Genomic DNA, 230,686 nt, shown 5'->3' with positions numbered 1-230,686 from the left:
ACCCGAACTTTTGTGGCATGAAAGTCCTGATTTGTCTAAACCTGATTGCAAAAGCGAGCTATGGATTCCAGTCAGTAAAAGCTGATGATTGACGAATCAAACGTCACGAAAGAACGTGCAAAGTGAGGAATCAAAACAAGCCAAAAGAAGCACAGAAAGTCATTTCTGTGCTTCTTTTGTATATTCATTGAATAGGAGTTTGAGAAGAATCCATGATGTGGAATTTGTGAGAATAAGACGAGTGATGGTGCAAGAAACTTTGGGCGAAGCCCATTGCTCAAAATAAGTAAGCTAAAAAAATATATTTAAAATAAAAAATGTTATTGTATGTTTGAGAAGTAAGAAGTAGACTATTCTTAATAGTAGACTACTCTTAATGATAGAGCGACGCCTTTTATAGACAAACGTTTTTGAACAAGTATGCCAGGGAGGAGCTGGGTAAATGGACAAGCAAACGAGTAATCAATCATGGTTTTATAGTACATTTTCAAATGACATCCCAAAAATGTTACTCGATGGAAAGCGGGTAGCAGCACTGATTGAAATTGACGCCAAGGAATATCCTCAAGGGTTTGTCAAATGTTCAGCTGGAACGCCTAATTGCAAATGTATCATTGGAGAAGATACGATTGACATAATCAAGTTGGGGGAAAACCATTGTTTGTTTATGAAAAAGCAGGAACAGGAACTATTTCACATAAGCAGAGCAGATTTGGAATATCTTTATTTAGAGATAAGAAGATTAGGATCTGCGACTAATGGGTACCATTTCTCATTTTTAGATTTGAAAAGCAAGATAAACCCGAACCCGCTAAAATTTGCTATCAATTCTTTGAAACCATTTTTGCTGCTGTGGAATCATCCAGCTTTTGCAGCAATTGAAAAAAGGGTAGACGATCGCTTAACTCCTTTACTAAATTGCAAGGATTCAGATAGGATCCCTGGCGAAATCAAAAGTAATAGAATCGATATTCCTTTAGTGACTGATCGAATAGAATAGAGACAGATTCAAATTAGTCCAAGTGTCAGGCAAAACCCGACTATCGAATTTTCATTGAAACAAGCAAAAAGACTGCGAAGAACCTTTAGAAAGGTTCTGTCGCAGTCGTTTTCTTGTATACCATAATCAGTTCACCATTTTCTGGATCTATGTGATGGGTATGCCTAAAGCCAAAAGCGGTATAAAACGAAAAGATCGTTTTGTTTTCTTTGTGGGCACTTAAATAGATTTTTTCCACTGGCCAATGGCAGAAAAGATAGTCTAGGAGCAACGGCATAAATTTCTTGCCTAAGCCTAATTTTTGCCAATGCTGATCGATCATCAAGCGATCCAACCAAATACTTTGTTCTTGTTCGTTATAGGCACCGACCATTGCAAAGCCGACAATGGTTTCTTCTTTGTACAAAGCAAGCGGGACCCAATGCAAAGAAGTATCATATGCAGCTTCCAGCAAGGAGGTGGTGTTGTCTTCAATAAAAGTACGTTGGGATTCTGATACTTTTAAGGCAGCAACTGTACGCCAAGTAGACTGGGACACTTCTTCAATTCTGACTGTCATAGTGTATGTCCTTTCTTCCATTTTTTTTAGTATAACGAAAGCTGTCTCAAAGAACAAATACAGTTGCCGCAATTAGCAGCTAGTCTTGCGTTAGGGGGAGAAGCCGGGCTGTCCTTTTCGTATTTAATTTACTTTTTAGCAATAGTTTACTTTTTGTTTACTATTTCCTGTTACTATAGTATTGGCTCAGTTTTTATTATTCTGATAATCAAATTTTATTTTCTTTATTTAAAAAGGTAAGAAATCGGATCATTGCGTGTGCAAGGCAGAAAGAATTCACTCTTTCACAACTGACTGAATGCATCGGTTGAAGTACCTATAAGTATGGGCTAAAATCGAAAAAAATAGACAGCACCTCCTTTCAATAAGAGGCGGACTACGTCGTGAAAACAGGCGATCCCAATTTTTTCAAAGAGAACACTTTAAATGATGGCTGCATAACTATGTTGAATCATCGCTATCAAAGAGAAGAGGAAAAGAATGACTATCAAGCAGCGTTTATTTATATCGCATATATTGATGATTATTGTCCCAGTTTTATTGAGCTTATTAGCTTCAGTGATTGCTTTTTTAATGGTCTGGCGTTATTTCTGGGGGCTAGATGAAGGAGTCATGATCAAGAATACCGAATTTCGTGCCCAGTATGCGACGGTTGAAAGTCTGGTGATCAAATGGGATACGGAGAAGACGACAGATGCAGAAGTAGTCGCCGACATGCAACATTTCAAAAAGACCAATCATAGCAAAAATATTGCATTGCTGGTTTATCGCGGCGATAAGCTAATTTCGTCTGTAGGGGAAGTAACAGATCAAAAAATGAAAGAAACTGCTCTTAAAGAAGAGGGAGAACATAGTTACTTAAAAGATCAAACCTTTCTTACGACATTTGATACCAGCAACTACAAGATTATCTTGATCAATTCAAATTATTACAATGATTTATATTATCAAGATCCATTATGGGATCGCGATTACAAAGCGATGTTGTCTCGGATCATCGTGTTAGTCGTGATTTTGATTTTGTCGATTATTTTTATTACTAGCCGTGTTCTGACGCGATATCTCACAAGAAGTATTACCGATCCTTTGGAATTATTGACTGTAGGTTTCTATAAAATCAGAGAAGGAGATCTGCAATATCAGATCCAGTATACGAAGCAAGATGAATTTTTACCGGTCTCAAAAGACTTCAACGGTATGGCACGTCAGCTGAAAGAAATGATGGATAATCAAAACAAACTGGAAACCAATCGTCGAGAATTGATCGCGGGTATTTCCCATGATCTGCGAACCCCACTGACTTCGATCAAAGCCTATGTCGAAGGACTAGAGAAGGGGATCGCTAATACACCTGCCATGCGGACCAAATATTTTACGATTGTAAAAAAGAAGATCGATGATTTGGACCAAGTGATTGCACAGCTTTTCTTGTTTTCTAAGTTGGATACCGGTGAATTTCCTTTCAATCTAGTGACAACTACTAGTAAAAAACTGATCGATGAATACATCGGCTTTATCCAGCAGGAATACGAATTGAACGGATTGACGATTCTATTGGAACCGACGGATCAAAACGTTTCGCTAGAAGTGGATCCAGTTCAGTTTCGTACAGTCTTAACAAATCTATTTGAAAATGCCCGCAAGTATGTGGATCGCAACGATAAACAAGTGGTCGTCTCTTATGAAGTAGTTGAGGAACAGTTTATCTTGTCGATCATTGATAACGGCAGCGGTGTTTCGGAAGAGAATTTGGAAGACTTGTTTGAACTTTTCTATCGCGATGACCGCTCAAGAACCAACCCGAGCAAAGGCAATGGCTTAGGCTTAGCGATTTCGAAGAAAATCATTGAAGGATTCAATGGAACGATTCAAGCGTATAACCATCCAGCAGGGGGATTAGCGATCGTTATCACCCTCCCAGTTAAATCAAAAAGGAAGTGATCGAAGTTGAGTGTACGAGTATTAATTATTGAAGACGATGAAGATATTTCAATGATCGAAAAAGATTTTTTAGAAATGGAAGGGTATGAAGTCCATATCGTTAACGACGGTTGTGTGGGCTATCATGAAGCATTGACGGAGAAATACCAATTGATCTTATTAGATGTGATGCTGCCAGGAATGGATGGACATGAGATTTGTCGAAACATTCGCGATAAAGTCGATATTCCAATCATTATGGTCACGGCCAAGTCAGAAGAATTAGAAAAGCTGCGAGGTTTAGGTATAGGTGCGGATGATTATATTTCGAAACCTTTTTCGCCAACCGAACTTGTCGCTCGGGTCAAAGCGAACATTGCACAATACAATCGGATCAAGCGCGGACAACAGACAGAAACTGTATCTAGTGAAATCGAATTAGGCGGTATCCGAATCAATTCACAAACGCATCGGGTTTACGTGGATGGAATCGAAGTTGACTGCAAACATCGAGAGTATGAGTTATTGCTCTTTTTGATGGAAAATCCAGAGATCGTCTTCAGCAAAGAACAACTCTATGAAAAAATCTGGGGGATGGAAGCACTAGGCAACATCCGAACCGTCGCCGTCCATATCAATCGTTTAAGAGAAAAAGTCGAGGAAGATCCCACCAATCCACAATATATTCAAACCGTCTGGGGAGCAGGGTATCGCTTTAAGGCGTAACATTGCAGCAAAGTGGTTAGTTGCTGCCAAAAAATATAGCAGCAAGAATCTTTTTTCAGCATAGGTGCTGTTTAAAGAGATTCTTGCTTTTTTTATGAAGAGATGACAATTTTGTTCGTGAAAGCCATTTTGTATTACAAAAATGTAAGCAGATTAAAAAAAAACTAATAAATGAAATAAAAAGTTTATCGCCAGTTTATAAATTGTTTAACATTTCAAGGTCAATTATTTACTCCTTCATTCTAGAATCAATATAGCAAGAAAAGGAGGGATTTGGTGAAACAACGAATCAAAAATGAACATGTGCGTCAAGCACTCTTCTTTGCAGGCAAAACCCTTTTTTATTTCTGTATCATTTTGATGCTGATTTATCTTTATCATTATAAAAACGTGCAAGGTGGCACCTTTATCTATAATGAATTTTAGGAGGAATGTTCATGAACGTGGTAAATATTGTGCAAGCCATTGAAGAATGGGCACAAAAGGATCCAGAGAGGATTGCCTACCGAGAAGATGACCTAACATATACTTATGGACAATTAGCAGCTCGATCCGACCAATTAGCTGCCTATCTCGAGGAAACTCTGGAAACTCGCGGACCGATCGTGGTTTATGGCGAGTTAGAATTTGACATGCTAACAGCCTTTTTGGCAGCTTCCAAAACAGGTCGGGCATATATTCCGATTGAAAGTACCACGCCAAAAGAGCGTATTGAATTGATCCTCTCTGTGGCTACGCCAGATTTGATCATTAGCGTAGCTGACTGGCAAGGTCCGGAAACAATGATTCCAATGCTAGAAATAAATCAATTGGAAGAAATCTATCAAAGTGGGCGCAATTTAGGCACTACAAAAGTACTAGGGAAGGATGATATTTACTACATCATCTTCACATCAGGAACGACCGGCATCCCTAAAGGAGTTCAGATTAGTCATGGAAATTTATTGAGTTTCGTGCAATGGACATTGAAGGATTTTTCTTTACGCGAAGGGATGCATTATTTGGCACAGGCACCGTATTCCTTTGATCTCTCTGTCATGGGGTTATATCCAGCATTGACTTCTGGCGGCTGTTTGGTGCCTTTAAAAAAGGCGGTCATTAATGACTTCAAAACATTGTTTGGAACCTTGCCGCAATTGGCTATCAATGTTTGGATCTCGACACCTTCATTTATGAAACTATGTTTGATGGAAGAGACCTTTGACGGGATGCACGTTCCTCAGTTGGAACGTTTCTTATTCTGTGGGGAAGAACTACCAAAAAAAACCGCTCACGCACTGCTGGAACGTTTTCCAAATGCAAAAATCTACAATACCTATGGACCTACTGAAGCGACTGTTGCCGTATCCGGAGTGCAAATCACTGAAGAATTACTGGAGCAATATGATCGAGTGCCAATTGGGTATGTGAAAGAAGATTCGACGGTTTTCTTTATGGAAGAAGATCAACTAGTTCCTAAAGGGCAAGTAGGTGAGATCATCATTAGTGGTCCTAGCGTGTCAAAAGGGTATCTGAACAATCCCGAGAAAACAAAAGAGGCATTTTTTGTCCATGAAGGGCAACCAGCGTATCGAACCGGCGATAGTGGCAGAATGACGGAAGATGGTTTGTTGCATTATGAAGGGCGTCTTGATTTTCAAGTGAAGTTCCATGGGTATCGAATGGAATTAGAAGAGATCGACCATCATTTAAGCAATAGTTCGTGGGTCAAACAAGCCGTCGTAGTCCCTAAATATCAAGAAAAGAAAGTGGAACAGCTGATTGCTTATGTCGTTCCCGAAACGCACCCCTTCGAGAAAGAGTTCCAACTGACAAAAGCCATCAAATCTTCACTGAGTGAAACAGTGATGGAGTATATGATTCCGCAGCGATTTATCTATGTTGAGCAGTTGCCTCATACGGCAAATGGCAAAATCGACCGCAAATGGCTGACAAATGAGGTGAATCCTTCATGAACCTGCAGCATATGATTCCTTATGCAAATCCCACCTATTTCATTTGGCTAATGGTAGGATTGCTTCCGATGATGCTTGTGCTGCTGTTCAAACAAAAGCGTTGGCAATGGTATCAAACGTTACTCACACTAGCGGTATTGTACGTAAGTTTTGGTGGTGAATATTGGCAACAGGGGCTAGCGCTGATCGGATACGTCGTGTATCAGACATTACTCGTCTATGGCTATTATCAGCATCGCCAACGAGCAAATACTTCAGGCGTCTTTTATGGTGCAGTGGTAGCAGCGATTTTACCATTGGCATTGAGCAAAGTCACCCCTTTCTTTGTTGGACATGCCTCATTGATTTATTTCTTGGGTATCTCTTATCTGACCTTTAAATCAGTGCAAATGATCATGGAGATACGGGATGGACTGATCAAAGAATACCATCCTTGGCGTTATATCCAGTTTCTACTATACTTTCCAACGATTTCTTCGGGTCCGATCGATCGGTATCGCCGCTTTGAGAAGGATCTGCTGAATCCGCCGACAAAAGAAGTGTATCTCGATTATTTAAACAAAGGAGTCGCCAAAATCATGCTAGGGCTCCTGTATAAGTTCATTCTTGGTTATTATCTCGGTCAAGTATTACTGCCGATCGTAACCAAAGAAGCTCTGCAAAATGGCTTGTTCTCTTGGGGGATGCTGGGTTATATGTATGTTTATAGTATGTATCTGTTCTTTGATTTTGCTGGCTATAGTTTGTTTGCGATTGGTGTCAGCAACTTCATGGGTTATGATACACCAGCTAACTTCAATAAACCTTTTCTGGCGCCTAATATCAAAGAATTCTGGAATCGTTGGCACATGAGTCTGTCTTTTTGGTTCCGAGACTATGTGTACATGCGTTTAATGTTCACACTGATCAAGAAGAAAGTTTTCAAAAGCCGTATCGTCGCATCCAATGTCGGCTATTTTGCCCTCTTTTTGTTAATGGGCATTTGGCATGGACTTACCTGGTATTACATTTTATACGGGGTATATCATGCGACATTGATTTGCGGAAATGATGCGTGGATCCGTTGGAAGAAAAAACAAGGAAATCTGCCATCGAACAACCTAACCAAAGCGGTGTCCACTGTATTGACCTTCCAAGCAGTTTGCTTTAGTTTTCTGATTTTCTCAGGAATCTTGGACAAATTATTCGTTAAATAAAAGGAGAAAAGAATATGACAACCAAAGAAGCAGTATTAGACATTTTAGAATCAGTTACAGGAAGTGATGAAGTAAAAGAAAACGAAACAATCGATCTTTTTGATGAAGGATTATTAGATTCATTAGGATCTGTTCAATTGCTGGTTGAACTAGAAGGGCAGTTAGGAATTGAATTTCCCGTATCGGAATTTGACCGGGCAGAGTGGAATACACCAGCAAAAATCATTGAGAAAGTCGACACGCTGCAAAGCCGATGATGAAAAAACGACTACTCACGGCTTTTGGACCGCTTCTTTGTGCGGGGATTCTTGTCGGGGTACTCTTCCTTGGCCCTTGGAAGATCAATAGCCACGATCCGAAAGTCATCGCTCAAGCGGCGACGGCAATGAATGATGCGGTGTTTCGCGGGGATCGTATCAAAAATGAGGCAATAGCAACAGGAAAATATGTCCCATTTTTTGGCTCATCCGAACTAAACCGTGTGAGTGCCACCCATCCTTCCGTATTGGCGCAGAAATATCAACGTTCTTATACGCCATTTTTGATTGGTGCACCTGGCACCCAGTCGCTGACCCAGTACGCCATCATTCAATCAATGGCGAAAGAATTAGCAGGGAAAAAAGCAGTCTTCATCGTTTCCCCTCAATGGTTCGTTCCTAAAGGGTTGAAAGGAGACTATTTCAACCATCATTATTCCGAACAGCATGTGTACGATTGGCTCTCTTCGTTAAAGAAAGTCTCTGACACCGATCAATACTATGCCGAACGTCTCTTAGACTATTCGAAAGTGAAAGAAAATAGCTTGACGGAACAAGTCTTGAATGAAGTGAAATCCGGTAAGATACCGACTGATTGGCAGAAAAAACAGATTGATCTGCAACGATCTATTTTGAAACGGGAAGATGAGCTTTTTAGTGGTCTTGGGTTGGGGCACAACTTGACTGACAAAATCACTGCTGCTGCAAAGAAATTACCTTCTACCTATAATCTCGCTCAAATAGAACAAGTAGCCGATAATGAAGGAAAAGCAGAAACGACTAATAATTCTTTAGGGATCAAGAATTCTTTTTACCAACATAATCTGCAAAGCCGCATAGATAAAATGAAAGGCTCTCAAAAGAAATGGGATTATCGTTTTGGACCAGAATATAGCGACTTTCAACTAGTACTGACAGAATTTGCTCGCAACAATGTGGATGTCTTATTTGTGATTCCGCCCATCAATCAGAAGTGGATGGATTATACCGGCTTGCCGCAAGAGGTGTTGTCCGGTTTTGACCAAAAGATTCGCTACCAGTTAAGAAGCCAGGGCTTCATGAATATCGCTGATTTATCAACGAAGGGCAATCAACCCTATTTCATGGAAGATACGATTCACTTAGGCTGGCGTGGCTGGTTGGCAGCAGATGAATACATTCAGCCATTCTTGGATTCCAAGGTCAAAGAAAAACCGTTGTATGAAATCAACCATTATTTTCTCTCCAAAAATTGGCAGCAAGAAGCACCAAAAGATATTCAGGGGAAATGAAAAAGGAGGACTGTTGGAGAATAGGAATGCTGGAGGCTTCATTCAATGAGTAGACATACGAAAAGACATGCAAAAAGACGCTCAAAAAGAAACGTTCAAAAACTATTGCTTGGGATTGATATCCTGGTAATCATTTGTGGTCTCATTGGCATCTACTACTTGTTTTTGCCAACGGAACCAACGGCTGCTTCTGATCATTCCAGTGAGCAAGTCGCACATTCCAGTACTGCCAGCAGCTCCTCCTCCAAAAAGGAGCAACCCGCAAACAAGAAACAGGACTTGTTGGATGCGGGGAACTATGACAATCTCATTAGTGACCAAGAAGTCGTCACAGCCGAAGGAGCCAGCTACGATCAGAAAATTCTTTCCAGTGGTTTTATTGGAAGTGCATTGGTTGTAAAAAACGGGAAAGTCCTGCTGCACAAAGGGTACGGATATGCTGACAAAGCAGCTGATGTCAAAAACACCCCGACAACATTATTCAATATTGGCTCGATGCAAAAAGGATTGACGGCGGTCTTGATCATGCGGGCAATTAAGGAAGGGAAACTATCCTTGACGGATACATTAGCGCGCTTTTATCCGTATATTCCAGGCGCTGCCAAGATTACGATTCAGCAAATGCTGCAGATGGCTTCCGGACTCAAACTTTCAGAAAATCCGCAAGGACTGGAAGACGTGCAACAGATCCTCGACTGGGATGCCACCCATGCTGTCTTATCCGGAACCCAAGGAACATTCAAATATAGTCCCATCAACTACAATTTACTGGCAGGTATTTTGACAAAAGTATCAGGAAAAAGTTATGATGCGTTGTTAACGGATTTTTTTATCAATAAGAATGGGTTGAAACAATCTTTCTTGTATAAAGCCTTTTTACAGCAGGATCATCCTACGGTCAATTACAAAACGGATGGCGAAGCAGATCCTTACGGGAACCCTAACAATATTTCCTCAGCCAACTTGGCAGCTGAGGTAGGAACTGGAAATCTCTATATGTCAGTTGGCGACTTGTATCGCTATTATGATTTATTATTGAATGGGAAACTGCTGGATAAAGCTTCACTGAAGCAAATGTGGCAACCAGCCGCTGGCGGGTCCTATGCCGCAGGTTTTTATGACAAAGGGACTTATTTTCGGGCTCATGGTGGTAAAGGAGGATTCGAATCGTTTGGGTTGTTTTCTAAAGACAACAAAACCAGCGTGATCCTACTATCCAATCGTGGACGTAAAAGCGACACAGAATTAATGAATCAACTCTATCATCCGCTTGCAAATGTTGATGCTTCTTTTTGATTGCGTCATTTTGCTCGTGCAAGCTTAGAGTTTTCAAGTAGGACACCCTCTGTTCCTAAAGACAAAAGCACATGCTTTCGTCGGGGCTGAGGGTGTCTTTTTTTAGTTTCTTTCAAAGGGGATCCTCACAGCAGTTTGTAATGATTCCAATGTATCTCTAGGGGCTAGATTAGAAGAATTTTAAAAAAAGTAGGCAATTGCGTTTGAACTTCATTCTCAATTAGTCTAAAATAGTGAGAAAGAAAAGATACTGGAGGGAACAGAATGTCAGTTTTAGAAATCAAAAACCTGCATGTCCAAATTGAAGATAAAAAGATCTTAAAAGGTGTTGATCTTGTTTTAAAAACCGGTGAGATCCATGCCATCATGGGACCTAATGGGACAGGAAAATCTACCTTATCTGCGGCAATTATGGGAAACCCGAATTATGAAGTCACTGAAGGAGAAATCTTGTTCGATGGGGAAAATGTGCTGGAAATGGAAGTGGATGAGCGAGCACGTTTAGGTTTGTTCTTGGCGATGCAATACCCTAGTGAAATTCCAGGAATCACAAATGCTGAATTCATGCGAGCTGCTATCAACGCTAAACGGGATGAAGAGGACAAAATCTCTGTCATGGATTTTCTAAAGAAATTAGATCAAAAAATGGATCTATTGAACATGCCAGAAGAAATGGCAGAACGCTATTTGAATGAAGGTTTCTCTGGCGGGGAAAAGAAACGGAACGAAATCTTGCAATTATTGATGCTAGAACCAACATTTGCGATTTTAGATGAAATCGACTCTGGATTAGACATTGATGCCTTGAAAGTCGTCGCTAAAGGGGTCAATGAAATGCGCGGGGAAGGCTTTGGCGCGCTCATCATTACACACTATCAACGGTTGTTGAATTATATCACTCCTGACGTGGTACATATCATGATGGAAGGTCGCGTGGTAATGACGGGATCTGCTGATTTAGCGAAACGCCTGGAAGCTGAAGGCTATGCTGGAATCAGTAAAGAATTAGGGATCGACTACAAAGAAGAAGAAGCATAAGGAGGCAAGGCAAATGGCAAAATTACAGGATTATCTTGACCAAGTCAACGTGTTTTCAGCGTTGAAAGAAGAACCTGAATGGATGTTGGAACTCCGCCAAGCAGCCCTTGCAAAAGTGGATGAACTCCCGTTTCCAAAAATTGAACGGGTCCGTTATGAACGCTGGCCTTTGTTTAATATCAATGAAGCAGCACTTGTCGGTGAACAAGAATTCTCTGGCGTGATTGATCCAGCGGCAGCAGGATTGGGGGCAGTTCCATCCTTTGATGCAATGGATAGCCATCCAACGGTTGTTCAGTTTGATGAAACAACGGTCTTTGAACAATTACCGCAACATCTAGTGGATCAAGGTGTCATTTTTACGGACTTGTTTACCGCAATGAGAGAAGTACCGGAACTCGTCAATCAATACTATATGACTAAAGCAGTCCCAATGGATGAAGACAAAATGACTGCGGCCCATGCGGCATTTATGAATAGTGGTTTATTTTTATATGTACCCAAGAATGTCATCATTGAAGAACCACTAGAAGCAATCTTCTATCATAATGGCAATAGCCAAGCGCATTTCTTCAAGCATGTCTTGATCGTAGCAGATGAGCACAGTGAATTCAGCTACTTGGAACGTTTCCAAACCAAAGGGGATCAAGCCAAAAAGCTATCTGGAAATATCGTTGTAGAAGTGATCGCCAAAGCAGGGGCTAAAGTCAAATTCTCAGCTATTGATCAATTGGGGGTCAATATCACTACCTATATGAATCGACGAGGCTATGTCTTACGAGATGCTATGGTTGATTGGGCGATTGGTGTCATGAATGACGGCGATGTGATTGCTGACTTTGATTCAGACCTCGTTGGCGAAGGCGCCCATTCTGAAGTAAAAGCTGTTGCTATCAGTGCCGGTCGGCAAACACAAGGGATCGATACGCGAGTGACAAATAAAGCACCACATTCGATCGGCCACATTTTGCAACATGGTGTCATTAGAGAACGCGGCGTCTTGACCTTCAACGGTATCGGACATATTTTAAAAGGAGCCAAAGGTGCCGATGCCCAACAAGAAAGTCGGGTCTTGATGTTGTCTGACCAAGCTCGTGGCGATGCCAATCCGATTCTATTGATTGACGAACATGAAGTTACGGCAGGACATGCTGCCAGTGTGGGTCGTGTCGATCCAGAAGAAATGTACTACTTGATGAGTCGCGGCTTGCGCAAGGAAGAAGCAGAACGCTTAGTGATTCGCGGATTTCTGGGATCTGTCTTAACGGCCATTCCTGTGAAAGAAGTGCAACAAGAACTGGTGGCTGTTATTGAAGGGAAGTTACTTGCATGATCGATGCCCAAAAAGTGAAACAAGCGTTTCCTATCTTGGATCAAATCGTCAATGATGAGCCATTAGTCTATCTTGATAATGCTGCCACCACCCAAAAGCCGGAAGCCGTTTTGAAGACGATCGCTGCCTATTATCATCAAGACAATGCCAACGTTCACCGCGGCGTTCATACATTGGCGGAACGGGCGACCCATTCTTATGAAGCCGCGCGGGAAAAAGTTCGCCATTTTATTCAGGCCAAAGAAACCGCCGAAGTGTTGTTCACTCGTGGTACGACGACAAGCCTGAATTGGGTAGCCCGCAGTTTTGGGGATCAATTTGTCAATGAAGGTGATGAGATCGTGATCTCTTACATGGAGCACCATTCCAATATCATCCCATGGCAACAACTGGCAAAACGCAAGAAAGCGATTCTGAAATATATCCAATTGACGCCAGAAGGTATCCTTGACATGGATGATGCACGTCAACAGATCACGGATAAAACAGCGGTGGTTGCCATTGCTCATGTCTCAAATGTTCTTGGTGTGATCAATCCAATTGCTGAGTTAACGCAACTAGCCCATCAACACCAAGCCGTGATAGTAGTAGATGGCGCCCAAGCAGTTCCCCATATGTCAGTTGATGTCCAAGCATTAGATTGTGACTTCTATGCTTTTTCTGGTCATAAAATGTGCGGCCCGACCGGCATTGGTGTCTTATATGGCAAACGTTATTGGTTAGATCAGATGGAGCCAGTGGAATTTGGCGGCGAAATGATTGATTTCGTTCATCTTCAAGAAAGCACGTGGAAAGAATTGCCATGGAAGTTTGAAGCAGGTACCCCAAACATAGCTGGCGCCATCGGGCTAGGGGCAGCGGTAGATTACTTGAGTGAACTTGGGTTAGCGGCCATCCATCAACACGAGGCTGAACTGGTCGCTTATGTTTTGCCAAAATTGCAAGCCATTGATGGACTGACGATTTATGGTCCACAAGAAGCAGCCAAACGAACAGGTGTCATCGCTTTTAACATCGACGGGATTCATCCCCATGATGTAGCGACTGCATTAGACATGGAAGGTGTCGCTGTCCGTGCCGGTCATCATTGTGCACAACCCCTCTTAAACTATTTGCACGTACCGGCGACTGCACGTGCCAGCTTTTACCTGTATAATACAAGAGAGGACGCCGATCGATTGGTTGACGCCATCAAGTTAACAAAGGAGTTTTTCCAACATGGCATTAACGAAATTAGATAATTTATACCGACAAGTCATATTAGATCATTCCAGTCACCCCCATCATCGCGGAACACTGGGAGATTCTACCTATAAAGTCGAATTGAATAATCCCACTTGTGGCGATGTGATTCATTTAGAACTCGCCGTTGAAGGGGAGACCATCAAAGACGTGGCATTTACCGGTGAAGGCTGTTCTATCAGCACTGCCAGTGCTTCAATGATGGGAGATGCAGTGATCGGCAAAACATTGACCGAAGCTGGAGAATTGTCAGGTTTATTTTCTGAATTGGTCCAAGGTCATACTGTTTCTGACAGTGACCGTCTAGGTGATGCTTCAATGCTAGGAGGAGTGGCTAAGTTTCCCGCGCGGATCAAATGTGCCACCCTTGCATGGAAAGCATTGGAAAAAGCGATCGCCGACGATACCCAACAATCAGATGTGGAACACAGACACTCGGAAACCGATGAGCATCAAGTAGAGTAGATTGCAGCAAAACAAAGGAGTGAGAACCATGGGTGTACCCGAATTAGAAGAATATAAATTTGGCTTCCACGATGACGTGCAGCCCGTATTTAGTACCGGTGAAGGCTTGACCGAAGACATCGTCCGTGAAATCTCACGGGTCAAACAAGAACCAGAATGGATGTTGGAATTCCGATTGAAGTCATTAGAAGCCTTCAACAAAATGCCCATGCAAAACTGGGGACCGGATCTGTCCGACATCGATTTCGATGCCATCAAATATTATCAAAAACCTAGCGACAGCCCAGCTCGAGACTGGGATGATGTACCAGAAAAAATCAAAGAAACCTTTGAACGAATCGGAATTCCCGAAGCAGAACGTGCCTATTTAGCCGGGGCTTCGGCACAGTATGAATCAGAAGTCGTTTACCATAACATGAAAGAAGAGTTTGAAAAGTTAGGCATCATCTTTACCGATACCGATTCAGCCTTGAAAGAATACCCAGAGATCTTCAAGCAATACTTTTCAAAATTAGTACCGCCAACCGATAACAAATTGGCTGCACTGAACTCAGCTGTTTGGTCCGGTGGAACCTTTATCTATGTACCAAAAGGCGTCCGCGTTGACGTACCGCTGCAAACCTATTTCCGGATCAATGCCGAAAACACCGGTCAGTTCGAACGAACATTGATTATCGTTGATGAAGGTGCCAGCGTCCACTATGTGGAAGGCTGTACCGCACCAACCTATTCCAGTAATAGTTTGCATGCAGCTATCGTCGAAATTTTCACCTTGAAAGATGCCTACTGCCGTTATACAACCATCCAAAACTGGTCCGACAATGTCTATAACCTCGTAACCAAACGAGCAAAAGCATTGGAAGGCGCCACAGTCGAATGGATCGACGGCAACTTAGGTGCCAAAACAACCATGAAATATCCAAGCGTCTATCTCGATGGCAAAGGTGCCCGCGGTACGATGCTCTCCATTGCATTTGCCGGTGCGAACCAAATCCAAGATACAGGTGCTAAAATGATCCACAACGCACCAAACACTTCCAGCTCCATCGTCTCGAAATCTATTTCAAAAGACGGCGGCGCCGTAAACTATCGTGGACAAGTCACCTTCGGCAAGAAGAGCGCAGGCTCTATCTCTCACATCGAATGTGACACTATCATCATGGATGATCTATCGAAATCCGATACCATTCCATTCAATGAAATCCACAACAGCCAAGTGTCATTAGAACACGAAGCAAAAGTCTCAAAAATCTCAGAAGAACAACTCTACTACCTCATGAGCCGCGGCCTATCCGAAAGCGAAGCTACCGAAATGATCGTCATGGGCTTCGTCGAACCATTCACCAAAGAACTACCAATGGAATACGCCGTCGAGCTAAACCGATTGATAAGTTATGAGATGGAAGGCAGTGTGGGGTAAATCTGCTGTATTAGCTAGAATCCTTGATTTTTGAGGATTCTAGATTTTTTGTTTGCCTAAGTAAGGTGGTGTTTGTGAGAAGTTTAAAACTCGAGAATTGCACAAACTTTTCAGCTCTTTTTATTTCTTAAAAATAACCTAATAATAAATATTCGAGGTCATTTTCAAATCTTTATGGATAATCTATTTACTGGCTCCTTTGATTGGAATTAAGCTAGAAGTAACAGGTTTGCGTGATCGATACATTGTATACTGTTGAGTGTTAATATAACCATGCCGAGTTTTGATTTTTCAGAAGAAAAGTTGATGAGTAAAAAAAGAATGCTAAAAAAGCCCAAATTCTACTTAAAAAAGAAACCAAAATGTAGACGGACTCAGTTAAGTTGTTTGATAGTGAGAAAAAATTTGGGGTTATTGCTAGCAATGATAAAGATATATTCAATTAATTGTTAGAAATTATTATTGTTAGTGGCTTCAAAAAAGTGATAGAGTTAACTAAAGAATGGGCATTAAGAGCTAAGGCTATAAACACAATAGTTATTTCAGAATAATAGTTTGAGGATTCTGCATATTGATAGATTTTCCTAATTTAGTACAAATGGGAACTTTGTATTTGAGATAGGTAAAGCCAAGTTTAAATCGATATTTGGAAGCATTACTTTTAACAAGTGCTATTTATTATTGTTGAGAGTTGATATAATTAAGCGAGGTGAATTATGAAAAAAAGTGAAAAATTATACTATCAATTAATAGTATTAGTATTAATTAGTCCGATATTTTTATATATCTTGTTGCAGTTGTTTCGATGGGGAATCCATCATCATAATTTACAATTTCTAATAATAGGTTCCGTTGATGGATGGATAAGCTACTTTGGTATTGTGGTGGGATCGCTTATAACAATTTTTACTGTCATAGATGCGATAGAAAGGGATAAGGATTCTAGACTCAAAGATAAAATTAAAGCTGCGCAGCCATATTTATTTGTAAATCCAACCATGGATAACGATGGGGGTATAAAGCAAAAATTTTTTAAGAAGAAGGATGATGTACCTGTTTACCCATTAAATTTTGATATCTCGAATCTCTCGAACAATGCAGCAAAAGATCTGAAATTAAAATCAACGACTATTTCGGAAATTCGTATGTTAGATAATGGTGATCTCACTTATTTTGATATCAGTGATAATGTTGACGGCATTCAATGTATGTTTGTACCACTAGATAAAGACAATAAGTTCATTCCGCCAGATGGACATGACTGTTATGTAATGAACTGCTTTGTAAATAGTGACGAATGTACCAGTACAGGGATTTTAGTTGAGTTAATATTGGAGTATAGTGATATTTTTGACTTGGCAACCTACTCCCATAAGTTTGAAATAGAGCTTAATTTAGGTTTCTTCTTCAACGGAGATTTGACGTTCACTTTGGATTCATCAAAAAATACGATTGTCAAGGTTGAATGAATGGTTAAACATACAAAAAATCTATTAAGTGAACAACCATCCCGTTATAAATGAAAAAGTAGAAACTGTGTGAAGTGTAGTGATGATTTATTTAGAAGTCTGGGAGTATGTGCGAAATCTGAATTGGATCAGTCACACTAGACTAAACAGAAAAAATGAGGTATATAGAATATAAGGAAACATACTTGGAGGAATATCAAGTGACAAATTTTTGAGTCAGTTCGTACGGGAAAGCATCGAACTGAAATTTATTAGAGAGTATTAATTAACACCATTTACTTTCAATATTAAAAGCAAGAAGTTTATCAAAAAGTAGTTGCACTTCCAAGGGATTGAGCTCAATTATTTAAGACTTTCTAGTAATTGAGGCTTTCTTCTGATAAGAAAGATGATTTTTAAAGTCTATTAATTGAAAAATGATAAAGAAAAGCCAATACCTTTACATCTCTTTTAAATAACACGAATAATTCTAAAATGTATTTCCGAGCAGTGTAAAGCTAGAAAGAAAATAAAATTTTTTCAAATAATTTTTTTAATGTGAAATTAATAAATTTCCTTTTCGGATGACTGCAGGGAAGAACGATAGTTTGATAGTTTATCGACAAATGTCTGTTTCAATCATTAACAAAGATTATTTTAAAATGATCTTCATACGAGTGGTTTCACAGTGTTTTAAGATCGATTAAACCCAATATAAAAACAGCTTTGTTTTACACAAAATCTACTGAATTCTTGATTTTTATTCGTATAACGTACTTATACTTTTCTAATCGTATTAAAAAATCATGAGGCAAAACGGCAAAATAAAAATTGACAAGAAAAAACGAATTTGTTAGTGTGTACCTGAAAATAAAATATGATTTGTTAGGTGAGGCTCCTATGCAAACATAGGCTACTGCCCAAAAATGTCGAGAGACGCCAATGGGTAGAACAGGAACTGTCGAATACAAGGCTTTTCTTAAGGTAGCTAAGATGTTTGTCTTTACGTTGTATAGTGCCAAAACTCAACGATTAGATCAATGTCTTTTTTGTCTTGTTTTTTGACGAATTTAGAGCGACTTTTCGCGGAGTTTTTGCGGAAAAGTCGCTTCTTTTTGTGCCTAATGATTCGATTTTATTTTTAAAACGAGGAAAGGAGCAGGAGTATGTATTTTTGGGAATGATGGGTCTGAGTGTGCTGGCAGGAGGCCTTATTGGTGTTGAAAGACAGTGGAGAAAAAAGCTAGCAGGTGTACGGACGATGGTTCTAGTCTCGCTGGGAGCAACGATTTTTGTTTCATTATCCTCGATGGTTGCGTCTGATACGAGTCCTACTCGAATTGCTGCACAAGTAGTGAGCGGTATTGGCTTTTTAGCTGGCGGGATTATTTTGCGGGATGGTTTTAGTGTAAAAGGATTAAATACTGCAGCAACATTATGGTGTACAGCAGCTGTTGGCACAGTGATTGGCGCTGGTTATATCCAAGAAGGATTTTTTGCAGCGCTAATGATCATGCTGGTGAATAGTGTGATTCGTTTTCTTTCTCAAAGATTTGATCAATTTGCTGAAGGGTATCGAACAGAATCTCTGGAGAAGAACACAAATTCATTTTTGATCATTACGGGAAAAAGGTCTTCTGAGGTGGCTTTGCGGACAGAGGTCATCAATCAATTGGATCGGTATGTTCTTTCATTTTGCCATTTTGTTTGCCAAGACCTGGCAGAGAATCGGATTCAGCTGCAAGTAGAGATCGAGCCTGCTGCAAATGCTGATTTAGCAGTGAAAGAAATTGTTACTCACTTGTCGAAAAATAATCATGTACTAGAAGTTTTTCATTTAGCAGAGGAGGGAGAAACATGGTAAAACAGTGCTTACGTTAATCAGATGGGATAGTTGTGACTATAAAGAAACATTAGTTTTGCGAAACCAAGTCTTAAAGGTTAGTGCGGGACAACCGTTATTAAGAGAGTCTCCAGCAGAGGAGAAACAAGCTATTCATTTGGTGGCAAGGCAAAATAAGCGGATTGTCGGTACCCTTCTTTTGCACCCTTGTTCGTCTAAGTGTATGCAAATAAAACAAGTGGCCATTCACCCAGATTATCAAGGGCAAGGGTTAGGGAAGAAATTACTAGTGTATGCGGAGCAAATTGCCAGAAATTTAAATTACTCGACCTTATTTTTAACAGGAAGAAAGCAAGCTTGGGGCTTTTATCGGAGATTAGGATATAGCGAAACAGAAGCCTATCAAGCAGATGCTTTGATCTTGAAGGTTTTTAAAAAAGACTTGTCAGTTGACCGATATTTTTTCAACCGGAAGGAGATGAAAACAAATGGACGATAGTCATTCGATACCAAAGGGTTTGGCAGAAGAGGAACAAAGAGATAGTCAGATACTATTGTCTATTTGTTTTTAGCGCCTTCTTCTTCAAACCCTCGCAAAAAAACAACAATGCTAGGAAACAATTTTCTTGATCATTCGAAGAGAGTTGTGGCGAACTATTTGGAGAGAAGGTAGAAAAAGTGGAAACAAAAAAACGACCTATTCAAAGCATTAATTATGGATTAATGGCAAAAAAAACGATCGAAACGATCTATGAAACCTTTCAGACTTCTAAAAGAGGACTGACTGAAGGACAAGCAATCGCGGCTAGGAACAAGTATGGATCAAATCAAATTTCCTATGGAAAGAAGACCCCATTCATTATGGAAGTCTTAAAAGCGTATATCACTCCCTTTACATTAGTGCTGATTGGGTTAGGGATTACCTCTTTTATCACTGAAGTCGTTATTGCGGCACCAGAGGAACGGGATTATTTTGGCAGTGGGATAATCTTTGTCATGATTTTGATTAGCGGCACCATGACGTTGATTCAATCTGTGCAATCAAATAAGGCTGCGGAAAAACTAAAGTCATTGGTTAAGGTTACTGCGACAGTGAAGCGTAAAAGCGTCTACGCAGAAGTACCGATGGAAGAAATCGTCTGCGGAGATATTGTGAAATTGTCTGCGGGAGACATGATTCCAGCGGATATCCGCTTGACTGCAACGAAAGACTTGTTTATTTCTCAATCTTCTTTAACGGGAGAAAGTTATCCGGTTGAAAAAAATGCCGAAGCAGTTGTTACAAGCCGTGATTCTGAAACAAGCTATGAAAATTTAGCCTTTATGGGAAGCAATGTCATCAGTGGTACAGCGGAAGGGGTTGTGATCGCTACTGGCAACCATACTCTTTTCGGTGATGTGGCAAAGTCATTGTCCACTAAGCCTATTCGAACCAGCTTTGAGTTAGGGATTCGCAAAACCTCGTTCTTATTCATCAAGTTCATGGCATTAATGGCACCGACGGTCATTGTCATTAATGGCTTCACGAAAGGCGATTGGATGGAAGCATTCCTGTTTGGTTTGTCAGTGGCTGTTGGGCTGACGCCAGAAATGTTGCCGATGATCGTAACAACGAATTTGGTCAAAGGCGCAACTGGAATGGCGAAAAAAGGCACTGTGATCAAGAACTTAAATGCGATCCAAAACTTTGGTGCGATCGATATCCTCTGTACGGATAAAACTGGCACGCTAACGCAAGACAAGATTATTTTAGAGTACCATTTGGATTTGACTGGAGAAGAAGATGAGCGAGTATTGCGGCATGCCTATCTTAACAGCTATTACCAAACCGGATTGAAGAACTTATTGGATGTTGCGATCATTGATGCGGCTAAAAAAGAATTAGGAGTCCCTGATCTCCCATATAAAAAGATCGACGAGATTCCCTTTGATTTTGAACGGAGACGAATGAGTGTGGTTGTAGAAGATCCGTCTGGAAAAACACAAATGATCACCAAAGGCGCAATCGAGGAAATGCTCAGCATCTCAAGTTATGTAGATTTCAAAGGAAAGGTGACTGCATTAACTGAGGAGATAAAACAAGAAGTTCTAAAAAAAGTCAATGAACTAAATGAAGATGGGCTACGTGTAATCGGGGTAGCTCAAAAAACGAATCCAAGCGTGGTAGGTGAATTTTCTGTAGCAGATGAATCTGAGATGGTTCTCATTGGGTATCTAGCGTTTTTGGATCCGCCAAAAGAAACCACGAAACAAGCACTGGAAACGTTAAAGAAACACGGAGTTGGCGTGAAAGTGTTAACTGGCGACAATGCGTTAGTAACGCAGTCTGTGTGTCAGCAAGTTGGATTAGGGGCAGAAAAGCTGATCAGTGGAGAAGACATTCTAAATGTATCGGATAAAAAACTTAGTCAACTTGTTGAAAAATACAATGTTTTCGTCAAATTGAACCCGCAGCAAAAGCAGCGAATTACCGGGATTTTGAGAGAAAATGGGCACACAGTAGGATTTTTAGGAGATGGGATCAATGATGCGCCAGCAATGAAGGCAGCAGATGTCGGAATCTCAGTAGATACGGCAGTAGATATTGCCAAAGAATCGGCCGATGTTATTTTGTTAGAAAAAGATTTAATGATTTTAGAACGTGGGATCATTTCAGGACGAGAAACCTTTGGGAATATCATGAAATATATCAAGGCGACCGCAAGTTCTAATTTCGGCAATATGTTTTCGGTTCTCGTTGCTAGCACGTTTCTGCCATTTTTGCCAATGTTGCCGTTACAGATTCTTTTCCTCAACCTTATTTACGATATTTCCTGTGTATCGATTCCTTGGGACCACATGGATAAAGAATACTTGGATAAACCAAAGCGCTGGGATGCATCGAGTATCGGTAAATTTATGATTTGGTTAGGTCCAACAAGTTCAGTGTTTGATATTACTACCTATTTATTGATGTACTTCATTATTTGTCCAGCGGTAGTTGGTGGCGATTTCCATACGTTGACGCCAGAACAACAAGTCGCTTTTATCGCTGTCTTTCATGCTGGCTGGTTTGTAGAATCGTTATGGTCGCAAACACTCGTGCTCCACGCCTTGCGGACACCAAAGATTCCATTTATCCAAAGCCGCGGCTCATTCATTATGACAGCGATCACTTCATTAGGAATTGCCGTCGGGACATTCTTACCGTTTACGAACTTTGGCCAAAGTTTAGGCATGGCAGTTCTTCCATCAGCGTACTGGCTATGGCTGACCGCAACCATCATTGCTTACTTAGCCTTAGTAACGATTGTCAAACGTTTCTACATTCATCGTTATCAAGAATTGCTCTGACAATAAAATCTTTGACCGTAGAGCAAAAAAAATTACCTTTAATAATCAGATAGGCTTTAAAGCAGTCCAGTAGATATGACCGAAGGATGTAGTCTTTTAGAAGAATTGTCGTAGTAATGATTTAGCGTTTTTGATGGCAAAACAGGTTTTCTTGAGCGAAGCAGAGACGATTCAACTAGTAACTTTGAAAAAGCTGAAATGATTGCGATTTGGATGGTCCGAGGATCAGGTGATAGCCTATTTTACCGGTGATCTGAAAAATATGCTTGCTTCTTTAGATCAAGCAACTCTTTGATATAGTCAATGAAGAAAATAATCTTAGTTGGATTTCCGAATAGAGAGAATGTTGAATGCTCCACATTCTCTCTATTTGTTTTACCTTTTAATAATGAAGCGTATTTCTCTTTTTTCTATGTTTTAGCAGAAGCGCCAAAGCGATCATCCATCTATGACAGGAGCTTTTTCGTTTCCAAATATCGCCTGTTAAATTTTTGTATTTTGAAAATAAATTTATATTGTAATTGTTATAAATAAATATTATCATTATATTTGTAATATTCGGAATATTATAGCATTAAGAAGGAGGTAGTCCATATGAGGACAATGACTGAGACAGAAACTCGTTCTGTTAAAGGTGGATTTCATTGGCATTGTTGGGTATGTGGTGCTGGTGGCGGTACAAAAGCTGGTTACTTGCGTCATGTTCAAACAAATTCATTCCATATTTTCATTTCGTATTGGTCGTAAACCCGACTATCATTAGCATGCTATAATAATCAATTGATGGAAGAATGCTATAATTATTTGATTATAGTATTCTTTTTTAGGAGATGGATGCACGGATGCGCATAATAGATAAATGTATACTTTTAGGAATAACATTGGTATCTTTGGCAGCTTGTACAAATCCTGAGAGTTTAATCGAAAAAGATAGAAAATCAGAGGAAGAAAAAATCCTTGAGACCTTTTCTGATAAAGAAATCATCAAGCTAGCAGACTTGGATATCCAATTGAAAGAGGTAGAACAATCCAATGAGGGAGATCGGTCGGTGATCTCACTGACATTAGTGGTCATCAGTGACTCTTTACCGGAAAAAACCGAAATCGATAATCATATTTTCTCAGTAACTGCAGAACAGAATCAAGAACCCCTGACATCCATTGATGCGATTGATTCTTTTGTTTTAGACAACAAAAAAGAGCTAACCTATCGCTTTATCCTACATTCGAATACAGACGTGGTTCTTTTCACTTTTGACTACACGAATAACTCGCAACATATGACCAAACACTACGATGTATATCTAGAGTAGGGGGAAATGTGATGATTCAGTTTAGAGATGTAACCATCCATTCATTAGCCAAAAAAGAAGTACTCACCAAGGTCACCCAACTATTTCCAGATGATAAACCTAGTTACATTATTGGTAAAAGTGGTGCAGGAAAGTCGACGCTACTCAAAGCGATTTTTGGCGAAGTTCCTGTAGCTTCTGGAGAAATCATCTTAAATGATGAAGAACTGAACTATGATACACTGCCCGACACTCTCTCCAATCGACGGAAAATTGGCTTTATTTTTCAGGATTTTCGATTGATTGAATCTTTTACAGTATTTGAGAATATTGCCTATGTCCTTCATATCAAAAATGAACCTGTAGAAAAAATTCGTTATGAAGTCGAACAACTAGCTTTTGAGCTAGGCATAGAAGAGAAGTTAGCTGACTATTGCCATCAGCTCTCTGGCGGAGAACAACAACGAGTGGCGATTGCTCGTGCATTGATCAAGCAGCCGCAGGTTATTCTTGCAGATGAGCCAACAGGGAATTTGGACCCACTCCGTGGGAAAGAGATTATTCAGCTTATCAATAGTCTTTCGTTACAAAAGAAAATCACGACACTGATCGTTACACATGACTATACGCTTATTCCAGAAAATAGTAACGTCTATCAATTAGAGAACCAGCAAGTGCTAAAACTAGGTGAACAGTAGTAAATCGTTTACCAGAAGGGAGCAATAGGTGCTGTCGGATGAATCAGATAAAGAATTCAATCAGGATTATCAAAAAGAAAATAAGCAGAAACAAGTTGGTACTATCACGATTCTTCACACCTACGTTTTTTTCAGTCGTCTTAGTTGAAGGAATGTTACGATTGTATCTTTTCTTTTATGTATTCAGATCATTTCAAGAGCAAGAAAACAAACGTATTCCATTATTGGCAAAACTGTTAAATCCAAACACTGGTGATGAACTAGCCTTGTTTCTTTCAATATTAGAAATCAGCAGTTTGATTATGATGGTTGCCGGTGCAGCCTATTTGTTCTTTTTTTCTGTTCTTTCACTTAAAAGAGAACGAATTTTAGAAGAAACAGAATTAAGAGTGAAAGCAAGTTTAGGGGTTTCGCCCAAAATCTTAACTTTTGAGTTTATAGGCGAATCGATGGTGACAATGATTGTGGCATCCGTAATGAGTATAAGCTTGGTGAACTTGTTGTATACAAGCATCTACATATTGTTTCAATCAAGTTGGGTAGCAGCCTATTTGATTGCTCCGCTTACTCTTTTTGTTCACTACGATTTAGTCAGTAGTGGCTTATTGCTGCTTTTTCTGACTGTATTGACTGGTCATACCTATTTTAGAATCAAAAACCAATATTATAACTATCGGTGGAAAAGGAGCTGAATTTCCATGTTGAAGAGGGTGAGACAAAATGAACAAAAAGATTGTGGGGCGGCTGCCTTTGCGACATTGGCTAATTTATGCGGAAGAAAGATGTCCTTGGCTGAGGCAAGGGATTTAACCAGAAGTAACAGCACAGGAGCAACTTTACAGGGACTGATTGAAGCAGGAAGTAAAATTGGCTTAACAGCCGAAGGATTAGAAGGATCGATTGGAGAACTAAGGGACGGTATCAGAAGCAAAGAGATTAACCTGCCTTTCATTGCTTTAGTCGTATTGGAAACAGGACTTTCTCATTTTTTGGTAGTAGAGGAATGGTCTGACACTAAGATAAAAGTATTCGATCCTGCACAAGGAGTAAAAAAGATTTCTGTAGGATATTTCGAAAAAATCTGGGGAGGATATATCGTTATCTTCCATAAGACAGAGTTGTTTTCCCCGGGACAGACAACTTCTATTTCATATTATGGGACGCTTTTTTTTAAAGAGAAGTCACGTCTGTTGCTGGTTCTGCTTTTTTCCGTGGTTATCGCCCTTTTTTCTTTTCTGGGAAGTTTTTCCTATCAACGCATTATAGACTCGTTTATTTTGAACAGCGAATCTGCCATTCATGAGGAACATGCGCATACTTCAATTTTTGAAGAAGCATTCCACGAGATCTTGTATAATTTTCAATATTTGATTTTAGCTGTAGTTATATTGTATCTTTTTCAAGCAATCCTAAGCATTGTTCGCGCTTTCTTTATTGCAAATGTCTCTAAAAGAATGAATGACGATCTCTTTGAAGCTTTTTTTAAGAAAATTCTTTTTATGAAAGCGACTAATTTAAGAGCGAGAGATTCAGGCGAATTGATCACGCGTTATAATATCACAACGCAAGTACAACAAGTATTGACAAGACTTGTGCTCTCTATTTTTTTAGAAATATTTGTGGCTATTACTGGTGGAGCGATTTTATATATTATAAACAAGCAATTATTTCTTGTTACTACAGGGATTCTTTTAGGGTATACCGCTGTAAGTATAATTTTTATTAAGCCATTAAACAAAATCAACAATGAATTGATCGAGAAAAATGCGCGAACATTAAATGTGTTGAATGAGACATTTACTGGATTTGAAACGATCAAACTTTTTCAAAGGGAGTCGTTTTTTTTAGGAAAATTTCTGAAGCAGGCCAAATCGTTTACTCATACTGGGAAATATAGTGTGATCTTACAAAATAGCCAAGCTAGCTTCATTCTTTTGCTTGAGTCATTGGGAACAATTCTTGTGTTGTGGCAAGGAAGTACGCTGGTTGTTGCTGATAAATTGAGTTTAGGCGCTCTGATTGCATTTATCTCACTGATTACTTTTTATACCTCACCGGTTCGAAATATTATCGAGTATCAAAGAGAAATTCAAAATGTCCTTGTAATGATGAGAAAGCTCAGTGATGTGATGGATGATGTAAGTGAGGAAAATGAAGGAGAAAACGAAGTATTGAACGATACTCTGAAGAAAGAGTGGCGATCAATAGAGTTTAAGAACATTTACTTCTCCTATGCCGCGGACAGCTATATCATTAATAATCTATCTGTTAGATTCAAAGCTGGGATGTCCTATGCTTTGGTGGGCAAAAGTGGGAGTGGGAAAACAACATTTATGCATCTTCTTTCTTCCTTATATAGCCCGGATAAAGGAACGATTTTGCTGAACGATGAAGAAATACATGAGAACAAGAAAAACTACAGAAAACAGATTGCTTATGCATCAAATGATCCATTCTTAATGTTCGGAACAATTAGAGAAAATCTGACATTAGGAATGGAGGTCAATGATGAAAGCTATCTAACTGAAGTATTAGAGGCAGTAGGTGTCACTGAAATGACGAACAGCTTTGCAAATGGGTTAGATACTGTTGTGCTGGAGAATGGGGAAAATTTATCGAGTGGTCAAAAACAGAGAATCGCAATTGCTCGTGCTTTGTTAAAAAAACCGAAAATTCTATTATTGGATGAAGCATTCAGTAATTTAGACACCAATAGTAAACTGGGAATCCTCAAATTTATTGAAAGCAAATTAAAATCCTGTATACGCATATATGTTTCTCACGATGACTTAGTTTCTTCAAAAGTAGATGAAATCATTCGATTTGGCTCGTAACTAATGAATTTGGAAGACTATACAAAACAGAAGCAACAAAATAAACGGTTGCTCCTGTTTTGTAAACGGAAAGCTTAAGCCATAGACGGGGAATTTTTTTACTAGTACTGGTGATTGTCACTATGGCAAAGATTGGCAATATCTTCCAAACACCTAAGTCAACTGATGATGATGCCATTTCTTTCCTCGAAAACGCAGCAAGAAGATCAAACCTCGAACACCCCATTCCAAAGTCATCACAAAATAGATCCCCGTTAAACCGTAACCCCAAACGATGCCGACTAGATAGCCCATACCGATTCTGAAGATCCACATCGATAGTAACGAAGTCAAGGTAGTGAAATTGGCATCGCCAGCTGCCCGAAGAGCTGATGGAAGAATAAAGCCAATGCTCCATGTCAAAAAATGCATCACAATGGCAATCAGATACAAGCGATAAATGTCCGGTAAAATGGCAGCAGGTGGATTGAACAGCTTCATGCCTAGCGGAAAGAAGGGCAATAAACTTAAGTCAACTAGGAGAAAGGCAATCATTCCAGTAATAACAAAGGTTTTGGTCAGCTTTCTTGCATCAACAATATTACCTCGACCAATGCATTGTCCGACGATCGGGACGAGTGACGTAGCTAATGCACTCGGAACGATTTCAGAAATTTGGATCCAAGAAGAAGCAATCGCATTCGCAGCAATTACGTTCGTTCCAAAGCTGACGATCATTGTTTGTATAATGATTTTCCCACCATTAAAGAAAATAGATTCCGCTGCAAAGGGAATGCTGACTTTCAACACTCGAGCGATCAATGGAATCTGAATGCGGAGAAAATCTTCCTTCTTTAACAAAAAAAGGGAACGATTTGCTCGTAAAGTATAAAAGGCAAAGAGCATACCAAGAAATCGCGAGATCAGCAATGAAGTAATTAACCCAATCATTCCCATTTCAAAAATGCTGATGAATACAACATTACCAACAATATAAACGAAATTCATGAGTAATGAGAGCTTTAAAGACGCTTTGGTACGGCCAATTCCCCGCAAACTTCCATTGGTTCCTTCGATGACCGCTTGCATGGGATAAGAAGCCAATAAACCCAGTAAATAAAGTCGTGCGTTTGCTAGAACAAGCGGTTCTGCATGACCGAATAAAAGATGCAAGATTCCTTGATGGAAACAGGCGATGAGAAGACTGATCATCAAAGCCATCAACACTGCACCATAAACAGTCCCACTGCAAACTTTACTTAGCTGCTTCATTTCTTTTTTGCCAAAATATTGTGCCATCAGCACGGTTCCACCTAATCCTACAGCAGTGAAGGCATTAACGAGGAAAAAGTGCAGACTGCCAACCATGCTGACTGCGCTGACCGCAGTGGTTCCAGCCGAACTGATCATAGCGGTATTGATAAAATTAAAACTGACCAAAAAAAATTGATCGAGGACAACTGGAAAAACAAGCGACAAAATAAAACGATGCGACACATCTTGACCAGAATAAAAATGTTTGATCCGACCGACAATGCTACTGACTGTTGAATGGACAGTTTTCAAGGAGACACATCCTTAATTTTATTGAAATGCACACGTGTTCATTTCAATGCTATCCTTTCTAGCTGCTTCTGTCAATGAGGAAAAACAGTTACAGCACAAATTTGTGGTTGTACAAAAAGACGACCGAAATTCCTATAATTTCGGTCGTCTTTTATTTTGATGGACATTGAGAGCATGCGTTCGTCAGGCTCTATTTTTTATTAGCCAAGGTTAAAAGACAAATTTACGTCGGTCAAAGATCAGCAAAATCCCAATTGCTTTGAAAGCTAGATAGATAAAATGACCATAGTTATGACCAATCTCAGTTAAGACGGATGAATTGGCAGTTCGATTTGACCAATAAGTAAAGCCTAAAATAATCGTTAGTATCAGAAGTCCTTTACTAATTGTGAGAACAATCGTTTTGATTGAAAGAGTCTTTTTTTTGAGAATAAAAAAAGCAATTAAAAGGATTATATCTGCTAAAAGCAGAAAGTGGCTGATGCTCGTCCAAAGAGAAAGAGTGCCAGTTGGTGTCAAGAAATCCACAAAAACACAAAGGATCACAACAATTAAATTTAATAGATAAGGAATCCGATAAAAAATTGTTTGGTTTGTTTCTTGTAAGAGATCATTGTCGACTTCGCTATTTGGCATTTCCTGATCTGTGATTAACAAGGAATCTAAATTTATTTGATACAACTCACTTATTTTTACTAATGTATCAATATCCGGCGTACTCCGATTGTTTTCCCAATTTGAGATGGTCTGTCTAGTCACGAATAGTTTTTCGGAAACTTCTTGTTGTGTAAAGCCCATTTTTAAGCGGCTTTCCTTCATTTTTTCTGCTAAGCTCATTTTTCTGCTCCTTTAGATTTATCCTATCATAGGTTGAAAAAAACTAGCAACTTTTAAGTTGCGATACTTGAAGACTTCACAAAACAGGATCGCACCCTGACTAAATTAAAAAATAATGATAGTTCCATTATTTATTTTATTGGAAAGAGAGATGCTCGTTTTTTCATTTCATGAATGAGTGCATTTAGGACAAGTTTTGTTTTGGTGATCTGCAGCTTTTTTTTATGGAATAAGGCAAAAGTTGCTATCTGTTAAGTTAGAAAAGTTTACTGCAGAAAAAAGATATACAATGAATCCTGGTTTTATAAAATGCTGATATACCAATGATGCAAAGAATCTTTGCGTTGATTTGACATGTGTTTGCTTGATAAAAGAAGTTCATTAGACATAAACTTCATACGAGGTGATTGGGATGCAAAGAAAGTAATTTGTGGAATAAATGTTTGATTAAGAGAATTGTTTTTATGACCGAACAGAAAACGAATGAAACCAAATGATTGATGGAATCAAATAATTGTAAATTAAAAAAAGATAAATTATACTGTTTTGACATCTGAAATAAGCGAGTTTAATTTTAAAAGGAAGAAGGTTAAGGTGAATGTTTGTGAAACAGAGAATTAAGATTTATTTGTCAGTAATCATCCTTTTAAGTGCAGCATTAGGGATACCTGCATTTACAGTTTATGCTGAGTCTCAAACGATGGCTGTTTTAGAAGATGCACAAGAAACACAAGAGACACAAGAGACTTCAGTGGAAAGTCAAACGAAGGAAAAGATGTTAGCTGTCACAAGTTCAACGACAAGTTCTACTGATGATCTACCTTCCTCAAGTCCAGTATCGGAGCAGACAGATAACAGTCAAAAAAGAAGTGAAGAGACAGAACAAAATACAGACGAGAGGGAGACGCAGGTTTCAACAGATGAAAAATCACAATCTTCTGCAGAAATAGAGTCTCGAGCGGCTAAAGTAGCGGAAGCACAGTTGAAGATCCATGTTTCGGATAGCAACGTTAATCAAGGGATTTCGGGTGCTTATTTTACCTTTACTTCTGTGCATTCAGGCGCAGAATACTTATTAGTTACTGACATAAATGGCGATATTTCTGTTAATGTACCCGCAGGAGCATATATGTTGAAACAAGTTGGTACAACTGACCAAAAAGAAAATTATGCTTTTACTTCCACGGGAAATTCTATCGAACTTCAACCAGGTGAAGTGAAGTCTTTATCTTTATATGAACGGCATATCACTGGCGAATATGCTTTCGGTAATAGCCCGGATACCATTCATCTCCCAGTTGGGGGAACATTTGACTTTACTACGCAAGCACTAGGAATTGAAGCGTTCAAACTGAATTTTTCAGGTGCGATTGAAAAAAGTATTTCTGCATCACAAATCTATCCCTATTACAGCAATGTTGATACAAGTGTGCCTGGAAGTTATGTGGCGATATTTATGGCAAGGCAAGCTACCTATAGTGTGAATACAACACATGTTGTCCATGTAATCGTTGATCCGGCAAGTGTAGGCGAAGTGACAGTCAAGTATGTCGACACAGATGGGAATGAAATCCATCAGGAGCAATCATTAACAGGAGCTGTGGGAGAAACGTATGATACAACTACAACTGACTATCAGCTAGCAATCGATGGGTATACATTAGATACTACGCAGTTACCGGATAATATGACGGGCACTTTCAGTGATACAGCCCAAACCGTGACCTACGTTTATACCAAAGATCCCATCCATGCAGCAGATGTAACGGTGGAATATGTGGATAATGAAGGAAATCAAATACACGAATCGCAAATCTTAAAAGGCACTATTGGGGAAGAGTATGATGTTAGCACACCAACGTATCAGCTAACGATTGACGGCTACACATTAGATGCTACGCAATTACCAGACAACATGACGGGCAAATTCAGCGATAAGGCGCAAACAGTGACTTACGTCTACATCAAAGATCCCGTTCCCGCCGCAGATGTGATGGTGGAATATGTGGATAATGAAGGAAATCAAATACACGAACCACAAACACTAAGTGGTAATATTGGGGAAAAGTACGATGTCAGCACGCCAACGTATCAGTTAACAATCGATGGCTATACATTAGATAGTACGCAATTACCAGACAACATGACGGGCAAATTCAGTGAAAATGCGCAAACAGTGACTTACGTCTACATCAAAGATCCCGTTCCCGCCGCGGATGTAACAATTGAATATGTGGATAGTGAAGGAAACCAACTTCACGAATCGCAAATCTTAAAAGGCACTATTGGGGAAAAGTACGATGTCAGCACGCCAACGTATCAGTTAACAATCGATGGCTATACATTAGATAGTACGCAATTACCAGACAACATGACGGCCACTTTCAGTGAAAATGCGCAAACAGTGACTTACGTCTACATCAAAGATCCCGTTCCCGCCGCGGATGTAACAATTGAATATGTGGATAGTGAAGGAAACCAACTTCACGAATCGCAAATCTTAAAAGGCACTATTGGGGAAAAATACGATGTCAGCACGCCAACGTATCAGTTAACGATTGATGGGTATACACTAGACAAAAATCAATTACCAGATAATATGACTGGAGTTTTCAGTGATACAGCCCAAACCGTGACTTACGTCTACACCAAAGATCCTGTTCCGGCAGCGGATGTGACAATCAAGTATGTGGATAGTGAAGGCAAAGAAATACATGAATCACAAGCAATAAGTGGAAAAATTGGGGAAAAATACGATGCCAGTACGCCAGACTATCAGTTGACAATCGATGGGTATACATTAGATACTACGCAGTTACCGGATAAGATGACGGGCACCTTCAGTGATACAGCCCAAACAGTGACCTACGTCTACACCAAAGATCCTGTTCCGGCAGCGGATGTAATGATTAAATATGTGGATAACGAGGGCAAAGAAATTCACAAGTCAAAAACCCTAACAGGTAATATTGGGGAAAAGTATGATGCCAGCACGCCAACGTATCAGCTAACAATCGATGGGTATACATTAGATAGTACGCAGTTACCGGATAATATGACGGGTACTTTTAGTGATACAGCTCAAACCGTTACTTACATTTATACCAAAGATCCCATCCGAGCAGCGGATGTAACGGTGGAATATGTGGATAATGAAGGAAACCAACTTCACGAATCACAAACCCTAATAGGCAACATTTGGGAAAAGTATGATGCTAGTACGCCAGACTATCAGTTACCAATTGATGGTTATACACTAGACACAAATCAATTGCCAGACAACATGACCGGGACTTTCAATGAAACTGAACAAACAGTGACTTATGTCTACACAAAAAATACTTTTCAAATAATCGATAATTCGAAACAAGTAACGTCGAATACAAAAACTGAGAACAATAACATAAAAACAAATCTAAAGGTAACAACTGCTAGAACAGCTAAAACAACATCTACAGCCCAAAGAACATTGCCTCAAACAAATGAAAAAAGCAATGGCTATCTTTTTCTTGGATTGGGCTTGACGAGCTTTGTAGGCTGGGGCTTATGGCGCAGAAAATGATGAATACACACATTGTTTGAAGTTCAATAGAAACTTTTGCTAGCTTTCAATGACATTCGTTGAAGCTAGCAGAAGCGATATTGACTCAGAGAAAGCGATTTGTTATACTGACCCTGAAAATAACTATGCCATCTAATATGATGAATGGAGTATGCTTGGTGAGTGTCACAGATATCTAATCAATAAGCTGAATAGACAAATAAACAGAGGTTTATTTGTTGTGCTTGTAGAAGTGATATCTGTCGATAAAGAGGATTATTGTGATCTCAGACGATAGGATGACTATCGTCTTTTTTTATACCCTTAGATGGCTGATTATTTTAGACAGGTATCTCTTTATTACGAAGAGGAATTTCAATGACTGAAGGGATTGGGGGCCTTCTAGTTGAAGAATAATTCCTTTTCTGAAGTAGGAGAGAAAACAAATGAATACAAGAAAAACGACTGATTTAATTGAAACAAAGGCCCAAATCACAGCTGTTCATAAGGATATCTTTGAACTAATGAGTGAACGTGGAAGAGGATTTGCACAAATAAAACGTGGTAGCTATTCCACAACTCAAGAGAATTATCCGGTAACGGGGGATTATGTCATGGTCGATTGGCGGGGGCAAGATCATAGTCTGATTCTGCGAACATTGCCTCGAAGGGCTGCTCTTGCTCGTGCCAATGAAGCAGAAAACAAGTCGCAGATCATTGCCGCAAATTCTGATTATGTGTTTATCCTGCAAGCATTAAACCGAGACTTTAACCTTCGCCGTTTAGAGCGTTACTTAACGCTTGCCTGGCAGTCTGGGGGGATTCCGATCATCATTTTGACTAAAAGTGATCTTGGAGAAGAGAATGCAACAAAGATTGCTGCCGTCCAACAGATGGCCATTGGCACTAATGTCCATGCGATCAGTACTTTTACTGAATCTGGAATCGCTGAACTTGATCCATATTTCCAACCCAATAAAACCGTTGTTTTAGTCGGTTCATCTGGCGTTGGGAAATCAACGTTGGTTAATTATCTAATGGGCAAAAACGTGATGAGAACGAAAACTATTCGTGAGAAAGATGGCCGAGGCAGACACGCCACGAGTCACAGACAATTACTAGTGTTAAGAAATGGTGCCAAAATCATTGATACACCAGGAATGAGAGAAGTTGGGATTTGGGATGCTACCGATGGATTGAAACAGAGCTTTGCTGATGTAGAAAGTTATTTTGGGCAATGCAAATTTAAGGATTGCCACCATCAAAGTGAGCCAGGATGTGCCATCAAAGAAGCATTGCGAGCAGAGAAATTGTCTTTAGACAGATGGGAAAGCTATCTTAAACTACACGCAGAAGCAAAATATACGGACGATAAAACAGCCTATTTGAAAGAAAAGACAAACAGGGAAAAAGGTATCAGTAAAATGGTGCGTCAACTAAAAAGCGATTACCGACAGACGGCTTGTTTTGACAGTTTTATCTGTGAAGAATGCGGTCGACCGGTAAATCCTGAAAATGCAGGTAGTCAGCATCGCAACCACTGTCCCCACTGTTTAACGAGTCTTCATGCGGATACTCTTCCCGGAGACCGAGCTTCTTTGTGCCGAGGGAAGATGGATCCTATCAGTATTTGGTCCAAGGAGGATGGCGAATGGGCAATCATTCACCGTTGCCGAAATTGTGGTACTCTAAAGACGAATCGAATTGCGGCTGACGACAATCAGGAAAAACTCATTCACTTGGCAACAAGAGCGATTCAGTACCCACCCTTTGCTATCGAGAACTGTTAACTGTTTTGGTTTATAACGAAAGGAGAGCCACTGATGTATCAAATCCACCACATTCAAATTACTGTCAACGATGTAAAAAAAGCGGAACCCTTTTATGATCAATTGTTCCATTTGTTAGGTTTTGATGTTCAAAAGAAATATTCAGGCTATCTCGAACATGCCGACATGGAAGTAGTAGAGTATTTGAGTGATACCTTTGATTTTGGGATCTGTTCGCCAAAGCAAGAATGGATCAATGAGACAATTGATTCTAGAAAGCCTGGTTCCCTCCAACACATTGCTTTTAAAGCAGAAAGCAGGGAAGCCGTAGACGCGATCTATCCAAAAATCAAAGCACTAGGAGTAAAGATTCTTCATGGGAAACCAATGGAATACAAAGAACGGATCGCGCCTAATTATTATGCACTATTCTTTGAGACGCCAGAAGGCCTCCGCTTTGAAATCTTTCATTATGCCTAAACCTGTGCTGACTTTTCAGGTCTTTTAAATGAAGGAGTTTTAACTAAAAAAGACAAATCCTTTTCTGATTCGAATCGAGTTGATTCGATGAATGGGAAAGGATTTGTCTTTTTTTAGTATAAGGCAAAATCATTTAGCTGTTCTAGTTTTTGTTACGAAGAATGGTTATAGATTTTGATCGACTAATTTTGTCTTATTGTTCTCCATTACTTTAAAGAATGGATAGTAAATGAAGATACTGATGACGATCAACAGTAGGCAAAAGAGAATGTTGCGCCAGTCCATACTTGAAAGATAAGCTTGTGCAAAAAACGGTGTGAAGGAAGGATCAACGATAAAGCCAATACCGATCCATCCAAGACTCTGAGCAAAGTAGGTCAGCAATAACGAAATGATCGGAGTGACCAAAAATGGGATTGCTAGAATGGGATTAAAAACGATTGGCAAGCCAAAGATCACTGGTTCGTTGATGGAGCAGATTCCAGGAATCAAGGACAATTTTCCGATGGTGCGATATTCGGGAACTTTGCTTCGCATCATCAATAAAACCAATCCCAAAGTACCACCAGCTCCGCCAAGGACTGAAATCCGAAACATTTGTAAGTTCATTAAGTGTGTCATGGTTTCGCCATTTGCCATTTGCTCGGCATTCAAGCCAGTTTGAGCCATTCCCAGTGTAAAGACGATGGGAAAGATGATTGAAGAGCCGTTGATGCCAAACAGCCATAAGATATTACCTAAGGTCACGATCAACAAGAAACCGCCGAGACTGCCGGCGATGTTCGTTGCAGGAGTCAGAACTTCCATCACTGCTTCAGGAAAGATTTTGTTTGTTGCTGCTAAGAAGATCAAATTGATCCCATAGAAGATGATGATATTTGTCAACAGCGGAACGAGCATATTGATGAAGGTTGCCACCATGGGTGGAACGGTATCTGGCAGTTTCAATTTGATCTGTTTCACTTCAAACAAACGATTGATTTCTACCACTAACAAGCCGATGATGATTGCGACGAAGAGTCCGTTTGTTCCTAGAAAATTGAGGCTGATCGCGCCTTCTTTCACTGGTGTACAAACCATTAGAAAAATGACGGATGCAACCATACCATTCATGGAAGGGTTGATTTTGTATTCATTTGCAAGAGAGAAGGCAATCCCAAAGACGCTGATGAAACCAATGATGCCCATCGTCAATTGATAAGGCGCGGTGATGAGATCATAATTTGCTACAGCGAAATCTTTCCAGCCAGCCATAAATGTCATAAAGATATTGGCTGTTTCAGGATGGTACTGATCCATGTTGATGGGAGGGTTGGCAAAGATTAGAAAAAAAGAGCCGATAACAATAAAGGGCAGTCCAAACATCATACCGCTGGATATAGCTTTTAAGTGGCGCTGATTGCCGATTTTTGCTGCGATGGGGCTTAGGACGTCATTCAGCTTCATGATAAATGCAGAGTTTTCCATGTAACTTCCTCCTATACTTGCCAAGGACTGAATGAAAACGCGCTTGGCACAACGTGATCTGGATCATAGTTCTCGATGATTTTTTCGTATTGTTCTTTGTAGTCATTAGTGACTTTTGCTTGTGGGATTACTTTGCTGGCTTCATGTAAGAAGTGTTCGGAACCACGACCCATTTCCTGCCCGCGGACAGTATGTTTATCCAAGGCAATATCAGGAATTTCTGGAACATAGCCCATCGCGAAACTCTTGATCACAATATTCTTGAGTAAGTCTGATGAGCGGTCTTTTTCCGACTGACATAAGTAACGAATCGCATGGAAGAAATACATTGCCCGATCGGATTCGTTGTATTGGAATTCCTTGCGCATCGTGTTTAAGTTATTGATCATAATGGCAGCCATTGGATTTCCCATACCTACGTCTTCAACACTGATGGCTAGTAATCTTCTCCAGAGTTTTTCTTCAAATTGCGGCGAGGTGATATACATTTCATAGGCAAATTCACATGCCTCTTTTTCTTTGCCTCGACGGATCGATTTTTGCAATGCCGAGATAACTTCATCTCCGCGTAAACCGTTGCGGGTCGTCATTTTTGCCCAGGGATCTTGAATAAATTTCGTTTCTGTCATGATATAATACTCCTAATTGATAAAATTTGAGGTGGATCTTATGGATGTTGAAATGCTTATAGATAAATACCAACTGAATGATTCAGAAGCAGAAGTCTTGCGGTTTATGAAAAAAAATCGGCAGTCATTAAAAACTATCGGGATTCGCGATGTGGCTAAAGCATCCTATGTCTCTACAGCAACAATCATCAATATGGCCAAGAAAATTGGCTATTCCGGTTATAGCGAGTTGGTTTTTGCACTAGGTAACAGCCAATCGGATATTGCGATGCCAAGCACTTTCTCCGATGAGGAAAAGGCGGCATTTATCGATTTACTCTCTGAGTATCGCGACAAGCGCATCATGATCCTTGGCTCCGGTTTCTCTCAGAATCTCGCCAATTATTTTTCGGAATCTCTTAATTTATATGGCTTTCGTGCGACTGCCAATAGTCATCTGGAATTTCTTAGACAGCAAGTGCAGCAAGACATTCTGCTCGTTATTATTTCTAATTCTGGGGATACAGTTCGGTTAGCTGAGCTAGCGAAAATGGCTAACGACCACCATATCGATGTGATTGCTTTTGTTGGTCAGAAAAATTCAAAAATCGGCAGCCTAGCCACACTGACCATTAGCACAGAAACATATACTCCCCAAAGAATCTCCGATTACCAACCGAATCTTTTCTTTGGCACAACACTGAACCAATTTGAGCTTTTGCTAAGTGCAGCACTGAAGGCTATTTTTGAATAGAAGAACGATGTGGCCACTGTTTCTTCAAAACCTAGTATAAAGAATCTCTTTTGAAATGTAAGTGTTTTCCCTTTGTTCTGAACATGTTTAGGAATTTGCAAACTTGTTTAGAAAAAAATTCTATTCCCTCCACTATCCCATCATTGTTTGATTTTCGGCTAAACTGAGTCCAGATCAGATGGGAGGGAATGTATGAGCAAACAAGCAGCGATACAGGTTCATGGATTGAGCAAAACATTTGGGGAGAAACGAGTGATTGATGATCTTAGTTTCACAGTCGAAAAGGGCACCATCTTTGGTTTGTTAGGACATAACGGGGCAGGGAAATCCACGACGATCGATTGTATTTTGGGCACACAAAAATGTGATTCAGCAAGGATCACGCTTTTGGGAAGAGATCCTAAGGCTGAACGGAAACGACTGTTTCAGTATGTGGGGGTCCAATTCCAAGAATCTGCCTTTCAAAATCAATTGAAGGTAAGAGAGATTTGCGAGATCACCCATTCGTTGTACGAAAATCCGCTAAACTGGAAGCAGGCGCTCCATGAATTTGGCCTTGTCTCTAAATTGAATTCATTTCTCGGAACATTATCGGGGGGCGAGAAACAGAAGCTATGTATCCTTTTGGCTATCATGGGGAATCCGCAAATCATTTTTTTGGATGAATTGACAACCGGACTGGACCCCCAGGCCCGGCGCGAGGTTTGGCGATACTTGCTCGCTTTAAAAGACAAGGGGGTCACTATCTTTCTGACCTCTCATTACATGGATGAAGTGGAAACGCTGTGTGATCGGATTCTAGTGTTAAACAAAGGCAAAGAAGTTGCTAGCGGGACGGTAGCTGATATTCTAGCAAAAGTGAATAAGAGGAATCTCGAAGAGGCTTTCTTGACGCTTGTTGGGGAGGAAGTGTAGGAATGAAAACATTTTGGTTGTTGTATCAATCAGAAGCAAAACTTTCTATGAGAGAGATGTCTTCAGTGATCTTTGGGATTTTTGTTCCAGTCGGGATCATTTGTCTGATGGCATTTATGGATCCGGACAATCACTCCTTGAATACGAACTTTGTCGCTGTCTCAACAGTCGGGATTTGTTCAGCTGGTGTGATGGGGCTTCCGCTAGCATTGTCTTCTTATCGGGAACGCAAGATCTTAAAGCGATATCAAGTAACACCGATCAGCCCGGCACAGTTACTTTTCGCCCATCTGTTGTTTTGTTTTACGATCAGTATTGTTTCCATGCTGTTGATATTAGGCGTTTTGATCACGTTTTTCCAATTTTTCTATGTCGGTCATTGGGGGCAATTTATTTCTGCCTATTTGTTGGTGATGGTTTCGATCCATGCCATCGGGTTGATCGTGGCCAGCTTGTCTCCTAGCGAAAAAGCCACCGGTGCGATCAATTCAGCGATTTTCTTTCCGATGTTTTTTCTTTCAGGAGCAACCGTTCCCTATGAGATCTTGCCAACCGGTTTACAGAAAGTTGCCGATGTCATGCCACTGACCCAAGGAATCAAATTGCTGAAGGCAGTCACATTCCATGAAGAAACAGGAATCTTTTTCACAATAACCCTTTTAGTGGTCATTACATTGATCGGTCTATTTGTTGCGATCAGATATTTCCGTTGGGAGTAAAAGCAGTTCAAATAAGTGGACCAAGCAGAAAAAGGATGCAGACTTTGATCGCTGCATCCTTTTTCTTTGCGATACCAAACCCTACACTATACCACCAATGTATAGTTTCTTGCTAAACTCCTGAAAGAAAGGTGGTTTAAGAGATGACGATAACCAATGAAAACAGCTACTTAACAGACGTGACTAAAAAGATCACCGCGCAAATACAAGAACTTGAAACAACGGTGGATACCAATGAACAAGCCTACAAAGAAATCAAAAAATATACGGTGGATTATAAAAACGAATTAGACAAATACGAAGTCTATAATCATCAGCAGAACTTATCGTTTATCGATAAGCGGAATACCTTTGAGACCAATCGCATCGCAAAATTGTCGTATCTGCAAGAAACACCATATTTTTCTCGGATCGACTTTCAATTTGACGGGGAAGAGGAAGCCGAGAAATTTTATATTGGCAGATATGGGTTTGTCGACAATTACGGGCAGCAACTGGTCTATGATTGGCGCGCACCGATCTCTTCTTTGTATTATGATTTTCCTTTAGGGAGCGCTTATTATGAGTCGATGGGAAAGAAATTTACCGGCAGCTTGCAATTGAAGCGACAATTTGACATCAAGAATGGCACAATCCGTTTCTTGGTAGACAGCAACGACGCCTTGAACGACGAATTTTTGATCAATGAACTGAGTAAGCACACGACCAAAGAGATGAAAACCATCATTCACACGATCCAAAAGGAGCAAAATGAAGCGATCAGAGATTCCAAAACAAGAAATCTACTGATTCAAGGGGTTGCCGGTTCTGGAAAAACTTCCATCGCATTGCATCGGATCGCCTACCTGCTTTATCAAAAAAGAGCAGAACTCGCCGCATCGGAGGTGTTGATTTTATCTCCCAATGAGGTCTTCTCTGATTACATTTCCACTGTGTTGCCTGAATTAGGCGAGGATGATCTCTTTCAATCAGATATCACACAGTTGATGCAGCCATTGATGGGTGAATCACTGGTGATTGGTGATCGTCAAGAGGAAATCGCTGAAATCCTCAGCAAGCCTCAATCGAAAAAAGCCCACTCCTATCTCCACAAACGATCTGCGTCCTTCTTTGGGGCCATGGGTGAGTACCTCGAAACGATCCCAAAGAAGCTGTTTCGTGAAGACATAGTGATCGAGCCGGACATCCGTCTTACAAAACAGCAAATCCAAGCAGCGTTTATCAACCTTCCAACTGCAGCCCTTTGGCAGCAAATAAAAGAATTGGCCCAACGCTTGTCAAAAGAGTTGCCTGGCGATCAAAATAAATCTGCGGCATGGATTGCCCGTGAATTAAAGAAACGAACTGGAATCACTCAGCCATTGAGGGAATATGAAAAATTCCTAGCCACGCAAAAAGAAGCGTTGATCAAAGAAGAAAATACGCTTGCCTATTCCGATGCCTTCCCGTATCTCTTTTTTAAATGGAAGATCGAAGGACTGCCGATCAATCACCAAATCAAGCATCTCGTCATTGATGAAATGCAAGATTATTCTCTGCTCCAGTTTTATTTACTGGATCAATTGTTTCCCTGTCAAAAAACGATCTGCGGAGATGTTAGCCAAAATCTACTTAGGGAGGATCCGGATTTTTTGACCCAAATCCAAACAATCATTCCCGACAGCCGAGTGATTACCTTCAATAGGAGTTACCGATCCAGCTATGAAATCATGTCCTATGCCAAACGCTTTACCACCAATCAGGATCTGCAACCGGTGGAACGTCACGGCAAAGCAGTGGCAGAGATCCACCTAACGAAAGAGCAAGACAAATGGATGGAACTTCGGCAGCAGATTGCTTCTTTTCAACAATCGTCGTATCGAACCTGTGGCATTATCTGTCAGAGCGAAGCCGCAATGACTGCGATCAAACAGCAGCTTGTTGAGGTCCCCTTGACTTGCCTGACAAAAGAGACAAAAGCAATGGCAGAAGGAGTAATCCTTACCACGCCTCAATTTGCGAAAGGATTGGAATTTGACCAAGTGATCTTGCCGGATGTCCACGCGCATCAGCTAACAAAAAAGAGCAACCTGCTTTATACTAGTTGCTCTCGGGCGCTGCATGAACTAACATTGTTAGTAACAAGCTAGGAGGGGGAGAATGAAGACCTATAGCACTTCCGAAGTTGCCAAAATCGTTGGCTTTCACCCAAATACCATTCGCCGCTATGAAGAATGGGCATTGATCCCCACGCCGCTGCGCAAGCAGAATGGCTATCGGATCTACACTGACTACCATCTAGAATTGATCAAAACGGCGCGCATCGCTTTCCAGATTGAAGTTCTTCAGTCTGGGCTGCGAGAGCGGATGCGAGAGATGATCAAAGCATTAGCAAATTACGACTTTGATCACGCACAAACCTTGTTGGATCAGTATATCGTCGCGGTCGATCAAGAAATCGCGCAAGCCGAAGAAGCCATCCACATCGTGGAACATTTGCTGAAAGGAGAGCCCGCAGACCGGAAGCTTTCCCTCAAGCGTAGAGAAGCAGCGGATTACTTAGGTGTCACCACCGATGCACTACGGAATTGGGAATTAAACGGACTTCTTACCTTAAAGCGCAGTCGGAATGGGTACCGTATTTATGAAATGGACGACTTGAACCGCTTGAAAATCATTCGGATTCTACGCTCTGCCAACTATTCATTAGAAGCCATCTTGCGATTACTCAATTCTCTGGATCAATCGCAGGAACCAGACATTAAGTCTGTTCTAAACCAACCCGATCCCGACGAAGACATCATTTCTGTCTGTGACCGTTTGATTGCATCCTTAGAAAAAGCCAAAGAAAACGCCCTCGGATTAACAGCCAAGATCAAGCAATTACAGAAACTCTCTACAACGCTAGAAAGCCCTCCCGCCAGCCATTGAACACTGTTGAAAAAAATGCACCGAGAGGAACCATCTGTAGAATTGGAGGAAGAACCATGGATCCATTCAAAAGCCCCATCCGCATCGAGTTTCCCTTAAGGGGAGAGTGGCAAGCCCCCACGACCCCTGTCAAACGCGTCCCCAGTCATGGAACCAATCGTATGGGAATGAGGTATGCCTTTGATTTTGTCCAAGTCAATTGGAATAAGCCCCATAAGCCGTTTTATGACACCTCTTTTGCCAGATATTTCCTATCCGGTGTACCATTAGCGAACTGTTACTGTTGGGGTCAACCAATCTACGCCCCATGTGATGGTGAAGTCATTGCTGTGGTTGACGGTATTCCTGAACGGCAAACCGTTCATTGGATATCCGACGGAGCTCTCGCAATCAAAAATGCCCGCACCTTTAATGAATATCAAGACGATTTTAGCCAAATCGCTGGCAACTATTTAATCGTGAAACACGCCCCACAAGTCTATCTCGCTTTCGTTCATTTGCAGACCAATTCCATCGCTGTAGCTGTCGGTCAACAGTTGCAAAAAGGCGAGTTTCTAGGAAACGTCGGTCACTCTGGCAACTCCACCTCGCCTCATTTGCACTTTCAAGTCATGGACAGCGACGACATTGCCCATGCCAAAGGCTTACCCTTCGTCTTCGAGAAGTATGAACTCTATCAGGATAATCATTGGGAAATGGTCTATGATCAATGGCCTTCGGATACGGATCGGGTGAGGTTTTGAGGGGAAAGAGGCCTTTTCCCAATTGAGGCATCTCATTTCTCTTAATTATCTGTTTGCTTATCGAACGTATGTTTCTTATAATAGGGATGTATCTCTATGCAACATTTCTATCGCTGGAGGGTTACTTGATAGGGATAGAGAAGACATTTTTGATAACATAATGAATAAAAATTAAAGAAAGCATAAAAAGAAGAAATTACCCGAAACTTCTTCTTTTTGTGCTTTATAGTGATAAAATTAGGAAAAAGAACGAAATATAGGAGTGTGCATGTAGTGGGGCAAGAATTGAATCAGCGTCTATTTAGTGCAGCGGACAATCTTCGCAGCAAAATGGATGCATCAGAATATAAAAACTATCTTTTAGGCTTGATTTTTTACAAATATCTTTCAGATAAATTATTACAACAAGTTGTTTTATTAGCAGATGAATCCTTAGAAGAATATGATGAAGTCGAGAAGCAGACGAAATTGTATCAAGCGTTACTGGCAGATGAAGATTCAAGAGAAGATTTGTTAGCAACGATTGTGGATACTTTAGGTTATGAAATCGAACCCAATCGCTTGTTTAATGTCTTAGCTGATCAAGCAAAACAAAATATCTTTCAGTTAAATGATTTGAACAAAGGGTTTACCGAGCTGTCATCAAAATTTGAGCAATTTAATGGGTTGTTTGATGATGTCGATTTACAATCAAAAAAACTTGGTTCGGATGACCAGCAACGAAATGTCACAATAACTGAAGTATTAAAGAAACTGAATGATATTGATGTATTGGGACATGACGGCGATGTGATTGGAGATGCTTATGAATTTTTGATCAGCCAATTTGCTTCCGAAGCGGGAAAGAAAGCTGGTGAGTTCTACACACCAAAAAAGGTTTCTGAAATGATGGCGCAAATTGTAACTATTGATCAAGAAGAAAAAAAATTATTCAGCGTTTTCGATCCGACAATGGGATCAGGCTCTTTAATGCTGAATGTACGGAATTATTTGAAATATCCTGAGAATGTCAAGTATCACGGTCAGGAAATGAATACCACAACTTTTAATTTAGCAAAAATGAACCTAATTCTTCATGGTGTAGACGCAGAAGATATGAATTTGAGAAACGGCGATACGCTTAATAAAGATTGGCCTACTGATGAGCCCTATTTATTTGATTCAGTAGTGATGAATCCTCCATATTCAGCGAAATGGTCAGCAGATGAGACCTTTTTAGATGATTCCCGATTTAACCGATATGGAAAACTAGCGCCAAAATCTAAAGCTGACTTTGCTTTTCTTCTTCATGGTTTTTATCATTTAAAAGATTCTGGAACGATGGCAATTGTCTTGCCTCATGGTGTGCTGTTTCGTGGTGCAGCTGAAGGGTTTATTCGAAAGAAATTACTCGAAGATGGTAGCATCTATGCAGTCATTGGCATGCCAGCAAATCTTTTCTTTGGCACATCGATTCCAACAACAGTGATTATTTTGAAAAAGAATCGTGAAACACGGGATGTCTTATTTATTGATGCTAGCAATGAATTTATTAAAGGAAAAAATCAAAATAAATTATCAGTCGAGAACGTAGAGAAAATTGTTTCGACTTACAAAAACAGAGCAACTGAAGATAAATATGCTTATTTAGCCAGTTTTGATGAAATAAAAGAAAATGATTTTAACTTAAACATTCCTCGCTATGTTGATACATTTGAAGAAGAAGAAAGTATTGATATGAAGAATGTAGGGAATGAAGTCAAACAGATTCGCCAAGAAAAGCACGCATTAGAAAAAGAGTTATTTTCTACCATCGCTGCTTTTGAGACAAATGATGAAAATAAAGAATGGCTTCAAGGTGCGTTAGAGGTGTTTAAACATGATGAATAAGAATAAACCAGAAATTCGCTTCACAGGATTCACTGAAGAATGGGAACAGCGTAAGTTGGGAAATGTTACAGAAAAAATTGGCAGTGGAAAAACTCCAAAAGGAGGAAATGCTACTTATCAAACTGAAGGTGTACCATTAATTCGGTCTCAAAATATATTTAATAACAGATTCAATCAAAATGATGTTGCATATATTTCAAAAAAAACAGACGATGAAATGAAAAATAGTAGAGTTTATACGGGAGATATACTTTTAAACATAACTGGGGCATCCATTGGTCGAAGTGCAGTTTACAGACAAAAAATGGCGGCTAATGTAAATCAACATGTATGTATTATTAGGCCTAAAAAAGAATATTATTCTGATTTTATCCAACTAAATATTAGTTCCAGTAAAGGTCAAAGAGAAATTGACTTGAACCAAGCTGGTGGTGGAAGAGAAGGTTTGAATTTCCAACAAATTTCCAAAATGTCCTTTTTCTATCCATCTGTTGAAGAACAACAAAAAATCGGCACTTTCTTCAAACAACTAGACGATACTATCGCTCTTCATCAGCGCGAGCTAGAGCTACTAAAAGAAACCAAAAAAGGATTTTTACAAAAAATGTTTCCCAAAGAAGGAGAAAAAGTTCCAGAAATTCGTTTCCCGGGATTTACTGAAGAATGGGAACAGCGTAAGGTTTTTGAAATTTCAAAAGTTACTTATGGTGGTGGTACCCCTAAAACTAATACAAAAGAATTTTGGAACGGTAACATTCCATGGATTCAAAGTAGCGATTTAGAAATTAACAGATTATTTAATGTTTCTCCTAAAAAGAAAATTACGAATGAAGCTGTTAAAAAATCTGCAGCAAAAATTATTCCTCCTAACTCAATTGCGATAGTTACACGAGTGGGGGTTGGTAAATTAGCATTAATGCCTTTTGAGTATGCTACTAGCCAAGATTTTTTATCACTTTCAGAGTTACAAATAGATTCATATTTTGGAATCTTCTCTTTATATTCTATGCTTCAAAAAGAGCTTAAGAATATACAAGGAACATCTATTAAAGGAATGACTAAGTCAGATTTATTAGAGAAAAAAGTGACTATTCCAAAAAAATATGAAGAACAACAAAAAATCGGTAACTTCTTTAAACAACTCGACGACACTATCGCTCTTCATCAGCGCGAGCTAGATTTGCTAAAAGAAACCAAAAAAGGGTTTCTGCAAAAATTATTTGTCTAAGGAGGTGTGGGAATGAAAATAAATCATCGTGACGAAGCCGAAGTAGAAAGTCACCTGATTCATATATTAGGCGAAGGACACAATCAATGGGTCTACCGACCAGAGTTAAAGACAGAAGCTGATTTGTGGCAAAATTTGCGTGAGAAGATCACGCATAATAATCTTTCAGAAATTGGTGATCATCCTTTAACTGATAAAGAATTTGAAACCATTAAAACAGAATTGCTATTGAAAACTCAAACGCCCTTTGATGCAGCGAAATGGTTAAAGGGAGAAAATGGTATTGCTCGAATCAAGATTGATCGTGAAGATACTTCTTTAGGATCAATCTCGCTGATTCTTTATTCCAACCAAGACGTAGGTGGGGGCTTGTCGACGTATGAAGTTGTGAATCAAATTGCCAAACAAGGTAGTAGTGCGGACGCACGTGACCGTCGTTTTGATGTGACATTATTAATCAGCGGCTTGCCGATTGTTCAAATTGAATTGAAACAGGTCACAGCAAAAGACGGTGTTTTTCAAGCCTTTAACCAAATAAAAAAATATGCTGAAGAAGGTGTCTTTCGTAATAACATCTTTTCAACGCTTCAATTGTTTGTTGTCTCAAATGAACAAACGACGCGCTATTTTGCCAATGCAATGCCTAAAGACATGCATCGGAAATTTTTGTTTAGTTGGCGGACAAGAGACAACAAAAAAGTAGATAATCTTTATGAATTTTGTAAGCAAGTGTTGAATATCCCAGATGCCCATCGGCTTATCGCTAATTACACGATTGTGAGCGAAGATCAAGACAATAAAACCTTAATGGTCTTACATCCCTATCAGGTACATGCGATAGAGGCATTATTTATGGCGGCCAATAAGCACCAATCCGGCTATGTTTGGCATGCAACTGGTTCAGGAAAAACGTTGACAAGTTTTGTTGCAACTAAACTTTTAGCGCGCAAGTCTGGTATTGATCGTACGATTATGTTGGTGGATCGCAAAGACTTAGATAATCAAACAACCAATGAATTTACAAAATTTGCCTCAGAATTTAATACAGGAATATCTTCTGGGGATGCGAAAGCCAATAGTTTAATTGTGGGAACTGGCAATGCAAAAGAGCTAGGCAAAACACTTTTGGCTGATGCAAATGCCAATGTAATCATTATTACCACCCGTCAAAAGCTAGATGCAGCTTTGAAATATGCCAAAAAACAAGAAGCCAAAAATGGAACCAAGCGATTTGAAAAGCTGATCGGTCAACATATTGTTTTTGTCGTGGATGAATGCCACCGCGCTTTAAGTGCTGAAAATATGGAGGAAATCAAGCAGTTCTTCCCAAACTCTACTTGGTTCGGCTTTACAGGAACGCCAATTTTTGAAGTGAATAAGAAGCAGGCCCAAGGACAATTGGCTCGTACTACTCGAGATCAGTATGGAGATGTTTTACACACCTATACAATCAAAAATGCCTTAGAAGATGGTTCAGTATTGGGCTTTCAAGTAGAGCATGAAAATACCATTGAACCAACCTCTCTAGATAATCGCATTCACCAGAAATTACTTGAAGTTGAAAAATATGCCAAATACTCTCCAGAACAAATCAATTTGGTTGTGGATAATATGGATCAAATGAAAAAGGAGAGTTACATTGAGCCGATTGTTTATGAATCAGAGGAGCATATTCAGAAAGTGATCCATAAAATCTTTCGTCCTAATAATGCCTATACAAAATTCGATTTTAGAAATGGACGACCAACAAAATCTGCTATTTTGACAACAAGCTCCATTGATATGGCAAAGAGATACTATCAAGCGATCAAAGAAATGACGAAAGAATCAGATTGGCTTCAAAAAGAATTCCCTGATCAACCGATTCGTGAAGGAAGAACGATGGAGGATCCGGATTTTCCGCGAATTGCCATTACATACTCTCTGGATGAGAATGCAGCAAGTGCCAAAGAAAAGCAAGATGAAATGCAGCAGATTATTTCAGAATACAATGAGTATTACCAGACAGCGTGGACAATCGCAGAAATTGAACGCTATAACGGAGATATCAATAATCGTTTGGCACGGAAACGAGCGGAATTTAAGCAATTCGGTAAGCAAATTGATTTAGTGATTGTCGTTGATCGGCTTTTAACAGGGTTTGATGCCCCTACGATCCAAACATTGTTTGTCGATCGAAATCTAGAATATGCAGGATTGATTCAAGCCTTCTCACGAACCAATCGCACATATCCTGAAAAGAGCAAAGGCTTAGTCGTTACATTTAGAAAACCAGCGACAATGGAATATAATGTGACAGAAGCTACAAAGCTATATTCAGAAGCACAAGAAGAATCCGGGTTGATTTATCCAACCTATGAAGAATCAAAAGCACGCTTTGAAAAGGCATATAAGCAATTACAAACATTTACTGTAATACCTGGAACAACTGAGAATACTCCGATAGAAACCCGAGTAGATTATGTGAAAGCTTTTCAAGAGTTGAATAAGGCTTATGAAGCATTGGTTACGTATGACAATTACAATGAAGAGATGGAACAATCAGATGTTTTAAAAGAACAGGTTTCTATCTTAGAAGAACAAGTTGGCTTTTATGAAACAATCAAGGGTTCTTTGGTAGATGAGCAAGAGGAAGAAGGAGGTATGAATTTTTCAGCTATTGAGTTTTATAGCGACAATTCAATCCGACTGTATGACATTGACTCCTCATATATTGATCAATTATTAGGTACTTATGCAGCCAATAGTTCAGATGTACGTGAAGAAATTGAGAAAGCTTTGAAGAAATTAAACAAAACTGAGTGCGTCAAAGAAGTGTATCGACAAATCTTGAATGCCATAGATTCCGGAGAGCTTGATGTGAAAGAAGATATTTTTGCCATCAAACGACGCTTCTTTGTGCAAGCAAGAGATCAAATGATTCATGCGTTCTCAAATGAATGGAATGTTTCGGCAAATGAACTTCATTATTCAAGTATTCAATACGTTGTTGGAGAGGACCCAATTCCTAATATGAAAGGGATTATCCAAAGTAAAGATTTTGAGGCCTACAAAGAAAAACATCCAACCGCGAAGCCATTCCAATACCCGCAACAAATGAAGCGAGCATGGAGAACAGTGTTGGATGAAACCTTGATCCCTCTAGAAAATGAACTAAGGTAGGTAAAGAATTAAGAGATAGTAATTGAAGTAGCTGGTTTTTATCCTTCTGAAAAGGTGGTTGAGTTATTTGGCGCTTTATCAATTGAGCAACCTGAAAATGAAAGAAATTAAAGAAGAAGTTTTTGCTAAAGAAAAGCAATTGCAAGAACTCATTGAGGAAAACTTAGAATCATTATTTAATTTGGACTTTGTTGCTTCAGAATTTACTGTAGGTAATTTTCGGTTAGATACGGTAGCTTATGATTCTGATACTAAAAGTTTTGTAATAATTGAATATAAAAAAGGAAAACGATACAGTGTAATTGATCAAGGGTATGCCTATCTTAATACTTTGTTGGCTCATAAGGGCGATTTTGTTTTAAAGTACAATGAGTATTATCCAAATCAGTTAAAAAAAATTGCTGATATTGATTGGTCACAGACTCGTATTATTTTTGTGGCAAATGAATATACAGAGTATCAATATGGAGCAATTAATAACCCTAAGCTACCAATAGATTTAGTAATTGCTAAAAAATATAAGAATGATCTTGTTACTATTGAATCCTTAACAAAAACAAGCAATATAAATTCGTCTAAACAAAATGATGACGAAGCATTAGAACGTGGATTGTCAAAAGAGATTAGGCTTTATACAGAGAAAGAGCATATGTTGAAAGGCTCAGAAGAAATTCAGGATCTCTATAAAGAATTAAAAGATATTATATTAACTTGGGATAATGATATTAAAGTAAAAGCGGTTAAGCATTACAATTCATTCAAGTTAAAGCGAAATATTGTTGATATTCAAATTCAAAAAAGCTCTCTCAAGATTTGGATTAACTTGAAATCAGGTGAATTAAATGATTCACGAAATTTAGCAAGAGATGTGAGTAAAATTGGTCACTGGGGAAACGGGGACTATGAGGTCATCATGAAAAATAATCAAGAAATTGAGTATATTGCTAGCTTGATTAAACAATCATGGAAGTATCATAAATATCAAGAATAGAAGTAAGTAGTGTTAGACAGAAATCTAAAAAGAATAGGTTTACTCATATTTATCAGAAAGCTACGGCGATATTTCAAACTAATTTTATAATGCCAACTATCTTTTAAGCTTCAAGAAAATCCTAGATAGAAAATGAAGCCGAGAAAGTAAAAACGTTATTCGCTAATGAATCTATCCGACATGCTATCTCAAAAGAGCAAGGTAGCTATTCATTAGAGCAAAAGGAGAAAATATGATTCATGAAGAAACCTCCATGGCGCTAATCAATAAATTTCGTGATGAACGGAATTGGCGTCAATTTCATAATGAGAAAGATTTGGCGCTTTCGATTTCCATCGAAGCCGCAGAGTTGCTGGAGATCTTTCAATGGAAGTCTTCGGAAGAGGCGCTGAAAGATTTTGAGCATCTTAAAGAAGAAATTGCCGACGTGTTGATCTACAGTTATATGCTGGCGGATAATCTAAAGCTAGATATCGATGAGATCATCAAAGAGAAATTGCAGAAAAATGCGGTGAAATATCCGGTGGAACAAAGCAAGGATTCCAAGAAGAAATACCGGGAGTTGTGAGTAACAGTTTTGATATAAGAGACCAGAAGCAGGATGTTTCTGGTCTCTTTTTGTGTAGAGGGAATCACGCTAGAAGTAACATTTACATAGTATTATTTATGTTGATAAATCCAATGAAATAGAGTTGCAGACAATGAAAAATTAGTTTAACTTTTTGATAAATTATATAGTTTGATATTAAATATTTATGGTATGTTGAGATTATAATTCAAAAGGAGGAAGTAGATGTTAAAGAAGTTTAGACCAAAGAACAATGCTCAGTATTGTTTATCAGAAATTTTATTTGATTTCTATACAAAAAAGAATCAAAGAAAAGTGGTGAAAAATATCTTATACACGCATGTAAAACAAACACGCACAAAAGAAGAGTTAGTAGAACTGATTGATAGGGTTGCGGAAGAAGATGCGTTTATTTTGCGATTTTGGAGAACACGTTTTTCTAATACAGAGAAAGATCTGCTTACATCATATGACAAAATGTCCTACTCGATGTCTGCGTTATCGATTATCTTAGCTATGTTGGCTTTGACATTCGAAATAAAAAGTCCAGAATTCACATTACCTGTGTTTTTGTTGTTGGTTCTCATTGCTGGGTATTACTTGCGTATTCCTTTTAATAAAGAGAAGGATAAATATTTGACTGTGATTTACTTATTAGACGAAGCACTGCGAAAGAAGGAACAAAACAAAGACCAGTAACTGTTCTGCGGTTTGTATTCATAAAAGAAGAGTAGCAAGTTCTGTACATCCGTTTGTTTTTTGTTAAAGCAATAGAAATATCAAGGATAATCTCCATATTTCAATAAAATACTGCCATATTTTGAATGTTATGTTCGTTTTTCCTTTGATGTTCGCTTGCAACCCCTTCCAAAATCGGCTACACTTATAACCGAATAGAAACCAAAAAAATAGGCACCTCGCAACTCTGTTGGCGCAGAGCAGCGAGGCCCTGATCAGTCAGACCTTTAACCAAGATGACCAATCAAGTTGCCATAGTTGAACGCCATCGGCATCAACGTGTTTATTGTACCCAAAATTTCCCTTCTTTTCTAGTAGTGGGGTGTTTTTTTGGTAAATTTTCGCGGGATGCTAGACGCTTATTTTGCTATGTCAAAGGCATTGGACCGTCTTGTCCGATGCCTTTTTTGTTGTCTAAACATTCATGCGCAGAATCGTTTTTGACAAATAGCAGGCATAAAAGTCTCGTAATGATAATGCTTACTGATAAATAGGTAGTCATAGTTGAAAATAGTAAGTCGTTACATTCGTCGGGTGAACAATCCTTCTATCCTAGGTCCAGAAGTTGGCAAGCCTTGGTTTCTATTCACCTATGGTTGATCCGATAGTTATTGGAGACAATCCGTCAATCGTTATCGGATCAACAGGGATCATATTAGCTGAGGAGTGAACACATGAAAAAATTCAAAGGGCTGGTTTGCTTGGCTGCATTATTTCTCTTAACGGCCTGTGGAGAAGAAACGAAGGAGACCGATCAAACAGCGCAGGACTCTCAAACATTAGTGATTAATGGCGATTATGTTGTTCCGCCAACTGCCCATGGCAATCCCTATATTAGTGGTTTTATTGGTGGTGGGATTGAACCTTATGTGCAAGAAGCGTTGTTTTCATTCACCCCGGTAGGTGAAGGCGGCGAGAATTTCAAGCCTAGGCTAGCTTCGAGTTACAGCATTGATCAAAATGTGATCAATATCACACTGAAGGAAGGTATCAAATGGAGTGATGGCAGCGACATCACTGCTCAAGATGTCCTCACCAGCTACCAAATGTGGGTTGGTAAGAAACAGATTTGGGAATTTTTAGAGAAAATTGAAGTCCCGGATGAGCAAACAGTGGCGTTTCATTTCAAAAATGAAAGTCACTTGATGCTGAATCTACTGACTGATGTAAAGGTAGCTGCTCGTTTCGAGGAATACGGTGATTGGGCACAGCAATATCAAGGCATCGCTGATGCACAACGGGAATGGCATGATGAGACCAATACGTATTGGTTTTCAGAAGCAGGAAATGAACAATTACAAATCCTTAATGAAGAATTGGAAGGATATATGCCGCAAGTGACAGATATGGTTGGTTCGGGCGCATTTACGATTGCTAATCTTTCTACAAGTGAAGCAGTCTTGGAGAAGAATGAACACTTTTATCAGGAGACTAGCATCGACTCATTAACAATTATTCGCGCTGTCACACCTGAAGTAGCAGCCAATAGTATGATCGATGGGACTCTCGATATGCACAGTGGCGGTATGACAGAAGATTTGATTCGCCAAGTTGAAAGTAAGTTGGACTATTTTACTGAATTTTATTTACCAGAGTATTCACAAATGTCCGTAGTTTTTAATGTAAAGCAGGCTTTTGCCCAGGAGCTGGCTTTCCGCGAAGCTGTGGCCTATTTGGTGAATCCTGATGAAATTCTACCGTTAGCAGAAGTCGGCAGTATGCCAAGTGAGATGGGGAGTACAGGATTGCCGCTTTCTTTACAAGAAGTTTATGGATTGACAGATTGGGTGCAGTCGGAGCTCACCGCACGAGAATACAATGTTGAGCAAGCGGAAGCTGTCTTATTGGCAGCTGGTTGGACAAAAGAAGATACCTGGATCGATGCGCAAGGAAATAAAGTGGCCTTTGATTTTGCTTGCAATAATGGCTGGGGTTCAGCTTTATTGCCGGGAGAAGCGATCGTTAATGAATTGAATAGTTTTGGCTTTGATGTGACATTTTTGCCAATGGAAGGCGCTTCTTATGATGCGTATTTGAGAAATGGAGAGCACACCGTTGCTATCGAATTTGCCCCGCCTTCTAATATTCTTTATGCCAATCCTTATGGAACGTATGAACAATTATATAAGGGCCGCAGTTGGCTATTCGGGCTTGAAACGGAGCCAACAGGAGAATTATACTTGACCAACGCTCAAGGGAAAGTTGATGTGATCGCTTTAACGAATCATCTGTTTGACAGTGAGGGAGACGATTTTATTGCGACCACCAAAGAATTGATGGCAGTGACAAATGAGCATATCTTGTTTATCCCTTATCTAGAAAAAGGTTTTCCCGTGCGTGTCCTTAATCCGGCTATCGACTTTCAAGTTCCTGCAAACCAATTGGTTCAAGACCCACGCTTTATTGGCGTTGGTGAATCAATGTTTTCTTCATTGATTGCGGAAGGAACGCTGCGAAAGAGCATGGGAATCACTGATTAAACAAATAGACTGGAAGGAGGCGTGTATAAGAAATGAAGAAATTAGCGAATGTTTTCTTTACGATAACCGCAGGCGTCTTTATGACTTTTTTGATTATCAAAATCATGCCTGGCGATCCAGTAACGATTTTGGCAAATGAGCTGCGAAGTACGCAAGGAATCTCAGAAGCGGATGCTATGAGCCGAGCGATCAGTATGCTGAATTATGATCCATCTCAGCCATTGCTGCAGCAAATCGGCCATTTCATTCTGCAGCTCTTAAAAGGAGACCTAGGCACCTCGATCCGTTTTCGGACGCCTGTTTTATCCATTGTTTTAAGTGCATTGCCTTGGACGCTTTTTTCAGCTGGCGTGGCTACTATTCTTTCTTACATGGCAGGCACACGAATCGGTTTGATGGTTGCATGGTCCAAGAATAAACGCTTAAATACGGTGACAGAAACACTGACCTCCATGGTTGGCTCGTTTCCGGATTACCTCATTGGTTTCTTCTTGGTCTCTTTGTTTGCCGTGCAGCTTGTCTGGCTGCCGAGCCGCGGTGCCTATGGATCACAAGTGACGGTTGGTTTGAACCTTCCGTTTCTCATTAGTGTAGCACGTCATGGGATATTGCCTATCAGCGCCATTTTTGTTGTTTATTTGGCGAACTGGATTCTGAATATGCGGGGAAGTGCTATGAATGTTATGCACCAAGAATACATCAAGTATGCACGTGCGCGTGGTTTGAGTGATGGTGTGATCCGCAAGAAATATGTCGGAAAGAATGCTCGCTTACCCATGATTACCACATTAGGAACGACTTTTGGTCTTTTATTAGGCGGTGCGCCTTTGATTGAGAACATCTTTTCTTATCCAGGATTGGGCTATTACTTGAACACAGCTATTGCGGTGCGTGATATTCCTTTGATGCAGGGGATGTTCTTTATGATCATTGTCACAGTAGTTGGTGCCAATGTCATTGTAGATACATTGTATGGCTATTTGGATCCTCGATTAAGGAGGCAGACAGAATGAAACAATTGTCTTCTTTTATCAAAGTGATTCGTGCAAATCGTCAAGCGGCTGTTGGAATGTATTTATTATTGATTCTAGTTGGTTTCGCTCTTTTGGGGCAATGGCTGATTGGCGACTTGCCCGCAGATTATACCAATCGATTATTAGGTCCCTCTTTGCAACATCCTTTAGGAACCGATTTTACTGGTAGAGATACATTGTTGCAGTTTATTTTAGGAACGAGGGATGTCGTCCTAATTGCATTATTTTCAGGTTTTTTCTCGATTTTGATTGGAATGTCGATTGGCATTGTTGCGGGATTTGTGGGAGGAGCAACAGATAAACTCTTGATGTTCCTCACGAATGTTGTTTTGACGATTCCTTCATTTCCTGTACTTATGGCACTTTCTTTGGTGATCAGTGCGGGAAACGTTCTGGCTTTTGGTTTTCTTTTGGCGATTTGGAACTGGGCAGGGTTGGCTCGCAGCGTTCGGAGTCAGGTCATGACATTGCGGGGAAGTGAGTACATTCTGGCTAGCCAGCTTTTGGGAATGTCCAAGGGATATATGATTCGGCAAGATATTTTACCTAGTCTCATCCCTTATATTGCAATCAATTTTGTCTTGATCATGCGGGCATCGGTTCTTGCCTCTGTCGGCTTGATGTTGCTTGGATTGGCCCCTTTCAAAGGGGAGCATTGGGGAATTATGCTGAATTTGGCAATGACCAAAACCGGTGCCATGTTTGGATCCTCAGCTGCTATTTATTTGATTACACCGATTGTTGGTATCGTTGTTTTCCAGTCAGCCTGCTTTCTTTTTTCAAAAGGACTAGAAGATGCCTTTAATCCAAGAATTAGGAGTGAGATCGATGGGTAAGATACTTGAAGCAAACCAGCTAACTATAGGGTTTCGTCGTCACGCGACTTCGAAAAGTAGATCAAAATGGCGAATCAGACGAAATTCTGACAAGCCGTCACGAAAGAATCAACTAGAAAAGCCGGCAGGTTCAAACGCGCATGGGGAACGAGGGGTAACAGAAGCTTCGAAGATACTTTTGAAGCAGATGGATCGTGGAATGATCAATGCGGTGGATCAAGTAACGTTAACGATTGAAAAAGGAGAGATTCTGGGAATCATTGGTGAGAGCGGCAGCGGAAAGTCCACATTGGCTTTTGGCCTTTTAAACTTGATTGATGAGCCAGGAGAAATACTGGCTGGACAAGTATATTATTGGCAATCTGGGGAGGCAGTTGACTTTCTTTCCTTGCCTTCACAAGAAGGGAATCGTTACCACTGGCGGGAGATCGCAACGGTTTTCCAGGCGGCACAAAGTGCGTTGAATCCGATTTTAACAGTAGAAGAACATTTCTATGAAACAGCAGCAGCCCATCAAAAAACGGGCGGCACCCCACTGGATGCCAAAATCAATGACTTGCTGCAATATGTGCGATTAGATCAAGGAGTCAGAAAAATGTACCCCTTTGAATTAAGCGGCGGGATGAAACAGCGAGTGCTGATTGCATTAAGTTTGCTGCTTGACCCGCAGGTGATTATTCTTGATGAACCTACGACAGCGTTGGACGTGATTACTCAATGGTATATTCTGGCTATTTTGCGGAAAATCAATCAAGAAAAAGGAATTACGATTGTTTTTCTTACCCATGATCTATCGATTGTTAGTTCAATGGTAGACCGTATTGCTGTGATGTATGCTGGACAACTGGTAGAAGTAGGCGAGGTGAGTGCCGTCATGACGCATCCTGCCCACCCATATACCAACGCTTTACTGGCGGCAATTCCTAGCTTGACGGATGCCATTGATACACGTTCTTCGATTCAAGGAGTGGCTTTTGATTTAGCTAAAGCGGACGCTACCTGCCGCTTTAAAGAACGATGCTCTTTCGCATCGCGCATTGCTTGTGATGGCAGCGAGGAGACTTGTCACAAGCTTTTTCCTGTTAGTAACCAACAAGCTGCGCGATGTATCCACTTCAAACAAGTACAGGAGGAAGACCATGAGTCCATTACTTGAATTAGTAGCTGTCCACAAAGCTTTTTCACCAAATGAGCCGGCGATTCTCAGAGGGATCAATTTGTCGCTTGCTTCAGGAGAAAGCTTGGCATTAGTAGGAGAAAGCGGCTGTGGCAAGACGACATTAGGAAAGCTGATCACGGATCTCCATCAACCTACAGCGGGAAAGGTACTTTATAAAGGTCAAGACTTGCGCACGATGACAAAGAAAGAATATCAGGCGTATCGCCTCAAAGTGCAAATGATCCAGCAAGATTCCTTTGCGGCACTTAACCCTTACAAAACGATTTTTCATTCACTGCAAGCAGCGATGCGAAAGCATGGATTCGCTAAGGATCAGAATGAAGCGCGAAGGAAAGTGCATGGGCTATTAGCCGATGTCGGGTTATTTCCTACAGAACAGTTCATTGATAAATACCCGCATCAGTTAAGCGGCGGACAACGGCAACGTGTACTGATTGCACGGGCATTATCTGTAGAACCAGAATTGATCGTGGCAGATGAACCTGTTTCAATGGTAGACGTGTCTCTAAGGATCTCCTTGTTGAAGTTGTTACGGAGAATGAATCAGAAGTATGGAATATCTTTTGTTTATATTACGCACGATCTTGCCACTGCCCGTTATATTTCAGATCGTGGGAAACTCTTAGTCATGTATTTAGGAGAAGTGATGGAAGTCGGTGATATTCGACAAGCCACCAATCATCCGAATCATCCATATTTTCGGGCATTAGTAGCAGCCGTCCCGCAAGGAGTCGCTAACCGGCAATACACTGTCCCAGATTTGCCTTTGAAAGGTATGGATATTCCTGACATCAAGCAATTACCAACTGGCTGCATTTTTCATCCTCGCTGCATCTACGCGACAGAAAAATGCCACATGCAAAAACCCCGATTGATCCAACAAGGGGCGGCAAAAGTTGCTTGTTTTCATCTAAAGGAGATCGAAGAAAGTTTTCAGTGATAATCATGCAGCAAACCGCAAGCATATACTCGTAAAGAAGTATTTTGTTTGATAGACAGTGATACAACATTTATCTTTTAAGAAGAGCGTCTAGACAATGATTTGCTTGTCTAGACGCTTTTTTGGTTTATCAGTTTATCAGCGGTTGGTTTGGCATCAAGTCGTTACAACAAGAGTTGCAATAAACTAGGACTTTTTTCTAATGTTTCATCCAACACTCCCACCCAACACTCTCTCAGCACACTTTTTTTCAGTGTTGAGAGCCGGCAGGATCCTTGCTATGATAGCGCTTTAGAAAGTTGGCACGCCTTTTGCTTATAAAAAGGTGTAAACAGACAGGAGGGTTAATGATATGGCAACAATCATTCTAGCAAGCCATGGAGAGTTATCTCAAGGATTAAAACAGACTGCTGCAATGATTATAGGAGATCATTCGAACATTTATGCATTATCTGCTTTTCGAGACGAAGATCAACCGATGACAGAGCAAATTCAGAATATATTAGCCAAAGTAGACTTGGCGGACACATATATTCTTACAGATATTCTTGGAGGGAGTGTCAACAACGACCTGCTGGGGGTCGTTCAAGAGCACCCCGATTTGGAACTGATCACTGGGATGAATCTTCCATTGGTGATCACACTTGCTACACAAGTCAACCGAGTCTCGCAAGAAGAATTAGCAGCTATTATTCAGGAAAGTCAGCGATCTATTGTGAATTGCAAGAAATTACTAGTCGAAGCAACAGCAGAGGAGGATGAATTATGATCAAATTAGTACGGATCGACCATCGCTTGTTACATGGTCAGGTTGTTTTTTCTTGGAGTAAGTTTTTTAATATCAACCGCATTATTGTCGCAAACGATGAAGCTGCCAATGATGAATTCAAGAAGATGTCGTTGAATCTTTCCAAACCGGCGGGCATCAAGTTAACGATTTTAGCAACGGATCAACTGATCGCTAAAATGCCTAAGATCGAACAACTCGCCGAAAACATCATGATCATTTTTGGGAATACCCATGAGACGCGGCGATTTATCGAAGCATATCCTAAAGTCAAAGAGATCAATTACGGCGGAATCATCAAAAAAGCCGGTTCAAAGCAATACAGCAATGCCATTTTTTTGACAGATGCGGAAGCAGAAGATGCGCGCAAAATGAAAGATCTGGGGATCGTGCAGTACATGCAGCAGGTACCAACCTCTAAGAAAGAGGATTTAAATACAATGCTATAAAGGAGGAAAAAAATGCTCATTCGGTCGATTGTATTAGGTTTAATTGGTGTTTTTTGTATTTTGGATTCACGGCTGTTGGGAAGGTTGAACTTTGAGCGACCTTTGATCGTTAGTACATTAGTTGGTCTAGCGTTAGGAGATTTGGAAAAAGGGTTGATTGTCGGTGCCTCATTGGAATTGATGTCTTTGGGACTTGTCAATATTGGAGCGGCAGCACCACCGGACATGAATATGGCGTCGATCATTGCGACATCTTTTGCTATTTTATCAAATGCCAATGCAGAGGCTGCATTGACGATTGCGATTCCAATCTCTGTTTTAGGACAAATGCTCGGGATTCTCATGCGAACGATTTTATCGAATTTGACACACGCGGCAGACAAATTTATTGAGCAAGGGAAGTTTAATCAAGCCCGAAGAATTCATATTTTCTATGGGACGGGCTTATACGCACTGATGTATTTCATTCCGATATTCATGGCCATTTATTTTGGCACGAACTTAGTCACACAAGTCGTTGAGGCTATTCCGCAATGGCTGACAGATGGCTTGACGGTGGCTAGTAAGATCTTGCCAGCTTATGGGTTTGCGTTGTTGCTGCAAACGATGCTGACGAAAAAAATGGTCGCATTTCTATTTCTAGGGTTCTTGATCACGGCTTATTCTGGTTTAAGTGTGACTGGAGTTGCGGCCTTTGCTTGTATTGTGGCTTTTGTCATGGTTCAAGTAGGAAATCGAGTAGGCAAGCCGCAAGACCCAGATCCATTAGATGACTTATAAGGAGGTTCATTCATGAAAAAGAAAGATCCAAATGCATGGAAATATCGTCAGTTTTTCTGGCGTTCGTGGGCGATTCAAGCGTCTTGGAACTATGAAAGACAGATGAATATGGGCTTTATGTATGGTATCGCACCGATTTTGGATGCCATCTATAAGAATCCTGAAGATGAGCAAAGAAAAAAAGAGGCCTACGAACGACACATGATGTACTACAACTGTACGCCGCAAACAAGTGCCTTTGTTCTAGGATTAGCTTCATCGATGGAAGAACAATATTACGAAGATCCAGTTAGTTTCAATCCGGAATCTATTAGTGCGGTGAAGACTTCTTTGATGGGACCTTTATCAGGGGTGGGTGATTCCTTCTTTCAAGGAACCATTCGCGTATTGGCATTTGGTCTAGGAATCAATTTGGCCCAGCAAGGCAGTATCTTGGGCCCAATCTTAGCCATGATCGTTTCCTTCTTGCCATCCTTTTTTGTGACTTATTATGGGGGCAAGATCGGCTATACCATGGGAAACAAGTATTTGGCTAAGCTTTATCAAGAAGGCTTGATGGACAAGGTGATGTACATTTGCTCCATTGTAGGATTGATGGTGATTGGCTCCATGATCGCCAGTATGATCGGGATCACGACACCGATTCAAATGAGTGAAGCATTCGTGCTACAGGATGTCTTAGATAATGTCATGCCTCAGATTCTGCCATTAGGCATCACGTTCTTGATGTATTGGCTGTTGCAGAAAAAAGTGAAAACAGGGTGGATGTTAGCAATCTGTTTGATCGGTGGGATCGTGATGAGTCTTTTAGGAATACTTGCATAAGTGAACCAACCATTTATGGTTTATGGTTAAAAATTTAAAGGAGGAATTCATTCAATGAATCCAAAACAAATTGTCCAAGAAATTGTCAAAGAGAAAGAGGTAAAATCGATTGTCTTCGTTGGCTGCGGCGCCTCTAAAGCAGACCTATATCCAGCTAAGTATTTTCTCGATCAAAATGCGAAGCAATTACGGATCAGTCATTATACAGCCAACGAATTCAATCATGCGACACCTGCTTCCCTTGATGAAACGACTGTCGTTATTTCAGCTTCTTTAGGAGGTACGACTCCTGAAACCGTTGAAGCAAATGCAGTTGCGAAAGAAAAAGGTGCCACTGTCATTAGTTTAACACGAAGCGTAGATTCACCGTTAACAAAAGATGCAGATTATGTTATCTACCATCGCTTTGCAGAAAATTATGCCGCAAAACTGGAGAAGACCGGCTTCTGTTTGGAATTGGCAGTTGAATTGCTTCATCAAATCGAAGGCTATGAACACTATGATGCCATGATGGCAGGCTTTGCTACTATCTATGATTTATCACAAAAGAGCGCCGAATCTGCCCGCAAGCAAGCAAAAGCTTTCGCTCAACGCTTCAAAGATGAACCAGTCATTTATGTGATGAGTAGCGGTGCGACCCATGAAGTGGCTTATTCCACGTCGATTTGTTTGTTGATGGAAATGCAATGGATCCACTCAGGCACATTCCATTCTGGCGAATTTTTCCATGGTCCTTTCGAGATCGTGGACAAAGATGTACCGTTTATCTTATTGATGAATGATGGAAAAACCAGAGAGATCGATGCGCGGGCATTAACCTTCTTGGAACGCTTTGATACGAAAACAGAAGTAGTCGATGCTTTAGACTATGGCTTGTCGGCTCATATCAGCAAAGAAGTGCTTGATTACTTCAACCCATTCGTGATCACCGCTGTGTTTAGAGTCTATGCAGAAGAACTTTCTGAAGCAAGAGAACATCCTTTGACGAAAAGACGTTACATGTGGAAACTAACTTACTAATAAAGAACTTACTAAAAAACGGTGATTGAAGTCAATAACCGACGAAATGATCCCAACAATCGCAAAGATGGAGGCCTCTCGTGACAGTGTCGCGAGAGGATTTGTTGGAATAGTACCATCCTTCCTGCGATTTTTCTTTGATTCGGAGAGTCGGTACAAATCTCCTTGTTGTGTCGCTGATGAGGCAGGTTCTTTGCATCGATATTTGTCGGAAAACAATTTTGCAGTCAGAATTAGCAGCGGGATTCTTGTGATAATGATCTGCTATTTTAGGAGAAATCGCTTGGTTTTTCTCAGATCAAAGCCTCAAGATAAGGTAAAATAAATGGATCTTGGAAAGAGCGTAAATTCAATGAGGGAGTGGCAAATATGAAGACGTTAAACAATTATTTATTTAAGTTGACTTCAAAAATTGAAGAGATTGATGCGGCTTGTTTCTCGGCAAATAAGATTGCCAATGCAATGAATCTGAATCGCAGTACAGTCAGCAGCTACCTGAATGAAGGCGTGCGGCAAGGGGAATTGATCAAAGTCAAAACGTATCCCGTCTTATTTTTACATAGAAAAGGCTTAGAAGATCAAGGCTATGTCCTCTCTAAGAGTGAGTATGACTCCCTTGATTTTCTAAAAAAGGACGCTCCTGAGTCCGTTTTTCAAAAAGTGATTGGTGCAACGGGAAGTTTAAAAGAGAGCATTGATCAAATAAAAACAGCGGTACTTTATCCAAATCAGGGATTGCCATTGCTGTTAGTAGGTGCCAGCGGTTCAGGAAAGACCTTTTTGGCGAGTAAAATCTATGCCTATGCATTGGAAGAACACGTCTTGCAGCCGAAAAGTCCCTACATTGCCTATAATTGTGCCCAGTATTTTAATAATCCGGAATTGCTGTCTGCTGCACTCTTTGGCTATACCAAAGGGGCTTTCACGGGTGCCAATGAGCACCATAGCGGTCTACTTGAAAAAGCGGATGGCGGGATTCTCTTTTTAGACGAAGTCCACCGGTTATCAGAAGAAGGGCAGGAGAAACTGTTCACCTTTATGGACACGGGGGAGTATTCCCCGATGGGAGACAATAGTGTCCGTCGAAAAGCCAATGTCCGGCTGATTTTTGCGACGACAGAGAACATTTACACCACTTTTTTGCCCACTTTTCTGCGAAGGTTGCCGGTGATCGTTACATTGCCTACCTTTCAGCAACGCCCTTTATCAGAAAGGCTAGCGCTGATTGATGAATTTTTCCTGAATGAGAGCAAAATCTTAGATCGGAATCTGACCGTTTCTGATCAATTGATCGATTTTTTGATGAATAGCGATTTTGATGGCAACGTGGGCAATATCAAGAATATCATTAAATATGCTTGCGGCAATGCCTATGTCCATCAGAAACAGAAGCCCACGGTTCAAATCAAATTATTGGATATGCCGATCGAATACAGCAGCAAATTCAAAGAAAATTTTACAAAGCCTCGAAAAAATTCCAGCGATCGGCACTATTCGCCTACGGATCAGAACAAAAATCTTTTAAGCACGAACAGCAACGATCTGCTGATCCAATTTTTTGATGAGATGTTTTTAGAATTTACTGAAGTCATCAATGACAACAAAAACTTCAAAGAGTACATGAATCGGCTATCGAAGAAAGTGACCCGCATTATGGATGCGTTTATTTTTCAAGAGTCCTATGATGAGGAACACTCGATTTATTCGGTATTGGTGTATCATATCCGCCAAACCATCGATTTTCTCCATGACAGCTATGGCTTTGAGCAAGACGGCAATCGTGTAATCACATTGGCAAACTATCTCTATATCAAAGGCAATTATGCCTATTTTGATGATCGAAAAGAGAACGTGGCATTGAAAGAGACATTCCGTGAATTTTTAAAAAATATTGCCGAGACGCCGTACCTTTACGCGAAAAAGATCTTGTACCACTTGTCCCAAAATCTAGACTTGACAGTCGAAGAAGAGGATATCTATTTTATGACGATCTTCTTTTATAGCTTGAATAGTGCAACGGTTCAAACTGGCGTCAAAAGTGTCGTCTTGGCTCACGGATATTCGACCGCTAGCAGTTTGGCGAATGTGGCCAATCGGATATTGGGGAAAAATGTCTTTCAAGCCTATGATATGCCGATCGATATTTCACTCCGTAAAATAGAAGCACAGATCCTTCGTTATATCAGCGAGAACCGCACTGATCATGGCTTGATTTTATTAGTCGATATGGGTTCTCTCAATCAGTTGGGCGAGTCGTTGAAAAAGCAGCTAAAAGGACCATTACTGATTATTGACCATGTGAACACCCCCTTATTATTGGAAGTGGGTCAGGCCGTATTGTCTGGGAACAGTTTGACAGAGATTAATGAGAAAATCCAAGCACAGTTTACGATTCAAAAGCAATTAGTCCTTCCTGTCGTCAAGAAGAAAAAAGCCATCATCACTTGCTGTTACACAGGGATCGGCAGTGCAAGACAGATTCAAGAAATCTTGATTCGCTGCTTGGGAGAAAAAGCTGAAGAGTTAGAGATCATTCCCTACGATTATAAAAAATTATTTGAGAATAAAAACTATGAGATTCCCTTTCAACTCTATGATGTATTAATGATCGTTGGCACAGAGAATCCGCAGATCCCCCATGTTCCTTATATTGGGTTAGACTGTTTGATCAATGGGGAGGCGATCGGGACCTTTATCAATTGCCTTTATGGCAATTTTGAGATTGAAGAGGAGACGCTAAAAGAAGATCTGATCTTTAATTTTTCCCTCAGTAAGATCGTTGAGAACTTGACGATCTTAGATGCAGATAAAGTATTGACGTCGGTCCAATCGGCCATCAGTGAAATCGAGAAACTAAGAACGCAGAAATTTTCAAATAATCAACTGTTTCTCTTGTATTTACACTGCTGTTGTATGATCGAACGTATTTTACGCAAAGAGTCTGTCGATGAACAAGAAGATCTGGCGGCTTATAAAAAAGAACATAAAAAACAAATGGAGTTGATTCATTTGGCATTCAGTAATATCGAGAAAGAATATACGATCCAAGTCCCTGATTTGGAAGTGCGCTTGCTGAACGATATTATCGAAGGATAGGAGCAGAGGTATGCAAAAAGGAATTATTTTTGATATGGATGGGGTACTGATCGATAGTGAAGTCTACTATTTCAAGCGCAGAATGAATTTCTTTGCGGAAGTACAGCTGTCACCAGGATCCCGGGCGATCAATGATTATGTGGGAAAGACAGAAGCAGAGATTTGGCAGACGCTGGTTCCAGAGAATCCTTCTTTGAGAGCAGAACTGAAAACAACTTATCGCGCTTATCAAAAGCAGCATCCCATTGATTTTGAACAAGCGTTAAGAAAAGAAGTAAAACCGGTTCTTAAAAAATTATCAGCCGCTGGCATCCCCATGGCTCTTGCTTCTTCTTCTCCACGGCGGATGATTGACGAGATGTTGACGGCGTGTCAACTGCAGTCTTATTTCTGTTATGTGATCAGTGGGGAAGAGCTGACTCAAAGCAAGCCCCATCCGGAGATCTATCAACTGGCACAAAGCCATTTAGACTGCGAGCAGATCGCAGCCGTAGAGGACTCGCCAATCGGGATTAAATCTGCCAAAGCAGCTGGTATTTATACGATTGCGCTGAAGCAGCCCTTTGATGTCGATCAAAGCCAGGCGGATCAGATGATTGACAGTCTGGAAGAGTTGTTATCTTTATTCATTGAGTAACAAACAGCGATTATCCCATCTTCCCTTTTACAGCGCGCTATCTGTGAACATTTTTCTGTTTAGTGTTGCATTCTTTGACAGGTGTTTTCAGATGGTAAATCAGTCATTCAAATAAAGGAGCGTTGACAGCGTGCTTGTCAATGCTCTTTTATTATTTTTCTTTTGTATAATTTGAGAAAACTGAGTGCACAAATAGGCGGCGATGAGTATTTATTAACAAGTCCTTGGGCTCTTTGGTGATAAAAAATAAGAGGATTTTAATATTTGCAAGAACCTATTGCCAAGTAAACCTTGCAGATTTACAATGTAAAAACGGATCATTTTCTGAAATAAATTTGATTGATTACATTTTTTTTAGTATGTAAAATAGACAAAGTGACAATGGTCTATGCTCAAAAAAGATTGTTATTTGTTGATCATAGTGACTGTTGCAACGATTAGGATGAAAAAAAAGAAAAAGGGTTGAAAAATGAACATATATGTATTGATTGGCATAGTTGTTTGGCTGTATTTGTTGTCTGTGATGAAACGCTCCAAACTCTCAGCCTTTTATTTTATTCTGGGAAGTGTCGGGCTGTTTTATTTACTGATTGTATTCAGCCGACCTTACTGGGTTTGGTTTTTGACACAATTAGTGATCAAAGTCGTGGATTTATTTGGTTCCTTTGCCAATGTGACGGAAGAATTTAGTCAGTATAGCTTGATTGTGATCCACAGCGCCAAAGAGCAGATGTCTTTGTATGTTGATTACGAGTGTTCAGGCGTCATCGAAACGGCTGCTTATCTAGGCTTGCTGGCATTTTATCCTTTATACAATCGACAGGAAAAAGTGTTTTATGCTCTCTTTGGGACGTTGTGGATTTTTGTGAGTAATGTTATCAGATTACTCTTTGTTGTGGCATTTGTTCATTTCGGCGGCAGCGATGCTTATTTCCTCGCTCACTCGATTTTGGGTCGATTGTTCTTCTATGGGCTTGTGATCACATTGTACTATCATACATTTACGTATTCTCAAGTCGCCAGAAGTTTGTATGAGAAGAAGAATCGCTTGTTTAGGAGAGGGGAGCACTGATGGATTACTTATTCAATTTAACCTTGACGCAGATGGGGTTCTGGATTACTTGGCTGTTGATTCCTTTACTCGTAGAGATCATCCCAGGCATCTATTCCACCTGTTTCTTGTTTGTGAAAAATTTCCAAAAGAAGCAACTGGACATTCCAGAAAAACTGCCCTTTATCTCAGTGATCGTACCTGTTTATAATTCAGCCGAGACACTGTATGCCTGCATTCGTTCCATCAATGAATCGACGTATCCGAATGAGAACATTCAAATTCTCTTAGCAGATAATGGCAGTACCGATGAGAGTTTTGCAGTATTCAATGAGGCGCACAATCACTTCAATCAGCTGAATATGCATTGGATCCGCACTGAACAAGGAAAAGCCCAGGCGTTGAATTCCGCGATCTATGACAGTATTGGTACTTACATTATCAATATTGATAGCGATGGGTTCTTGGAACCTACGGCACTCATGAACATGGTTTTGAAGTTCGAGAATGACTATGGCATCTCGGCAATGTCTGGTACGGTCTTAACGCAAAAAGAAGCAATCAAAAAGACCAAATCACCTATGGTTCGCTGGCTGCAAAAAAGTGAGTACATTGAGTATGCCCAGTCTTTTTTGGCTGGACGGAATGTCGAAGCGTTGAACAATCAGTTGTTCACAATGGCTGGCGCTTTCTCTGGTTTCAGAAAAGAAGTTTTGGTCAATACGTATCTTTATAATACAGACACTGTCGGTGAAGATACCGATATGACCTTTCAAATCAGGCATCGTCTGAAAGAAAAAGTTTCTTTATGCGAGAATGCTATTTTTTATGTTGAACCAATTCAAAGTGTTGACGAATTGTATATCCAACGGCAAAGATGGCAACGAGGTGAGGTAGAAGTAGCAAAAGAGTTTTCCGAAGAACAAGTCGGTTTAGGGAATTTCTTTAAAAACTTTCTGGTACGCCGCCTGATCATCGACCATACCTTCATTTTTCCAAAAATGATTTGGCTTTTCGCCAGCGCCGTTTTATTATTTTTTGGTTATACGGCAAAAATATTGCTGCTGTCCTATTTGCTGATTTACTTGCTCTATTTCGTTGACTCGCTGCTCAAATTCATCAGTATCTCTTTACTCCTGAAATCATTTAAATCTGACCAGCGATTTTACATGAAATTATGGGGAGAGGTCATTACGTTTCCACTTTACAATTTCCTTGTCTCTTGGTTCCGTTTGATTGGAATCATTAACGGAATCACGTCTCCTGCAAAATGGAATACGACGCCAATCTCTAAAGAAATGAGCCAGATCAAAGACACTATCACCCAAGATATAATGAAAATTAGAAAGAAGTGACCTCAAATGGTGGAAAAACGCTGTATCTATAAATTTAAATCTCATGTGAATGCCAGTCATGCGATGCGCTGGGAAGGTGGTATGGGTGCTAAGCATAACCATACTTGGGAAATTATTTGTGAGATCAAATCTCAAGATGATGAGATGCATCTGTTTGAAGAAATAGAAGGGGTGCTGAAAGACTTTTTCCAACCTTTCTCTGGTAGTTTTTTGAATGAAATGCCGCCCTTTTTGGAAATCAATCCCTCTGTCGAAAATGTGACCAATTATTTTTATGACCAATTATCCCTACGACTAGCAGCGATCCAAACAGAACTGATTCGCATCGAAGTAGGGGAATCACCTACTCGCTTTTATTGCATTGAAAAACAAGCATAGGTTGAGGTGGAAAATGAAATCAAAATTTTTTATCGCAGGTAATCGGATCATCAATGGTCTATTTTGCTTATTCTTTGGGTTGACACTGATCTTTGCTTTGATCTCACCAAATATGACGATCGGCGATAACTCGGTCTTTGGAACAAGCACCACTTTAGCAACCACGTTTTTCGTTTTGGGGTCCATTGCATTCATCATTGCGGTGTACTGTTATCCAAAAGTCCAGCAGTTTTTAACTTGGCTTTTTGTGACCCATCGCTATGTGACGGTCACGGTATTCGTCTTAGGAGTATTGGCTTGGCAAATCGTCTTCGTCTCGTTTTTGCATTCGGCGATCGGCTGGGATGTCGCGGCTATCCATGATGCCTTGACGGACACGACGAATCCTGAGATCGTTGCTTATTATAGTTTGAACCAAAATAACTTGCCGATTCTTTTGTGGCAGCACCAATTAGCAGAATGGTTTTCTACAACTTCTTGGCTGTTCTTTGATTCTGTCACCTTGTTCTTAGTCGATCTCTCCGTCCTATTCAATATACTGACGATTCGTCTGCTATGCAAAAAATATCTAGTGCCTGCCATTTATCTGCATGGCGCTTGGCTACTGGTATTTCCTTCGATCATTGTGCCTTATACAGATACGTGGGTTCTCCCTTTTGTTTCAGCAAGTCTATTCTTCTATGCCATCATGATTAAAAAAGAGCTTCCGACTAAATACAACCTGTTAGGTGCAGTTGGTTTGGGGATTGCTGCGGTAGTCGGTTATTTCATTAAACCTTCGGCGCTGATCCTCCTGATTGCTGTTCTATTGATCGAAGCAATCAGCTTTTTTGCCAAGAAATGGCAATCAAAAGGGCGCATCGTTTTGCTGATGATTACTTTGATTACGGCTGGCGGCACGTATGCTGTATGCAATCATCAATTAGAAAATCAACAATACATTGCCATTGACGAAAGTCGGGCCATCCCGATGATCCATTTCATGAATATTGGCTTGACGAATGACGGCGGATATAGTCCTGAAGATGCGCAAGCAATGGCAGAATTGCCAACAAAACAAGCAAAAATCGATTACTCGAAAGAAAAAATCCAAGAGCGGCTAAAAGAAAGAGGCGTTCTTGGCTATATCAGTTTTCTTTTTCAAAAGCACCGCAACAATACCGCAGATGGGACGTTTGCGTGGTTGAAAGAAGGTTCGTTCATTCAAGAAGGAGAGACTCCAAAGGGCAAAGGCTTTACCCGCTGGCTGCAAGAAGGCTATTATTTATATGGAAATCGCATTGCCGATTTTCGTTTCATGGCACAAATCTGGTGGGTGATCTGCTTGCTTATCATCGCTTTTGGTTGGAAACGGCAAGGCAAGTACGAACAGATGCTGCGGTTGAGTTTGGTAGGCGGCTTCCTCTTCCTGCTTTTGTTCGAAGGTGGGCGTAGTCGTTATTTGATCCAGTTTTTACCATTCTTTTTATTATTGGCAAGCCTTACGATGGGTGATAGTATACGTTTTGTTAAGCAAATTTTTACACTGGATCAAAGGATCAAGGGGGATAAATAATGAATTATGATGAATTGAAATTTTATGGACAGGGGATCCATCATGCAAAGACGAAGGAAATTGTTTTTTTTGAATTATTGTTGAGAAAAGAAGACAATAAAAACATTTTCCCTAAAGATTCTTATTTATCAATGATCAGCCAGCAGGAAGAGCATCAACAGTATGTAAAATGGCTGCAAAAAACATTGACCCGAATTTTAGAAGCCAACCCGACGAAGCGGTTTAGTTTTAATCTCGACCCGCAAGAACTGGAGTACGAAGAGACCTTTGATCTACTTGAGAACTTAAAGGAATACAAGCAGCGACTGATTATTGAGATCACAGAAAAACCGCCAATGAAGAGAAACTACCCTTATTTTTCCGCAGTCAATGTGGAGGCCTTCAAGAAAATCGCTCAGTATGGCTACCAAATCGCATTAGATGATATTGGCCAAGGCATCAACTCTTTGGACAATGTTTTGGAATTGAAGAATTATTTTCAGATCGTCAAATTTTCGGCATTGTCTTTTCAAAAGAAGGTTTCAGAAGATATTCTTCAGAAAATCATCGTGCTGTTTGCAAGCATCGCTGTCCAATTAGATAAGACCTTTGTCGTCGAGGGAATTGAAAATCAAACATTTGCTAGTTGGTTAGAAACAAATGTTTGTTGTTATCATCAAGGCTATCTCTACTCGACACCGGAAAAAATAGTGACCATCGATTATTAAGGAGCGTGCTATGTTTGATGGATATCATATTATGGCTATATTATACAATCGTTCGTCTAATTGTTGTTCTAGGTGTTGTATTCCTTGACTACTTGATTTATTTATCGATGAAAGAATCCATTTTTTTGAAAACGAAAGCTGTTCTTAGAAAAATTGCTTGGATTGGTATCATGATTATCAGTTTGGTGATTTTGCAAGGGGTGCCCGTGTTATCGGAAAATCTTCTGCAAGATCGCTATACCACGCTTATTCAAAATATGGATCTACAATTGATCGTTCTTTTTTATTTTTTGCATATGCTCAAAGGAACCATGATGCTGCACTTCAATGTGTTCGTATCTATTGCCATCACCTTTTATTATATGTACCAAGGGGAATACCAGACGATTCAAAATTATTTTATAGCAATCATCACGATTGTGCTGATTTACACTTGTTGTCGGATAGTCTTACAGTTAAAAGACAAAAATCTGAATAATATCGGTGTCTATTTCTTGCTGACATTATTTTATGGTGCGTCCTGGGGGTTAAAGATGTATCCGGCATTAGATTTTAGGTTTGCCGGCTATCTTTTCTTCTTACTAAACTTTGTCATGCTGATGATCATGGTTCGTATGATCAATAAGTTGGTACGAAGGCAGCTGACGAAATTCGATAATTTATCTCTTGAAGCACGAACCGATTTTTTAACAGGGATCGGGAATCGGCTGAGTTTTGATCGGGAGTTTAGCCAACGTTTTGCACTTTCTCATACCAAGGAAAATTTAGTTTTTGCTATGGTCGACATTGATTACTTTAAACGGATCAACGATGATTATGGCCATGATATCGGGGATATCATTATAAAAAACGTAGCTAAAATCATTAGTCAAACCCTTTTTCAGTACCAGCTTGAAAGTCAAGTCTTTCGTATTGGCAGGGAAGAGTTTGGGATTTTGTTTCAAGAAAAAAGCCAACACGATATTACAGAGATTTTAGAAACGATTAGTAAAAGAGTAGGTAATTTTTCTTTGAATATCCAAGGGGAAGAAGTTCGAGTTACGATTTCAGCCGGCGTTTCCCGTTGCCGAAAAACGGACACCGATAAAGAAGATCTATACAAGCGAGCAGACAAGTATTTGTATATCGCAAAAAGAGAAGGGCGCAATGCCATTTTTATGGAGGGAAAGATCAAACATATTTCGTAACGATCAAGTTTCCTTTCCTAGGAATATGTTAATGAAAACCAAAAGGAACCATGTTCATTTCTTTAGGCGGCTTTTCACCAGATTGAAGAAAGTTAGAAGGAGCAAAAAAATGAGAAAATATTATCCATTGATTTTAAGTATCTTAGCTGTAGTAAGTGTCTTTATACCAATCAATGCCCATGCGGACAATAAATACGGGATCGTCATTGACGGTGCTTTCAGTGACTGGTCAGGTTTACCGATGACGGAATTGTCTTTTTCGTATGAAAATGGACAGAACATCAAACATGCCAGTCTGGTCACCGATGAAGCAAATCTATATTTTTATTTGAACATGGCACCAGAAGGACACAATTACCATAACTTACAGCCTAGTGGACACAAGCTGACGATCGGAAACAAAGTATTCTGGATGACATTCAACAATACGTTTCCAAGTGAAGACTTATCCGTTATTGGACAAACCAAAGACGTGCAAGTCAATTTTTGGGCAGAGGATAATTCCGTTAATGTAACGATTCCCGGGAAACTTACGCGTGTAAAAACGGATTTCAGTGACACTTCCTACTCAGATGAAGTAGAAGTTGCGATTCCTTTTGAACAGCTGAAAGTAGAAGCAACCAGCAGTCAAACGATCACTTATAGCAACGCCAATCTAGGGGAACAAACCATCACAGTCACAGGAGGAAGCACCGGTCCGTGGATCCTTGCCGGAATTGCCGTCGTGATTGCAGGTTATTCTTTTTGGAAAATTAGAGGGAAATCTCTTAAAGCAATCAAGAATTAATTCGCCTTCTTTTCTGGTTTGCTGCTTGATCCAATGACTCTCGTTTCTCTTGGAGATTCGCCTGCTTCGCTTAGGGGGAAGTAACCAGTACAATAGATTCAACAAAAACAAAGCGCTAAATTCTACCTTGTGGGAGAATTTAGCGCTTTGTTTTAATTTGCTTTAATAAGTCGAACAGATTCTCGGATGTTCAGCTGCGGAACGATTTGCTGATGGACGATTGGCTCTTGGGGATGGGCGATTCGATGGACCAATGTTCGAATCGCCAACTGGCCCATAAACTGCAGATCGGTAGCGATATTTGTCAATTGAGGAATCGCCATGCGTGTAAATTCAGTTTCATCAAAACAAATCACACTGATATCTTTGGGGATCGTGTAACCAGAAGATTGAAGATAACTGTTTAACATGAAAGCTAGCCCAGAATTCACGCAAAACCATGCATCTGGCATTTGTTTTATATTCTTTAAGCTGTTAAATAAAGCACCTTGAGATTCTTCAATTTCTGTGATTTCAATCGTAGGATCATTTGTTAGATTGTGTTCTCGTAAAGCCCGTTGATACCCGCGATAACGCTCAAGATAGCTGGGAGAAAATGCTGTATCACCAATAAAGCCAATTCGCTTCATTCCATTTTCAATCAGAAGTGAGATGGCTTGGAACGTTCCGTCGGTGTTTTTTGTCAAGATGGCATCTGCTGTGAGTGAAGGATCATGGTGATCGATCAATGTGACAGGAAGCCCAGTATCAATTACTTTCTTGATGTAGGCATTTTTACTATGAGACAGGATCAGGATACCGTCATACTTTTTTAAGTTTGGCGGAAGCTTTAGGCTAAGTAAGTCTTCCTCTGTAATGGTATAAGTATCAAGTTTGATCGCTGTTTTTTGAGCTTCTACTTCTGCACTTTTAACGATCTCGCCAAAAAAACTCGTTTGAGAAAAAGCAAATTCGGTTGCCATCAATAAGAATGACATCGTGGTATCTTCATTCATCGTTTGATAACGATAGCCTAATTCATCTGCTTTGTTTTTAACGAGTAATTTGGTTTGTTGACTGACACCAGGCTTATTTCTCAACGCCTGTGAGACAGAATTTTTTGAGATGCCCAATGCATCGGCAATATCTTGCATAGAGGCTTTTTTCATATTTTCACCTTATTTCTCCTAGTCTTATATTGATTATACCATAATGTTACAAAATTAATAGCCTAAAATAATTACAAAAGTAATGTTGTAATTATAATTACGTAATGTTGGCAATTAAAATGACGAGTGGTATGATGACGGTGTAAAAAGAAATCGCTTACTATTTAGGAGGAACGATCATGAAAATGAAAAAAATGCTTTTTGGTATTGCTGCGGTAGTGGCAGGGACAGTTTTATTCACTGGTTGTAGCAATCAATCAAAAGAGAGCGGTTCTGGGGCAACTGATGGGAAGACAAAGATTACTTTTTGGGCTGCACCCAATCCAACACAATTGAAGTATTGGCAAGAAATGGCCGCAGACTTTGAGAAACAAAATGAAGACATTACAGTTGAAGTTTCTCAAATGAAGGAAAGTCCATCTTCTGAAGCAACAATCCAAAGTGCGATTGCTTCTAACACCGCACCAACATTATCTGAAAACATCAATCGTAGTTTTGCTGCCCAGTTGGCTGCTAGTCAGGCTATTTTACCATTAGAAAAACAAGATTCTTTCGATACGATCGTCAAAGCTCGTAATATGAGTCAAACCATCGATAGTTGGAAATTCTCTGATGGTAGTCAATACGTGCTACCTGTTTATTCCAATCCGATTTTGTTTGGCTGGCGATTAGATAGTTTGAAAGAATTAGGATTTGATGAAGTGCCAAGAACCTATTCAGATTTATTGAAAGTCGTCGACAAAATCAAAGGAACGGACAAAGCACTTTGGGCGAAAAAAGACTTAGCAGATCCAACGGCTTGGATGCGTTGGTTTGATTTCTTCCCACTCTACAATGCGGCCAGTGAAGGTGCGAGCTTTGTCGAAAACAATCAATTCACAGCTAATGAAGCAGCCATGACAGATGTATTTGGTTTGATGCATACATTAGCGGATGCAAAAGTACTGCGCACCGGTGAAGCAACGGATCCCTTTGAAAACGGCGATAGTATTATGACCGATTTGGGTCCTTGGACGTTCCCTAACTGGGAAGAAAAATACCCAGAGCTGAAGTTTGGTGAAAACTACACGGTTACTACGCCTGTGGTACCTGATGCTTTAGCGGATGCAGAACAAGTATCCACCTATGCAGATGCTAAAGGAATTGTGATGTACGCCCAAGCAACAGAAGAAGAACAAGCGGCAGCGATGAAATTCTTGGAATTTGTTTATTCAGATGAAAACAACGACATGAAATTACTAGAAATGACTTCGCTTATTCCAGCGCGTGATGATGCAACAGAAAACGATGCTTTCAAAGCCTACTTTGAAGAAAATCCAGCGATGAAAGTCTACGCAGAGAATGTACCGTATGCGGTTCCAGCAATGGACAACGAGAAATACAATGACATTCAGCAAGTATTTGGCGAACAAGCATGGGTGCCAGTTGTTCGGGGTGAAAAAGATGCGAAAACAGCTGTGAGCGATGCGAAGACGGCTGTCGAAGGGGCGCTTCAATAATGAGTAAGAACACAAAATTGGGCTGGTCATTTACCAGCCCCTATCTGATTTTTACATTAATTTTCTTTCTACTTCCTTTATTTTGGTCATTTTGGCTAGCATTAACGAGTTGGAATATGATTTCACCGACCGTTGAATTTGTTGGATTTCAGAATTTTATTGATGCGATAAAAAGTCCAGCGATCCAATCTGCATTCGTCGTTACATATAAATTTCTGATTATCTTTGTACCAATGGCGCTGGTTCTTTCGATGGTTATTGCACTATTAGTCAACAGCCTGCCAAAGCTGAAGGGGTTATACATGGTGGCTTTCTTCTTGCCTTATCTGTCAAGCGGGGTTGTCACTTCTTTGATCGTCAAAGGATTGCTTTCCTACAACGGTCCCTTTAATACCTTCTTGCGAACGAGACTAGGCTGGGATATTGATTGGCTAGGTAATCCCCATGCAGCCATCATCATCGTTTCTCTGATGATCGCTTGGAAGATGTCTGGCTACTATGCGCTGATCCTAATTTCGGGCTTAGGGAATATCAACAAAGAAGTGTATGAAGCAGCGGCAATCGATGGTGCGAGTCCTTGGACAAGGTTTTGGAAAATCACCTTTCCCATGTTGTACCCAGCATTCTTTACGGTTACAGTTCTGGCGGTGGGGATCAGCTTTGGTATCTTCACAGAGGTCTACCAGTTGACAGGAGGCGGACCAAACTTTGCGACCAATACATGGCAAATGGAAATCTACAATCAAGCCTTTGTTAATTTGAAATCCGGCTACGCGTCTGCAGTTGCACTAATGGCTTCTGTCGTTACTTTTGCATCTATCGGCGTTATTCGGAAGTTACTAGAAAAGTGGGGTGAAAAAAATGGTTGGCAATAAACGAACGAAGGGAAAGAACAGTGTCCTATATCTAGTAACCACCCTGGTGATGCTCCTCATGACGTTTCCTTTTGTCTATCTTGTTTTGCACTCGTTTGCTGCTTGGGATCAAGTCGATCGAAAAATTATCCCGACCACTTTTAGCTTACGTTCTTGGACGTGGCTGTTTGGCGGTTCGGCCACTTCAGCAGATGTTCCTTGGATCGGTGCATTCGTGAATACAACGATCGTGGCTACGATCGCAACGTTTTTAATGATGGTCTTTGCATTGATGGTAGGGTATGCGCTTGCCAAAATCGAATTTAAAGGGAAGAAATTCGTGAATCATTTTATTCTCTTTCAAATGTTTTTCCCAGCGATCATTTTGCTGATCCCCCAATTTCTAATGGTGACCAAAGTGGGATTATTGGATTCTTATGCTGGAATGATCATTCCGACTGCAATTAGTTTATGGGCGATTTTTATGTATACCAACTTTTTCAAAGCCATTCCCGATGCGTTGATCGAGGCTGCAAAGTTGGATGGGGCAACGGAAATGCAAGTGTTATTCAAAGTGGTATTGCCAATGTCTAAGTCGATCACAACGGTGATTTTTCTTTTCCTATTCACGGATCGTTGGACGAACCTGCTTTGGGATATGATCGTTTCAAAGAGTGATGCGACTGTTACGCTGAATGTCTTGATTTCGCAAATGTTTGGGCCCTATGGGACATATCCAGGACCAATGTATGCAGCCTCTGTGTTGCTCACGTTACCATTGATCCTTTTGTTTTTGATTTTTTCAAAACGATTCCAAGATGGGATGCAATTTACACTGAAGTAAGGAGTCCAACGAATGTGGTGGGAAAATGCTGTGTTTTATGAAATTTATATTGCCTCCTTTGCAGATAGTGATGGGGATGGAATCGGCGATATCAATGGGATTCGCAAAAAATTGCCTTATTTAAAAGAATTCGGTATAGATGCCCTCTGGCTAACACCATTTTATCCGTCTCCTAGAGTCGATAATGGGTATGATGTCTCCGATTATTGTGCGGTTGATCCTCAGTATGGTACTTTAGCCGCTTTTGATCTCCTTGTGGAAGAAGCGCATCAGCTAGAAATGAGAATTATCATTGATGTCGTAGTTAATCATACTTCTACCAAACATCCTTGGTTCATCGAATCAGCCAGTGGCAAAGAACATCCAAAGCGAGACTGGTATATTTGGCGGGATCAACCAAACAACTGGGAAAGTTTTTTTGGTGGATCTGCTTGGAAGTATGATGCGGCTACGGACCAATATTATTACCATAGCTTTGCCGAAGAGCAAGCAGACTTGAACTGGCAGAATCAAGAAGTGAAACAAGCCGTTTTTGATGTCTTGCAATTTTGGCTAGGCAGAGGTGTCGATGGGTTCCGTTTTGATGTCATCAACAATTTGACGGTCAGTGATCAATTTATTGATAATCCAGTGAGAAAAGATGGGAAACAAGATCATTGCAATGATGTGAACCAGCCGGGGATCAAACATGTGTTAAAGGAATTAAATCAGTGGATCAAAACAGTCGATCCGTCAATTTTTACAGTGGCTGAAATTAGCTCGGATCAACTAGCACGGATCAACAGTTATACAGAAGATGGATTGTTCGATACTGCATTTCATTTTAATTTGGGCAGCATGGAAGAATTGGATCTTGAGAAACTAACTAGAGATTTTAAAGAAATGAGTCGACAAAAGAAAATTCCTACGCTGTTCTTTAACAGCCACGACATGAGCCGTTCATGGCAGCGACTGGCAAAAGAAAACCGCGACATCTATCGCTTATTGACCGTGTTTCTGTTGATCAATCGTGGCATTCCCTTTTTATTTCAGGGAGAAGAACAAGGCGTCGGTGACTATTTGCCTCAGCAGCTAGCTGATATCAGGGATATTCAAGCAAAAAATAAATACCAAGAAGAACTGATTTTAAGAGGAAAGTCACACGCTTTAATAATGGCCAACCAAGTGAATCGTGACCGCTCGAGGGGCATGCTTCCGTGGCTATCAAATCAGCAAAGCGGTTGGATCGGATTGGCAGCGGTGAACCAGGAGGCGAAGGGGATTTTGGCAGATTATCAAAATCTGATTCGGTTGCGAAAAACAGAAGGACCTTTTACAGCCATCCGCAACATTGAGTTAACAGGAGATTGCTTGAGTTATCAAACGGAAAGCCTACAAATTATTTTAAATTTTGGACAGCCGATCAAGCACTCGTTAGAAGGAAATCGAAAGACCATTTTTGGAAATGGCATGTTAAGTGAAGATGGTCACTGGGTTCATCTGCCGGCAAAGGCATGTTGGATTGGAAAGGAGCAGCTATGATTTATATCAAGCAATTATTGCAGGAGTATCGAAATGAGAAAGCCAAAGTAGTCAAAGAAGCCGCAATTTTGCGATTCAGCGGTGTGGGTGATCAAGATGTTTATAATATCACTGCCCCTTTTGAATTAGCGGGGAAAGAAGTGATTGCAGGTCGCATTGAATCAAGAGACAGTGAAGTTTCCACTGTCAGTTTATTTGAAGAGGTTGAAACAAACAGGTGGACACTAATCGCTGATAGTATCGAACTTTCTTTACAGGATCCTTTTTATACTCGAATTGACGGACAAGTCATCCTTGGGGGGGTTGAAGTTGTTTTTCTAGAAGATGGCACAGCGAATTGGCGTACGGTTTTTTATCACTTGGCGACTCTTTCCGAAGCAAAGAAAATCTTTGAAGGGCCGTGGGGGATGAAAGACTTGCGCTTGAAACAATTATCTTCTGGAGAAATCCTAGTGCTGACACGACCGCAAGGAAGTAAAGGTGGCCGAGGAAAGATAGGTGCAACGATCGTTCACGCGCTTAGTGATTTGACCATTGAAATAATTACAGAAGCCCCGTTACTGTCTGACCAGTTCTGTGAAAGCGAATGGGGTGGCGGCAATGAGATCCATGAGATTGATGGCGACATTTGGGTCTTAGGCCATATCGCGAATTTCGATGATCAAGGAAATCGTCATTATTATGCGATGGTTTTCTGTCTGGAACGAAATCAATTTGCTATGACACAGGCAAAAATTATTGCAGAAAGAAACGATTTCCAACAAGGACCAATGAAACGCCCAGATTTAGAAGATGTCGTCTTTAGCGGCGGACTTCACATTTACGAAGATCATATCGTGCTATATGCTGGTATCAGTGATGCAGGCGCGCAGAAAATCAAACTAGAAAATCCATTTAGATAGAGGTTAAGCAAATGAAAATAGAACGTTTTAATGAAAATCCATTGATCACTCCCGCAGATGTGAAACCATTACACGAAGGGTATGAAGTGATTGGCGCCTTTAATGGTGGAGTAGCAAAATACAACGATGAAGTCTTACTTTTATTACGTGTGGCAGAGCGCCCAATCTCTGACGACCCTAACGTTATTAAAGCGCCTGTATTTGATCCAAGAACACAAACGATGGAAGTATTAACATTCCACCGAGATGATCCGGATTATGATTTTGACGATCCGAGAATGATCCGCAAAAAAGACAAGTTGGATAGTTTTGTCTATCTGACATCTCTTTCTTATATTCGAATTGCCCGCAGTAAAGATGGGCATCATTTTACGATTGATGAGGAGGAATTCTTGTATCCTTTCAATGAATATCAATCATATGGCATCGAAGACGCGCGATGCACACAGATTGGCGATACTTACTATATCAACTTTAGTTCTGTCTCACCAATGGGTGTTTGTGATTCATTAGTAGCTACCAAGGATTTTCAATCCTATCAAGATTTAGGGAATATCTTTGCACCAGAGAACAAAGATGTGCTGATTTTTCCAGAACAAATCAACGGGCGTTATTACGCCTTACACCGTCCTTCTCTGAAAAGTATTGGCAACTATGACATTTGGATTGCTTCTTCGCCAGATTTAGTTAGCTGGGGACAGCACCGGCATTTACTAGGGATTCGTGAAGATTGTTGGGATAGTGGGCGTGTAGGTGGAGGGCTAGTTCCTATTAAAACCGACGAAGGCTGGCTGATTATTTATCATGGTGCGACTCCCGAACATCGCTATTGTATGGGCGCAGCATTAGTAGACTTGCAAGACCCAACAAGAGTCATTGCTAGAAGCCAAAAACCAATCATGGAACCAGAAGCTGATTATGAGAAGAATGGGTTCTTCGGCGATGTCGTCTTTGGCTGTGGTGGTATTCTAGTTGCTGATCAATTGACGATGTATTATGGCGTAGCAGATACTTCAATGGCTGGCTGCACCTTGTCGATTGCAGAGATTCTCAAACAATTAAAAGAGGAAACAAAATGAATTGGCAACGAAAATATCAAGAATGGTTAGATTATCCATCTTTGGAAGCAAACTTGAAAGATCAGCTGCTCGCTCTGTCTGATCCTGCTGTGATAGAAGAACACTTTTATGACTATTTGGCTTTTGGGACAGGGGGGATGCGGGGAGAGCTAGGCGTTGGCATCAACCGAATCAATGACTACACCATTAAGCGGGCAGCGCTTGGATTAGCTCGCTATGTTCAAAAAGCGCATGCTGAACAACAGGGGGTAGTGATTTCTTTTGATAATCGACATGGTTCAAAACAATTTGCGGAATGGACCGCTCGCGTATTAGCCAGTCAGGGGATTAGGGTCTATTTATCTGATCAATTACGTCCGACCCCGCAATTGTCTTTTCTAGTTCGGTATTATAAAGCCTTTGCAGGTGTCATGATCACTGCGAGTCATAATCCTAAGCAATACAATGGATTTAAAGTGTATGCTTCGGACGGCGGTCAAATTACACTAGGAACTGCCGAAGAATTGATGGGAATATTAGCAAGTATTCAAAATGAATTAATGATCGAAGCGGATTTATTGTCAACTTATGTCGAGCAACAGTTGATTGATATTTTTGGGGAAGAAGTAGATGCGTTGTATTTAGATCAATTGATTCAGGTGGCCCAAAATCCTGAAAGGATCCGCCATTTTGGATCACAGCTTTCAATGGTTTATACCCCACTTCACGGTACTGGAAATGTATTGATACAAAAGGCCTTTCAACGCTTGGGATTTACGAATCTTCGGACAGTGAAAGAGCAAGAACTGCCTGATCCTGATTTTACAACTGTCTCTTCTCCTAATCCAGAAGACCAACAGGCGTTTACTCTAGCATTGAAAGAGGCTCAAACACAGCCAACACAGCTAATTCTAGCCACAGATCCAGACGCGGACCGCTTGGGTGCTGTTGTACGTAAGGACGGACAGCCAGTCTTTTTAAATGGCAATCAAATAGGGGTGTTATTGCTTGATTATTTGGTTCGAGTAAAACAAGCAGTAAATTCATTTATCGCAAAAACGATTGTAACATCTGATTTAGGGGCGAAAATTGCCGAAGCTTATGGCATTGAAGTTAGAAACACGTTAACAGGATTTAAATTTATTGGGGAACAAATCCAATTATCAGAAGAAACAAAAGATAAAACGTTTCTTTTCGGCTATGAAGAAAGTTTTGGGTACCTGGTAGCCCCATTTGTCAGGGATAAGGATGCGATTCAAGCAGCTGTATTATTGGCTGAGACCGCACTGGACTGTTTCCTTTCCGGAATTGATTTAGTTGATCGCTTGAATGAAATCTATGACCGTTATGGTTATTACGAAGAACAATTAGAAACAAAAGTTTTTCCCGGTAAAGATGGACTGTCGCAGATGAGTCAGCAGTTAGATCGTTTAAGATCACTGTCATTTTCTCATTTGGGGGATTTTGTCTTAATGGCCAAAGAAGATTTCCTGACTTCTGAACGGTGGATGGCCGGTCAATCAATCGAAAAAATTACATTACCATCATCCAATGTTCTAAAATATATATTTACCGATGGTTCGTGGGTCTGTCTGAGACCTTCAGGTACAGAACCAAAGTTTAAAATTTATTATTCTGTCAATGCGTCAAATCAACCATCCGCTACACAGAAGATGCAGCAGTTGCGAACAGCTTTTCATCAGCTATTAAAATCTGAATAAAAGACTTCCAAAAAAGTGTCCTCCAAAAATTGGGAGGCACTTTTTTTCAGAAGATTTATATTTAATGATGAGAAATTTTTGCTCCACGGTTCATGAACCACTAGCGTTCGCCATTGCAATCAGTTGATTTTCCGATGCTAAAGGGGCGCTGATAGAAATAATTTGATCAAATTTATGAATGTTTTCTTCCAGTGGATGATGACTGACCATCACAACCGTCAACTCGTTGTCTTCCAAAAGGAGATTCTCAATGAGCAACGTATTCTTTTTATCTAATGAAGAGGTTCCTTCATCAAAGAGGATGACTGATTTTTTTTGAATAAAGGCTCTGGCTAAACCAATGCGCTGTTTTTGTCCACCGGAAAGATTGGTACCGTTATTTTCAACTACTTTGTCAATATCATCTACAAAATCTGCCGCGGCTTTATTCAATGCTTCGGCTATTTCTGTGCTTGCGTAGTTGTTCCAAAGAGCGACATTTTCTTTATAAGAAGTGTTGAACAAATAATTGTCTTGGTCGATATATTGAATAAAAGAGTGGCTATCCACATCTATCAACTGATGACCATCCACCTTTATTTCGCCTGAATAGCCTTCCAAATCACCAATCAAGATTTTTAATAAAGTACTTTTTCCGCTGCCACTATCACCCGTGAGGAGATATTTTCCCCCTTTTTTTATGTCTAAATTGAAATTTTCTAGGATCGGGAGATTTGCGTCATAGCCGAAAGATAAATTTTCGATTCGTATACAATCAGTGAATTCGTTGTAGGTTTTTTTCGTGGCGCGAACGATTGGCTTATCAACAAAAAATGTTTCTATGACGGGCTCTATGGATCTTAGTTCCATGGCCGATTGACCTACCAACGATACAGAGTTAAAGATGTTTGCTGCTAAATTGCCACTGGAACTAATAGCTCCAATCGTCGTTTGTCCGATAATTGCCAGAAAGCCTGTCACAATATCTACGACTACTTGACTCAATAAACTAGAAAAAGCAATGAGGTTCATAATCTTGTGATTTGTTTTTGCAATGGCAACCTTATTCTCAGAAAGGTCTTGAGAGTATTCGGTAATCTTTTTTGGAATTTCTGCCAGCCTATTATTGTAACGGAAAACGTTGTAACCTTTTAAGATATTGGCAATCCTTTTTGTATAAGAGGAATTACTAGTAGATAACTTTTGTCCAAGCGCCACAAGAACTGTCCCGAATTTATTAGGGATATAAAGGATCAATCCCGTTAAACCAAGGACCAAAACGACCAGCCAAAGGTTAAAAAGGGCCAATGCAACAATTGAGAACAAAATCAACCATCCGTTAGAAAAAAGACGATATAAACTCATCACGCCCTGCGTTTCGATTTGTGTGATATCATTTGTCAGCTTCGACACATAGCCATCAGCCGTGATTTTATTGAAGTCTGCTAATGGGACTGTCTTGATAGAGTCAGCTTCACGTTTTCGCAATGAAAGACTGATTTTTTGTAGTTCTTTCTCCTGATAAACTGAAAATAAATAGTTTGAGCAGACATAAATCAGCCAAAGAATGAGAATCACTAGGTCCCAAAAAAGAAATTGGCTGATATTTCTGGCAAAGATAGCATTAGTGGCAAAAGCCAGTAGATAACTTGGCAGAACGCGTAAAAAGGATAAGAGGCCTGACAGCAACAGCATTTTAAGAATATTGCTTTTATAATGTTTATAGAGTGTTTTCACTGATGATCCTCCAATCTCTGTCGGATACAATCCACTAAGAATAAGACGCCGATTTCCCCTGTGAGAAATCTCGCTTCTATTCTTGAATTGGTGCAGTCCGGGTATCGATTCTTTCCTTTGAAATTGACCTTGTAGGATAGTAGATTCGTTAATAGAGAGTTGTAATCGTTTCTTTTGAGATTATTTGTCAGAACTTTCAAATAGGCGATACCACTAATACCGTATCCAAAGCTGACATTTGAAGAAACCAGTGGCAGTTCTTTTATTTGCTCAAAGGTTTCATTTTTCATGGCTTCTGTCCCTAATCCACTTCGCAAAACATACCATTTTGCCAGTAGCATACCGGCTTTACCATTTGCCAAATAAGGTGATTTATTCGCATTTCTTTTACTGATTTGCGGGAAATGTGTCTTGCCAAATTTTTCTGTATAGTTCAGCCAATCAGTAAGACTCTGGAGTATTCTTTCCTCACGAAAAAAACGATAAGCTTCCACCAATGAGCAGACGATCATTGCTGCACCATCAAGAAGCCCTTCTCCCTCAACCCCATCAATTTCTGAAATAAAGCTGCCATCTTGATTCTGAGAACCGATTAATTTTTGTGTCCAGAGGTGAATCATTGGTTTCAATCGATTGATCGTTTGTGCTGGACTCATAACCAAAACAAGAATAATCAAGTGAGCATAATCAGCCAGACCGGTTTTATTTACATGTCCTATTTTTTCAAAAGAGAAATCTACGTTATTTGTAAAAGTTATTTTTTGATTGTCCATTAAATAACTGAGATATGCCAAAATGAATAGTTCTTTTTCGTTTGCTAAGTCTGTTAAATCAACCGAACTGCTTTTTGATTCGATCAAATGAACTGCATTCTTATCCACGTTGGAAAGAGCATCAGCTAATAGATTTTCTTTTATTTCGTTATACGCTAATGAGACGGCTTCAAGTGGGTGGGTGCACATAAGATGGAGCTGGATTTCAAGGTTCGTCGAATTAGGTCTCAATAGTAAATTGCTGATCAGTGAATAATAACGAGGGTCTAGCTGATAATGACAAGCAAAAAGATAAAATGTCTCCAGTGCTGCTTGCTGATCCAATTGCGCCAGTTGGTTTGTTCCGATGAAAAGGTTAATAATCAGGAGCCCTAAGGAAACATAATCTCGCTTCATTCTGTCGATGGAATGATCCCCATTATCAAAACCAGGAGTCTTTACGATGTAATCGTATTGTTCAAAAGCAAAGCTTCCACCTTCAAAATCTATGATTACTGGCTGTCCGTCTCGTAACATAATATTAGTATTGGAAATGTCATGAATCGTGATTCCAAATTTATGAATCGCTACTATCATTCTCATTAACTCGATGATTATCTTTTGAGCATCCTGGCGATAGCTGCCAGTAAGATCGTCGAAATACACTTCTTCAACTACTCGATCTGAGAACTCAGAGAGGGTGGGTCCTTCAATAAATTCGACTACCGTAAAATAATGCTCCCACTCGTAAAAACTGTCATAAACCTTTGGGCAATACTGCGGAAAAAGGTTAAAGAAGGCTATTTCTTTCTTGCGCATGTCAATACAATCACCTGATGAAGAGGATTCGATATAGGGGCGCGCTTCTTTAATAATCACCTTTCGATTGCCGATAGTATCCGTTCCTAAATATACACCGCCGGTATTGGAGTAATGAACAGCTGTTTCTACTTTGTATCTATTATTCAGTAATGCAGATGGGTTCTCTTGTTGTGAACTATCATGAAAAGGATCTTGTACAAAAGGCGGCTGAGAATAATAAGGCAACCGTTTGTCTTCGATAATAGAGCCATCGGGACAAATTAATTGCGTTCTTTCTGTCTCTGATTCATTTTCGTCCGCTCGACAACGTCCATACCTGTAGTAGAGGACTTTACAATCTTTATATCTCTTGTCTGAAAGAATGTAAGGACCCTGAAAATCATTTAATCGGGTATATAACTTTTCGCACATCACAACAAACTTCTCTAAAGTTGAGGGATAGATTGTGATGAACTTTCCTGAATAGGCTCTAGGGGTACTTTTAGAAAGGTTGTTTGTAAACTGATCAAGATTCTTCAAAAATTTCATATCTACATCATTTTCGATGCAGCATGAGATACATTCGCTCAGTATCAAAAAATAATTAGTATAAGTAGCAGAAACATGAATTTTCCATCCTTGCTTGGGAACGTTCTGGTTAATGTTTAAATAAGTAAATGCTTGATCTGTATATGTATTTTTTAGATCAGGATAGATGAAGTGGAATGTATTGATGAAATCCATTGATTCCCTCTTTTCTTGACGTATTGATTCATTTTTTTTGAAAAACTGGCTTTATTCCCCTTTTGCTCGACAAGGATCAAACCTAAGCAAGGGGGACTTTGACATCTCTTTGTATTTAATTAAAAAAGAATAGAATGACCAAGGGGGGAGTATTCTATTCTTTTTTAATCGCATTTATTTTGTTGCTGGTACTTTTAGTGAGATTTGACATTTAAACGTAAAGATTGAATTTGGAGAAACGGCAGAATCTTCTTTAAATGCTTGTAAGCTTAGTACTGTATTCATCTGAACACCACCTTTCCACTTGTTACCGTTACTATATCATCGGTAAATGTTCCCCTGTTTTTAAAAATGTATAGTATACTATACGTGAAAAGGAGTGGTCAGATGAAGGCGTATGGCCCATTGATCAGAAAAATCAGAATGTCGAAACACTACACTCAAAAAGAAGTTTATTCAGGTGTAGCTTCCCGCAGCTTTTATGCGAAATTTGAAGCAGGAGAGTATGCGATCGAAGCATTTAAATTCAAGCGTATCTTAGAAAATATGAATATGAGTGAACCAGAATTTTTCTTCCTTTATGATAAGGAGAATCCTGCAACTAAACGAATCACGATTAGAGACGTCATTGCTATTTACTATGACTTCAATCTGCATTCTGTCGATAAGTTATTAGTGATCTATAGGGACAATAAAACGTCAGAGATAAGCTCAGATCGGTTGATCAGCTCTGCAGCATATGCTTTGGCTTGGTCACTAAAACCGACCATCGATCACTGGCCTTTAGTGACTTTAAGAGAATATTTCACACGTCTTGAGAGTTTTTCAATGATGGAACTGGAATTGTTCATTACAACTTTTTTTATCTTTTTTGATGAGGAAGAACGAATTGAGCCATTACTCTCAAAAGCGATTGCTGCCGCAATCACTTGGTGGTCGCTTTACCCAGAGTTGATTGATCGACTAATCGGCGCATTGTATGTCAATATGATTCAATTCTTGATTACAAATAATGAGTTAGAGAAGGCATCACTCTTAGATAAAAAATTGACGGAATCGTTTACTGATTCAACCTTCTCTCTGACCACGCAACTCTACTTTACTTTTTTCAAAGCTTTTTTAGCAGAAGATCGCGCAGAAGTAACGAATATCTTAAGCTTGCTCAGAAAGAATGATCGACAAACTTATACCATTCTTAGTAAGATCATCCAGTCGACAGCTTTTAGAAAAATTCTCGATATATCTTCGTAAGCAGGCTGCTTAAAGGAGGGGCTAGTGAGCAAAAAGACATTGTCCGCTACCTAACTGTTTTCGTTTCTGACTCGGGGAGTAGCGGCTGCCGGTCTGTTTCCACTCGTGCTAGTTGATTGAAGGATCAACTGGCTTTTTTTGTTTGCCTTGCTGAAGTAATCATTGGTGGGAGTAAAAGTCTGAGACGGAACGCTGCTTTTCCAGCGCCTGGTTGGAGATTATTTTCTAAAAGGATCAAAGCGATTAGCGAAAAGAGCTATCGAACGAGCAGCAATATGGACCACGTGTGTTCGAATCGCTGTTTTGATTCACTGTTGAAGATAAGGGAACAAGACGCAACCTTTCTTTTTTAACACCAAACATGTCGCCTCATTTTCTAAGTGGTAGGCGATAATTAAAGGTGCAGAAAAAGCAGAGGAGGCATTGAGAGGTGTTGAGTATCTCGTTGGAATAAAGCAGAACAATTTTATGTATTTTAGTAAGAAACCAGAGGCTGTTTTTTCAGACAAAAATTCAAATAGATTATTTCAGGAGGCGAGTTAGATGAAGCGCTATGACATTAACCGAGATTGGGCAAATTCAGGAGTGATTGAGGCTGGGAATTTAGTCTTTGTTGGCTATTGTGTCGGAAATATCGGACAATCGGTCGAACAACAAATAATCGGTGCTTTCGATCACTTGGAAGAACGGTTGAAACTAGCGGGACTTACGTTAGCAGACGTGGTCCAAATGGACGCTCTTTTCAAAGATATCTTTGATATTCCGATAATGGAAAAAATCATCAAAGAAAAATTTAATGGACAATACCCTGTCAGAAAGTCTATTCAGACTTCTTTTGCGCACCGTGGTGAGGTAGGCATCTTGTTTCAAGTGGATGCCATCGCATTTAAAGGAAAGGACTTTAAATAATAAAAGAGCTGAATTAGTCATTCAATTCTAAGATATTCAACTCAAGAAGGGGATTTGCTTCTAGAGTGCTTTCCCAGATCAAAAACAAACGGATTCCTCGGTAAACAACGCACGTTGATTTAACCGGGGATTTTTTAATAGAATCTGATGAAAATTTCGTGAATTTTTTTACAATAACAATGCAAAATCAAAAACGATGGTGTTATAATCGTTGATGGAAATGTGAAGGAAATCACTATTGTTTTTTATCAGAAAATCTATTGGAAAAGTAGGGATCAAAGAGTTATGCACACACCAGAAGAAATTATGGACATTAGTATTCATCTAGGCACCAAAAAAGTACAAAAACCGATCATTGCGAAACTTATTTTAGGATTCATCGGAGGGGCTATGATCTCTCTTGGCTATTTAGCCTATGTTAGAGTCTCTGCCTCTATTCCAGAATCACTTTCAAGTCTCACCAGTCTAGTTGGAGCAGCGGTTTTTCCAATCGGATTGATTGTCATCCTGCTTGGGGGCGGTGAATTAATTACAGGGAATATGATGGCGGTAGCGATTGCTTTTATGGATAAGAAAGTCACGTTTCTGCAACTAGTGAAAAACTGGCTGATCATTACCTTAGCTAATATGGTCGGTGCGATTTTTGTGGCGTATTTTTTTGGTCACTTTGTTGGATTGACAAGTTCAGGAGTTTATTTAGACCAAATCATTCACCTTGCTGATCACAAAATAGCTGCGTCTTGGTTACAAGCAATTGTTTCTGGTATCGGCTGTAACTGGTTTGTCGGTTTAGCATTATGGTTGTCTTATGGTGCGAAAGATGCGGCTGGGAAAGTATTGACGATATGGTTTCCAGTCATGATTTTTGTTGCCATCGGGTTTCAGCATAGTGTGGCAAATTGTTTTGTCATTCCAGCAGCGATCTTCGAAGGCCACGGCACATGGTTGGAATTCTTTGCGAATTTTATTCCTGTCTATATTGGGAATATCATCGGAGGTGCGCTATTTGTATCCGGCTTTTACTATGCCAGCTACAAACATCATTAAGAAGTTTTCGAATAACAACACAATCCTATTCGTTCGTTGATAATGAGCTTTTTATATGGAAACTTGGTTCATTGTAAAATAAAATTACTAAAGAACATCGAAGCGCGTTTTGAGCAGCTTCGATGTTTTTTTTGTGACAAAGTTGTTTAGTAATAAAAACAGAAAGTATGAGGCATTGGACAGGCCATGAAATAACAAATAAATGAAAGCGATTCCCTGTGAAGTTTAATTTCGTCTTTAAAAGAAATTTTTCCGTGGTATACTCTTTTTTAACATTTGTTATTTCGAGGGCAAAGAAAGAGGTGTAGAAATGAATGTTGAAGTAGAAGTGACTACATGGAGCCGAGAATTAGCGAATCGTGCTACTAAAGAAGCGGTTGAATCGGGACTGTTTACAACAGCCGATATTGAAGCTCAACTCTCCTTTAGTCGAACACAAGCGAGTCGATTGGCCAATCGTTTTGTTGATCAAGGCATTTTTTTTAAAATCAATACACGGCCCGTCTTGTTTGGCAATCGAGGGGGTTATCAAGAAAAGTTCGCTATCGAAGTATCTGAAGTCCTGAATTCAGTAAAAGAGTTAAGCGACAAAATCGAGAAAGTACCTATCAATCGTGTATTTGAAAAAGTGATCGGTTACGATAAAAGTTTGGCTGAACCCATTGAACAATTGAAGACAGCTGTATTTTATCCAAATAATGGTCTCCCTGTTATGGTAATGGGGGATACAGGCATCGGAAAAAGTTATTTCGTGCAAATCATGTATGAATATATGGTCAAAGCAGAAGTTCTATCAGAAACAGCCCCATTTAAAGTATTAAATTGTGCACAATATTATAATAATCCAGAGCTCTTGTCAGGATTATTGTTTGGTTACTCCAAAGGAGCCTTCACTGGTGCCTACGAAAAGAAGCGCGGGTTATTAGAAGATGCGAACGGTGGTCTACTATTTCTAGATGAAGTCCATCGGTTGAATGCGGAAGGACAGGAGAAACTTTTTACTTTCATAGATAAAGGGACCTTTTCTCGGATCGGTGAATCAACCGAGCGAAAAGCAACTGTCCGATTGGCCTTCGCGACAACTGAGAAAACCACCGCTTTTTTACAGACGTTTTTGCGTCGAATTCCTATTACTATCTATTTACCTAATCTGAGTGAACGCAGTATTTTAGAAAAAAAAGAAATTATCGAGAAGCTCTTTCAAGTTGAAAGCAAACGGCTTGAAAAGAAAATAGTGGTCAGCTCTCAGGTAATGAATATTTTTCTTCATACCATTTATTCAGGAAACATTGGTGAAATTGAAAATGCCATTAAGTATGTTTGCGGCAGTGCGATTTCTCAAAATGTTACTTCAGATGAAGTCCATGTTTCCATCAAGGATCTGCCCGCACAAATGTATACGCTTCCTCGAAATAAAATCGTTAGCCAGTTTTCTGAGTCAACTAATTACGTTTTCGACGGGGAAAAACAATCTCTCTCCGAAAATGATGGCCGGCAAGACCTTTATGCGTTTATTCATCGATTAAATCAAATTTATTCGTTGAGAAAAAATGATGAGGATGCGGAGATGCGTACGTTGATCGATCAACAAGTGGTTGGCTTTATGGATCGGTTAGTCTTTACGGATTCAAAGCAAAAACCAGTTGCTTTGGAAGAGTTTGTGCATCAAACGATGCAAGAATTATTTCGGGAAATCGAATATCAGGCGTTCTTTCATTATGATGGAAGCTTCGTTCTATTTGTGTCTCACTACATTTACAAGTATATTTTGAGAACGTCTTTCGTTTCTCAGCCTTCTGAATTTTTGCTGGAAGCCTACATTGAGCAGCATTATGGGAAAGAACGGCAAACGCTAAAGAAAATTTTTCCTGAAATTGAGCGACGTTTAGATATTCAGTTCGATTCATTAGACATTAATCTCTTCTCATTATTCTTTTCGACACTACGTTATACAAGAAAGAGCAAAGACATTGATGGATTGATCATTGCTCATGGTTTCGCAACCGCTAGCAGTATCGCCAATGTGTGTAATCGCATGCTAGGAGAGTCAATATTTACCAGCTTTGATATGCCAATCGAGGCCTCCATTCATGACATCTCTACAAAGGTAGAAGAGTATGTACGAGAAAACGGAACAGTCAAAGGACTGGTAATCCTAATTGATATGGGGTCGTTGAATATGATCTATGATTTATTGAAAAAGACCGTAGCAGTTCCAATTTTGTGTATGGATCAGCTAGGGACTTTGATGGCACTAGAGATTGGCAATATGATGCTTCAAGGCACTCCTTTAACCGAGATTGCGGAACGGATGAAGGAATCGATCACACCGAACATTCAACTGTTCGAACCGGAAAAGGCTCAAAAAAAAGCGATAATCACCACTTGCTTTACTGGGATAGGTACAGCGATTCAGATTCAAAAAATGTTGTCGGAATGTTTGGAAGGATTGCTTGAAGTAGCGTTTTTCCCTATGGAATATAGTGAATTGGTTACCAACGGGATACCCGCTAGTATTTCTCAACACTATAATTTATTAGGCATTATTGGAACCGACGATCCTCTGATTCCAGAGGCCGAGTTTGTTTATTTAGAAACCATTATCTCTGGTGGGAACGCGCAAAAAATGTCAGAGATCTTTGGAGTTGATTTGGATGAAAATGGCATGAAGATTGTGAATGATCGGATGGTAAAAAATTTTTCCCTCATTCGAGTCCTCGATTCGTTAACTATTTTAGATACTCAAAAAATCATGTCGATCATAGAAGAATTAATTGTCACACTGGAAGAACGATTAGCACTGAAGTTGACGAATCCACGAAAAATCGGTCTTTATGTTCATATCTCCTGCATGGTAGAGCGTTTGATACGGCAAGTAGAAATTACCGAATTTGCAGATCTTGAACAATTTGTATTTACTCATCAACGTGAAATCAGAGTGATCAAAGATGCGGTCAGTGTGCTGGAAACAATCTATAGTGTGCAGATTCCATTGCCAGAAATTTGCTATATCCATAATATCCTTTTTCTTGACTGATAGATGAGGACTTTTCGAAGCGTGTCACTAGTTGGCACGCTTTTTGCATTATAAAAAAGTGTAGTGAGGAGGAAAAGAGATGAAATATTTAGTAGCAACCCACGGCACATTTTCTAAAGGGATTATTGATAGTTTGAAATTGATTGCTGGTGAAGATATCGAGATCGATTGTTTTTCAATGACCAAAGAAAAATCGAGTGATGATGCGGAAGCAGAGATGACTGCTTACTTAGAGCAGAATCAAGATCAGACGTTGATCGTCCTAACAGATGTCTTTGGGGGAAGTGTGGCAAATCTATTTACCAATCATTTATTAAACGGATATGAATTCCAGTTAATCACCGGTGTCAATTTACCTATGTTACTTTCTCTCATACTCTCAGAGGAAACAGCTGAGCTATCTGTTGAGGATTGGGTACTTAGGGGAATAGAAGAAGGGAAGAAAGGAATTTTACACATTAATCAACTAATCAAACAGCAAGGAGGACAAAACAATGACGATATCTTTAGTGAGGATTGATGATCGGTTGATCCACGGCCAAGTAGCTTTTGGCTGGACGACGGCCTTAGGGATCAATACGATTTTAGTGGTAAATGACGATGCCAAAAATGATCAAATGAAATCTATGGCTTTAAATTTGGCGAAACCTTCCAATGTTGTTCTATACATTCGAGGAGTAGCGGAATCCGGAGAAATCGTTCAAAAATTTGCATCATCAAAAAAGAGTAATGTCTTAGTTTTAGTTAAGACGACCGAGGACGCTCGCCGATTGGTCGAAGCTTCAGGTGGGGTAATTACCACATTAAATGTTGGGGGCTTGCGTTATGGCGAGGGGAAAAAGAAATTAACGGATCTAGTGGCAGTGGACGAAAAGGATATCGCTAACTTAAAAACGATTAAGGATGCCGGTGTCCAAGTAGAATTTCGGATGCTGCCTAGAGATAAAAAGAAATTGTTGACGGACTTTGACATTTAGAAGAAGGAGGGTTACACGATGGTTGCTCAAGCAATAATGTTAGGGTTAATTGCTGGAATCGGTATCTTGGATGGCAGAATATTTGGTCAGATGATGTTTGATCGTCCGCTTGTTACCGGTTTATTGGTGGGGTTGGTTTTAGGCGATGTAAAGAATGGAATTATCATTGGGGCGCAACTTGAATTGATCTGGATGGGGATCGCCGGTATTGGGGCTTCTACACCGCCAGATGTGGTGACAGGAGGGATTTTAGGAACAGCATTTGCGATTTTGTCTAATAGCGGTGTTGAAGTAGCTTTAGCATTAGCTGTGCCGATCGCAGTTTTAGCGCAATCTTTAGGCGTATTGGTTCGGATCATCAATGCTTATTTTACCCACAAAGCAGATAGCTATGCGAAAGAAGCAAATTACAAAGGATTAGCCTTTTGTATGTGGATTCCAGTTGGTTTGTTCTTTTTAAGTACATTTCTACCAACCTTCTTAGCTATTTTATTAGGTGCGGATAAGGTAACGGGAATGATCGAAGCTGTTCCAAATGTCATATTAGACGGGTTATCTGTAGCTGGAAATCTGCTTCCTGCCATCGGATTTGCTTTGTTGCTGGACATGCTTTTTTCAAAGAAAATGGCGCCCTTCTTTTTCTTGGGCTTTTTAGCAGCTGCCTACGGAGGACTAAATATTACTGCGATTGCTTTAATCGGTGCTTGTATCGCAGTGATCTTGCACTTCTATATTGAACAGAAGAAAGAGTCTATCCCCAGTGTCCCAGATAACTTGACGGAAGGAGAGATCGATTTTGAATAAGATTGAGAAGAAGCAGCTAAAAAGTGTATTCTGGCGGTCCTTTGCTCTTCAAGGTGCGTTTAACTACGAACGGATGCAAAATGTCGGTTACATGTATTCCATGCTGCCAGTCATCAAAAAGCTCTATAGAAATAAAGAGGATCAAGCAGCAGCAATCACACGCCACTTGGAAATTTTCAACACGACACCAGCGGTAGTACCAACGATTATGGGGATCAGTGCAGCGATGGAAGAAGAAAATGCGAACAATCCGGCTTTTGATGTCCAATCAATCAACGCTGTCAAAGCATCACTGATGGGGCCTTTAGCTGGGATCGGTGATTCAATCTTCTGGGGAACTGTTCGGATCATTGCTGCCGGTATTGGTGTATCGATCGCAAAAGATGGCAATCTTTTTGGTCCATTGCTGTTTTTAGTTTTGTATAATTTGCCAAATATATTGGTTCGGATCTTTGGATTGAAACTGGGGTATCAAGTAGGAGTCAATTCGTTGGACCGTATCCAAAAAGAAGGCTTGATGGATAAAATTATGGCAGTAGCAACGATCGTTGGATTATGTGTTGTTGGAGGTATGGTGGCGACGATGCTGAATATCACGACTCCATTAAAGTGGAATATCAGCGGAGCAGAAATCGTGGTTCAAGATATACTGGATCAGATATTACCAAAGATGCTGCCGCTAGCCTTCACCTTTGGCATTTATAAGCTGCTAAAAAAAGCGAGCATTACTAAGATTACGATCGGCATTATTATTTTTGGGATCGCTGTTCATTTGATTGGCATTCTATAATATTGGAGGAGAAAAAATGGCATCAATTCAAGAGTATTTACAAGAGACACCAAGTAAATTGTTAGAAATTATCGAAAAAGGAGACCGTCTTTTTTCAAGTATCAAAAAAGAAAAAATCACTCGGATTTTTTTGACAGGGTCTGGAACGAGCTATCATTCCGCGTTGCAAATGGCTCCGCAAATGCAAAAACTATTACAACTTGAAGTAAGAGCGGTCTATCCTTTCACGATCACTGAAGAGACTTTTCTGAGTGATAATGAACAGACATTAGTTGTCGGAATCTCTCAAGGAGGTAGCTCTTTTTCCACCTACAACGCTATGAAACTAGCGAAAAGCAAAGGTTGTATCACTGCTTCCATGGCAGGAGAAGAACAAGCATTTATTGATGAAATGGCTGATTTTGTTCTGACTGTCCATTGTGGACCTGAGAAAGCAGGGGCAAAAACAAAGGGCTTTTATTGTACAAAACTGAATCTATTATTACTTGCTCTCTATCTGGGACTTGAGCAAGGAACGATTTCTGAAGAGACATTTGAACAACAGATCCAAGGGGTGAAAACTGCTGCTGGACAGTTCCAAGCTGTTTATGAGACTTCATTAAAATGGATTTCTGCAAATCAGGAACGATTAGTCACTGCAAAAGAAATCCGTGTGACTGGTCCGGCAGCTATTTATGGAGATGTTTTAGAAAGTGCCCTGAAGTTGTTAGAGACGATGCGTTGTCCGGTGAGTGGATATGAATTTGAAGAGTTTATTCATGGCATCTATAATGCGATCAATGAAGATTCGATGGTCTTTATTTTAGACAACGGCGATGAGCCAAGGTCTGAGAAAATGAAAGAAGTTTTGTCCGAATGGTCGGATACTATTTTTCTGATTACGACTTATGAGTCAGACGCAGCAGATCTGGTCTTACCTGTGACCACCGATCCAGAGTTTATGACGTTCAATTTCATTGTCTTATTGCAATTGATCTGTGGAGAAATTCCTCATTTGCGAGGTGTCGATCCTTCCACACCAAAAGATCCGCAATTTCATATGAAATTAGGCAGCAAAAAATTCAATCGTTGATCTGTAATAATGATTTATAATACGGGACTATGACATAAGTCATCATCCAACAAGTTAAACCGAATAATAGTCTGTTGCTAGGATAGATTCCTCTGACTTTTGCGACGAGGAGTCCCTGCACCGCAGGAGCAATAATCATTAATGTTCGGCTAGTGTTACTTGTAGGAGACTTATGGCACAGTCCCTTTTTTTTGCTTCAAGTAGACTAGAAAATCTGACAATATTTTTCCCTTAGCTAACTCGTTGACAATGACAGGTGATCAACTGGGCGCACAACTTAGGATAACGCAAGATAACGCGTAGGAAAAGAAATATAAGTGATAGTTAGCAGCTAGCTAGCTAGGCTATCCTTCCTCTTTAAATCGCTCTTCCAGTTTTGCTTTATGATGACTCATAATGTCTTCGAGAGCAATATCGTATTTATCTGCGAGAATCAATACGTTGTCAAAGACATCGCCAAGTTCTTCCATCAAATTCTCTCGATAGTAGGCTTGATCTTTTGCAGACTCATCAGGTCGATCTCGCCCAATTTCAACGCCGCGAATGGCCCGGGATAGTTCTCCTACTTCTTCCGTAAGAAATCCAACACGAATAAAAGGATCATATTGATACCAGTTCCGTTTTTTATAAAAGTCGATCACCCATGAGTTGTATTCATTGATTTTCATATTGAGCCCTCCTTATTTCTCGACTATAATAACATGAAGTGCAATCAGATCGAAAGGGGATCATTTGAGAATGAATGTCGCAGTCTATTGTGGAGCAAGTATCGGAAGTTCAGAAGAATACAAGCAAATCACCAAAGAATTAGGTAGATGGCTAGGTGAAAATCAGTATAACCTTGTCTATGGAGGCGGTAATGCGGGATTGATGGGGATAATTGCCGAAACCGCTATTGAAGAAAATTGTGAAGTAACAGGCATCATACCAGAATTCTTGGTGGCACGAGAATTAGCAAAAGAGAATCTTACGTCACTGATCGTTGTCTCGAATATGCATGAAAGAAAACAAAAAATGATCGAGCTGGCTGACTTATATGTGGCATTGCCAGGAGGACCGGGAACCATTGAGGAAATTACAGAAGTCATCTCTTGGGGCAGGATCGGGCAACATGCCAACCCATGTGTGCTGATCAATTTCAACGGCTTTTTTGATCCATTGAAACAACAATACCAGGCAATGGTAACAGAAGGGTTCTTGACCCAAGAAGACTTCGACAAAATTCTTTTCGCCGAATCACTTGCCGAAATCAACACATTTATCACTGATTTTGTGCCTCCTGCGATTAGGGTGTATAAATAGAAGTATACTTGATCAAAAATAGAAGAATCAATTCGATCAATAATGGTTCTGTATTGAACAAGCCAACAGCTTTGTAACGAGGCTTTTGGCTTGTTTTTGTATATTAGTTATCTTTTTTAGAATGCGAATGGAGTAGTTGAATGAGGCTAACAGCTGAAATGATGCAGGATCAGCAGTGTTCAGAAAAATATCGATCGATCCCGGTTATGTAAACCGAATCGTTTGCTCGTAGAAGGAAGTGGTTATTCTTTTGAATCAGATTATTCTTGCATCATTTATCGGAAAAAGTTGCCATTTTAAGTAAAGGGCTTACATTGTATAGTTTTTGTGAAGGCGGGAGGAAATTATGCGACAAGAAAAAATTGTTGAATACTTATATGCAAAGAAGCAAGCAATTGCTCCCAAGGCATTGGCCGCTGAATTTCAGATTTCTGAGCGGACCTTGGCTAATGATATCAAGTGGTTAAGAGATATCGGACGAACAGAAGGATTTTCAATAGAGCGGATTCGTTCGGCAGGCTATCAACTGGAAATTTCTGATAAAAAAAAGTTTCTAAGATTTTTATCTCATGCAAAACGTCAAGAAAAGATCGATAACGGGAACCCGAAAGAACGAATTAAGAATATCGAACTTCTCCTGCTGTTTCATGAAGAATACATTACGATGCAGCAGATTTCAGAATGGTTAGAGGTAAGTCTTTCAACAGTTAAAGCAGATATCAAACAAGTCGAATTGTTTTGCAAGGACTACGGATTAACTTTATTCAGCAAAGCACATTATGGTTTGAAGATTGTCGGGACTGAAGAGAAGAAAAGACAAGCAATTCTTTATTTGATTCGCAACATTATCCATACACCCGTCCTGACGGAACGATATAAAGCTTTTCACTTCGTCTTTGATGAAGAGGCGCTACGTTCCTGTTTATCAGAAAAGTTGCAACAGCATCAACTTAAAGCGAGCGATATTGTTTTTGAGAATATCATACAGCATATTCGATTGCTTGTTTTTCGAATCACACAAAATAACACTTTAACGAATGACGAACGAACCGTAAGGACAGCAACCGATAAGTATGACCTTTTAACAGAAGATTTGGTCTCCTATTTGGAAACGGCTTATCCCATTACTTTTTCTACTATGGAAAAAAATTATTTGCATGAGCAACTGAGAGGAAAATTTTCGGTCCTTGATGATCGAACCAGTAATCAGCAATTGAAACAAGCAATTGAAAAAACACTAGAGCTTGTCGATTTACGTTACCATACACAGTTTAGAACAGATCAAGAATTAGGTAATGCCCTGTTGATGCATGTCGCTCCATTACTTCAAAGACTGTATACCGGACATCAACTAGATAATCCGATCATTGATGACATTTATACGCAATATGCCAATGTATTCAACGTTGCGATGGTGTTCATCAGTGAATTAAACAAGGACTTGGACGCAGATATCAGCAAAGATGAGATAGGCTACGTTGCTATCTATTTCGCAGCTAGTCTTGAGAAGCAGGCGAATCAGTTAATCGATGATTATAAAAAAATAGCTGTCATTTGTTCTACGGGTGGCGGTGCTTCTTATTTATTGAAAGTTAATTTAGAGCGGCTTTTCAGCAATGCTGAAGTCACCACATTTGCTTTGAACGAAGTTGATCAGATTGATAAAAGTTTTGACTTACTGATTTCCACTGTTCCTCTGGATCAGGAACAGTTTGCTATCCCTATCATCTACACAAAAACGATTTTAAATCGGGCAGAAATCAATAAAATCGAAAAAGATTTAAGCCTATTGCGGGAATCGGAAAATAAAGTATTTGATGTACACCAGTTTATTCTCAGTTTATTTGATCCTCAGTGGTTTCAAATTGATACGGAATCAGAAGATTATTTGCAACTACTAGAAAGCGAAGCGGCTCGTTTAGAAGATGGGTGGGCCGAGCAGGGATTTAAGCACAGTGTTCTTGAGAGAGAAAAAATGATCGATACCATCTATCAAAATGGTATCGCAGGACCCCATCCTATGGAGCAGGCAGCGATCAGGGAAGTCATCGATGTCATTTTGTTAAGAAAATCAATTTGGTACAGTAAAAAAGAAATCAAGGTTATTTTCTTGATCAATATCAAGAAAGATCATTTAAATCTGCATAAAGAAATCAGTCGATTGATGATCAAAATGATGGAAGACCAAGCGTTAGACAATCAACTAGCCAAAATCACGAATTTTCAAGACTTTAAGTCTTATATACAAAGTTTAATGAAAGAAGGATGAAACAATGAACGAAAAAGAAGTTGATATTTTTAAAATCATCTCTGCAGCAGGAGATTCGCGAGGAGCAGCTTTTGAAGCGCTAAGATTCGCCCGTAAAGGGGATTTTGAACAGGCAGAAGCAAAAATGAAAGAAGCCAAAGAAAGGAGTATTGATGCCCATGATGTCCAGACAAAGTTGATTACCGGTGAACTGAATGGCGAGAAAACAGAAACTAGTCTATTAATGGTTCATGCGCAGGATCATTTAATGACAAGCTTATTGGCACGCGATTTGATTGAAGAAATGATTGGTATGTTAAAGGAAAAAAGCGAAGAAAATAAGTAATCAAAAAAAAAGTAGGAGGAAAGAAACATGAAAATATTGCTTGTTTGTGCAGGAGGCTTCTCAACGACAATGATGATGGAGTCAATGAAAAAAGTTGTCAAAGAATCAAAAAGCTTAGATGAAAAAGACTATCCAATGGAGGCAATCGGTGTCGACAAATTGGAACGCTATATCAATGACTATGATGTCATCTTAGTTGGGCCACAATTGAGTCACAAATATGATTTCATTAAAGGGGAAGCAGATAAAGTGAACAAACCAACTGTTTTATTAACGTCGGATATCTATGGGTCCATGGATGGGGCTACGGTAATGAAACAAGCGTTGGTTGCATATCGTAAGAATGAAGCATTGAAAACTCAATAATTAGGAGTGAAAAAAATGGAAAGTCCAAAAAAACAGGGTGCTTTTGAAAAAGTAGAAGCATTTATTCGTAAAACATTGGTGCCGGTTGCTAATAAAGTTGATAGTAATGCTTACTTGACTGCGATCAAAAAAGGAATGGTCGTAATGACACCAGTGCTATTATTAGGGTCTGTTGCAGCAATTTTTCCGTCTATTCCTGAGTTCATTACTACACAGGGAGTTGCAAATTGGTTTGAAAGCTACGGTTATATTTTTGGGATTATTTCAAAAGTTTCATTAGGGTTAGTTGGTTTGTATGCAGTTCTAGCAATTTCGTATTTCTTAAGTGAACACTATAAGCTTTATACAGTGGGATCAATGATGTTGTCAGCAATTGCCTTTTTGATTGTAGCAATGGATGTGGATGACAACGGCAATATCGTCGCCAGCTATCTTGATTCTAAGGGCTTATTTACTGCAATTTTCATAGCGATTATTTCGGTCAAACTCTACCAATTCTTCACGAAGCACAAGTTGGTGATCAAAATGCCAGAGGGGGTTCCGGATTTTGTTTCCAGTTCTTTCGAATTGATCACGCCCACTGCGGCTATCGGGGTTCTGTTTATTGTGATCCGTGCGGTTACCGATAGTTTATCTGGGGGTGTTCTTTTACCGCAAGTCATCATGGATATTTTAGCACCGGCTATTGGCAGTCTAGATTCGCTATGGGTGATTTATCTAGTATTAGTTTTACGGTTGGTTTTCTGGTTTTTTGGTATCCATTCAGCGGTTCTTTCCCCGATTCTTTCACCAATCGCAGTGCAATATTTGTCCGAGAACATTGCAGCGCACGAAGCGGGAGAACCATTACGCCATGTCATTACGAATGGTACCTTATCGGCCTTTGCCAACTTTACCGGTTCTGGTGTGACGATTGGCTTAGTTTTAGCAATGATCATCAGTAAGTCACAACGATACAAAAAAGTAGGGGCAGTTGCTTTACTCCCTTCCATGTTTGGTATCAATGAACCTGTGTTGTTCGGTGTGCCGATCATCTTGAATCCAGTTTTGATGATTCCATTTATCTTTGGTGGGGCATTAGTAGGAATGTTCCCAATGATTTGTATGAAACTAGGTTTACTGAACTACCCGATTTTTGATCCGCCTTATGTGCCAATATTTATGGAAGGGTTTCTCACAGGATTCGATTGGCGAGCAGTCATCATTCAAGTGATTCAAGTCGCTTTATCTTTTGGCTTATATTTGCCATTCTTCAAAGTATTGGAGAAACAAGAATTCGAGCGGGAAGCATTATTAGAAGCAGAAAAAGGCAACTCAGTCATCTCAGATGAAGATGAACAATACTTAACAGATATTGATTTCTAGCCAAAGGGGCTGGGGCATAAGTTAGAACAAGTAGCGGATAAACAATAGTGTGGGGAATCTTGTCTGGTAAATTGGGGTACTAGTCCTCTTGCAAAAGAAACCATTCTATCGGTCATCACTTATCTTGTGAACTTGTGCCCCGTTTTTACTATTCTGAGTATATTGTTTACCCTTGAGACGAGAATCAACTATTAAAGATGATTCAGGTTAGAAAAGGAATGAGGGGAAAATAGATGAGGATCGATGCATTAAGAGCAAAACTAGCGGAAAAAAAATTATCCGGACTTGTAGTCACAGATAAAACGAATCGTCGCTATCTTTGCGGATTTACGGGGTCAAACGGCTTACTACTAGTTACTGAAAATAAATTAACTTTGTTTGTGGACGGTCGTTATACAGAACAAGCGTCTCAACAAACAACTGGTGTGGAAATTTGTGAGATCCCGATTGGAAGTCATTTGATCGAAGTAATGCGACCATTTATTGCAGGAATGAAGGTAGGTTTTGAGGCGGAAACCATTTCCTATCAGACTTTTACTGAGCTTCACTTTTTAATGAAGGAGGCCAATGGTCAGCTAATCACCACCAAAAACATGGTGGAAAGTTTAAGAATGATCAAATCATCTAAAGAAATTTGTGCCCTCAGACAGGCGGCGCAGATTGCCGATCAAACATTAGAACGGATCATGCCAATGATTCGAGTAGGGATGACAGAACTAGACTTAGCGAATGAACTCGATTATCGTAGCAAGAAATTAGGTAGCGAAGGCCCGGCTTTTGAAACAATCGTCGCTTCTGGAGAGCGTACCGCGTTGCCTCATGCCCATGCTAGTCAGAAAAAACTTGAAGCGAATGAGCTGATCATGATTGACTTTGGAACGATCTACGACGGGTATTATTCGGATATCACACGGACGATAGGCTTTGGCGAAGTAAAACCCGAGATCCGAGAAACTTATGAGATCCTATTGGCAGCTCAAAAATCAGCTGTTCAAAAGGTTTCTTTCAATAAAACGTTAGGAGAGATTGATCAAGTTGCAAGACAAGCACTGAGGAAAGAGGGACTTGAGGATCATTTTAGTCATAATTTGGGACATGGCATTGGTCTTTCTTGTCATGAATATCCGGCCGTAGCACCCAAAAATGAGTTGTCAATTCAAGCCAATATGACGTTCACAATTGAGCCAGGAGTCTATTTCCCGAAAGAAAAATTCGGTATTCGCATCGAGGACGATATATTAGTAAATGATCTGGGGAATGCTGAACTTTTGACGAAATTCAGTAAGGAGTGGATAACTATTGATTGCAACCGATAAATTATTAATGCGTCTTTCTAATTTAGATGCACTGCCTGGTCAAGAGTCACAAGTGCAAGAGGTGCTGATGACGATCATTGATTCGAATGGCGTCAAAGATTCCTTTGGAAACCTCTATTTTGGAGATTTGACAACAAAAAAGAAAAAAATCGCACTCTATGCCCATATGGATGAAGTCGGTTTTTTTGTCCACCGTATCACAGAGGAAGGCTTTGTCTACTTCTATCCGATTGGTGGATGGTGGGGGCATGTCATTTTGGGGCAGCAAGTGCGAGCAACTTGTCGTAAAAACGGCTCTATCATAGAAGGTGTGGTGGGAACACTACCAAAATCAACGCATGCAATGTCGGAAGTAGTACCAATCAGTGAGATGTATATAGATTTTGGGGCCAAATCAAAACTTGAATTGGAAGCTGCTGGTTTGCAGATTGGTGATATGATTTTGCCAAATACTCAAGCCAAGAAAAGTTTTAATCAGCAGAAGATTATTGGTAAAGCATTGGACAATCGTGTTGCCTGTACGATCATGGCTCAGATCAAAAATCAGATTAAAACGCAACATGTCGAAATCATTGGTGTGGGGACTGTTCAAGAAGAGGCTGGGACACGAGGATCGAAAGTTGCCGCGCAGCAAGTAGATGCCGATATCAATATCGTTATTGATGTAGCCAATGGGAAAGATACGCCAAAAGCTGCGGACTATCCTAATCGTATTCAAGGCAAAGGTCCAGGTCTTGTTCTGGCCGATAAAACCGCATTAGGAAATATAAAGCTGTTGGATTACTGCAAGGAAGTTGCTGAAAGCAATCAAATTCCTTGGCAATATGATTTGTTAGCCGGAGGTGGAACGGATGCTGGTTCGGTTCAGTTAGAGGCCGGTAAACCAACCCTAGTCTTTTGCGTGCCGGTTCGCTATTGCCATTCGTGGCATTCCATCGTGGACATCAATGACGTTGAAGCGACGATCGAGTTGATTTCTGCGGTTATTCGTTCCTTGGATGAAGGAGGGATCGATCTTGAGTAACTTTAAAGAACAGCGCTCTCGCTACGGCACGTATTCGACCCAGTGGGATTATGTCCAAGATCGTTTCGGAGAAAAAGGGCTATTGCCCTTCTCAATCTCAGATATGGATTTTATGATCCCTGATGGAACCAAAGAAGTATTGGCTAAAGCTGTGACTAGAGGTTTTTTCGGTTATACACGTTGGAACCATCTTGATTATAAGCAGAGCATCAGCCATTGGTTTTTGCAGGAATTTGATTGTAAGATTGATCCAAACTGGTGTGTCTACTCGCCAAGTGTCATTTATAGCTTATCTCTTTGCGTCCAACTATTAAGTCGAAAAGGAGACAAAGTAGTAACCTTTACTCCATGCTATGATGCTTTTTATCATTGTATCGCCGGTAACGAACGGGAGTTGATCCCATTTTCCTTAACCAATGATGGGGAACGGTTTACGGTTGATTTTGATGCTTTAGCCAACGTATTTGCTATCGAAAAACCAGCAATTTTCCTGCTATGCAATCCGCACAATCCAACTGGCCGAGTGTTCACTGATCAAGAACTATCCAACTTGGTTTCGCTATGCCAAATGCATAACGTCGCTATCTTGAGTGATGAGATCCATATGGATGTCCGGCGCCCAGGAGAAAAACATCGACCTATCTTAGAATTTATTGATTCGATAGAGGTGCCTGCAGTTTTGCTATCCTCCGCATCAAAGACGTTCAACACGCCAGGACTGGGTGGCTCTTATGCTATCTTTTTGGATGAAAAATTACGAGAAAGATTTTTGACGATATTGAAAGCAAGAGATGGTCTATCGTCGATTCCATATCCTGCACTACTAGCGACAATGGACTGTTATCGGAATCAAAAGAAATGGGCCGTTGAACTCAATCAAACAATCGACGAGAACTTTTTCGAAGCAAAGAAGATACTGTCTGCTGATCCGCGAATTCATTTCACTATTCCAGAAGCAACCTACTTAGGCTGGATCAACATAAAAGATTTACCTTATAGTATGGATGAATTGCAAAGTGTTCTGGTAAAACAAGAAAGAATCGCGATCATGAATGGTGAGGTTTATGGACCAGAAGGTAAGACTTACCTGCGGTTTAATCTAGGTGCACCAAAAGAGAAAATCATTGCTGGGTTGGAAGGTCTCATGCATGCCATTGACTCTTTGGATCAGAAACATTTGAATTAGTCAGAGCGTCATAGGATACTTGTGAATGAAAATTTACTGATCAAAAAAACGGAAATCATTAAAGGCTCAAAAACTTTTTTATCAAAGTTTTTGAGCCTTTTTGTCGAAGCGTGTTCTTTTAACTTTCATTCCAACCCTTTAGAATTTCTAAAGATAAAAAACAACCCGCAAAAAAGATGATACCTCTCTAGTTATTTATTTTAGCAGAAAGGGATTACGAGTATCGTTGATAGAACAAGGTTGCTGAATGTTCAAGTACTAAACAAACGAGGTCAGAAAGGAACATTATGCCAAAGCGTGACAGTGAAGTGACAAAAATGAAACGCCAAGCAGCAGCATATTATGCTATATTTTACACAATTAGGTCATCTTTTATGAGAGGATAAATTATTCTTTAGACTATAAAAAATAAAAGTTCCGCAAAAACCAACCGGAAGTCCTATAGATTAACCAGCCATTCTTACGTAAGATGGAATGAGAGTATGACAAATGATAAGAAGAAAGGGTGAGACATCATCGAAAACAAACATGGATTAACCTCAGCAGAGGTAAAAGCACGGATTCAACGGGGAGAAGTCAACAAATCAAAGAAAGATAAGACGAATTCGTATCCGAAAATCATTTTTACAAATGTTTTTACTTTTTTTAATCTGATCAACAGCCTCCTCTTTTTCTTAGTGGCATTAACTGGTTCTTATCAGAATGGCTTATTCGTTTTTGTCGTTTTTAGTAATGTGATCATTAACATGTTTCAAGAAATCCGTTCGAAGCGAACCCTTGATAAACTGGCGCTGTTAAAAGTTGCCAAAGTCAATGTGTATCGTGATGGCAATTTAGAAACATTGCCGATCCATAAATTAGTCCTAGATGACATTCTGTTATTGAAGAATGGTGACCAAGTTCCGGCAGATGCCAAAGTCATCGAAGGTTCATTGGAAGTGAATGAATCGCTATTGACAGGAGAAATGGATAGCATCAGTAAAGAACCTGATGCTGAACTGTTTTCAGGCAGCTTTGTCACAGCCGGTGAGGCACTTTGCCAAGTCATCCACGTCGGCGAAGAAAATTATATTGAAAAAATCAATAAGGAAGCGAAAACGATCAAGCGGCAAAAATACTTGATTCAAGGAAGTCTGAACAAAGTCATTCGCTGGATCAGTATGATTCTGATTCCATTGTGTACGTTGTTATTCCTTAAACAATATTTTATTACGCATGCCTCTTTCAACAAAGCCATTTTGCGAACTGTCGCCGCAGCTGTAGGAATGTTTCCAGAAGGATTATTTTTACTGACGAGTGTGACCTTAACCATCAGTGCCGTCTATCTGGCACGAAAAAAAGTCTTGGTGCAAGAGCTTAACTGTATCGATGCGTTAGCACGAGTGGATGTTCTTTGCTTAGATAAAACGGGAACGATCACAGAAGGACAAATGACAGTAGAGAAAGTGATCCCTTTTACCTCAGAAGAAGAAATGACAGAGATCACGCAAAATCTACTGGCACATTTACCGGACAAGAACCCAACGGCCATGGCGTTAAGAGACTTCTTTCCAGAGAAGGAAACGTATGCGATGCAGTATGTCGTGCCTTTTTCTTCGGAACGAAAATTCAGTTGTGTTTCTTTTGAAGGAAAAGGGACCTACTTTATTGGTGCGGCCTCTATTCTTTTATCCAACGAGCATGCCCCTGTTTTAAAACAAGAACGAGCGCTGGCTGAACAAGGGTATCGGGTCATTGTATTGGCACATAGCCCCCAGACTTGCGAAAATCATGAGTTGCCTGCAACGATTGAACCTTTAGGATTTTTCTTATTATCGGATACGGTCCGATCAGATGCCAAAGCTACTCTAGAGTATTTCAGATCCCAAGCTATTCAGTGCAAGATCATCTCTGGCGATGATCCGGTCACGGTTAGTCAAATCGCCAAAAAAGTCAATCTTCCCGGAGCGTCTGATTATATCGATGTTTCGACGCTTACCTCCGAAGAACTGAAAGAGGCAGTCGGCAACTATCAGATTTTTGGTAGAGTGACTCCACAGCAAAAAAAAGAAATGGTCATTTATTTAAAAGAAATGAATCATACGGTTGCTATGACAGGAGATGGGGTCAACGATGTCCTAGCTCTTAAAGAAGCCGATTGCTCGATCGCAATGGCATCAGGAGTCGATGCAGCAAGACAAGTGGCAAATTTAGTTCTGTTGGAAAACCAGTTTTCGGCGCTGCCTTCGGTACTGGATGAAGGGAGAAGAGTCATCAATAATATTACCCGCTCAGGGTCGCTCGTTTTAGTTCAAGTGCTTTTCTCCATCTTGATCACTATGGGAACACTGTTATCGGGGACCGCTTATCCTTTTGAACCGATCCAACTTACGATCATCAATGCTTGTTTTGTAGGCATTCCTACCTTTTTGTTGAATTTCGAACCGGATTTCAATCGGATCAAAGGCGCCTTTTTGTCTACTATTTTCAAAAATGCTTTCCCGGCTTCGCTGTCAATCGCAATTGGAACATTACTTATTATTAATATCGGGCACTTGTTCGGCAGCAGTGGTCAAGCTTTATCGATCATGTGTGTGATTTTTACTGCATGGAATTACATCTTGATCCAGCGGAAAATTTATCCGCCAAACAGCAAGTACCGAACATTTGTCTTCTTTGGCACACAGCTTCTCTACTTTATCGCATTGATTGTCGGAAGAGATCTATTTAATCTCGGCAATACGACCTATATCAATTTGATTTTGTTGGTCGCATTACTCAACTATTCCGTCTTTATCCAACGATTAGCGAGCAAACTGGTCCATCGTGTTTTTCGGCGCTATGCTAAAAAAGGTGTCCTTCAAAAATCCTAACTTGAAAACAGCGCTAGTGAAGGCGCTGAGATAGAGTAGGTCAGAATCTAAGGAAAAAAAGTATTTTTAGTAAGGATTTTCTCAAATTGCTGGTTAATGAATGGACTTAAGCCATTTTAGTGCAGCATCTTCCGGGTGGTCAGTTATGACATCAGGAAGAATTGGCTTTTCTTCATACAGTATCCCATTGGAACCTTTGATTTTTGCACCTGCTAAGGACAAAGCGTACTTTCCATAAAGAGGAATCATTGAAACTCCTGTGGCATAACCAGCTGTTTCTTCTCCAAAAGAGGAAACATGGTCTTGTCCTAAAAGAGCAACCAGTAGAACTTCAGCTGAACTAGCAGTCTGATGATCTGTTAAGACAGCAATAGGCAAGTGATGAAAGTTTAAGCTAGTTGGTAGACTTAAATTATCTTCTTCAAAACATATTTTCCCGTCTTTCTTGAAGACGGGGATTTTTTTGTTAGGAGAAGTAAATTCGAATAGTTTACCTTCTTTAAAGAAAGGAGCGCATGCCCCTAACATAGGCATCATATTGCCACCGGTATTCCCTCGTAGATCAATAATGACACCTTTGGGATCAGAAATCTTGGAAAGTTGTTCGAGTGCTGTAGTAACGTAAGTGTGCACATTTTCTTCATCACTAGCAGGAAATGAAGGCAAAATGAGGGTCACAATGTTGTCTTCTGCCAAGATTCTAGGGAAAGTAAGCAGAGCTGGATTGAAAAGTGGCGCTTTATCCTCTTGGACTTCAATAATAGCTGAATGATCACCACCAGCTTCCTTTATGGCTTCATTGAGCATGGGCACAACATCATCAAACGTATCGTCTTTTTTGACTTGAGCTAGATAGTTTGGTATTTCTTTCTCAAATCCTGTCTCTTTTGCATATACTCCATAATTCTCCATAATTGTTAATGCATCTTTTGTTAATCGATAGACGGAAGGTGGAATCATATAGATCGGTTTATTAAAAAGTGCGAGTCCGATCTGTAGTCCAAAGAAATGGATCGACAGTCCTAAAATTGCACCGACGGAAAAAAGAGCGATTAATACTTTCTTCATCTCGTACACTCCAATCAATTTTTTATAGGTGGGATTCATTCATTTTAACAGATTATATTGTCAAAATAGAGTGATAAGTTATTTTGTTACTAATGAGGGGCTATATCTAACATTTGAAGGAATAAGTTTGTATTTGGAGGATAGATTGGATTTTATCGAAAATCGGAAATGTAAAGGAACCTTTACACAAGCTGTGAAATATGGTAACTTCTATGTAAAGGAAACTTGACAGGAGTGAGAAGATGCCAGTCATCAATCGTTTAAGAAGCATACGTGAGGAACAAGGATTATCACAAGGCGAATTAGCAGCGATTATGGGCGTTTCTCGTCAAACGATCAACGCCATCGAAACCCACAAATACAATCCTTCATTAGAGTTGGCATTACGGATTGCTCATTATTTTAAATTATCAGTGGAGGAGCTGTTTAAATTGACTGGAGGCACAAACGAATGAAAAACAAGTGGGCAAGTATTTTTGAGAAAGTATTACACGTGCTGTGGGTAGCAGCAAATTTGATTTTCTTTACCTGGGTAGGCTATTGGTTTATTGGAGTCTTATTTATTCTTGGCTTTTATCTCTTGTATGGATTACTTCTTCGATCAGTGAGTAGAATGGAAAAAGAGTCTTATGATGAACGGCAGAATCAGTTGAAAAGCAATAGCTATAAGTGGGGATTGAAAGTTGGATTTATATTATTATTTACTATGCCGGGTTTTTTCAGTAATCCTAGTGATTTCGCTTTTTTTGTCATGGGGATCGTAGGTAGTGTGATAGTGGGCTATCAAATGTTGAGCGGCAGTTTTTTTGGACACAATGCTAGTAAAGGTGAAATTTATACTACATTGATTGTCTCCCTAATTATCGGTGCAGGTGGAACATTTCTTTACTGCCGCGACATGGTCATTGGTTCACAGAAGCTAGTTGCAGAGGGGAGAATCACCATTGATTCCGGTTTTTGGCTTGTTTTAGCCAGTTTAGTGATTAGCCTAACGGGCTGGATGTATGTGTTTAAGGAAAGAGCAAATAGGGCTTAGAATTATACTATTATACTTAGGGTACCTATTTCCTTGGCTTATGTTCTTCTCCATCAATAATAAATTTTATAATATTAGAAATCTACTAACCCGAAAAGCCCAAAAAATTTTGGGCTTTTATTTTTATCTATAAATTTTTTTACTTATAAATGCCCAGGTCTTATTATCTGAAAGTCATGATTGAACAGCAAAGAAAAAAATTCCACAATGCTCTTCCCAATTTCTTTAAAAGCGCTTTCTTTTTTTCTGTTATTCTTAGTGTAATAAGAGATGGAAGGAGCGAAAGAATGGAAACAGTCAATGAAAATCAAACAATATTTGATCGGAATGTTATTGATCTAAATATGAAAGCCAGCACAAAAGACGAAGTGATTCGTGAATTAGCTACTCTATTGTACAAAGAAAATTATCTCAGCAAACTTGACGATTTTATTGCCTCTGTATACGAGCGTGAGGCAGAAGGGATCACAGGAATGGGGAATAACGTGGCAATTCCCCATGGGAAATCAGATTCGGTCATGCGAGCTGGAATCGCAATCGGTAAAACAAACAAAATGATCCACTGGGAATCTTACGATAATCAACCAGTTAATTTTTTCTTTTTGTTTGCGGTTCCGGACGATGTATCTGGTGCAAAATTACACCTGCAATTGTTGAGTAAGGTTGCAGCAAAATTAAGTGATGATGAACTATTAAATCGATTAAAAATAACCCACTCAGTTGATGAGGTTATCGATCGATTAAAGATTTAAGGAGGAAGAAAATGAAAATAGTTGGAATCACTGCTTGTACAGCAGGAATCGCGCATACGTATATTGCAAAGGAAAAAATTGAGAAAGCTGCCATAAAAGCTGGGGATGATGTGAAAATTGAGACGCAAGGTTCGATTGGGGTAGAAAATGAATTAACTGAAAAAGATATTCGTGAAGCAGATATCGTGTTGCTAGCTACGGATATTGGCGTATCTCGGGAACGATTCAAAGGGAAAAAAGTCATTGACATTCCCATAGCAATGATCATGAAATCACCAGAAGGTGTAATCAAGAAAATTCATGAAAAATTAGGCTTATGATCAAGGAAAGGAGTAGCATACATGAAGGGGAAATTTGAGGTAAAGAAACACGTACTGACAGGAATTTCGTATATGATTCCGATCATTGTAGCCGGTGGTATTTTGGGGGCACTAGCAAAAGGGTTTGGCGGATACAATATTGGAGATTTAGTTCAACCGGGAGTCACGCCGTTTTCTGAGATGGATCCTTATACGTGGACAGGTTTTTGGTGGGGAGTCAACAAGCTGAGTTCCTATGCAATGGCCTTTGCGATTGCGGTTATGGCTGCTGGCACCGCCTATTCCATTGCTGGACGGCCAGCTATTGTACCAGCACTTATTTTAGGATATACCGCTAATGAAACAAAAGCCGGATTTTTAGGGGGCTTGCTGGTCGCTTTTGTGATTGGTTATGGTGTGAACTGGGTGAAAAAATGGAAAGTACCAAGTTGGATGCAAGGCTTGATGCCGGTCTTGGTTATCCCAGTAATAGTTACTTTAGTTAGTGGGATGTTGTTTCTAATGATTTTCTCGCCACCGTTAGCTTTCATTATGGATAGATTCCAACAATGGATCATTGCGCTGAATGGCGGAGCAAAGTCTGTGATTGGTGGGGTAATCGGTGCCTGCATGGGATTTGATTTAGGCGGGCCTATCAATAAAACTGCTTCACTGGCAGCCAATGCATTAGGAGCAGATGGAATCAACGGTCCAATGGCGGCTAAACTAGTTGGAGGGATGACACCGCCAATCGGGGCATTCATTGCCACTTTGTTAGCCAAAAAAAAATTTGCACAAGCACAAATCGATACCGCTAAAGCTGCTTTTCCAATGGGATTATGTTTTATAACCGAAGGTGTACTGCCATTTGCGGCAGCAGATCCAGTTCGTTTCATCATCAGCTCCGTCTTAGGATCTGCAACTGCTGGAGCAATAGCGGTAGGATCTGGCGTGGAATCAGTTGCGGCTCATGGCGGTATTTTTGTGATACCAATGATGACGAATCCATTAATGTTCGTTGTAGCTCTGGTAATCGGTTCAGTTGTTACCGGCGTTGTCTATGCGGTCATCAAACGTGAAACGGTAGCAGAAACTGAAACAGTAGAAAACAGTGAAACAGACGATTTCGATTTTGACATTACTTTAGAAGAATAAGAAACGCGATCATATGAAGAAGAGGGGTACAACAATGTTAGTAAGTATGAAATCAATTTTAGAAGATGCCAATAAAAATTATTATGGTGTGATGGCGATGAATAGTATCAATATTGAAATGGCGCGTGCAGGAATCGAAGCAGCCGCAGAACAGCGTTCACCGATCATCATTCAATTCGGTCCTGGTCAAATGAAAAATCATGCACATAAAGAAGAAATGATTCCATTGATCAAGGAACTGGCAGCCAGAGTTACTATTCCTGTTGCGTTGAATCTAGATCACGGCATGGACTTCCAAGTCATTGCTGAATGTATCAATCAAGGCTTTACAAATGTCATGTTTGACGGTTCAAGCCTGTCTTATGAAGAAAACTTGCAAAAGACGGCAATGGTCTGCAGTCTTGCACATAGCGTTGGCTGTTCTGTTGAAGCAGAATTAGGACATGTAGGACAAGCGCTGAACGAAGATGATGCAAATATGGATCTTTACACAAATCCTGAACAAGCATTACACTTTGTTCAAAAAACAGATGTTGATGCTCTAGCTGTTGCGATTGGTACCGCACATGGCAACTACCCCAAAGGGAAAATACCACAACTAGACTTTGAGCGTTTAGCAGAGTTAAAAGAAACGTTGCAGATGCCATTAGTGCTTCATGGAGGAAGTGGTTGCGGGAAAGCCAATTTAAGAAAAGCAGTTTCTTTAGGAATCAATAAAATCAATGTGGCTACAGATGCGTTCACTGTTGCAAAAGAAGCCATGATGAGAGAACTAAAAAAAGACGAGCAAACGGATTATATGCATTTATGTATGGCTGCTGAAGCAGGAGTCAAGCAATTTGTGAAAGATTACATTGAGGTAATCGGCTCAAAGGATCGTTATATTTTCGGCGAGGTTACTTACACGGGTCATGAATAGTTGATGAAAGGCAGAATCTGATAGGAGGGCTTTGGATTTGATAAAAGACAAATTAGTAAAGAGAGAGATCTTACGTTTTCTTCAGAAAAATCCGGAGACCTCTATCAAAAAAATAGCTGAATATGTTGGAAAATCTGAAAAATCGATTCGGAGGAAAATCGCCCAAATCGATGATTTGTTGGTAGAAAATAAACTTGGACGAATTGATACGAAGCCTGGTAGAGGGATCTTATTTGTGCTCTATCCAAATAAGCAAAACCAGTTATTAAAACATTTCAGTGATTTTTCTATACCTGAAGGAATTTCCCAAAATGATGAATGGACATTAATTTGTTTGCTGTTGGAAAGGGCGAGCAATCACTTTATCACTCAAGTAGAATTAGCTGAAAAATTATATGTCAGTATACCTACTTTCAGAAAACTAATGAGTCATGTGAAAGAATGGTTTGCTGATCATCATATTATGATTCAAACGATTCCCGGAAAAGGACTTACTTTGGTAGGTGATGAATATTCAAAACGGATAGCGATTCGAGATGCGATCCTTCTGCAAGAAGATGAAAAACAAACTGTTGTTTTGCAACGATTTGCCAGAGGAATATCTGTTGAAGAAATCTCTGAGATTATTCGAAAAGCAGAAAGTGATTGGAAAATCAAATTTTCTAATACCTCATTTATCAAAATACGAATCATGCTGATTTTGAGCGTTGGAAGATTTTCTTATGCCTCTGATATGCCAACGATTGATGATTTTGAAAGAGAATACACCAATGAATATAGTTTTGTTGAAACCCTTTATCGTGGATTAGAAAAAAGAGGATTCGGAACATTCAATGAGGTAGATAAAAGAATACTTACTGCGGAAATTCTTGTATCAAATAAATTGCGCTGGAAGGATTCGGCAGCACTCACTAATTTAAAAAATCAGTATGATAACGATTTGCTTGAATTTGTTCATACAATCATTTCATCTATTTCAGAAATTTTGCAACAGCCATTGACGGAAGACAAAATTTTGGAAGAAGAACTGACAAACCATCTTCGTTCTGCTATTTTTCGAATGAAATACGGGCACAAAAATTCATCTGAATTGACCCGAGACTTGAAAAAACTCTATGGTCGCGTCTTTTTGAGCGTTTGGTCAACAAGTCAATTATTTGAGGACTACTATAATGTACAGTTAACCGAAGATGAGATTGCTTACATCGTTTTGTATATCGAAGCCGCTATATTGAGAAATCAAAGTCAAGTTGATGCTTATTTAGTAACGGATCGAGGCCGTTCCCAAAGTTTGTTTGCCACTGAATATATTAAAAAAAATATTCCAGAAATCAAAGAGATTTATATTATACGAGAAGAAGAAATTGACTCTACCAGAAAAGATGTCCTTTATTTAACGATGGTTCCAGTAGATTCGGTCACTGCAGTTCCGATTTCTTATCTTCCTTCAAACAAAGATCTTGTGAATATTCGAACGGCTCTTTCTCGTTGGGGAATTGTACCTGGATCAATCTCTATTTTTTCCGATGCATCCAAGCCGTTGCTGGATCCAAGATTGATCTTCGTAAATCAAACATATACAAACAAAGAAGAAGTCGTGACATTTTTATCCAATCAACTAGAAAGTTTAGGGTTTGTATCGCCAAATTTCTATCTGACGGTTTGGAAAAGGGAACAAAAGACAACTACCTGTATCGGTCATCATACAGCGATTCCACATGGAAGTATGACAGAAGTATTTGAACCTAAAGTAGCAATAATGGTTTTGAATGAACCAATTCTTTGGTACGAGGATGAAATGGTGGACACGGTCTTTTTACTGGCCACTAGAATGCAGACCCCGATTGAAATTAGACAGAACAAACATTTTTATCGGGAATTAACCGATTTCACAGAAAACGACTCACTAATGGCCGCTTTTAAAACGAAAAAAAACGCTTTGGCAGCTTTCAATTATCTTTTTTTAAAAATAAATGAGGTGGAAAAGAATGAAAATCGCACTTTTGAACGAATTTAGTCAGGCAGCAAAAAATCCAATTATCCTAAATGAGTTGACAACAATCGGCAACAAATATGGTCATGAGGTTTATAATGTTGGCATGAGTGAACCTTTATTATCAGAAGATCTGCCAGAAGCTTACAGCAAAGACAATCCACGTTTGACTTATATTCATTTAGGTATTCAAGCGGCACTGCTGCTTCATTCAGGAGCGATTGATTTTATTGTGACTGGCTGCGGCACTGGACAAGGCGCATTAATGTCTCTAAATGCCTATCCCGGTGTGATATGCGGGTATTGTATCGAACCAACCGACGCATATCTTTTTTTGCAAATCAATAATGGTAATGCCCTGTCTTTGCCTTATGCTAAAGGATTCAGCTGGGGCGCAGAGCTAAACCTGGAAACAATCTTCGACCGTGCTTTTGGTTCTAACAAAGGAAATGGGTATCCTAAAGAACGGAAAGCATCACAAAATCGCAATGCAGAAATATTGAATGAAGTAAAACAAGTGATGGCAAAACCACTACTGTCAGGTTTGAAAGCACTGGATCCAGCTTTGGTTCGCACCGCGTTAACCCCACGTTTTTTGGAATGTTTTGACGCTGGCTGCCAAAATCCTTCTATAAAAGCCTTTGTAGAAAAAATGAGATAGGAATGAAGAAGAGTAATCAACAACCCGAAGTAGGGAGAACTACTTCGGGTTGTTTGTCTATCACTTATGGTAGAGAAATCTTCCTTTTCATCCCCACAATCTGTCTTTATATTCCTTTTATGGTAGACTACAACTAGACAGAGGAAGATAAAGCAGCAGTGAAAATACATAGCATAAGGAGCAACTGTTTATGGCAACGATTCGAGATATTGCAAGAATGACTGGTTATTCCATCACTACGGTTTCCCGGGTTATCAACGACCATCCGTATGTGGAAGAACAAAAGCGTCAAACCATTTTAGCCATGATGAAAGAACTGAACTATAAGCCGAATAAGATCGCTCAGAAACTAAGCTCAGGAAAAACATTCAATGTGGGAGTCATCGTACCATTTGTCAACCATCCCTTCTTCGATAGAATACTAAATGGCATTATGGAAGAAGCATTTGCGCAACAATATAAGGTGACGCTTTTACCAACTAATTTCGATAAAGCCTTGGAGAAGGACTATTTAGAAGAGTTCGCTGCCAAAGGGTTCGATGGATTGATTGTCATCACTCGTGCCAACCATATTGAGACATTTCGCCCCTATCTTGAAAATGGTCCTATCGTTTTTTGTGAAGATGCCAGCGGAACGGATGTCCCATTTGTAACGATCGATCAAGTTGGCTCAGTGACAGCCAGCATCCTTTATCTTAAAGAACAAGGCGTTAAACGGTTAGGTTTGACTCTTGGCCGCAGCAAACGACTCAGCTGTAATTCGATCAATACGATCGCTAAAGCAAAGGAGCTCTTTCCCGGGTTTTCAGAAGAGGACATTTTTTGGGATTGTATCAAAGCAGAAGATGGCGAGGCTGCGGCTGTTTTTTTCAAAGACCGGGGCGTTGACGGGATCATTACCAATGGAGATGAAATCGCAGCGACAATATTATCTCAATATGGGGAAAGAAAAGCACCTCTGATTATCGGTCAAGAAAACTTACTGATCAGTCGATTACTGAACTTTTCAACCGTTGAATTCCATTTGCACCTCTGTGGACAAGAAGCGTTCCGTCTATTCCAGGAACGGAGTAGGGAACAAATCGTTTTACCGTTTGAATTGCTTGTTCGCAGTTAAGCAATGCTCTAAAAATGTGTTATCAAAATCACCATTCTTTTTTAGGAGACTGCCGTTTTGCAAGAAAAGGATAAGAAAGCCCTCATGAGAATAGAGGGCTTCTTTTGTTGCTATTTTTAGTGCATTCTTTTTTTACTTTAAAGAAAAATCTTTAATTTGTTATGAAATACCTATAATTTGTTCCTAGATATTTCATTAAGTAAGCGCTAACATGAAGTGTATCAAATTTTATTCTGAAAGGATGGATGTTGATGAAAAAAGTCGTTTTGGGATTGTTTGCCGCTAGTTCGTTGTTGCTTTGTGGGTTTTTGTTTGGGGTTGAGGGATCTGCCACGACTGTTGAGAAATCGGAAAAAACATTTATGGTCTATTACCGCACATGGAGAGATCAAAGTATTCCATCTGAACAAAATAATCAGATCCGAATGACAGATATTCCTTATGGTATTGATGTGGTCAATGTGTTCCACGCAAATGTGAGTGATGCAGATAGTAAAGTCTTTTTTGATGAAGTCGCCAATGTTTATGCACCAGAATTACACAAGCGAGGAACAAAGCTTGTACGAGGATTAGATTATCGCGAACTATTGAAAGTTCCTACAACGCAGAGCCAACCAACAGCAAAAGAATTTAACGATTATGCAAAGCAGCTTTTAGATAAATATATGACACCAGGAATTGATGGCCTTGATTTTGATATGGAAAGTACTTATACTACCAGTCAACTGAAAATCGCCCATGGGGTGATCGAGGCCCTCTCACACTATATTGGACCGAAGTCAGACACAGATACACTGCTGATTTATGATACTGTAGATATCTTTTCCCTAGAGCCATTTACTCCTGTTTCATCAGCGTTCAGTTTTTTGGGTGCACAGCAATATGGATCGAATGCCACGCGGGCGGAGTCTTCATGGAACAACACGTTCTCAAAGACAGGTATCGAACGGTCTCAGTATTTAGTCGGTCTCTCGTTTCCTGAAGAACGTACCAATCAAACATGGGGAGATACCCGTGAACCTTATGAGTCCAGCAATCTCTATAGTGTCGCAAATTATGTCCGTACAACTGAAACTGGAGGCATGTTTCTTTATGCGATTGACCGCGATGGTATCCAAGGAAGAAACGATCAGTTGTTGAAGACGGACTTTCTCTGGACAAAAACGGCGATTTTGGAATCAAAAGGCTACTCTTTGGCGGAGTCGCAAGCTTTTGCTAAACATTATCTTGCTAGAAAGAACGACCAGTTTTCCGATCGCCAAGTTCAAGAATTAAGTCAACAAATCGAACGTGCCACTTCTCATTATGAAGTGAATCGAGTGTTTTTGGCTGCTAAGTATGAAGAAGCGATCAGCCCTGAATATGACCCATTGAAAGAAGCTGCGCTTATGGCAGCAGAACAATAGACTCTATGCAAAAAAAATCTTCGTAAATGATGTGTAAATATCTGATTATTATAGGAGGCGTTGACAGTGAACAATAAGAATCAACTAGCAGTGAAACCATCTCGAAGATTCACAGTTGCTTTTGTGGTGATGGTTCTTTTAAGTCTCTTTTCTTTGGCCGCACCGGTTTTAGAAGCTCAGGCTGCCGATCAAGTCACACCGAAAACAGTGATGTATGTTGAAGTCAATGACAACGAATTTAGAAACATTGGGAAATATACGCTAGCCGGAACGGACAAACCTGCAATCGACATCGGGATCATTTTTGCTGCGAATATCAATTATGATCCAGCGACAAAGCAAGCCTATCTTCATTTAAATGAGCAAGTACAAAAAACACTAGCCGAAAAGGAAACCCAGATCAAACCGTTACAAGCACGAGGCACAAAAGTTCTCTTATCGATATTAGGAAATCACCAAGGAGCTGGTTTTGCAAATTTCACAGATTATGCCAGTGCTGATGCGTTTGCTGCGGAGCTAGAACAAGTGGTGAAAACGTATGGTTTAGACGGAATCGATTTTGATGATGAGTATGCAGAATACGGGAAAAATGGGACACCTCAACCAAATGATCAGTCATTCATTTGGCTTATTCAAGCATTGAGAAATCGTCTTGGGACAGATAAGCTGATCACACTATATAATATTGGTCCCGCTGCCGAGAATTCAATGTATAATGAAAATGTTTCAAAGACGATCGATTATAGCTGGAATCCATATTATGGCTCTTGGCAGGTTCCTTACTTTGTTGGAATGGGGGCCGACCGTTTAGGACCAGCGGCTGTAGAAGTAGGAAGAAACCAAGCGCAAAGCATTCAATATGCTAAACGGACGAAGGCTGAAAATTACGGGATTTTCCTAATGTATAATCTTCGCAGCACCAACTCTGCCGATTATCTTTCAGGAATCACACAGGAATTGTATGGAAAGAAGACTGTATATACAGAGACTATTCCAAACTAGAAGGATTCAAATCAAAATGAGAAATGTGTCATAGATAACGACTGTGGGGGACGCTTCAACAAGAAGTGCCTTCGCAGTTTTTTTATTCGAGGATAGGATTATCAGCAGATCTCCGTAGCTGGAAATTTATCAACAAAAGTAGAATAAATGTTTTTTTATTGGGAGATTTGAGGGAAATAGAATAGTAAATCTTTGTTTTGCTCAGCAATAAGACCACTTGAAATTCGTAGAAGAATGGCTTACCATTGTTCTGTAGTTCCGAAAAACAAACAAGGAAGAAGTACCAGGCAAGAGCACTTGGGGAAGATTCTCTTGGGGGAAGCCTGATACATCTCCTGTTTTTTTATTTTAACATTATTTGCAAATAATGTAGAGAGATATTGAATAAATAAAATAAAAATACTTTATACATTTTGGTGTTTCAACGAAGCAACACTAATTGGGCTGCCTTTTTTCTGTCTTGGGGATCCTGTACCTAAAATCAGTTTCCTCAGTCTCTGAAAGTTTTATCCCACCAATGATGCAGTTTTGATTGAAAAGTTGCAAAGTTTCGCAACTCCTGTTTCAGAAGTACCTTGAATCAACACTGTAGCTGTATTTTCGTAAACATGAATAACGCTAACATCTTGTAAACCACTAAAGCCAATAACCTTTGCCTGATAGTCTTGACCAGGAAACACTTGATATTTTTCCATGTTTGCTCTCCTTTTTTATTTTAATTTATTCTTATTTCAAAAGAATAATAAGTAAAAAGCATAAAAAAGTAAAGGAAAACGATTTAAAGGAGACAACTAAGATTTTGCTGTTCATTTTGTTCTTTTAAAAATGTATTGAAGGGGATAGTCAAAGCCATGTAGTTTTCTTATGAGAACTTAAGTTATTTAATTATCAAGTAAATTAAGTAGGCATTTGGTAAGGTTTTCAAGTTATCTGGTGCTAGATTATTTGCCATATCATCATAGATTTTTAATCCATCATTTCCTTCTGCTAAATAAAGCAGTGGGACTTTTTTATTTTTCTCGAGTTTCACTTTGCCGTTTTTGATAGTAGTCACAGCACCAAATTGTCTGTCTTCCTGTGTAAGGGGAAAGTCATAGTCGGAAAGATCGGTGACTGTTTGTGACATGGCGCCATTGGAGAATAACTTCACCAATAAATGATTCTGTCCTTCCGCAATACCAAAGTTTAAATAGCCACTGATGGAAACATCTTGTTCATAAGTCAAAGAAGCAACTGATTCATGAGCACTTAATTCACCTTTGCGATAGTGATCAAAATAGACTGTTAATGAGGTTGCCGTGGTGTTGAATTTTAGTTGCGAACCATATGCCAGTAGCAAACTCGTCAAATCTGGTTCATTTTCTAGTTGAACAAGCTGACCATCAGGGACACCAGCTATTTTGCTACCCTGAAAAGGCCAGTAATTGAAGTGATTCAAGAACAGACCCAGCACTACAACAATCAGGGTAGGGAGGAGGATGAAAACAAGACGTTTTGGCTTGCGCGATTTATGAGTTGCTGGCTTTTCAGATAGCTGCATGTTGATTCGCTCCTTTTAAGTTGATCTTTCTTCTTTGATTTTCTCACAGTATAGTGTTTAAAACAATATTCAAAGTGTAAAATTACTATATAATATGACAGTACTTGTAAAAGTTGCACTAAGTGAGTTTGTTGCTGTCTGTTTCTCTCATTCATGACCAGAGTTGTAGCACCTCCGAGGAAAGATAGTTGAAATGACTTTAGCAATAGAAGAATTAAACATAACTTTTTGACTTAGAAATAATGATTACGTACAATAGGGGTGGGGGGTACCCCTATATTAAAGGAGGAATCGCTATGTCACATGCCAAAGAACATCAAACAGATGAATTACTTAAACGCCTGAATAAAATTGAAGGGCAAGTCTCTGGGATTAAAAAGATGGTCGTCGCTAATAAAGATTATGGGGATATCATGATCCAGTTGAACTCAGCTCGTTCGGCCATTCAAAAAATCAGCCAAATCCTCTTGGAGGCCCAAGCGGATCATGCGTTGATACATGTTAGTGCAGGTTCAGATTTGGATGAAGAAATGAAGGCCTTGAAACGGGTGATCACCCAATACAACAAGTTGAATTGAGTGACGGGATATGACTAAATTAAATGCTGATTTGCCAAAAGACATGCAAATCCAGAAGCGAATCATTCATTTGGCATTGCCAGCAACTGTGGAGAATGTCTTGGAAACGACAGTTGGCTTTATTGATTCATTGATGGTTTCCAAAATCGGATTATTTGCCGTTGCAGGTGTTGGTTTAGCTAATGCAATATTGAATGTATATATAGCTATTTTCATTGCTTTAGGAATTGGGACATCTTCATTGATTTCACGAAGTATCGGCGCAAATAACCTAGAAAAAGCAAAGCAGATCGCTAAGCAATCGTTGTTGTTGGCAATCATCTCTGGTCTTTTTCTTGGAATTGTAAGTTTAGTAGCTGGACCTCAGCTTTTAACGATCATGGGAGCGACAAAAGAAACCCTTGATTCTTCCCTGCAATTTTTTAGTATTGTAGGGGGCGGAGCTATTGTTATTGCAACGATGTCTACTTTAGGAAGTATGCTACGAGCAATCGGAGATACCAAAACACCAATGAAAATCGGTATTATTACGAACGTATTGAATGTCGTAGTGGATTATGTCTTGATTTTTGGTGTAGGGCCAATTCCAGCTTTAGGTGTGATGGGAACAGCGTTAGGAACATTAATTGCCAGATCGTTAGGTACGATATTACTTTATCGAAAAGTACAGCATTCTGTTATTGCTTTTCCATTGTTTACTCGATTGAATAAAAGTAGTTTCAATGAACTGTTGCGAATTTCTTTTCCAGCAGCGTTGGAGCGGTTAGTGATGCGTTTGGGACAGGTATTGTACTTTGGTCTGATCGTGGCGATTGGTGCCAAAACCTATTCAGCACACACCATTGCTGGCAGTATTGAAAGCTTTGTGTATATGCCTGCCTATGGGTTGGCGACGGCTGCTGCTACCCTGACGGGAATGAGTATAGGAAAGAAAGATTATGATGAGACAAAACGAATTGCTTTTTTATCTGTAAAATATGGTGTGATTATTCTTAGTCTCTTAGGGATTGGACTATTTATTGGGTCTCCGATTGTTGCTACTTTGTTCACGAAAGATCCCGAAGCACTTCGTCAAATCGTGGTGGCTTTGAGGATCGATGCGTTCAATCAACCAGGATTAGCGATCAGTCTCATTCTAGCTGGCGTGCTGCAAGGAATGGGAGACACCAAGACACCATTGTATAGTACAGCGTTTGGGATGTGGGTGATACGAATAGTAGGTGTGATAGTGTTAGGCAATAGCTTGAATTTAGGGATCGCTGGTGTTTGGCTGGCAATTGGGATCGACTTGTACACTCGCTCGGCTTTTTTGTCCTATCGTTTTAAAAGAAATATCCGCAGACTTACGAAAAAAGGAAGCCCCGACTGAGGACTTCCTTTTTCATTACGAACCGGTAGAAACATACTTGCTCAGACCAAAGCGCCAAAACAAGAGGGCGGGAATACCAAATGGCAAGCATAGTAATGGGGAAAACGCCCACAGTGGCTGCTCCAGCCGACCAATGATAAATAAAAAGGGGTAGTATTGAAACCAAGCCATTGGAATGACATAGGTCAAGATTCGCAAGACATGTTTGCCGTAGATGCTAAATGGATAGCGGCCAAATTCGCGGGCGCCGTCCGTAAAGATGTTCATGAATTCCAATCCCTGAAGGGTGAAAAAAGAAATGGCGGCATAAATCAAAAAGAGAAAAAAGAATAAGACGGCACCACAGAGAATCATCAAAGTCAGAGTCAGCACTTTGATTGGCTGCCAATCAATGCCGCTTGTTGGCAGTACATAGCAAAACAAGAGCAATGCTTGCAGGAGCCGACCAATGCGAGTGAATTCCATTTTAGCAGCCAGTACTTGAAAGACTAGCGGTCGGGGCCGGACCAATACGCGATCAAATTCACCATTGGCGATCATTTGCGGAAATAGGTCGAACCCGCGAGCAAAACATTCCGCTAATGAAAAAGAAAAAAGGATTGTCGCAAAGCACAGCAGCACTTCCTCAAATGAGAAGCCATCCACTTGATGGAACCGGGAAAACATAAACAAAATTCCTAGAAAAGCGGTAAAGGAACCAAGGAATTGGCCTAATGCCGTCAAGAAGAACGAAACCTTATATTGCATTTGACTTTTCAAATGGATACTAAAATATTTCCAGTAAAGAGACATCTTCAACCCCCCTGTACGATCACTCGTTTTAACGCACGAGCCATCCAAAACTTGCCACCAGCTACCAATACCACCAACCAAAAAAGCTGCATTCCCAGCGTCAGCCATAACGCATTTCCAACCAAATCCCCGCTATAAATCCGCAAAGGCACATTTTGCATCGCGGCAAAAGGCAGTAATTCAGCGATTTGTCGAAAAGGCTGTGGGAAAAATGGCAACGGAATAATGGCACCAGCGAGAAATTCACCGATTGCCCCCATCACAACTCGCACCCCGAGAGAAGAAAGGGTATAGAATGTCGAAATATAAATCAACATGGACACAGCCACTACGACGCCTAAACTTAAAACCAGCGACAGCATAAATAGCAGTATGCTCATCAGATTTTCTGGTAAGACCAAACGATAGGGCACTGGCAGCAAAAAGGCGATAGCAAAAATAGGCAGGCAGCGCAGCAACGCTTTTGCACAGCGATTCGCTGCCGATTGGCAAAACCAGCGGTCATAGAGATCCATTGGACGAGCCAACTCGTAAGCGATCGTTCCTGATGTTATGGCATCAAAAATCTCATTTTCAAAAAACCATAACATGAACAATGCTAAGAAAGCTTGCTGCATCCAGACATAAGAAACGGTTTGCTGAAAGGTCATTGGAAAAGCAGCTGGATCGGTCTGATAAAAGGCGCGGAAAGCGAAAATCTCCAACATGCCCCAAACGAATTGTGTCACCATTCCAGCGAATGCTGCCGATCGATATTGCAGACTATTTGTAAAACGGATGCGAAAAAGTGCCTGATACTTGTTCATATATGGTACTCCTTATACAACTTAGCAACCATTTCTTCTGCTGTGATACTGGAAACAGACAGATCAGTGATCTCCACTTGCTGGCTAAGCTGTGTGATGGCTTGCGGCACGGTCAGCTGATTTGGATCAATCGTTAGTTCCAATCGCCCGATTTCTGCTTGGGTCACAGTGGCGCCTGCTGGAAGTGTCGGCGCGGTTCCTAGATAATCGATCTGCAATGTTTTGGCGTCAGAGAAGCGTTGCTTCAGCTCTGGCAATTGACCATCTAATAAAATTTGCCCTTTACCAATCAGTAAAATGCGTTCTGTCAATGCTTCAATGTCCTGCATGTCATGGGTCGTTAGGATGACAGTCGTTCCCTTTTCCTGATTACGCTTTTTGATGAATTGGCGCACCGCGATCTTAGACACCGCATCAAGGCCAATCGTCGGTTCATCTAGAAACAAAATCTTGGGATCATGGAGCAACGAAGCGGCAATCTCGCAGCGCATACGTTGCCCTAGACTCAAGGAACGGGCGGGGGTTTTCAACGTTTCGCTTAGATCGAGCAAAGTGACTAGCTCTTCCAGATTTTGCCGATAGACTTGCGGATCGACCCGATAAATATCACGAATCAGCTCGAAACTGTCGATGACTGGGACATCCCACCAGAGCTGACTGCGTTGACCAAAGACAACGCCAATGTCTCGGACATGATCGATCCGTTCTTTCCATGGAACGCGCCCGTTGATCAAGCACGTTCCGTCATCAGGTGTCAAAACACCGCACATGATTTTGATGGTGGTACTTTTCCCGGCACCGTTCGGACCGATGTATCCGACCATTTCTCCTTCTTGAATCGTAAAGCTGATATCTTGTAAAGCGGGGATCGTTGAAACCTCTCGATGAAAGAGCGCTTTGGTAGCATTACGAAAACCACTTTGGCGTTTCGCGACTTTGAAGCTTTTGTTGAGGTGTTGCACTTGGATCATTTGGATTCACTCACTTTCTTTTTTGGCAAAAAACGCGACAAAAAGAGCATCCGAAAACACGAATACTCGCAACGAGTTGGTCCAAACGAACATGGTTGGGGCAGCGGTTCGTCAGCCAAACAAAAGTAACGCTAGTGTAGCATAGCGAATGATTGAATTCAATGGAAGAAAAGATGTAAGTGATAAAAACGACATTCTAAACGAGCGATAAAGGAATAACGCCTTCGACTCTTAGCTTCTTTTTTTATGGAAAGCCGTGCGGTCTTTATATAGAAAAGGTATAATAAATGAGAAACGATCACTTGTACATGTCAATAGATCGTACCACAGATGAGTGATTGGTAGAGAGAAATAAGGAGGTTCCTGATGGTTCAACGAATCAAGAAATGGCTCGTGACGTTTGCACAAACGACCCCATTTCTTTTAAGTAATACGGTAATCGTGATTCCGTATTTGTTATTCCTAGGATTGAATGATGGCAAGAGTTGGTTAACGATTCTGCCGTTTACTTTATTTTATACATTACGGATGACAGGAATTTTTCTCATCCGCAGTATACGTTTGGGATTAGACAGTTATACACTGCTGATTGGTGCTTTGCTGATGGGTGGTGTTGGAGCCTTTGCTGGAGTTCTAGGTGTTTATTATTTTCCATTTTTCTATTTATCCGGTAGTCTGCTAGGGCTGAGTGCCTCTTGGCTAGTTCCAACGAATCGCACGGTCAATCTTCATGAAAAGAACTTGGGATTTATCAATATGACTCGTAAAAAAGTGCCTTTTGCATTGTTCTTACTGATTTTGTTGTTAGTGGTGATGGAATGGTCAGGCACAACGAAGCTGATAGCCGCATTTGGCTTGTATACGATGTTTTACGTCATGGCTTACCATACAGTTACCCACTATCCTAGATATAGCATCGACTTTAAGCAAATGAATTCAAAAGTGATCGCCTTTAAAGAATTGCTTCTTTTTCTAATCTTTTTCTTGTTACTCTTTTTGCTGCGGAATGCACGTTTATTGGCAAATATCCAATTGCTTGATTGGGCGATTTATGGTTTCTTTTTCCTCTTCTTAGGTGCCGTATTTTATCTGGGACGAGCGAAGAAGCATTGGAAGCTGCCCTCATGGCTCAACGTGCTAACTTTTTTAAATGGCATGTTAGGGAATTTTGTTTTCTTATTTGGAGCGCTTTATCTAGGAAGTCTACATGGGACAGAGGCGTTGACTCGCTATTTGTATTTGCCTTATCTTGGAGGAATGATTTTGTCCATGATCTTAGGCAAACGTATTCTGCAAGGTATTTCTCCAAATACAGTTCCAGTTCTGCTTGGTGGTTTGGCTCTTTCATTGTTTGTGCTTCTTTTTCCACAAAGTTTTGTTCTTGGTTTGTTTTTATTAAGCTTTTGGCAATCTTTGACCAGCAGCTGGTTGAATCAACGGTATGCGCAGGAACCTTCTTTACCTGTTGATCAGCGAATGATCGCCAAATTTACCACTCAAAATAAGGGGAGTGTCACGCATCAATTCGTCATGATGGCTTTTCTACTGATTATGACAACTCTCTTTGATCGCCCGCTGAATATCTTGTTACAGCTATCGGGAAACGATCCATTGTCATCTCCAGATTTACACGTATTAAATGATGCCAAATGGTTGAATTGCGGTATCTTAATGGTTGCTGTCATCGTTGTGTACATCTTGTGGAAAAAAAACCACTCAACTGGAGAAAGTGACGAAACAATAAAAACGAACGATGATTTTCCATTGGAGTAAGGAAAGTCCCACTAGACTAGCAACTAGTCCAGTGGGATTTTTACGTTTTGATAACCATTGGATTTTCCCAATCCGCTTAATTGATGATCCAGCTCAAGCAATGTCAGGGTTAGACAGACAAATTTTTTTTCCTAATCGAAAGAAAGAGTGGAAATATTTGGATGTTTATTTCGTTAAGAAGGATTCTGCAATTAAGAGGTAGGCTTGTAAGCAACCCCAATTCACTTTATAATGAAAGTGAATACATGCACAAATTCAATCAAAAATAAGTAAAAGAAGCGGGGTTTATGAAGAAATATTGCGATATCAATGTGTTGGCAGCTGCTGAGGAACGTCTGACGTATATATTCAATACCTTTTCTCATGTTTATTTCTCTTTTAGCGGTGGGAAAGACAGCGGAGCAATGGTCCAATTAGCTGACCAAATTGCCCAAAAAAGTGGAAAAAAATTTGACTTGTTGATTTTAGACATCGAAGCCAATTATCGCTCAACTCGGAACTTTATGGAATTGATCAAACAGCTGAAAAGCGTTCAACAGGTCTATCATTTCTGCTTGCCATTTTATGAAGATAACACGACTAGTATTTTTCAACCTCAGTGGAAAATGTGGGATGAAGCCGAACGAGATAAGTGGGTCCAAGAAATGCCCAGGGATGCGATTTCGCTGGCAGATCTCGATGAATCAATGATGGAACTGTACCAAAGTGCAAATTTAAATCCAGATAAATTCCTGAGAAATTTTGCCTTTTGGTATGCGAACTATCACAAAGGGGAGCCGGTTGCTTGTGGCATCGGCATTCGAACACAAGAAAGCTTGCATCGCTACCGGGCCATTTTAAATCGAAACTTCAATTATCAAGGTCATTGCTGGATCAAACATCAAACCAATCAAGGAACGATCGTCAACTTTTATCCATTATATGACTGGAAGACAGAGGATGTCTGGGGAGCGTATGCCCATTTTGATTGGGAGATGAATGCTTTTTATGACAAGCTTTATACGCAGGGGGTCTCTATCACGCAAATGCGGATTTGTCAGCCATATGGCCTGCAACAACGAAAAGGACTTTCTCAATATGCGTTAGTCGAACCGGATACTTGGGAGAAAGTCGTCAACCGCGTCTCGGGCGCAAATTTTGGCCGCTTGTATGCACGGACTTCCTTGTTGGCTCATTACAATACTCAAAAACCTGCCCACATGACTTGGCAGGAGTACGCTGTCTTTTTGCTGGAATCGATTGGGCTATATTCCAAAAATCTGCAAGACCATTACTACCGTAAAATATCGATTCTGATCGCTCACTATCGGGACAAGTACGGTGTTCATGTAGAGGCGATTCCCGATGAAACCAAACGCAAAGAATGGTTGAAGAATGAAGTACTTTGGCATGACTGGAAGGGGATCGCGAAAGCATTGGAAAAAAATGATTTTTCTTTGAGTACCAGACAATACGCATTGACCAAGAAAGACGAGTCTGAACTCTATGCGTTAGCTGTGGAATTTGGTGCGGCATTAGGCATCGAGCACCTGCCAAAATACCAATTGAAGAAGTTAGGAAAGACCTATGAACAATTGACCAAGAATCAGCCGTAATCAGTTATTTGCTGAAAGGATGTGGAGTAGTTGAAAGAACAACTGATCGTCTTTTTTCCACCATATAAGAAAGGACATTTCTATCAATTGATGGGGCCTTTCTTTGCTGAGCGAATCTACCAAAAGCAATTTCCCTATCTCGTTAATTCTGGGGATTGCCATTGGTATGTGATCGTGGATTCGCTGAATCAGGTGATGGGCTTCTCTTACTATGAAAAAAAAACAGCTCGCATCGAGATTGGCGAATTCTATGAAAAAGAGCCTGCTTCAGGCAGAAAAACTCTTTTGTTAAGAAAAATGCTGCATGACATCCGAAAAAAACATCCGGATCAAGAAATCACAGTCACAACGAATCACCCTAACGAAGTGGCGTTGTTCCAGACAAAAGGGTTCACCGTTTTTCGCCAAACGAAGAACTATTATTTTCTCAAAAGGGAGTGTTCTGTTTAATGGAAAAAATTGCTTTTCCTGTGCTAGCTGTAAAAATGGTTCCATTGATTCAAATTCACGCCAATCACTACAATCCCAATAAAGTAGCGGAACCCGAGTTGGAACTTTTGGAGTTGTCGATTCGGGAAGACGGCTTCACACAACCATTAGTCTGTTATTTTGACAACGAAAAAGAAGGATACTTACTGATTGACGGCTTTCACCGCTATCAAGTGGCCAAAGAACGGTTGAACCTAAAAGAAGTGCCAGTGACTGTTATCGATAAGCCATTGGAACACCGTATGGCTTCCACTGTTAGACATAATCGAGCTCGAGGCACTCATGGTATCGAGAAGATGAGCAAAATCGTTCAACAATTAGTAGCAAGCGGATGGGCAGATGATCGGATTGCCAAAGAATTGGGAATGGAGGCAGAAGAAGTCTTTCGTTTCAAACAAAGCTCCGGCTTAAAGAGTGCCTTTTCGAATCATCAATTTAGCCGATCATGGACTGATTTCGAAAAAAAATATTATCAGAAACAAGAAGAACCAGAGAATATTTGATTAAACACTAGAAAATTTGCTGTGTTAAAATTAGAAAAACGACCATTGTATTACTCGTGATGAGCTTGCTTTCATCGTAAAACAATGGTCGTTTTTTGATGTGGTTTGCTGGGTTAGCGAAGGAAAGCCAAGTGATCAGCCTTGCAATGCTGATTGTTTTAAATAACGATAAAACGTTGCTTTCTTGACACCGGTCTTTTGACAAACTTCTGCTACTGAATAGCCCTGCTCTTGATACAAAAGGAGAGCTTTTTGGATTAACTGAGGATCTACCTTGGGTCTACCACCAATGTTTCCTCTTGCCCGTGCAGAAATCAGCCCTTCTTTGGTACGTTCGACAATAATATCACGTTCAAACTGACTAAATGCTTGGAAAACGGTCATCATCAATTTCCCCTGCGGTGTCTGAGTATCAAAATTTTCTTTGATACTGATTACTTTCACACCTTTTTGTTCAAAAAAATATACCAAATCAATTAAGTCTTTGGTACTGCGGCCAAGACGGGAAAAGCTTTCGATGATGATTTGATCCTGTTGCTTCACGCGCTTTTTTAATTTGATCAACTCTGGCCGATTGGCCTGCGTACCACTAATCTTTTCTGTATAAATTTTATGGCAGTTATATTTCTCAAGTAAATCCAATTGACGTGAAAGATCTTGCTGTCTTGTAGAGACTCGCGCATAACCATAAACCATTCCTGACATCTATATTCCTCCAGTTGAAAATTTTTCTTAGTGAAAGAATACCTTTTTTTGTACATGAAGTATATAACGTAAAATAACGAATTATTTTGTCTGACTAAATGAAAATTCGTTTTCAAACATCCTATTTTTCCCCACTCAGTTTTTTTCTTTGAAGATAGCAGATAAACCAAAACAATAATTGCTGAATTTGTTTGTCTAGAAGAGAGCAGGGCGTTGAGTAAGGACAAGAAAAAAATGGCGGTCGTTAAGTTTTTTTTGCTATTTACGGAAATAAAACATTCTAAAAAAACAATCCCTGTCACATTGCTGTTTTTAAATATATCGGTTCGTTTGTTATGTAATCCCCTGAGGAAGAAAATGTTTTCTGCTGAAGAAGGGGAACATCACGTCAATTTTTTCACTAGGTAAAGAAAATATTGGTGGGTTTTATTTTTTTTGAGGTGTTATGATTAATCTCGAGAAATTTGAATTTCTCAATCTTTTGTCTCAAAAGCCTTCGTTTTTGAGACGCTTACTTATGGGTGACACACTTCATCTGCGCTGTCTAGAGACAAAGGATTTTTGTCTTTATACAAAGTCATTTGTCCGTTTTTTTATTTGCTTATTAAAAACGAAGATTTTTGATTTTAAAAGGTGGAAGGAGGAATGTGTCTAAAAAATAGACAATAACAAACGCTCGAATGTTAAACGAGTTTAAAAACGCAGTTATTGCTTATGTAGAGTAGGAAACGCATGGTTAAATTCGCTAGTTTATACAAAAGGAGGGAATGATGGAAAAAGTAAAAAAAATGGATCAACTGATTAAATTTCTAGTTGTCTTCTCCATTCTTTTATCGCATATTCCCATAGATATGGTTTATGCAGAGGAGATCTCTCAATCCAATAATACCGTCGAATCAAATAGGCAAGAATCAGAACAAGTAATGAATCATCCTCTAGAGCGAAATAATCCCTTAGTCCAGTTAATTGCTAATCCGCCAGAAGGAGGAAATCCTCAACAATTTGTGAGTCCAACACCTACGGGATCGATCCCAGGTATAATGGCAAGACCCAATGTTAATTGGCGGTTTGTCAAGTGGGAGATTAGTAGCAGCATTGGGGTTTCTGTCAATGATGTTTATGCAGAATCTTCCTTGATCACGGTACAAGGAGCTGGTGAAGCAGTCATTCAAGCAATATATGAACGGATTCCTGGAGGAATAGTGACAGTTAGGCATGTCGATGAATCTGGAAATGAGATTGCGAATACCGTGCTTCTGAATGGCTACCAAGGAGAATCTTATATCGCAGAAGCCAAGAATATATCGGGCTGGGAACTAATGACAACTCCTCAAAATGCGGCTGGTACGTTTACTGGAGTTGACCAGACCGTCGTTTTTACTTATAAGCGAATTCCAGCCGGAGAAGTTCTTGTGAAATATGTTGATGAATCTGGAAATGACGTTGCGGAGAGTGCGACATTGACTGGTTATTACGGAGACACTTATACCGCAGAAGCTAAAACAATCGAAGGCTGGGAATTAATTACGGTACCCGATAATGTATCAGGAACGTTCTCGGATACGGGACAGACAGTTGTGTTCGTTTATCAGCGTCAGCTTTCTCTCTGGGGAACTGTTCCATGGGACTACGATGAAGTTTCAAAAACAATTACGCTTTATGGAGGGGTTGCTGGGCTTGTGGATGCAGCACCTTGGAAACTTCCATCAATGGCTACTGAATTTATTGTTGTTAAAGAAACGGTTGTCCTACCAGCAAATTCAGGACAATTATTTATGGGGGCATCAAATTTAAGGGCAATCGAAGGTGCGAATAAATTTGATACGTCTTCAGTTACTCATATGAACTGGATGTTTGGGAATGCAAGCTCCTTGGAAAGTCTTGACTTGAATCAATGGGATACATCCTCGGTAATTGAAATGACGGCCATGTTTAATGGCACGAGTTCACTTAAAGAATTGGCCATAGAAAATTTTGATACGTCCAAGGTAACCAATATGTCAAGGATGTTTGCGGGGACAACTTCTTTAGAAGAACTTTCAATAGGCAATTGGAATACTCAACTGGCTACGACAATGAGTATGATGTTTGCAAGAAGCGGGATCATCCATTTGGATCTGAATAATTGGAATACTAGAAGCTTGGAAGATATAAGTTGGATGTTTCAAAATGCTAGTATAAGGACAGTAAGTGTAAAAGATTGGAATACTACTAAAGTTCAGAATATGACTGGTACTTTTCAAAACGCGGTTGCTATTACTGAATTGGATTTAAGCGATTGGACAACAGATGCGATTCCTGTAACTATGACAAACTTGTTCGGAGGTATGTCAGGATTAAAGTCTCTTACCTTAGGAGAAAGATCCGTCTTTAGTCAATCAACTAGTTTACCAAATATCCCAGTCAATAATGAATATACCGGTCGTTGGATTCTGTATGATTCCATTGATAGTTCTCAGCCCATTGCATTTTCTTCATCTGCTGAATTTATGAACAATTATAATGGTAGCCATCCCGGAACTTACATCTGGGAACCGAATACCCTGAAAGAACTTTCTGCAGGGCTACATCCTGTCAGTGATCAATCTGACTCAATTATCGGCTATATGACCGAATCAGTGGATGTACTTTCGATTACTTATCAGAATACAGATGGAAGCACAGTGGTTATCGAGAAAGACTCACCTCGAATCGAATGGGGGGACTATCAAGACCCTCAGCAACAGATCCGTTCTTTTAAAATCATTTTAGCTGAAAACGAACGTTTGGAAACAGCTACAAAAGTAATACTTTTTCTCTCGAAACCTTCGGTTAACACATTGGAAGATATAACAATTGATCTAGAGGTTATCAAAGGTATCGAGTATCGAGCCAACAATATCACATTGGATCGTTTGGCCATTAATGATTTAGCATCAAATGATGAATTACATCAGATGATTTTACGAGAAAGCCGGGCGTCAGCTAAGAACCTCTTGACTGAAGCGGATCTCTCTTCGGAAATTCGAGTGATCGAGACGGATCTCACCCTCGATACCACTATAGATGGGACCTACTATGCACGATTGGAAGTAGGAAACAAGGCGTATCAATTTTGGATTGGCATTGATGTGTCTTCTAAATTGGGACACTTAAAGGTTACGATTCCTACCAAAATGATTTTTGAATCACTCTATGATGATGCCGAAAGTAATCGCAGTTTTGAAAGCGCGGACTATGAGATTCAGAATCAATCAAGGATCCCGGTTGATACGTATGTCACACAACTTGCTATCACTGATGATGCAGGAATTACATTATTGGCTGAGGGCGAGAGTCCACTTGATTATGTAACACCAATACATCAGGATCAAGCCTCAGAATCGGGGATTCCGATTCCGCTCTTACGACTGAGCATCAAGACGGAAGAAGCCGAGGTCCAGCTTTCTGAAAGAATGGCAGAACAACATTTTGTCCGTCTATCTCAAAGAAGCCATGTTCCTGTTAAATTGTCAGGTCATTACTATGGTCCTTACCCGCGTTGGATCACAGATGACCAGATGCAGCAAGGCGGGTATTATGAAGAGTCGCTTGCTCCGAAATATCAGATTATTCTGCGTTTTGTTCCATGAGAAACTTTCGAACATTTAACGACAGCTGCTGAAGACAAGACATAGATAAGGAGGTGGGACCTATGGAGCAAACCCATGAAAGGGCACACAAAAAGCGAGGATTATTGTGGCTATTATTGTTCGCTTTAATCATCTGTGGACTGGGAGCATATTTCTATTTTCAGAAAGATCCAGTACCAATTATCAGTGCCGATCTGCTGCCAGAAGCCGGCGATGCCACGGATCAACGTCTCTCAGAACGTGCGCAGGAAATTGCGGATGCCAATTACTTTACGTTGCAGATCAACCCAGAAGCCGTATTTGAAGATGGAAACAGTTCTGGCTCAATCGAGATTGTAAATCCTGGGACCAACGTTTATCCAATTGCGGTCGACATAACCTTATCAAATGGAGAACTAGTCTATTCATCAGGAGCAATTTATCCCAATCAGTTTGTGGAAAACGTCAATTTGATCACACCATTAGCTAAGGGAGAATACCAAGCAAAAGCAACAATCAATATCTACGACCCTGAAACGAAAGAAAAACAAGGAGTCACTGAAGCTGAATTAACGATTATCGTTAAGAACTAAAATCAAACAAAAAGTGAGGAATATAAAATGAAAAAAGCAACAGCTTTACTAAGTACAGCAACAATCGTTGGGATTTTAGCAAGTAGTATACCGGCATTTGCGGAGCAAGTAGTCGATGGACGTACAGGAGCCAATTCTGGAGACATCACTGTGAACGGAATCATCGGAGAATTTGACAATACGGTACCCGGTCCGGATCCTCACGATCCCAATCGTTGGATCAATGTTACTATTCCTACAACTGCATTATTTTGGACAACCGAAGATTCAAATCATACGGAAATCATTTCCCCAACTTATACAGTCACCAATAATTCTGCAGTTGGTGTAAAGACGTATGTGTCGACCGTAAATGACGTGTATGATATGGACGTAGTCGATCGATTAGAAATCAATGGGATTGAACTATTTGAAAATGGTGTGTCATCTGTTTCAGAGACAGAGCTATTCACTTTAGACGGGAAAGACGGAGTAGTCACTTTTGATACATTCTCATTTGCTGGTACCGCCAGCCCAACCGATGCTTCATCTGAATTAAATCCAAGCTTTACTTTAGTTTTGCGTTTCGCTGCAGACGTATAATGGCTGTTCGAATCGTTCTCTTGTTACAGAAGGGAGCAATCCAATGAAACGATTATGGAAGAGTTTCTATCTGCTGCCTATGATTATCTTGCTGGGAAGTTTTGTTTCGAAGACGGTTTTAGCGGCGGAAGCACAGAATTCCTGGACCAATGTCCAGAAACAACCCTCTTATCAATTAACTGTTCGTGGACGCATCGGAGAAGAGAACTACCCGATTGATGACCCGAAAGATGAACCCGATCCAGATAATGGGCGGAAAATCATTGTGGGAGATGGTTCGAAACTAGGAAAGCTTCCTAAAACAGGAAGTGTTGGAGAGCCATTCATCTTTCTCGGATTAGCGTTACTCGTGTTGTGGGGAATACTAGTGAGGAAGAGTACACTGGAACAATGATCATTCATTTGTTCGATGCGTCTGTTTCAGTAATAATACATCTGAAAAACTATCTGAAGACTCAAAAAAGAGCCTTCGGATAGTTTTTTGCTGTTTTAATTTGCTTATATAGTAATTAACTATCATTTTAAAGCGATTTCATTTATACTGTTTTTAATAGATCATTCAGTGATAGGGGGAAGAAAAGATGTCAAAGTTCCTAGTAGGGATACTGTCTTTGTTAAGTGTCACCATCGTTGGGAGTTGTCATACAACTCGCGAAACAAGTTCAAATGCTGAGATTGATGAATCAAGAACACTTGCAGAGTTTGAGGCAGTTCCAGAAGTTGAAAGAAAGACTGTCAACAAGTATACCATTCACCAAAAAGCCGGTGAGCGTGTCTTTGTTTTCTCCACCAATTTAAAGACCAAAGATTCGACTCAATCTTTAAGTACCCCATTTTTTAGTACGAGCGATAGCCAAAAATTAGAGCTATCTTTTGCTGAGAAAGACCGCCAATTTGAAGCTGCTCTATCTGTCACAGGAAGTGAGGACATCCAATCTACCAACTCTTTTTCGATTGAACAAAACTATAGTGAGTTTATTCCTTACGAATCAATTCGCGACGGAAAGCTGGGAGTGATTGTACTTGCTGACGACCCTATGATCATTTCAGAGCTCAAAAAAGACCCTGCTGTTGTTGCAAAATTTTTAGGTAGTGAGGCTGAATTTTATGAACAGTCGCTCGTATCTGAATAAGTTCGTTGAGTAGATGATTTTTTAGCGACTGAATGATTTTAGGAGGACTGGAACGAAGCTATTTCTTTTGACTTAAGATTATGGGATAATCAGACTGCCCAAAGCTTCTGGGGGAAAGTTAGGTGTTTGTTTTGAATCCTATCAGATGCATCTTATAAGGGGTTAAAACTTATTCTAAATCGTTTAGGTGGAAGGTACCAAGATGAAAATAAAAGAAATCAGTGAAAATTATGATATCACGCCCCATACACTTAGGTATTATGAAAAAATCGGCTTACTGTCACCAAAGTATTCTGAGAATGGCTATCGTGATTATTCCTATGAAGAAATTCAACGGTTGAACACGATAAGAGATTTGCGTTTTTTTGATGTATCTTTAGAGGAAATAAAGACGTATTTAGATACCAAGAACAAGGTTTTAACCAAAGAAATCTTAAATTTTGAGCGTGAACAATTGGATGAGCGGATCAAGGAATTGAAGCAAAAACAAGCGTTGTTGCAAGAGAGAATCGATTTACTCGAGTATGCGGAAACCAAGCAAAATCATGAAATCGAAAGGCTCTACCACAAAGATCGCTATATTGTTTTGAGCCAGGAAAAAAATACATTAGGAAAAGATTTGTATTTTGAGCTCAAGCGATTGCATAAACAGTTTGAAAAAGAATTACATGCCAACAATCAAAATGTTTTCGGCACCGTCTTAACCCCCCATGGTGAGACGTTTAAACATCAAGTTTTTTATTGTTTAACCAGTGATCTTTCTGATCAGAAAGCATTTGTTCTGCCAGCTGGTAATTATGCCTCTATTTACTATACAGGGACCTATAAGAATCGTGGAGCAGCGCTTCGTCAATTAAACGATTATTTAAAGCAACACCAACTTGCAACGATTGGTGACTACTATGAATTTTATTTGATCGACTTTCATGAGACAAATCAACCAACAGAATATGTCAGTAAAATCGAGATCCTCCTTGATCAACCGTAGATAGGTTGATCAAGGAGAATCTCGTATGCTGTTTCTTGTTAAAGAAGAAGGTAAGGCTATGACGATTTTGTCGATGGTTTTCGCAGGAACTGATGATTAACAAGACATCGAAGCCGTGTCAGACTTCGATTTTATCGGGAGAGCAACGAAGGTTAACAGCAAAAGAGTTTTCTTTTTTCAGTTCAGGTGTTCAGAATGACGATAACGGGAAACTTCCCTAATAAAGCAGCAAAGACATAAAAAGTGATTTAGATGCATATTTTTGAGTAGTAGATGGTTCGTTGATTCTAGATTGATTCATTCATTAAGCTGAAAAGTGATAGTCAGAAGTTATCAGATATGCTTATAACAATAATAATTGATTGCGAATAGATTATTATCTATAGGTAGAAAGCCTTCTTTTTCTAAATAAGTTGGCAGCAAAGCCATTGCTTGGCCTTTTGAAACGAGGTCTAAAATAGTTTCTAATGAATCTATTTCAACCAATCGCTCCGTTTCTTTTACTATTTCTAATGTTAGTTGTCTTAAAGGACAATCCAAGTCACTATTGATCAATAGTGGTACATTTGTCTTATTTCGGTCACCGCATAAAAAATTCACAAGTAATTGCTTGGTTTCTGTTAAAGTATACTCTGTCCTATTTATTTCTTGAAATGTTATGACGAAATCATAAGGCTCGCGGCAAATTTCTGAAAGAATCATTTCGGTCCGTTTGCATCTTATTTTTATCGATTCAATTGAGATTTCTTGGCATTCATTGACTAAATATTTTAGTAGCAATTCTGATGTGAGTAATTTTGGCTGCTGTTCAAAAAAATTTTTTTTAACGTTCTCAAATTTTGACAAAGTAGTAAGCGAGAAAAGATAAAATTCTTCCCCATTGGCAGTCGGAGTTACGCCATTATGGTTCCGTATGAATAAATGCGTATTACATTCATCTTCTATTGTTTGAAGACGTGCAGTGATATTCGATTGAGCATAGCCCAATCTTTTAGCAGCTTTGTTAAGCGTTCCTTCTTCATAAATCGCTTTAAAAATCATCAAATCATTAAAATTCATCAGACTAACCTCTTACTTATCATTTTTTGTGATAAGCATATCATGATTCTATATTATGCGCGATGGGGGATGTCAAGTATACTTTTTTTGATAACGAAAGGAGAGAGCGAATATGCAAGCGATGCAATATAAAATAGTTTTTCCTGCTGATTACGACATGGAAAAGATAAGAAAAAGAGTAAAGGATAATGGGCACAAGACAGATGGCTTTAAAGATTTGCTGTTTAAGGCTTACCTGATTACTGAGAAAAGTAGCGGTGATTTAGAAAATAGTTATTGCCCTTTGTATGTTTGGAAAGCAACAGACGGTATGACACAATTTATTTTTGGCGGATTTTTTGACAATATTATTGCTTCTTTCGGCTGGAAAAACATTGAGATAGGTGTTACCTCAGAAATCCGCTTAGACCGTTCCTTCTCAGAAAGTAAGTATGTAATCGAAGAATGTTATGATATTCACGAGCAGCCTTCATTAAAAGAAGTTGGACTAAAATCGAATGATTATGACAATTCATTGGGTAAACTTACCATTTATAATCCGGATAAATGGAAGTATGTCACCTTCTCATTTTTTGAGGAGAAGCCAGTGCTCAAACCAAACTTAAAGCGTTATTCTATTTTACATTTATCATTAGAAGAATAAAGAGGAGTGTCCAGTAGATCGTCATTCTGGACACTCTTTTTCATAGTGAAAACTTTCGTTCGTATAAGCAAGGTTTCATTAAATGAACTTACTCGCTTATCTGAAGCTATTTGTCATATAGTTGGGTTAAACTGGCGATTTTCCTTTTTAATTCTGTGCGAACATGTAAAGGTTCTAGACATTCGCATTTGTCCCCTAAGCTTAAAATAATCCCGTAGTAATAGTCATTTTCTACAAAGGGGAATGTGACGATATAATGGGTCTCATCCTCTCTTACAAATTGGTTATAGTCGCAATAATCGAGTAATCGTTCCATGATAGACGCATGAATTCTTAGTTTGATCGATATCTGTCGTTTATTTAAGATTTCTGGAGTAAGCAAAGGTAGCGCTGGAGGAGATTTTGGAACAAAACTGCTCTCATCCATTTTTAAATTCGAAAGGCGAGCTACTTTGAATAATCGAAAATCCTTTCTTTCATAGCAGTATCCTTGAAAGTACCATTGACTATTTTTTAAAACCAGCTGATAAGGTTCGACTTGTCTTTTGGTCCTGTTGCCCTTGTGGTTAATGTAATCAAATGTGAGTAAATGATTTTTTTGTAAAGCCCCCTTGATAATAGTAAGATATGTTTCTAAATTTCGATCGCCCAACCATTGACTAAAGTCGATATGCATTTGCTTTGCTTGTACGTGAGCTGATTCTATTCTCTCTGGCGGGATCAGACTTCTGATTTTGGTCTGTGTATTTACAAAATCATTACTTTTCATAACACTTGGAATACTGGAGATGCCTACTAAAATCGTAATCAAGTCTTCTTCTGTAAAAGTATTTTTATCCATTTTATATTTTTCCATAATCTCAAATCCTCCGCCCACGCCAGAAGTAGAATGGACTGGAATCCCAGCTATACTGATTGCCTCTATATCGCGGTAAATCGTACGGGGTGACACTTCAAACATTTCGGCTAGTTCCTTCGCGCTCACTCTTTTTTTATCCATTAGAAGGATTATAATACTGACCAATCTACTCACTTTCATTTAGAAACTCCTAGTAAATTATTTTGGTATTGTTGCCATAAAGTTGTCAACAATTGATAGGTATAATGATAGCAGAAAGAACGATTAATGGAGGGAAATTATGAAAACAATTTATCTTTACGTACTAGATACTCTAGCAGATTGGGAAATAGGATATGTGACAGCAGAGCTACATTCAAAACGCTTTTTTAAAGCGGATGCGCCTCTATTAAGGATAAAAACAGTTGGTCATTCGAAACAACCTATTCACACTATGGGAGGAATGAAAATAACTCCTGATTGTTTAGTGGAGGAAATGGATTTAAACCAAGAATCTATCCTATTGTTACCTGGTGCGGATAATTGGAGTGATTCAAGACATCACGCTGTCCTTGATGCAGCGAGAGAGTTGCTTTTGCTGGGTGGAACTGTTGGAGCGATTTGCGGCGCCACGGTAGCCTTGGGAAAGGTTGGCTTATTGAATGATCGCTCACATACGAGTAACAGTCTTGAATTTCTTGAAATGTTTTGCCTGGGATACAATGGCCAAGAACTATACGTAGATCAGCGATCTGTATCGGATAATCGTCTAATCACTGCAGGATCAACGGGAGCGTTACTTTGGACGAAGCAAATCATAGAGAGCTTACATGTGTTCAAGAAAGAGACGTTAGAAGCATGGTATAACTATTTTAGTACAGGAAATGCCAGTCACTTTTTTGAACTGATGCAGACATTGACTTCTGCTGACAATAAATGATTTTACCCGTGCCCAGAAAATATTTTCTGGGCACTCTTTTTTATGATTATAGACACCTTTTAATGCTATTTCTCTAAAATGAACTGGACTCTGTCAGTTTATTTTCTCTTCCATTTGGTTCTCTAGTTTAAGTAATTTTGGTGATAAATTATTTTAGCAATCAATTAAATCGTGCTGAATTTCATCTGTTCTGACGATATTGCCCGATTAATTGAATGGAAACGCATACAAATAACTTTAGAAATCGGTTACAATCATCTTGTCAGTGAGGTGAGAGCATGAGATTAGATACCGAAAACGTTGATAAGGTATTAATTGAAAATGATCTAGTGGTAATGCACAAAATAGATAGGATTCATTTTATGGATAAACCGCATTTTCATGATGGGTTTGAAATTCATTTTACATTAACGAATAGCACGACTTATCAGATTGATGAGCGAAAATTTGATGCAGATGCTGGTACGGTTGCTCTGTTTAGTTCAGAAGAGCTCCATCGAGTTTCCATTGATCGCAGCAAATTGTATGAACGCTATTTTATTTTGTTCAAGCCCAGTTTTATTGAAGAATTTACAACAAATTTTCCTTTTCTCTTGGAAATATTTTCCAAGCAACAGAAGGTTGACTGTATTGAGTTGACTTCAGATCAAAGTCTTAAAGTCACTGATCTTTATGAAGAAATGATTCGATGTGACCAAGAGCGAAAAGAGCCGTTTGAACTTTTGCATCTAAAATTGAAGTTGACGGAGTTACTTATTCTATTGAATAAAATCGTTTACTCTGATGAGAAATTACATAAACCAATATCTTATGAGCATTATCAAACAATTTCTGAGATTGTTTCTTTTCTTAAAGAGGAATATATGAATGAAATGACTCTGGATGAATTAAGTGAACGTTTTTTTATCAGTAAATCAACGATTATTCGCGCATTTAAAAATGCACTTGGTATGACACCAAATCAATATTTAATCTATATCCGAATCATGAAATCACGAGAATTGTTAGAACAAGGATATTCTGTGAAACAAGTTTCGGAAAAAATCGGGTACCGTGATGAATCTAGCTATATTAAAAAATTTAAAGAGATACAAGCCGAGTCACCAAAACAATACCAATTAAAAAACTTAAGAGCCAAGAGGAGTTAAGAATGGTAGTAGCAAATAATAAAATCTCACTTGTAAGAGAACGGCTTAAGCATTTTGATAGCTTACCGTTAAATCAGGAAGATTTTAGAGACAGTAATAATCAATTATCAGAAAGTAAAGGATTCTTTGCTAGAGACTTTGGTATGGAGCAATGGGACTGGCCTCAAGGCGTCGGAATTTATGGGTTGCATTTGGAGGGACCTATAAATGATGAATATATCAAACAATGGGCCACTGAAGAGATCAATAAAGGTCTTCCAACTAAAAATGTGAATACGATTTGTCCTTTACTAACACTTGTTGACTATCCGGAGTATGAAACCCTTGCTCTAGAATGGATGAAGTGGATCGAAAAAGAATTTCCTAGAACAGATGAAAATGGACTGCAGCATATTACATCTGGAATAGATAAATTCACAGTAAAAGAAAATCGGAACCAAATCTGGGCAGATACTCTTTTTATGACAGTTCTTTTTATGGGGAAAATGGGCGTGAAATACGATAATCAAATCTGGCGTGAGGATGCAATCGAACAAATGCTTCTTCACTGTAAGTACCTCTTAAATCGTAAGAGTGGTTTATTTTATCATGGGTGGAATTTTGAAGAACAATCAAATTACGGAGGCAATTTTTGGTGTCGAGGAAATAGCTGGATCACGGTTGGTATCCCGCTGTTTTTGGAAATAATGAACGGTTATTTAGCTAAGTCGTCAGAAAGGTACCTATTGAATCTCTACAACAATCAAGTGAAATCTTTGTTGGAAATCCGAAGTAAGGATGGCTTATGGCATACAATTTTAACGGATCCGACTTCCTATACGGAAACTTCCGGATCAGCCGGAATCATTGCTGGCATTCTCTTAGGGGTAAAGAGTGATTTCCTTACTATTCAGCTTTCTCAAGAGGTAATCAACGATTTAATCTCATCTTTAACAGCTAAAATAGCAGAAGATGGTACGGTATTTGGAGTGTCTGCAGGTACTCCGATTTCCTGCAATGCTGAGGACTATAAAGGAATTGTCCAAATGCCAATGGTGTATGGACAAGCAATGACGTTGCTTGCCTTAACCATCGCAGAATCTTTGAAAGAAAAGGCAATCACATGAGCTTACTTATCTATAGTTTGCCAGCTTTGGGATGGGGATTGATGCCGATTGTTTCCAAAAAAGCTGGAGGAACACCTGTGGAACAATTATTGGGCACAACCTTTACGGCATTTGGCATTTCTATCATTCTCAGTTTTCTAATGGGTGTTGAATACACATTGACGGGGACTATTGCAGCATTGATTTCGGGATCATTTTGGGCGGGTGGTCAATATCTCCAATTTCAAGCCCTTGCGACTGGGGCAGTGTCAAAAGTGATGCCATTATCAAACGGGACACAATTGCTGTTTACGTCACTCGCTTCTGGCATCCTTCTCCGTGAATGGCAGAATCTGAAACAGGTTCTTATTACCCTGCTGTTGCTGCTGGTTATTTTAGTTGCAATCTACCTTGTTACAATGAATCAGAATCAGAATAAGCAGCAAGAATCAATATCACTACAAACCATTCTCATGATTTGTACGTCATCACTTTGTCTGATGGGCTATGTGGTCACGACGTCACTTTTTCACGTGAAAGGGCTACAAATCTTTCTACCTCAAGCTTTTGCGATGTTTCTTTCCTCTTGCGTGATTGCGAAATTCGACCAAGAAAAGCAAGAGTTGTCAAGAATTTCTCGTAATGTACTGACAGGTATATTTTGGACAATTGCAAATATCTCCTTATTTTATATCGCAACACAGTTAGGCGTAGGTTTAAGCTATACCATTTCTCAGTTGTGCATCTTTGTATCTATTATGGGCGGGATTCTATTATTAAAGGAAAAAAAGACCAAGATAGAGATGATACACACGATAATTGGAGTATTACTGTTTTTTTCAGCAATTTTGGGTTTAAGTCATTTTAAATAGATCATTAGGAGGAAATATTGATGAAAAACAAGATTTTAAAGGCTGGTTTATGTGTGGGTTTATTAATGGGCTTGTCGGCATGCGGCAATTCTGACTCAGCTTCTTCCGACACTGTAAGATTGTTTGTATCGGGAGATGCATCAGAAGGCGGTGCCTATAGTAAGATGGCAAAACGTTATGAAGAAGAGACTGGTATCAAAGTAGAAGTAACAGACGTACCTTATGCAGATATGGAGACGAAAATTTCTAAAGCTGTACAGTCAGATGATGCCCCCGATGTTGCACGGGTTGCAGGGGTTTTACCAGATTGGGGAGACTATTTAGTTGATTTGACAGATATTGCTAAAAAAGGCAAAACGCTAGATTCAATGACGATTAAAGACGAAGACGACAAGGTTCGCGCCTTACCAACAGATATTACTGCGGTAGGAATGTTCATCAATACAGATCTTTTTGATCAAGCAGGGGTTTCTTATCCGCAGAATGAAGGAGAAGTTTGGACATGGGATGAATTTTTAGAAGCTGTGGACACGATCCAAGAAAAAACAGATGCCAAATATGGGTTTGTAATGGACCCTTCTGATCATCGATTGAGAGCGTTCACGTACCAATTTGGTGGGCAGGATTTTGTTCTGAATGATAAAACCGGTACTTATGAAACTGATGATGCGACAAAAGCTGCGTTACAAAAGTTCATTGACCTAAATAATGATGGAACAATTCCAAAAACGGTCTGGACTTCTGGAGAAGATGCTTCTTCAATGTTTAAGAGTGGAATGATTCCAGCATATATGTCAGGAAGTTGGCAAATCAAAGATTTCACCACGAACATTAAAGATTTCAATTGGCAAGCCATTTACATGCCGTATGAAGCAACTCGTGCTACCAATATGGGCGGTAATTTTATGGTTGGTTTTGAAAACAGCAAGAATAGTGAGGGCGGACAGAAATTTATGGAGTGGTTGTACACACCAGAAAATTATACTGAGTTATGTGAATTAGCTGGTTATCTTCCAGCAGAAGAAGGAATAAAAGTGAATTACGCAGATGCACAAGCGGCTTACGATATTTACAATCAAGAAATTGAAGCGGCGGCCCAACCAATTTCTTCTAAACAAACTGCAGATCAAGTGGCGATGACAATGGCTGGATACACTGGACTAACTGGGGCATACAAGGACTCAATGATTCAAGTGTTGAATGATGAAATCAGCTTTGATCAAATGATTGAGAATATCGAAAAAGACTACGACGAGGGGTACACGAAGAAGTAAAGTAGGAAATGATGTGGACTGGTACTCATCCGGTCCACATCCATTCTATTTTGAAAGTGGGAGAAGAATGAGCGATTATATCTATTCAGTAAAACAAGGCAGTTCGATCAATTGTTGGCAACGCAGCATGCTCCAAAAGGAAAAAGTTGAAAGCAAAGCTAGTTGTATTGATGCTCCTGTAAATATGACGGAAGGGTATCAAGAAGTCGAATATCCCATTCGAGCAAATTTCTTACAAACGCTTTCTGAGGTGCCGTATCCTGGAAAGCAAGATTTTTCAGAGATATATGATGGTTTTGAAAATCCGAGGGTAGATTTTTCTACTTTTCAAGCAACTCCGCATAAAGTAAGTACATACTTGCGGGCACAGCTTCGTTGTCAAGAGAAACAAGCGGTGGAATGTTCGTTGGTTACCTGCGGAAGAGCTATTCTTTGGATGAATGGGAAATTGCTTACTGATTTTCGGCCCTATACGCGAAACCATGGCACGAAAACCACTGTAGTTCTCCCGCTAGAACAAGGCGATAATGAACTCATTGTTTACATGGATGATCTAGCCGAGCGAGATGTAAATTTTTTTGTTGAATTAAATGTCTTGTCGAATCATCACTTTCAAGTAGTCTTGCCTTTATCGTATGACGAAACTGTTCTTCAACGGGCAGAGGAGTTCTTGAATGGACTTTATTTTGAGAAAGATTTTTATTCTAAAGGAGAAGTACGTATTTGTTCGGACTACGATTATTTCGAGAAAGTCTTTGTTACTTATGAAGAGGTCACCTTTACAGAAGAAATTGGGGGAAATATTACAGATTTCCGACGAGAAAGTCAGTTTCTACCTTTAAATAATCAACGCATTTCTTTAGGGAATGTGGAAGATATCCCTACCTCAGGGCTAACGCATCTGTTTGTGGGCGTGTTACTTCCAGACCAAACCTATCTGTTTAAAAAACTTGTTTTTACAGTTTATAACGAAGAAAAGTTAAAGCGCAACTTAGGTGGAACTTTAGAAGTGAGAAAAGCGACAGCTTTGACAATCTTTTCAAACCTTGCCATTCCGGATATGAATAGTGCGTTAGCAGAAATTCACTTAACCGGGAAATTATCAGAAGAGTGCTGGAAAAAACTTCAGCCGGCTTTTCGTATGATAAAGGAACGGGGAGATTGCGCAGATTTTATGTTCGCACCGTTACTAGGTTTTTGGCTAGGAAAAAAAGGGCAGTTGCCAGAGAAACTAAGGGTAAAACTCCGAGAGTTGGCGATACATTTTCGCTATTGGATTGATGAGCCTGGAAACGATGTCATGTGGTACTTTAGTGAAAATCACTCCTTATTGTTTCATGCTTGCCAATATTTTGCTGGATGCTTGCTTCCAGAGGAAACGTTTGTCACGAGTGGAAGACAAGGAAGTCAACAATATGAATTAGGAAAACAGCGCTTGTTACAGTGGTTTGATCAATTTGAACACTATGGGTTTTCTGAATGGAATTCTACTACGTATCTGCCTATCGATCTAATAGGTTTTTTCAGCCTTTATACGAATGCGCCAGATGAAGAGATAAAAGATGCAGCGAAAAAAGCATTGGATTTCACATTCACGATCATGGCTGTAAATTCTCATGGAGGAACTCTTTCCTCCACATTTGGCAGAACATATGAGCACGATTTGAAAGCCATGCGTTTGGGAGAAATAAGCAATATTTTGGCAATTGCTTGGGACCGAGGGAACTTTAATTACGCCTTACGAGCATCGACACTTTTTTGCCTATCTGATTATGTTCCACCAAAAGAATGCATGTCTTTGATTGATTTACAGCCAAATGAGGAATTGACAGCAACTTATCTTCAGGGGATCAATCGAGTGCAGACGTATCTCTATAAATGTCGAGAATATTCAATTGCTAGTGGAATCGAGTATCACTGTTTTCAAAAGGGCCATCAACAACATATGATGAATCTTTCGTTAGGCAGTGATGGGACACAGCTTTGGATAAACAACCCAGGTGAGTTTATGCATAGTGGTGAAAATCGGCCTAGCTATTGGGCTGGAAATGGCCGGATGCCTTGTATTAAACAATTTAAAAATATTCTGCATATGAAATACGATTTATCCAAAGCATATGTACCGTTTATCCACATGTATGTGCCCTATTGGAATTTAGAGCGGGTGGATATCAATGATTCTAATTGGCTGTTTATCAAAAAAGATCAAAGCTACCTTGGCGTTTACTTCTCGCAAGGTTATGAAATGCAGCAGATCGGGGATACTCGTGGTAGAGACATCGTTTCTAAAGGAATCAATCATACCGTACTTGTGAAGTGCGGGAGCAGGAATGAGTTTTCGACTTTTGAGACTTTTATGAAATCGGTTAAAAAATCTAAAATGACCGATGACTCTTTTTATGATCCTCAATTTGGCGCATTAGTTTGGCAGGAGATTGAACATCTTGCATCGTATCAAGTCATACCAGTTTTAAAAACGAAAGAGGGGGGCAGAGCATGAAGAAACTTAAAAAAAATAAATGGCCTTTGATTTTTACGGGAGTCAATATTGTCCTGTTCATTACTTTTTTTCTCGTACCAGCAATTTTGGGCTTTTATTACTCTTTAACGGACTACAAAGGATTTGGGACTGCTAACTTTCTTGGTTTCGAAAATTATATTGCTTTATTTCAAGATGCGAGTTTTTACCGATCTTTATTCCGAACCTTTACTTATGCAATTTGCTTGGTGCCGCTGATTTACGCTGTTTCTTTAGGAATTGCCATTTTGCTGAACAGCAAGCACACAAAGGGAAAGCTCTTAGGGAAAATTGTTTTCTTCTTGCCTTGGACAATTTCGGGTATTGTTGCTGGGGTTATTTGGAAATGGTTGTTTGGAGAAAATTTTGGCTTTGTGAACTATATCATTGGGAATTTAGGCGGCGAATCTGTTCCCTGGTTTTCCAATGCAAGCGCAGCATTTTCGGTAATTCTGTTGGCAGCGCTTTGGGGTGGGACAGCATTTAACATGTTGCAATTTATGTCTGCTCTCAAAAACATACCTAGGTCATATTATGAGGCAGCCGATATTGATGGTGCCTCATCCTTCCAGAAGTTTTTGTACATTACGCTACCTTCATTGAAGCCGACTAGCTTTATGGTGATCCTATTAGCTAGTATCGGTGCTATGAAAGAATTTGCTTTGGTTCAATCCTTGACAAATGGCGGACCAGGTACAGCAAATATGTTCATTGTGCAATACATTTATACAACTGGCTTTGACAAGATGAAAGTTGGGTATGCCAGTGCAGCCTCCATGGTATTATTTGCAATCTTATTAGTTCTCGGACTCGTTCAAATGAAAATTGGAGGTGGTAAAAATGAATGACGCATCAAAGCTTCACGATAAAACGAGCACAACCATTCTCACAGCTGCCTTAGTTCTTGTGGCAATGCTGTATTTGTTCCCACTAGTTTGGTTTATACTCAGCTCTTTTAAACCAGGGTCAGAATTATTTTCCTATCCATTAAGTGTCTTGCCGGAGCATGCCACCATGCAGAATTATCTCGATGCATGGTCCAGTCTAGATTTCGTAAGATACTTTACAAATACTTTGAAGTCGTCCGTTATTACCACGATATTGACAGTTATTGCCAGTGCAACGTGTGGCTTTGCATTTGCAAAATATGATATGAAGTGGTTGAAATTCTTTTTTGTCTGCATTATTGCAACAACGATGTTACCTACCGAAGTAATCATGAATCCAGTGTTTACAGTGATTCGAGAATTAGGTTTGTATGATAGTTTAGCCGGGATCATTATTCCTTCAATCAACACTGCTACAGGAATTTTCATGTTCAGAACCTTCTTCGTCTCTATTCCAGACGACTTAATCGAATCCGCACGCATCGATGGAGCCTCGGATGGGGAAATATTTATGAAAATCATGTTACCTATTGCCAAACCAATCATTATGACGCTGAGCATCTTTTCATTCCAATGGCGTTGGAATGACTACATCTGGCCCTTGATTGTTTTGAACGACCCCAAAAAATACACTTTTCAGGTAGCTATTAGGAGTTTGGTGGGGGCAGAAAATGTCAACTGGACCGTGTTGATTGCTGCTTCAGTGCTTTCAATTATTCCCTTAGTTCTCGTGTTTATCGTGTTCCAACGTTATATCTTAGATTCTGGTGCAACAACTGGTATGAAAGACTAATTATGAATGAAAGCGAGAAAAACGAATGTTTAAGACAAACTACTTGTCAGATCCCCAGCGCATTCATGAAAATAGACAAAGCCCGCGAAGTTATTATCTCCCCTATGCTCCAATGGATGATCATGACAATTCTTCGCGAGTTTTGTCATTGAATGGATTTTGGCGATTTCGATATTTTCCGTCTCATCTAGATGTTGAAAGGGAGCGGTTTTTTGCTGATGATTTTTGGCAAAATAGTCACCTGATTTCTGTACCAAGTAATTGGCAAATGGAAGGGTATGGACAACCGCACTATACGAATATACAATATCCATTTCCAATCAATCCGCCCTTTACGTTCTCTGAGATTCCGGTAGGGGTTTATCGATATGATTTTATTTGTGACTCTCAAAAAATGCGGCAATTTCTTAGGTTTGAAGGAGTGGATAATTGCTTTGCGTTGTATCTTAATGGTAAATATATAGGATTTAGTAAGGGCAGCCGCAATCCAGCTGAATTCGATGTAACCGCTTCTATCGAAAAGGGAGAAAATCAACTTGTCGTTGAAGTTTTTCAATGGTCCGATAGTTCATATATTGAAGATCAAGATATGTGGTGGTTGAGCGGCATCTTTCGTGATGTAGCTTTGCTGCATCGCCCCCAAGAATGTATCTGGGATTTCCACATTCAAACATCATTTGACAGCAACTATGAGAATGGTATTTTGACTATTGATTTTCCGAACATTCATGGTAATCAGCTCGATTGCGAAATTTTTTTAGAAAAAGAATCACTTGTCTTTCAAAAAAAGATTGTGATAGATAAAGAAAACCATCATTTTTCTTTTCCAGTCGTTTCACCTCAAAAATGGACTGCTGAAACACCAGAATTGTATCGGTTGCGCTTTGTCACTTCAGAAGAGGAAATTTGTCAGGAAATCGGCTTCAGAGAAGTGGCTCTTTTGGAAAACAAAATTTGTATTAATGGCAAGCCAATTCTATTTAAAGGAATCAATCACCATGAGTTTCATGAGACGAAGGGGCGAGCTCTGCCAAAAGGTTTCTTAGAAAAAGAGATCCAGTTGATGAAAGAAGCGCATTTTAATGCCATTCGAGCAGCTCACTATCCTCATAGTCCTGAATTTTATCAATTGTGTGATCGCTACGGATTATACGTGATGGATGAGGCGGACTTAGAGTGTCATGGAATAGGCAGTACCGGAGATAAAAATTATTTGAGCAGCAATCAAGATTGGGAGGAAGCTTATCTTGATCGCATGAAACAAATGGTCGAGCGAGACAAAAATTATCCTTCAATCATTATCTGGTCGGTAGGAAATGAGTCTGGAAACGGAACAAACCACGAAGCAATGATTCGTTGGTGCCGCGAAAAAGATCCTACTCGATTGATTCATCATGAAGGAGAGTCCCGTGATTGTATTTCAGAAACAGATGGGCGCTACTTTAAAGATGTTCAGCAAGCCGATTTTAATTCTAGAATGTATGCGACGATTCAAGAATTACAAGAGGTCGCAGACAATCCGCAAGTTATCAAACCATACATCCTTTGTGAATATGGACATGCGATGGGAAATGGCCCCGGTTCGTTGAAAGAATACTGGGAAATGTTTTATAAAGAACCGCAATTACAAGGTGGCTTTTTATGGGAATGGAAAGATCAAGGAATCAAAGCAAAGCGGGAAGGGCAACCGACCTATTTATACGGCGGCGATTTTGGTGATATTCCTAATGACTACAATTTTGTTTTGGATGGGTTAATGACCCCTGATTTACAACCATCACCCAGTTATTTCGATATTCAACGACAACAAGAACCAATCGCCATTGATTTTTCCTCGTATGAAGTCGGAAAAATAATCCTACGCAATCGCAATCAATTCAAAGACTTGTTAGATATGAAGTGTTGTTTTGAAATAAAGCGAGATCAAGAAGTGTTGGTAAGAAAGATCGTGACAGTTCATTTACCCCACGAAAAAGACGTCGAAGTGATATTACCTAGCGAACTGTTGCACACAAAAAAGGCCAATTTGCTAAAAGTGCAGATTTTCGATGAGCAAAAGACGCTTCGTGGCAAATTAGCTCGTATTGTCGCATCTATGCCAATCGAAGGAGACTCTCTACCAGGGCAAGAACCTGATATACTCCTATTTAATGAAATTCAGGATGATGCAAAAATGTTGCTGCTCCGAAATGGGAAAAATTATTTGAGAGTAGATAAAACTACTGGTAAATGGCAGTTCATGAACGAGCATCAAGACATTTATCTAGCCTCTCCAGAAAGTATTTTTTGGCGACCGACAACAAACAATGATTTTATTTCTAGTGAAATATGGCGGGAATATGGTGTCGATCGCATGATGACAAATTTAATGAGCTGCAGCATTGTCGCCAATGATTCTGATAAATTGAAACTATCTTTAAAGGAAGCAATCGGGCCAGCAGGAAAGTTTTGGCATATTGAGCAAACAACGAATATCACTTTTTTCAAGGATGGACGAGTCACCTATGAAATATCTGGGGAGCCTAAAAACCATTATCCGCTGACAGTTCCTCGTATCGGACTTGTTTGGCAGCTGCATAAACGATTTACGAAAACTTGCTGGTCTGGAAAGGGACCTAAAGAAACCTATGCAGATAATGAAAATGGCAGTTACTTTGATGTGTTTTCTCAAGCAACAGATGAACTGAGTTTCCAATATTTATATCCACAAGAAAGTGGCAATCATTGCCAGACGAAGTGGGCGACATTCAAGTCGGACGATCAATTAGCACTCAAGTTCCAAGGAAACCATTTCTTTAATTTTAGTGTACATTCTTATTCTGCTGCGGCTATTGATTCCGCACAACATATTCATGAACTAAAAAAAGCAGACCGCTATTATTTGTACATCGATTATCAACAGCACGGGATTGGTTCCAGAAGCTGTGGTCCGGATGTACTAGACAAATACCAACTACATTTACAGGATTATCATTATCAATTTGAGATAAGAATAAAAGGAGTGTGATCAAGTGAAGGCTAGGGCACGTATTTCACAAACACAACAAATTTCGAGAATCGATCGCCGAATTTATGGTTCATTTATTGAACACATGGGAAGAGCAGTCTATGAAGGTATTTATCAACCAGATCATGAAACGAGTGACGAAAATGGCTTTCGGCAAGATGTTTTAAAACTTGTCAAAGAATTGGCAGTACCAATTGTTCGCTATCCTGGAGGAAATTTTTTGTCTGGCTATCGTTGGGAGGACGGCATTGGGCCAAGAGAAAAGCGACCTAAACGACTCGACTTAGCGTGGCAAAGTATTGAAACGAATGAAGTAGGTTTACATGAGTATATGCGTTGGGCTAAAGAATGCGATACTGAAGTGAATATGGCCGTTAATTTGGGAACGCGGGGTATCGATGCAGCGCGTCATCTAGTTGAGTATTGCAATTTTGAAGGAGGCACCTATTGGTCTGATCTTCGAAAGCAAAATGGAGACGAAAAACCCTTCGCAATTAAAACCTGGTGCTTAGGCAATGAGATGGATGGAGATTGGCAAATTGGGCATAAGACAGCAGAAGAATATGGTCGTTTAGCAGAAGAAACTGCCAAAGCGATGAAATGGGTAGATGATTCAATTGAACTAGTGGTGTGCGGCAGTTCCAACAGCTCTCGCCCGACATTCGTGGATTGGGAATTAACGGTACTTGAGCACACATACGAATATGTCGATTACTTATCACTGCATCAATATTATGACAATAAAACTGACAACCTTGCTGAATTTTTGGCCAAGTCAGAAGATATGGACCGTTTTATCAAGTCAGTAATCGCCATTTGCGACACGATGAAAGCAAAAAAACGAAGTGACAAGACCATGATGTTGTCCTTTGATGAATGGAATGTCTGGTACCATTCCAATGAAGAAACTGCGGCGCAAAAGCCATGGACGGTAGCACCTCACATTTTGGAAGACATCTACAATTTTGAAGATGCTTTACTTGTTGGCAGCATGCTCATTACATTATTAAAGAATTCTGACCGAGTGAAGATTGCTTGTCTAGCGCAATTGGTGAACGTGATCGCACCGATTATGACTGAGAAAAATGGGACAGCTTGGAAGCAGACCATCTTCTATCCGTATCAACAAGCTTCATTGTATGGACATGGCAAAGCATTAACTACAACAGTTGATGTAGTAACTTATGATACCAACAAAATCAAGAATGTACCCTATCTTGACAGTATTGCTATTTTAAACGAAGAAAAAGATGAACTAGTTATTTTCTCTGTTAACAAGCATAGTTGTGAAGAAATTACATTCACGGTTGACTCTGATTTGAGATTGGCGTGTGTCATTGAGGCTACTGAAATGGCTGATTACGATACAAAAGCAGTTAATGGACCAAATCAAGAGTTAGTTGTCCCTTGTGATTCGAAGGAGCGGGTAGTGATTGATGGAGGAAGCGTTACAATCAGCACAAAGCCGCTTTCTTGGAATATGACTAGAATTAGGTTGAGCGAAAGAGATCACAAGACTATGACTGATTAATCAAGGAACAATACTTTTTCAAGAACAGCCATAGGACTTTTTTATGATGGAGGTCCTCAAAATGAATTTTTTCTTTACAAACCCAGCGCAGGAATGGGAGGAAACGTTGCCTATTGGGAATGGTAGTCTAGGGGGAATGATCTTTGGAAGTTTTCCTGAAAAAATTGGCTTGAATGACGAATCACTTTGGTCGGGATACGAATATGACAAAAATCGACCAGAAGCTGCGAATTATTTATCAGAAATCCAACAAGCTATTTTGGAAGGCCGTTATCTAGAAGCGGGGCAACAAGTGGAAGAGTCTTTTTTAGGGAATTACACCGAGAGCTACTTGCCTTTGGGAAATCTGATTATTACACAACCAGACCAACAAGGAGCGATTGATCAGTATCGCCGTTGTCTTGATTTAAGCAGAAGTAAAGTAGAAATAACATACCAAGGAATGAGAGGTGTCTATCAGCGCGAGTATTTTGCTAGTTATCCTGACCAAGCCTTGTGGGGAAGATTTATTGCTCCGGAAGCTGAATCCATTAGTATTGCTTATGAGTCACAGTTACACTCAAAAGTTGTTTACCATGCTAATGAAAGCTGTGTTGAAATACAGGTTCAATGTCCGGAACATGTCAATCCAAACTATATAAGCAATGAATGGGATTTTGTACAAGGGACTCGCGGGGAAACACATATTTATGAATTAATCATTGAGCAAACGGATGGAAATCTTGTTTTTAACAACGATCGACTTATCATTGAAAATGCCCGAAACGTATCATTTCTTTTTAGAAGAAAAGGGGCAGGAAAAGTTCCAAGCTTTGTAGAAGCTAAAAAGCGTCACAGGAAAGACTATCAAGAACTGTTCAATCGAGTAGAGATGTATTTGGGCGACCAAGTCCAGTTGCCGCTGAATGAACGTATTGCAAGGGTAAAAGAAGGGCAGTTAGATCCTGGCCTAATCGCTTTATATTTTCAATATGGACGCTACTTATTGATCAGTTCTTCTCGTCCTGGGAGTTTGCCGAGTAATTTACAAGGGATCTGGAGTTGGCAGCTGCGAGCGCCTTGGTCATGTAATTTCACAACAAATATCAATTTAGAGATGAATTACTGGTTAGCGGATACTTGTAATTTACACGAATGCTTTGTACCTTATAGTAACTTTATTGAACAACTCTCTAGCGCAGGAGAAAAGACCGCCTTCCTTCATTATGGTGTAGCAGGATCTGTGTGTCATCATAATACTGATCGCTGGTTTACAACCAATCCAGTGGGGACTCCTTATCGATCTCAGACTGGTAGAGGAGATGCTTCTTGGGCGATGTGGCAAATGGGCGGGGCTTGGCTAGCCAGTGATTTATACCGGCACTATGAGTACACGGGAGATAGGACATACCTGAAAGAGGTGGTCTATCCAGTATTGCGAAAGTCTGTTATGTTCTTAGTCAATACATTAATAGAAAGTGACGGAATATATCACAGCTGTCCCTCGACGTCACCAGAGAACCTGTTTTTCGATGCTGCTGGCAACAAATGTTCATTGCAGCTATCAACTGCAATGGATATCTGCTTGATCAATGAAAATTTTGATTTCTTCCGGTTAACTTGTGAATCACTAAATATTCATGATGATTTGTTGGATAGAATGAAGCGAATCCAGCCCTATTTAGCAACTGTAAAAATTGGGTCAAAAGGTCAAATTTTAGAATGGCAAGAAGAATTTGAAGAAGTGGAACCTGGACATCGCCACGTTTCCCATCTTTATGGCGCATACCCTGGTGAACTTTATAGAACAGAGGAGCTTTTAAATGCAGTGAGAAAGTCAATTTCTCTGCGATTAAAAAATGGTGGCGGACATACCGGATGGAGTAATGCTTGGTTAATCAATTTATTTGCTATCCTAGGAGATTCACAGCAAGCCTATCAACATATTCAGCATGCTATTTTAGAAGCTTCGTATAGTAATCTTTGGAGCAAACATCCTCCATTCCAGATTGACGGTAACTTTGGCGTGGCTGCTGGGATCGCCAATCTGTTTATCCAAGATCGCAACGGACATGTTAAATGGTTGCCGTCCTTACCAGCCGAATTGAAAGATGGTTTTGTCAAAGGGCTGAAAATCAAAGGGAATCAGACCGTTGAGATGCAGTGGAAAAACGGTGAGCTGATCAGAAAAAGTATTTATTAAAAGCTTTGCAACAAGAGTTTGTAACAAAATAAAGAAGACGGGACTGTGCCATAAGTCTCCTACAAGCAACACTATCCGAACATTAATGATTATTGCTCCTGCGGTGCAGGGACTCCTCGTCGCAAAAGTCAGAGGAATCAAGCCTAGCAACAGACTATTATTCGGTTTAGCTTGTTGGATGATGACTTATGGCACAGTCCCACTTTTTACTCATCCTTCGAACGTAATCGTCGTTTCTTCCCTAAATGTCTAAATACTATTGAACTAGTGATACGTTCAATAGTATCAAGACTAGTAAAAGGCGCATTTATCTGAGGAAAGTTTGCTATTGCTTATTATTCGAATGAATTGAACTGTTCAGAAAAACTTTCATTCAGAATCACACGTGTAATGTGCTTTTCCGACTCTACTAATAGAAATAGTAGTAAAGCAGGAAGAATGCTTATCAGCATATTGTTCAAGCTTAATGAAGTTGTTTGGACGATTCTCTGCAGCGGCGGGAAATAAACCATCGCTAATTGTAATAGAGCCATCACTGACAACGAATAGATCAGGGCTTTATTTTGCTTGATTTTATTACTGAAGGCAAAGCTAGTGATCTCACGACAATTGAGCATGTAAAATGCTTGACCAAAAACGATCGCATTGATGAGGACGGTCTGTCTTGTCGCTTCATCACTAAATAAATTCATGGTAAGGAAGCCAAAAAAGGTCAATAGGATACCCACGTATAGGATTCGAAACAACGTATATTTGGAAATGATTTTCTCATTCATGTCTCGAGGTGCACGGTTCATGATCATTTTGTGCGCGGGTTCAAAGCCTAGCGCATAAGAAAGTGTGATGGATGCGACAAGATTAAGCCAGAGAATTTGAACAGTGGTCAATGGCAAAGGCATGTTTCCCAGCATGGAGACGATCAGCAATAGACCTTGCGCCAAACAAGTTGGTAAATAGAAGAGGATCGTCTTTTTTAGATTGTCAAAAATTCTGCGACCTTCTCTAATAGCTTTGGCAATCGTCGCAAAATTATCATCGATCAGAATCATGTCTGCCGCTTGTTTGCTTACGTCGCTCCCTTTGATCCCCATAGCAATGCCGACATCGGCTTTTCTAAGTGCGGGTGCATCATTTACGCCATCGCCCGTCATTCCTACGATCTCACCTTGTTCTTGCAGGAAAGTCACGATTTGAAGTTTGTGTTCTGGTGTAGTCCGGGCAAAAATATTGGTGTTTTTCACAACGGTTTGCCATTCTTCTGCTGACAAACGATCCAATTCAGTACCAGTAATTGCCCGATCAGCATGATTGATTCCTAGTTGCTGGGCGATCGCTTTGGCTGTTGTAGGGTGGTCTCCGGTAATCATTACTACTCTGACACCCGCTTTTTTACAGTCTGCGACAGCCTCGATCGCGGATTCTTTCGGCGGATCAATAATACCTGCTAATCCGGTCATAACTAGATCATTTATTTCGTCATGGGTTAATAGGGTATCGTTTGCTACATCTTTGTAGGCAAAAGCGATCACTCGCTGACCTTCAGAAGCAAAAGATGAGTTGACTTGTTCCCACTGCAGGCGATCAAATTTTTGCATAGTTCCATCGATATGAGCTGCGGAAACTTTGGTCATAATGACATCCGGTGCGCCTTTGACAAAAATACGTTTCTTGCCATTTATTCTATGACTTGTAGCCATATATTTGTATTTTGAATCAAAGGGCAACGTCTCTACACTTTCTATTCGTTGGGCACCGATCCGATTCGTCCACTTTAACAAGGCTAACTCTGTGGCATTTCCTGTAACTGGACAATGAACATCCTCAAAGCTTTGCGTTTCTTGACAATTTTGCATGATCTCTGCGAGCAGTTCATTCTCCGGGTAATCTTCCTGGTTTGTCTTCAACACATCAGTTACCTGATTGTTTGTAAACAAAGTAGTTAACGTCATGTCGTTTTTTGTTAAAGTACCAGTCTTATCCGAACAAATCACTGTCATTGATCCAAGGGTTTCTACCGTAGGCAATCCTTTCACGATCGCATTTTGCTGAGACATATTTTTTACCCCAGAAGATAGAATAATCGTCAAGATTGATGGCAATCCTTCTGGGATAGAGGAAACGATCAGCGCAATGATCACAGAGACGATATACATCATGCTCATCCCGTAAACGAAATAACTGATCAGTCCAAGTAAAAGAATGAATAGTCCAATACCTTTAAAGATTGAATGATTCATTTCATTGACCTTTTTCAATAAAGGCGTTTCTTTGACTTCGATCGATGAAAGAGATTGGTTGATTTTGCCAATCTCAGTCTCGGAACCAATTGCGACGACGATGCCTTTCCCTGTACCTGATTGGACTTGCGTTCCAGAGTAAGCCATATTGGTTCGATCGGCTAAAGCTGTCTGCTCATCTAAGCGAGTGACGGTCTTCACGACTGCATCAGGCTCCCCTGTCAAAATCGACTCATCGATCTTCAATTCATTGACTGATTCGATTCGCAGATCAGCAGGGATAATATCACCTGGTGCCAAATAGACACGGTCGCCAGGAACTAGCTCTTCTGCATCAATAGACAGTCTTCCCTCTATCGATTCGATAGTTGCTTTTGAACTGAGAAGCTTTGTGATGCTTGATAGCGATTCGTCAGCTTTTCGTTCTTGATAATAACCAATCATGGCATTGAGGATAACGACTAATAAAACGATTGCTCCTTCAACAAAACTACCTGTAATAAATTTCAAAACAGCAGCACCGATCAAGACATACATCAGAGCATCATGGAAATAAGAAAAGAATTTTTTCCATTCTGGTGTTTTTTCTGATTCAGTAAGTAAGTTTTTTCCATACTTTTCCTGATAACTTGTACGCGTTTCCGAAGTGATAAGTTCGGTACTGGTTTCTGATTGTACTGCGTCGATTTCTAAATTATGCCAATGTTTCATTTTTTTCCCTCCATATTCTTTACACCCTTAGCATAAAGGTTAGAGTCGTTCTAAGGTCAACAGTTATTTTTGTTTTTTTGAAAAAAGAGTCCATTTCCTCTTTTTTTTAAAAGATATGAGCGATACGTAGCGCTAGGATCTGCTTGTGGTGATCAATAGCTTCTGACGAGGAAAAAATCAATGATTGTTTTCTATTAAAGAATAGGATACGATGAATAAAACTTTTTGATCATGAAGGGGGAGGATGGAATGAGAACTAAGGGATTGATTTTTGACTTTGATGGGACACTAGGTGACTCTAGAGAATGTGGGATATTGGCGACGCAAAAAGCATTTAGTGACATAGGTCTAATGATTCCTGATGAAAAAACGATCGAATACTACATGGGGATTCCTATTGAAAAATCATTTCTAGAGATGGCGAACAGGCAGTTATCCGAAGAGAAATTAATGGAACTTCTCACTATTTTTCGAAGCCATTATCAATTTTTTGAAGAAAAGTCGCTTAAGGTGTTCGATGGCATCCCTGAATTACTGGCAATTCTTAAAGAGCAAGGCATCAAATGTTTTGTGGTTTCCAGTAAGAAAACCGATATATTGAATCGAAATCTGAAGGGATTAGGCATTGCTGCTTTTTTTACAGAGACGATCGGATCGGATAAAGTGACGCATTATAAGCCGCATCCTGAAGGGATAACCATAATTTTGAAAAATCATGGGTTGCAAAAAGATGAGGTGAGGATGATTGGTGATGCGACCTTTGATATCGAGATGGGGCAGGCAGCCGGTGTAGGCACTGTTGCTGTTGCTTGGGGAAGCCATACGAAAGAAGCCTTATTAGCCGCTAGGCCGGACTTTTTCATTGAGCATCCACTGGATTTGATTGAAACGCTGTAAAGCTGCTTTGGCTAATTTGGCCAAAAAGCCAGCTACTTTCTAGCCGTTGAAACACGTTTTTCTGCTTTTATTGAAGTGGAAAAACGTGTTTTGTTTGTTAACGGATTGTCACCCTTTTGATAGAATAAGAACGTTTCTTTGAAGGAACTGAAAAAGATTAAAATATGGTAGAATTTTCAGAAAAAATAGATTATTTTTTCAATTTTTAGTTGCAATAGGTTATTTAACTGTGTATGATCTGGGCAAGGAGCTTAGCTCCGTTATTTTTTTGAAACCAGTTATAAGAAATGATGATTTTTTTGATTGATTTCATTTATGCCTATCGGAGAAACAAGGAGGATCTTATGAACGAAGAAAATCAATTAAAAAGACAAATGAAAACTCGCCACATTACTATGTTGGCTCTTGGCGGAGCAATTGGTGCTGGCCTCTTCAAAGGAAGCGGAGAAGCGATCGACTTGGCCGGTCCTTCGGTATTACTCGCCTTTATTTTTTGTGGTCTTATTTTATTTATGGTGATGACAGGACTTGGAAAGCTGGTTCTAGAAGATCAAAAGCAACATGGTCTTTCTGGGTTGGTCCAACCTTATCTGGGGGTGCATACGGCTGATTTTATCGATTGGCTTTACTGGTCGATGTGGATGATCAATATCATTGCCGAAGCGGTAGCAGCTGCCAGCTTTTTGCAGCTTTGGTTTCCCAATATTCCGGCGTGGGTCTTTGTTTTGATTTTGGCCCTTTTAACAACAGCCATTAATCTTTTCTCTGTACGTTTGTTTGCAGAAACAGAATACTGGCTCTCTTGGGCAAAAATCAGTGTAGTGATTGCGTTGATCATTATTGGCATCTATTTAGTCGGCACACAACTACTTGACATTGGCTTCTTGCCGACCTTTAGTCAAATCACTGACCATGGTGGTTTTGCCCCTCATGGGATTCAAGGATTTATCAACTCATTGCTAGTAGTTATTTATTCCTATGGTGGCTCAGAATTGGTGGCAATCACGATCAGTGAAGCAGAAAATCCAAAAAAAGCGATTCCTAAAGCGATCAGAGGGGTCATGACACGTATCACAGCTTTTTATATTATTCCGCTGTTTCTATTACTGATCATCTACCCGTGGAATCAGTTAGCGGATCCGAATGTGAGTCCATTCGTGATGGTCTTTCAAAAGATCCATTTGCCTTTCGCGTCGGACATCGTGAATTTGGTAATCATTCTGGCTTTATTTTCTTCGATCAATTCAGGAATCTATGCGTCTTCGCGAATCCTGTATTTCCGACTGAGCAACAATGGCAATGCTAAGCATAAATTTATTGCTTTAAATAAAAATAGTGTCCCGCAACGAGCAATCATGTTTTGTAGTGGAACGTTATACTTAGGTGTTGTGCTTTCCTATTTTTTAGGAGACAAATTGTTTGGCTATTTAGCTGGATCTCTTTCCTACACTGTTCTTTTGATCTGGCTATTGATCAGTCTGGCCGCTTTTGTCTTAGCCATTAAGCAAAAGAATCTTTTTCGTAAAGGTTATTTAAGTTTGGCGATTGTTTCTCTCGTCTTGCTGTTTCTGGGGATTTTGATCACAAATTCGATTGCCGTCACTGGTTTTACAGCGGTGTTATATGCAATCATTTTTTTCAGCTTTTATCGTCAACATAATCGGAAAGAAAGCAATCTTTGAAATAATAAATGAAGCAACGAGCAATCAATCGTAGTTATCGTTTGATGGAAAGACGAAAAAACTGCTACCTCTGTTTTTGAGAGGCAGCAGTTTTTTATTTAGCTGACTTGACAACGAGCAAACCAACTTGTTCACTACTGCGAAGATTTTTGTTATATTCTCTAAAGCCATCGCGGACGATGACTGAATAATCCGCCTTCAGTTCGATGACCGCTTTTAGCACTTTGATAAGGGCATGATCGTAGATATTTCCATTGATCACGACCTTTGCGTCCCTCTCCGAAATTTGGTCTTTTAGTTTATGACATAACTGATCAGGGGATCTTAATAATTCATGGATTGTGATGAAGTAGATGATTTCGTTAGGGGAGTGGCCTAAAAAAATATCTTTTTCCACGGTTTGCTTTGTGGATTGCTGCATTTGTTGTTTTAAATAATCATCGATTCTGGACACTCATCTGTTCTCCTTACATATAGAAATAATAAAAACGAGGGTAGCGCGTTACTGAATTTCATCAGGTTTGAATAGTTGGGAGGAGTGGCAATCATCTGTTGATTCAGGCAAAAAATGTGCGTTATCATTTTGCCTTTTCATTGACTGGCTCTATCCAAAACATTGAAGCAGTCAACAAATGGCCAAACCAACTAACTCAACAATCAACTTTCAATTATAGAAACATTTCTTAGTATCAACCTCCTTATTCTTTCTTTGCTGCTAAGTGTCACTAATAATAAGAATCGGTTGATTCTTCAAAAGATTAATCAGAAAAGTATTTATGAGAATGAAAGCAGGTTGAGAGCCGATTTTTCGAAGGTGTGAAGCTATTCAGAGAAGCACTGCTTGAAAAGAAATTGTAGTGAAATAAATACTTTGACTGTATATTATCTATCAAGACCATCCGAATAATAGTAAAAAAACAATCTGTCAGCCAATTTGGAATAGTGACAGATTGCTTATACGATTGTTTGTCAGCATCAGATAAGAGCTTATCGTCTTCCTGTAACAATCACCAACTGGAACTAACGAATGCGGTAGCAAGAAGGGGGGGAGCAGGATATCCTATTTTTCTCAATGACTAACTGCATGCTTAAGTTTCAATGGTGCGGACGATTTTGCTGGGTCAGCTCCTCGAGGGCTTGATGGATCGCCAACAAATCAGGTAGTGTGACCTGGGCATTGATCAGTAATACAGGGACTTTTTCAAAAGTTTCAGTCAACGGTGTGGTACTTAAGCAAAGATCATATGCCTCTTGGTCAAAGTGTTCGCGAATATCAATATTATAAAAGCCTTGGAAAGGCATTTTGATCAGTTTTTTTATTGTCAGTGAAACGGCTAAAGGTAAATCCGTTTCGAGTTTGATTCTGATTTGTTTCTGAAACGCAGCGGGTGATATCACTTGCGTCCAAGCCGTTGCGACATGCAATGCAAGTCCTTTGCGATTGAGTGGTTCATCATGATACAAGCTTGTCTGTTCTAAAAGTTTTTCTGACTGCATCCGCAATTCTGGGAAATGTTCTGCGAGAAATTGGACGGTGTCATAGCCTGCCAACGTATGATCGGTTTTTCCAAAAAGCGCAATGGAGAGAATGCCATTTAAAATGGTGTTCAACATCAGATTTTTCTGAGAGGATGGGAATGTTTTTCTCTCATGATGTGAGGCCATTGAAGCAATCACTTCTTGAATGGCAGTAGGGGGCTTCTCCGCCTCATTCGACGAAAAATAAGTCTCTAGCTGAGATTCCTTAAATGTACGGTCAAGATTGGATTGCAGCCAAAGAAAACAAAAACGGCGTTCGTTTTCTGGTAGAAAGAAGTGTTCGGATAATTCTTCTGCTAAGTGATTGAATATGGGCGTATTCTGATCAGTCAGTTGTTGAAACAATTGCAAGTCTTCATCTGCGAGAAAAGGTGCCATCTCCAATGAATCCGTTGGGATCGACTGCCCTTTGCGAAAACGTAAAATAGTGACGGCTAGAATATACGTCGTCATTCTTAATTCGATTTTATTGAAAGGAATCTGGTTATTTTGATAGAAGTCTTGAGCGATCGTTTCACATTTTTTTTGTGAGAGTCCCTTGAACGGCCAATGCAACCCAGAGAATGTCCGCCAAAAGAAGGCGACCATAAAATATCTGATACGTGCTTCGTCGCCAATTAATCGAACCATGCCTTTTTGTTTTCGCAAAGAAAAGCCAATAGGAGTCAATGCGTTTTCTAATTCATAAATTCTTTTACGAACAGTCGATTCAGAGAAAAAATTGTTAGCAGCAAATTGGATCAAATTGATTTCATTTTGCAGCAGCAGGGTTTTAAGTAGTTGAAAAAAAGGATTGGATGCTAAAAGCTGACTCGTCAATCGTTTATAGTCTGTTTTGGTGCCGCTGAATTTATACCCGGATCCGTGTTTGGCAATTAGAATCTCGTTTTTTTCTGCTTGATTGTTTGCCAGCTGTTTGGTCAATGAGTCAAAGCTCTTTTGAACAGAACGACGATCGAGACCTAATGTTTGACTGATTTCTTCTATAGGGACAAAGCGTTTTTGCAAATACAAAAAGCGCAGTAACTCAACGTCTTTTTTGAGGCCACTCCCAAAAAATGTATGGAATCGTTCCATCGATTTGCCTCCGATCTAGTAATTTTTTGTATCAATTTTCTTTTATCATAGCACAAAAAAGGATATTTTTTTGTGTTTGAAATTTGCATTTTTTTGCCTCTTTTATTAGCCGAAACAAACTACAATTTGGATTGGCAAATTTCGTTCACAGTTAAACGATGATTCTCCCATTAAATGAGTGGACATGAAATAAAGGAGTGTAAGAAATGCAAGTTAACAAAAAAAGATCAGGTAAAACAATTGCTTTTTTACTAATGATTATTGGATCAATGGTCATTTTTATTGGTATACAGGCAAGTGCTGCTACTTATGATTTTGATTATCAAGCCAACCAATCTGGACAATATATTACTGATGGTGTCGAACAAGGGGATACCTATAATTATGACTACGGCAATGCACCAGGTGTCGATTTTGATAGTGAAAACTATGTGAACTATCATGATGAAGCTTATGTAAAGAAGAGTGTCAAAGAGGTAGCCGGGCAGCAAGGTCTCTTTGACGTTACTTTAGATGTGAAAGGGAATCAAGTAGATAATCCAGTTGATCTTGTCCTTGTGATTGATTACTCCTCCTCTATGAAAGGAGAGAAATTAACCAACGCCTTAAAAGGGCTGCAACAATTTGGTGAGGAATTAGGAGATTCCCTGTCAAACGGCTCTATTCGTATCGGAATTGTTGCCTATAACCGAACAACTTATTCTACGAATGGCTTCTCCACAGACATCGATTATCTGCAAAATTTTTTACAGCATACGGCGGAATCACACTCAGGAACATTTATGCAAAAAGGCTTGATGGAGGGACAACGTCTGCTCCTTGAACAAAGTCGACCTGAAGCTGAAAAGATGTTTATCCATATTGGCGATGATAGTGCCAATCGCAGCTATTTACCTGCTGAAAATGCAACTGTGTATCCCAATACAGGAAAGATCGATGATTATAATGGCTATCATACTAGCAGCTATACCAAAGCTTTCCAAACAGCTAATCCTCAATACCATACAACAAGTAAGACTTCAACAGATAGTTTAGCAGTTCCAGTCAGCAGTCAAGTGGTGACTGATGAAACATTGGGAACGATCGTTGACATCAAGGAATCGAACTTTGCGGTTTATTCAGTGGCAACGGCACCTTCGGCAAGGGGTGAATACATTGCCCGTAATCTTGCTACTGCACCGGCTAATTATTTGACGACGGACGAAAACCTTAGCGGTCTTGGTTCAGCATTGAAAGAAATTGCGAACCACATTGATAAAACGATTCCCAATGGAACGATCACAGACCCTATGGGGGAAGGAATCCTTTTACAAGGAGCCGGTACGTTTGATAATAGCCATTATCAATTGGTCGGGTGGCGCAAAAATGATCAAGGAGCATGGATCCAAGCTCCTGAAATTGTTGCAGCAGTTCAAGTAACTGAAGCTAATCAAACCATCTCTATCAGCAACATCGCGTTAGGTGAAAATGAAAAACTTACCCTAACTTATCAGGTTCGAATAAATACAGAATCCGCTGAGTTTCAAGGAGAAACATGGGTCTTGTGTAATGGACGCACGACATTAACAACAGGAAGTGATGGTGAATATTTAGATTTTCCTATTCCATCCATCAAGGCACCTGTCGTAGAATTGAAAATTATGAAGAAGTGGATCAATGTTCCAGATGCTGAGATTCCTGATCAGATCGAATACCAAGTCAAAAGAACAACCACCGTTAGTGCTGAAAGTTGGCAAACGTCAGATAGTTTAACCTTGACTAAAGGCGAGGGCTATCAAGGAATACGCACAAAAGTCCCAGTTGAAGGCCAAAATGTAGTATTACCAAAGTACAATAACCAAGGGGAAGATTTCTTTTACACTGTCGAAGAAGTCAATGTTCCAGATGACTTTGAAAGTGCGGTAACCAATGAGGGTGGTACCATCATTATTACCAATACTAAAAAAGAAACATCAAGTACGACAGAGCCAAGTGTTACCGAACCAAGCGTAACGGAACCAAGCACGACAGAGCCAAGTGTCACCGAACCAAGCGTAACGGAGCCAAGTACGACAGAGCCAAGCACAACGGAACCAAGCACGACAGAGCCAAGTGTCACAGAACCAAGCGTAACGGAGCCAAGTACGACAGAGCCAAGCACAACGGAACCAAGTACGACAGAGCCAAGTACGACAGAGCCAAGCGTAACGGAACCAAGTACGACAGAACCAAACACAACTGATTCGTCCATGTTAGGGACTCAGAACAATCAATCAGAATCAAGTCACTCTGCTGCCTTAAACGCTTCAAATAAAACGAATGATAAAAAACTTCCACAGACAAATGATGAGAAGGCGAGTTGGATGCTTGTCCTCGGCATAATGATTGTGAGTGTTATAGGTGGGACAATTATCATACGCATGAAATAACTATCTATCTTTCACGATTAAATCGTGTTCTCAGCTAGGCTTTTGCCTAGCTTTTTTTTTTATGTTCAGTAAAAACTCAAAAATTTTTTAATAAACAGTATATAACACTTGATAACAGTTGTGTACTGTTATATACTGTTTGTAACGAGAAGGGGGAAGAAAATGTGAGATTGATTATTAATACTTCCTTAATGGTGCCGATTTATGAGCAGATTGTCGATCAAATCAAAGGGCATATTCGAAATGGGGAGCTGAATGAGAATGATCCGTTGCCATCTGTCCGCACACTGTCAAAAGAATTAAAGATCAGTGCTTTAACGGTCAAAAAAGCCTATGATACGTTAGAATCTGAAGGTTTTACAGTAACGGTTCACGGGAAAGGAACTTATGTAGCTGCTACCAATACAGAGCTTTTATTGGAAGAGCAAAAAAAGGAGCTGGAACAAGACTTGGAACAAGCAATTCTAAAAGGGCGACGTTGCGGGATTAGTGATGAAGAGATAAAAAGTTTGTTTGAATTGATATTGGAGGGTTGAAACATGTTGAAAATTGAGCATCTAAAAAAGCAGTATGATAATTTTTCTCTTGATTGTTCATTAGAAGTTCAAAAAGGTACTATCACAGGATTGATTGGTCAAAATGGAGCAGGTAAAAGTACTACGTTTAAAGCAGCTCTTGGTTTAATTCCTTTTGACAGTGGGAAGATCACACTTTTAGGCAAGGATAGTAAAGAACTCACCCCAAAAGAGAAGGAAAAGTTAGGTGTTGTTTTATCCGATTCTGGCTTCAGCGGCTATTTAAGGATTAAAGATATTGTTCCGATTTTACGGACAATGTATAGCGAATTTGACGAAGACTTTTTTACCGAACAAATTCAGCGATTCCAACTACCAGTGGATAAAAGACTCAACGATTTTTCAACAGGGATGAAAGCAAAACTAAAAGTATTAGTAGCTATATCGCATCACGCTAAATTGTTGCTTTTAGATGAGCCGACAGCTGGCTTGGATGTGATTGCCAGAGATGAATTACTTTTGATGTTGAGAGAGTTCATGGAAAAAGATGAAGAGTGTGCGATTTTGATCAGTTCCCATATCTCTAGTGATTTAGAAACACTTTGTGATGATCTTTATATGATCCATGATGGACGAATGATCTTACACGAAGAGACCGATGTCTTGTTAAGTGATTATGCACTATTGAAAGTTGATCCGGAGCAATACAAAGAACTGGATAAACAATTTATTCTCCGATACAAAGAAGAAAGCTATGGGTATAGTTGTTTAACGAATCAAAAACAATTTTATATGGAGAATTTTCCTAAAATAGTCATTGAAAAAGGATCAATTGATGAAGTGATTACGATGATGGTAAGGGGGCGTGAATAATGACAGGTTTGTTGGTAAAAGATTTTAAATTGATGGCCACACAAAAAAATTTCTTTTTGGTTATTCTTTTGATTGTAATAGGAATGATCTCGTTTACAGAGGATGTATCATTCCCACTAGGTTTCTTAACCTTTGCGCTTTCTTTATTCACATTAAGCACTATCAGCTATGATGAATTTGACAATGGGTATGCGTTTTTATTCACTTTACCTATTACTCGAGTGGGCTATGTGCTGGAAAAATATTGTCTAGGATTTCTACTGGGATTTAGTTCATGGCTTTTGGCAACTTTCTTAGGATTGATTGCAACAGTTGTTAGAGATACTACTTCTCTCACTGAGATCTGGGAGATTGCAGCAATGATTCTGCCTGTTATGATCATCATCCAATCTATTATGATTCCCTTCCAACTAAAGTTTGGCGGCGAAAAGGGCAGAATTGCCATTATTGGTGCTGTTGGACTTCTGATAGTCGCTGGTGTTGTGATTGTAAAAGGGGCAAAGCTCTTCTTTAATGTTGATCTGATTGCTCAATTGAACACATTGCCCATCGTCAGCATGGGAATGCTCTTTCTTATTGCATTAGTGATTGCTATGCTACTTTTTGCACTCTCTGTGAGGATCAGTATTTCGATTATGAAAAAGAAGCAATTCTAAAGAGTTCTTTTTTGAATAAAAGAGAATACGTGTCAGAAAAACAGACAAAACGAACTGAGGGAAAAAATCAGCTAGTCTTTAGATAGAGGATACCTCTGACGGGTTCTAGTGAATGATCAATGGTTTAGCTCTCTTCCTCCAAGCAATGAGCAAATGAAACAATCTTTGTTGTTAGTCATGTGGTTGGCGAAATGTGATCAACTAGCAACAGAATGTATAAGTGATAAAAATATTTTTTAAAAGAGTGAAACATTGGTTTCGCTCTTTTCTATTCCGAAAAAATGTTGCATTTGCAACAATAAAAAGGTAGGATAATGATAGAAGAGGAGAAAGAAGAATGAATGACATTTTACGAGAAATTGGTTCGATTAGCCGAATGCTTGATGCCATTGCCAATATTGAATTTAAAGAGTTAAAGCTGAACAAAGGGCAGTATATTTATTTGGTTCGTATTTTTGAGAATGAGGGGATTATCCCTGAACGATTAGCAGAGGTGATTAAAGTCGATCGGACAACGCTGTCAAGAGCTGTCCGAAAGTTGGAAGAGAATGGATTCATTTTAAAAGAATCCGATCCGTTCAATAAAAAAATCAAACATTTATACACAACTGAAAAAGGAAAGCATGTTGTGCAGTTTATCTTAAGAGAAAACGAATACTCAAACAAAATCGCTACCACTCAACTATCCGCATCAGAAATAGAAACGGTGACAAATTTACTTTCAAAGATCAGAGAATCTATTGAATCGGATTGGGCGATTGTAAAGAATGGTGGAAAAAGAGACTACTAATTAGATAGAGCAAGAGAAATCGGCACTGTAGGATAGAAAATCGTTTTCTTTTTCAAAAATGTGATCAACCTTCCCTAGTTTAAAAGGACAGGTTTAAATAATGATCAACTTTTGGAATCAATTGGCGGAACTAGCAAATATTGTTTTGCCGCTTTTTTATTAATACATTTGGAGTGTGAAAGTAATGAAGAAAATAGTGATTGATCAAGCATTCTGGGAAATCTTTCCCCATGCACAAATTAGTTGTCTCGTTGTGAAAGGGATCGACAATTCAATAGATCCTGCAAAAGAAAGTTATTTTACGGAATTGCTGGAAAACGGTAAGCGCGAAGCTAAGCGATTCTTAACGAATGCAACCTTCAGTGAAAATCCAGTTGTCCAAGAATGGCGGGAAGCTTTCCAAAAATTTAAAACAAAAAAAGGTGCCCGTTCTTCCATAGAAGCATTGTTGAAGCGTGTCAATCAAGATCGAACTTTTTTTCCAATCAATCCATTAGTAGATCTCTACAATAGTGTCTCTATGAAGTATGGGATGCCTTTAGGTGGAGAAGATTTGGCTGCAATCGCAGGTGATTTACACCTTGGACTAGCCAAGGGTGGGGAGTCATTTTTCCCATTAGGCGCCGAGGCGGATGCGCCAGCACTAGCAGGAGAATTGATTTACTATGACGAGCAAGGAGCCATCTGCCGCTGTTTAAATTGGCGAGAAGCGCAACGCACGATGTTAAAAGAAGAGACCGTCAACGCAGTATTGTTCATTGAATCAATCAATGAAGAACAACATTTGCGGGCTGATGCCGCAATGGCTGAGTTGAAAAAATTAGTCGAAGACTACTTCAAAGTCGAAACCAGCCTATATACCTTGAGCCGGGATCATACGGAAGTAACGATTTAAGAAAGGAATAGAATGCAATAAGTAGAGAGTATTGTAAAGGAATAAAAAGGGAGGACTTGTTGCGGAACCGTCAGCTTTGATGATCTACTTTAGATTGCAAGAAGTAGAGGTATCTATGAAAATGAAAAGAGTCTCTAGCGGAAGGCAAGATCTGTGAACGGTCTAAAAAAAATGTGACTGCCTTGAGTGATTTTTATTGGATCATAAATTTTATGCTAAGGACTCTTTTCAAGATGACCTATAGTCGAGGGAAATATCCTCGAAATTATTCATTCCAAGCAACTTCCTCTGTCACCTCTTGGCTTTTTAAGAATCGTAAGCTATGATAAACGGAGAAAGAGGACAAGGAGAACAGCGATGAAAGAACAATTACTTGCTTACTTGCAAAACCAGACGGCTTTTTTCTCTGCAGAAAATGTAAGCGATGTCTTTACAGCGAAAGATATTGCCGAGAAGTTTTCAGTCAAGAGAAACACGATCAGTCACTATTTGAATCAGCTAACGGAAGAAGGTCGTTTAGTGAAAATTGCGACCCGACCCGTTTATTTTTTTCATAAGCAGGCATTTGAGAGCCAAAACTACCCCTTAACACAAAACGTATACGAGAGTCTGGCTGCTGTTGCGGCGGAAAAACCTTTTTTTGATCAAAAAGAAGATTTCTTTTCCAGTGTGATCGGCAGCAAAGGCAGTCTGGCAGAAGTCATTGAACAGATCAAGATGGCCGCCTTCTATCCAAATGGTGGGCTTCCCTTCTTACTGACGGGGGAAAGTGGGACGGGGAAGAGTTTTCTGGTAAAAATGTTCCATCACTATTGTGTGGCCAATGAATTATTGGAGGTCGATGCGCCTTTGATCACCATCAATTGCGCACAGTACGCCAACAACCAAGAGCTATTGACTAGTAATTTATTTGGACATGTCAAAGGGGCTTTTACCGGCGCAGAGGAAGATCGTGCTGGTGCTTTTGAAGCAGCAGATGGCGGTGTCTTGTTTCTCGATGAAGTTCATCGGTTGAATGCTGAAGGACAGGAAAAATTATTCACTTTTCTGGATCAAGGTGTCATCTATCGAATGGGGGATACAAGACGACCAATCACGGTGGATTGTCGGTTGGTGTTTGCAACGACAGAAGATTTGAAACAAACTTTTCTAACAACTTTTTTGCGGCGAATCCCGATCCAAGCGACATTGCCTGCTTTGGAAGAACGAACGATTTCTGAACGGAAGCAACTGATCTTGCAAGCATTTTTTGAAGAGCAAAAGCGCATCGGTTTGCCGTTAGAACTCTCACCTCAAGTGATCGAAATGTTAACGACGAGTCATTTTTCTGGGAATGTCGGTGAATTGAAAAGTACGATCAAGATTATTACTGCCAAAAGCTATACTGCTAGTCTAAAGCGGAAAGCCAAAAAAATAGCAGTCACGGTCTATCATTTACCAGAACATTTACTGCAATTGACAGATGAACCCAATGAGTCAGCGACGACGCAATCGATTCTTATCGATGGGCAAACGCAAATCCAGCAGCTGACTGCCGAAAGTGAGCCAGAACAACAAAAGATCATTCAAACATATGAACAGATCCTGCTCAATTATGTCCAGGCAGGACAGGATTTTACAGCTGCAGCTGATCCTATTTCTAAAGTGATTGAAAGACTATTCGAAAATTTATTGTTTGATCATAAGCAAGAACAAAAGCAGCGGACGATGATTTTTGTGACCGAGCATGTCCAGCGAATGATGGAACAGATTGAACATTCCTTCCAAATCAGCTTTAACGGCAGCATGGTTTATACGATCAGTTATTATTTATGGCTGCGGCGAAATGTGGAGTGGCTGCCGGATGATCAAGACAAACTTTTATTGACAGAGAACCTACTGAAGAGCGTTAAAAAGCATTATTCGACAAGTGATCGCTACACCGAAAATCTGTTAGGGCTAGTACAAAAAGCATTGGATATCGAGCTAACCAGTATGGACCGCATTATCTTTACACTCTATATCAACGATATGGGGTATACCAAAGATTCATTGCTTCCGAGAAGTATCATCGTGGCTCATGGCTACGCAACTGCCAGCAGCATTGCGAATGTAGCGAATCGTTTGTTGAATGAATCGGTTTTTCAGTCTTTCGATATGCCATTAGATGTCACGCCCAAGCAAATTGCAGAAAGGGTCACTGCATATATTCAAAAAAATGATGTATCTAATGGACTAGTGGTCTTGTTCGACATGGGTTCATTGAAAGAAATCTATCAGTATATTCCAGAATTGACGGTTCCAATCGTCATGATGAACAATGTAACGACAAGTGTAGCCATCGCTGTGGGGGAATGTATCCAGCAAAATGTTTCGCTGAGGGAAATTCCAGAACGGGTAAATACCTACAGTCAAAATGAATGGGAGATTATTCTTCCGCAAACGAAAAAAGAGAAAGTTGTCATCACAACGTGTTCAACAGGGATTGGAACTGCGGTTCAAATCTCAAATTTATTAGAAAAGAGCATTCCAGATCATTTACAGATTCGAATTCTCCCTTATGAGTTCAATCAGTTGGAAAATAGGGAACATGTCAAACAGGCTTTGACATCGTATGACATTGTTGGTGTTGTAGGAACCAACAAACCTCGTCAAGAGCTGGCTCCTTTTATTTCTTTAGAAGAACTGATTTCTGGCGCAGGTACAGCAGTGCTATTAAGTTGGCTGAAAGAAGAATTGGATGAAGAGATGATTGCTTATGTGAACAATCAATTAGTAAGAAACTTTTCGCTGGATCGAGTGATTCAATCTGTGACGATTCTAGATACAGAGAAAGTGATTTCTCAAATGGAATTCTTTGTGGGGAATCTGGAACGTATATGGCAGCAAAGAATCACTAATGACCGCAAGCTTGCGTTGTTTGTCCATACAAGTTGTTTGATCGAACGACTGATTCGAAATGAAGCCATTGAGAATTATCATGCCAGCGACACACTGCTTCAGTGTCATGAAAAACAGCTGAAAGAGATCAAAAAGGCGTTTAGTGTCATTGAAAAGGTTTACAGTGTCGCGATACCAGAATCTGAAGTTTGCTATATTTATGATGTTTTATTTGGAAACACGGATTCTTCAATGGTTGAAGCGGATTTTTAATCGATAAGGAAAGCGTGCCACTTTTTTTGGCACGCTTTTTGCGTTTAATAAAGTGTAACTTGGCGCAAAGAGAGGTGAAAGCAGTGGAGCAAATCATTATTTTAGCATCACACGGTAAATTTGCATCAGGAATCTTGCATTCTTTAGAACTTATTTGTGGAAAAAAACAATCAGTCATTGCCATTGATTGTTATGTTCAAGAAGCATTCGATCTAACAGCAACTATAGATACACTGATGGAAACCTATAAACAGCACGAAATGATCGTTATCACAGATATTTTCGGTGGCAGTGTGAACAATGAATTTTTACGTTATATCCAACAACCGAATTTCTACTTGATCGCAGGATTGAATTTGCCATTGTTGATTGAATTGACAACACAACTTCAAGGAGGAGGTGCCATCTCAGAAACGATCCACCAAACGTTGGCTAATTCGAAAGATATGATCCAGTTCTGCAATGAGAGTGTAGCAAAAGAAATCGAAGAAGAAGAATTTTAGGAGGAACGACATGATTATTTTGACACGAGTCGATCACCGACTCTTACATGGACAAGTTGCATTTTCTTGGACGCAAAGTTTAGGGGCAGATTGTATCTTGATCGCCAATGATGATGTGCCGACAAATGACCTCAGAAAAACCACCATAAAGTTAGCGAAACCTCAAGGAGTAAAGTTAGTTATTAAGAATATTGAGGATTCTATTAACGCTATCAACAGTGGTGTAACAGATAAATATAAGCTCTTTATTGTTGTGGAATCAATTAAAGACGCATTTAACTTAGCCAAAAATTGTCCAAATATAAAAGAAATTAATCTAGGTGGAACCAAGGCAACAAATGGAACACAAAATATTTCTAAGTCTGTAAATATAACAATGGCAGAAATAGAAATAATAAAAGAATTAGACAAATTAGGAGTGAATGTAGAGATTCGGATGGTTCCAGGCGAAAAAGCGATAAGGGCAGTATCAATTTTGAAAAATATAAATTAGAAAGGAGAATAAACTTATGCTACAAGCTTTTTTATTGGGGTGTATTGCTTTTATAGGGAAGTGTGATTTAGCAACAGGGACAAACATGATTCAACGCCCCATTGTATTAGGACCATTAGTTGGGCTAGTTTTAGGAGATTTACAACTAGGAATAACAATTGGAGCTACACTTGAGTTAGCATTTTTGGGGCAGGTCTCTGTAGGTGCTTATATTCCGCCGAATGTAATTGTAGGTGGTGTATTAGGTACAGCTTTTGCGATAACAGTTGGTAAAGGTGCAGATATTGCTTTTACTATGGCATTTCCAATAGCACTATTGGCACAAGTAGTTGATAACTTTATTTTTACTTTAGTTCGTCCTTTTATGGCCAAAGTTGCAGATAACTATGCAGAAAAAGGTGAGGCTTCAAAAGTGACTGCGATTCATATGATTACTGGATTTATTACTTGTACAGTTTTGTTTATTATTACCTTTTTAGGTTTTTCTTTAGGTAGTTCAAAAATGGAGGCTGTAGTGAATGCTATACCTTCAGTAATTACAGATGGTCTATCTATTGCCACCGGTATGCTTCCAGCTATTGGTTTTGCTATGTTAGCTAGAATGGTTATGAATAAAGAAGTAGTTCCGTTCTTTTTTCTAGGATTTGTGTTATCCGCTTATTTCCAGATTCCAGTAGTGGGTATAGCTATTATAGGGTTAATTACAATTTTTGTGAAAATCAATTTTACAACAAGCAAAAATTCAGATGTAGCTTTTGCTGAAGGAAGTGAGGATATTGATGATGACTTCTAATGAAACAAATAGAGTAATTACTAAAAAAGACCTTAGAAAAATGTTTTGGCGTTCTTTATCAATGGAATTTTCTTGGCATTATGAGCGACAAATGCATATGGGTTTTTGTTCCATGATCAGTTCAGGTTTAAGAAAAATCTACAAGGATGATAAAGATGGTTTAGCTCAAGCATTAAAAAGGCATCTAGAGTTTTTCAATATCACCTCGCATATCTCACCTTTTGTAGGCGGAGTAACATTAGCTATGGAAGAAATGAATGCTACAAATCCTGATTTTGATACATCATCGATTAATGCTGTTAAAGCAGCTCTAATGGGACCTCTAAGTGGTATTGGAGATTCGATTATGTTAGGAACCCTTCGTATACTAGCAGTCGGCATTGGAGCTTCTTTAGCTGCTCAAGGAAATATCCTAGGCCCAATTTTGTTTTTACTCATATTTAATGTACCAGCTTTTATTTTGCGCTATTTCTGCTCATTCAAAGGTTATGAACTCGGAGCTAATTATTTAGAAAAAATTCAGAAAAGTGGCTTAATGAGTAAGTTCATGCTCGCAGCAGCAATTTTAGGAGTTATGGTGATTGGAGGTATGACAAATGAATTAGTTGTTGTGCAAACCCCATTGACTATTGGAGAGGGTGAGTCGGCCACTAGATTTCAAGAAATTCTTGATGGAATTTTACCAGGAATGCTAAGTTTAGGAATTACTGGATTTTACTATTATTTGTTGAAGAAAAAAGTAAACGTTTTATGGATGATTATAGGAACAGCTATTTTTGGGATCATTTGTGCCCAATTTGGAATTTTAAACTAAGGAGAGTAAGACAATGTTAAATTTTAATGAAGAAAGAATTTACCAAGAACATCAAAATGGGGTTGATCTTGTAAAGAAAGTTGAAAAGATTGTTGATGAAATCGTCGATAATGGATATAAGAATATTTTCCTGCTAGGAATTGGTGGAACTTATTTGTATGCAGATCAAGTAGTTCATACAGTAAAACAATTGGGATGCCAGCTGCCAATATATCTGGAAAACGCACAAGACTTTGTTTATGAAGGAAATGCTAATTTTACGAAAGATTCGGTTGTTGTAATAGCTTCATTGTCAGGGCATACAGTGGAAGTGGAAAAAGCAATTGATATCGCTCATGAAGTTGGAGCTAGAGTCATAGGATATGTAGAGCAGTTAAATACACCTTTAGCAGAAAAAGTAGATTATTTAGCGAATACTTTTGGAGCTGAATACTACTGGTGGTATAGTGTACTATTAAGATTTATGAACAAAGCTGGACAATTTGAAGAGTATGAGAAGTTTATGGATGAATTAAAATCTATGCCTTCCAATATTGTCAATGTGTATAAAAAAGCAGATAAATCAATGGAAAATTACGCAGAAAAGTATTGGAACGAACCACTCACTTATCTAATTGGCTCAGGAAATTTAGAGTCTTGGGCAGTATGCTATGGTATGTGCATAATGGAAGAAATGCAATGGATGCCAACAAGACCAATCTCTGCGGCAGATTTTTTCCACGGCACATTGGAAGTAATAGATAGAGAAATCCCTGTTGTTTTACTTAAAGGAGAAGATAAAACACGTGGTCAAATGGATCGTGTAGAAAATTTTGTTCATCGAGTAAGTAATAAAGTGACAGTTTTTGACACAAAAGACTTTGAACTTGTAGGAATAAGTGACAAGTTTAGATGGATACTATCGCCAATTGTAATGAGATCAGCATTTATGAGACTAAGTGTGCATTTAGAAAATGTTCGCAAGCATCCTTTAGATATCCGTCGATATTATAAGGCCTTAGATTACTAATTTTTTGAGTAACATATTTCAGAGAAATATTAATTAGTAATAAAAAATACCAGAGTGGAGCAATAGTCAAAAGAAAATCTGATTATTGCTCCACTCTCGTATTCGTTTTGGATTAATTTACAATCTATTTAAGTAAGAGCAGAGTGAATTTACAAAAAAAGATATATACGGATAAATAAGACGGTACGATTTACGATTAATATGAAATAAAGTAGTATCAGACCTATGTCAAAGTCTTTTTGAATATTAAGGTTCTAGATTTATTCTCTTTTCAGTTGCTTATCTGTAGTAAAATAAATTTTGCCACTTTGTAAGGTTTAGTTCGAATAATAATCTATCTAGTTCTTTTTACCTATAATGCCAGTATTTTCTGAATATTGAATGTAAATATGAATTAAAGAAAAAAGTTGAAGTGAACAAGAAAATAATTTTTATAACGTAGACTAGAATTTAGACCCTGCTGTATTGTTCAATGGATAGTACGATTCCCTTTCAACCGGCTATTTTTTCTGATAAAAAAACATTCCTTTCGATTCATTAAACAAGTAGATCATAAATTTTCCTTCAAATCCGACCCTAGCCGTAGGTCGAAACGTATCTCTTATAGTACAATAATAGAAACAGGAAAATAGTTAGATGGAGGATACTATGAAAAAAAATATCAGAAAAAAACAAATGATTTTAGCCACTCTCTTGGTTTCTAGCCAAGTTTTAGTTGCCGCACCATTAGCATTTGCTGAAGAATCAACTTCAAGTGAAGGGAGCTCAGCAATCTCACAAACGATCGAAACCTCGTCTTCGGCAGCTTCAGAGACAGCAAGCTCAAAAACTGCGACTTCTACAACGGATAGCAAAGAAAAATTGCAGATCAATGCGGTAGCCATCGGTAATGCATTAACAAAAGAGCAAGAAAACTATACCCTGGATCAACTGGGGATCAAAGGAGAAACACCGATCTATACGACTTCAGGTTCCGATTTAATGAAATATATCCCTGATGGTGGCTTTACTAAAGATTGGGCGGTGTATAGTTCTGTCCGCATGCAGACCCTTGATAGTGGCGAAGGAATCACGGTGGATATTGCGACACCTAAAAATATCACCCGCATCACTGCCGCACAATACCAAAATGCCGCACTGACTGCTGGGATCACAGATGCTAAGCTAACAGTAGCTTCTGCTGTACCGATTGACGGTTCTGGGGCATTGGCAGGAGTCTACAAAATCGTTGAAGAATCCGGCGGCATCATCAATCAAGATCGTGTCAGTGTTGCGCAAGATGAAATGGATGTCTTATCAACCATTACAGAAGAAAACAAAGACAAAGAAGGTTATTCTGATGAAGCTCTGAATGCTGCACAAGAACAAGCGAAAACAGAGCTAGCTGCCCAAACAGCTGATGGCTCAGAATTGACCCAATCCGATATTCAAGCAACTGTTGAAAAAGCATTGAAAGACAATGGTTTAGAGGGAATCGTGACTTCGGATCAAGTTACTGAATTGACAACATTGATGAGCGACATGAAAGACAAAAATATTTTTGAAGATTTTGTCAAAGAGTTGGATCTTTCAGAAGCCCGCAAACAAATTGAAGAAAAATCCAAAGGACTATGGGAAAATGTTAAAAACTTCTTCAGTGGACTTTGGTCTTCGATCACGGGTGTATTTGGCGGAAATTCTAACGAATAAGCAGTTGGCTAAATGAATGTAATCAAAAACGAACGAAGGATAATGCAAGGCGGTCGTCATCTATGATGGCCGCTTTTTTCAAAGGAAAGGAATGTGATGAGTATGAGTTGTTTAGGAAACCTGATTTGGATGATTTTTGGTGGATTGCTTGGTGCAATTTCGTGGTTTTTGGCCGGTTGTCTGTGGTGTGTGACGATCATCGGTATCCCGATTGGTTTGCAGTGTTTTAAATTCGCTTCTTTATCATTGGCTCCTTTTGGAAAAGAAGTTGTCTATAGTGGTTCAGGGGTTTCTTTGCTATTGAATATCCTGTGGCTGATTTTTTCAGGAATACCTTTGGCAATCGCTCATCTGATGAGTGCCATTCTCTTAACGATTACGATTATTGGGATTCCTTTTGCGAAACAGTCGCTGAAACTAGCGGGTCTAGCATTGATGCCTTTTGGTGCCACGATCGTTTCAACAAATCGCTAAACAAAGTGATCTGCTTGATTTCCGGCAACAGCAATACCCATCTAGTAAAACTGCAAGATTTTCTTTTCGAATAGACAGATACGAAAAAGAGCCTTTTGACGGGCTCTTTTTTGCTTGCTCCGATAGTTGATTTACGACTCACTAGGGGAATGAAGCATAAATTTTCTAAGAAGGGATCGCTCAGGCAGCACAGTGAAAAGAAAGCGACTGAGTAAATAACCAAGTAATGCCCCAACGGTATTTGCAATCAAATCTACGACATCTGCCCCTCGCCAGCTGCCTAGGAAATAATTGCTTAAAAACTGCAGTACTTCGATACTAAAGCTGACTAAAAAACCTAGCAGAACAGCTCGTAAGGCAGAAGTTTTTTTTACCATCAGATAATAAAAAACAGCTAATGGGGTCAACATAATGAGATTAGGGAGCATCGAAAGATCTGCTGCTAAGGAGAAGTTGATGCGACTAAGCCAATCGGATTGATTGGCATAGACCCCTGTTTGGATTTGAAAAGGGAAAAAAGTCAAGTAAAGGACAGCAAAACTATAGAAAACAAAGGCTCCAACCGTTATTTTTTGAAAAAGTGAAAGCTGAGCAGCATTGTAACGCAGAATCAAATAGCAAGTAACAAGAAATAACGGGATTAAGACCAGACCCGAGATCGTAAACTGCATTATTGATTGCTCCTTTCTAGATTAAGTGAGACAAGTATAACCAAATATAACAGGGTGGGCAAGAAGATAAATCCGCTAATTCGCTGTAAACAGACAGATTGTGTTACAGCTCATCGTATAAAGAAGATATAAAGAAATCCAGCGAACCTTGATACTATCTTTACAACATTTTTTTTAAGATAAGATCAAAGGAGAGGAAGAAGATGTTACTACTTTTAGGATGTTTGAGTTTTGGATTGATGCTTTATCTATTTTGGTTTCTGTTCAAGGGGGAAGAGTTATGATGAGCTTTGTTTTTCAAGGGCTGTTTTTCTTTTTTGTATTACTGATTTTAGCAGCCCCTTTAGGGTTTTATATCAAGATGATCATGACGGGGGAGACGCCCCGTTTCGTCCGCTTTATCCAACCGATCGAGCGTGGTTTCTATCGGTTGATCGGTTCTGAAAGTCAGCGAAAAATGTCCGCAAAACGTTATTTGATCAGTGTATTAGGGCTAGGAATCAGTTCGCTGCTGTTTTTGACGGTACTTTTAATGGTTCAAGGTTGGCTGCCGGGTGGAGCAAAGGTTGATAATCTGTCTTTTGATTTAGCACTTAATACAGCTGTCAGCTTTATCACTAATACGAACTGGCAAGCATATTCTGGCGAGTTGGCACTATCCAATAGTACACAAGTCTTTGGTTTGACTGTCCAAAATTTTTTGTCGGCGGCAGTTGGATTGGCTGTTCTTTGTGCATTCATTCGTGGATTGGTTCAGAAAAAAGAATCCTATTTAGGCAATTTTTGGCAAGACATGGTTCGCGGATTATTGTATATCCTATTACCACTGTCCACGATCATTGCGATTTTATTGATCTCTCAAGGAGTCGTTCAAACCTTCAGTAGCGGAATGGCCTACAACAGTTTGGAAGGAGAAAATCTTTGGTTATATCTTGGCCCTGTTGCTAGTCAGGTGGCTATCAAACAGTTAGGGACGAACGGTGGCGGCTTTTTTGGGGCCAATTCGGCCCATCCATTTGAGAATCCGACGATTTTTTCAAACTTTATCGAGAATTTAGCCATTCTCCTTTTACCAGCTGCGCTGATTTTTGCTTTTGGCTTTTGGGTAAAAGACTGGAAACAAGGACGAACGATTTTATTTGTTTCGCTGTTCTTCCTATTTGCCGCTTTTTTAGGTGTATTGATCAGTGAAAACTATGGACCGATTTTCAACGATGTCGTTGGTTCAGCCAATATGGAAGGCAAAGAAATTCGCTTTGGGATTGGCTGGTCAAGTTTGTGGGCAGTCAGTACCACGGCAGCTTCCAATGGATCGGTCAACGCGATGTTGGATAGCTTCACTCCATTAGGCGGTGCAGTGCCGATGTTTCTCATGCAACTAGGGGAAATCATTTTTGGTGGTGTCGGTAGCGGGCTTTATGGGATGTTAGCATTTCTGCTTTTAGCAGTGTTCATTGCCGGACTGCTTGTTGGACGCACACCAGAATATTTAGGCAAGAAAATCGAAGCCTTTGATATCAAAATGGCAAGTTTAGTCATTTTGACGCCGCTTCTGTTGACGCTGTTTGGGGCGATGGCGCTTGCGATGCACCCCGATATTTTGGAATGGTTGACCAACAAAGGGGCTCACGGATTTAGTGAACTGTTATACGGAGCAACATCATTGGCTAATAACAACGGAAGTGCATTTAATGGGTTGTTAGCAGATACCCCATTCTTGAATGTCTTAGGTAGTGGACTCATGCTTTTCTCTCGGTATATTCCGATCATCGCCGTTTTATTTTTGGCTGAAAACATGGGACGCAAGAAGAAAGTAGCTGTGAATGACGGTACTCTTTCTACCGTCAATCCGACATTCGTCACGATGTTGATGATTGTGATTTTAGTGATCGGGGCATTAAGTTTTCTACCTGCATTGGCATTAGGTCCGATCGCAGATTTTCTTACACTGAAATAAAAAGGAGAAGAATAAAATGAAAAAGATATATCGCTGGGCAATCAAGCAAGCATTTCTCAAACTAGATCCGCGGCAACAAATAAAAAATCCAGTGATGTTCGTGGTTTATATTGGTGCCATCGCAGCGACGGTTCTCTGCTTTGAACAATCTGACATTCCATTGTGGTTTACCATCACGATCACCAGCTTACTTTGGCTCACATTGCTGTTCGCAAATTTTGCTGAAGCGGTCGCGGAAGGTCGTGGGAAAGCTCAGGCAGATAGCTTAAAACAAGCAAAAAAAGACGTCATGACTTACAAAATCAATGATTTACAGGATATCCAATCAGAGCAGTTCATCGAAATGAAGTCATCAGATTTGAAAAAAGGTGACTTGGTTTATGTCGTTTCTGGACAACAGATTCCGGCAGACGGCGATGTCATTGAAGGTGCTGCCTCGGTAGATGAAAGTGCCATTACGGGTGAATCAGCGCCAGTAATTCGAGAATCAGGTGGAGACCGCAGTGCAGTCACTGGCGGGACAACGGTGGTTTCCGATTACTTGGTCATTCGAGTGACGTCTGAAAATGGACATTCGTTTTTGGATAAAATGATTTCAATGGTAGAAGGGACACAACGCAAAAAAACGCCTAATGAAATTGGGCTGCAGATTTTTCTGATCACATTGACGATCATCTTTTTAGCGGTGGCAGTAACATTAGTCCCATTTACGGAACTAAGCAGTATTCTTTCGCAAAAAGGAACCGCGCTTTCTAGTATTGTAATTATTGCATTGCTCGTTTGTCTAGCCCCAACGACCATCGGTGCACTGATCTCTTCGATCGGGATTGCTGGAATGAGCCGTCTGACGAAAGAAAATGTTATTGCCATGAGCGGTCGTGCCATCGAAGCGGCTGGTGATGTCGATATTTTGTTATTGGATAAAACAGGAACCATTACACTGGGAAATCGTCGGGCAAGTGCCTTTCTACCTGTAGCCGGTATTAGTGAAGAACAATTAGCAGATGCCGCGCAGCTTTCCTCATTAGCTGACGAAACGGCAGAAGGCCGCAGTATTGTTATTCTAGCCAAAGAAAAATTTGGGATTCGAGAACGCGCTTTTGAACAATCCGAAGTGAAATTTATCGATTTTAGTGCCAAAACACGGATGAGCGGCATGGATTATCGTGGCGATCAAATTCGTAAAGGTGCGGCGGATACGATCAAGAAATATGTGCTCGCTCGTGGCGGTACCTACCCACCACAGTGTGACCAAATCGTAGCCAAAGTGGCGCACTCTGGGGGTACCCCGTTGGTAGTTGTCAAAAATGACCAAGTCATGGGGGTCATCTATTTGAAGGACATCGTCAAAAACGGTGTACAGGAAAATTTTGCCGATATGCGGAAAATGGGTATCAAAACTATCATGATCACAGGAGACAACCCGTTGACCGCAGCAGCGATTGCAGCAGAAGCGGGAGTCGATGATTTCCTCGCTGAAGCAACGCCAGAAAACAAAATGGAATTGATTCGGCAATACCAAGAAAAAGGACACTTGGTTGCCATGACCGGCGACGGAACCAACGATGCACCAGCATTGGCTCAAGCAGATGTGGCAATGGCTATGAATACTGGAACACAGGCTGCCAAAGAGGCTGGCAACATGATCGATCTGGATTCCAGTCCAACCAAATTGCTGCAGGTCGTACGAATCGGTAAACAGCTGTTGATGACTCGTGGTGCATTGACGACATTCAGCATTGCCAATGATGTGGCGAAATATTTCGCCGTGATCCCTGTTCTTTTTTATGGCATCTATCCTGAACTGGCGCAATTGAACGTGATGCAGTTAGGTAGTCCACTGACGGCGATCTTGTCAGCCGTGATTTACAATGCGGTCATTATCGTTGCTTTGATTCCATTAGCTCTAAAAGGAGTCAAATACAAAGAAAAACCAGCCAGCCAAATTTTGCGCCACAATTTACTGGTATATGGACTAGGCGGATTAATCGCACCTTTCATTTTTATCAAATTGATCGATATCGTGCTAAGCTTTTTCCTACTATGAATAAATTGAAAGAAGGATGCAGAAATGAAAAAGATTCTAGGGACTCAATTGCGTTTCTTGGTGTTTAGTATTTTGTTTTTTGGCGGGGTGTATACGGCTGTGATCACTGGTGTCGGTCAATTGCTATTTTCCAACCAAGCCAATGGTAGTCAACGAATGGTAGAGGGAGAAGTAGTTGGTTCAACACTGATTGGTCAGCAGTTCCTGCAACCAGGCTACTTTGCTGGCAGAAGCAATGCGGTCTCCCAATTGTCTCCGGTCTCTGCGGAACAAGAGGGACTGGTATCCGACAGAAAGACGACGCTTCAAAGAGAAAATCAAATCACAGAGGTACCGGTTGATCTGGTGACTGCATCAGCCAGCGGATTAGATCCGCATATTAGTGTCGCTGCAGCCGAGATACAAGTACCTCGCATCGCCAAAGAACGTAAACAGAAGGAAACAGCCATTCGTGCTATAATAAAAGAAAAGACACAAAAAGATTGGTTTTCTGATCGAACATTTGTCAATGTGCTTGAACTGAATTTAGCATTAGATAAACTGTAAGTGATTGTTGATGGGAGAAGCAAACATGGATAGACCAATATCAGTAGATACATTGAAAGCAGAAAATCGAAAAAAAGGCCGGCTGCGGGTGTACTTTGGCTTTGCTGCAGGAGTAGGAAAAACTTACGCCATGCTTTTAGAAGCACAGGAACTAAAAGCCCTCGGCAAAGATGTGGTGATAGGTTACATCGAACCCCATGATCGTCCAGATACCAATAGTCTGCTGGCTGGTTTGCCGCAGATTCCGTTGAAAGAAATCCAATACAAAGGGATCACGTTGACTGAACCAGATATCGATGCGATCATTCAGCAGCAGCCTGCGATTGTCTTAATCGATGAGTTGGCCCATACGAACGCTGAAGGATCAAGAAATCGCAAGAGGTATCAAGACATTGAAGAACTTTTAAATGCCGGTATTGATGTGCATACGACGGTCAATGTCCAACACATTGAAAGCTTGAATGATATTGTAGAAGAAGTAACTGGGATCGAAGTCAAAGAGACGGTCCCAGATACATTCTTCCAACAAGCAACATTGAAAGTGATCGATGTCGAGCCAGATGAGCTGATCGATCGGTTGGCACAAGGAAAAATATATGCCAACGAAAATGCCAAGCGAGCGTTGCAGAATTTTTTTATTCCCAAAAAACTGGAACAACTGCGGGGATTGGCGATTCAGCGGGCTTCTGACCACATCAATCGAATCAGTGGCCGAACCAATGGAATCCAGAGCAAACTGATCACGATTGTCCAGGATGCATTCCCTAAAATGGCAGAAAAAAGTATTCGTTGGACAGCGCGATTAGCGCAAGGCCTAGGTGCTGAATGGACTGTGCTTTACATACGTTCGGAAGAAAAAAATGAAGCAACGACATTAGCCGAAAAGTTAGGCGCGGAAGTCGTTGTCATTGAAGAAGACAATTATTTTGAAACAATCATCGAATATGCCAAGCTGGTGGGAGCCACCGATATCATCATGGGTAAAAACCTGGCCAAGCCATGGTATGAGAAACTGTTTGTGGAAGAACTTGATGTGCGGCTACTGAAACGGTTGCCTGACACTGAGATTCATTTGATTCCTTACAAAGAGGAGCGTGCTTCTATTTTTTCTCTTTCCAAGAAAGTCATCGAAGGAGGGGGAAAGGATCTAGCGATTGCCCTGATCAGTGTTTTCTTAGCGACACTGACGACTGAAGTGATGCAGTATTTGCATTTTGGTGATCAGAATTTGATGCTCGTCTACATTTTTTTTATTCTACTTGTGGCGCGTCTAACTTCAGGCTATTTCTGGAGCGCTCTTTCTTCGATACTGAGCGTCCTAGCCTTCAACTGGTTCTTCGTTGAACCACTGTACTCCTTGACCGTCTATAAACAAGGTTATCCGATTACGTTAGTCATCATGCTGCTTGTCGCACTAATGATCAGTAATCTAATGGTTCGTTTAAAAAAACAAGCTGTTCATTCAATGGAAAAAGAACAGCAGATGGAAATACTTTATGAGTTGAACAAGCAATTTGTTCTAGCAGAAGACCGGCAGCAGATTTTTGATTTGTCAGCCACCTATCTGGCCCGCTTGTTAGATCGCGAAGTGATTTTGTATGATGCACAAGCGCAAAAACAAAGCCAATATGGAGCAAAAAAACAATCCGCATTGAGTCATCCGGAAGAAGCGGCTGTTGCTTATTGGTCTGCCAAAAATCAGAAAGAGTCTGGCTATGGGACCGATACATTAAGTGGTGCAAAGGGATTTTATTTACCGATTATTGCCAACAGCAAAACATTGGCCGTTTTAGGAATTCGCAGAAGCCGTAATTTTCCACTTGAGAACAGCCAACTAAATTATCTGCGCTTAGTGTTGACCCAGTTAGCTGTGATTTTAGAACAAACAGAATTGAAGGATGAAAAAGAAAAAATTGAATTAGAAAATGAACGAGAAAAAGTTCGCAGCAATTTGTTGCGGGCCATCTCTCATGATTTACGGACACCTTTAACGGCAATTTCAGGAATTGCGGAAACGCTCTTACAAACTAATAACTCTTTAAAGGAAGCGACTCGCAGCAAGTTATTGAGAGACATCCAAAGTGAGTCCCAATGGCTGATCCGCATGGTGGAGAATTTGCTTTCGATCACTCGCATCAACATGGACACGATGCAAGTCAAGAAAACCCCAGAACCAATCGAAGAGATCATTGGCGCAGTCTATGAACATGCAAAAAAAGTCTATCCGGAAAAAGAGTTGATCGTTCAGTTGCCGGAATCGGTCCTGTTCGTAGAAGTAGATCCGATTTTGATGGAACAAGCGATTTTTAATTTAGTAGAAAATGCCTTTCGACATGGTTCAGACTCGGAAAAAGTCTACTTGTCTGTATTTCAAGAAGGAGCGAAAACGGTATGTGAAATAAAAAATACCGGGGAAATATCGATGAAGCAGTTTGAACGGATCCAATCAAATCTGTCTTCAGACAATGAAGTGCCGGTAGACTCAAAAAATGGTCTCGGCATCGGCCTGAGTATCGTCAAAACCATTGTTCATGCCCATCATGGCAAGTTGGAGATGGCCGTAGCAGATGGTCAAACGGTCGTACGCATTTATTTGAATTAACTGGAGGTGGGCATCATGGGAAGAACTGTCTTGCTGATTGAAGACGATCCGACGATCGCCGATTTTATGGAAGTCGTTTTAGAAAAAGAAAGGTATCATATTCGAGTAGCAGAGACTGGAATGGCTGCTCTGACGATTTTTCAGGAACAATCCTTTGACTTGATTTTACTTGACCTAGGACTACCCGATATTGACGGCATGGAGTTATTGAAAATCATTCGCAAACGGATGGCGGTGCCATTGATCGTGATTTCAGCTCGCAGCAATGAAAGCGAGAAAGTCAAAGCATTGGATCTTGGTGCGGATGATTATGTGACCAAGCCATTTGGTATGAATGAATTGCTTGCAAGGATCCGCACAGCATTCAGGCATCGGAAGCAAGAGCCAATGCCGCTAGTCATCAAGAATGGTGAATTAACACTTGATACTGAAAGGCAGCTTTTGACTAAGGCCGGAACAGAGATCCATTTAACCAAAAATGAGTACCGAATTTTAACTGTTTTGTTCCAACATCTAGGCAAAGTCGTAACGTACCAAACGTTGGCGACAGAAGTTTGGGGACCTTATGGCACTGATCCGCAAGTATTGCGGGTCAATATGTCAAATATACGAAAAAAGATCGAGACCAATACCATCAGTCCCGAATACTTGATCACTGAGATCGGTCTCGGTTATCGCTTAAGGGATCATCGCGACTTGTGAGGATTTTTAACAAGAGAAAGCAGACTGTTTTTCTATGAGGAAAGACAGTCTGCTTTTTTCTATTATCATGGACTAAAAATCGAACACGCTTATGCTTAGACGGTATCAGAACTTTAATCGTTAGCTTTGGTTTTTATTTAGACTAGCCATCAATCCTCTGAAGTCCAAAGAAAGGAGAGCAGAGGAAATTACTTTTTCATAACCCATTAGTACATGATTGAAAGGTTTTAAAGATTAGGCTGCTACGCTATTTAAAGAAGGCTATTCTTTGATTTTAGAAATCGTACGTCGAACTTTCGCAATGGAGTCTTGGGATTTGTTGCGGTTGATAAACATCAAAATCACATAGAGCGAATCGATGATACTTAGTTGAGAGATTCTGGAAGCAAGAGCTTCTGAACGAAATTCGATCTCTTCGGAAACAGAAATAAATACGACATCCCCTAATTTGGCTAGCGGAGATGCTGCGTGACTGGTAATAACGATAACTTTGGCGCCGCAATCTTTGGCGACTTGCGCAAGTTCAATCGTTTCTTTCGATTTACCCGTATGAGAAATCAACAGGGCACAATCTTCTGGGGTCAGTAACGCTGCTTCCATCAACTGAATGTGATAATCCGCACTGTGAACGACAGAAATCGGTGAGCGCAAGAATTTATGGTATGCATCAGCTGCAACGATTTCAGAACCGCCTACGCCAAAAAAGAACAATCGCTTGGCACTGTCGATCATTTGGACGGCTTGTTTCAAATCTTCTTCTTGCAGTAATTTTCGCGTATCGGTCAATGTGGTGAGGTTGGAATCAAAGACTTTGCGCGCCATGGTCAGCTCGTTATCTGATTGCTGAATATTTTCGTGGAAAGAGATGGCGGATAAATCATTTTCTTGCATCAACATGGCCATCTTAAAGTCTTTAAAACCGTTGTAACCAAGTTTTTTTGTAAATTGAAAAAATGTCGAATCCGCCATTCCTAGCTCATTTGCTAAATCACTAATAGAACTATGGCTAACCTTACTGGGGTTTTCGAGTATGTAATCGGCGATTGCTTGTTCTTTGGGGCTTAAGTCTTTATAGAGGGTCTTGATTTTTAAGCGAATCGATATAGTCATAGTGTTTTTCTCCTTTTTCAATACATTCCGAAGCCTTCATTTTTAAAGTACAACGATTTCCAAAGAAATGCAAATAAAAAATATTTTTTATTATTTATATTTACAAAAAAATATTTTTTTGTATAATGAAGATAGAAATGGAGGCGCTATCATGGAGATTGGTATTATCGGTCTTGGCAAAATGGGCTTGAACTTAGCAAGCAATTTAAGAGATCATGGCTATCGAACGAAAGGGCTGGATCTTTCAGAACAAGCACGACTTGCTGCACGAAGGGAGGGAATAGAAACATATGAGACTATCAGCCAAATGGTCGCTTCATTTACTGGCAAACGAGTCATCTGGCTGATGCTGCCAGCAGGGGAAATCACAGAATCGGTACTAAAAGACTTGCTGCCACTTGTTTTACCAGAAGATATCGTGATAGAAGGTGGAAATTCAAATTATAAAGATTCGATTCGACGAGGGAAACAATTTGCAGACAAAGAGGTTGCCTATTTGGATTGCGGCACTTCAGGAGGAATATCCGGTGCGCGCAAGAATGCTTGTCTGATGGTCGGCGGCGACTTAAATGCCTTTCATTCGATCGAACAAGTATTCAAAAATGTTGCTATTGAAGGCGGATATCTTTATGCAGGCGCATCAGGAAGCGGTCATTTCTTGAAGATGATCCACAACGGAATCGAATATGGCATGATGCAAGCAATCGGTGAAGGGTTCCAACTGATTGAGCAGAGTGAGTATGCTTTTGATTCAGCAGCAGTAGCCCATGTCTGGAACCACGGATCGGTAATCCGCAGCTGGCTGATGGAGATTGCCGAAGCACAATTTTCCAACAGCCCCCACTTAGAAGAATATCGGGGTATCGTTGCTGCTTCAGGAGAAGCCAAATGGACGGTGGAAACAGCACTGGAAATGGACGTTGCCGTTCCAACGATTGCATTAAGTCTTTTCATGAGAAATTTATCACAAGAACAAGACAGCTTCTCAGCAAAAGTGGTGTCTGCGCTGAGAAATGGATTTGGCGGACACGAAATCGTAACAAAAACGGAATAAAGGAAGGAGACTTAGGATGCTTGAGTATAAGATTGCGATAGTCAACTCTAGTAGTTTTGGCAAAATATTTCCTCAACATATCCAGAGGCTCGAAAAAATCGGCACAGTGACTCATTTTGATGTGGAAAGTGACATTTCCGGGAAGGAATTGGCGCAACGTTTACAAGGTTATAATCTGATCATCGCCAGTGTGACGCCTCACTTTACAGAGGAATTTTTTGAACACAAAGATGAGCTATTATTGATCACTCGTCATGGTATTGGCTACAACAATATCGATCTAGCAGCTGCACGTAACCATCAAACGATCGTTTCGATCATCCCAGCATTGGTGGAACGAGATGCGGTGGCAGAAAATAATGTGACGAATCTGTTGGCGCTTTTGCGGTGTACCGTAGAGTCATCTGTGAAAGTTCGGCAAGATCAATGGGAGTCACGAGCCAAATTCGTCGGGCGAGCATTGTTCAATAAAACAGTAGGTGTCATAGGTGTAGGCAACACAGGAAGTTGTGTCGTGGAGATTTTGCGCAATGGGTTTCGCTGTGAGGTATTAGCCTATGATCCCTATCAATCAGCACTCCACATACAAAGTTATGGCGGGAAGAAAGTTGAGTTAGATGAGTTACTGACTCGTTCAGACATCATTTGTCTGTGTGCCAATTTGACAGAAGAAAATTATCATATGATTTCAACCAAAGAAATTGAAAAAATGAAAGACCAAGTATATTTGTCAAATAGTGCTCGCGGAGCACTTTTAGATGAACAAGCAATTGTAAACGGTTTAAAATCCGGGAAGATCGCTGGCTTAGCGACAGATGTTTTAGAAGAAGAACCGGGGCGCAAGGATCACCCATACCTGGCATTTGATAACGTAATCATGACACCTCATACGTCTGCTTACACAATGGAGTGTCTCGAACAGATGGGAGAAAAATGTGTGACGGACATCGAACAGATCATTCAAGGGCAATTACCAGAACGAGCTGTTCAAGATCAAAGCGATTTTCTTGTTTTCTCATAAGGAGGGAAGGAAATGTTAACTGATTTAAAAGTAAAAGTTGGTCCTCAGTTTTATCGTTACCATGAAGGTGCATTAGCCCATATTCCAGAGCTGCTGCAAGAATATCAAGCCAAACGATTATTAATCGTTCATGGCTCGATTTCATGGCAAAAAGCGCAACCCAAATTGACTTTTATCAACGAGGCGCCCCAGGATGTTTTTTATCATCAGTATACTGGGGAATGCAGTTACTACGGTGCAAATTTGATCAAAGATCAAGTAGAAGCACATCACATTGACTTTATCATCGGTGTAGGCGGCGGAAAATTGACCGATTTGGTCGGGTACGCAGCCCATCTGACCAATACGCCATTTGGTGTCGTGCCAACCTTAGCAAGTAATTGTGCACCATGGACACCGTTAGCTGTGATGTATAAAGAAAACGGCGAATCTGAAGGAAAGTCAGAGCACTTCTTGCGGCAAGCAGCTTTTTTGATTACAGATCCGACACTAGTGATTGATGCGCCAGTTTCCTACTTTATTGCTGGACTAGCAGATACCTTAGCAAAGTGGTATGAATCAGAAACAATTTTGGCGCAACCACAGCTTCAACATGAGCCTTTTCTACAATTGGCTGGCTACACAGCCAAACTATGCGAGAACGCGATTGTATCTCAGTCAAAACAAGCAATCCAGGATATGGAAGAGCAAAAGGTAACAGAAGAATTCATTCACTTGTCAGAGATTGTGTTTGCAGTTGCCGGTTTAGTTGGTGGATTGGGTGACAAATACGCCCGCAATGCGGCAGCCCATGCGATGCATGACGCAATCAGCAAATATCTGCCAGCAAGTCATCAGTTTTTGCATGGTGAAAAAGTTGCTTACGGCATTTTTTATCAATTAGCGATTGAAGAAAGATGGACGGTCATTGATCAGTTATTGCCGTTTTATCGAGAATTGCAGTTGCCAATGTCCCTGCATCAAATGGAGATCTATCCAGAAGACCCGCAAGTGATCGATCAGTTGGTGGCATTTGTTGATTCAAAAGAGAAAGTTCATCTGATTCCGGTTTCTATAACGAAAGAACGGCTGAAAAAAGCACTTTTAGATTTAGAAAACTATATCGAGCAGGTTTAGGAGGAGGAAAAATGGAAACTTTAAGTATTACACAGAGTTTACTGATTGCTTTATGGGTTGCGGCAGTCATGTCTAGATGGCTTGGTGGTGGGGCAACACTAACCCTTCGTTTCTCGCCATTGATGACTGGGTTGGTTGTTGGGATCGTGATGGGGGATGTAGCGCAAGCGATGATCGTTACTGCTGCACTACAGATGATTTATATGGGGGTCTTCTCTCCCGGCGGCTCAATGCCAGCTGAACCATCGATTGCTGCGGCTATTGCTGTACCGGTAGCATTATTAGGTAATCTGAAGCCCGAAGCGGCGATCGCAGTTGCTGTCCCAGTGGGACTTTTAGGCAGTTATTTGTATCAGTTCCGGTTCTTTATCAATACATTTTTAGGGAAATATACGGATAAAGCAGTGGAAGACATGAATACAAAAGCAATTACTCGTTCGATCATTTTGTATCCAACGTTGGCCTCATTTATTTTATTTGTACCGCTTGTTTTCATCGCACTTTATCTGGGTGCACCACTGATCGCTGATGTCATCAATGCCCTTGAAGGGACGGTCGTCATCCATATTCTGGAGGTAGTAGGTGGTGGCTTGGCAGCGATCGGGATTGCAACGACTGTTTATGTCATTGGTCGGAAAGATTACATGGTTTTCTTTTTCCTTGCCTATTTTATGAGTGTCGTACTGAAATCATTGGAAATCACTATGGTTACTTACGCAATCTTTGGTGTTCTGATCGCATTGATCTTTGTACAATCACAAAAAGGAAAATTAGCCCCAGCTGCTGAAACGAATACGTCCAATGCATCCTTTGATGAGGACGATTACGATGATGGATTCTAAGAAACAAGGAGGAATGAAAAAATGACAGAATCAGTGAAAGCAACACAGATCGCTCCAGAGGAGATCACAAAAAAAGATGTCACGAAAGCATATCTTCGCTGGCACTTTGCCAACGAGATCCCTCATTCATTTGAACGCTATCTGGCACCGTCACTTTTATACGCAATGATGCCGATTTTACGAAAATTATATAAGAACGAAGACGCCCTCAAGGCTGCCTATAAGCGGCAACTGCTCTTTTTCAACACGCAATTGAGCTGGGGGGGCGGCGTGATCACAGGCCTGATGTCTTCTATGGAACAGCAGCGGGCAGAAGAAGAACATGAAAACAAAGAAGTTCTGATGCAAGATGATTTGATGTATAACACAAAAGCAGGGTTGATGGGTGCTTTAGCAGGGATCGGTGATGCGATCGATTCTGGAACAGTACAGTATATCTTTATTGCGATCGCTGTCCCATGGGCCCAGCAGGGAAGTCCGCTAGGTGCATTGTTCCCATTTGTCTGTTTCGCTTTATACCAAGCATTTTTAGGTGTATTTTTTGCTCGACAAGCTTTTGCAATGGGACGAAACGCGACCGGATTGATGCAAAGCACCGGTGTTCAGACAGCAATCGAAACGTTGTCTGTTCTCGGGTTGTTTATGATGGGGGTCTTAGCTGGAAACTATGTCAATGTTTCTTCTTCGCTGAAATTTGATATTTCAGGACGAGAATTTATCATTCAAGATATTCTTGACCAGATTGTTCCAGGTATCTTGCCATTGGCTGTTGTAATGGGTGTTTATTGGTTCTATACGAAAAAAGGCTTAAAAGTTACGCAAGCACTGCTCTGGCTGACTTTGATCTTGATCATTCTAGCCGGCGTAGGGATTTTATAGAAAAGGAAGTGGAAAACAATGGGTGTAGTAAATTTAGCACGTGTGGATGAACGGTTGATTCATGGGCAAGTCATGATGACGTTGTCTCAAAAAAGCGGGGTCAACTCTATCTTCGTCGTTGATGAAGTGGTTGCTAAGGATAAATTCATGCGAGATCTATACAAAAATGCCGGCAGTCGCACAGGACAAAAAACGATTGTCGTGACACCAGAAAAAGCAAAATTTTATTGGGATGAATATGCGTTTAAAGAGTACAACTGCATCCTGATCGCAAAAACCATCAGTGTGATTTATGATCTGGTCACCCATGGTGTGCCAATGAAAGAGTTGAACATTGGCGGGATCGCACAGAAAGATCCAGAAAAAGATCTGTTAGTTACAAAATCCGTCTACTTGAATAAAGCAGATGCCGCAAGATTAAAGGAAATGAATGAACACTATGGAGTCGAAAACATCTATTTCCAAGCAACACCTTCTGCTCCTAAATCCTCTTTAAAAGAGGTCTTGAAACAATTCGAATTATAACTGCCAAATACAGCAACTGAGCTAGTTCCATCAATAACAAAAAAGCAACGGTCATTTGATGGTTGCTAGCTCAAAGGCTGTTGAAAACGTGCTGAATCCTTCGAAAAATGGGAGATGAAAAAGATGCAGAAAGACCGTTTCAATGATTGGCTGTTTCGTTACCGCTATATTTATCGTTCTCGCTTAAGTGACCGCAGCAAAAAAAGATTCCTAAATGCTTTAGTGACAGATATCTCACAAATAAGAAAAGATATTCGCGTAATCGAATATGATTTGAAACATAAAGCAGCTTCGAGAAATGTTTACATCGGAGATATTGCTCAAGCAGATCGAATCATTTGTACGTATTATGATACACCGCCGCAACATTTTGGCGCTTATCATTTTTTTGATCGAAAGGCGCAAGGTCGTCAAACAATGAATTTTATTCTTGTCAGCTCATTCATAACGATTGGGATCGGTGCAGTAGCGACATGGTTCTATAGTCAATTCGCTGCTGACAGTTTTGTACTTTTTTCTTGGCAAACATTTTTCTTAGTTCTGGCATTTGGTTCGTACTTTCTTTTATTGGGAAAAGTGGTAAAAGGGGCGGTCTTCCAGAAAAACTTAACGAGAAATACTTCTTCGGTTTTGGCATTATTGGCTTTAATCAGTGAAAATGAACGACAAAACACTGCGTTTGCGTTCTTGGATGAAGGAAGCTATGGCGAACGAGGATTAGAAGTTTTGCGAGACTCAGCCAAACGCAAGGCTACGATTTATTATCTGGATTCTGTTGGTGCCAAAGCACCTCTACATGTAGTAGGAACAGAGTTTGATCGCAAACAATTAGCACGGCTCGGAATCCTTCAAGAAGAAGGAATCCATGCAACAATCAATTATGTGATCAGCGGAAATAAGGAATCAACAGAGGGATATTATCTGCCTAAACAATTATTAAGGCAAAAAGACATCAATATGGAAAATGTAAACAAGACGATTGCCTTGTTACAGTAAACGTTTTGCATGGAAATCCATGCAGGGAGACAAAGGAGGAATGACAATGTTGGGAATCGTACTTGCTACTCATGGCACATTAAGCGATGGACTGAAAGATGCGGCAACAGTCATCATGGGAGCAGTCGAAAATATAGCGACAGTCAATTTGTATCAAGGAGATGATGTTCAAGCACTGGGAGAAAAAATCAGTACCGCGGTACATCAAGTCAATCAACAAGAAGGGGTGCTGATCTTAGTAGACTTACTGAGCGCTAGCCCTTACAACCAGTCAGTTTTGACGATCAATCAGTTAGAAAAAGAGCTGCAAGAAGAAGTTTACGTTATTGGCGGTACCAACTTGCCGATGGTGTTAGAAGCAATCAATCATCAATTACTGCAAACACCAATTGCATCAGCGGCACAAGCAGTGATCGATCAAGGAGAAGATAGTGTTGCTTTTTGGCATATCTCGAATGAGACGCCAGCTGCTGGCGATGAGGATGACGATGATGATTTTTAAGAAAGGATGTTGACTATGAAATGGGGCTTTAGATGGTATGGCGAAGGAGACTCGATTCCTTTGCAAAATGTCCGTCAAATACCTGGCATCAATGGGGTCATCGGCACCTTGTTAAACAAACTGCCAGGAGATATTTGGGAAATTGCCGAAATTGAGGAATTAAAACAATCAATCGAAAAAGAAGAACTGACATTACTAGGAATCGAAAGTGTGGCGATCCATGACGCGATCAAGGCAGGAACAGAAGAACGGGATCACTACATCGATCATTACATTCAGACGATCAAAAATCTTTCTGCTTGTGGCATACATCTGATTTGTTATAGTTTTAAGCCGATTTTTGGTTGGGCAAAAACCAATCTTTTTTATGAAAATGAGGATGGCAGTTTCTCATTGCTGTATGACCAAGCAGTGGTTGAGGGGATGGAACCTAGCGAAATGTACACATTGATCCACAGCCAATCAAAAGGATTCAAGCTGCCTGGTTGGGAAGAAGAACGGTTAAAGAAATTCAATCAGCTGATGGAGACTTATGACGGAGTGACAGAAGAGGTTCTTTTCGATAACTTGGCTTATTTTCTGAAACGAATTATTCCTGTTTGCGAAGAAATGAATGTTAAAATGGCCATCCATCCGGATGATCCGCCTTGGGAGATCTTCGGCTTGCCGCGAATCACCAAAAACTTGTCTGACTTGAAAAAAATATTGTCTATTGTTGACTCTCCTTACAATGGATTGACGCTATGCACTGGTTCGTTAGGCGCCGATCCGAAAAATGAACTAGTGTCGATCATCCATGAGGTTGGCGACCGAATTAATTTTGTACATTTCCGAAACGTTCTCTTTATGGGAGACCGCAAATTCAAAGAGTCTGCACACTTGTCTACAGAAGGTTCACTAGATATGTATGCCATTATGAAAGCCTTGGTGGATGTAGGATTTACTGGAGTGATTCGTCCAGATCATGGGCGAACGATCTGGGGGGAAGTAGCAATGCCAGGATATGGTCTGTATGATCGAGCTTTGGGGATTAGTTACTTGCAAGGACTGCATGAAGCGGTTGTCAAATCGCAAATGTCTGCAGAAATTGATCAGAAAGCGGGGGAATAGAATGGCAAACGTCGAATCATTGACCGAACATTTAGCGGCTACGAAAGTTTTACCGCTTTATACCGCCACAGACATGTCGTTGCTAGATCCACTAGAAGAATTATTGATTAAACATGATATTCGTTTGATTGAAGTGACTTTCCGCAGCGAACTGGCGTTAAAAGCAATCGAACACTTAGCACGCTCAGGGAAGTTGCTCGTGGGAGCCGGCACGGTAAGAACACTTGAAGAAGCCCAACAAGCGGTAGCAAAGGGGGCCCAGTTTATTGTCTCTCCAGCTATTGTTCCAGAAGTTATCGATCACTGTCTAAAGAATCAGATTCCGATTTTTCCAGGAACAGCGACACCAAATGATATTCAGAAAGCCGTATCGTTTGGGATCAAAACTGTGAAATTTTTTCCAGCAGATATTTATGGCGGGTTACAAGCAATCAAAGCGTTAAGCGGTCCCTTCTATGATGTTCGATTTTTGCCAACTGGCGGAATCTCTAAGGACAATTGCCAAGACTACCTTGCTCATCCGCAAGTAATCGCAGTTGGGGGTTCTTTCATCCTTTCAGAAGAGCTGGTCAGAGATTATGAGCAAGGGGATGCACATTTAGCATCCTTAAAAGCAATTCTTGAATCGACCTGAGTATCAAAACGAAGAGCGGTGCGATCTAATGCTAGACGCATGGCTCTTTTTTAAAATAAAGTAGGAGAAAGCGAATGAACACAATCCAACTAGTAATTTTTGACATGGATGGCTTAATGTTTGAAACAGGACGACTTGCCTACCGTGCCTATCTAAAATCTGCTGAAGAACACGATTTTGAATTGATCCACGATGTCTATTATTATTTGACCGGGAAAAGAGAAGCCGAGATTCGTCAAGGAATGAAAGAGTTATACGGCGATGTCCCTGTCGACCAATGGCGGGATTCGATGAACCGATACAAAGAAGCCATTTTAGCCGAAGAAAAAAGAGTCTACAAAAAGCCAGGTTTGCTCGATTTACTAAAGGAGCTGAAGCAGCACACCTGCCAAATCGCATTAGCCTCCTCTTCTTCCCGAGAAAAAATCGCCACCTATTTTGAGCTAGAAAAGATGCCGTCTATCTTTGATATCATCGTAGCTGGCGATCAAGTCAAGCAAGGAAAGCCCGATCCGGAAATTTTTTTGACGGCTTGTCGTCAGGCAAAGGTTCTCCCAAAAGATGCCTTAGTCTTAGAAGACTCGTTTGCCGGGATAGCTGCTGCTGAAAAAGCGGGCATCTCAGCGTTTATGGTCGAAGATGATTTGACAGACTTACCGACAAGAAAAGGAAGATACCCATTGAGCAAACAACCAATCATCGACAAAGAGGTGCTCTTTCAAGGTGTTCGGCGTTTTACTGATTTAACCGAAGTCAAAGACTTTTTACTAGCCAATCAATTACTTAGGTAATTGATTGGTTCGATCAAGATGAATGGTTCTATTCAGCTCTTGAAGCGTATTAGCAGCCATTCATCTTTTACATTTTTAGCGTAATTAAATGTAAAGGGAAAATGAATACGTATCCAAAAAAGATTGCAATTTTGGAAAAACGTGCTATAGTTTAAAATTGAACCGGTTCAATTTTTTAACAAGCTGATGATTTTTATTAGATCGTGAAAAATGGCATCAGAGAAAGGTGAGAAACATGGCTTCGATTCGAGATGTTGCGCAATTAGCAGGTGTTTCTGTAGGGACTGTTTCCCGATATTTGAATGGACATCAGCTGAAACAATTGAATAGAGAAAAGATTGCTGCTGCTATTGAGTCGCTTGACTACAAAGAGAATATTATTGCGAAGGGTTTAAAGAACAATCGTAGCTATTCATTTGGCTTATTGATGAATCGCATCTCCAGTCGTTTTGGCTCGGAAGTTGTTTCTGGTATCGAGAAAGTCGCGGAAGAAAATGGCTATAGTATTTTGCTGAGTGGTTTTACGAATAGCAAAGAGGACCATGACAAACTCGATTATTTATTGCAGCATGCTGTCGACGGATTGATTGTTTTCTTTTCTGATGAAAAAAAGTTTGATTTGTCGAAATGGCAGGACATTCAGATACCCATTGTCTTTTTGAATCATCCTGAAACACAAGGAATCGCCGATGTTCTCTTATTGAACGACCGTCAAAGTGTTTTTGACGTCATCAACCATTATTTAGCAGCTGGACATAAAAAAATCGGTTATCTTTCCGCTCCACAGTCGGATCACACTGCGAGAGAACGATTGTTTGGTGCGCAAGCTGCTATGGCAAACAATGAAGCAGAAATGAAAATCGTGGTGGGGGACTACACAAGACAAAGCGGTTATCGGGGAACTGAAGAATTAGTCGCATGGGGAGCGACTGCAATTTTTGTCAGTAACTACAACATGTCAGTGGGGGCTTTGGAATGTTTCAATCAAAAGAGACTGATCGTTGGAAAAGATATCGCCTTTGGTCACTATGATTATCTTTCTGAAGCAGAACAGAGTTTGTTGCCGCAAATAACTGTGAATCCGCCAGCAGAAAAAATGGGGGAGAAAGCCGCAGAACTTGTCTTAGAACGAATCAAAATGGGAAAAGCGGCCACTGAAAAGCAAGTGGTCTTAATGGAAAATCAATTACTAGGATTACCGAAGGGAGCAGAAACATGAAGGTTCAATTTCCAGAAAATTTTTGGTGGGGTTCCGCAGCAAGCGGCCCACAGACAGAAGGTCGGGTAGCCGGGGACGGCAAAGGCGAGAATATTTTTGATTACTGGTATGCCAAAGAACCGGAAAAATTTTTTGATCAAGTAGGTCCAGACAAAGCATCGGAAGTCTATCTCAACTACAAAGAGGATGTCCAATTGATGGTTGAAACCGGCCATAACTCTTTTCGGACTTCGATTCAATGGAGCCGTTTGATTCCTGATGGAACGGGGGCAGTCAATCCTAAAGCTGTTTCTTTTTATAATGATTATTTTGATGAATTGATCAACAATGGGATCGAACCATTTGTCAATCTGTATCACTTTGATATGCCAATGGCATTACAAGAAAAAGGCGGCTGGCTCCAGCGAGAGACTGTGGAGGCATATGCCAGATATGCCAAGACATGTTTCGACTTGTTTGGGGATAAAGTCAAAAAATGGTTTACTCATAATGAACCGATCGTTCCTGTTGAGGCGGGCTATTTGTATCAATTGCATTATCCAGAAGAAAGTAACATGAAACATGCCATTCAAGTCGGATTTAATGAAGCATTGGCTTCCGCTTTGGCGATCAAGGCTTACCATGAAAGTGGGCAAACTGGTCAAATCGGCATCATACTGAATCTAACTCCAAGTTATCCAAGAGACAGTAATAATCCCGAAGATGTTCGAGCAGCAGAAATCGCGGATGCTTTTTTCAATCGTTCATTTCTTGATCCTGCGGTCAAAGGAATTTTCCCAGAAGAACTGGTGAAAATCGTGAAAGAATTAGACATGGTACCTGAGATGCAAGCGAGCGATCTCGACATCATCAAAAATAATACTGTCGATTTGTTGGGGGTCAACTATTATCAGCCACGGCGAATCAAAGCGAAAGAAACGCCTGTCGATCCTGCAGCAGAGCCAATGCCAGAAAATTATTTTGATGTGTATGATATGCCAGGCAAAAAAATGAATCCTTATCGTGGTTGGGAAATCTATGAAAAAGGCATTTACGATATCCTGATCAACCTGCGGGATAACTATGGCAACCTGCCGTGCTTTATCTCCGAAAATGGCATGGGGGTTGAAAATGAACGTCGTTTCTTAGGTGAAGATGGGATGATTCATGATGACTATCGGATTGAATTTGTCTCAGAGCATTTGAAATATGTTCATCAAGCAATTCAAGAAGGGGCAAATTGCCTAGGCTACCACATGTGGACCTGCATGGACAACTGGTCATGGACCAATGCTTACAAAAATCGATATGGCTTTATTTCTGTTGATTTAGAAAATGACCGCAAACGGAGTATCAAGAAATCAGGATATTGGTTCAAGCAAGTCTCTGACAATAATGGCTTTGAGGGATGATTTTTCCGTGAGCATGCGCCGATAAAATGTCTGGTAAATCCAAACTAGAAGAGCGGATCAAACAATTAAAGCAGATAGAGGAAAGGCGATCTTTCTTTTATCTGCTTTTTCGTTGGTTCATAAATAGGGTCTGGAAAGGTTATCTGGAAAGGTTAAATGTAGGATGATTCCGAGAAAAGCATGGAATATTTTACAAGAAATCGAAAGGTTCAATGCTAAAATAGATAGAAAAGGAGGAACAGTATGAAAAAGGTTCACTATGATGAAATAGTTGGCATTGAGGCCTATGCGTTAGAAAAGTATCAAAAGAGCTTTCCCCTCCATTTTCATGATTATTATGTAGTGGGTATTTTGTTAGCAGGAAGAAGAAAGCTGTATTGCGGAGAGACACAAATCCTCGAAAAAGGCGATCTGAATTTATTCAATCCCTATCAGCCTCATAGCTGCCAAAGTCTGGAGAACCAAGAAATTACCTACCACGCCCTCAACATTTCCAAGCAAGCAATGACACAAGTGGTAAAAGAAATTACCGGCAAAAAGGATCTGCCTTATTTTAGTCAAGTCATCCTGCGAAACAATAGCACAGGAGAACTAGTCGAAGAATTGTACCAAGCGATTCTTTCAAAGAAATCACCTCTATATCGAGAGGAATTGATGTATTTGCTTATTGAAAACTTACTTGCCTATACAGCAGAAGGTTATCAGAATGAACCCGTTGAAAATGTCCTGTTAGAAAATGTTTGCCATCATTTACAAAAAAATTATACAGAAGACATTCGTTTAGAGAATCTCGTTGCGTTGACGAATTTGAAAAAAAGTTCTTTCATTCATCAATTTACAAAAAACTATGGCATGACACCTTATCGGTATCTGTTATCGATCCGAATCGATGAAGCAAAGAAATTACTGGCAAAACAGCAGTCCTTATCAGAAGTGGCGTTGATGACGAATTTCTCCGATCAAAGTCATTTCTCCAATGTATTCAAAAGCTTTATTGGGCTGACACCAAAACAATATCAAAAAATGTATTTAAGGAGTACAGAATGAAACATTTATTTAAGAATCCCCATGTCACTGCCTTGATCACGGTTTTCTTCTGGTCAACGACTTTTATTGCCACAAAACTGCTGCTGATTGATTTTTCACCCACGGCGATATTATTTTTACGATTTATCATCGGACTAGTGGCGTTGAGTGTGTTATCCAAATTTAGCAGGATACACTATCACTTTCGTCAACATCTTTATTTGATGGCAGCAGGAATATCTGGCGTTTGTTTTTATTTCTTTTTAGAGAACATAGCTTTAAGTTATACAAGTACATCGAATGTTGCGGTGATTGTTTCCATTTCTCCACTCTTCATTGGCTTAGCCTCTGCTCTCATTTATCGAACGAAATTAAAGGGAACATTCTTTATTGGTTTTTTGCTTTCTTTTTGTGGTATTTTTCTGATCAGCTTTGCAGGAAATCTTTCGTTTCATCCCTTTGGCGACTTTTTAGCTATAGCAGCCGCCCTGATGTGGATGGTCTATTCACTGTTGGTCAAAAAGATCGCTAGTTGGGGACATTCCGTGATCGACACGACGAAAATGATCTTCCTATATGGCATTCTATTTATTATGCCGCTATTCTTTTTGACGAAAAGTTCCCTTTCGTTAGATAAATTGCTTCAAACGGACAATCTGCTTTATCTGCTGTTTCTTGGACTGGGGGCTTCCGCGTTGTGTTTCGTTCTATGGAATTACACCGTCGAACAGCTAGGTGCTGTTATGGCTGGCCTCTATATTTATTTGGTTCCTGTGACGACATTATTTGCTTCTTTTCTTATCCTAGGAGAAAGGATCAGTTTAGTGAAACTACTAGGCGTGACGTTAACGCTATTCGGTCTTTTTGTATCAGAAGGAAAATCAAGCCTTCCAATAAGGGCAAGACTAAAAAAGACAAAACTAAAGAACCAAGATGAGTAATGATCAAAAGCAATGGGGAAAATTCAAGCAATTCTGACTTTGTAGGTCTATTCCTTTTTTAGAAGGGGAAGAGACCTTTTGATTTTGAATAGGAGTAAATGATTGCAGTCGAAATATATCGTTGGCGGGGTCACTGCAGGAGACATAAAAGAGTAAGCCGCTGGGAGAAGGGATTGATGAGGGGGGGTTCAATATTGTCTTGCTGGCACTGTATGATATAAGGAAAAATAAAGAATGAGAACCAAAGTATCTGACAGGAGAACACGTATGAAATTGTGCAGGAGCACAGAGTACTCCTGCAGCGCAGCGACAGTCAGCTACCCAAACTTATGTCCCAGCCCATTTGTTGTGTTGCCACTTATTGAGGTTATACGGTGGCTAAATGAATGAGTGGATTTTCTGTATCAGAAAAAAATTTTTATGGATTAAAGGAAATCAATCGTTGGAAAGCGCAGATCTTCAATGTTTAAGAAGTTCTTGGCAATCAGAACATTACCACCGAACAGAGGTGCCTGTTCGCCCAAACGACTGTTTTTGATTTTCGTATTCTGAGTGAACTGACTGGTTAATTTTTGTTGCAGGTCTTTGGTCAATTGAGGGATTTTGCGATAGACAGAGCTGTTGATATAAACCTCTTCAGGATCGAAAAATGTAATGACATTATTTAAGCCGATACTCAAAAATTCGACATTTTGTTGTGCTAGTTCAAGCGCTGATTTCTCGCCAGAACGAATAGCCTTTGCAAAAATATCTGAATTGACAAGCTCTTTTTTTGTATAGTGACTGTAGGTATCGAATAAAACTTTATTAGAAGCGTATTGCTCTAAACACCCGCGATTTCCACAAGGACAAAGGTTTCCATGAGGGAACAATGTAGAATGACCCACTTCTCCAGCTGTTCCGTGAGTTCCTGTCTGTAAACGTCCATTTACAATGATGCCGACACCGATGCCGCTATGAATACTGACACTGAGCAGATTAGTTGAATCAGACGAAAAGCAATACTCTCCTAATGCAGTCAAATTTGCTTCATTTTCGATATAGACTGCGGTATGGTATTTCTGACTAAGAGGAGAGACCAAATCAATGTGTTCCAGATCATAATAGGGCGTAAAAGTGATGTTCTCCTGATTAACGATACCGTGGATCGCTAAACAAATACCAACCAATCCATGGGTAGTAGGAGGCATCTTGGGGGTAAATTCAGCCATTATCGAATCAATCGTGGTGAATACGTTGTCTTTTGTAATCAAGATATCTTGTTTTTCCAAAATGGCTATTCGTTGACCATTGATATAAGATAGCATGCCATTGACATAATTATACCCAATATCAAACGTAATCGCTAAGCTGCTTTGATGATTGAACTGAAGCTGGATAGGTTTGCGTCCGCCAATCGATGTGGAATCACCAATTCCTACTTCTTTGACAAAATCGGTTTCAATCAATTTTTTCATTATTTGCGAAACAGAGGCTTTGTTAAGATTCGTTAAGTTGGAAACTTCAGCTCTAGAAATATGTTCGTTATCAATGATGGTTTTCAGGACGGCAGCTTCATTCTGCTCTCGGATGCCCATTTTGTTAATAATCATAGTATCTCCTTCTTCGTCTATAGTAATGTTAGTTTACCGTGCAAATTAATAAAGTGCAAGTTTATCTGTAAAAGGAGATATTCCTCAGTTAGGTGCTTAAAAAAGTCTCAAATAACTGTTGAAAGCGCTTGACAAAAATGGATGGGTCGTTTACTATCCAATTAGTTAGTTTTTTAAGCAAATTAACCTAAAAGCAATATTTTGTAAACTATAACAAATAAGAATTTCATCAGTAGCAAAGGAGAAGAATATGGCTTATTTACTAGGACTGGATCTAGGAACGAGTTCTTTGAAAGGATTGGTTTTTGATCACTCAGGGAATCTGATTGACACTGCTAGTGCAGACTATCCATTGTCGTCCCCCCGACCTGGATTCAGTGAGCAAGATCCTAATCATTGGCGTCAAGCGGCTCATGCAGTCATTAAAGCGTTGATCGATAAAGTGCCTGAGTTGCGCAAAGAATTGATCGGCATCAGCTTTTCAGGACAAATGCACAGTTTAGTCTTGCTAGACGAACAAAACAAGGTCATTCGACCAGCAATTTTGTGGAACGATGTTCGGACGACGAAGCAATGTCAGCGAATCATGGAAGAGATGCCAGAGATTCTTTCAATCACAAAGAACATTGCACTAGAAGGATTCACATTACCTAAAATCTGTTGGGTTCAAGAACATGAGCCTGAGAATTGGCAGAAGGTCCAGCACTTGATGCTGCCGAAAGATTTCTTAGCATTGTGGCTATCAGGTACCTATTCAATGGATTATTCGGATGCTGCTGGGACATTACTACTGGACAGTGAGAAGAACTGTTGGTCTGCAGAAATCCTCAACAAGTTTGCTATTCCAGAAGAAATCTTACCGACACTTTTTGAATCAGCAGCTGAAGTCGGGACACTGGTCCCTGATTTACAAACAGAATTTGGCTTTGAAAAAGAAGTCAAAATCTTTGCTGGCGGCGCCGATAACGCATGTGCCGCGCTAGGATCTGGGATTATTGACGAAGGCATTGGGATGGTATCGATCGGTACTAGCGGTGTATTCTTATCTTTTGAAGCGCAGAAGGTTGATTACCAAGGGAAATTGCATGTTTTCAATCATGCAGTGGCAAAAAAACAATACTCGATGGGTGTCACACTAGCTGCCGGTAACTCACTAAGTTGGTACCGAGATACATTCGCAGAAGGAGTAGACTTCTCCGAATTGCTAGCAGATATTGGGGAGGTTTCTCCCGGAGCAGATGGTCTGCTGTTCACCCCTTATATTGTTGGTGAACGAACTCCTTATACGGACAGCACTGTCAGAGGAAGCTTCATAGGGATCGATACCCATCACCGACGTCGGCATTTCAGCCGAGCGGTCTTGGAAGGCATCACTTTTTCTCTGAAAGACTCTCAACTGATCATGGAAGAAGAAGCAAAACGGAAATTTAGCAAAATCGTTTCTGTTGGTGGGGGTGCGAAAAACAAAGAGTGGCTTCAGATGCAGGCGGATATTTTTGCTGCAGAGATCACAACATTATCCACAGAGCAAGGTCCCGGCATGGGGGCCGCGATGTTAGCGGCAATCGGAAGCGGACTTTATCCTGACGAAGCGGCTTGTGTGAAGGCTTTTGTAAAGTATGGGTCAGTAATCCAGCCAATCGCAGAAAATGTAACGGAGTATCAACGGATCTATTCTGTTTATCATAAAGTGTATCAACAAACAGCACCTCTTTGTCGCGAATTGGCAACATTGCAGTCAGAGTAATCAACGAAAGAATCGCCACTACTAAAGGTTTCATGTAACTTATTTTAGAAGTAAGTTAGTTTGTTATGTTAAAAAACTAAAAATGGAGGAACCAAAATGAATTATTTTCCAACGATTGATAAAATCAAGTATGAAGGTCCAGAAACGGCCAATATGTTTGCTTTTCGGCATTATGATGCAGAAGAAGTAGTCCTAGGCAAGAAAATGAAAGACCATTTACGGTTTGCGATTGCCTACTGGCATACTATGACACAAGATGGTTCAGATCCTTTCGGAGCACCGGTCAATCAGCGCACTTGGTTCGGTGAAACGGAAATGGAAACCGCGAAAAATCGAGTAGAAGCATTCTTTGAAATTTGCGAGAAGCTAGGCGCTGAATTCTTCTGTTTCCATGATGTTGATGTAGCACCAGCTGGTGAAACTTTAGAGGAGTTCTTCCAAAATTTAGATGTGATCACAGACCTGATCAAAGAAAAGATGGATCAAACAGGCATCAAATTGTTATGGAACACAGCCAATATGTTTTCTCACCCACGATTTAACAACGGTGCTGCTTCAACGAACAATGCAGAAGTCTATGCCTATGCAGCTGCCCAAGTCAAAAAAGGGTTAGATATCTCTAAAAAACTAGGCGGCGAAAACTACGTCTTTTGGGGTGGTCGTGAAGGGTACGAAACGTTGTTGAACACAGATATGAAATTCGAACAAGACAATATTGCCCGCCTATTTAAAATGGCAATTGCTTATGGAGAAAAAATTGGTCACAAACCGCAATTTCTATTAGAACCTAAACCAAAAGAACCGTCGAAACATCAATATGACTTTGATGCCGCAACGACGATGGCCTTTATCCAACATTATGGCTTAGAAGGCGACTTCAAGTTGAATCTTGAAGCCAATCATGCAACTTTAGCTGGGCACACATTTGAACATGAAATTGCTGTTGCTCGTAGCTATAATGCATTAGGATCTTTAGATGCTAACCAAGGAGATATGCTTCTAGGATGGGACACCGATGAATTTCCAACGAATGTTTTTGACTCAACGCTGGCATTATACGAAGTATTGGAAAATGGCGGTATCGCACCAGGCGGGATCAATTTTGACTCCAAAGTCCGTCGTTCATCTTTTGAAATGGAAGACTTGCTATTGGCACATATTGCTGGGATGGATACCTATGCACGAGCATTGAAAGCCGCAGCAAAAATCAAAGAAGATCGTTTCTTAGATGAATTGAAGGAAAAACGCTATGCCTCATTTAACGTAGGGATCGGCGCAAAGATCGTGGCAGATCAGGAGGATCTTGAAAGCTTAACGGATTACGCATTGGCACATGATCAAGTGGAGCTGGAATCTAGCCACATTGAATACGTGAAATCTCGTTTGAATGATTACTTGATTTAATGAAATAGGCTGTGACATAAGCCGAAACAGATAACTACCTAATTGCTACCAGAGAAGTCAGCAAGTTATGGCTTTTTGAGGCAAATCGACCATTTTCGTCAGGAGACGACCGTTCTGATCGGGTAATTATTTGTTCAACTTATGCCACAGTTTTTTTTATGAAAAAAACAAAAATCTGTTATGTATGATTGAAAATATGATACGATCATATGTAATCGTTTTATTGTGATTGCTGGGAAGGATTATGAACAGGTCTTACAGCAAATGGGATTCTTTTTCCTCGGGATTTTCATGGGGCGATTGCTGCCGCGTACCAGATTGAAGGAGCCTGGAATGAAGGGGCAAAGGACTTTCGATCTGGGATACCTATTCTCAAATTGTCGGCAACCCCTTTGAAAAAATCAAGAGAAATTCTCCATCGATCGTTCCTTGACTTGACAAGTAACTACAGCTGGTCTAAAAATCTAGTATACTCATCTACAAATCAAAGAACCAGTTGTTAGCAAAATTATCATGAAATGAGGCAATTACTATGATCCATGAAGTGATCCAACCGTTTTCTAAAAGTGAAGCAACGCTTACTACCTATGTGATTGACAACTCTGAAGAGATGGAGCAGGATCGGTTGCGACCGGCAATCATTATTTGTCCTGGCGGAGGCTATGAGTTTTTATCAGACCGTGAGGCTGAACCTATAGCAATCAAGATGATGAGTTTTGGGTTTCAGGCATTTGTTCTCCACTATAGTATCAAGCCCCATGTGTACCCATTAGCATTGCAAGAGCTTGCTGCGAGCGTTCAATTGATTCGCCAAAATCATTCACAGTGGCACGTTGATCCAGAGAAAATCATTGTCGCGGGCTTTTCGGCTGGTGGGCATTTAGCAGCAAGTTTGGGCGTATTTTGGCAAGAAGACTTTTTAACAGAAACATTGTCAGGAGCCAATCACGAATGGCGCCCAAATGGGTTGTTGCTAAGTTATCCGGTTCTTTCAAGCGGTGAATTTGCTCATGAAGGGTCTTTCCGTGCTCTTTTAGGAAACCGTTATGAAGAACAAAAGGCGCAGCTTTCCCTTGAAAAGCAAGTAAGTCGCAACACACCACCAACATTTTTATGGCACACATTGGAAGATGGTCTGGTACCGGCAGAAAACAGTCTCTTGTTTGCAAAACAACTGCGTAAGTTTGACATTCCTTATGAATTACACATTTTTCCTAGAGGTGGGCATGGTCTAAGTCTCGGAACCAAAGAAACGGCCAGTGGTGGCGAACACGCCATTGAAGACTCGGTGGTTCGTTGGCCCGAGCTCTTTGCCGATTGGGTTCGATTTAATATTTAGTTAGAACCAAGATCACTCACGCTAAGAATGATTAAACTAAGGAAACGTGTAAAAGAACAGGAACGGACTTCTCGAAACCCAAAAGAACGTCCGGTCATTGTTATGTTTCATGGGTGCTGTATTTTAAAAACGCAATAGACGCTCTTTATGTAGGCGAATTCCAAATACTCATGTCAGAAAAAATAGCCAATCGTTTGACTCTGAATGTCTTACATAAACAGAGCTATGATAGAATAGAGAAAGGACGATCCTTAAGGACTGGCGTAGAATAAAACAGGAAAGCGAGGAGAAGAAGAGTGAAGATCCGCTTGAAAGATATCGCTGAAGAAGTAGGCGTCTCGATCGCTGCTGTCTCACAAGTCTTAAATGACAAACCGATTCGCATCTCGGAAAAGAAAAAACGCTTGATCAAACAATTAGCGAAGGAAAATAATTATTCGCCTAATATTGCGGCAAAAAGTTTAGTGCTAAACAAAACAAATACGATCGGATTGGTCATACCAGACATCAATAATCCTTTCTTTGCACAATTAGCAAAAGTACTGGAAGACCAGTTGCGAAAAATTGGTTACCTTTTGATTTTAGTCAATTCAGATGATCACTTTGCGGCAGAGAAAGAATTGATTCAATTATTGATCGATCGTAATGTGGATGGACTGTTACTAGCCCTTTCGAGTGAATCTTATACGTACGAAGAAGAGTTGAAAGAGTTTTTAAGCAGTATTTCTGTACCATTGGTGCTGGTTGATCGAGGGTTGGATAATTTTCCGGTTGGACAAGTGTTTTATAATAATCGACAAGGCGGCTATCTTGCGACCATGGAATTGATCAATAATGGCCATCAAAACATTGGTATTATGATGAACCCCGATAAAAATATCAACTGTATTTATCGCTACCAAGGATATCTGGATGCTCTGAAAGAAGCGCAGCTGCCCCAGCAAGAAAGCTGGCGGGTGGTCACAAAATTTCAGTTTGAAGATGCCTATGACAAAGCAGACCAGCTTTTGAACAATCAAGCAATCACCGGTATCGTGGCGGGAAATGATTTGATTGCTTTAGGGATCATGAAAAGAGCCAAGGAGTTAGGAATCAATATTCCAGAACAAATGTCCATCGTTGGCTATGATAATTTGATTTTAAATGATTTATTAGAAGTACCACTTACTTCTGTCGAACAAGATGTGACAGTTCTGGGAGAAAAAGCAGTTACCTCTTTATTATCAGCGATGAAAGAACAAGCGCCGCGTTATCTTCAATTGACGCCAAAAATCGTACGAAAAAAAAGCGTTGGCAAACGGTTGGAATCAAAGATAGAATGAAAAAGGTAATCGTTGTGTTTATATCAGGAGGTAGCTGTTTAACTGATCAACACAACGATTGTCTAGGTTAGAATTCAGCGCAAATTTATGGAAAGCTTTTTTGTATTCGATATTGACAGCGCTTTACATAAGTGGTATTCTTTGGGAGAACAAATGATAAAACGTTTTATCAAACGTTTTTATTTTTAGCTAATTGATAAAACGTTTTATCAAAAAACGAAAGGGGTTTACTTATGAACAAAGCAGTAATTATTGATACGGATCCGGGAATTGACGATGCAGTAGCATTAGGAATTGGCTTGTTCAGTGATCAGTTAGACGTGAAATTAATCACGACAGTTGCTGGAAACGTAGGGATCAAATATGTGACGGAAAATATGTTGAAGTTGCTGACTTTTTGGAACTTGAAAATTCCTGTGGCCCAAGGCGCAGCTGGACCTTTGCTTCGTGAAGTAAAAGATGCCAGCGATATTCATGGTGTAACAGGAATGGCAGGGTACGAGTTTCCAACACCAAATCGCAGTTGTTTATTGGAAGAGAGTGCCGTTGAAGCCATGCATCGCACATTGATGGCTTCTGCAGAAAAGATGACGATTATCGCAATCGGACCACTGACTAATATTGCACTTCTTCTTAAAACGCATCCTGAAGTCAAAGAAAGAATTGAAGAATTGGTTTTAATGGGTGGTGCGCTAGGCAGAGGAAACTTTGGTATTTTGTCAGAGTTCAATATCGCGATTGATCCGGAAGCAGCCAAAATCGTTTTTGAAAGCGGTCTTTCGCTAGCAGTCGCACCATTAGATGTCGGGTTGAAAGCACTGGTTTATCCTGAAGACAGCGAAAAAATCAAAGACATGAATCAAACTGGAGATATGATGTACCACCTTTTCAAGAAATATCGAGGTGGAAGTTTTGGTACCGGATTAAAAATGTACGACAGCTGTGCTTTAGCTTACGTTCTTTGTCCGGAAATGTTTGAGATCAAAGAAACCTTTGTCGCAGTAGAAACAAAAGGGGAGTATACTTCTGGCGCTACGATCATCGATCTGAACAATAAACTTGGCAAAGAAAAGAATTGCCGTGTCTGTGTCGATGTCGATGAGAATAAATTCAAGGAATGGTTTTTACATGCAATCAGTCAGTGTAAATAGGAGGGGAAAAAATGATTGAAGCAATTTTAGTATTAGTTGTTTTAGGTATCGTTGGTTATTTTATTATTAAGAGTTATAATCCAGCGCTTATTTTGATTATCGGTGCGATTGTCTTATTAGGTGCGTCGGTGGCATTGGGAAATCCTCTCTATCCTGAAGGAGAAGGAACTGGTCTGGCTTTCTTTGATATTTTTCTGAAACTGAAAGACACGATCATCTCACAAGTTAGCTCAGCAGGATTAGTGATCATGATTTTATTTGGCTATTCCGGCTATATGAATTTGATTGGTGCCAATCAAAAAGCGGTCAATATCTTAGTCAAGCCAATGACCAAAATCAAATCCAAAGCGTTGTTTATACCGATTGTTTTCCTGTTAGGAAATTTGATGTCTCTAGTTGTTCCAAGTGCCTCTAGTTTAGCAATTATTTTAATGGCTATTTTGTATCCGCTCTTACAAGGTATTGGAATTTCATCAATGACAGCAGCAGGGGTCATTGCAATGACCGCAACGATCATGCCAACACCATTAGGAGCAGACAATGTGATTGCTGCACAAACGTTGGATTACAACATTCTGACTTATGTGCTGTATCATGCGAAGGTCTCGATCCCAACCTTACTTATTTTAGCTGTTGTCCACTACTTCTGGCAAACGTATTGCGATAAAAAGGAAGGTTCAGAAGCGTTTGTCGAGATGAAAGAAGTTGAAAGTGCGGCGGATGAAAAAGTTGTCCCGACATTTTATGCCATTTTGCCATTATTACCTTTAGTCTTGATCATTATCGTTGGAATTATTGGTATTTTTAGAGAAAATGTGACGATGGACATTTTTGTTTTGACAATGATCTCATTCTTCGTAGCATTGATCATTGAAGGGTTCCGTAAGAAATCATTTAAGATTGCCCAAGAAAGTGCAGTCGAACTGTTCAAAGGAATGGGACAAGGTTTCAGCCAAGTCGTTATGTTAGTAGTCGGGGGTTCCTTATTCACCACAGCGATTCAAAGTCTAGGCGTGATCGATTCTTTGATGAGTGCGGTTGAAAACTCTCAATCTGCCGGTGTTCTAACCACATTGATTTTCAGTGGCGCGACAGCATTATTTGGTATTTTGAGTGGTGGTGGATTAGCCATGTTCTATGCTGTGATCGAGCTGATTCCCAATATTGCCCAAAAAGCCGGCATCGATGGTATCTTGATTGCGCTGCCAATGCAAATGATTGCTAACTTAGCGCGGACGATTTCACCAGTTGCAGCAGTTGTCATGATCGTTTCGTCATCGATTGGTGTGAGTCCGGTTCGTTTGCTGAAACGGACCAGTGTTCCTACGATCATAGGAATTATCCTAGTAGTTGTCTTGTCGCTGTTGTTACTGCCTTATTGATTTGATGGATAAGTTAATATATGCATGCCATGAAGAACTGGATGAAATTTGGCAGTTGTTTGTTGATGCAAAAAAAAATATGGAGACACAGGGGATCTGCCAATGGACAAGCAGTTACCCTGATAAGGAGATCGTCAAAACAGATATCTGTAAAAAACAATTACTGATTCATAAAAATGAATCAGGAGAAATCGTTAGTGCAGGAACCCTTAGTCCAGAATTTTTGGCGCAAGAAGAGAGTCATGGGTATAATGAACATACAAAATGTATCCAAAGGCTCGTGACAAAAGCATCAGAAATGGGGAATGGGTTGGGCTCGGCTTGGGTGAAAACTTGTCTAAGAGACTTTTGTAAAGCAGGGGATGCCATTTATTCTCTGACCAACCATACGAATAAGCCGATGCAGCACTTATTTGAGAAAACCGGTTTTTCTTTGATAGAGACAACTTCTGTTACGGGTCGCGAAGCGTTTGGCCCGTTCTATATATACAAAAGAAATAGGTGATTTAGTGGGTAAAATAGCAGTTTTGGGCAGTGTGAATATGGATATTGTTATCACGACTGGGCGAATGCCAAAAATTGGCGAAACGATCATAGGAGATCAAATTGATTATTTTGTCGGCGGGAAAGGGGCCAACCAAGCAGTTGCAGCCGCCCGTTTTGGCGGAACAACGACATTCTTAGGAAAAATTGGTCAAGATACGTTTGGGGAAAAAGTCTATCGACACTTAAGTGAAGAGCAACTGGATGTCCAGTCAGTTGCACAAGAAAAAAATATCTTTACTGGTATCGCAAGTATTTTTAAATTACCGCAAGATAATTGCATCACTGTAATCTCCGGTGCCAATGGACTGGTAGATCGTGAATATGTAGATCAAATAGCTGATAAAATCATAGAAAGCGATGTTTTGCTGGTACAAATTGAGATTCCGGTAGATACGCTTCGGTATGCGTTACAGCTCGCAAAGGAAAATGGCGTGACAACACTACTGAATCCCGCACCTTATCATGATATCGTAGGGGAATTACTGCCTTATGTCGATATCTTAACGCCAAATGAGACGGAATTTGCCGCATTGATCGGTAAAGAATTGATCCCTGAACCTGAAATCGAAGCAACGATTCTAGCTTGGCAGCAAACGCACGCTACCAAATTGGTAGTGACACGAGGCAGTCAAGGGGTAAGTTTCGTTGATTCCGGTAAAATCGTGACCGTGGCATCAAAGAAAGTGACCGTCGTTGATACTACCGGTGCAGGAGATACCTTCAATGGTATCTTAGCGGCTGCATTAAGTGATGGGGTGCCATTTAAAGAAGCGGTCGTTTTAGCGAATCTTGGTGCAGGACTTTCTGTTCAAAAATTAGGTGCCCAAACGGGGATGCCTACAAGAAAAGAAGTCGCAGTCATCGAGAATAACTAAAAGGAGGACTGTCTAGTTTAAAGAATGACAGCTATCCCAATAAACACACCTCCGTTCTGACTCGTTCAGCGAGTCAGAACGGAGGTGTGTTTTTTTGTCTATTTGTAGTCGGATCGCTAATGTACTGCTTCGATAGAGGAACAGACGATCATCTAGAAATAACGGAATCTCCTTCAATCAACCGATAGCCGAGGTTGATCTTTTCAATCGTATCAGGATGAGCAATTTTTGTCAGTAAAAGATCAATGGCATGCTTGCCGATGGCTGTTTGGTCTTGCTCGATATGAGTGAAAATAAAAGCATTCAAGTCAAAAATGTTGACGGTAGGATGGTCAAAGCAAACAACTGAAAAGTCATGTGGGACTTGCCTTCCCAATTGTTCAATCGCACTCTTGGCAAGTAAAGCAATATTGTATTCTGTGGTAAAAAGAGCTGTGATCTCTGGGTTCTTTTGAAGAAAGGCCACGATAAGTGCCACATCATCTTCGATCTTGCGAGAAGAACTGGGGACCACAGAGTCGATCCTCGACAAAATTTGCTTTTGGCTGACAGCCCGGTTGGCATCCACATGCGCAGAGAGAAAACCATTGACTCGTTCATCAATCGTTGAAACACTGCTATCGGAAGTAATCAAGCCAATCTTGTCATGGTGTTTGGCAAAGAGATAATTTGTCAATTCTTTTGCAGCAGCAAAGCTATCCGTTTGCACACTGCAGATCGGCAAATTTGCCATCAGACGATCAATTACAACGATCGGGAAATTTTTAGAAATCAATTCTAAGATTTTTGGCGAGGTATATTCTGATGATGTCGGCAGTAGGATCAAACCCTGAATGCCCATTTCAATCAATTCTTGGATCAACTCATTTTCGCGATCAGGATCACCATAACTGATCTTGACGATGAAATTGATTTCTTCAGCATTTGTTTCTAGAACTGTTCGCAGTATTTGAGCGCCAAAAAAGTCTGTAAAGTTGGTGATGATCAATCCGAAAATGAGTTTGTTCGGAACAATGTCTGCCTTCTTATTTGTGACAACGACAGAACCTTTTCGAGGCTTTCTGACAATGTAGCCATCCTCTTTTAACAGATCCAGTGCTTTTTTGACCGTGATCGTACTAACACTATAGGTAGTTGATAATTCTTTTTCAGTAGGCAGTGTGTCATTGATTGCGACAGTGCCTGTTTCGATTTGATGTTTCAAATCTTCATAAATCGTTTGGTACAAAGGTTTACTCATGCATGCGCCTCCATTTCTCAAAAAATAAAAGAACTATTTATGTATATATTAAATATATTATATTAATAAAGCAAGCAGTTTAATCAAAAAAACTTTTTATGAAACCGTTGACATATCCTTTTTAATTCTATATAATTCGCTTGTAAAGATATTTAATATATTAAATAGTTTTATATTATATTTAATAAGGGGGTTAATAAATGGAGTTAGGAAAGAAAAAGAGAGGGATCAATGAACAGCAAAACATTGCCTATGTATTTATTCTGGTTCCTGTTCTTCTACTAGTTGTTTTTGCAATTATCCCGATAGTGATGGCACTTTTCTATAGTTTTACCGATTATACGATCATTGAAAGCCCCAATTGGATCGGTTTAAAGAATTTCACGCGTATCTTTCAAGATGAATTTTTCTTTATTTCATTAAAGAACACTATCGTCTACACCTTACTGTATGTGCCATTGGGATTAGTCGTCTCTCTAGCAGCCGCCATGTTGCTGAATCGCAAAATGAAGACCACCAGTCTTTTCCGAACATTTTTTTACTTGCCAGTCTTATGTTCATCGGTGGCTACAGCAACCATTTGGTATTGGCTCTTAAATCCACAGTATGGTTTGCTCAATCAGTTGCTTGGTTTGATTGGAATCAATGGTCCAGCTTGGCTGTATAGTTCCAATTGGGCGATGACTGCAATCGTCATTATGAGTGTCTGGATGAGTTTTGGCCGAAACATGATGATTTTCTTGGCGGGTTTACAAGGGATCAATCCTGCTCTTTATGAAGCAGCAGATATTGAAGGCGCAAATGCGTGGCAAAAATTTAAGAGTATCACTTGGCCCCAATTATCCAAAACAACATTCTTAGTTAGCACACAATTGATCATCGGCGCTTTCCAAGTATTTGACCAAGCCTATATGCTGACAAAAGGCGGACCTGGAAATTCCACAATCACCCTTGTTTACTATATTTATAATAAAGGATTTGGTGGACTAGAAATGGGGTATGCTTCTGCGCTGTCATTTATCTTGTTCATGATCATTTTCATTTTTTCACTGGTGAATATGCGTTTGACCAATACAGAAACAAACTAAAGGAGAAAAAACGATGGCTAAAACAAAACATATGCAGTCATTCATCTGGTATTGCTTGGTGATTCTGATCAGTTTGACAACGGTTCTGCCGTTTATCTGGACCTTGTCGACATCCTTTAAATCCGATAGCGAGATTCTCAGCGGATCGATGCAAATCATTCCAAGCCACTTTACTTGGGATCATTATAAAGAAGTTTTTGAAACGATGCCTTTCTTAAACTATTTAAAAAATTCATTGATATTAGCACTTGGGGGTGTAGCGACAAATTTATTTTTTGGTTCATTAGCTGGTTATTCTTTTGGTCAGCTGAAATTCAAAGGGAAGAAACCAATCTTTCTCGTTTTTCTAGCTTCAATGATGGTTCCAAGTATTGTCACAATGATTCCAACCTTTATTGTGCTTCGCGGATTCCCGTTGGCTGGAGGGAATGATCTAACTGGTACTGGTGGGTTAGGATTGATCAATTCCTATTGGGCAATCCTGCTTCCCGGAGCAGCAGGAGCGTTCTCGATTTTCTTTATGAAACAATTCTTCGAACAATTACCAAAAGAACTCGGAGAAAGTGCTCGAATCGATGGTGCAAGTGAGTTCAAGATTTTCTGGAATGTTTATTTTCCGCTAGCAAAACCTGCTTTGACAACGCTAGGTATTATGACTTTTCAAGCAGGCTGGAATGCCTTTATGTGGCCGATGATTGTCTTGAATGCAGATGAGATGAAAACGGTCCAAGTTGGACTGGCAGCTTTCCAATACAACTACAATACAAATTATGGTCCATTGATGGCAGGAACGATTTTGGCAACACTACCTGTTTTAGTTCTATTCATTTTTGCACAACGAAATTATGTACAAGGCATGGCAGATGCCGGTATCAAATAAAACGAAGGAGTGAATGTGATGAAAAACATAATCAAAGGATTGCTGTTAGTAGCAGCGATGACAGTGTTAGGTGCATGTGGTGGAGGCAATGATCAGGCAAGCAATGATGGAGCTGGCGGAAAGCAGAAAATCACTTTTTGGGGTTCTTGGAGTGGTGACCAAGTCGATCAGCTCAATCAATTGATCGATCAATACAATGATAGCCAAGACAAATACGAGGTAACCTACAAAGTTCAAGACAACGTTGAAGAAAAGCTGCTGACCGGAATGGCGGGTGGCGAAATTCCAGATGTTATCTTGTGGGATCGCGTCAATACAGCGATGTATGCCAAAAAAAATGCCTTATTGGATCTAGATGATTTGATCAAAAAAGACAATGTAGATATGGGCGATTTTTATGAAGAAACTGTCAAAGAAATGCAATACGACAATAAACAATATGGAATCCCACTTTTAGTAGACAACCGCTCTCTCTTTTATAACAAAACATTACTGAAAGAAGCTGGAGTAGAACCACCAAAGACTTGGGATGAGTTGTTGGATGTTGCGAAGAAAACAACAAAATGGGATGGAAAAACGTTAGTGCAAGCTGGTTTTTCTCTTGATGACGTTGGATTGTTCAATATGTGGTTGCAGCAAGCTGGCGGAACCATGCTGAACGCTGATAATACTGCCACTGCTTTTAATTCTGAGGCAGGAATGACCGTTCTTGATTTCTGGGATCAATTAATGAATCAAGCGAAGGTCTATCAACAAGGATTTAATGATGGCTCTGATGCATTTGCAGCTGGTAAAGTTGCGATGACCTATAACGGACCTTGGGCATTAGCAGATTATGATAAAGTGGATGGCTTGGATTATGGGGTCGTCCCTCCAGTAACTGGACCAAATGGGGACAAAGGGGCGTTGACGGGTGGCTTTGGTTTAGTGATTCCCAAAACGGCCAAAAACCAAGAAGCTGCTTGGGACTTTATTAAATGGTGGACGACCAGCCCAGATATCGGTGTCGAGTTTGCAAAAATTTCCACTTGGCTACCAGCAAATATCGAAGCAGCGCAAAATACCTACTTTACTGAAAATGAGAAGTACAAAGCTTTTGTGGAAACCATGGATTTTGCTAAAATTCGACCAACTGTTATGGGGTATTCCGATGTCGAAAAACTAGCCCTTATTCCACAATTAGAAAATGTCTTTTCTGGAAAAACAACGCCGCAAAAAGCACTAGAAAATGCTCAACAACAAGGTGACAAAATATTGAAAGAAGGATCAGGAGAATGACCGATTTTAACAAGTATGCCGATCTTGCACAAACAAGTATCGATTATTTCTATCAAGCAGCTTCCAAAGAACAATTTATGAACAACGTTTATCCATTGCGGGATGAGAAAGAAAATGAAACCTTCAATTACTGGTGGATCGCGCATTTAGTGGATGTACGCATTGATGCTTATCTGCGGACCAACGATACGGCTTACTTGCAACAAGCAGAAGAAACCTATCATTACAATAAAGCAAGAAACCATAACACATTGCTGCATGAATTTTATGATGACATGTTGTGGAACGCATTAGCTGGATTACGTTTGTATGACTTGACTAAGAAAAAAGAATACCTAGCTGACGCCCGAGAAGTATGTCTGGATATTTTTGATACTGCTTGGAATGATCATATGAATGGCGGATTTGCTTGGAAACGCACGCAGCTTGACTATAAGAATACACCTGTAAATGCACCAATTATTATTCTAGCATTACGTCTGTATCAAGTTGAAGCCAATGAACGCTATCTGACTACAAGCCAACAGACACTGGAATGGATGAAAAAATATTTGGTACAGCCGGACACACAATTCGTAGAAGATGGTATCAATCGTAACGGCGATGGCAAAATCGATGTGCAATGGCAATTTACTTACAACCAAGGGGTCTATATTGGAGCATTGATAGAATTTTATCATGTGACTGACGATATTTCTTATTTAGAAGATGCAATCACTTGTGCCAAAACATCCTTTGAAGTTATTGGTAAAGATGGGGTCTTCAATGATGAAGGAGATGGTGGTGACATTGGATTGTTCAAAGGCATTGAATACCGTTATTTGAATCTCTTAGTCAAAGAAGCAGAAAAAGTGGGCTTAGACATAGCCTCCATCAAAGGATTTGTGACATCCAGCTGTGAACGCTTGTTAGAGCATAGTCAGAAGGAAGGACATCTGTTAGCTTACCGAGACTGGTTAGTCGCAGAAATTCCAACTAGTGTTTTCTTGTCTGACCAATTATCAGGGGTCATGGCATTAGAAAGTGCTGCAATCATTTAAAGTTTGAAGAGAAATATCAGTAGACAAAGCGAAAGAACTGGCAGCAGATTTTCAAGATCAGCGAAGGTTGGTTCATTCTTAGCAAATCGGGCATCGGATGGAGGATTGAACAGTCTTGAACATCAACTACCCGAAGCTTTTCGTTGCAGAAAGACCAGCGGCTTTGTCTACTTTTGTCGGCTCTTCTTTGTAAAAGGGGAAAAGAAGATGGGATACAGCGAAATACCGAAAGTAATTAAGAGTTTTATGGAGAAAATCACGTTGCTTTGTGGCGAAGACCATGCAAATTGGGCGGAAAACTTTAATGCGGCATTTGCCAATACCGTATTAACCACTGTCAAGAAGCAAGAAGATGGCAGTACCTTTGTTTTGACAGGTGATATTCCTGCAATGTGGCTGCGAGATTCAACCGCTCAAGTCCGTCCGTACCTGTGTTTAGCAAAAGATGATCAAGAACTGTCTGATATGATTGCCGGATTAGTCAAAAAGCAATTTATGTTTATCACTATCGATCCTTACGCCAATGCCTTCAATGAAACAGAAAATTTTGCCGGACACCAAGATGATCTAACCGAAATGAACGGCTGGATCTGGGAACGGAAATATGAGATCGATTCATTGTGCTATCCGATCCAGTTAGCCTATCTACTTTATAAAAACACCGGGCGCACCGATCACTTTGATAAAAACTTTATTGAAGGGGTCAAAAAAGTCCTAACCGTCTTTCGGACAGAACAAGATCACGCGCAGTCACCATATCAATTTGAGCGCCAAACAGAACGTCAAGAAGATACGCTGAAGTTCGCCGGCAAAGGAACCCCAGTTGCTAAAACAGGGATGACTTGGTCAGGATTTCGTCCAAGCGACGACGCTTGTGTCTATGGCTATTTGATTCCGTCAAACATGTTCGCTGTTGTGATATTAGGTTATTTGGAACTGATTTTCTCCGACATTTTAGATGTGCCTGAATTAGTGGCCGAAGCAGCCGATTTAAAGCAAGAGATCCAAGCGGGGATCGAAAAATATGCGTATACGACGAATCAAGCTGGCGAAACGATCTATGCCTATGAAGTGGATGGGTTAGGCAATGCCTCTGTCATGGACGACAGCAATGTACCTAACCTGATTTCTGCACCTTATCTAGGCTATGGCTCCATGGAAGATCCAACTTATCTAGCTACGAGAAAAACACTTTTAAGTGACGAAAATCCTTATTACTATCAAGGCGAATTTGCTAGTGGGATCGGCTCATCTCATACGCCGCATAATTTTGTTTGGCCGATCGCGATGGCGATGACTGGATTGACGACACCAAACAAAGAAGAAAAAGCCCAAATTTTAGATCAGTTGGTAGCGATCGATGCAGGAACGCATTTGATGCATGAGGGTATCAATGTCAATGATCCAACGGATTACACTCGTGAATGGTTTTCTTGGGCAAACATGATGTTTTGTGAGCTAGTAATGGATTATTTCGATATTCGAGTAGAAAAGTAGGGATAGACAATGATGTATGGAGGCATAGAAGCAGGCGGAACAAAAATGAACTGTGCAGTAGCGGATCAAGAGGGGAAGATTATTGCTTCACAGCGAATCGCTACGAGAGAACCCGCAGAAACACTGGCCGAAATTTTCCGATTTTTTGATAGGTATGAGCTGTCCGCGATGGGGATCGGCAGCTTTGGTCCAATCGGATTGGATCCCAAGCAAGCCAACTATGGGCATGTTTTGGCAACACCTAAAGCGGGATGGCAAAATTTTGACTTTTTGGGGACGTTAAAACAACGCTATCCGATTCCAATGGTTTGGACAACAGATGTCAATGCAGCGGCCTATGGGGAATTAAAAAAAGGGGCTGCTCAAGACTGCGATACCTGTATTTATCTGACGGTGGGGACTGGGATCGGTGCCGGTGTAATCGTGAATAACCAGTTATTCCAAGGCAAATCTCATCCTGAAATGGGGCATATCCGGATCAAACGGCACCCAGAGGATTCATATGTCGGCACTTGCCCTTATCATCAGGATTGCTTTGAAGGGCTGGCTGCCGGTCCTTCCATCGAAGCACGAACGGGGCAAAAGGGAGAGACTCTTCTTGAAAATCATCCTGTATGGGAGCTGCAAGCCTATTATATAGCGCAAGCATTGGTCAATTATACATTGTCCTTTGTACCAGATAAGATTATTTTAGGCGGTGGTGTCATGAATCAGACCCACTTGCTGTCAAAAATCAGAGAACAATTTTTGTTGGAACTAGGGGGCTACATTTCGATTCCAAGTGTAGAAGAGTACATTGTTCCATGGCAACTAGTGAATGAAAGTGGCATCAAAGGCTGCCTGCAATTAGCCATTGATTGGCAAAAAGAATCAATCAACTAAAATGTAGCAAAAAATGTAGCAAAAAAGAACCAAACGACCGTGAGGGTTATTGCATCGAAGCATTAATAGCTTCTGGACAATACACACTGCGGTCGTTTGATTTCTTTGTTGTTTGAAATGAAGTTTCCGCCATTTTACTCAATGCGGGGCAGTTCCCCCATGGGAAAGGCCAGCGAGCAAATCAAACGCTTATTTCTTTAAAAGCACTAAAATTTCGTCGATCTTTTTTAGTTCTTCAGCAGAAAAAGTTAATTGGTCCAAAGCCCGGACATTTGCTTGTAGTTGACTCAAACGAGAAGCACCAATCAATACGCTAGCAACAGTCTCTTGACGCAACAGCCAAGCTAATGCCATTTCTGCCAAACTTTGTCCTCGCTCTTGAGCAATATCATTCAATTGTCTGACTACATTTAAGGTTGGAGCTACACGATCTTCTGTCAAAAAAGGACTATCTGAGCGATGCGCTCGAGAGTCTTCGGGAATACCATGCAGATAACGATCAGTCAATAATCCTTGTGCCAGAGGGCTAAAGACGATCGCACCTAATCCTTCCTCTTCTAAGACAGCTGTTAATCCATCTTCGATCCAACGATCAAACATATTGTAGCGAGGTTGATGGATGATAAAGGGGGTTCCTTGATCCTTCAAAATCTTGGCGATTTCTTTTGTTTGTTCTGCAGAATAATTGGACACACCAACATAGAGGGCTTTTCCTTGCCGTACTAACAAGTCCAGTGCATGAGCCGTTTCTGCCAATGGTGTGTCTGGATCTGGGCGATGATGGTAAAAAATATCGACATAATCTAGGCCTAGACGTTGCAGGCTTTGATCACAGCTGGCAATCAAATTCTTCTTAGAACCCCATTCACCATAGGGACCAGGCCACATATAGTAACCAGCCTTTGATGAAATAATCAATTCATCCCGATAAGCCTGTAAGTCTTCTTTTAAAATGCGGCCGAAATTCTTTTCTGCCGATCCTGCAGGGGGACCATAGTTGTTGGCCAAATCAAAATGGGTAATGCCTAGATCAAAGGCTCCTAGGATCGTTTCCGCTGTTTCGCAATTGGATCTGTATCACCGAAGTTGTGCCATAGACCAAGGGAAATTGCAGGAAGTTTTAAACCTGATTTTCCGACACGGTTATATGTCATGCGTTCATATCGTTGCATATTTGCAGTATACATGGTAATCCCTCACTTTTTGTATTCGCTATCATAAGTAAACCGAATAATCGGATCAGCGTCAAGCGAAATCAGCAAAAGAGAGGTGACCGAATCATTTTTTGTGCAACCATTGATTCGTAAAAAAGCCGATTTCCTACATTTCTGTAGCAAATCGGCTTTTTTGTCAGTAATTATTGGTTATGCGTTGTAGATTGGTTGTCCTTTAAAGAAACTGCAGCTGACGTGACCTTTGCGGGCGACAAATTCAGCCGTTGAAGAAACAGGGGTCAAAAGAAAATCAGCAGAATCGCCAACTTTTGGCCATTGTTGATTTCCTTCTTGATCTAATGGCACTCTGCCATCTGTTACCAAGCCTAATGCCTGGGTCAATGCCTCTTGTGATTGAACGCCAAAAATCTCTAAATAACGAGCGAGCTTTTCTTGCAAGGAGCCGTCACCCAGTGATGACCAAGAATCATAAATATTGTCACAACCAATGTGAACAGCAACCCCATAACTTTGTAATTCTTTAAGGGGAGGAATCGTTCCCTGACTGATTGGAATACTTGAAACGATATGAATGTCCTGATCTGCTAAAGCTTGAAAAACTTCTGTGCGTTCAGCTCCTTCAAAATCATTTAAGCCAAAGGCATGGCTGATGAAGACATTGCCTGCCATAGCATATTCTTTGGTCAGCCGAATGATTTCTTTGATCGTTGCACGACCGGCTTCTTTGCGGTCATGCAGATGAATGTCTATGCCAACATTGCCTTTTTTTGCCAGCTCAAAGGTTGTTTTTAATGATTGCTGATAATCTTGATCTAATGTATAAGGATCGACCCCACCAATGAATGCAGCTTTACCAGTAGTTAATGCTTCTTCGATTAATGCGACGGCATTTGATCGCAGCAGACCGTGTTGCGGGAACAAAACAAGTTCCGAACCAAATGGTTTGTCAGCAAGCAATTCAGTTAGTGCATCAAAATAGCGCAGTTCAGTCATTGGTTCAATATCAATATGGGAGCGAAAGGACACGACACCATGAGGCAATTCCAAATCGATCAATTGTTGTGCCCGTTCTTTAATCGAAAGAGGCAATGCATCCAATTGAGGAATCTCTGTTTCAAAACGTTCTACTAAGTTGGCTGCCGGTGTGACAGGACGCCATGGAGTTCCTAATTTGCTTTTATCCAAATGGCAGTGTTTTTCAATCAAGCCGGGTAATAATAACTGGCCTTGACCATCGATAACAGTTATTCCTGGCGTGTCTTTCCATTCATCCATGGGAAGGATCTCGGTAATTTTTTCTTCACTGATCCCAATTGCCGCCCGTTTGGTTTGGCTGCCAGAGGTCCAGCCATTTTCTTTGATGTAGCTTGTTTCCATTCGAATATTTGTTAGCCATAAATCCAAGTAATCGCCTTCTTTCAAGTTTGTTTCATGGTACCATACTCTGTCAGAAGAACCAAAGTAGATGCCCCTCCCAGCTGAAGTCGGATTCTTTGCAATGGGTGTTTAGTAGTGTAGGATAGAACTGAAAGAAAAAAGCGGAGGAGACGAACAGAGATGGACAAACGATTTTTATTGCAGGCACAAGAACTCTCTCATCAGAAACCGGAATATTTAGAAACGCTGTTTGCTGTGGGGAATGGTCAAATCGGTGTCCGAGCAGGGCATCCCCTTAAAGTGAATGCGAACTATCCTGGGAATCCCGGGGCTTTTGTCAATGGTTTTTTTGACAGTGAACCGATCCAATACGGCGAATGGGCTTATGGCTATGCTAAAGAACACCAAACCATCTGCAAGTTACCCAACCTGCGGGGGCTTTCTTTAAGCATCGGACAAGAGCAGTCGTCGGACGGCGTTTGGCAGACGGAACCAATCCAGCTGACATTAGATATGTCAGAAGGCATCCTTCATGAGTCTTACCATGTAGAAACCCCATTAGGAAAAAGCTTTGATCTTGAGATGCAATCTTTTGCCTCCATGACGCGCAGTGAATTTTATGTTTGTCGTTACACAATCAAAAATGCAAATTTCACAGAGCCAATCACTGTTTCCCATCCATTGGACCAGCGCTTCACAGTCAATCAAACAGATGATCCTCGTGTTGCGAATAAAGAGCATCAGCTTCTGAAAGAAGAGCATGGCGACTATGCCATTTGGACAGCCCCTCATAGTCAAAAAAAACTGGCGATTCGGGTGATAGGCGGCGATGGTCAGATCCAATCTGGAGAATCCCTGACGACGATTTTTCAACTGCGATTACAAGAAGCAGAGGGCGCACCCTTTTATCAAGAAGCGGTTGATTTTGAAACATTTGTTGCCGAACAGAGGGAAAGCTATCAGCAGTTTTGGGCAGCGAGTGATATCGAGATCACGGGTGATCAAGAACTACAAAAGGGGATACGCTTCAATCTGTTTCACCTGAATCAGGGAGCAGGACGTGATGGCAGAACCAATTTTGCCGCCAAGGGGTTGACAGGTGAAGGGTATGAAGGTCATTATTTTTGGGATACTGAAATGTATTTGTTGCCTTTTTTTACTTACACCAATCCAGACACTGCGAAAGCATTGCTTACTTATCGAGCAACTATTTTACCGCAAGCGCAAAAACGGGCACAAGAGCTGAGCCAAGACGGTGCACTGTTTGCATGGCGCACCATTGATGGTCAAGAAACGAGTGCCTATTATCCTGCCGGAACCGCACAACTGCATATCAATGCCGATATCGTTTATGCTTTTCAACTCTATGAACGGGTCACAGGAGATGTCCGCTTTATTGAAGAAGTCGGCAGTGAAGTCGTTTTCGAAACGGCAAAATTTTGGTTGAGTTATGGTGATTTCATCGAAAAAGACGGCAAACCTTCTTTTTGTATCAATGGGGTCACCGGACCTGATGAATACAGTGCATTGGTCAACAATAACTTTTATACCAACAAAATGGCTCAAAACAATTTATATTATGCCATTGAACTGGCGAAACGATACGAAAAGCATATGGAACTGATCGATCAATGGCAGCAAGCCGCAGACCTCATGTATTTCGGTTATGATGCGTCTCGTGGACTTACCAAGCAAGATGATGAATTTCTTGAACAATCTGTCTGGCCTTTTGAAGAGACACCAGCTGCTAACTATCCTTTATTGTTGCATTATCATCCGATGATAATTTACAAACATCAAGTCTGCAAACAAGCGGATACCGTATTAGCGCAAATGCTTTTTACGGGTGATTTTACCCTAGAACAACTAAAACAAGATTATCAGTATTATGAAAAAGTCACCACCCATGATTCTTCGCTGTCTCGTTCGATTTTCAGTGTGATGGCTAGTCGTATCGGAGAAACAGCAAAAGCATATCGCTATTTCATGGATACGGCATTGATGGATTTGACTGATCTGCAAAAAAACGTCGTCGATGGCATCCATGCGGCAAATATGGGAGGCAGCTGGCTAAGTTTGATTTATGGTTTTGCTGGTCTTTATTATGATGAAGGCATTCGCTTGTCCAATCACCTACCAAAAGAAATAACAGAACTTGCCTTTAAGCTTTTTTATCAAGGGGAAGAATTGCGAATTACTTTAAAGGAAGGTAAAGTTGAGTGTCAGCTAGCTCCTGAAACTGAATTATTTATTGAACAAACGGGTAAAGACATCTGGGTGAGAAAAACTAGCAAAGAACATCTGAAAGAAGGTCTGTAAATAGAGCATGACAACATTCTATAATGAGCACATGTCAGCAACCGCTCCGAGGTTGTAAGCCGTGAGCAACTGTTTGCTGGATCATTCACAAGAATCAATTGGAAAAAAAACAATTGATTCTTTTTTTGAGGACTTCAATTTAGAGTGAATAAAAAAGAGATCTGATGCTTCCAGATCTCTTTTTTATGGTTGGGCGTTGCCTAATTTGGACAAAATGTTATAAATGCAGAATTCGCCGATTTGGTGACTATATAGGTTTCTTGCGTAGTTATTTAGTGAAAGCCGAAAATATTTTTTTGAAATTTCATAGGAGAAGTGCCAACCATTGATTTAAAGACGTGATGAAAGGTTTTGACGCTAGAAAAACCTGAGCGGGCAGCTACTTCTGCCATGGGAACCAGCTCTGTTCCTAAAATATACTTTGCCCGATGGATGCGGTATTCTGCCAGATAACTGGTAAAAGACATCCCGATATTTTTTTTGAAGAAGCGTGAGAAATAACTAGGACTAAACCCCACATGATCAGCAACATCCTGAATCGTGATCGCATTTAAATAATTGGACTCAATATAGTCGAGGATGGTGTCGATCTGGAACAATGTCTCGCGATTTTTTAATGTACTATCTAAAGCGGCTTTTTCTGTTTTTTTGTTCTTCAATGGCAGTTGGTACAAGAGATTCGCTAATTTATACAAACTGCTCAAAATACTGTATTGATACCCTTCACGCTGTTTCTGGTTTTCATGATAAATAGAAAGCAAGATAGTCTGGATCTCTTTTTGGATCGGGGTAGGCCAATCCTTACTGTAATTGACGACGGTCTCAAATACTTTGGCCAATGGACGATCATTTGGCGAGATATTGTCATGTCCTTGAAAGAGTTTGATATCAAATTGATAAACGATTCGTTCACTATTTGGCGAAGACAAGAAGAAGTGCGGTTCACCACTAGAAAAAAAATAGATCTCGTCTTCATGCATTTGAATGATCTCGTCATCCACCCCTAATCTGACAGTTCCTTCCAAACAATAAATAAATTCAATTTCTTTGTGCCAGTGAGGATAAGTGATCGACCACCCTTCATTTGTAAAGGTTTTGAAAGGGAACAGCGGATTGATTTCAGGAATTTCCAAGTATAAGCTCATGTATTCTACTCCTTTGCTCTATAGATAGTGATGCGGTGTTGCTCTCTTTATTTTACTGTGTGATGTGCCTGATAGAATAAATGTAATCGATTTCTAATTTAGAAAATAGAGCCAAACAAAAATCGGGAATAAGGAACACATAACTCGGGAAGAAATATGTATTTTCGTTTTGTATAGTATAAATTGTAAAGAAAAACAGACAGCATTATTTTGGCAACATGAAGCAATCATTTTGTAAAAAATAATCCGTCTGATTTTCTTTTTGAACTATTGTATGCGCATACAAACGGAATATAAAAAGGCAGGAGCAAAGAAGATGAAAAAAATTGGTCTACTCATTTCCACATTGGTTATAGGCGGAAGTTTTTTATTATCGGGATGTGGGAGCAATGATGATGCTGGTGATCAAGCGAGTAAAGTTACCCTCAATTTTTCTTTTTGGGGTGATACATTGGAGAAAGATTCGATCGATAAATTGATCAAAAACTTTAATGAATCACAAGACGAGATCCAAGTAAAAGCGCAGCAGATCCCTTATGACAATTATATGGAGAAGCTAAACACACAAGCTAGTACCAAAACACTTCCAGATGTCGGCTATATGGTTGAAACAAGCACGGCAGAGTGGGGGAAGAGCGGCAACTTAAGGGATCTGACAGAGCTGTATGAATCAGGAGGACCATTTGAGAACAAAATCGCAGAGACACGCTCGGAGTACAACGGGAAAGTCTTTGGATCGCCTGCAGGGCCAGGAATGCTTACACTGTTCTACAGTACGAAATATTTTGAAGAAAAGGGGGTTGAAGTCCCACCTCATGACGTCAATCAAGCGTGGGATTGGGATAAATTTGTATCCATTCTGAAAGAACTGACAGTCGACCGAAATGGCAATCATCCAGGCGATGCTGGTTTTGACGAAAAAAATATCAAAACCTATGGGATCTCCAATTTTACTGGTCTAGGCTATGAATCTTTCTTAATCAGCAATGGCGGTGGGGTGCTTAGTCAGGACGGCAAACAGATCCTGATTGGAACAGATGCTTCGATTGAAGCGTTAGAGAAAATTCAGGATTTGATGTACAAAGATTATGTGATGCCGAAACCCTCACAGGCAAGTACGATTCCTTCAACTGATACCGCAATGCTGACAGATAGGGTAGCGATGACGATCACAGGATCTTGGGACTTACGTTCTCTGGGGGACGCTATCGAACAAAAAGGGTTAGCGTTAGGTATGGGTGTTTTACCAAAAATGGGAAAAGTCGTTCAAATGAATTTTGGTCCGCCAATCGTGGTTTTTGATAATGAAAACACACAAGAACATTGGGAAGAAACCAAAACATTTTTAGAGTATCTTTTAGACCCTGAGAACAGCTTAGATGTCATCGATTCAGGATTATGGTTACCTAACCAAGACAATTGGTTCTCAGATGAAACGTACCTTCAAAAATGGGCCGTAAGCGATCGTTCACCAGAATATAAAAAAGAAGCACTGGTTGAAGCAAAAGAGCAAGCGTTGACAAAAAACAAGGCCTTCTACAGCGAAGATGCTGCTTCGATCGAGCAAATCGTGAACCCCGCGTTAGAACAGGTCTGGACTGGCAAGAAAGCTCCAAGAGAAGTAGTTGAGGAAGACATTTTGCCAAAACTAGAGAAACAGTTCGGGGACAAATACGAGTATGTGAAGTAGGTGAACGAAGGAATGATCACACTTAAAACAGATGGACAATCTAAAAAGAAACACTATGATTTACACAAAGAAGAGAATCGTGCAGGGTATGCTTTTGCAGCCCCTGCAATTCTCGGATTATTGATTTTTACCATCATCCCAATGATCGTT

The 230,686-nt window shown here is 40.1% G+C and carries 197 protein-coding genes, 2 pseudogenes and 1 riboswitch (2 of these 200 only partly in view); of the genes and pseudogenes, 171 read left to right on the top strand and 28 right to left on the bottom strand.

Annotation, left to right across the window (positions count from 1 at the left end; translation table 11 throughout):
* Positions 1-85 carry the end of an AraC family transcriptional regulator gene (locus FE005_RS02045; RefSeq protein WP_005470224.1) on the top strand. The gene continues 782 nt to the left of window position 1, outside the view, so only the last 85 of its 867 coding nucleotides appear in the window; its start codon lies off the left edge, out of view; the stop codon is at positions 83-85.
* Between the two features lie 357 nt (positions 86-442).
* Positions 443-1,000 carry a hypothetical protein gene (locus FE005_RS02040; RefSeq protein WP_138371238.1) on the top strand — a complete coding sequence of 186 codons (558 nt, stop codon included), beginning with the start codon at positions 443-445 and terminating at the stop codon, positions 998-1,000.
* Positions 1,001-1,085: 85 nt separating this feature from the next.
* Here FE005_RS02040 and FE005_RS02035 read toward each other — a convergent pair whose 3' ends face one another.
* On the bottom strand, positions 1,086-1,559 hold the full coding sequence (locus tag FE005_RS02035; protein WP_138372182.1) for a GNAT family N-acetyltransferase: 474 nt from the start codon (positions 1,557-1,559) through the stop codon (positions 1,086-1,088).
* 480 nt (positions 1,560-2,039) lie between these two features.
* On the opposite strand from FE005_RS02035, the gene FE005_RS02030 reads away from it, so the two are divergent.
* The 22 genes from FE005_RS02030 (at position 2,040) to FE005_RS01930 (ending at position 27,126) form a co-directional block, all read left to right on the top strand.
* Complete coding sequence (locus FE005_RS02030) at positions 2,040-3,500, top strand: ATP-binding protein (protein WP_138371237.1); 1,461 nt, start codon at positions 2,040-2,042, stop codon at positions 3,498-3,500.
* Positions 3,501-3,506: 6 nt separating this feature from the next.
* Positions 3,507-4,205 (top strand): response regulator transcription factor, encoded by a 699-nt coding sequence (locus FE005_RS02025; protein WP_003128294.1) that lies wholly within the window; start codon positions 3,507-3,509, stop codon positions 4,203-4,205.
* A gap of 303 nt (positions 4,206-4,508) precedes the next feature.
* The gene (locus FE005_RS02020; protein ID WP_225585975.1) at positions 4,509-4,631 is read left to right on the top strand and encodes a teichoic acid D-Ala incorporation-associated protein DltX; all 123 of its coding nucleotides are present in this window, start codon (positions 4,509-4,511) and stop codon (positions 4,629-4,631) included.
* 11 nt (positions 4,632-4,642) lie between these two features.
* On the top strand, positions 4,643-6,160 hold the full coding sequence (dltA, locus tag FE005_RS02015) for a D-alanine--poly(phosphoribitol) ligase subunit DltA (protein ID WP_113849206.1): 1,518 nt from the start codon (positions 4,643-4,645) through the stop codon (positions 6,158-6,160).
* Entirely contained in the window at positions 6,157-7,356 is a 1,200-nt protein-coding gene (gene dltB / locus FE005_RS02010; RefSeq protein WP_081131892.1) for a D-alanyl-lipoteichoic acid biosynthesis protein DltB, read from the top strand. Before dltA ends, dltB begins: the two co-directional genes overlap by 4 nt.
* Positions 7,357-7,370: 14 nt before the next feature.
* Positions 7,371-7,613, top strand: coding sequence for a D-alanine--poly(phosphoribitol) ligase subunit DltC (dltC, locus tag FE005_RS02005; RefSeq protein WP_081131893.1), 243 nt, complete (start codon positions 7,371-7,373; stop codon positions 7,611-7,613).
* Entirely contained in the window at positions 7,610-8,884 is a 1,275-nt protein-coding gene (dltD, locus tag FE005_RS02000; protein WP_113849208.1) for a D-alanyl-lipoteichoic acid biosynthesis protein DltD, read from the top strand. Before dltC ends, dltD begins: the two co-directional genes overlap by 4 nt.
* Before the next feature lie 45 nt (positions 8,885-8,929).
* Positions 8,930-10,180 (top strand): serine hydrolase, encoded by a 1,251-nt coding sequence (locus FE005_RS01995; protein ID WP_081131895.1) that lies wholly within the window; start codon positions 8,930-8,932, stop codon positions 10,178-10,180.
* 264 nt (positions 10,181-10,444) lie between these two features.
* Complete coding sequence (gene sufC / locus FE005_RS01990) at positions 10,445-11,218, top strand: Fe-S cluster assembly ATPase SufC (RefSeq protein WP_003128303.1); 774 nt, start codon at positions 10,445-10,447, stop codon at positions 11,216-11,218.
* Between the two features lie 13 nt (positions 11,219-11,231).
* The gene (gene sufD, locus FE005_RS01985) at positions 11,232-12,551 is read left to right on the top strand and encodes a Fe-S cluster assembly protein SufD (RefSeq protein ID WP_003128304.1); all 1,320 of its coding nucleotides are present in this window, start codon (positions 11,232-11,234) and stop codon (positions 12,549-12,551) included.
* Complete coding sequence (locus FE005_RS01980) at positions 12,548-13,792, top strand: cysteine desulfurase (RefSeq protein WP_103300112.1); 1,245 nt, start codon at positions 12,548-12,550, stop codon at positions 13,790-13,792. Before sufD ends, FE005_RS01980 begins: the two co-directional genes overlap by 4 nt.
* Positions 13,770-14,258, top strand: a complete 489-nt coding sequence (gene sufU, locus FE005_RS01975) for a Fe-S cluster assembly sulfur transfer protein SufU (protein WP_003128306.1) — start codon at positions 13,770-13,772, stop codon at positions 14,256-14,258. Before FE005_RS01980 ends, sufU begins: the two co-directional genes overlap by 23 nt.
* 28 nt (positions 14,259-14,286) lie before the next feature.
* Positions 14,287-15,678, top strand: coding sequence for a Fe-S cluster assembly protein SufB (gene sufB, locus FE005_RS01970; RefSeq protein ID WP_005470231.1), 1,392 nt, complete (start codon positions 14,287-14,289; stop codon positions 15,676-15,678).
* Between the two features lie 716 nt (positions 15,679-16,394).
* Positions 16,395-17,147 (top strand): hypothetical protein, encoded by a 753-nt coding sequence (locus FE005_RS01965; protein ID WP_081131898.1) that lies wholly within the window; start codon positions 16,395-16,397, stop codon positions 17,145-17,147.
* Positions 17,148-18,000: 853 nt separating this feature from the next.
* A riboswitch (M-box (ykoK) riboswitch) is annotated at positions 18,001-18,170 on the top strand.
* Positions 18,171-18,306: 136 nt separating this feature from the next.
* Positions 18,307-18,990 carry an MgtC/SapB family protein gene (locus tag FE005_RS01960; protein WP_230321012.1) on the top strand — a complete coding sequence of 228 codons (684 nt, stop codon included), beginning with the start codon at positions 18,307-18,309 and terminating at the stop codon, positions 18,988-18,990.
* 4 nt (positions 18,991-18,994) lie between these two features.
* Positions 18,995-19,468, top strand: coding sequence for a GNAT family N-acetyltransferase (locus FE005_RS01955; protein WP_081131899.1), 474 nt, complete (start codon positions 18,995-18,997; stop codon positions 19,466-19,468).
* A 224-nt stretch (positions 19,469-19,692) separates the two neighbouring features.
* Positions 19,693-22,302 (top strand): magnesium-translocating P-type ATPase, encoded by a 2,610-nt coding sequence (gene mgtA, locus FE005_RS01950; protein ID WP_230321009.1) that lies wholly within the window; start codon positions 19,693-19,695, stop codon positions 22,300-22,302.
* A gap of 594 nt (positions 22,303-22,896) precedes the next feature.
* Entirely contained in the window at positions 22,897-23,049 is a 153-nt protein-coding gene (locus FE005_RS16810; protein WP_167757166.1) for a hypothetical protein, read from the top strand.
* A gap of 95 nt (positions 23,050-23,144) precedes the next feature.
* Positions 23,145-23,615 carry a hypothetical protein gene (locus FE005_RS01945; RefSeq protein WP_135172160.1) on the top strand — a complete coding sequence of 157 codons (471 nt, stop codon included), beginning with the start codon at positions 23,145-23,147 and terminating at the stop codon, positions 23,613-23,615.
* A gap of 11 nt (positions 23,616-23,626) precedes the next feature.
* Entirely contained in the window at positions 23,627-24,292 is a 666-nt protein-coding gene (locus FE005_RS01940; RefSeq protein WP_060813877.1) for a cell division ATP-binding protein FtsE, read from the top strand.
* Positions 24,293-24,387: 95 nt separating this feature from the next.
* Positions 24,388-24,984: a hypothetical protein gene (locus FE005_RS01935; protein WP_124018632.1), complete on the top strand. Its 597-nt coding sequence runs from the start codon at positions 24,388-24,390 to the stop codon at positions 24,982-24,984.
* 6 nt (positions 24,985-24,990) lie between these two features.
* Positions 24,991-27,126 (top strand): peptidase domain-containing ABC transporter, encoded by a 2,136-nt coding sequence (locus tag FE005_RS01930; protein ID WP_138371235.1) that lies wholly within the window; start codon positions 24,991-24,993, stop codon positions 27,124-27,126.
* A gap of 153 nt (positions 27,127-27,279) precedes the next feature.
* On the opposite strand, the gene FE005_RS01925 is transcribed toward FE005_RS01930, so the two are convergent.
* Both FE005_RS01925 and FE005_RS01920 read right to left on the bottom strand, forming a co-directional pair.
* Positions 27,280-28,671: an MATE family efflux transporter gene (locus FE005_RS01925; protein WP_244323375.1), complete on the bottom strand. Its 1,392-nt coding sequence runs from the start codon at positions 28,669-28,671 to the stop codon at positions 27,280-27,282.
* A 210-nt stretch (positions 28,672-28,881) separates the two neighbouring features.
* The gene (locus tag FE005_RS01920; RefSeq protein ID WP_081131905.1) at positions 28,882-29,508 is read right to left on the bottom strand and encodes a helix-turn-helix domain-containing protein; all 627 of its coding nucleotides are present in this window, start codon (positions 29,506-29,508) and stop codon (positions 28,882-28,884) included.
* Positions 29,509-30,112: 604 nt separating this feature from the next.
* Here FE005_RS01920 and FE005_RS01915 point away from each other — a divergent pair.
* The 3 genes from FE005_RS01915 (at position 30,113) to FE005_RS01905 (ending at position 35,298) form a co-directional block, all read left to right on the top strand.
* Complete coding sequence (locus FE005_RS01915; RefSeq protein WP_138371234.1) at positions 30,113-33,070, top strand: MucBP domain-containing protein; 2,958 nt, start codon at positions 30,113-30,115, stop codon at positions 33,068-33,070.
* A gap of 425 nt (positions 33,071-33,495) precedes the next feature.
* Positions 33,496-34,839, top strand: coding sequence for a ribosome small subunit-dependent GTPase A (gene rsgA, locus FE005_RS01910; protein ID WP_138371233.1), 1,344 nt, complete (start codon positions 33,496-33,498; stop codon positions 34,837-34,839).
* Between the two features lie 30 nt (positions 34,840-34,869).
* On the top strand, positions 34,870-35,298 hold the full coding sequence (locus FE005_RS01905) for a VOC family protein (protein ID WP_086268995.1): 429 nt from the start codon (positions 34,870-34,872) through the stop codon (positions 35,296-35,298).
* A 165-nt stretch (positions 35,299-35,463) separates the two neighbouring features.
* On the opposite strand, the gene FE005_RS01900 is transcribed toward FE005_RS01905, so the two are convergent.
* Positions 35,464-36,765 carry a PTS sugar transporter subunit IIC gene (locus FE005_RS01900; RefSeq protein WP_029486393.1) on the bottom strand — a complete coding sequence of 434 codons (1,302 nt, stop codon included), beginning with the start codon at positions 36,763-36,765 and terminating at the stop codon, positions 35,464-35,466.
* Between the two features lie 11 nt (positions 36,766-36,776).
* Positions 36,777-37,394 carry a hypothetical protein gene (locus tag FE005_RS01895; RefSeq protein WP_138371232.1) on the bottom strand — a complete coding sequence of 206 codons (618 nt, stop codon included), beginning with the start codon at positions 37,392-37,394 and terminating at the stop codon, positions 36,777-36,779.
* Positions 37,395-37,434: 40 nt separating this feature from the next.
* Between FE005_RS01895 and FE005_RS01890 the strand changes: the two genes are divergently transcribed.
* The 31 genes from FE005_RS01890 (at position 37,435) to FE005_RS16965 (ending at position 73,054) form a co-directional block, all read left to right on the top strand.
* A complete protein-coding gene (locus tag FE005_RS01890) occupies positions 37,435-38,127 on the top strand; it encodes a MurR/RpiR family transcriptional regulator (RefSeq protein WP_005470391.1) in 693 nt (230 codons plus the stop codon).
* Positions 38,128-38,319: 192 nt separating this feature from the next.
* Entirely contained in the window at positions 38,320-39,042 is a 723-nt protein-coding gene (locus FE005_RS01885) for an ABC transporter ATP-binding protein (RefSeq protein ID WP_138371231.1), read from the top strand.
* Positions 39,043-39,044: 2 nt separating this feature from the next.
* The gene (locus tag FE005_RS01880; protein ID WP_138371230.1) at positions 39,045-39,761 is read left to right on the top strand and encodes an ABC transporter permease; all 717 of its coding nucleotides are present in this window, start codon (positions 39,045-39,047) and stop codon (positions 39,759-39,761) included.
* 143 nt (positions 39,762-39,904) lie between these two features.
* Positions 39,905-41,890 (top strand): ATP-binding domain-containing protein, encoded by a 1,986-nt coding sequence (locus FE005_RS01875; RefSeq protein ID WP_138371229.1) that lies wholly within the window; start codon positions 39,905-39,907, stop codon positions 41,888-41,890.
* 10 nt (positions 41,891-41,900) lie between these two features.
* Positions 41,901-42,671 (top strand): MerR family transcriptional regulator, encoded by a 771-nt coding sequence (locus FE005_RS01870; protein ID WP_138371228.1) that lies wholly within the window; start codon positions 41,901-41,903, stop codon positions 42,669-42,671.
* A gap of 56 nt (positions 42,672-42,727) precedes the next feature.
* Positions 42,728-43,414 carry a M23 family metallopeptidase gene (locus FE005_RS01865; protein ID WP_138371227.1) on the top strand — a complete coding sequence of 229 codons (687 nt, stop codon included), beginning with the start codon at positions 42,728-42,730 and terminating at the stop codon, positions 43,412-43,414.
* Between the two features lie 273 nt (positions 43,415-43,687).
* Complete coding sequence (locus tag FE005_RS01860; protein ID WP_138371226.1) at positions 43,688-45,283, top strand: type I restriction-modification system subunit M; 1,596 nt, start codon at positions 43,688-43,690, stop codon at positions 45,281-45,283.
* Positions 45,273-46,511 (top strand): restriction endonuclease subunit S, encoded by a 1,239-nt coding sequence (locus tag FE005_RS01855; protein WP_138371225.1) that lies wholly within the window; start codon positions 45,273-45,275, stop codon positions 46,509-46,511. Before FE005_RS01860 ends, FE005_RS01855 begins: the two co-directional genes overlap by 11 nt.
* Positions 46,512-46,523: 12 nt before the next feature.
* Positions 46,524-49,673, top strand: a complete 3,150-nt coding sequence (locus tag FE005_RS01850; RefSeq protein WP_138371224.1) for a type I restriction endonuclease subunit R — start codon at positions 46,524-46,526, stop codon at positions 49,671-49,673.
* Between the two features lie 67 nt (positions 49,674-49,740).
* Complete coding sequence (locus tag FE005_RS01845; RefSeq protein ID WP_138371223.1) at positions 49,741-50,664, top strand: DUF5655 domain-containing protein; 924 nt, start codon at positions 49,741-49,743, stop codon at positions 50,662-50,664.
* 232 nt (positions 50,665-50,896) lie between these two features.
* Positions 50,897-51,232 (top strand): nucleotide pyrophosphohydrolase, encoded by a 336-nt coding sequence (locus FE005_RS01840; protein WP_138371222.1) that lies wholly within the window; start codon positions 50,897-50,899, stop codon positions 51,230-51,232.
* Positions 51,233-51,457: 225 nt separating this feature from the next.
* Entirely contained in the window at positions 51,458-51,931 is a 474-nt protein-coding gene (locus tag FE005_RS01835; RefSeq protein WP_138371221.1) for a hypothetical protein, read from the top strand.
* Positions 51,932-52,644: 713 nt separating this feature from the next.
* Positions 52,645-54,450, top strand: coding sequence for an ABC transporter substrate-binding protein (locus tag FE005_RS01830; RefSeq protein WP_138371220.1), 1,806 nt, complete (start codon positions 52,645-52,647; stop codon positions 54,448-54,450).
* Positions 54,451-54,482: 32 nt separating this feature from the next.
* Positions 54,483-55,463 (top strand): ABC transporter permease, encoded by a 981-nt coding sequence (locus tag FE005_RS01825; protein WP_003125468.1) that lies wholly within the window; start codon positions 54,483-54,485, stop codon positions 55,461-55,463.
* The gene (locus FE005_RS01820; RefSeq protein ID WP_138371219.1) at positions 55,460-56,320 is read left to right on the top strand and encodes an ABC transporter permease; all 861 of its coding nucleotides are present in this window, start codon (positions 55,460-55,462) and stop codon (positions 56,318-56,320) included. Before FE005_RS01825 ends, FE005_RS01820 begins: the two co-directional genes overlap by 4 nt.
* The gene (locus tag FE005_RS01815) at positions 56,313-57,476 is read left to right on the top strand and encodes an ABC transporter ATP-binding protein (protein ID WP_254696995.1); all 1,164 of its coding nucleotides are present in this window, start codon (positions 56,313-56,315) and stop codon (positions 57,474-57,476) included. Before FE005_RS01820 ends, FE005_RS01815 begins: the two co-directional genes overlap by 8 nt.
* Complete coding sequence (locus tag FE005_RS01810) at positions 57,460-58,440, top strand: ABC transporter ATP-binding protein (protein ID WP_138371217.1); 981 nt, start codon at positions 57,460-57,462, stop codon at positions 58,438-58,440. The genes FE005_RS01815 and FE005_RS01810 overlap by 17 nt, the downstream gene beginning before the upstream one ends.
* A gap of 352 nt (positions 58,441-58,792) precedes the next feature.
* A complete protein-coding gene (locus tag FE005_RS01805; RefSeq protein ID WP_103300139.1) occupies positions 58,793-59,209 on the top strand; it encodes a PTS sugar transporter subunit IIA in 417 nt (138 codons plus the stop codon).
* Positions 59,206-59,676, top strand: a complete 471-nt coding sequence (locus tag FE005_RS01800; RefSeq protein ID WP_081131919.1) for a PTS sugar transporter subunit IIB — start codon at positions 59,206-59,208, stop codon at positions 59,674-59,676. Before FE005_RS01805 ends, FE005_RS01800 begins: the two co-directional genes overlap by 4 nt.
* 12 nt (positions 59,677-59,688) lie before the next feature.
* Positions 59,689-60,456, top strand: coding sequence for a PTS sugar transporter subunit IIC (locus tag FE005_RS01795; protein ID WP_060813857.1), 768 nt, complete (start codon positions 59,689-59,691; stop codon positions 60,454-60,456).
* A gap of 12 nt (positions 60,457-60,468) precedes the next feature.
* Entirely contained in the window at positions 60,469-61,281 is an 813-nt protein-coding gene (locus FE005_RS01790) for a PTS system mannose/fructose/sorbose family transporter subunit IID (protein WP_060813856.1), read from the top strand.
* A 45-nt stretch (positions 61,282-61,326) separates the two neighbouring features.
* Complete coding sequence (locus FE005_RS01785; RefSeq protein WP_081131921.1) at positions 61,327-62,301, top strand: SIS domain-containing protein; 975 nt, start codon at positions 61,327-61,329, stop codon at positions 62,299-62,301.
* A gap of 369 nt (positions 62,302-62,670) precedes the next feature.
* Positions 62,671-65,397: a sigma 54-interacting transcriptional regulator gene (locus tag FE005_RS01780; RefSeq protein WP_138371216.1), complete on the top strand. Its 2,727-nt coding sequence runs from the start codon at positions 62,671-62,673 to the stop codon at positions 65,395-65,397.
* A gap of 10 nt (positions 65,398-65,407) precedes the next feature.
* The gene (locus FE005_RS01775; protein ID WP_138371215.1) at positions 65,408-66,034 is read left to right on the top strand and encodes an HAD family phosphatase; all 627 of its coding nucleotides are present in this window, start codon (positions 65,408-65,410) and stop codon (positions 66,032-66,034) included.
* Between the two features lie 469 nt (positions 66,035-66,503).
* A complete protein-coding gene (gene xrtG / locus FE005_RS01770) occupies positions 66,504-67,106 on the top strand; it encodes an exosortase family protein XrtG (protein ID WP_113849266.1) in 603 nt (200 codons plus the stop codon).
* Entirely contained in the window at positions 67,106-68,440 is a 1,335-nt protein-coding gene (locus tag FE005_RS01765; RefSeq protein WP_138371214.1) for a TIGR03111 family XrtG-associated glycosyltransferase, read from the top strand. Before xrtG ends, FE005_RS01765 begins: the two co-directional genes overlap by 1 nt.
* A gap of 6 nt (positions 68,441-68,446) precedes the next feature.
* Positions 68,447-68,818 carry a 6-carboxytetrahydropterin synthase gene (locus tag FE005_RS01760; RefSeq protein ID WP_113849268.1) on the top strand — a complete coding sequence of 124 codons (372 nt, stop codon included), beginning with the start codon at positions 68,447-68,449 and terminating at the stop codon, positions 68,816-68,818.
* 13 nt (positions 68,819-68,831) lie between these two features.
* Entirely contained in the window at positions 68,832-70,373 is a 1,542-nt protein-coding gene (locus FE005_RS01755; RefSeq protein ID WP_138371213.1) for a TIGR03766 family XrtG-associated glycosyltransferase, read from the top strand.
* Positions 70,373-71,080 (top strand): EAL domain-containing protein, encoded by a 708-nt coding sequence (locus FE005_RS01750; protein ID WP_138371212.1) that lies wholly within the window; start codon positions 70,373-70,375, stop codon positions 71,078-71,080. The genes FE005_RS01755 and FE005_RS01750 overlap by 1 nt, the downstream gene beginning before the upstream one ends.
* Before the next feature lie 17 nt (positions 71,081-71,097).
* On the top strand, positions 71,098-72,267 hold the full coding sequence (locus tag FE005_RS01745; protein WP_138371211.1) for a GGDEF domain-containing protein: 1,170 nt from the start codon (positions 71,098-71,100) through the stop codon (positions 72,265-72,267).
* A gap of 109 nt (positions 72,268-72,376) precedes the next feature.
* On the top strand, positions 72,377-73,054 hold the full coding sequence (locus FE005_RS16965; RefSeq protein WP_229073454.1) for a Firmicu-CTERM sorting domain-containing protein: 678 nt from the start codon (positions 72,377-72,379) through the stop codon (positions 73,052-73,054).
* Positions 73,055-73,206: 152 nt separating this feature from the next.
* Here the strand turns inward: FE005_RS16965 and FE005_RS01735 are convergent, their stop codons facing one another.
* Complete coding sequence (locus tag FE005_RS01735) at positions 73,207-74,202, bottom strand: LacI family DNA-binding transcriptional regulator (RefSeq protein WP_103300147.1); 996 nt, start codon at positions 74,200-74,202, stop codon at positions 73,207-73,209.
* 179 nt (positions 74,203-74,381) lie between these two features.
* On the opposite strand from FE005_RS01735, the gene FE005_RS01730 reads away from it, so the two are divergent.
* Genes FE005_RS01730 through FE005_RS01700 form a run of 7 tightly spaced genes read left to right on the top strand, consistent with a single transcriptional unit; the run spans position 74,382 to position 82,601 of the window.
* A complete protein-coding gene (locus FE005_RS01730) occupies positions 74,382-75,701 on the top strand; it encodes an ABC transporter substrate-binding protein (protein WP_138371210.1) in 1,320 nt (439 codons plus the stop codon).
* Positions 75,701-76,576: a carbohydrate ABC transporter permease gene (locus FE005_RS01725; RefSeq protein WP_003125478.1), complete on the top strand. Its 876-nt coding sequence runs from the start codon at positions 75,701-75,703 to the stop codon at positions 76,574-76,576. The genes FE005_RS01730 and FE005_RS01725 overlap by 1 nt, the downstream gene beginning before the upstream one ends.
* 58 nt (positions 76,577-76,634) lie before the next feature.
* Complete coding sequence (locus tag FE005_RS01720) at positions 76,635-77,399, top strand: carbohydrate ABC transporter permease (RefSeq protein WP_021150439.1); 765 nt, start codon at positions 76,635-76,637, stop codon at positions 77,397-77,399.
* Positions 77,400-77,411: 12 nt separating this feature from the next.
* Entirely contained in the window at positions 77,412-78,920 is a 1,509-nt protein-coding gene (locus FE005_RS01715; protein ID WP_138371209.1) for an alpha-amylase family glycosyl hydrolase, read from the top strand.
* On the top strand, positions 78,917-79,822 hold the full coding sequence (locus FE005_RS01710; RefSeq protein ID WP_086275834.1) for a DUF1861 family protein: 906 nt from the start codon (positions 78,917-78,919) through the stop codon (positions 79,820-79,822). The genes FE005_RS01715 and FE005_RS01710 overlap by 4 nt, the downstream gene beginning before the upstream one ends.
* Before the next feature lie 11 nt (positions 79,823-79,833).
* A complete protein-coding gene (locus FE005_RS01705; protein ID WP_138371208.1) occupies positions 79,834-80,901 on the top strand; it encodes a glycoside hydrolase family 130 protein in 1,068 nt (355 codons plus the stop codon).
* Positions 80,898-82,601, top strand: a complete 1,704-nt coding sequence (locus FE005_RS01700; protein WP_138371207.1) for a phospho-sugar mutase — start codon at positions 80,898-80,900, stop codon at positions 82,599-82,601. The genes FE005_RS01705 and FE005_RS01700 overlap by 4 nt, the downstream gene beginning before the upstream one ends.
* Positions 82,602-82,691: 90 nt before the next feature.
* Here FE005_RS01700 and FE005_RS01695 read toward each other — a convergent pair whose 3' ends face one another.
* Positions 82,692-84,317, bottom strand: a complete 1,626-nt coding sequence (locus tag FE005_RS01695) for an ABC transporter ATP-binding protein (RefSeq protein ID WP_138371206.1) — start codon at positions 84,315-84,317, stop codon at positions 82,692-82,694.
* Complete coding sequence (locus FE005_RS01690) at positions 84,314-86,302, bottom strand: hypothetical protein (protein ID WP_242386738.1); 1,989 nt, start codon at positions 86,300-86,302, stop codon at positions 84,314-84,316. The genes FE005_RS01695 and FE005_RS01690 overlap by 4 nt, the downstream gene beginning before the upstream one ends.
* A 699-nt stretch (positions 86,303-87,001) precedes the next feature.
* Here FE005_RS01690 and FE005_RS01685 point away from each other — a divergent pair.
* The 9 genes from FE005_RS01685 (at position 87,002) to FE005_RS01645 (ending at position 96,501) form a co-directional block, all read left to right on the top strand.
* Positions 87,002-87,865: a helix-turn-helix transcriptional regulator gene (locus tag FE005_RS01685; RefSeq protein WP_244323373.1), complete on the top strand. Its 864-nt coding sequence runs from the start codon at positions 87,002-87,004 to the stop codon at positions 87,863-87,865.
* Positions 87,866-88,408: 543 nt separating this feature from the next.
* Positions 88,409-88,774, top strand: coding sequence for a RidA family protein (locus FE005_RS01680; RefSeq protein ID WP_003125490.1), 366 nt, complete (start codon positions 88,409-88,411; stop codon positions 88,772-88,774).
* Between the two features lie 285 nt (positions 88,775-89,059).
* Positions 89,060-89,821, top strand: a complete 762-nt coding sequence (locus FE005_RS01675) for a formate/nitrite transporter family protein (RefSeq protein WP_138372180.1) — start codon at positions 89,060-89,062, stop codon at positions 89,819-89,821.
* 310 nt (positions 89,822-90,131) lie between these two features.
* Complete coding sequence (locus tag FE005_RS01670) at positions 90,132-92,858, top strand: sigma 54-interacting transcriptional regulator (protein ID WP_138371203.1); 2,727 nt, start codon at positions 90,132-90,134, stop codon at positions 92,856-92,858.
* Between the two features lie 79 nt (positions 92,859-92,937).
* Positions 92,938-93,378: a PTS sugar transporter subunit IIA gene (locus FE005_RS01665; RefSeq protein WP_003125495.1), complete on the top strand. Its 441-nt coding sequence runs from the start codon at positions 92,938-92,940 to the stop codon at positions 93,376-93,378.
* Positions 93,353-93,835 carry a PTS sugar transporter subunit IIB gene (locus FE005_RS01660; RefSeq protein ID WP_060813842.1) on the top strand — a complete coding sequence of 161 codons (483 nt, stop codon included), beginning with the start codon at positions 93,353-93,355 and terminating at the stop codon, positions 93,833-93,835. The genes FE005_RS01665 and FE005_RS01660 overlap by 26 nt, the downstream gene beginning before the upstream one ends.
* 18 nt (positions 93,836-93,853) lie before the next feature.
* Complete coding sequence (locus tag FE005_RS01655) at positions 93,854-94,639, top strand: PTS sugar transporter subunit IIC (protein ID WP_003125499.1); 786 nt, start codon at positions 93,854-93,856, stop codon at positions 94,637-94,639.
* Complete coding sequence (locus FE005_RS01650) at positions 94,632-95,429, top strand: PTS system mannose/fructose/sorbose family transporter subunit IID (protein ID WP_138371202.1); 798 nt, start codon at positions 94,632-94,634, stop codon at positions 95,427-95,429. Before FE005_RS01655 ends, FE005_RS01650 begins: the two co-directional genes overlap by 8 nt.
* A 16-nt stretch (positions 95,430-95,445) precedes the next feature.
* Positions 95,446-96,501 (top strand): SIS domain-containing protein, encoded by a 1,056-nt coding sequence (locus tag FE005_RS01645; RefSeq protein WP_003125502.1) that lies wholly within the window; start codon positions 95,446-95,448, stop codon positions 96,499-96,501.
* Between the two features lie 344 nt (positions 96,502-96,845).
* Here FE005_RS01645 and FE005_RS01640 read toward each other — a convergent pair whose 3' ends face one another.
* Positions 96,846-97,169, bottom strand: coding sequence for a MazG nucleotide pyrophosphohydrolase domain-containing protein (locus FE005_RS01640; protein ID WP_138371201.1), 324 nt, complete (start codon positions 97,167-97,169; stop codon positions 96,846-96,848).
* 70 nt (positions 97,170-97,239) lie between these two features.
* Between FE005_RS01640 and FE005_RS01635 the strand changes: the two genes are divergently transcribed.
* From FE005_RS01635 to FE005_RS01595, 9 genes are all read left to right on the top strand, one after another.
* Positions 97,240-97,803 (top strand): TIGR00730 family Rossman fold protein, encoded by a 564-nt coding sequence (locus tag FE005_RS01635; RefSeq protein WP_138371200.1) that lies wholly within the window; start codon positions 97,240-97,242, stop codon positions 97,801-97,803.
* Between the two features lie 346 nt (positions 97,804-98,149).
* A complete protein-coding gene (locus FE005_RS01630) occupies positions 98,150-100,072 on the top strand; it encodes a BglG family transcription antiterminator (RefSeq protein WP_138371199.1) in 1,923 nt (640 codons plus the stop codon).
* A gap of 4 nt (positions 100,073-100,076) precedes the next feature.
* Positions 100,077-100,397 carry a PTS lactose/cellobiose transporter subunit IIA gene (locus FE005_RS01625; protein WP_003125506.1) on the top strand — a complete coding sequence of 107 codons (321 nt, stop codon included), beginning with the start codon at positions 100,077-100,079 and terminating at the stop codon, positions 100,395-100,397.
* A gap of 27 nt (positions 100,398-100,424) precedes the next feature.
* A complete protein-coding gene (locus FE005_RS01620; RefSeq protein WP_003125507.1) occupies positions 100,425-100,763 on the top strand; it encodes a PTS sugar transporter subunit IIB in 339 nt (112 codons plus the stop codon).
* 15 nt (positions 100,764-100,778) lie between these two features.
* Positions 100,779-102,128, top strand: a complete 1,350-nt coding sequence (locus FE005_RS01615) for a PTS sugar transporter subunit IIC (protein WP_003125508.1) — start codon at positions 100,779-100,781, stop codon at positions 102,126-102,128.
* 233 nt (positions 102,129-102,361) lie between these two features.
* Complete coding sequence (locus FE005_RS01610) at positions 102,362-103,444, top strand: Xaa-Pro peptidase family protein (RefSeq protein WP_003125509.1); 1,083 nt, start codon at positions 102,362-102,364, stop codon at positions 103,442-103,444.
* Positions 103,428-104,468: a M42 family metallopeptidase gene (locus FE005_RS01605; protein ID WP_113849280.1), complete on the top strand. Its 1,041-nt coding sequence runs from the start codon at positions 103,428-103,430 to the stop codon at positions 104,466-104,468. The genes FE005_RS01610 and FE005_RS01605 overlap by 17 nt, the downstream gene beginning before the upstream one ends.
* Entirely contained in the window at positions 104,461-105,654 is a 1,194-nt protein-coding gene (locus tag FE005_RS01600; RefSeq protein ID WP_138371198.1) for a MalY/PatB family protein, read from the top strand. The genes FE005_RS01605 and FE005_RS01600 overlap by 8 nt, the downstream gene beginning before the upstream one ends.
* A gap of 677 nt (positions 105,655-106,331) precedes the next feature.
* Positions 106,332-108,506 (top strand): HAD-IC family P-type ATPase, encoded by a 2,175-nt coding sequence (locus FE005_RS01595; protein ID WP_368074405.1) that lies wholly within the window; start codon positions 106,332-106,334, stop codon positions 108,504-108,506.
* Positions 108,507-108,599: 93 nt separating this feature from the next.
* Here FE005_RS01595 and FE005_RS01590 read toward each other — a convergent pair whose 3' ends face one another.
* Positions 108,600-109,574 (bottom strand): S41 family peptidase, encoded by a 975-nt coding sequence (locus tag FE005_RS01590; protein ID WP_138371196.1) that lies wholly within the window; start codon positions 109,572-109,574, stop codon positions 108,600-108,602.
* Positions 109,575-109,816: 242 nt separating this feature from the next.
* On the opposite strand from FE005_RS01590, the gene FE005_RS01585 reads away from it, so the two are divergent.
* The 11 genes from FE005_RS01585 to FE005_RS01535 all read left to right on the top strand — a co-directional run bounded on the left by FE005_RS01585 (position 109,817) and on the right by FE005_RS01535 (position 119,914).
* Positions 109,817-110,029: a helix-turn-helix transcriptional regulator gene (locus FE005_RS01585; protein WP_003125516.1), complete on the top strand. Its 213-nt coding sequence runs from the start codon at positions 109,817-109,819 to the stop codon at positions 110,027-110,029.
* The gene (locus tag FE005_RS01580; protein ID WP_138371195.1) at positions 110,026-110,610 is read left to right on the top strand and encodes a hypothetical protein; all 585 of its coding nucleotides are present in this window, start codon (positions 110,026-110,028) and stop codon (positions 110,608-110,610) included. Before FE005_RS01585 ends, FE005_RS01580 begins: the two co-directional genes overlap by 4 nt.
* Before the next feature lie 287 nt (positions 110,611-110,897).
* The gene (locus FE005_RS01575; protein WP_005470450.1) at positions 110,898-111,362 is read left to right on the top strand and encodes a PTS sugar transporter subunit IIA; all 465 of its coding nucleotides are present in this window, start codon (positions 110,898-110,900) and stop codon (positions 111,360-111,362) included.
* 11 nt (positions 111,363-111,373) lie between these two features.
* Positions 111,374-111,682 carry a PTS fructose transporter subunit IIB gene (locus FE005_RS01570; RefSeq protein ID WP_103300170.1) on the top strand — a complete coding sequence of 103 codons (309 nt, stop codon included), beginning with the start codon at positions 111,374-111,376 and terminating at the stop codon, positions 111,680-111,682.
* Between the two features lie 21 nt (positions 111,683-111,703).
* Positions 111,704-112,816 carry a PTS fructose transporter subunit IIC gene (locus tag FE005_RS01565; protein WP_138371194.1) on the top strand — a complete coding sequence of 371 codons (1,113 nt, stop codon included), beginning with the start codon at positions 111,704-111,706 and terminating at the stop codon, positions 112,814-112,816.
* A gap of 34 nt (positions 112,817-112,850) precedes the next feature.
* On the top strand, positions 112,851-113,735 hold the full coding sequence (locus FE005_RS01560) for a class II fructose-bisphosphate aldolase (RefSeq protein ID WP_029486417.1): 885 nt from the start codon (positions 112,851-112,853) through the stop codon (positions 113,733-113,735).
* A gap of 37 nt (positions 113,736-113,772) precedes the next feature.
* Positions 113,773-115,752 (top strand): PTS sugar transporter subunit IIA, encoded by a 1,980-nt coding sequence (locus tag FE005_RS01555; protein WP_230320946.1) that lies wholly within the window; start codon positions 113,773-113,775, stop codon positions 115,750-115,752.
* A complete protein-coding gene (locus tag FE005_RS01550) occupies positions 115,724-116,389 on the top strand; it encodes an RpiB/LacA/LacB family sugar-phosphate isomerase (RefSeq protein WP_138371192.1) in 666 nt (221 codons plus the stop codon). Before FE005_RS01555 ends, FE005_RS01550 begins: the two co-directional genes overlap by 29 nt.
* 190 nt (positions 116,390-116,579) lie before the next feature.
* The gene (locus FE005_RS01545) at positions 116,580-117,506 is read left to right on the top strand and encodes a LacI family DNA-binding transcriptional regulator (RefSeq protein ID WP_138371191.1); all 927 of its coding nucleotides are present in this window, start codon (positions 116,580-116,582) and stop codon (positions 117,504-117,506) included.
* Between the two features lie 251 nt (positions 117,507-117,757).
* Positions 117,758-118,912, top strand: a complete 1,155-nt coding sequence (locus tag FE005_RS01540; RefSeq protein ID WP_230320945.1) for a glycosyl hydrolase — start codon at positions 117,758-117,760, stop codon at positions 118,910-118,912.
* Positions 118,913-119,122: 210 nt separating this feature from the next.
* Positions 119,123-119,914, top strand: a complete 792-nt coding sequence (locus tag FE005_RS01535) for an endo-beta-N-acetylglucosaminidase H (RefSeq protein ID WP_234981437.1) — start codon at positions 119,123-119,125, stop codon at positions 119,912-119,914.
* A gap of 506 nt (positions 119,915-120,420) precedes the next feature.
* On the opposite strand, the gene FE005_RS01530 is transcribed toward FE005_RS01535, so the two are convergent.
* Together FE005_RS01530 and FE005_RS01525 are read right to left on the bottom strand one after the other, a co-directional pair.
* Entirely contained in the window at positions 120,421-120,609 is a 189-nt protein-coding gene (locus FE005_RS01530) for a hypothetical protein (protein ID WP_003125527.1), read from the bottom strand.
* 182 nt (positions 120,610-120,791) lie between these two features.
* Positions 120,792-121,454, bottom strand: a complete 663-nt coding sequence (locus FE005_RS01525; RefSeq protein WP_138371189.1) for a hypothetical protein — start codon at positions 121,452-121,454, stop codon at positions 120,792-120,794.
* A 296-nt stretch (positions 121,455-121,750) separates the two neighbouring features.
* On the opposite strand from FE005_RS01525, the gene FE005_RS01520 reads away from it, so the two are divergent.
* Positions 121,751-122,032, top strand: coding sequence for a metal-sensitive transcriptional regulator (locus FE005_RS01520; RefSeq protein WP_138371188.1), 282 nt, complete (start codon positions 121,751-121,753; stop codon positions 122,030-122,032).
* Positions 122,033-122,042: 10 nt separating this feature from the next.
* A complete protein-coding gene (locus tag FE005_RS01515) occupies positions 122,043-123,401 on the top strand; it encodes an MATE family efflux transporter (protein ID WP_138371187.1) in 1,359 nt (452 codons plus the stop codon).
* Positions 123,402-123,416: 15 nt separating this feature from the next.
* Here FE005_RS01515 and FE005_RS01510 read toward each other — a convergent pair whose 3' ends face one another.
* Genes FE005_RS01510 through FE005_RS01500 form a run of 3 tightly spaced genes read right to left on the bottom strand, consistent with a single transcriptional unit; the run spans position 123,417 to position 125,970 of the window.
* Entirely contained in the window at positions 123,417-124,193 is a 777-nt protein-coding gene (locus FE005_RS01510; protein ID WP_138371186.1) for an ABC transporter permease, read from the bottom strand.
* 2 nt (positions 124,194-124,195) lie between these two features.
* Positions 124,196-124,999 carry an ABC transporter permease gene (locus FE005_RS01505; RefSeq protein ID WP_138371185.1) on the bottom strand — a complete coding sequence of 268 codons (804 nt, stop codon included), beginning with the start codon at positions 124,997-124,999 and terminating at the stop codon, positions 124,196-124,198.
* Complete coding sequence (locus tag FE005_RS01500) at positions 124,996-125,970, bottom strand: ATP-binding cassette domain-containing protein (protein WP_138371184.1); 975 nt, start codon at positions 125,968-125,970, stop codon at positions 124,996-124,998. Before FE005_RS01500 ends, FE005_RS01505 begins: the two co-directional genes overlap by 4 nt.
* 366 nt (positions 125,971-126,336) lie before the next feature.
* Here FE005_RS01500 and FE005_RS01495 point away from each other — a divergent pair, with 366 nt between their 5' ends.
* From FE005_RS01495 to FE005_RS01480, 4 genes are all read left to right on the top strand, one after another.
* Positions 126,337-127,743 carry a hypothetical protein gene (locus tag FE005_RS01495; RefSeq protein WP_138371183.1) on the top strand — a complete coding sequence of 469 codons (1,407 nt, stop codon included), beginning with the start codon at positions 126,337-126,339 and terminating at the stop codon, positions 127,741-127,743.
* 287 nt (positions 127,744-128,030) lie between these two features.
* Positions 128,031-129,338 carry a DUF3440 domain-containing protein gene (locus tag FE005_RS01490; RefSeq protein ID WP_138371182.1) on the top strand — a complete coding sequence of 436 codons (1,308 nt, stop codon included), beginning with the start codon at positions 128,031-128,033 and terminating at the stop codon, positions 129,336-129,338.
* A gap of 30 nt (positions 129,339-129,368) precedes the next feature.
* A complete protein-coding gene (locus tag FE005_RS01485) occupies positions 129,369-129,788 on the top strand; it encodes a hypothetical protein (protein ID WP_103300188.1) in 420 nt (139 codons plus the stop codon).
* Entirely contained in the window at positions 129,788-130,330 is a 543-nt protein-coding gene (locus FE005_RS01480; RefSeq protein WP_138371181.1) for a ParB/RepB/Spo0J family partition protein, read from the top strand. The genes FE005_RS01485 and FE005_RS01480 overlap by 1 nt, the downstream gene beginning before the upstream one ends.
* 135 nt (positions 130,331-130,465) lie before the next feature.
* Here the strand turns inward: FE005_RS01480 and FE005_RS01475 are convergent, their stop codons facing one another.
* Complete coding sequence (locus FE005_RS01475) at positions 130,466-131,035, bottom strand: recombinase family protein (RefSeq protein WP_103300189.1); 570 nt, start codon at positions 131,033-131,035, stop codon at positions 130,466-130,468.
* A gap of 770 nt (positions 131,036-131,805) precedes the next feature.
* On the opposite strand from FE005_RS01475, the gene FE005_RS01470 reads away from it, so the two are divergent.
* The 6 genes from FE005_RS01470 to FE005_RS01445 all read left to right on the top strand — a co-directional run bounded on the left by FE005_RS01470 (position 131,806) and on the right by FE005_RS01445 (position 137,921).
* Positions 131,806-134,646: a MucBP domain-containing protein gene (locus FE005_RS01470; RefSeq protein ID WP_230320944.1), complete on the top strand. Its 2,841-nt coding sequence runs from the start codon at positions 131,806-131,808 to the stop codon at positions 134,644-134,646.
* A gap of 62 nt (positions 134,647-134,708) precedes the next feature.
* The gene (locus FE005_RS01465) at positions 134,709-135,218 is read left to right on the top strand and encodes a hypothetical protein (protein WP_103300190.1); all 510 of its coding nucleotides are present in this window, start codon (positions 134,709-134,711) and stop codon (positions 135,216-135,218) included.
* Between the two features lie 27 nt (positions 135,219-135,245).
* Complete coding sequence (locus FE005_RS01460; protein ID WP_103300191.1) at positions 135,246-135,800, top strand: hypothetical protein; 555 nt, start codon at positions 135,246-135,248, stop codon at positions 135,798-135,800.
* 43 nt (positions 135,801-135,843) lie between these two features.
* Entirely contained in the window at positions 135,844-136,194 is a 351-nt protein-coding gene (locus FE005_RS01455) for an LPXTG cell wall anchor domain-containing protein (protein ID WP_103300192.1), read from the top strand.
* Positions 136,195-136,381: 187 nt separating this feature from the next.
* Positions 136,382-136,933, top strand: coding sequence for a hypothetical protein (locus tag FE005_RS01450; RefSeq protein WP_138371179.1), 552 nt, complete (start codon positions 136,382-136,384; stop codon positions 136,931-136,933).
* A 202-nt stretch (positions 136,934-137,135) separates the two neighbouring features.
* Entirely contained in the window at positions 137,136-137,921 is a 786-nt protein-coding gene (locus tag FE005_RS01445; RefSeq protein WP_138371178.1) for a MerR family transcriptional regulator, read from the top strand.
* Positions 137,922-138,254: 333 nt separating this feature from the next.
* Here FE005_RS01445 and FE005_RS01440 read toward each other — a convergent pair whose 3' ends face one another.
* Positions 138,255-138,980, bottom strand: a complete 726-nt coding sequence (locus tag FE005_RS01440; RefSeq protein WP_138371177.1) for a LysR family transcriptional regulator — start codon at positions 138,978-138,980, stop codon at positions 138,255-138,257.
* A 112-nt stretch (positions 138,981-139,092) separates the two neighbouring features.
* Between FE005_RS01440 and FE005_RS01435 the strand changes: the two genes are divergently transcribed.
* Complete coding sequence (locus FE005_RS01435; protein ID WP_138371176.1) at positions 139,093-139,623, top strand: DUF4865 family protein; 531 nt, start codon at positions 139,093-139,095, stop codon at positions 139,621-139,623.
* Positions 139,624-139,729: 106 nt separating this feature from the next.
* Here FE005_RS01435 and FE005_RS01430 read toward each other — a convergent pair whose 3' ends face one another.
* The gene (locus FE005_RS01430; protein WP_103300195.1) at positions 139,730-140,662 is read right to left on the bottom strand and encodes a YafY family protein; all 933 of its coding nucleotides are present in this window, start codon (positions 140,660-140,662) and stop codon (positions 139,730-139,732) included.
* Between the two features lie 100 nt (positions 140,663-140,762).
* Between FE005_RS01430 and FE005_RS01425 the strand changes: the two genes are divergently transcribed.
* From FE005_RS01425 to FE005_RS01375, 11 genes are all read left to right on the top strand, one after another.
* Positions 140,763-141,401, top strand: a complete 639-nt coding sequence (locus tag FE005_RS01425; protein WP_138371175.1) for a type 1 glutamine amidotransferase family protein — start codon at positions 140,763-140,765, stop codon at positions 141,399-141,401.
* Between the two features lie 278 nt (positions 141,402-141,679).
* Positions 141,680-142,549: an AraC family transcriptional regulator gene (locus FE005_RS01420; RefSeq protein WP_081131975.1), complete on the top strand. Its 870-nt coding sequence runs from the start codon at positions 141,680-141,682 to the stop codon at positions 142,547-142,549.
* 2 nt (positions 142,550-142,551) lie between these two features.
* On the top strand, positions 142,552-143,655 hold the full coding sequence (locus FE005_RS01415; RefSeq protein WP_113849305.1) for a glycoside hydrolase family 105 protein: 1,104 nt from the start codon (positions 142,552-142,554) through the stop codon (positions 143,653-143,655).
* Positions 143,652-144,506: a GRP family sugar transporter gene (locus FE005_RS01410; protein ID WP_081131973.1), complete on the top strand. Its 855-nt coding sequence runs from the start codon at positions 143,652-143,654 to the stop codon at positions 144,504-144,506. Before FE005_RS01415 ends, FE005_RS01410 begins: the two co-directional genes overlap by 4 nt.
* A 20-nt stretch (positions 144,507-144,526) precedes the next feature.
* On the top strand, positions 144,527-145,780 hold the full coding sequence (locus FE005_RS01405; RefSeq protein ID WP_081131972.1) for an ABC transporter substrate-binding protein: 1,254 nt from the start codon (positions 144,527-144,529) through the stop codon (positions 145,778-145,780).
* Positions 145,781-145,847: 67 nt separating this feature from the next.
* The gene (locus FE005_RS01400; RefSeq protein ID WP_113849306.1) at positions 145,848-148,280 is read left to right on the top strand and encodes a hypothetical protein; all 2,433 of its coding nucleotides are present in this window, start codon (positions 145,848-145,850) and stop codon (positions 148,278-148,280) included.
* Positions 148,277-149,146 carry a carbohydrate ABC transporter permease gene (locus tag FE005_RS01395; RefSeq protein WP_103300198.1) on the top strand — a complete coding sequence of 290 codons (870 nt, stop codon included), beginning with the start codon at positions 148,277-148,279 and terminating at the stop codon, positions 149,144-149,146. The genes FE005_RS01400 and FE005_RS01395 overlap by 4 nt, the downstream gene beginning before the upstream one ends.
* Positions 149,139-149,978 carry a carbohydrate ABC transporter permease gene (locus FE005_RS01390; RefSeq protein WP_081131969.1) on the top strand — a complete coding sequence of 280 codons (840 nt, stop codon included), beginning with the start codon at positions 149,139-149,141 and terminating at the stop codon, positions 149,976-149,978. Before FE005_RS01395 ends, FE005_RS01390 begins: the two co-directional genes overlap by 8 nt.
* Before the next feature lie 25 nt (positions 149,979-150,003).
* Positions 150,004-152,985 carry a glycoside hydrolase family 2 TIM barrel-domain containing protein gene (locus FE005_RS01385; RefSeq protein WP_138371174.1) on the top strand — a complete coding sequence of 994 codons (2,982 nt, stop codon included), beginning with the start codon at positions 150,004-150,006 and terminating at the stop codon, positions 152,983-152,985.
* A gap of 4 nt (positions 152,986-152,989) precedes the next feature.
* Positions 152,990-154,516, top strand: a complete 1,527-nt coding sequence (locus FE005_RS01380; RefSeq protein WP_081131967.1) for an alpha-N-arabinofuranosidase — start codon at positions 152,990-152,992, stop codon at positions 154,514-154,516.
* A gap of 61 nt (positions 154,517-154,577) precedes the next feature.
* Complete coding sequence (locus tag FE005_RS01375) at positions 154,578-156,698, top strand: glycoside hydrolase N-terminal domain-containing protein (protein WP_175413529.1); 2,121 nt, start codon at positions 154,578-154,580, stop codon at positions 156,696-156,698.
* A gap of 335 nt (positions 156,699-157,033) precedes the next feature.
* On the opposite strand, the gene FE005_RS01370 is transcribed toward FE005_RS01375, so the two are convergent.
* Positions 157,034-159,646, bottom strand: coding sequence for an HAD-IC family P-type ATPase (locus FE005_RS01370; RefSeq protein ID WP_138371172.1), 2,613 nt, complete (start codon positions 159,644-159,646; stop codon positions 157,034-157,036).
* A 249-nt stretch (positions 159,647-159,895) separates the two neighbouring features.
* Here FE005_RS01370 and FE005_RS01365 point away from each other — a divergent pair, with 249 nt between their 5' ends.
* Positions 159,896-160,543, top strand: coding sequence for an HAD family hydrolase (locus FE005_RS01365; protein WP_175413528.1), 648 nt, complete (start codon positions 159,896-159,898; stop codon positions 160,541-160,543).
* A gap of 344 nt (positions 160,544-160,887) precedes the next feature.
* Positions 160,888-162,225: an amino acid permease gene (locus FE005_RS01360; protein WP_103300204.1), complete on the top strand. Its 1,338-nt coding sequence runs from the start codon at positions 160,888-160,890 to the stop codon at positions 162,223-162,225.
* Between the two features lie 94 nt (positions 162,226-162,319).
* On the opposite strand, the gene FE005_RS01355 is transcribed toward FE005_RS01360, so the two are convergent.
* Together FE005_RS01355 and FE005_RS01350 are read right to left on the bottom strand one after the other, a co-directional pair.
* Positions 162,320-162,679, bottom strand: coding sequence for a hypothetical protein (locus FE005_RS01355; protein ID WP_081131963.1), 360 nt, complete (start codon positions 162,677-162,679; stop codon positions 162,320-162,322).
* Positions 162,680-163,320: 641 nt separating this feature from the next.
* Positions 163,321-164,841, bottom strand: coding sequence for a helix-turn-helix domain-containing protein (locus FE005_RS01350; RefSeq protein WP_138371170.1), 1,521 nt, complete (start codon positions 164,839-164,841; stop codon positions 163,321-163,323).
* Positions 164,842-165,047: 206 nt separating this feature from the next.
* On the opposite strand from FE005_RS01350, the gene FE005_RS01345 reads away from it, so the two are divergent.
* The 14 genes from FE005_RS01345 to FE005_RS01280 all read left to right on the top strand — a co-directional run bounded on the left by FE005_RS01345 (position 165,048) and on the right by FE005_RS01280 (position 179,885).
* Entirely contained in the window at positions 165,048-167,249 is a 2,202-nt protein-coding gene (locus FE005_RS01345) for a VWA domain-containing protein (RefSeq protein ID WP_138371169.1), read from the top strand.
* 164 nt (positions 167,250-167,413) lie between these two features.
* The gene (locus tag FE005_RS01340) at positions 167,414-167,785 is read left to right on the top strand and encodes a GntR family transcriptional regulator (protein WP_003125548.1); all 372 of its coding nucleotides are present in this window, start codon (positions 167,414-167,416) and stop codon (positions 167,783-167,785) included.
* 3 nt (positions 167,786-167,788) lie between these two features.
* On the top strand, positions 167,789-168,637 hold the full coding sequence (locus FE005_RS01335; protein WP_138371168.1) for an ABC transporter ATP-binding protein: 849 nt from the start codon (positions 167,789-167,791) through the stop codon (positions 168,635-168,637).
* Positions 168,637-169,293 carry an ABC-2 transporter permease gene (locus FE005_RS01330; protein WP_138371167.1) on the top strand — a complete coding sequence of 219 codons (657 nt, stop codon included), beginning with the start codon at positions 168,637-168,639 and terminating at the stop codon, positions 169,291-169,293. The genes FE005_RS01335 and FE005_RS01330 overlap by 1 nt, the downstream gene beginning before the upstream one ends.
* A gap of 337 nt (positions 169,294-169,630) precedes the next feature.
* Positions 169,631-170,083: a MarR family winged helix-turn-helix transcriptional regulator gene (locus tag FE005_RS01325; RefSeq protein ID WP_138371166.1), complete on the top strand. Its 453-nt coding sequence runs from the start codon at positions 169,631-169,633 to the stop codon at positions 170,081-170,083.
* A gap of 184 nt (positions 170,084-170,267) precedes the next feature.
* A complete protein-coding gene (locus tag FE005_RS01320; protein WP_138371165.1) occupies positions 170,268-170,978 on the top strand; it encodes a B3/4 domain-containing protein in 711 nt (236 codons plus the stop codon).
* A gap of 357 nt (positions 170,979-171,335) precedes the next feature.
* Positions 171,336-174,110 (top strand): sigma 54-interacting transcriptional regulator, encoded by a 2,775-nt coding sequence (locus FE005_RS01315; RefSeq protein ID WP_138371164.1) that lies wholly within the window; start codon positions 171,336-171,338, stop codon positions 174,108-174,110.
* Positions 174,111-174,193: 83 nt separating this feature from the next.
* Entirely contained in the window at positions 174,194-174,613 is a 420-nt protein-coding gene (locus FE005_RS01310) for a PTS sugar transporter subunit IIA (protein ID WP_005470492.1), read from the top strand.
* A 10-nt stretch (positions 174,614-174,623) separates the two neighbouring features.
* On the top strand, positions 174,624-175,106 hold the full coding sequence (locus FE005_RS01305) for a PTS sugar transporter subunit IIB (RefSeq protein WP_003125555.1): 483 nt from the start codon (positions 174,624-174,626) through the stop codon (positions 175,104-175,106).
* A gap of 16 nt (positions 175,107-175,122) precedes the next feature.
* Complete coding sequence (locus FE005_RS01300; protein WP_138371163.1) at positions 175,123-175,899, top strand: PTS sugar transporter subunit IIC; 777 nt, start codon at positions 175,123-175,125, stop codon at positions 175,897-175,899.
* A complete protein-coding gene (locus tag FE005_RS01295) occupies positions 175,886-176,713 on the top strand; it encodes a PTS system mannose/fructose/sorbose family transporter subunit IID (protein ID WP_138371162.1) in 828 nt (275 codons plus the stop codon). The genes FE005_RS01300 and FE005_RS01295 overlap by 14 nt, the downstream gene beginning before the upstream one ends.
* A 13-nt stretch (positions 176,714-176,726) precedes the next feature.
* Positions 176,727-177,722, top strand: coding sequence for an SIS domain-containing protein (locus FE005_RS01290; RefSeq protein ID WP_003125560.1), 996 nt, complete (start codon positions 176,727-176,729; stop codon positions 177,720-177,722).
* Positions 177,723-178,370: 648 nt separating this feature from the next.
* Positions 178,371-179,411, top strand: coding sequence for a DUF1002 domain-containing protein (locus tag FE005_RS01285; protein WP_138371161.1), 1,041 nt, complete (start codon positions 178,371-178,373; stop codon positions 179,409-179,411).
* 102 nt (positions 179,412-179,513) lie between these two features.
* Positions 179,514-179,885 carry a YccF domain-containing protein gene (locus tag FE005_RS01280; protein ID WP_003125563.1) on the top strand — a complete coding sequence of 124 codons (372 nt, stop codon included), beginning with the start codon at positions 179,514-179,516 and terminating at the stop codon, positions 179,883-179,885.
* A 131-nt stretch (positions 179,886-180,016) separates the two neighbouring features.
* Here the strand turns inward: FE005_RS01280 and FE005_RS01275 are convergent, their stop codons facing one another.
* Positions 180,017-180,556 (bottom strand): VanZ family protein, encoded by a 540-nt coding sequence (locus FE005_RS01275; protein WP_230320943.1) that lies wholly within the window; start codon positions 180,554-180,556, stop codon positions 180,017-180,019.
* Positions 180,557-180,836: 280 nt separating this feature from the next.
* Between FE005_RS01275 and kdpA the strand changes: the two genes are divergently transcribed.
* The 5 genes and pseudogenes from kdpA (at position 180,837) to FE005_RS01250 (ending at position 188,410) form a co-directional block, all read left to right on the top strand.
* On the top strand, positions 180,837-182,513 hold the full coding sequence (kdpA, locus tag FE005_RS01270) for a potassium-transporting ATPase subunit KdpA (protein ID WP_138371160.1): 1,677 nt from the start codon (positions 180,837-180,839) through the stop codon (positions 182,511-182,513).
* Between the two features lie 7 nt (positions 182,514-182,520).
* Positions 182,521-184,560, top strand: a pseudogene (gene kdpB / locus FE005_RS01265) (potassium-transporting ATPase subunit KdpB); the annotation flags it as partial.
* A 24-nt stretch (positions 184,561-184,584) separates the two neighbouring features.
* Positions 184,585-185,106 carry a potassium-transporting ATPase subunit C gene (locus tag FE005_RS01260; protein WP_138371159.1) on the top strand — a complete coding sequence of 174 codons (522 nt, stop codon included), beginning with the start codon at positions 184,585-184,587 and terminating at the stop codon, positions 185,104-185,106.
* Between the two features lie 25 nt (positions 185,107-185,131).
* Positions 185,132-187,708, top strand: a complete 2,577-nt coding sequence (locus FE005_RS01255) for a sensor histidine kinase KdpD (protein ID WP_138371158.1) — start codon at positions 185,132-185,134, stop codon at positions 187,706-187,708.
* 15 nt (positions 187,709-187,723) lie between these two features.
* On the top strand, positions 187,724-188,410 hold the full coding sequence (locus FE005_RS01250; protein WP_021150372.1) for a response regulator transcription factor: 687 nt from the start codon (positions 187,724-187,726) through the stop codon (positions 188,408-188,410).
* A 261-nt stretch (positions 188,411-188,671) separates the two neighbouring features.
* On the opposite strand, the gene FE005_RS01245 is transcribed toward FE005_RS01250, so the two are convergent.
* Positions 188,672-189,520 carry a MurR/RpiR family transcriptional regulator gene (locus FE005_RS01245; RefSeq protein ID WP_003125570.1) on the bottom strand — a complete coding sequence of 283 codons (849 nt, stop codon included), beginning with the start codon at positions 189,518-189,520 and terminating at the stop codon, positions 188,672-188,674.
* 151 nt (positions 189,521-189,671) lie between these two features.
* On the opposite strand from FE005_RS01245, the gene gnd reads away from it, so the two are divergent.
* From gnd to FE005_RS01170, 15 genes are all read left to right on the top strand, one after another.
* Positions 189,672-190,574: a phosphogluconate dehydrogenase (NAD(+)-dependent, decarboxylating) gene (gene gnd / locus FE005_RS01240; RefSeq protein ID WP_138371157.1), complete on the top strand. Its 903-nt coding sequence runs from the start codon at positions 189,672-189,674 to the stop codon at positions 190,572-190,574.
* A gap of 16 nt (positions 190,575-190,590) precedes the next feature.
* Positions 190,591-191,595 carry a D-isomer specific 2-hydroxyacid dehydrogenase family protein gene (locus FE005_RS01235; protein WP_103300213.1) on the top strand — a complete coding sequence of 335 codons (1,005 nt, stop codon included), beginning with the start codon at positions 190,591-190,593 and terminating at the stop codon, positions 191,593-191,595.
* Positions 191,596-191,607: 12 nt separating this feature from the next.
* Positions 191,608-192,711, top strand: coding sequence for an iron-containing alcohol dehydrogenase family protein (locus tag FE005_RS01230; RefSeq protein ID WP_138371156.1), 1,104 nt, complete (start codon positions 191,608-191,610; stop codon positions 192,709-192,711).
* Between the two features lie 11 nt (positions 192,712-192,722).
* Positions 192,723-193,553 (top strand): PTS sugar transporter subunit IIC, encoded by an 831-nt coding sequence (locus FE005_RS01225; protein WP_003125578.1) that lies wholly within the window; start codon positions 192,723-192,725, stop codon positions 193,551-193,553.
* Between the two features lie 21 nt (positions 193,554-193,574).
* Positions 193,575-194,432, top strand: a complete 858-nt coding sequence (locus FE005_RS01220) for a PTS system mannose/fructose/sorbose family transporter subunit IID (protein ID WP_003125580.1) — start codon at positions 193,575-193,577, stop codon at positions 194,430-194,432.
* A gap of 18 nt (positions 194,433-194,450) precedes the next feature.
* On the top strand, positions 194,451-194,957 hold the full coding sequence (locus FE005_RS01215) for a PTS sugar transporter subunit IIB (RefSeq protein WP_138371155.1): 507 nt from the start codon (positions 194,451-194,453) through the stop codon (positions 194,955-194,957).
* 123 nt (positions 194,958-195,080) lie between these two features.
* A complete protein-coding gene (locus tag FE005_RS01210) occupies positions 195,081-195,953 on the top strand; it encodes a hypothetical protein (RefSeq protein ID WP_230320942.1) in 873 nt (290 codons plus the stop codon).
* Between the two features lie 46 nt (positions 195,954-195,999).
* Positions 196,000-196,455, top strand: coding sequence for a PTS sugar transporter subunit IIA (locus FE005_RS01205; RefSeq protein ID WP_003125583.1), 456 nt, complete (start codon positions 196,000-196,002; stop codon positions 196,453-196,455).
* 15 nt (positions 196,456-196,470) lie between these two features.
* The gene (gene uxuA, locus FE005_RS01200; RefSeq protein WP_103300215.1) at positions 196,471-197,565 is read left to right on the top strand and encodes a mannonate dehydratase; all 1,095 of its coding nucleotides are present in this window, start codon (positions 196,471-196,473) and stop codon (positions 197,563-197,565) included.
* 1 nt (position 197,566) lies between these two features.
* Entirely contained in the window at positions 197,567-198,199 is a 633-nt protein-coding gene (locus FE005_RS01195) for a bifunctional 4-hydroxy-2-oxoglutarate aldolase/2-dehydro-3-deoxy-phosphogluconate aldolase (RefSeq protein WP_103300216.1), read from the top strand.
* Between the two features lie 74 nt (positions 198,200-198,273).
* Positions 198,274-198,990, top strand: a complete 717-nt coding sequence (locus FE005_RS01190) for an HAD family phosphatase (protein ID WP_138371153.1) — start codon at positions 198,274-198,276, stop codon at positions 198,988-198,990.
* A 235-nt stretch (positions 198,991-199,225) separates the two neighbouring features.
* On the top strand, positions 199,226-200,209 hold the full coding sequence (locus tag FE005_RS01185) for a LacI family DNA-binding transcriptional regulator (protein ID WP_029486451.1): 984 nt from the start codon (positions 199,226-199,228) through the stop codon (positions 200,207-200,209).
* Entirely contained in the window at positions 200,206-201,600 is a 1,395-nt protein-coding gene (locus FE005_RS01180; RefSeq protein WP_005470528.1) for a glycoside hydrolase family 1 protein, read from the top strand. Before FE005_RS01185 ends, FE005_RS01180 begins: the two co-directional genes overlap by 4 nt.
* A gap of 243 nt (positions 201,601-201,843) precedes the next feature.
* Positions 201,844-202,647: an AraC family transcriptional regulator gene (locus tag FE005_RS01175; RefSeq protein ID WP_003125590.1), complete on the top strand. Its 804-nt coding sequence runs from the start codon at positions 201,844-201,846 to the stop codon at positions 202,645-202,647.
* Positions 202,644-203,567 carry a DMT family transporter gene (locus tag FE005_RS01170; protein ID WP_138371152.1) on the top strand — a complete coding sequence of 308 codons (924 nt, stop codon included), beginning with the start codon at positions 202,644-202,646 and terminating at the stop codon, positions 203,565-203,567. The genes FE005_RS01175 and FE005_RS01170 overlap by 4 nt, the downstream gene beginning before the upstream one ends.
* A gap of 425 nt (positions 203,568-203,992) precedes the next feature.
* Here FE005_RS01170 and FE005_RS01165 read toward each other — a convergent pair whose 3' ends face one another.
* Positions 203,993-205,159 (bottom strand): ROK family transcriptional regulator, encoded by a 1,167-nt coding sequence (locus FE005_RS01165; protein WP_003125592.1) that lies wholly within the window; start codon positions 205,157-205,159, stop codon positions 203,993-203,995.
* Between the two features lie 250 nt (positions 205,160-205,409).
* Between FE005_RS01165 and xylB the strand changes: the two genes are divergently transcribed.
* The 8 genes from xylB to FE005_RS01125 all read left to right on the top strand — a co-directional run bounded on the left by xylB (position 205,410) and on the right by FE005_RS01125 (position 214,925).
* Complete coding sequence (gene xylB, locus FE005_RS01160; RefSeq protein ID WP_086269018.1) at positions 205,410-206,906, top strand: xylulokinase; 1,497 nt, start codon at positions 205,410-205,412, stop codon at positions 206,904-206,906.
* A gap of 96 nt (positions 206,907-207,002) precedes the next feature.
* On the top strand, positions 207,003-208,310 hold the full coding sequence (gene xylA, locus FE005_RS01155; RefSeq protein ID WP_003125594.1) for a xylose isomerase: 1,308 nt from the start codon (positions 207,003-207,005) through the stop codon (positions 208,308-208,310).
* Positions 208,311-208,842: 532 nt separating this feature from the next.
* Positions 208,843-209,649 carry an alpha/beta hydrolase gene (locus FE005_RS01150; RefSeq protein ID WP_138371151.1) on the top strand — a complete coding sequence of 269 codons (807 nt, stop codon included), beginning with the start codon at positions 208,843-208,845 and terminating at the stop codon, positions 209,647-209,649.
* Between the two features lie 296 nt (positions 209,650-209,945).
* Positions 209,946-210,971: a LacI family DNA-binding transcriptional regulator gene (locus FE005_RS01145; protein WP_081131946.1), complete on the top strand. Its 1,026-nt coding sequence runs from the start codon at positions 209,946-209,948 to the stop codon at positions 210,969-210,971.
* A 233-nt stretch (positions 210,972-211,204) separates the two neighbouring features.
* Entirely contained in the window at positions 211,205-212,122 is a 918-nt protein-coding gene (gene rihC / locus FE005_RS01140; protein ID WP_138371150.1) for a ribonucleoside hydrolase RihC, read from the top strand.
* A gap of 11 nt (positions 212,123-212,133) precedes the next feature.
* Positions 212,134-213,504 (top strand): C4-dicarboxylate transporter DcuC, encoded by a 1,371-nt coding sequence (gene dcuC, locus FE005_RS01135; RefSeq protein ID WP_003125600.1) that lies wholly within the window; start codon positions 212,134-212,136, stop codon positions 213,502-213,504.
* Positions 213,505-213,508: 4 nt separating this feature from the next.
* On the top strand, positions 213,509-214,009 hold the full coding sequence (locus FE005_RS01130; RefSeq protein ID WP_138371149.1) for a GNAT family N-acetyltransferase: 501 nt from the start codon (positions 213,509-213,511) through the stop codon (positions 214,007-214,009).
* Between the two features lie 37 nt (positions 214,010-214,046).
* Positions 214,047-214,925, top strand: coding sequence for a ribokinase (locus FE005_RS01125; RefSeq protein WP_202617027.1), 879 nt, complete (start codon positions 214,047-214,049; stop codon positions 214,923-214,925).
* 148 nt (positions 214,926-215,073) lie between these two features.
* Here FE005_RS01125 and FE005_RS01120 read toward each other — a convergent pair whose 3' ends face one another.
* Positions 215,074-216,165 (bottom strand): substrate-binding domain-containing protein, encoded by a 1,092-nt coding sequence (locus FE005_RS01120; RefSeq protein WP_096710731.1) that lies wholly within the window; start codon positions 216,163-216,165, stop codon positions 215,074-215,076.
* 200 nt (positions 216,166-216,365) lie between these two features.
* On the opposite strand from FE005_RS01120, the gene FE005_RS01115 reads away from it, so the two are divergent.
* The 6 genes from FE005_RS01115 (at position 216,366) to FE005_RS01090 (ending at position 222,830) form a co-directional block, all read left to right on the top strand.
* Positions 216,366-217,253: a carbohydrate ABC transporter permease gene (locus FE005_RS01115; RefSeq protein ID WP_138371148.1), complete on the top strand. Its 888-nt coding sequence runs from the start codon at positions 216,366-216,368 to the stop codon at positions 217,251-217,253.
* 13 nt (positions 217,254-217,266) lie between these two features.
* On the top strand, positions 217,267-218,133 hold the full coding sequence (locus FE005_RS01110) for a carbohydrate ABC transporter permease (RefSeq protein ID WP_003125605.1): 867 nt from the start codon (positions 217,267-217,269) through the stop codon (positions 218,131-218,133).
* 18 nt (positions 218,134-218,151) lie between these two features.
* Positions 218,152-219,411, top strand: coding sequence for an ABC transporter substrate-binding protein (locus tag FE005_RS01105; RefSeq protein ID WP_113849334.1), 1,260 nt, complete (start codon positions 218,152-218,154; stop codon positions 219,409-219,411).
* Positions 219,408-220,451 (top strand): glycoside hydrolase family 76 protein, encoded by a 1,044-nt coding sequence (locus FE005_RS01100; RefSeq protein WP_138371147.1) that lies wholly within the window; start codon positions 219,408-219,410, stop codon positions 220,449-220,451. Before FE005_RS01105 ends, FE005_RS01100 begins: the two co-directional genes overlap by 4 nt.
* 207 nt (positions 220,452-220,658) lie before the next feature.
* The gene (locus FE005_RS01095; RefSeq protein WP_113849336.1) at positions 220,659-221,948 is read left to right on the top strand and encodes a glycoside hydrolase family 125 protein; all 1,290 of its coding nucleotides are present in this window, start codon (positions 220,659-220,661) and stop codon (positions 221,946-221,948) included.
* Between the two features lie 12 nt (positions 221,949-221,960).
* Positions 221,961-222,830 (top strand): ROK family protein, encoded by an 870-nt coding sequence (locus FE005_RS01090; protein ID WP_138372178.1) that lies wholly within the window; start codon positions 221,961-221,963, stop codon positions 222,828-222,830.
* A 189-nt stretch (positions 222,831-223,019) separates the two neighbouring features.
* Here FE005_RS01090 and mgrA read toward each other — a convergent pair.
* Together mgrA and FE005_RS01080 are read right to left on the bottom strand one after the other, a co-directional pair.
* A pseudogene (gene mgrA / locus FE005_RS01085) lies at positions 223,020-224,017 on the bottom strand (L-glyceraldehyde 3-phosphate reductase).
* 177 nt (positions 224,018-224,194) lie between these two features.
* A complete protein-coding gene (locus tag FE005_RS01080; RefSeq protein WP_029486464.1) occupies positions 224,195-225,409 on the bottom strand; it encodes an amidohydrolase family protein in 1,215 nt (404 codons plus the stop codon).
* Positions 225,410-225,562: 153 nt separating this feature from the next.
* On the opposite strand from FE005_RS01080, the gene FE005_RS01075 reads away from it, so the two are divergent.
* Entirely contained in the window at positions 225,563-227,701 is a 2,139-nt protein-coding gene (locus tag FE005_RS01075; RefSeq protein WP_138371146.1) for a glycoside hydrolase family 65 protein, read from the top strand.
* 272 nt (positions 227,702-227,973) lie between these two features.
* On the opposite strand, the gene FE005_RS01070 is transcribed toward FE005_RS01075, so the two are convergent.
* Positions 227,974-228,846, bottom strand: a complete 873-nt coding sequence (locus FE005_RS01070) for an AraC family transcriptional regulator (protein WP_060814421.1) — start codon at positions 228,844-228,846, stop codon at positions 227,974-227,976.
* 316 nt (positions 228,847-229,162) lie between these two features.
* Between FE005_RS01070 and FE005_RS01065 the strand changes: the two genes are divergently transcribed.
* On the top strand, positions 229,163-230,536 hold the full coding sequence (locus FE005_RS01065) for an ABC transporter substrate-binding protein (RefSeq protein WP_103300235.1): 1,374 nt from the start codon (positions 229,163-229,165) through the stop codon (positions 230,534-230,536).
* Positions 230,537-230,548: 12 nt separating this feature from the next.
* Positions 230,549-230,686, top strand: partial view of a carbohydrate ABC transporter permease gene (locus FE005_RS01060; RefSeq protein ID WP_138371145.1) — the start only. 792 nt of this gene lie beyond the right edge of the window; only the first 138 of its 930 coding nucleotides appear in the window; its start codon is at positions 230,549-230,551; the stop codon falls past the right edge of the window.

The sequence above is a fragment of the Enterococcus sp. M190262 genome, from assembly GCF_005843965.1.
Taxonomy (GTDB): Bacteria; Bacillota; Bacilli; order Lactobacillales; family Enterococcaceae; genus Enterococcus_D; species Enterococcus_D gallinarum.
The sequence above is the reverse complement of the archived record's forward strand: the minus strand, read 5'-3'. Positions and strand labels throughout refer to the sequence as shown.

Excerpts from the sequence above, each read along its gene's own strand:
- FE005_RS02040 (WP_138371238.1), top strand. The coding sequence starts at position 443 with ATGGACAAGCAAACGAGTAATCAATCATGGTTTTATAGTACATTTTCA.
- FE005_RS02035 (WP_138372182.1), bottom strand. The coding sequence starts at position 1,559 with ATGACAGTCAGAATTGAAGAAGTGTCCCAGTCTACTTGGCGTACAGTT.
- FE005_RS02030 (WP_138371237.1), top strand. The coding sequence starts at position 2,040 with ATGACTATCAAGCAGCGTTTATTTATATCGCATATATTGATGATTATT.
- dltA (WP_113849206.1), top strand. The coding sequence starts at position 4,643 with ATGAACGTGGTAAATATTGTGCAAGCCATTGAAGAATGGGCACAAAAG.
- dltB (WP_081131892.1), top strand. The coding sequence starts at position 6,157 with ATGAACCTGCAGCATATGATTCCTTATGCAAATCCCACCTATTTCATT.
- dltC (WP_081131893.1), top strand. The coding sequence starts at position 7,371 with ATGACAACCAAAGAAGCAGTATTAGACATTTTAGAATCAGTTACAGGA.
- dltD (WP_113849208.1), top strand. The coding sequence starts at position 7,610 with ATGATGAAAAAACGACTACTCACGGCTTTTGGACCGCTTCTTTGTGCG.
- FE005_RS01995 (WP_081131895.1), top strand. The coding sequence starts at position 8,930 with ATGAGTAGACATACGAAAAGACATGCAAAAAGACGCTCAAAAAGAAAC.
- sufC (WP_003128303.1), top strand. The coding sequence starts at position 10,445 with ATGTCAGTTTTAGAAATCAAAAACCTGCATGTCCAAATTGAAGATAAA.
- sufD (WP_003128304.1), top strand. The coding sequence starts at position 11,232 with ATGGCAAAATTACAGGATTATCTTGACCAAGTCAACGTGTTTTCAGCG.
- FE005_RS01980 (WP_103300112.1), top strand. The coding sequence starts at position 12,548 with ATGATCGATGCCCAAAAAGTGAAACAAGCGTTTCCTATCTTGGATCAA.
- sufU (WP_003128306.1), top strand. The coding sequence starts at position 13,770 with ATGGCATTAACGAAATTAGATAATTTATACCGACAAGTCATATTAGAT.
- sufB (WP_005470231.1), top strand. The coding sequence starts at position 14,287 with ATGGGTGTACCCGAATTAGAAGAATATAAATTTGGCTTCCACGATGAC.
- FE005_RS01965 (WP_081131898.1), top strand. The coding sequence starts at position 16,395 with ATGAAAAAAAGTGAAAAATTATACTATCAATTAATAGTATTAGTATTA.
- FE005_RS01960 (WP_230321012.1), top strand. The coding sequence starts at position 18,307 with ATGATGGGTCTGAGTGTGCTGGCAGGAGGCCTTATTGGTGTTGAAAGA.
- mgtA (WP_230321009.1), top strand. The coding sequence starts at position 19,693 with ATGGCAAAAAAAACGATCGAAACGATCTATGAAACCTTTCAGACTTCT.
- FE005_RS16810 (WP_167757166.1), top strand. The coding sequence starts at position 22,897 with ATGAGGACAATGACTGAGACAGAAACTCGTTCTGTTAAAGGTGGATTT.
- FE005_RS01945 (WP_135172160.1), top strand. The coding sequence starts at position 23,145 with ATGCGCATAATAGATAAATGTATACTTTTAGGAATAACATTGGTATCT.
- FE005_RS01940 (WP_060813877.1), top strand. The coding sequence starts at position 23,627 with ATGATTCAGTTTAGAGATGTAACCATCCATTCATTAGCCAAAAAAGAA.
- FE005_RS01930 (WP_138371235.1), top strand. The coding sequence starts at position 24,991 with ATGTTGAAGAGGGTGAGACAAAATGAACAAAAAGATTGTGGGGCGGCT.
- FE005_RS01920 (WP_081131905.1), bottom strand. The coding sequence starts at position 29,508 with ATGAGCTTAGCAGAAAAAATGAAGGAAAGCCGCTTAAAAATGGGCTTT.
- rsgA (WP_138371233.1), top strand. The coding sequence starts at position 33,496 with ATGAATACAAGAAAAACGACTGATTTAATTGAAACAAAGGCCCAAATC.
- FE005_RS01900 (WP_029486393.1), bottom strand. The coding sequence starts at position 36,765 with ATGGAAAACTCTGCATTTATCATGAAGCTGAATGACGTCCTAAGCCCC.
- FE005_RS01895 (WP_138371232.1), bottom strand. The coding sequence starts at position 37,394 with ATGACAGAAACGAAATTTATTCAAGATCCCTGGGCAAAAATGACGACC.
- FE005_RS01890 (WP_005470391.1), top strand. The coding sequence starts at position 37,435 with ATGGATGTTGAAATGCTTATAGATAAATACCAACTGAATGATTCAGAA.
- FE005_RS01885 (WP_138371231.1), top strand. The coding sequence starts at position 38,320 with ATGAGCAAACAAGCAGCGATACAGGTTCATGGATTGAGCAAAACATTT.
- FE005_RS01880 (WP_138371230.1), top strand. The coding sequence starts at position 39,045 with ATGAAAACATTTTGGTTGTTGTATCAATCAGAAGCAAAACTTTCTATG.
- FE005_RS01875 (WP_138371229.1), top strand. The coding sequence starts at position 39,905 with ATGACGATAACCAATGAAAACAGCTACTTAACAGACGTGACTAAAAAG.
- FE005_RS01870 (WP_138371228.1), top strand. The coding sequence starts at position 41,901 with ATGAAGACCTATAGCACTTCCGAAGTTGCCAAAATCGTTGGCTTTCAC.
- FE005_RS01865 (WP_138371227.1), top strand. The coding sequence starts at position 42,728 with ATGGATCCATTCAAAAGCCCCATCCGCATCGAGTTTCCCTTAAGGGGA.
- FE005_RS01855 (WP_138371225.1), top strand. The coding sequence starts at position 45,273 with ATGATGAATAAGAATAAACCAGAAATTCGCTTCACAGGATTCACTGAA.
- FE005_RS01850 (WP_138371224.1), top strand. The coding sequence starts at position 46,524 with ATGAAAATAAATCATCGTGACGAAGCCGAAGTAGAAAGTCACCTGATT.
- FE005_RS01840 (WP_138371222.1), top strand. The coding sequence starts at position 50,897 with ATGATTCATGAAGAAACCTCCATGGCGCTAATCAATAAATTTCGTGAT.
- FE005_RS01835 (WP_138371221.1), top strand. The coding sequence starts at position 51,458 with ATGTTAAAGAAGTTTAGACCAAAGAACAATGCTCAGTATTGTTTATCA.
- FE005_RS01830 (WP_138371220.1), top strand. The coding sequence starts at position 52,645 with ATGAAAAAATTCAAAGGGCTGGTTTGCTTGGCTGCATTATTTCTCTTA.
- FE005_RS01825 (WP_003125468.1), top strand. The coding sequence starts at position 54,483 with ATGAAGAAATTAGCGAATGTTTTCTTTACGATAACCGCAGGCGTCTTT.
- FE005_RS01820 (WP_138371219.1), top strand. The coding sequence starts at position 55,460 with ATGAAACAATTGTCTTCTTTTATCAAAGTGATTCGTGCAAATCGTCAA.
- FE005_RS01815 (WP_254696995.1), top strand. The coding sequence starts at position 56,313 with ATGGGTAAGATACTTGAAGCAAACCAGCTAACTATAGGGTTTCGTCGT.
- FE005_RS01810 (WP_138371217.1), top strand. The coding sequence starts at position 57,460 with ATGAGTCCATTACTTGAATTAGTAGCTGTCCACAAAGCTTTTTCACCA.
- FE005_RS01805 (WP_103300139.1), top strand. The coding sequence starts at position 58,793 with ATGGCAACAATCATTCTAGCAAGCCATGGAGAGTTATCTCAAGGATTA.
- FE005_RS01800 (WP_081131919.1), top strand. The coding sequence starts at position 59,206 with ATGATCAAATTAGTACGGATCGACCATCGCTTGTTACATGGTCAGGTT.
- FE005_RS01795 (WP_060813857.1), top strand. The coding sequence starts at position 59,689 with ATGCTCATTCGGTCGATTGTATTAGGTTTAATTGGTGTTTTTTGTATT.
- FE005_RS01790 (WP_060813856.1), top strand. The coding sequence starts at position 60,469 with ATGAAAAAGAAAGATCCAAATGCATGGAAATATCGTCAGTTTTTCTGG.
- FE005_RS01780 (WP_138371216.1), top strand. The coding sequence starts at position 62,671 with ATGAAGACGTTAAACAATTATTTATTTAAGTTGACTTCAAAAATTGAA.
- FE005_RS01775 (WP_138371215.1), top strand. The coding sequence starts at position 65,408 with ATGCAAAAAGGAATTATTTTTGATATGGATGGGGTACTGATCGATAGT.
- xrtG (WP_113849266.1), top strand. The coding sequence starts at position 66,504 with ATGAACATATATGTATTGATTGGCATAGTTGTTTGGCTGTATTTGTTG.
- FE005_RS01765 (WP_138371214.1), top strand. The coding sequence starts at position 67,106 with ATGGATTACTTATTCAATTTAACCTTGACGCAGATGGGGTTCTGGATT.
- FE005_RS01760 (WP_113849268.1), top strand. The coding sequence starts at position 68,447 with ATGGTGGAAAAACGCTGTATCTATAAATTTAAATCTCATGTGAATGCC.
- FE005_RS01755 (WP_138371213.1), top strand. The coding sequence starts at position 68,832 with ATGAAATCAAAATTTTTTATCGCAGGTAATCGGATCATCAATGGTCTA.
- FE005_RS01750 (WP_138371212.1), top strand. The coding sequence starts at position 70,373 with ATGAATTATGATGAATTGAAATTTTATGGACAGGGGATCCATCATGCA.
- FE005_RS01745 (WP_138371211.1), top strand. The coding sequence starts at position 71,098 with ATGGATATCATATTATGGCTATATTATACAATCGTTCGTCTAATTGTT.
- FE005_RS16965 (WP_229073454.1), top strand. The coding sequence starts at position 72,377 with ATGAGAAAATATTATCCATTGATTTTAAGTATCTTAGCTGTAGTAAGT.
- FE005_RS01735 (WP_103300147.1), bottom strand. The coding sequence starts at position 74,202 with ATGAAAAAAGCCTCTATGCAAGATATTGCCGATGCATTGGGCATCTCA.
- FE005_RS01730 (WP_138371210.1), top strand. The coding sequence starts at position 74,382 with ATGAAAATGAAAAAAATGCTTTTTGGTATTGCTGCGGTAGTGGCAGGG.
- FE005_RS01725 (WP_003125478.1), top strand. The coding sequence starts at position 75,701 with ATGAGTAAGAACACAAAATTGGGCTGGTCATTTACCAGCCCCTATCTG.
- FE005_RS01720 (WP_021150439.1), top strand. The coding sequence starts at position 76,635 with ATGACGTTTCCTTTTGTCTATCTTGTTTTGCACTCGTTTGCTGCTTGG.
- FE005_RS01715 (WP_138371209.1), top strand. The coding sequence starts at position 77,412 with ATGTGGTGGGAAAATGCTGTGTTTTATGAAATTTATATTGCCTCCTTT.
- FE005_RS01710 (WP_086275834.1), top strand. The coding sequence starts at position 78,917 with ATGATTTATATCAAGCAATTATTGCAGGAGTATCGAAATGAGAAAGCC.
- FE005_RS01705 (WP_138371208.1), top strand. The coding sequence starts at position 79,834 with ATGAAAATAGAACGTTTTAATGAAAATCCATTGATCACTCCCGCAGAT.
- FE005_RS01700 (WP_138371207.1), top strand. The coding sequence starts at position 80,898 with ATGAATTGGCAACGAAAATATCAAGAATGGTTAGATTATCCATCTTTG.
- FE005_RS01690 (WP_242386738.1), bottom strand. The coding sequence starts at position 86,302 with ATGTGCGAAAAGTTATATACCCGATTAAATGATTTTCAGGGTCCTTAC.
- FE005_RS01685 (WP_244323373.1), top strand. The coding sequence starts at position 87,002 with ATGAAGGCGTATGGCCCATTGATCAGAAAAATCAGAATGTCGAAACAC.
- FE005_RS01680 (WP_003125490.1), top strand. The coding sequence starts at position 88,409 with ATGAAGCGCTATGACATTAACCGAGATTGGGCAAATTCAGGAGTGATT.
- FE005_RS01675 (WP_138372180.1), top strand. The coding sequence starts at position 89,060 with ATGCACACACCAGAAGAAATTATGGACATTAGTATTCATCTAGGCACC.
- FE005_RS01670 (WP_138371203.1), top strand. The coding sequence starts at position 90,132 with ATGAATGTTGAAGTAGAAGTGACTACATGGAGCCGAGAATTAGCGAAT.
- FE005_RS01665 (WP_003125495.1), top strand. The coding sequence starts at position 92,938 with ATGAAATATTTAGTAGCAACCCACGGCACATTTTCTAAAGGGATTATT.
- FE005_RS01660 (WP_060813842.1), top strand. The coding sequence starts at position 93,353 with ATGACGATATCTTTAGTGAGGATTGATGATCGGTTGATCCACGGCCAA.
- FE005_RS01655 (WP_003125499.1), top strand. The coding sequence starts at position 93,854 with ATGGTTGCTCAAGCAATAATGTTAGGGTTAATTGCTGGAATCGGTATC.
- FE005_RS01645 (WP_003125502.1), top strand. The coding sequence starts at position 95,446 with ATGGCATCAATTCAAGAGTATTTACAAGAGACACCAAGTAAATTGTTA.
- FE005_RS01640 (WP_138371201.1), bottom strand. The coding sequence starts at position 97,169 with ATGAAAATCAATGAATACAACTCATGGGTGATCGACTTTTATAAAAAA.
- FE005_RS01635 (WP_138371200.1), top strand. The coding sequence starts at position 97,240 with ATGAATGTCGCAGTCTATTGTGGAGCAAGTATCGGAAGTTCAGAAGAA.
- FE005_RS01630 (WP_138371199.1), top strand. The coding sequence starts at position 98,150 with ATGCGACAAGAAAAAATTGTTGAATACTTATATGCAAAGAAGCAAGCA.
- FE005_RS01625 (WP_003125506.1), top strand. The coding sequence starts at position 100,077 with ATGAACGAAAAAGAAGTTGATATTTTTAAAATCATCTCTGCAGCAGGA.
- FE005_RS01620 (WP_003125507.1), top strand. The coding sequence starts at position 100,425 with ATGAAAATATTGCTTGTTTGTGCAGGAGGCTTCTCAACGACAATGATG.
- FE005_RS01615 (WP_003125508.1), top strand. The coding sequence starts at position 100,779 with ATGGAAAGTCCAAAAAAACAGGGTGCTTTTGAAAAAGTAGAAGCATTT.
- FE005_RS01610 (WP_003125509.1), top strand. The coding sequence starts at position 102,362 with ATGAGGATCGATGCATTAAGAGCAAAACTAGCGGAAAAAAAATTATCC.
- FE005_RS01590 (WP_138371196.1), bottom strand. The coding sequence starts at position 109,574 with ATGAAGAAAGTATTAATCGCTCTTTTTTCCGTCGGTGCAATTTTAGGA.
- FE005_RS01585 (WP_003125516.1), top strand. The coding sequence starts at position 109,817 with ATGCCAGTCATCAATCGTTTAAGAAGCATACGTGAGGAACAAGGATTA.
- FE005_RS01580 (WP_138371195.1), top strand. The coding sequence starts at position 110,026 with ATGAAAAACAAGTGGGCAAGTATTTTTGAGAAAGTATTACACGTGCTG.
- FE005_RS01575 (WP_005470450.1), top strand. The coding sequence starts at position 110,898 with ATGGAAACAGTCAATGAAAATCAAACAATATTTGATCGGAATGTTATT.
- FE005_RS01570 (WP_103300170.1), top strand. The coding sequence starts at position 111,374 with ATGAAAATAGTTGGAATCACTGCTTGTACAGCAGGAATCGCGCATACG.
- FE005_RS01565 (WP_138371194.1), top strand. The coding sequence starts at position 111,704 with ATGAAGGGGAAATTTGAGGTAAAGAAACACGTACTGACAGGAATTTCG.
- FE005_RS01560 (WP_029486417.1), top strand. The coding sequence starts at position 112,851 with ATGTTAGTAAGTATGAAATCAATTTTAGAAGATGCCAATAAAAATTAT.
- FE005_RS01550 (WP_138371192.1), top strand. The coding sequence starts at position 115,724 with ATGAAAATCGCACTTTTGAACGAATTTAGTCAGGCAGCAAAAAATCCA.
- FE005_RS01545 (WP_138371191.1), top strand. The coding sequence starts at position 116,580 with ATGGCAACGATTCGAGATATTGCAAGAATGACTGGTTATTCCATCACT.
- FE005_RS01540 (WP_230320945.1), top strand. The coding sequence starts at position 117,758 with ATGAAAAAAGTCGTTTTGGGATTGTTTGCCGCTAGTTCGTTGTTGCTT.
- FE005_RS01535 (WP_234981437.1), top strand. The coding sequence starts at position 119,123 with ATGTATGTTGAAGTCAATGACAACGAATTTAGAAACATTGGGAAATAT.
- FE005_RS01530 (WP_003125527.1), bottom strand. The coding sequence starts at position 120,609 with ATGGAAAAATATCAAGTGTTTCCTGGTCAAGACTATCAGGCAAAGGTT.
- FE005_RS01525 (WP_138371189.1), bottom strand. The coding sequence starts at position 121,454 with ATGCAGCTATCTGAAAAGCCAGCAACTCATAAATCGCGCAAGCCAAAA.
- FE005_RS01520 (WP_138371188.1), top strand. The coding sequence starts at position 121,751 with ATGTCACATGCCAAAGAACATCAAACAGATGAATTACTTAAACGCCTG.
- FE005_RS01515 (WP_138371187.1), top strand. The coding sequence starts at position 122,043 with ATGACTAAATTAAATGCTGATTTGCCAAAAGACATGCAAATCCAGAAG.
- FE005_RS01510 (WP_138371186.1), bottom strand. The coding sequence starts at position 124,193 with ATGTCTCTTTACTGGAAATATTTTAGTATCCATTTGAAAAGTCAAATG.
- FE005_RS01505 (WP_138371185.1), bottom strand. The coding sequence starts at position 124,999 with ATGAACAAGTATCAGGCACTTTTTCGCATCCGTTTTACAAATAGTCTG.
- FE005_RS01500 (WP_138371184.1), bottom strand. The coding sequence starts at position 125,970 with ATGATCCAAGTGCAACACCTCAACAAAAGCTTCAAAGTCGCGAAACGC.
- FE005_RS01495 (WP_138371183.1), top strand. The coding sequence starts at position 126,337 with ATGGTTCAACGAATCAAGAAATGGCTCGTGACGTTTGCACAAACGACC.
- FE005_RS01490 (WP_138371182.1), top strand. The coding sequence starts at position 128,031 with ATGAAGAAATATTGCGATATCAATGTGTTGGCAGCTGCTGAGGAACGT.
- FE005_RS01480 (WP_138371181.1), top strand. The coding sequence starts at position 129,788 with ATGGAAAAAATTGCTTTTCCTGTGCTAGCTGTAAAAATGGTTCCATTG.
- FE005_RS01475 (WP_103300189.1), bottom strand. The coding sequence starts at position 131,035 with ATGTCAGGAATGGTTTATGGTTATGCGCGAGTCTCTACAAGACAGCAA.
- FE005_RS01470 (WP_230320944.1), top strand. The coding sequence starts at position 131,806 with ATGGAAAAAGTAAAAAAAATGGATCAACTGATTAAATTTCTAGTTGTC.
- FE005_RS01465 (WP_103300190.1), top strand. The coding sequence starts at position 134,709 with ATGGAGCAAACCCATGAAAGGGCACACAAAAAGCGAGGATTATTGTGG.
- FE005_RS01460 (WP_103300191.1), top strand. The coding sequence starts at position 135,246 with ATGAAAAAAGCAACAGCTTTACTAAGTACAGCAACAATCGTTGGGATT.
- FE005_RS01455 (WP_103300192.1), top strand. The coding sequence starts at position 135,844 with ATGAAACGATTATGGAAGAGTTTCTATCTGCTGCCTATGATTATCTTG.
- FE005_RS01450 (WP_138371179.1), top strand. The coding sequence starts at position 136,382 with ATGTCAAAGTTCCTAGTAGGGATACTGTCTTTGTTAAGTGTCACCATC.
- FE005_RS01445 (WP_138371178.1), top strand. The coding sequence starts at position 137,136 with ATGAAAATAAAAGAAATCAGTGAAAATTATGATATCACGCCCCATACA.
- FE005_RS01440 (WP_138371177.1), bottom strand. The coding sequence starts at position 138,980 with ATGAATTTTAATGATTTGATGATTTTTAAAGCGATTTATGAAGAAGGA.
- FE005_RS01435 (WP_138371176.1), top strand. The coding sequence starts at position 139,093 with ATGCAAGCGATGCAATATAAAATAGTTTTTCCTGCTGATTACGACATG.
- FE005_RS01430 (WP_103300195.1), bottom strand. The coding sequence starts at position 140,662 with ATGAAAGTGAGTAGATTGGTCAGTATTATAATCCTTCTAATGGATAAA.
- FE005_RS01425 (WP_138371175.1), top strand. The coding sequence starts at position 140,763 with ATGAAAACAATTTATCTTTACGTACTAGATACTCTAGCAGATTGGGAA.
- FE005_RS01420 (WP_081131975.1), top strand. The coding sequence starts at position 141,680 with ATGAGATTAGATACCGAAAACGTTGATAAGGTATTAATTGAAAATGAT.
- FE005_RS01415 (WP_113849305.1), top strand. The coding sequence starts at position 142,552 with ATGGTAGTAGCAAATAATAAAATCTCACTTGTAAGAGAACGGCTTAAG.
- FE005_RS01410 (WP_081131973.1), top strand. The coding sequence starts at position 143,652 with ATGAGCTTACTTATCTATAGTTTGCCAGCTTTGGGATGGGGATTGATG.
- FE005_RS01405 (WP_081131972.1), top strand. The coding sequence starts at position 144,527 with ATGAAAAACAAGATTTTAAAGGCTGGTTTATGTGTGGGTTTATTAATG.
- FE005_RS01400 (WP_113849306.1), top strand. The coding sequence starts at position 145,848 with ATGAGCGATTATATCTATTCAGTAAAACAAGGCAGTTCGATCAATTGT.
- FE005_RS01395 (WP_103300198.1), top strand. The coding sequence starts at position 148,277 with ATGAAGAAACTTAAAAAAAATAAATGGCCTTTGATTTTTACGGGAGTC.
- FE005_RS01390 (WP_081131969.1), top strand. The coding sequence starts at position 149,139 with ATGAATGACGCATCAAAGCTTCACGATAAAACGAGCACAACCATTCTC.
- FE005_RS01385 (WP_138371174.1), top strand. The coding sequence starts at position 150,004 with ATGTTTAAGACAAACTACTTGTCAGATCCCCAGCGCATTCATGAAAAT.
- FE005_RS01375 (WP_175413529.1), top strand. The coding sequence starts at position 154,578 with ATGAATTTTTTCTTTACAAACCCAGCGCAGGAATGGGAGGAAACGTTG.
- FE005_RS01370 (WP_138371172.1), bottom strand. The coding sequence starts at position 159,646 with ATGAAACATTGGCATAATTTAGAAATCGACGCAGTACAATCAGAAACC.
- FE005_RS01365 (WP_175413528.1), top strand. The coding sequence starts at position 159,896 with ATGAGAACTAAGGGATTGATTTTTGACTTTGATGGGACACTAGGTGAC.
- FE005_RS01360 (WP_103300204.1), top strand. The coding sequence starts at position 160,888 with ATGAACGAAGAAAATCAATTAAAAAGACAAATGAAAACTCGCCACATT.
- FE005_RS01350 (WP_138371170.1), bottom strand. The coding sequence starts at position 164,841 with ATGGAACGATTCCATACATTTTTTGGGAGTGGCCTCAAAAAAGACGTT.
- FE005_RS01345 (WP_138371169.1), top strand. The coding sequence starts at position 165,048 with ATGCAAGTTAACAAAAAAAGATCAGGTAAAACAATTGCTTTTTTACTA.
- FE005_RS01335 (WP_138371168.1), top strand. The coding sequence starts at position 167,789 with ATGTTGAAAATTGAGCATCTAAAAAAGCAGTATGATAATTTTTCTCTT.
- FE005_RS01330 (WP_138371167.1), top strand. The coding sequence starts at position 168,637 with ATGACAGGTTTGTTGGTAAAAGATTTTAAATTGATGGCCACACAAAAA.
- FE005_RS01325 (WP_138371166.1), top strand. The coding sequence starts at position 169,631 with ATGAATGACATTTTACGAGAAATTGGTTCGATTAGCCGAATGCTTGAT.
- FE005_RS01320 (WP_138371165.1), top strand. The coding sequence starts at position 170,268 with ATGAAGAAAATAGTGATTGATCAAGCATTCTGGGAAATCTTTCCCCAT.
- FE005_RS01315 (WP_138371164.1), top strand. The coding sequence starts at position 171,336 with ATGAAAGAACAATTACTTGCTTACTTGCAAAACCAGACGGCTTTTTTC.
- FE005_RS01305 (WP_003125555.1), top strand. The coding sequence starts at position 174,624 with ATGATTATTTTGACACGAGTCGATCACCGACTCTTACATGGACAAGTT.
- FE005_RS01300 (WP_138371163.1), top strand. The coding sequence starts at position 175,123 with ATGCTACAAGCTTTTTTATTGGGGTGTATTGCTTTTATAGGGAAGTGT.
- FE005_RS01295 (WP_138371162.1), top strand. The coding sequence starts at position 175,886 with ATGATGACTTCTAATGAAACAAATAGAGTAATTACTAAAAAAGACCTT.
- FE005_RS01290 (WP_003125560.1), top strand. The coding sequence starts at position 176,727 with ATGTTAAATTTTAATGAAGAAAGAATTTACCAAGAACATCAAAATGGG.
- FE005_RS01285 (WP_138371161.1), top strand. The coding sequence starts at position 178,371 with ATGAAAAAAAATATCAGAAAAAAACAAATGATTTTAGCCACTCTCTTG.
- FE005_RS01280 (WP_003125563.1), top strand. The coding sequence starts at position 179,514 with ATGAGTTGTTTAGGAAACCTGATTTGGATGATTTTTGGTGGATTGCTT.
- FE005_RS01275 (WP_230320943.1), bottom strand. The coding sequence starts at position 180,556 with ATGCAGTTTACGATCTCGGGTCTGGTCTTAATCCCGTTATTTCTTGTT.
- kdpA (WP_138371160.1), top strand. The coding sequence starts at position 180,837 with ATGATGAGCTTTGTTTTTCAAGGGCTGTTTTTCTTTTTTGTATTACTG.
- FE005_RS01260 (WP_138371159.1), top strand. The coding sequence starts at position 184,585 with ATGAAAAAGATTCTAGGGACTCAATTGCGTTTCTTGGTGTTTAGTATT.
- FE005_RS01255 (WP_138371158.1), top strand. The coding sequence starts at position 185,132 with ATGGATAGACCAATATCAGTAGATACATTGAAAGCAGAAAATCGAAAA.
- FE005_RS01250 (WP_021150372.1), top strand. The coding sequence starts at position 187,724 with ATGGGAAGAACTGTCTTGCTGATTGAAGACGATCCGACGATCGCCGAT.
- FE005_RS01245 (WP_003125570.1), bottom strand. The coding sequence starts at position 189,520 with ATGACTATATCGATTCGCTTAAAAATCAAGACCCTCTATAAAGACTTA.
- gnd (WP_138371157.1), top strand. The coding sequence starts at position 189,672 with ATGGAGATTGGTATTATCGGTCTTGGCAAAATGGGCTTGAACTTAGCA.
- FE005_RS01235 (WP_103300213.1), top strand. The coding sequence starts at position 190,591 with ATGCTTGAGTATAAGATTGCGATAGTCAACTCTAGTAGTTTTGGCAAA.
- FE005_RS01230 (WP_138371156.1), top strand. The coding sequence starts at position 191,608 with ATGTTAACTGATTTAAAAGTAAAAGTTGGTCCTCAGTTTTATCGTTAC.
- FE005_RS01225 (WP_003125578.1), top strand. The coding sequence starts at position 192,723 with ATGGAAACTTTAAGTATTACACAGAGTTTACTGATTGCTTTATGGGTT.
- FE005_RS01220 (WP_003125580.1), top strand. The coding sequence starts at position 193,575 with ATGACAGAATCAGTGAAAGCAACACAGATCGCTCCAGAGGAGATCACA.
- FE005_RS01215 (WP_138371155.1), top strand. The coding sequence starts at position 194,451 with ATGGGTGTAGTAAATTTAGCACGTGTGGATGAACGGTTGATTCATGGG.
- FE005_RS01210 (WP_230320942.1), top strand. The coding sequence starts at position 195,081 with ATGCAGAAAGACCGTTTCAATGATTGGCTGTTTCGTTACCGCTATATT.
- FE005_RS01205 (WP_003125583.1), top strand. The coding sequence starts at position 196,000 with ATGTTGGGAATCGTACTTGCTACTCATGGCACATTAAGCGATGGACTG.
- uxuA (WP_103300215.1), top strand. The coding sequence starts at position 196,471 with ATGAAATGGGGCTTTAGATGGTATGGCGAAGGAGACTCGATTCCTTTG.
- FE005_RS01195 (WP_103300216.1), top strand. The coding sequence starts at position 197,567 with ATGGCAAACGTCGAATCATTGACCGAACATTTAGCGGCTACGAAAGTT.
- FE005_RS01190 (WP_138371153.1), top strand. The coding sequence starts at position 198,274 with ATGAACACAATCCAACTAGTAATTTTTGACATGGATGGCTTAATGTTT.
- FE005_RS01185 (WP_029486451.1), top strand. The coding sequence starts at position 199,226 with ATGGCTTCGATTCGAGATGTTGCGCAATTAGCAGGTGTTTCTGTAGGG.
- FE005_RS01180 (WP_005470528.1), top strand. The coding sequence starts at position 200,206 with ATGAAGGTTCAATTTCCAGAAAATTTTTGGTGGGGTTCCGCAGCAAGC.
- FE005_RS01175 (WP_003125590.1), top strand. The coding sequence starts at position 201,844 with ATGAAAAAGGTTCACTATGATGAAATAGTTGGCATTGAGGCCTATGCG.
- FE005_RS01170 (WP_138371152.1), top strand. The coding sequence starts at position 202,644 with ATGAAACATTTATTTAAGAATCCCCATGTCACTGCCTTGATCACGGTT.
- FE005_RS01165 (WP_003125592.1), bottom strand. The coding sequence starts at position 205,159 with ATGATTATTAACAAAATGGGCATCCGAGAGCAGAATGAAGCTGCCGTC.
- xylB (WP_086269018.1), top strand. The coding sequence starts at position 205,410 with ATGGCTTATTTACTAGGACTGGATCTAGGAACGAGTTCTTTGAAAGGA.
- xylA (WP_003125594.1), top strand. The coding sequence starts at position 207,003 with ATGAATTATTTTCCAACGATTGATAAAATCAAGTATGAAGGTCCAGAA.
- FE005_RS01150 (WP_138371151.1), top strand. The coding sequence starts at position 208,843 with ATGATCCATGAAGTGATCCAACCGTTTTCTAAAAGTGAAGCAACGCTT.
- rihC (WP_138371150.1), top strand. The coding sequence starts at position 211,205 with ATGAACAAAGCAGTAATTATTGATACGGATCCGGGAATTGACGATGCA.
- dcuC (WP_003125600.1), top strand. The coding sequence starts at position 212,134 with ATGATTGAAGCAATTTTAGTATTAGTTGTTTTAGGTATCGTTGGTTAT.
- FE005_RS01130 (WP_138371149.1), top strand. The coding sequence starts at position 213,509 with ATGGATAAGTTAATATATGCATGCCATGAAGAACTGGATGAAATTTGG.
- FE005_RS01125 (WP_202617027.1), top strand. The coding sequence starts at position 214,047 with ATGGATATTGTTATCACGACTGGGCGAATGCCAAAAATTGGCGAAACG.
- FE005_RS01120 (WP_096710731.1), bottom strand. The coding sequence starts at position 216,165 with ATGAGTAAACCTTTGTACCAAACGATTTATGAAGATTTGAAACATCAA.
- FE005_RS01115 (WP_138371148.1), top strand. The coding sequence starts at position 216,366 with ATGGAGTTAGGAAAGAAAAAGAGAGGGATCAATGAACAGCAAAACATT.
- FE005_RS01110 (WP_003125605.1), top strand. The coding sequence starts at position 217,267 with ATGGCTAAAACAAAACATATGCAGTCATTCATCTGGTATTGCTTGGTG.
- FE005_RS01105 (WP_113849334.1), top strand. The coding sequence starts at position 218,152 with ATGAAAAACATAATCAAAGGATTGCTGTTAGTAGCAGCGATGACAGTG.
- FE005_RS01100 (WP_138371147.1), top strand. The coding sequence starts at position 219,408 with ATGACCGATTTTAACAAGTATGCCGATCTTGCACAAACAAGTATCGAT.
- FE005_RS01095 (WP_113849336.1), top strand. The coding sequence starts at position 220,659 with ATGGGATACAGCGAAATACCGAAAGTAATTAAGAGTTTTATGGAGAAA.
- FE005_RS01090 (WP_138372178.1), top strand. The coding sequence starts at position 221,961 with ATGTATGGAGGCATAGAAGCAGGCGGAACAAAAATGAACTGTGCAGTA.
- FE005_RS01075 (WP_138371146.1), top strand. The coding sequence starts at position 225,563 with ATGGACAAACGATTTTTATTGCAGGCACAAGAACTCTCTCATCAGAAA.
- FE005_RS01070 (WP_060814421.1), bottom strand. The coding sequence starts at position 228,846 with ATGAGCTTATACTTGGAAATTCCTGAAATCAATCCGCTGTTCCCTTTC.
- FE005_RS01065 (WP_103300235.1), top strand. The coding sequence starts at position 229,163 with ATGAAAAAAATTGGTCTACTCATTTCCACATTGGTTATAGGCGGAAGT.